Raw genomic sequence first — 175,471 nt, 5'->3', positions numbered from 1 at the left:
AGGCGGGCGACAACGTGGGCGTGCTGCTGCGCGGCACCAAGCGTGAAGACGTCGAGCGCGGCCAGGTGCTGTGCAAGCCGGGCTCCATCACCCCGCACACCAAGTTCGTGGCCGAGGCCTACATCCTGACCAAGGAAGAGGGCGGCCGTCACACGCCGTTCTTCACGAACTATCGTCCGCAGTTCTACTTCCGCACCACGGACGTGACCGGCATCGTGCACCTGAAGGAAGGTGTGGAGATGATCATGCCCGGCGACAACGCCGAGCTGAACGTCGAGCTGATCACCCCGATCGCCATGGAAGAGAAGCTGCGCTTCGCCATCCGCGAAGGCGGCCGCACGGTTGGAGCAGGTGTCGTCGCGAAGATTACGGAGTAATCTGCGCGACGAGCGCCGTGCGCGGAAACCGCACACGGAGGCGGCGCCGGCGTCGTGGCCAAGATCACCGAGTAAGGCTTCTCTAGCGCCCTATGCTCGCGACGCGGTCGCTCGCGGCTTGAGGGCGTGACAAGGCTGAATACAGAACGGCCCCGGATTGCTCCGGGGCCGTTTTGCTGTCCGGCCTCAGGCCGCGAGCCTCCGCGAGGCGAGCATAGGCCGCTATTAATGTCCCCTCTCCCGATGGGAGAGGGCTGCGCGCACGGATGCGTTGGCATCCGTCCTTCGCGCGCAGGGTGAGGGTCGGGCGTTTCCAATTACAGCCGGACGACCCTCATCCCCCGCGCGCAGAACCTCCGCTACGCTCCGGTGCGCGGGTTCCCCCTTCTCCCACCGGGAGAAGGAGGTCAGCCCTCACACAAACTCCACCACCACGCCCCGCTCAACCCCGGACGCCAGCTGCTCGGCGTCCCAGTTGGTCAGGCGGACGCAGCCGCTGGAGGTGGTCTTGCCGATCTCGGCCGGATTGGGCGTGCCGTGGATGCCATAGCTGTCGCGCGACAGGTCGATCCACACCGAGCCCACCGGGTTGTTCGGGCCCGGCGGGATCACCACCGCGCGGCCGCCGCTGGCTGAGCTGAGCCGCGCCGGGTCGTAGGTGTAGTTGGGCTCCGGCGCGATGGCCCGCACCGTGTGCGTGCCGGTCGGGGAGGGGGTCTCGCCGCTGCCGATGGTGGCCGGATAGAAGGCCAGCAGTTCGCCGTCCGCATCGAAGGCCCGCACCGAGCTCTCCGCCTTGTTGACGACGATCCGCGCCACCTCGCCGTCCAGCTCGGCGGGCCCGGTGGAGGCCACCACGATGGTCTGGCCTGCGCGCCCGAAGTCCACGCCGGGGTTCAGGGCGTCCAGCAGGGCCTCGCTCATGTGGAATTTCTCCGCCAGCGCCTCGCGGGCGTCGGCGTAAGCGACCGTCTCCAGCTCGGCCAGGGCCTCCATGCCCTCGGGAAGCGCGCCGATGAACGGCCCGGCCGCATCCTCCCCGGTGATGGTGTAGTCGGTCAGCACCCGGTTGCTGTCGCCCGAGGTCAACTGTTCGAACACCTCGGCGCTCAGCTCGCCGGTCGCCTCAAGGTCGTTGGCTTCCTGGAAGGCCGCGATGGCCTGGCGCGTGTTCTCGCCGCCCAGCCCGTCGATGATGCCGGGCGAGAAGCGGGTGCGGTCCAGCAGGATCTGCACCCGCACCATGGCCGGGTCGGGCCGCGCATCGTCAGGCAGGGCGCCGTCGACTGCGCCGCCGCGATCCTCAGACGCCCCGTCGTTGCTTTGCGCCGCCGCCGCCCCGCCGTTACTGGACGCGGGCGGGGTGAAGGTCGCCGACTCGATCGACTCCCGCAGCCGCGACGCCTCGTTCGAGACCGGGTTAGCCGCCTCCGTCTGAGACTGCCGGGGCTCCCGATCCCCGCAGGCCGCCGTGGCCAGCAGCGGCAAGGCGGCGAGCAAGGCGAGACGGGAAGGACGAATGATCATGAACAGGCTCCGGAAAAGGGTATCCCGGACCAACCCGACACAGCCGTCCCTGTTCCACTTGGGCCAACCTTCGCAAGAACCTTCCTTCTCCCCTTGAGGGTGGAGGAGGGCGCCGGAGGCGCTCGACGCCGGGTGGCCTGCGGAGCAGGTCGGATGAGGGGTATGGTTCCGCTTCGCCAAGGTCGGCCAATTGCTGAACCGCTTCACCCCTCACCCTGCGCGCGAAGAAGCGGCCTGCTTCGCATCCCGCTGCGTGCAGCCCTCTTCCACAAGGGGAGAGGGAGCCGTCTTTCAGTTCTCCTCGCCCGTTGCCGGGTCGGTCGCGGTCTCGCCCGAGTTGGACGAGCCCTCGGACCCCTCGGGCTCGGTGGCGGGGCGGGGCGGTTCGCCGTCGCGGGCGGGCGGGCGCAGTTCCTCGTTCTCGACGGAGCGGTTGTCCGGGCGCTCATCGGGGCGTTCGTCAGTCATGGCCTTGATCTCCTGTGTGTTTCCGTCAACGCCCCGACACGCGGTGCGGTTTCGTTCACCATGCCCCTAAACCGTCCTGCAACGGGGCTGCGGTAAAGGTCCGGCCATGCGACAGGAGCCCGGCATGCAAACCCTGACCGTCGAGATCATGACGGCCGACGCCCTGGGCGAGTCCGAATGGGCCCTGTGGCGCGACATGATCGCCGCCAATCCGGAGCTGACCTCGCCCTATTTCCGGCCGCGCTTCACCCGCGTCGCCGCCCGCGTTTGCCCCAGCGCCGCCGTGGCGGTGCTGCACCGGGGCGGCGAGATCGTGGGCTTCTTCCCATTCCAGCGCCGCGGCGGCTCGATCCTGCCGCTGGGCGCGCCCATGAACGACTTCCACGGCGTCATCGCCCGCCCCGGCGACGCGCCCGACCTGCATGAGCTGGCCCGGCTGCTGAACGGCGCGCGCATGAACGTGGGCGCATGGGTCGGCGAAGCGAAGGGGATGGTCGAGCGCGACTGCCTGATGGTGGCCCTGCCCGAGGCCGGCTACGACGCCTGGTACGCCGAGCGCCGCGAGACCGAGCGCAAATACTTCAAGGACAAGGAGCGCGCCCGTCGCGGGCTGGAACGCGACCTGGGCCCCATCGAGACCCGCACCGATCAGAGGGACACGGCCCTGCTGGACCACCTGATCGAACTCAAACGCGACCAGTACCGCCGCACCGGCCGCCACGACATCTTCGCCTGCGGCTGGACCCGGGACCTGCTGCACGCCCTGATGGACGAGCAGGACGGCGACTTCGGCGCCTCCGTCGCCACCCTCACGGCGGGCGACACCCTGGCGGCCATGGAGTTCTCCCTGCACGCCGGGAACCGCTGGCATTTCTGGTTCCCGGTCTATGAGCCCGCCGCGGCGCGCTGTTCGCCGGGCATCATGCTGAGCATGGACACCATGCGGCTGATGGGCGCGCGCGGCTACCGCGTGTTCGACTACGGCTTCGGCGGCGAGGGCTACAAGAAGTACTTCTGCAACGCCTCCCAGACCGTGCGCGAGGGCGTCATCGTCCGCCCCGGCCTCGGCGCGACGGTCAGCCAGGCGGCGGTGGGCGTGCTCAATGCGGCGGGCGGCGATCGCGGCGAGCGCCTGCGGAACAGCGTGCGCCGCCGCTGGTCGGCCATCGAGGCCTGCGAGACCAGGCCCGGCGCCCGCGCCCGCGGCGTCATTCAGGCGGCCCGCGCCGCCCTCGCCAAGGCGGGCCCCGCCCGCGCCGAGGCCTGAGCATGGACGGAACCCGCTACACCGGCCCCATCCGCGAGGCCCTGGTCTTCCCCCATGGTCTGGTGGCCGCCGGTTTCGCCGACGACGACCGGCTGGCCCAGGTGCTCGACCGCTATCCGGCCGCCCTGATCGACATCAATCTGTACGATCTGCACGAAGACGGCGGCCACACGCTGCGGACCGGCGCGCGCGGCGCCCTGTCCGGCGCGGATCTGCTCAGGGCGATCCAGCAGGGGCGGCTGTGGGTCAATCTGCGCGACGTGCAGGACGGCTGGCCCGAGCTCTGGGCCGCCGCCATGACCGAGTTCGGCGCCATCCAGTCGGCCATCCCCGGGCTGAAAGCCGTGCGCAACGCCGGCCAGCTGATCCTGTCCTCGCCGAAGTCCGGCGCACCCTATCATTTCGACAATGCGGGCGTGGTGCTGTTCCACATGCGGGGCCGCAAGCGCGTCTTCGTCTATCCCGGCGACGAGACCCATCTGCCCGAGGCCAGCATGGAACAGGTCATCGCCCTGCAGACCACCGAGGAGATCCCCTACCGTCCCGACTTCGAGGCCGACGCCACGGTGATCGATCTGGAGCCCGGCCAGGCCCTGACCTGGCCCCTCTACGCCCCGCACCGGGTGCGCAATCTGGACCAGTTCTGCGTCTCGCTCTCCATGGACTTCCAGACCTGGGGCTCGCGCTTCAGGAACGGGGCCCTGTTCACCAATGCGGTGCTGCGCGAGCGCGGCGGCCGTCCGCGCCCCACCGACCGCATGGCCCGCCCCGAACTGGCCGCCCGCTGGGCCGCCTCGCTGGCGCTGAAGAAGGCCGGGGTGATGAAGAGCCGCATCCACGACCTGACCCGCGACTTCGAGCCCGACGCGGAAGCTGCCGACGGGGTGAGGGCGATCTGAGAGCGTTCAGTCTAACGGGCGGATTTGAACAGCATCCTGTACCCCGCCCGTATGCCGAAGCCAGAGAACACAAGCAGAGGCAGGCCGCTTACGAACTGGGCTGACAAGGCGATTTCCGTCCAGTCGACGTCGGCGCCGTCCGCGATTGTGCGCTGAAGGAAAACAGCCGCGCTCCAGATGACGAATGCGGCTGCGGTGGTGGAGAGCAGCATGATCATGACGGCGTTCAGCACGTTCGCAGCCCTGTCCTCCAGGCGCCCCGATCTTGCTGGCTGTTCTGCGTCTTGCATGAGCCAAATTATATCGGTTTTTGTCTGAGTTGCCCACAAAGGTGATGACGAGCCGCATCCAGGCCACGCTTTACATATCCGCCGTTCTGGTGAACCGTGGGTATCTGACCCCGGCGGTTTCGGAGCGAGCCTGTGCTGCAGTTCGGACGCAGGGGATTTCTCACAGGCATCGGCGCGGCGGGGTTCGCGGGTCTGGCGTCCGGCTGGAGCCGGCCGGCGTCCGCCTGGACGCCTGACGCCTACCCCGGTTTCGACGCCGCCTTCGGCGAGGGCGTGATCCGCCCGGGGGCGGCGGACTATGACCGGCTGACCCACGTCTATCAGGCCCGGGCCCAGGTCCGCCCGGCGCTGTTCGCCCACTGCCGCTCCACCGACGACGTGGCGCGGGGCGTGCGGGCGGCGCGCGATAGCGGCGCGTCCCTGGCCGTGCGCTGCGGCGGGCACAGCTATGCGGGCCATTCGCTGGGCGACGGCGGGGCGGTGCTGGACCTGTCTGGCCTTCGCGGCGTCGCGGTGTCGCCGGACGGGTCGTCAGTCACGGTCGGCGGCGGGGCTCTGGCGGGCATGATCGACGCCGTGACCACGCCTCTGGGGCGGGCGACCACCCTGGGACAGTGCCCGACGGTGGGTATCGGCGGCTTCACCCTCGGCGGCGGGGTCGGAGCGCTGATGGGCCGTCACGGCCTCGGCTGTGACAACCTGATCTCCGCCGACGTCGTGCTGGCGGACGGCCGGGTCGTGACCGCCGGCGCCGACGGCGACAGCGATCTCTACTGGGCCATCCGGGGCGGCGGCGGCAATTTCGGCGTGGCGGCGTCCATGACCTTCCGCCTTCATGAGGTCCGCGACGTGCTGGGCGGCTTCGTGACCCTGCGCAGCCAGGACCCGGCGGACATGCTGCGCCTGTATGGCGCGTTCTGCGCGGACCTGCCGGACGATCTGGTCCCCCTGGCCATGGCGGTGCCGGACCGGGAGGGGCGCCCGATCCTGTCGGTCCAGCTGTGCCATCGCGGCGAGCCCGATCAGGGCGAACGGGACGTGGCGGATTTCCTGTCCTCGCCCTTCGTCGTGTCCAACGAGGTGCGGCGCATGCCCTATGTCGAGCTTCAGAATCAGGGGCCGCCCGAGATTCCCGTCCTGGCCTCGGTCAATCGCGGCGGCTTCACCTCGGCGCTGGACGAGGCCGCGGCGGGGCGTCTGGCGGCGGCCCTGTCCAGCGCCCCGGGGCCCTACATGCTGGGGCTGGTCCCCGTCCAGGGGGCGGTCACCCGGGTGGACATGGCGGCCACCGCCTTTCCGCTGCGTCGCCCGGGTATGGCGTTCGACCTGACCGCCATCCTGACAGGACCCGAGGCGCTGGCCCCGACCACGGCCTGGGTGACCGGTCTGCAGGCGGCTTTGTCCGACCCGGGGGCCGGGGCCTATGTCAATGTCATGGGCGACGAGGGCCCCGCGGCCGTGCGTCAGGCCTACGGCGCCAACTACGATCGTCTGGCCATGCTCAAGGCGCGTTACGACCCGGACAACCTGTTCCGCTTCAACCAGAACGTCCCGCCCGCCGCGTGACGTCGTTTGCCTTTCCACCCCCGCTCTGATAGACGCCCGCCTTCGCTCCCGTGACCCCGGTCCCGGAGGCGGCAAATCCGTGGGAGGCCGCCATGCCGCACCACGGCTCACCGGCCCCGATTGAGTTCGGGGCTTCATAACAGGAGAGATCAATGGCCAAGAAGATTCTCGGCTACATCAAGCTGCAGGTGCCGGCCGGCGCGGCGACCCCGTCGCCCCCGATCGGCCCCGCCCTCGGTCAGCGCGGCGTCAACATCATGGGCTTCTGCAAGGAGTTCAACGCGCGCACCGAGTCGCTCGGCAAGGGCACGCCCCTGCCGACCGTGATCACCGTCTACCAGGACAAGAGCTTCACCTTCGTCACCAAGTCGCCCCCGGCGACCTGGTACCTGAAGGAAGCCACCAAGCTGAAGTCGGGCGCCAAGCTCACCGGCCGCGAAACGGTCGGCAAGATCACGCGCGCCCAGCTGCGCGAGATCGCGGAAAAGAAGATGAAGGACCTGAACGCCAACGACATCGAGGCGGCCGCCAACATCATCGAAGGTTCGGCCCGCGCGATGGGCCTGAAGGTGGAGGGCTGATCGACATGGCAAAGCAACCCAAGCGCATCCAGGCCTGGACCGGCGACCGTGAGGCCCCCATGGCCTTCGCCGACGCCATCAAGGCCGTCAAGGAAAACGCCAAGGCCAAGTTCGACGAGTCGATCGAGATCGCCGTCAACCTGGGCGTCGACCCCCGTCACGCCGACCAGCAGGTCCGCGGCGTCGTCAACCTGCCGTCCGGCACCGGCCGCGACGTGCGCGTCGCCGTCTTCGCCAAGGACGCCAAGGCGGATGAGGCTCGCGCCGCCGGCGCCGAACACGTGGGCGCCGAAGACCTGTACGAGAAGATCAACGGCGGCTTCATGGAGTTCGACCGCGTGATCGCCTCGCCGGACATGATGGCCCTCGTCGGCCGTCTGGGTAAGGTGCTGGGCCCCCGCGGCCTGATGCCGAACCCCAAGGTCGGCACCGTGACCCCCAACGTCGCCCAGGCCGTCAAGGACGCCAAGGGCGGCGCCGTCGAGTTCCGCGTCGAGAAGGCGGGCATCGTGCACGCCGGCATCGGCAAGGCCTCCTTCACCCAGGAAGCCCTGGAAGCCAACGTCAAGGCGATCGTCGACGCCCTGTCCAGGGCCCGCCCCTCGGGCGCCAAGGGCACCTATGTGAAGAAGATCAGCCTGTCCTCCACCATGGGCCCGGGCTTCAAGATCGACCCGTCCTCCCTGGGCGCCTGATCGGCTTCAGAAGACTGCGGCCTCAAGTCGCCCGAAGGGCGGTAGGCCAAAAAAGACGGCCTCAAGTAGCCCGAAGGGCGGTAGGCCAAAAAGAATGGGCGGCGGAGAGCAATCTCCGCCGCCTTTTTCATGCCGGAGATGCACCCGCCGTCCCGCTTCAGACTGAATCGGCTGCCTTGGGCTCCGGCGCTTTCGCAGGAGGATGGCTGGACGCCGGCCCGGACCTTTGCTCCGCCGAGGACGCCGCCGTGCGGTCGCGGGCCAGCACCTCGATCCGGACATGGGCCAGGCCGTGGTTGTTCCAGTACATGGCGCGCGCATCATTGGCGAAGAGGTACAGCCGACCGTCGGCGGGCGCGGAAAACCTCGACATCGTCCCGACAGGCACGGCGTGCCGCAAGTCCCGGGTGACGCAGGCTGTGAGCTGAAGCCATCTGGCGGCCCGGCAGCGGCGCAGCGTTCGGAAGACCCGTAGATTCGGCGCGTCGTGCCCATCCGGGTCGCAGTCAATTCCGGCATCGCTCCACCTGCCGCGCGCATGAATCTCTATTCGGTCGCCCCGGCTCACGTCGATGCCGGTATCGACCCAGGGGGTGCCGGCCGGCGCCTCAAGCTCGCTGAACCTCACGTAAACAGCGCCGGTGACGCCGGATTGAACCTCAGCGCGGCGATCTCCGGCTTGCGCATCAAGGCCGCCAGGCTCCGCTTCATGGTCGCCACCCGGCCGGGATGCGGCGCGGCGCCGATCTGCAGCAGGGCGTCCAGCGGCCGGGCGCTGTTCAGGGCGGCGCGGATGGCCTGCGGGCCGCCGCGGCCCTGATAGCGGATGTCGGCAGCCAGCAGGCACTGGTCCACAGGTCGGCCGGGCAGGGCGGTGCGTACGTGGCCCATCCGGTCGCGCAACGCCCGGATGGCGTGCGCCACCTGCAACTCGCGGCAGGCGGGGACCTCCCGCGTCCAGCACATCAGACGCGCCGCGACCGCCAGTTCCTGCGGCTCGACCGCGTCCAGCGTCGGGTTGAGATAGGCCATGAAGCGCTTCAGGTTCATCTCGTTGGAGCCGCCGCCGCGCGGCTCCGCGTGCTCCAGATCGACGTCGCCGGCCGCCGTCCGGTGAAAAAGGCGCGCACCGTTGCTCCCGGGCTTCAGGATCAGGTCCGGAAAATACCGCGACGCTTCGGGGCGCGCGAGCATGTCCTTGAACAGCAGCAGGAAATTATCGTTCGGCAGGTGCGCCGCGGCCTGAAAGAAGCCGAAGGTGAGGGCCGCGCGATCATAGGTGTTGACCCGCTCGAACCAGAGCGCGCTCTCGGCGGTGGCCGTGGGGACCAGCAGATGCGCCCAGAAGCCGTGCCGCCCCTCGAAATCGGCCGGATCGTACCGGGCCGCGCCGACCGGGGCCATCCGCCGTTCGGACTGGCTCAGGCCCACCTTCAGGGGGCCGTTCGGACGGGTGGCGTAGCCGAGATAGTACGTCTGCCCGTCGGTGGCCGCATAGTGATGGATGTAGCGCCCCGCGTCGGAGGGCTCGGTGCGGAAGGTGAACGTCAGCTCAGGCTCGGCGGGCGTGACCGGTGCGTCGGGCTGGTCCTCGTCCTCGTCCTGCACCGGCGCGCCGCCCCGATCATCGCCGCCGGACGACCACGGAGCGTCCTCCAGCCCCAGCGCCGCGAAGGTCTGGGAGCCGACGATCCCGTCCGGCACGCGCTGGCCCATGACGGTCTTCTGGAAGCGGAACACCGCCATCAGCGTCCGCCATCCGAAGTCGCCGTCGACGCCGCCGGTGGGAAAGCCCCTGGCCACCAGTGCCTCCTGCACCGCCGCCACCTCATCGCCGGCGGACCCGTAGCGCAGCGCCAGGGGCAGGTCTTCCGGCGCGTCCGACAGCGCGACCCGCTGGATCTCGCCGCCGCTGAACAGGCTGTAGTCGAACTCGATCTGTCCCGTGCCGTAAACCAGCTCGGCGAAGGCTTTCCACGGCCCGGTCTCCGGGTTCGCCGACCCGACGATCACCTGGCACCCGGCGCTGGAATAGCGGGGCGTCTGGACGTCGGCGACCCACCCGCAGTGGATGTTGTCGTAGGCGGTTTCGAACTCGATCCGGTCGTCGGCGTCATAGTCCAGGTCGTCGCCGGTGCGCTGGATCGGGATGGCCTTCTCCATCCTCAGGGCGCGGTGGCCGAAGCGGGTGTTGCTGGAGTTGTGCCGCCCCTTGCGATAGCCCCGGTGCAGGCCGAAGCAGAGCTGGTTGGCCCCGTTGCCGTTCGTCGCCAGCATTTGCCGGACCGACCGTTGCGCCGGCGCCGTGCTGCCCGGAAAGACGGCGAAGCCGTTCCCCGGCCGCCAGTAGCCCAGGGTGCACAACGGGCGCAGATAGTCCGGATTGGTCATGGCCAACCCGTGGGCCGGGGCCAGCCTGTGCGCGCCGGGCGTGGCGGGGGTGCAGCCGCGGACCCCGAACAAAACCGCGCCGTCCCGACGCGCCTCCAGCCGCGCCCGTCTGAAGGCGATCTCCAGATCCGCTTCCGACAGTGTGAACATCGCACGCCCCTTCGCGGCCGGGTGGTTGGACTACTGGGAAAGGCGGAACACCTTGTCGACGGGCTGGCGCGGGATGATCACCTCGACCAGGTGGGTGGCGTTGCGGTGCAGGCGCTCCTCGCCCGCCGCCGCGTCGTCCGGGTTCTCGCGATGGATGACGATATGGCCCGTGGCGCCGTCGCGGGTCTTGTCGAAATAGCGGATGTTCGGCCCGATCCGCGCGGCGGAGATGCTCATCGCGAGCTGGCGCGCCTCGCCTTGCCGCAGCATGGGATAGAACCGCTGCATCAGGTCCGTGCGGTCGATGTAAAGACATCGCAAGCTGGGGTCTCTGGTGTTGGTGTGGACGTGGCCCAGTACTTCCGAATGGAAGAACACGGCTTCGCGGTCCCCGGCTGCCTTCGGCGAGAAGAACTCCAGAAAGTAGTCGCCCACCGGCTGCCCGTAATCGTCCCGCGCCCGCACGACGAACTGCATGTGCTGATGATAGCTCTGCCGGTCAGGAGGACTGCGCGGGAACATGGTCCGCAGGCGCTCCGCATCGTCCGCAAGGGCGGTCGTGCGCTCGCTGAGACGCCACCATTCGTCCTGGATGGCGCGGTAGTCCGGGACCGAGTTGCAGGCGAGAGCCTGAAGAATCAGGCGACCCGCCCAGCCGGACGACTCCCCCCGGGCCCCGCTCGCCTGGTCGGGATCGGTCACCGCGCCATGGTCGCGATCGGGCAGCACCGCGAACGGGCAAAGCATGTCTCCTTTCGGCCGCCAGCGGCGGACGGTGGGGTTCGCGGGGTCGGCGGCGAAGTCCAGGGTCATGCCGACCGCATTGAGGTTCGCCGCGCAGGCCCGCACCGTGCCGTCCGATCCATACTCGTTGACGATCTTGCGCAGGCCGGTGCTGTAGGCGCGGGTGCCGGTGATCACGAACGGCCACACCCTCTCCGAGCCATAGGGCCCCTTGGCCCCGGTCTCCTCGACATCGAACAGGTCGCGCCGCGCCAGATTCCACTGGTAGGGAGACGCCAGTTCAAGCGACCGCAGCATTTCCTCGCCGGTCTGGAACCAGTTGTTCCAGCCCTTGGCCACGCGGCCGATCATGCTCTTGCCCATGGCCGCCAGTTTCGAGCCGAAATTGGCGGGGGCCAGCATCACCAGCCGCTTGACCGGCGCGTCCTCGCCCGTGGGGTAACAGGTCGCGAGCCATTCCCGGGCCACCAGCCCGCCGGTGCTGTGGACGATCAGATCGAAGGGCCGGGTGAGCCGTTTCTCGCGGATCGCGTCCTGCACCACATGCTGCATGCGCTTGGCCACGTCCTCCACGCGCACATCGTCGTCCATGGAGATGTAGTCGCCGAGCCAGATCTGGGCCACTTCGTAGCCGTTGGCCTCGAGGAAGCGCCGCAGGTTGTGGAAGGACCTGGAGCTGTCGCTCCAGCCGTGAACGATCGCGATCTGGGCCGGCATGGCGGCGTCTCGCTCCTGGACCGGACATGTCCGCTCCCCCGTGGATGCGGCGCTCCTCAACAATGGACGGGAAACCCATCCGGCACAACGATGTTCTTTCAGTTGTGAGGTCCGGTCCAGGGCTACGGATCGGCTGGGTCGGGGAGGGGGCGGCCTCGTAAATCCCGCATTTCGCGACGCCAATGCCGCTGAAAATAAGGGTTCGGCGCCCTGAATCGGTGTTTTTGATCCCGCTGTTCCCGGGCGCCCCATACTGGCGGCATGAGCCTGCAAGCACAGCCCCCCGGCGCCCCGCCCCTTACCGCCGCCATGATGGTCGACAAGGCCTGGTCCCATCTCCAGGCCGCCGTCGCCGCCGGACGCCTGATCGAGGCCCGCGGCTGGATGCGCCTCTACAAGGACCTGAAGCCCTACGCCCGCCACGAGGAGATCGAGGCCCGCGAGGCCCGTCTGGAGCGCGAGGCGGCCGAGTTGCGTGAGGCGGCGGTCCAGCCCGGCGAGGATCGCCTTGTCATCCCGCAAGCGCCGCAGACGCTGTCCGGGATCGCTAGACTCCCGTTGCACTCTTTTTCGGCTTCAGAGTCTCACGCGCGGCCCCCCGCCGACGACGACCCCACCGGCGATCTGCTGCGCCTGACCACCCGGCTGGCCGCCGTCTCGCAGCAGATCGAACGCGCCGCCCGCGCCGAAGATGTTGGACTCTCGTTGCACTCATTTTCGGCTCAGGAGTCTCACACGCCGCCCCGCGCCGACGCCGGGCCGACCGACGATCCCGCCGTCGACGTCGTTCCCAAAGCCTTCCCGGTCAAGGAATTCGCCCGGCTCCTCGCCGAGGTTCAGGCCGTCACCGCCCTCGTCGATCGGCGAATCCACGACGAGACCGTGAGACTCCCGTTGCACTCTTTTTCGCGTCCGGAGTCTCACCACCTGGGACAGGGGCCGTGACCCGCTCCCTCGCCACACCGCCCATCCTCGGGCTCGTCCCGAGGGCTCATTCCGGCTCCGGCCGTCATCGAGAGGGGACGGAACGCCCCTTTGAACCCTGGCTCCGCCCGGGATCAGCGGTGCTGTGTGAGCCTGTCCTGGCTCGGCGCCTCGTGCCCGTATGCCAGGGCGCAGCCCACGCTTTGATGTTGAGGGACGCGGCCGCGTCGGCCAGAGTAAGCCCATAAACCGGCGAGGGGGCCGTCATGCGTTTCATCCTGACCATCATCCTCGGCCTCGCCCTGACCACGACCGCCGCTGCACAGGAGGCGGACGCGCCGCAGACAATGGTCATCCCCGCCGAAGACGATGCCGTGGTTCGCCGTGAACTGGCTGAACGGTATGTGGAACTGGCGCAGGGTGACAGTCTGGCGGAGATGGCGCAGGCCTTCGTCGACGGGCTGATCGACGCGGATACCCAGTCGCTCCCCGAGCACCGGGAATGGTTCCGGACCAACGTGCCGCGCGAGATGGCCAACCTCATGATCCTGGTCATGGACGGCCTGATTCCGATCTATGCCGAAAGACTGACGGCCGAGGAACTCATGGCCCTCATTACGTTCTACGAAACGCCGCTGGGCCAGTCGATAGCGCGCAAGGAAATGCAGATCGGCATGGATCAGTCCATGGCCGTGGAGGTCGCGGTTATGCAGTTCCAGGTCGACCTCATGCGCAAGTTCTGCACCGCGTTCGACTGCACCGAACCGGCCGCCTCCGGCCCCCGTCCGGACAAGCGGGGCGTCCAGCGGAACTAGCCTTTGATTTCCACGGCTGTGCGTGTATAGAGCGCGCCTTGCGTCGTCGGACCCCGGTCCGGCGATGTTCCTGTCCGAGAACTTCGGGGTCTGGGGGTCACCTGGACCGTAAGCGCGGAACGGCCGTTCCGACCTGGGGGGAGATGGGGATGCGAACGTCTCGGCCCGCCGCCCTGCGCGACGGACAGGATCGCCGCTTCCTTCGGACAATACGACCGGCCCGGCGTCATCGCGCAAGCGATGCTGTCTGGCCAAGCGGCGTCGGGATCGTCCCGTCGCCGTAACGACTGAACGGAGACCGCAATGGACCGCGCACAAAAGGCCGAGTCGATCGAGACGCTGAAGGGCGTTTTCGCTGACGCCGGCGCCGTGGTCGTGACCCACAACCTGGGTCTGACCGTTGCGGAAATGACCGATCTGCGTGGCCGCCTTCGTGCTGAAGGCGCCACGTTCAAGGTGGTGAAGAACCGCCTGGCGCTGAAGGCGCTGGACGGCAAGGGCGGCGACGCCGTGCAGGACCTGTTCAAGGGCCCTGTCGGTATCGCCTACGCGCCCGACGCCGTCTCGGCCGCCAAGGTGACCGCCAAGTTCGCCAAGGAGAACGACAAGTTCGTGATCATGGGCGGACTGATGGACGAAACGGTTCTGGACGCCCAGGGCATCGACGCCCTGTCCAAACTGCCGTCCCTGGACGAACTGCGCGCCAAGCTCGTCGGCCTTCTCAACGCCCCGGCCACCAAGATCGCGGGCGTCGTGCAGGCTCCGGCCAGCCAGCTGGCCCGCGTCATGGGCGCCTACGCCGCCAAGGACGCGGCGTAAGCCGTCTGATCGATCATCTCTGCAAACCTCTGAAATCCATCCGAAGGAAATACTCAAATGGCTGATCTCTCCAAGATCGTTGACGACCTGTCCGCCCTGACCGTTCTGGAAGCCGCCGAACTGGCCAAGCTGCTGGAAGAAAAGTGGGGCGTTTCGGCTGCTGCTCCGGTGGCCATGGCCGCCGCCGGCGGTGGCGCTGCTGCTCCGGCTGAAGCCGCCGAAGAGCAAACCGAGTTCACCGTTGTCCTGACGGACGGCGGCGACAAGAAGATCAACGTGATCAAGGAAGTCCGCGGCGCCCGTCCGGACCTGGGCCTCAAGGAAGCCAAGGACCTGGTCGAAGGCGCTCCGCAGAACGTCGTCGAGAACGTCTCCAAGCAAGCCGCCGAAGAGCTGAAGAAGAAGCTCGAGGAAGCCGGCGCCAAGGTCACGATCAAGTAAGATCGGACCCAGCGTCACTGCTGACCACGACGCGGGCCGGGGGAGCGATCTCCCGGCCCGTTTCCGTTGCCCCCCGCGCGCAACAATGATAGACGCCGCCGCTTGATCGGCGCGCCCCGAGTTCTCACATCAAGCGCCACACATCAGGCCAGCCATGCTCCAGACCATTCTCCTCGTCGTCATGATCCTGATCGGCCTCGCCCTGACCGGCGTGGTCCTGCTGCAACGCTCGGAGGGCGGCGCACTCGGCATGGGCGGCGGCGGCAACAGCTTCATGACCGCGCGCGGCGCGGGCAACTTGCTGACCAAGGCGACCTGGGCGCTGGGCTTCCTGTTCGGGATCTGCGCCATCAGCCTGACCATCGTCGGCAACATGGAGCGGGGCTCCAGCTCGGTTCTGGACGCCGCCACCGTGGGCTCCATCGATCTGGACGCGGCCCGGACGGCCGCGGCCGCCGAGCAGCCCGTGGCCCCCGCGGCGCCGACCGGTCCCTCGCTCGACGATCTGGAAGCCAGCCTTCCCGCCGCCCCGGCCGCCCAGCCGGCCGGTGACGAGCCCGCCCAGTAGGATGGGGAGGGCGGTTATCCACCGCCTCCCGCCACACCCTCAAAGTCTCCTCAGTACGCCGCCCGAATCGGCGGTAAGGTAATTTCCCATGCCTCGTTATGTGTTCATCACCGGCGGCGTGGTCTCCTCATTGGGTAAAGGCCTGGCCTCCGCCGCCCTCGGCGCCCTGTTGCAGGCGCGTGGCTATACGGTCCGCCTGCGCAAGCTCGACCCCTATCTGAACGTCGATCCGGGGACCATGAGCCCCTATCAGCACGGCGAGGTCTTCGTCACCGACGACGGGGCCGAGACCGATCTGGACCTGGGCCACTACGAGCGCTTCACCGGGGTGTCGGCGGCCCGGACCGACAACGTCACCACCGGCCGCATCTACTCCACCATTCTGGAGAAGGAGCGGCGAGGGGACTATCTGGGCGCCACCGTCCAGGTGATCCCGCACGTCACCGACCAGATCAAGCAGTTCTGCCTCAGCCCCGCCCAGACCGACGACGGCGCGGCGGTGGACTTCGTGCTGATCGAGATCGGCGGCACCGTGGGCGACATCGAGGGCCTGCCCTTCTTCGAGGCCATCCGCCAGCTGGGTCAGGACCTGCCCCGGGGCCAGAGCTGCTTCGTGCACCTGACCCTGCTGCCGTTCATCAAGACGGCCGGCGAGATGAAGACCAAGCCGACCCAGCACTCGGTCAAGGAGCTGCGCTCCATCGGCATCCAGCCCGACATCCTGCTGTGCCGCTGCGAACAGCCGATCCCGGCCGACGAGAAGCGCAAGATCGGCTTGTTCTGCAACGTGCGCCCCTCGGGCGTCATCCAGGCCATGGACTCCGCCGACATCTATGCGGTGCCGCTGGACTATCACCGCGAGGGGCTGGACGCCGAGGTCCTCGCCCACTTCGGCATCGACGACGCCCCCCCGCCCGAGCTGTCCAGCTGGGAAGAGATCGTGCGCCGCCGCACCAACCCGGACGGCGAGGTCACCGTGGCCGTGGTCGGCAAGTACACGGTGCTCAAGGACGCCTACAAATCCCTGATCGAGGCGCTGCACCACGGCGGCGTGGCCAACAACGTCAAGGTCAATATCGACTGGGTCGAGGCCGACACCTTCGAAGGCGCCCGCGACGCCTGCGAGGAGCGGCTGCAGGGCGCCCACGCGGTGCTGGTGCCCGGCGGCTTCGGCGAGCGCGGCGCCGAGGGCAAGATCCAGGCGGTCCGCTTCGCCCGCGAGCGCAACATCCCCTATTTCGGCATCTGCTTCGGCATGCAGATGGCGGTGATCGAATCGGCTCGCCATCTGGCCGGGCTGGAGAAGGCCACCTCCACCGAGTTCGGCCCGGCCGAGGAGCCCATCGTCGGCCTGATGACGGAATGGACCCAGGGCAACCAGCGCATCATGCGGGCACAGGGCGGCGATCTGGGCGGCACCATGCGTCTGGGCGCCTATGACTCCACCCTGATCGAGGGCTCGAGGATCGCGGAGATCTATGGCTCGACGGCCATCAGCGAGCGGCACCGCCACCGCTATGAGGTCAACATCAACTACCGCGACGCCATCGAGCGGGCGGGCATGACCATCTCGGGCCTGTCGCCCGACGGCGTCCTGCCCGAGACTGTGGAGCGCGCCGACCACCCCTGGTTCATCGGCGTGCAGTACCACCCCGAACTGAAGAGCCGCCCCTTTGCCCCGCACCCCCTGTTCGCCAGCTTCATCGCCGCAGCGGTGGTCCAGAGCCGGTTGGTGTAGGACGCGTCGGAAAGACTTGAATCCCCCTGCGGCTTGAGGCATAAGCCCGCGCTCACGGGGCGGCCTGCATGGGCCGCCGCTATTGTTTTCGCGTCCGACCGTATGGATCGGCACGCTCCGACCAGACTGGATGAGACGGACATGGCCGTTCCGAAGCGCAAAGTATCCCCCTCGCGTCGCAACATGCGCCGCGCCCACGACGCCCTGGGCAAGAACGCCTACACCGAGGACAAGGACACGGGCGAGCTGAAGCGCCCGCACCACATCGACCTGAAGACCGGCACCTATCGTGGCCGCCAGGTTCTGACGCCCAAGGAAGAGTAGGCCTTTCAGGCAGTTAACGATTTTTGCGGCGCGCGAGTTCATCGCGCGCCGTTTTCGTGCGTTTCTCTCTCCGGACCTAACCCGGAGACCACTCATGATCCGTGCCCTCATCCTGCCGTCCATCGCCGTCCTCGCCCTGGCCGCCTGCGGCCAGCCGGAGGAGCCCGCTGCCCCGGCCCCTGAAACGCCGCCGGCGGAAGCCCCGGCCCAGACCCCTGATTCCAACGCCCTAAGCGCCCAGGGCTGGGGCCCGCTGCGCATCGGCATGACCCGCGCCGAGATCACCCAGGCCCTCGGCCCCGACGCCAATCCGGACGCGGTGGGCGGAGCCGATCCCGAGGCGTGCGATCAGTATCGCCCCGAGCGCGCGCCGGAAGGCGTGCTCCTGATGCTGGAGCAGGGGGTGCTGACCCGCATCTCGTTGATCCGCGAGGCGACCCTGACCACCGATCGCGGCTTCGGGCTCGGTGACAGCGCGGCAGACATCAAGGCCGCCTATGGCGACGCCGCCCAGGTCAGTCCCCACAAATACGCGGAGGCGCCGGCCGAATACATCACGGTCTGGAGCGATGGTCCCTCGACCGCGCCCTACCGCGAGGACGCTGGGGCGCGCGGCGTGGTCTACGAGATCGGCGCTGATGGAAACGTCAGCATGATCCATGCGGGCGGGCCGTCCATCCAGTATGTGGAAGGCTGCGCGTAACAGGCTGTCAGTTGGCGATCCGGGGCGCGCGGGCTAAAGGCTTGCGCGCCCCTTTCGTTTATCGAACCGAGACCAGATCCATGACCGACATCGCCGACATCACCGCCCGCCAGATCCTGGACAGCCGGGGCAACCCGACGGTGGAGGTGGATGTGGTGCTGGAGGACGGCGCCTTCGGTCGCGCGGCCGTGCCGTCCGGCGCCTCGACCGGCGCCCACGAGGCCGTGGAGAAGCGCGACGGCGACAAGAGCCTGTGGGGGGGCAAGGGCGTCCAGCAGGCCATCGACGCGGTGAACGGCGAGATCTTCGACGCCCTGTCGGGCATGGACGCAGAGGACCAGCGCCGCATCGACATGGCCATGATCGAACTGGACGGCACCCAGAACAAGGGCCGCCTGGGCGCCAACGCCATTCTGGGCGTCAGCCTGGCGGCGGCCAAGGCCAGCGCGGTCTCGGCGGGCCTGCCGCTGTATCGCTATGTGGGCGGCGTCTCGGCCCGCATGCTGCCGACCCCGATGATGAACATCATCAACGGCGGCGCCCACGCCGACAATCCCATCGACATCCAGGAGTTCATGATCCTGCCCACGGGCGCGGAGAACTTCTCGGAAGCCCTGCGCATGGGCGCGGAGATCTTCCACAGCCTGAAGAAGGCGCTGAAGGACGCGGGCCACAACACCAATGTGGGCGACGAGGGCGGCTTTGCGCCGAACCTGAAGTCCGCCGACGAGGCCCTGGCCTTCATCACCAAGGCGGGCGAGGCGGCCGGCTATCTGGCCGGTGAGGACTTCCAGCTGGGTCTGGACGTGGCTTCCACCGAGTTCTTCAAGGAGGGCAAATACGTGATGGAAGGCGAGGGCAAGACCGTCGACCAGGAGGGCATGGTCGCCTATCTGGCCGACCTGTGCGCCCGCTTCCCCATCGTCTCCATCGAGGACGGCTGCGCCGAGGACGACTTCGACGGCTGGCGCCTGCTGACCGAGCGTCTGGGGGACAGGATCCAGCTGGTGGGCGACGACCTGTTCGTGACCAATCCGGCGCGTCTGGCGGCGGGCATCGGCGAGGGCCTGGCCAACTCCATCCTGATCAAGGTCAACCAGATCGGCACCCTGTCCGAGACCCTGGATGCGGTCGAGATGGCGCACCGCGCGGGCTACACCGCCGTCATGAGCCACCGCTCGGGCGAGACCGAGGACTACACCATCGCCGACCTGTCGGTGGCCACCAACTGCGGGCAGATCAAGACCGGCTCGCTGGCCCGCTCGGATCGCACGGCCAAGTACAACCAGCTGCTCCGGATCGAGGAAATGCTGGGCGACCAGGCGCTTTATGCGGGCGATGGCATGATCCTGACCTGAGCTGCTGCGGCCAAGCTACCAAACATTAAGCATTTTCGGTCATCGCTGATTCCCTAGTTCCACGCTCAGAAGGGGCGTCAGTCAGTGATCGATCGCATGCGTCCCTATGCGCCCACCGGCGTCATCTTTTTGCTGATCCTGTACTTCGGCGTCCAGGCGCTGACGGGTGAGCGTGGCCTGCTGAGCCATGGGGACCGGGCGGAGATGCTGCAGCAGCGCCAGGTCGAGCTGGCCCAGCTCGAGGATCAGCGCAGCGACCTGGAGCTGCGAGTCCGCTATCTGCGTACGGACAATCTGTCGCGCGATCTGCTGGAAGAGCGCGCGCGCATCGTTCTGGGCTTCGCGACGCCGGGCGACTACCTGATCCCGGTCGAACGCCCGGCCACCGCCTCCTGAACTTTCGTTACAGGCGAAGCCCGGCTTTGCCATCGGGGAACGAAGGCTGCTAAAGCCCCCTTTCCGTAACGATAAGAACTCGTTCGTTCAGAGAACAGCTGGAGGGCGCCGGATGGCGAAAGCCGCCGCTCAAAAACCGACCACCGCCAAGGGCACGTCCCCGGCGAAGATTCCAAACACGCCTCAGGCGACCAAGGACGAACTGCTCGAGTACTATCGGCAGATGGTTCTGATCCGCCGTTTCGAGGAGCGAGCGGGCCAGCTGTACGGCATGGGCCTGATCGGCGGCTTCTGCCACCTGTACATCGGCCAGGAAGCCGTGGCGGTGGGCGTGCAGGCCAGCGTCAAGCAGGGCCATGACAAGATCATCACCGGCTACCGTGACCACGGCCACATGCTGTGCGCGGGCATGGACCCGAAAGAGGTCATGGCCGAGCTGACCGGCCGCATCGGCGGCTCGTCCAAGGGCAAGGGCGGCTCGATGCACATGTTCGACGTGCCGACCGGCTTCTATGGCGGCCACGGCATCGTCGGCGCCCAGGTGGCGCTGGGCACCGGCCTGGCCTTCGCCGGCAAGTACCGGGGCGATGATTCGGTCAGCTTTGTCTATTTCGGCGACGGCGCGGCCAATCAGGGTCAGGTCTACGAGAGCTTCAACATGGCCCAGCTGTGGAAGCTGCCGGCCATCTACATCATCGAGAACAACCAGTATGCGATGGGCACGTCCATCGAACGGGCGTCCTCGACCACGGACCTGTATCAGCGTGGCGCCAGCTTCGGCATTCCTGGCGAGCAGGTGGACGGCATGGACGTGCTGGCCGTGCGCGACGCCACGGCGCGGGCGGTGGCGCGGGCCCGCTCCGGCGAAGGCCCCTACATTCTGGAAGTGAAGACCTACCGCTATCGCGGCCACTCCATGTCCGACCCGGCCAAGTACCGGACCAAGGAAGAGGTGGACGAGGTCAAGAAGACCCGCGATCCCATCGAGCTGCTGAAGGGTCTGCTGGCGGACGCCAGGGCCACCGAGGACGAGCTCAAGGCCATCGACGCCGAGATCAAGGCCATCGTCGCCGAGGCCGTGCAGTTCGCTCAGGAGAGCCCGGAGCCGGACCCGTCTGAGCTCTATACCGACGTTTACGTGGAGGCGTCGGCATGATCGCGCTGTTACTCGCCATTCTTCTCCAGGCGGCGCCGACCGAGGCTGGACCGGATCAGGTTCTAACCGAGGCGGATGCGTGCGTGACGCTTGAAGGCCGCGGCGTCGGCGTCATAGGCGACCAGCGCCTCAGAGGACGGGTGCTTGCCCGCGCCATCGTCGCGCGCGTCCCGGCGAACCGTCCTGTCTTCATAAGCTTCGCCAACGAGCGGGCTTCAAGCGATGTCCAGGCGATGGCGGCCGTGAGCACTGCGGTGCACGCGGCCAATGCACCCTCGATGATGATCGTTGAAACCTGCGATGTGGCTGCCGGGGGAGCTTCGCAATGACCGACATTCTGATGCCGGCGCTGTCCCCCACGATGGAAGAGGGCACGCTGTCCAAGTGGCACATCAAGGCGGGGGACACCGTCTCCGCCGGTGACGTGATCGCCGAGATCGAGACCGACAAGGCGACCATGGAGGTCGAGGCGGTGGACGAGGGCGAGGTGCTGGAAATCCTCGTGGCCGAGGGCTCCGAGGGCGTGAAGGTCAATACGCCCATCGCGCGCCTGTCCGGCGACGACGCCGCGCCTTCGCCGAAGAAGGCCGACAGCGCCGCTCAGGACGCCCCGAAGGCCGAACAGGCCGGTGATCCCGAGAAGACGGCCCCTGAAGCGGCCGAGCCCCGGCCCGAAGGCGAGGGCGCCGCGCCCGTGACGCCGAAGGTGGCGCTGAAGGACCCGGAAATCCCGGCCGACGCCAGGCTGATCAAGACCACCATCCGTGACGCCCTGCGCGACGCCATGGCCGAGGAGATGCGCCGCGACGAGAACGTGTTCCTGATGGGCGAGGAAGTGGCCCAGTACCAGGGCGCCTACAAGGTCAGCCGCGAACTGCTGCAGGAGTTCGGCGACCGGCGCGTGGTGGATACGCCCATCACCGAGCACGGCTTCGCCGGGCTGGGCGTCGGGGCGGCCATGGCCGGGCTGAAGCCCATCGTCGAGTTCATGACGTGGAACTTCGGCATGCAGGCCATCGACCACATCATCAACTCGGCGGCCAAGACCCTGTACATGTCGGGCGGCCAGATCCGCGCGCCCATCGTGTTCCGGGGCCCCAACGGCGCCGCCAGCCGCGTGGGCGCCCAGCACAGCCAGGACTATTCCGCCTGGTACGCCCAGGTGCCCGGCCTGAAGGTCATCGCGCCCTACGACGCTGCGGACGCCAAGGGCCTGCTGAAGGCCGCCATCCGCGATCCCAACCCGGTGGTCTTCCTCGAGCACGAGATGATGTACGGGCTGGAGTTCGACGTCCCCGACGTGGAGGACTGGGTCCTGCCCATCGGCAAGGCCAAGGTGCGCCGCGAAGGCGCGGACGTGACCATCACGGCCCACAGCCGCATGGTCGGCTTCGCCCTGGCCGCCGCCGAGAAGCTGGCGGAAGAGGGCATCGAGGCCGAGGTCATCGACCTGCGGACCCTGCGCCCTCTGGACCACGAAACCATCGTGGAGAGCGTCAAGAAGACCAACCGCCTTGTCTCGGCCGAGGAAGGCTGGGGCCCCATGGGCGTCGGCGCCGAGGTGGTGGCCCGGGTGATCGAGCACGCCTTCGACTATCTGGACGCCCCGCCGCTGCGGGTGCACCAGGAAGACGTTCCGCTGCCCTACGCCGCCAATCTGGAAGCCCTGTCGCTGCCGGGCGTGGATAAGATCATCAAGGCCGTGAAGGCGGTGATGCATGTCTGAAGCGCCTCAGTCGGGCATACCGACGCCCCCGGAAATCCTTGCGGATGCGGCGGCCATAGAGCTGATGCGCGTCTGGTGGTCCGGCGGTCGGCCGGTCATGGCGCTGAAGCCCGCGTTCGAGGATCCGCGCAACTACGGGGCGCTTCTGGCCAACGCCGTGCATCATCTGGCCAGGACCTACGCAGCCAACACAGGTTTGTCGGAGACGGCCGCCTACCGAGCGATCGTCGAGGGTCTCAACCAGCGGCTTGAAAACCCGGCGCCTGAGGGCGAGATCGAGGCCCTTCCGGAGACTGACGCATGACCGACATTCTGATGCCCGCCCTGTCGCCCACCATGGAAGAGGGCGTGCTGGCCAAGTGGCACATCAAGGTCGGCGATACCGTGTCCGCCGGCGATGTGATTGCCGAGATCGAGACCGACAAGGCGACCATGGAGGTCGAGGCGGTTGACGAGGGCGAGGTGCTGGAAATCCTCGTGGCAGAGGGCGCCGAGGGCGTGAAGGTCAATACGCCCATCGCCCGCCTGGCCGGCGACGACGCCGCGCCTGCGCCGAAGAAGAAGGATGAGCCCAAGGCTGAGGACAAGGCCGACGAGAAGGTCGAATCCAAGCCCGAAGCCAAGGCGGAAAAGTCGGAGGCCCCCAAGGCCGCGCCGGCGCCGGCCAAGGACGGCGAGCGCGTCTTCGCCTCGCCGCTGGCGCGCCGTCTGGCGAAGGACGCCGGGCTGGACCTGAAGAGCCTCAAGGGCACGGGCCCGCACGGCCGCATCGTCAAGGCGGACGTGGAGGCCGCCGGCAAGGGCGGCGCCGCCAAGGGCGCCACAACGGCAGCCGCCGCATCGGGCGAGCCGCGCAAGGTCCTGTCGCTGGAGCAGCAGGGCATCGCGCCGGGCAGCTATGATCTCATTCCGCTGGACGGCATGCGCAAGGCCATTGCGCGCCGCCTGACCGACAGCTTCCGCGACGTGCCGCACTTCCCTCTGGTCATCGACTGCGAGATCGACGGCCTGCTGGCCGCGCGGGCGCAGGTCAATGCGGTGCTGGAGCCGCAGGGGATCAAGGTCTCGGTCAACGACTTCGTCATGAAGGCCGTGGCCATGGCCCTGAAGGCCGTGCCGGAAGCCAACGCCAGCTACACGCCGGAAGGCATCGCCATGCACCACCATGCCGACGTGGCCATGGCGGTGGCCATCGACGGCGGCCTGATCACCCCGATCATCCGCAAGGCCGAGACCAAGTCCCTGGCCGAGATCGCCACGGAATCCAAGGACCTGGCCAGGCGCGCCCGCGATCGCAAGCTGAAGCCCGACGAGTTCCAGGGCGGCACCTTCAGCGTCTCGAACCTGGGCATGTTCGGCATCAAGTCCTTCGCCTCGATCATCAACGAGCCGCAGGGCGCGATCATGAGCGTGGGCGCCGGCGAGAAGCGGCCCGTGGTGCGCGGCGACAGGATCGAGATCGCCACGGTCATGACCGTGACCCTGACCTGCGACCACCGGGTGGTGGACGGCGCGGTGGGCGCCCGGTTCCTGCAGGCCTTCAAGCCGATGATCGAAAACCCTGTGACGATGCTCGCGTAAGGACGAAACCATGGCTGACTTCGATCTCATCGTCATCGGGTCGGGCCCGGGCGGCTACGTGGCCGCGATCCGGGCCAGCCAGCTGGGCCAGACGGTCGCCATCGTCGAGCGCGAGAACCTGGGGGGCATCTGCCTGAACTGGGGCTGCATCCCCACCAAGGCGCTGCTGAAGTCCGGCGAGAAGTACGAGAGCCTGAGCCACCTGAAGGACTACGGCCTCAGCGCCGACAAGGTGGGCTTTGACTTCGAGGCCATCATCGGCCGCTCGCGGGGGGTGGCAAGGCAGCTGAATCAGGGGGTCGGCTTCCTGATGAAGAAGAACAAGATCGAGGTCATCGAGGGCGACGCCAAGCTGGAGAAGGGGCAGGGCGCCCCCAAGGTCGTCATCGCCCTGAAGGACGGCAAGTCGCGCACGGTGCAGGCCAGGGCGGTCATGCTGGCCGTCGGCGCCCGCGCCCGCGCCCTGCCGCAGATCGGGCTGGAGGCTGACGGCGACCGCATCTGGGCCTATCGCGAGGCCATGACACCGAAGTTCATGCCCAAGTCCATCGTGGTGATCGGCTCGGGCGCCATCGGCATCGAGTTCGGCAGCTTCTATCGCGCCCTGGGCTGCGAGGTGACGGTGGTCGAGGCCCTGGACCGCATCATGCCGGTGGAGGACGAGGAGGTCTCAAAGACGGCGCAGAAGGCCTTCGAGAAGCGCGGCATGACGTTCCGTGTCGGCGCCAAGGTGACCAAAGTCACCAAGGATTCCAAGGGTGTGAAGGTGGCTATTGAGGCGGGCGGCAAGGCCGAGACGCTGGAGGCCGAGGTGTGCATCTCGGCGGTGGGGATCACCGCCAACACCGACGGCATCGGGCTGGAGGCGCTGGGCGTCGAGCTGGACCGGGGCCACATCAAGACCGACAAGCACTGCCAGACCAACGTCAAGGGCCTGTACGCCATCGGCGACTGCGCGGGCGCGCCCTGGCTGGCGCACAAGGCCAGCCACGAAGGCATCCACGCCGCCGAACACATCGCCGGGTTCAAGACCCCCAATGTGAACTCGCCCATCGCCGGCTGTACCTACGCCCAGCCCCAGGTGGCCTCGGTCGGCGTGACCGAGCAGGGCGCCCGGGAGGCCAAGCGCGAGGTGAAGATCGGCCGTTTCCCGTTCAAGGTGAACGGCAAGGCCATCGCGTCGGGTGAGACGGAGGGCTTCGTCAAGGTGATCTTCGACGCCAAAACGGGCGCCCTGATCGGCGCCCACATGATCGGGGCCGAGGTCACCGAGATGATCCAGGGCTATGTCACCGCCATCACCATGGAGGCGACCGAGGAAGACCTGCACGGCACGGTCTATCCGCACCCCACCATGTCCGAGGCCATGCACGAGGCCGCGCTGGACGCCTACGGCCGGATGATCCACCTCTGATCGATTTCAGACTCCGGGCTCGAAAAAACAGAGTCCGAATTGTCCGAAATGTCGAAATCCTGTTCGAAAACAGAGTCTGAATCGTCTGAAATCGCCCCCGGATTTCGGACTCCGGCGCCGGAAAAGTCGGGGTCTGAATCGTATCAATCGTCTGAAATCGCCCTCCCGCGTTCTGATCGAGGGGGCATTATAGGGCATGGGATTCGAGCGGGATTAAGTAGCGGCGCTTTTCCGCATCGGGGCCCTGAAACCTGATCGCGCCCGGGGCGTGGACCCATAAAGTCGCGATGCGGGTTTCGCTCGCAGGCAGAAAGCCAACGCCGGAAATCGACCCCTTGCGGACGTTGGCGGGCTGCGCGAAGGTCCTGCCATGTTCAAGAATTGGCTTAGAAAGCGCGCGCCGCATGAAGCTGCTTGGCCGTCATTACCCAAGAGCGGCTTTATGCTCGGCCGGGTGGCGACGGCGGAAGACATCGATCTAGGCGATGCTGTATTTTTTCAGGCGATAAACGATGGCCTAAAGGCTGAGCCCTACCCGACCACTATTCCTCAGTATGCGCTTTGGCAGGATGAGGATGGCTCAACCCGTCCGGTTTTCGTGCTCCAAGCTGAGAAGCATGTGTCCGATCCCACTGGAGAACCGATCTACGGTTTGCGGACCTTTGATGGTGAAGAGATCGTCGCATCAGGTGAAGAGGTTCGGTTGCTCGGGGCGGTTCCACCGGCGACCTAACGCCCGCTTCCCACCCGTTGCGGCGGTTCGGAACGTCTGCCGTTCGGCAGGTCGCCCCGCGTCGATCCTGAGACGTGACCTAGAGGTACGCGCCCACCTGCCAGGGGACGAACTCGTTGTCGCCGACGCCGAGGGCCTCGGACTTGCTAGGTTCGCCCGAGGCGACGGCCAGCATGCGGGCGAAGATCAGATCGCCCACCTCGGTCAGGGACGCGCCGGTCAGCACCGGCGAGGCGTCGATGTCCATGTCCTCGTCCATCCACGAGGCCAGCTTTGCGTTGGAGGCGACCTTGATGGACGGGGCGGGCTTGGCGCCGAAGACCGAGCCGCGGCCGGTGGTGAAGACGATCAGATTGGCGCCCGAGGCGATCTGGCCGGTGGCCGAGCAGGGATCGTAGCCGGGGCTGTCCATGAAGCTGAGGCCCTTGGTCGTCAGCGGCTCGGCGTAGCCGATGACGTCGTTCAGGGGCGTGGAGCCGGACTTGGCCACGGCGCCCAGCGATTTCTCCAGAATGGTGGTCAGGCCGCCCTTGAGGTTGCCTGGGGACGGGTTGTTGTTCAGCTCCATCTGGTGCCGCTCGGCGTAGTCGCGCCACCAGTCCAGCCGGGCGTTGAGCCGGTCGGCCACATCCTGCGACGCGGCCCGGCGCAGCAGCAGGTGCTCGGCGCCCCAGATCTCGGGCGTTTCCGACAGCATGGCCGATCCGCCCTGGGCCACCAGACGGTCCACCGCCGCGCCCAGCGCCGGATTGGCGGTGACGCCCGACCAGCCGTCCGAGCCGCCGCATTGCAGGCCCACCGTCAGGTGTTCGGCGGAGACGGTCTGGCGTGCGGCCTTTGCGGCCTCGGCGATCATCTCGCGGACGATGGCCTGGCCCTGTTCGATGGCGCGGGACGTGCCGCCCGCCTCCTGAATGGTCATGGCGCGCAGCGCAGGCCCGGCCTGAAGCCCCTCGCGGGCCATGAAGTCGGGGATCTGGTTGGCCTCGCAGCCGAGGCCCACCACCAGAATGCCCGCGAAATTAGGATGGCGCGCATAGCCCGACAGGGTGCGCTGGAGCAGGGTCACGTCCGGGCTCATGGACGCGCCGCCGCAGCCGCCCTGATGGGTGAAGGCCACCACGCCGTCGACGCCGGGGTGGTCTTCGGGGCGGAAGCTGTCGGCGATGCGCCGGGCCACGGTGGCGGAGCAGTTCACGCTGGTCAGGACGCCGATGTAGTTGCGGGTGCCGACCCGGCCGTCGGGGCGCACATAGCCCTGGAACGTGGCGCCGGGCTGGATCGCGACGGGGCGGGCGTCCACGCCGATCTCGGCGTCGCGGCTGTCGTCGGCCATGGCCAGATTATGGGTGTGGACGTGGGACCCGGCGGGGATGGCGGCGCGGGCGCGGCCGATGACCTGACCGTATTTGCGCACGATGGCGCCCTCGGCGATGGCGTGGCGGGCGACCTTGTGGCCCGCGGCGATGTCATCGCGCACAGGGGCGGCCAACTCGTCCGGGGTGGAACCGGCGGACAGATCCTCGAGCGCCACGGCCACGTCGTCGGCGGGGTTCAGGATCAGGACGCGGCTCATGATCGGGGCAGGCTTTCCACGAAGGCTTCCACGGCGCCCTGTGCGCCGCGCTCGACGAGGGCGAGATGGGCGTTGGTGACCGCCTTCGCAAACCGGGCGTCCGCAGCGAGCGCGGGCGGGAAGACGGCCGACAGGGTCAGCAGCGCGGTCACGCGAACCGCCGACCCGCCCCCGCCGCCCACCAGCCGCGCGGTCTCGGCGGCGAGCGGGTCGTCCACGGTGAAGGCGTTTCCGGCGTCGTCGACGCCGTCCTGCCAGCGCATCCAGCCGGCCACGGCGAGGGCCAGGGCGTCGATGGGCTGGTCCTTGTCCAGACGCGCGGCGCAGGCGGCCAGCAGGCGCTGGGGCAGCTTCTGGCTGCCGTCCATGGCGATCTGGACGGTGCGGTGCTGAAGCGCGCTGTTGGCGAAGCGGCGCATCAGTTCGCCGCGATAGGCGGCCACGTCCAGACCCGGCGGCGGGGTGAGGGTGATCTCGGCCTCGTCCCACAGGGCCTCGACAAAGCGGGCGTAGGCGGGGATGGCGACGACCTGATCGACGTACTGGAGGCCCGCCAGACCGCCCAGATAGGCGATGGCCGAATGGGCGCCGTTGAGAAGGCGGAGCTTGGCGTCCTCCCACGGGGCCACGTCGGCGGTGACCTGCACGCCGAGGGACTCGAAGTCGGGGCGCGGGCCGGCGAAGCGGTCCTCGATCACCCACTGGGTGAAGGGCTCGGTCTTGACCATGCCCTGATCGGTCACGCCCAGCAGGGCTTCGTTGGCGGCCACATCGTCGGGCGTGGTGGCGGGGACGATGCGGTCCACCATGGTCTGGGGAAAGGCGCCGTGGGTCTCGATCCAGTCGCGCAGGGCGGGGTCGATGCGCCCGGCCATGTCCAGCACCGCCTGGCGGATACGGGCGCCGTTGTGGGGGACGTTGTCGCAGGAGACCACGGTGAAGGGGGGCAGGTCCGCCGCCTTGCGCGCGGCAAGCGCTGCGGTGACGAAGCCGGGGGCCGTGCGGGGCGCCGACAGGTCGGACAGGTCGGCCGCCACGTCCGGGTCGTCGATCATCAGGGCGCCCGAGGCGGGGTCGAGCCGGTAGCCCTTTTCCGTCACGGTCAGGGTGACGATATGCACGTCCCCGTGGGCCATGGCGGCGACGAGGGCGGCCGGATCCTCGGGGGCCACCAGCACGGACTGGATCGCCCCGATGACGCGCACATCGCGCCGGTCGCCGTCCCGCATCACGACGCTGTAGAGGCCGTCCTGCGGGTTCAGCTGATCCCGCACGCCCGGCGAGCGCAGGGAAGCGCCCAGCACGCCCCAGCGCAGGTCGCCGGACGCCAGGGCGTCGTCGAACACCACCGCCTGATGGGCCCGGTGAAAGGCGCCGACGCCCAGATGCACGACCCCGGTCTTCACCGCCGCGCGATCATAGGCCGGCTGCGCCACCGCCGGGGGCAGGGCGCCGAGGACGGACGCGGACAGTCGTGGGCTCATCGCATCAGGTTGGGAAGGGTCATGGAGAAGGCCGGCACAAAGGTGATCAGCATCAGGGAGACGATCAGCGCCAGATAGAACGGCCACATGGTCTTCACCGCATCCTCGACCCTGATCTTGCCCACGGCGCAGCCCACGAACAGGACCGATCCCACCGGCGGCGTCACCAGGCCGATGCCCAGGTTGAGCATCAGCACCATGCCGAACTGGATCGGGTCCATGCCCGCCTCCATGGCCACCGGCAGGAAGATGGGCGAGGTGATGACGATCAGGGGCGCCATGTCCATGAAGGTGCCCAGCAACAGCAGGATGACGTTGATCATCAGCAGCATGATGATCGGATTGTCCGACACCATGCGCATCAGATCGGCCAGCTGGTCGGGCGCCTCGTTCAGGGCCAGCAGCCAGCCGAAGGCCGCGGCCGAGCCGATGATCAGCATGACCATGGCGGTGGTCTTCACCGCGTTCATGGCGGCGGTGACGAAGCCCTTGAAGGTCAGGGTGCGATAGACGAGGAAGCCGACAACCATGGTGTAGATCACCGCCACGGCCGAACTTTCGGTCGGGGTAAAGACGCCGCCCAGGATGCCGCCGAAGATGATCACGGCGGTCAGCAGGCCGGGGATGGCGCCGGCGAAGGCCCGGGCGAAGGCGCTCCAGCCGGGGAACTCGCCGCGCGGGTAGCCGCGCCTGACCGCCACCAGCCAGGCCACGACCATCAGGATCAGGCCGGTGACAACGCCCGGCACGATTCCCGCCATGAACAGGTCGGCCACCGAGATGGAGACCCCGGCGGCCGCCGCATAGATGATCATGTTGTGCGACGGCGGGATCAGCAGGCCCGTGACGGCCGCCGTGGTGGTGACATTGACGGAGTAGTCGGCGTCATAACCGCGCTTCTTCATCATCGGGATGAGGGTCGAGCCGAGGGCCGAGGCGCTGGCGATGGCGGAGCCGGACACGCCGCCGAACATCATGGAGGCGCCCACATTGACCGGGCCCAGGCCGCCGCGGATGCGCCCGACCGCGGCGTTGGCCACCCGGACCAGTCGTTCGGCGATGCCCGCCTGCTGCATCAGGTCGCCAGCGAAGATGAAGAAGGGGATGGCCATCAAAGCGAACACGTTGACGCCGGCCGCGATGCGCTGGAACGCCACCAGCGGCGCGATGTCCATGTAGATGAAGGTCACCAGCGAGGCGATGCCAAGCGCGAACGCCACCGGCACGCCCAGCACCAGCAGCACCAGCAGCGTCAGAAGGAGAAGCGTCAGCTCCATAGCGGTTCAACCTTTCCGCCGCGGGCCTCGGCGATCAGATGTTCGATCGAAAAGAAGACGATGAGCCAGCCGGCGATGGGCAGGGGCAGGTAACTGAAGCCCCGCGAAATACCCAGGGTGGCGATCTCGATGTCCCATGTGCGGATGACCAGTTCGCCGCCCCACACGCCCATGGCCGCGCCGAACGCACCCACGAGGAGCAGGGATATGGCGCGGCACACCCGCGCCACCGCCGGCGGCATGGCGTTGGTGGCGGCGGTCATGCCGATGTGGAACTGCTCGCGCACCCCCACGGCGGCGGCGAGCAGAATGAACCAGACCATCAGGGCCAGGGAGGCGGCTTCGGCCCAGGCGGGAGAGGCGCTCAGCACATAGCGGGCGAACACCTGCCAGCCGATCACGGCGGTCATGACCACCAGGCCGGTGGCGGCGAACACCAGCGTCAGGCGGCTGATCCAGCGGGATACGGTGGCGAGGACGGACAGCATGATCCTACTCCATGGCCTGGATGTCGCGGACCAGCCGCTGTTGCAGGTCGCTGACGATGAACCGCTCCCAGACCGGCGCCATCAGGGCCCGGAAGGGCTCCACGTCCACGTCCTCGATCAGTTCGCAGCCGGCGTCGATGACGTTCTGGCGCGATGACGCCTCACGGGCGTCCCAGATTTCGCGCATGTAGGGAACGCTCTCATCGGCGCATTCCATGACCAGATCGCGGTCGGCGGGCGTCAGGCGGTTCCAGGTGCGCTCGGACATCACGAACACCTCGGGCGCCATCACGTGGCCCGTGGCGGAGAAATAGCGCGCCACCTCGTGGTGCCGGGTGTCGTCGTAGGAGGGCATGTTGTTTTCGGCGCCGTCCACCACGCCCTGCACCAGGGCCTGATAGACCTCGCCGAAGGGGATGGGCGTGGGGTTGGCGCCCAGGGCGCTGACCATGGCCACATAGAGGTCCGAGGGCTGCACCCGAATCTTGAGACCGCGCAGATCCTCGGGCGTCCGCACGGGGCGGACCCGGTTGTAGAAGGAGCGCTGGCCGGAATCGTAGAAGCACAGGCCGATCATGCCGAGGGGGCGAAGGGTGTCGAGGATCGCGCGTCCAGGTTCGCCGTCCAGAGACCGGCGCATATGGGCGGTGGAGCTGAACAGGAAGGGCAGGGCGGGCACGAAGGTGGTGGGCTCGAACACGTTCAGCGGGGCCAGGTTGACCCGGTTGAAGTCCAGCCCCCCGAACATGGTGATCTCAAGCGTATCGCCCTCGCCGCCCAGCTGGCCGCCGGGATAGTTGCGCAGCCGCAGACGGCCGTCTGTGCGCTGGGACAGCAACTCGCCGAAATACTCGACGGCCTGGACCGTGGGATAGCCGGCGGCGTGGGTGTCGGCGCCGCGCAGGGGCCGTTCGCCGATCTCCTGACTGCAGGCCGCGGCCCCCAGCAGCAGGGGCGCGGCGAGGGCCGCGCGTCGTGTGGGATTGAAGGTCAAAGCTTGTACGCCTGTTTCACGAGGTCATAGGTCAGGGCGCGGGCCACCTCGTGGGCCTCGTCCTCCTCCAGCCGGTGCTCGACCACCAGCCTGGCCAGGAAGCCGCAGTCCATGCGCCGGGCCACGTCGTGGCGGGCCGGAATGGACAGAAAGGCGCGGGTGTCGTCGTTGAAGCCGACGGTGTTGTAGAAGCCCGCCGTCTCGGTGGTCTGCTCGCGGAAGCGGCGCATGCCCTCGGGGCTGTCGTGGAACCACCAGGCCGGGCCCAGCTTCAGCGCCGGATAGTGGCCGGCCAGCGGGGCCAGCTCGCGGGCGTAGACGCTCTCGTCCAGGGTGAAGACGATCATGGAGAATTTCGGGTCCGAGCCGAAGCGGTCCAGCAGCGGCTTGAGCGCGCGCACATAGTCGGTGCGGGTGGGGATGTCGGCGCCCTTGTCGCGGCCGAAACGCTCGAAGGCCCAGCCGTTGTGATTGCGGAACGAGCCGGGGTGCAGCTGCATCACCAGCCCGTCCTCGACGCTCATGCGCGCCATCTCGGTCAGCATCTGGCCGCGGAACAGCTCGGCGTCCGCAGGCTCGAAATGGCCCAGCACGATCTTCTCGAACAGGGCCCTGGCCTCGACGGGGGCGAGGTCGGCGGTGAAGGCGGTGGGGTGGCCGTGGTCGGTGGAGGTGGCGCCCATGGCGGCGAAGAATTCGCGCCGGTTCTGCAGGGCCGCCAGATAGCCGTTCCAAGTGAGGGCGTCCTCGCCGGTGATCTCGCCCAGCTGGACCAGATTGTCGCGGAAGCCCTCGTAGTCGGGGTCCAGCACCGGGTCCGGGCGATAAGCAGTGAGGACGCGGCCCTTCCAGCCGGACTCGCGAATGGTCCGGTGATGCTCCAGGCCGTCCAGCGGGCTTTCGGTGGTGGTGATGACCTCGATGTTGAAGCGCTCGAACAGGGCGCGGGGGCGGAAGTCGTCCTGCTCCAGCTTCCCGGCCATGACGTCGTAGTAGTGGTCGGCGGTTTCGGGCGTCAGACGCTCGGTCAGGCCGAAGACCTCTGAATAGACCCAGTCGTGCCAGAGGCGCGACGGCGTGCCGCGGAACAGGGGATAGTGCTCGGCGAAGCGGCGCCAGATGGCGCGGGGATCGGTCTCGACCGGGCCGCCGTCGGCGCGCGGCACGCCCAGGCTCTCCATGGACACGCCCTGGCTGAACAGCATGCGGAAGACGTAGTGGTCGGGCGTGATCAGCAGGTCCGCCGGATTGGCGAAGCACGCATTGCCCGCGAACCACGACGGATCGGTATGGCCGTGCGGGCTGATGATCGGCAGATCCCTGACCTCGGCGTAGAGGCGGCGCGCCACGGTGCGGGTGTCCGTATCGGCAGGGAACAGGCGGTCAGGGTGCAGGCTGAGCTTGGCGGTCATCACGACAATCTGGACGGGGCAGGACAGGGCGCAAGGCCGCCCTCAGCGGGACCATAGGGCGCGAACGTGCGATCGCGAAGGTCGCCCGTGTGTGCTTCAGGGATCGGTAAGATCGCCAACCCGTGTCTCATCCCTAGAAATGGAAAGCCTTGGAGGGGCGGCCTTCTCTGGTTCAGCGGCCATAGTTTCCGCAATCACGGAAAATGTCCACCGGTTACCTTCGGGATTGTCACCGGTGTCATATCGCGACAGTATCGTCGATGAGCGACCGGGGCGGGGGCATTCCGTTCACGAGCGCCGATGATGAGCCGGGCGTCAGACCTGGCCAGTCAATGGGACGGAGACACCATGCGCCACATCAAGACCTCGTGCAGTCTGTTCGCCATCGCCGCGGCCCTGGCGGCTGCGCCCGCTGCGGCCCAGGACGGGTTGCTGTTTCATGTTTCCGCCGATGAAGGCCTGACCGCCGACGTGGCGCAGGGCCAGGCGGAGCCGAATTTCGCCAGCCACGTCTCGATCAGACCCGACGGGCGATCCGGCGGCTACATCGAGGCCCAGGGCGCCCAGACCCTGACCTGGGAAGCCCCCGGCAACATCCAGGCGCAGCGCGGCACCCTGTCGTTCTTCTGGCGCGCCCGTGAGCCGGTTACGCGGAACGAGTTCCCGGTCTTCCGGGTCAGCTACGCCGACCACAGCAGTTGGGACATGGTCTGGCTGCGCATCGACTGGAACGGCGCGGGCTTCGACGCCTTCGTGACAGACACCAACCTGTCCCGGTCACGCGTGTCATGGCGTGGACTGGAGACGCTGGATCCGGACCGCTGGGTTCACATCGCCTTCGCCTGGGACGAAACCACGGGCGTGCAGCTTTATGTCGACGGGGAACTGGTCGGCGAGCAGGCGGGAGCGATGACGCTGGATGCCGGGCTGGACCAGATGGGGCCGCACAGCCGCATCATCAGCCCCTATCAGGTGCAGAGCCGCTACAATTTCATGCGCGGCGGGGATCTGGACGAGCTGAAGGTCCATGACCGCGCCCTGTCGGCGCCGCAGATCGCGGCCCTGGCCCGCGGCGGTGAGGTCCAGGCTCCGGCCCCGTCGATCACCGCCGACCGCTGGGACGCCTGGCGTCATCGCCTCGGATTCGACGGCGAGGCGCCCCCCGCGATCGAACCCTACACTGCCATCCGCAAGGTGGAATTCGACAGCACCTATGACCTGCAGCAGCGGTTTCTCAAGGGATCGGACGGGGTGCGGGAGTCCACCTGGCCCGGCGTCTTCTACTGGTCGCGCCTGCCGGGCCGGCACGACTATTTCGAGATCCCCGACTGGAACGTCTATGTGGAAGGTGGCCGCGCCATCACCTTCAATCTGCCGGACGAACCCTGGAACCGCCTGGAGTTCACCGGCGCGGCGGACGGGACGCTGACCTGGGTCGACGGCGACGCCGAAGCCCCGCTGGCGACCCGTCCGGAAGGGCCGGAGCGGACCACCCATACGCTGGACACCCGCACGGGCGGCTCGGTGCGGTTCGACAACCGTCTGCCGGAGACGCCGATCCAGGAATTCGCCGCCTACAACATCACCGCGGCGCGGGCGCCGGACGGGACCTCCGAACTCAGCTATTTGATCGACAGCGGTGTGGCGCCGGACTATCCCGCGCTGGACGTCCTGCTGACCCATGTGGCCGGGCGCCACCCGGCCGAGGAGCGGGCCACGGTCGTGGCGCTGCCCGCCACAACCATCGAGATGAGCCGGCCCGCGCGCGGCGACGACGGCGCGCAGCAGGCGCGTCTGCCGCTGGTTCACGTCATGATCCCGTTCGATTTCCGGGATTCGCGACCGGGCGAACCGGCCCACCGGGGGACCCATGGCTGGATCAACTATGACGGCGGCCTCGACGGCATCCAGCTGGATCTGCCGCCGCTGGATGTGACGCCGACCCACGGCGGCCTCTATCCGCTGAACATCCGCGTGAAGGACCCGCTGTGGCCCGAGCGGGACCTGCTGGACGTCAATGTCTCCATCGAGCCGAACCGGCCCTACAGCCTGTGGCTGGACACCCGCGACCGCATCCTGCCCAACGACGGCAGCCTCTATTTCACCGTGGCCGGCGCGGGCGAAGGCCTGACGGCGGACAGCCTGAACGGCGCGCGTGTGCGGCTGGTGTTCAAGAGCCGAGAGGACGCGGCGGTGGAGCATGTGGCGGATCGTTTCGAGCAGGTGAGGGACAATCTGTCCTTCCTGGTGGAGGAGCGGCCCCAGAACCGTCGCCTGCGGTTGCATGACCGCTACATGCGCGATCTGGAAGACATCCTGCGGGTCGACCCCGATCACGAGCAGGCGCGTTTCCACTGGGCCGAGACCAATCCCGGCCAGCCCTGGCCGGCTTTCGAACAGGCCGAGGCCCCGCAAGGCACGCCCGTCTGGGCGTTCCGCCAGATGGAGCATGTGCGGCTGCTGCGCCACTTCATGGAGTGGTGGATCGACAATCGTCAGTCGGCGTACGGCGACTTCGGCGGCGGCCTGTCCGACGACACCGACATGACCAACCAGTGGCCCGGCGCGGCCCTGATGGGCCTGATGCCGGACAAGGTCACGGGTTCGCTGAACCGGATGACGGACGCCATCTATCGCCTGGGCATGGTCACCGACGGCCTGCCGACGATCCGGACAGACGAGCTTCACGTCTATGAGGAGGGTCAGAACTCCGACGCCCAGTCCATGTACCTGAACTGGGGCGACCCCACGGTGGTGGACCGGTTGATGACCACGGCGCGCAACTATTCGCGCATCATCGAGCCGAACGCGGCGGGCCACACCCACTTCGTCAGCAACTATTTCAGCGCCACGGACGTGGTGCGCGAGGGCATCTGGGAGTGGTCCAAGCCGCACTCCTATCTGATCCTGCACGCTGCCCTGCTGCTGGGCGAGTACAACGGCGACCCCACCATGCGGTCGCTGGTGACGGCCATGTCGGACCACTACCTGGCCCACGGGACCCGGGACGCCGAGGGGAACTGGAGCTTCCCGGCGGAGATCAACTGGCGCACCGATGAGGCGCGGGGCAGCCTGGAGGCGGGCGACATCGCGCCGTACCAGATGTTCTGGGCCGCCTGGCGCTGGACCGGCGACGAGAAGTATCTGGCTCCGCTGGAAGCCCGGGTCCGGGTGCGGGGCCCGCAGACCCTCGAAATGCTGAACGCCAATGTGCTGGATGAGCTGGGGCGGCGTGAGGACTGGGGCCAGGCCCTGGTCGAGCGGGCCGGGCAGCGCGGCGTGACGGGCTTTCCGCTTTACGCTGCGTGGCAGATGACCGGCGATCGTTCCTACCTGGAGCGGCTGTATGGCGACGAGGTCCAGCGCGCCAGCCAGCGCATGTACATGATGACCGAGGGTCACTGGTGGAGCGACCGGGTCGAGGTCTACAGCGAGTTCCTGCAACGGGCGCGGCTGGGCGGCATGGCCCTGCGCCGCAACCAGACGTTCCCCGGCCATACCGTCAGCTGGCGGTTCGCCGGCGACGGCGACGCCGAGAACATGGCCATCCTGATGCCGGGCGCCACGCCGGACCGGTTCACCGTCATCGCCTTCAACGGCTCCGACCGCGAGATCAGCGCCGAGATGACCGGCTGGAACGTCACGCCCGGCCGGTGGACGGTGCGGTCCGGAACGGATCGGAACGGCGACGACGCCATCGACGGCCGGGCCCAGTCCCGCGACGTGGCGCTGGAGCGCAGCCGCGCCACGTCGCTGGCCTTTGCGCCGGGTGTGACCACCATCCATGAGTTCTCGCTGGCCGAGGCCTCTGGTGAGGCGGTGCATGATCGTCCCGATCTGGCGATCGGCCCGCGCACCACGCGGATCGAGACCGGGGCCCTGCATGTGCAGGTGTTCAATCAGGGCATTCGCGCCGCGCCAGCCGCTACGGTGATCCTTGAGGACGCCTCGGGCCGCGAGATCGCCCGGGGCCGCAGCGAGGCCCTCGCCGCCGCTGACGACCTGACGCCGAAATCCGCCGAGGTGGTGCTGGACCTGCCCTCCGGGTTCGTCGCCCAGGGCCATCGGGTCCGGCTGATTCCCGACGGCGACGTCGCCGAAGTCACCGTGCTCAACAACGAGGTTCGCCTCTGATCATCCGGCCCGCCCTGTGGACGCAGGGCGGGCCGCACTGTTTCATGGACGGCCTGTCCGTCCCGATTACTGGAGTCCCCCATGTCCATATCCCGTCGCGCACTCATGTCCGCTTTCGCCGCCACCACGGCCGTGGCGAGTTTCGCGGGCAAGGCCGCGTTCGCGCAGGCTGCGGCCGATCCGGCCGTGCTTGACGCTATGAAGCGGGCCACGCGGTTCATGGTGGAGGAGGCGGCGGTGAACGGCGGCTATGTCTGGTCATACCTGCCGGACTTCTCGCGTCGCTGGGGCGAGCTGGAAGCGTCGCCCACCATGATCTGGATCCAGCCGCCGGGCACGGCGACCATGGGGCACCTGTTCCTCGACGCCTATCACGCCACCGGCGACGAGTTCTATTACGAGGCGGCCCGGAGCGCGACGGGCGCCGTCATCGGAGCCCAGGGTTCCGCCGGGGGCTGGAACTATGTGCACGACACGGGCGGTGAGGCGGCGGAGCAGCAGTGGTACGATACCGTGGCGGCCAACGCCTGGCGTCTGGAGGAATTCCGCAAGCGCTACGGCAACGGCACCTTTGACGACGCGGGCACCTCGGAATCCGCGCAGCTGCTGCTGCGGATGTATCTGGAGAAGCGCGACGAGACCTATCGGGGGCCGCTCTACAAGGCCATCGACTTCATCCTGGACGCCCAGTACCCCAACGGCGGCTGGCCCCAGCGCTTCCCGCTGCCGGCGGACGAGGACGACTACACCCGCCACATCACCTTCAACGACGACGTGGCCGGCGAGAACCTGGAGTTCCTGATCTTCGCCTATCAGGCTCTGGGTGAGGAGCGCCTTCTGGGCCCGATCCGCCGGGGCATGGATATCTTCGTGGAGACCCAGCAGCCCATGCCACAGCCGGGCTGGGGCCTGCAGCACTATGTGCATGACCTGACGCCGGCGGGGGCGCGCAGCATCGAGCCGCGCGCCTTCGCCACCCACACCACGGCGGCCAACATCAGCGCCCTGATCGGCTTCTATCGCCTGACCGGCGACCGCAAATATCTGGCGCGCATTCCCGAGGCCATCGACTGGCTGGAGTCCGTGGCCTCGCCGGCTGACATCCGCCCGCCGGGCCGCACCCACCCGACCTTCATCCAGATCGGCAACGGGCGCCCGCTCTACATCCACCGCCGGGGATCGAACATCACCAACGGCAGCTACTACGCCGACGAAAACCCCAACGACACGGTGATCCACTACGGCTCGTTCCGGGCGGTGGACACCGCCGCCCTGCGGGCCGAGTACGAGGCCGCCGCCGCCCTGTCGCCCGAGCAGGCCAGCGCCGGTTCGCCCCTGCTGGCGGCGTCAGGGTCGCGGGAGCTGCCGCGATACTTCACGCTCAAGGACGTGGACGTGTCGGACCTGAACACGCCGGGCTTCGACCCCAATCCGCCGTCGGCGGAGCGGGTGGCGGAACTGATCGGAACGCTCAACGAACGCGGCTACTGGTCGACCCCGCTGACCACCACCAGCAACCCCTACATCGGGCAAAGCCCCGCCGAGGTGACGCCGGGCGAGTACCGGATCACCCGCGTGGGCGATCAATGGGACACCTCGCCCTACATCACCGACTTCCCGGTCGAGGGCGTGTCCACCAGCGTCTACATCCGCAACATGGGCCAGTTCATCCAGGCCCTGGGCGCGCGCTGACCGGCGTGACGCAGCGGTGAAAAGAAGAAGGGCGGCGTCGCATGCGACGCCGCCCTTTTCGTTGCCTGTAACCGGGGCTAGTCCCGGTCTTCCTTGACGTTGTCCACGTGGCCGGCGAGGCCTTCCACGGGGCTGGACAGGGCCGGGTCCTCGGTGATGTCGATGCCCTTGGCCAGCTTGGAGTTCCAGAAGCCGTAGACGGCGTAGATCACCGCGCCGACCAGCGCATAGACCCCCAGGATGGTCAGAGGGAGGGGATTGTCGTTCATGGCGTGCTGGATCATCGGGGTGAAGTTCAGCCCCGCCAGACCCAGACAGGCCAGGATGCCCAGGGTCGCGGTCACGACCCCGCCGGGAACCCGGAACGGGCGCTCCAGCTCAGGGTGACGGATGCGCAACATGATCACCGAGAAGCAGACGATCGAGAAGGCCAGGGCGGTGCCCAGGGACACCAGATCGCCGAGGATGCCGATGGGCAGGAACGCCGCCGCGACGGCGATGGCCACGCCCAGCAGGATGGTGCCGATCCACGGGGTGCGGAACTTCCGGTGCACCAGGGCGAAGGCGCGGGGCAGCAGGCCGTCGCGGGCCATGGTGTAGAACACCCGGGTCTGGCCGAAGCACAGCACCAGCATGACCGAGGACAGGCCGGTGACCGCGCCGACCTTGATGAGGAAGCTCATCAGGTTCAGCTCGCCGCCGGGGGCCACGGCCAGGGGCACATTGGCCCAGTCCAGCGCCATGCGGTCGATGGCCACGGCGATGGGGGCGGGGCTGGCCAGCTCCAGGAAGGGCACTACGCCGGTCATCACCAGCGCCACGATCATGTAGATGATGGTGCAGACGATCAGGGCGCCGAGGATGCCGATGGGCACGTCACGGGACGGATTGCGCGCCTCGGCCGCGGCGGTGGAGACCGCCTCGAAGCCCACATAGGCGAAGAAGATGATGGCCGCGCCGCGGAAAATGCCGCCGACGCCGAACTGGTCCCAGGTGCCGCCCTCGGGGGTCGGCGGGATGAAGGGCTGCCAATTGGCCGGGTTGATGTAGGCCAGGCCCACGGCGACGAAGGTCAGCAGCACCAGCAGCTTGATGACGACGATGACGTTGTTGACGTTGGCGGACTCGCTGACGCCCATGACCAGCAGCAGGCAGACCATGCCGATGCCGATGGCGGCCACCAGGTTGAAGGTGCCGGTGGGCTGGAACAGGATCTGGCCCGTCTCCTGGGTCACGGCCTGGACCAGGGGCGTGGCGAACTGCGGCGCCGCCTCGCCCCCGACCATGATGGTGGGGAACATCACCCCGAAGTCGGCGAGGATGGAGACCACATAGCCGGACCAGCCGACCGCCACGGTGGAGGCGGCGACGCCGTATTCCAGCACCAGCAGCCAGCCCATGATCCAGGCGAAGACCTCGCCCAGGGTGCCGTAGGCGTAGGTGTAGGCGGAGCCGGACACCGGCATGGTCGAGGCCAGCTCGGCGTAGCAGAGGCCGGCCAGGGCGCAGGCGATGCCCGCCAGCACGAAGGAGAAGATGATGGCCGGGCCGGCATGGGCGGACGCCACCTGGCCGGTCAGCACGAAGATGCCCGCCCCGATGATGCAGCCGATGCCGAGGCTGACGAGATTGATGGGGCCCAGGGTGCGCTTCAGCTCGCTCTTGGCGGCTTCCTTCTGAATCTGGGCGATGGGTTTCTTCAGGAACAGGCGGTTGCCGGTCCTGGGCGAGACGTCTGCACTCATGCAGGGTGAAGCTCCACGCGGGCGATCCTGATTGACGCCGTTCGCGCTGGACGGAGACGCTAGATCGGGTCCCGTGTTCACGCAATCGTCATTTACGAACGCTGTTCCTTTTCTACTGCGAGGCGATCGCTGGTCCGGAAAGCCTTGATTCACCGGGGCCGCTCCGTAAGGTCCGGCGAAACAACAGGGCGCGCTCGTGGGGATGCGGCGCCGCAGGGAACGGGAATCAAGATGATCGCAACGACGCCGCCGGGTCAGGCCCGCTGGTCCTCGCGCGCCGCCTTCGTGCTGGCCGCCACCGGGTCCGCCGTGGGGCTGGGCAACCTCTGGCGCTTTCCGACCGAGGCCGGGATGAACGGGGGCGGGGCCTTCGTCTTCTTCTACATCCTGTTCGTGGCCCTGATCGCGGCGCCGCTGTTGCTGTCCGAGACCCTGATCGGTCGCCACGGCCAGCGCTCGACCATCGCCAGCGCGGCCTATCTGGCGCGCCAGTCCGGCGCGAGCCCGGCGTGGAGCGCCCTGGCCGTCGTCGGCCTGATCGCCAACACCCTGATCCTGACCTTCTACGGCGTGGTCGCCGGCTGGGTGCTCTATTTCGTCTACACCAGCGGGGCGGACCTGCTGGGGGCCATCGCCGGGGGGCAGCCGCTGGCGGGCGCCTATGCGACCGAGTCGGTGGATTACATCCGCACCCTGATGCCGAACCTGTTCGCCAATCCGGCCCTGCTGATCGGGCTGCAGTTCCTGTTCATGGCCGCCACCACCCTGATCGTGGCGCGCGGGGTCAAGGGCGGGATCGAGGCGGCGGCGGTCTGGCTGATGCCCGCCTTCTTCATCCTGTTGCTGGCCATTACGGTCTATGCGGCGATCACCGGTGATTTCGGCGCGGCCCTGACCTTCCTGTTCACCCCGGACTTCGAACGGGCCCTGCAGCCGGGCGTGCTGAGCGCGGCCCTGGGGCAGGCGTTCTTCTCGCTGAGCCTGGGTGGCGGCGCCATGATCGCCTACGGGGCCTATGCGTCGCGGGACACCAATCTGGGCTCCACCTCCGGCATCATCGCCTTCGCCGACTCCGGGGTGGCCATCATCGCCGGCCTGGCCATCTTCCCGATCGTGTTCAGCGTCGGGCTGGAGCCGAACGCCGGCCCGACCCTGATGTTCCAGACCCTGCCGGCGGCCTTCCACGCCATGCCGGGCGGAGCGATCGTGGGCTTCCTGTTCTTCCTGCTGGCCTTCTTCGCGGCCCTGACGTCGTCGGTGTCGCTGCTCGAGATTTCGGTCTCGTGGGTCATCGAGAAGTTCCGCATGACGCGCTTCAAGGCGGCGGTGCTGATGGGGATTCTCGTGTTCCTGATCGGCCTGCTGTCGGCCCTGTCGTTCAACCTCCTGGCGGATCAGCGGCCCATCGCGTTCGTGCCGGGCTTCGAGAACGCGGGCTGGTTCGACGCCATCGACGGCATCACCTCGCGGCTGTTCCTGCCCCTGTCGGGCCTGATCACGGCGATCTTCATCGGCTGGTTCGCGGACCGCAAGCTGGTCAACGCCGAGACGGGGCTGTCCGGGCCGGTGCTGGTCACCTGGCGGTTCCTGATCGCCTGGCTCTGCCCGCTGGCGGTGGCCGCGATCCTGGTGATCGGCCTGTTCCCCGGCCTGCTGGGCTGAGGTCGGCGACGGGCCGTCTGTCGCGCGGCGCAATCCGCGTGTAGGGACGGCCCATGCTGCCCATCCATGAGGTTCTCGAGCCGCTGAAGGCGGCGCTGGCCGCGCGCAATGCGGTGGTTCTGTCGGCGCCGCCGGGCGCGGGCAAGACCACGGTGGTGCCGCTGGCGCTGCTGGACCAGCCGTGGCTGGACGGGCGCAAGGTGCTGGTGCTGGAGCCCCGGCGGCTGGCGGCGCGGGCGGCGGCCGAGCGTATGGCGCAGACGCTGGGCGAACCGGCGGGCCAGACCGTGGGCTACCGGACCCGGGCCCAGACGAAGGTCAGCGCCGCCACCCGCATCGAGGTCATCACCGAGGGCGTGTTCACACGCATGATCCTGTCCGATCCCGGGCTGGAGGGGATCGGGGCGGTGCTGTTCGACGAGTTCCACGAACGCAGTCTGGACGCCGATCTGGGGCTGGCGCTGGCGCGCGAGGCGCAGGGGTTGCTGCGCGACGACCTGCGGCTGCTGGTGATGTCGGCGACGCTGGATCAGGTGGGGATCGCGGCGCTGCTGGACGACGCGCCGGTGATCGAGTCGCAGGGGCGGATGTTCCCGGTGGAGACCCGCTATCCGGGCCGCAATCCGGCCGAGCGGATCGAGGACGCCGTGGCGCGGGCGGTGCGGCTGGCCCTGAGTGAAGAGACCGGATCGATGCTGGTGTTCCTGCCGGGGCAGGGGGAGATCCGGCGGGTGCATGAGCGGCTGGCGCCGCTGGAGAACGACCGGCTCATTCTGGCGCCGCTGTACGGGGCGCTGGACCGGCGGGATCAGGACCGGGCCATCGAGCCGGCGCCCGACGGCGTGCGCAAGATCGTGCTGGCCACCGCCATCGCCGAGACCAGCCTGACCATTCAGGGGGTGCGGGTGGTGATCGACGCCGGGCTGTCGCGGGTGCCGCGGTTTGACCCGGCCAGCGGCCTGACGCGACTGGCCACCGTCCCGGTCAGCCGCTCATCGGCGGACCAGCGGCGCGGGCGGGCGGGCCGGACCGAGCCGGGGGTCTGTTACCGCCTGTGGGACGCCGAACAGACCCGGGGCCTCATGCCCCATCAGCGGCCGGAGATTCTGGAGGCGGACCTGACCGGCTTCGCGCTGGATCTGGCGCGGTGGGGCGCGCGGTCGGTGGATGATCTGGCCCTGCTGGACCCGCCGCCGGCGGGGGCGTTCGCGGAGGCGCGGGCGGTGCTGACCCGGCTGGGGGCGCTGGACGAGGCGGGCGGCCTGACCCCGCACGGGGAGCGCATCGCCGCTATCCCCCTGTCGCCGCGACTGGCCCACATGACGGCGTTCGGGGCCGACGAGGGCGACGCCCTGACCGCCGCGCGCGTGGCGGCCCTGCTCAGCGAGCCGGGGCTGGGCGGGGACGATGCGGATCTGGGCGAGCGGCTGCGGCGGCTGGAGCGGGACGGGTCGTCGCGGGCCAGGGATGCGCGGGCGCTGGCGGACCGCTGGGCCCGGGCGGCTGGGGGCGGCCGAAAAGGCGGGGAGGTTTCGCCGGGACGGCTGCTGGCCGAGGCGTTTCCGGACCGCATTGCGAAGGCGCGGGGCAAGCCGGGGGAGTATCAGCTGGCGTCCGAGCGCGGGGCGTTCGTGGAGCCGACCGATGCGCTGGCGCGGCATACATGGCTGGCGGTGGGCGAGCTGGGCGGGGGGCGCGATGCGCGGGACCGCATCCGGCTGGCCGCGCCGCTGGACGGGGAGACCCTCGCCGAGGATTTCGCGCGGCTGCTGAGCGTCGAGGACCGGCTGATCGCCGCCCCGTCGGGCCGCCGGGAGGTGCGCCGGGTGACGCGGCTGGGGGCCCTGACGGTGGCCGAGGCCAATCTGGGCGCGCCGGACCGGGCGACCCTGACGGCGGCCCTGATGGGCGAGGTGGAGCGGGGCGGGCTGGACATCCTGCCGTGGGGCGAGGCGGCGCGGGGGCTGCGGTCGCGGCTGGCGTTCCTGCGGGCGCGGGACGACAGCTGGCCGGACGTGTCGGATGACGCCCTGTGGGCGGCGCGGGCGGACTGGCTGGCGCCATTGCTGGATCAGGTCTCGTCGCTGAAGGGGGTGCAGGCGGGGGCGCTGCATGACGCCCTGCGCGGGCTGATCCCGTGGGACCTGCACCGGCGGATCGAGGCCGAGGCGCCGGAGCGGTTCACCACCCCGCTGGGGACCGGGGCGGCCATCGACTACGCCGCCGAGGGCGGGCCGCGGGTCGAGGTGCGGGTGCAGGAGCTGTTCGGGATGAAGACCCATCCGGTGGTGGGGGGCGACCGCACGCCCCTGACCCTGGCCCTGCTGTCGCCGGCGCGGCGGCCGATCCAGGTGACGAAGGACCTGCCGGGGTTTTGGGCCGGGTCGTGGGCCGATGTGCGCGCCGACATGCGCGGGCGCTATCCGAAGCATCCCTGGCCCGAGGACCCGGCCAATGCGGACCCGACGAACCGGGTCAAGCCGAGATAGCTGTTCTGCACACCGTCACCCTCCGGCTTGACCGGAGGGTCCAGATACACCGGCCTGACCGTGCGCGCCGGGACCGTTCGGTGACTCTGGATTCCCCGGTCAAGCCGGGGAATGACGTAGGCATATTTCCGATTTCCCTGTGCGTTCCGACGCCCTAGTTTCAGGATTCAACGGGGGGAGATGACCGTGACCACAGCCGCCTTGCCGACCGGGGCCGAGAAGCGCCGGGTGCTGTTCGCCAGCCTGATCGGCACCACCATCGAGTTCTTCGATTTTTACATCTACGCCACGGCGGCGGTGCTGGTGTTTCCGACGCTGTTCTTCCCGGGCAGCGACCCGACGACGGCCATGCTGGCGTCCTTCGCCACCTTCTCCATCGCCTTCTTCGCGCGGCCGGTGGGGGCCATCGTCTTCGGCCATTTCGGCGACCGGATCGGGCGCAAGGCGACGCTGGTGGCGGCGCTGATGACCATGGGCGTGTCCACGGTGGCCATCGGCCTGTTGCCCACCTATCAGGCCGCCGGGGTGATCGCGCCGCTGCTGCTGGCCATCTGCCGGTTCGGACAGGGGCTGGGGCTGGGCGGCGAGTGGGGCGGGGCGGTGTTGCTGGCCACCGAGAACGCACCCCCGGGCAAGAAGGCCTGGTACGGCATGTTCCCGCAACTGGGCGCGCCCATCGGCTTCATCCTGTCGACGGGGTCGTTCATCGTGCTGACGTCGGTGCTGGCCGAGGACCAGTTCCTGGCCTGGGGCTGGCGCATCCCGTTCATCGCCAGCGCGGTGCTGGTGGGGGTGGGGCTGTGGGTGCGGCTGAAGATCACCGAGACGCCGGCGTTCCAGACGGCCATCGACCGGCAGGAGCGGGTGAGGGCGCCGGCGCTGTCGCTGCTGGCCCGGCACAAGACGTCGCTGGTGCTGGGGACGCTGGCGGCGACGGCCACCTTCGTCCTGTTCTATCTGATGACCGTGTTCACCCTCGGCTGGGCGACCACGGCGATGGGCTATACGCGCGGCGAGTTCCTGCCGATCCAGCTGTTCGGGGTGCTGTTCTTCGGCCTGATGATCCCGATCTCGGCGCTGCTGGCGGACCGGGTGGGGCGGCGGCCGACCCTGATGTGGACCTCGCTGGCCATCGCCGTGTTCGGCCTCGTGCTGGCGCCGCTGTTCGGGTCGGGCGACCTGACGAGCGTGCTGATCTTCTTCATGCTGGGGTTCGGCCTGATGGGCTTCACCTACGGACCGCTGGGCGCGGCCCTGTCCGATCCGTTCCCCACGGCGGTGCGCTACACCGGGGCGTCCATGACCTTCAATATGGCGGGGATCGTGGGCGCGTCGCTGGCGCCCTATATCGCCACATGGCTCGCCGGGACCTGGGGACTGGCCTATGTGGGCTATTATCTGGCGGGCGCGGGAGTGATCTCGGCGCTGGCGTTCTGGGGGATGGCGAGGATGCGGGATGCGGATTGATGAAGAGCTGACGCCGAGGGTTCGCTGACAAGGAGCACGCTAATGCGTGCTCACGTCCCCTTGCGGGCGTTGGCATCCGCCGATGGGTCGTTCACATTCTCGGAATGGCAAAGCCAACCCCGATCCAGAACTACTATCTGTTCATCATCGCTTGGATGCGGTGGTTCGGCGTGGTCTTCGCGGTCGCCTCTGTCATCATCACAGCGAGCAATCTGCCGTGGCTCCTGCGGTCTAATGACATGAAGCTGTTAGCGGTTAATCTGGCTGGGGGAGCTGCGTTCATTCTGGTCGGACTGGTGCTGTATATGATCGGAACAGCGGTGGAGCGACGCTACCGCACCTACATTGCGAACCGGATCGAATAGGTTCGCTGCCCACCCATTGCGGCGGTTCGCGGCGTCTGCGGTTCTGCAGGTCGCCTTGCGTAATTCATGACCTGACCCAGGTCGGGGACTCATACTCCTGAACCCGTCAGTCCCGCCCTTGTGGCGGGACTCCATACGCACGAGACGTTCCGTGCTGGCCTTGCTCTGTCGGAGCGTATGGATCGCCGGGACAAGCCCGGCGATGACGCAGGCATGAGTTCAGGTGAGGGTTCTCAACCCAGGCGGCCGCCTGACGCGGTTCGCAGCGCACCTCGGTCTTCACCGAGTGGGCGATGAAGCAGTGCTCGTGGGCGTCGTGGTGCAGGGCGTCCAGCTGCTCGGTCGTGGGGGCGTCGCCCTCGAAGGTCACGGCGGGGCGCAGGGTGACGACGGTGACGGACAGCTTGCCCTGATCGTTCTTGCCCACATGGCCTTCGGGCTGGTCCTCGTAGCGCAGGACCTTGAAGCCGGCCTTGGCCGTGAGGGCCAGGAACCACAGCATGTGGCAGCTGGAGAGGGCGGCGATGAAGGCCTCCTCGGGGTCCACGGCCGCTTCCAGCGACATGGGGAGGGGCACCACCGAGGGGGAGGAGGAGGCGACCACCTCGACCCCGCCGTCGAACACCCAGCGGTGGGCGCGGCTATAGCGGTTGTCGGTGAAGGGCTCGTTCTGGTTTTCCCAGAGCACGGTCAGGGTGTGGCTGGACATCAGACTCCCTCGGTTGCGGCATAGACCATGATCCCCGTGGCGATGGCCAGGTTCAGGCTGTCGGCCCGGCCGCGCATGGGGATTTTCACATTGACGTCGCAGGCGGCGGCGAGGCGGTCGGTGAGGCCCGCCTGTTCGTTGCCCATCAGGATCAGGGCGGGGTGCTCCACCGGGGCGGCGCGGTAGTCGTGGGTCGCGTCCAGCCGGGTGCCGATGACGCTGCCGGGCCAGGTCTCGCGCCAGGCCAGGAAGGCGTCGGTGGTGGTCTTCGTCACGCTGACCGCGAAGACCGAGCCCATGGTGGCGCGCACGGCCTCCACCGAATAGGGGTCGCAGCAGTCGTCGATGAGGATGACGCCGCCGGCGCCCGCCGCATCACACGTTCGAATGATGGTCCCCAGATTGCCGGGATCACGCACCTGCTCCAGCGCCACCCAGGCGGGGGATGAGCGGGGGTTGAGCGTGTCCAGCGGGGTGAAGACCTGCTGGAAAACCCCCAGAACCGTCTGGGGGTTTTCCTTGCGGGAGACCTTTTCGAGGATGGCGCGGTTGACGGTGATGATCTCGCCACCGTTTGCCGTGGTGGCCTTGACGGCGCGGTCCAGCAGGGGGTGGGGGCGGGCGTCCTGACCCACCAGCAGGGTGCGCGGCGCCCGGTCCAGATCCAGCGCCTCGCCGATGAACTTCAAGCCCTCGGCCAGGAACAGGCCGGACTCGTCGCGACCCTTGCGGGCGTGCAGGGCGCGGATGGCCTTGACCGTGGGATTGGTCAGGGAAGTGATGACCCGTTCGTTCAAGAGGCGCTCCACCGCGAGAAGAAGCTGAGGCCGATCTCGGCGCCGCGGTCGCCCTGTTCCACAAGCGCCAGTTCGCCCCAGTCGATGACGCCGCCGCGCCCCGCCGTGGCCTCGGCGGTCAGATGGGCCAGCGACAGGCCCGAGATGCGCGCGGCGTAGGCGTTCAGCAGCAGGAACGAGGCGTCGGCGGCCAGCAGGGCGGCGCAGTCGTGCACCAGCTGCGGCAGGTCCTCGAACAGCCGCCAGACCTCGCCGGTGGGGCCGCGCCCGTACTTGGGCGGGTCGAGGATGACGCCGTGATATTTGGAGCCGCGCCGCACCTCGCGGGCCACATATTTGCGGGCGTCCTCGACGATCCAGCGGATGGGGCGGTCCTCGAGGCCGGACAGGGCGGCGTTCTCGCGGGCCCAGTTCACCGACTTCTTGGAGGCGTCCACATGGGTGACCTCGGCGCCCGCCGCCGAACAGGCCAGGCTGGCCACGCCGGTGTAGCCGAAGAGGTTGAGGATTCTGGGTTTGGCGAGTTTCCGCACCCGCCCGTCCAGCCATTCCCAGTTGGCCGCCTGCTCGGGGAAGAAGGCCAGATGGCGGAAGGGGGTGAAGCGGCTGTTGAAGCGCACCTGGTTCCACGCCAGCGGAAACAGGTCGATGGCCTTGTCGCGGAAGCTCCAGCGGCCGTCCTCGTCGTCGCCCTCGGGATCGAACACGGCGTCGGCCTTGTCCCACAGGTCGGGCCGGGCGGGCTTCCAGAAGCACTGGGGCTCGGGGCGGACCACGGTGAAGCGGCCGTAGCGCTCCAGCTTCTTGCCGTCGCCGCTGTCGATCAGGGCGTAGTCGGACCAGCCCGTGGTGCGCAGGGTTTCGGGGGTCGGAGCAATAAGGGGGGCCATGGACAGCGATTAGGCCGTCAGGCGGCCTGTCGTCCAGTCCGGTGATGGTCGCCGGGATCGTCGGGCGTGTGCGGGGTCTTGTCCCAGGCGAAGGGCTGGCGGATCAGACGCCACAGGGCGTGGGCGAAGGCGAGGCTGAGCATGGACCAGTAGAGCGGCGCGGCCAGCATGTCGCTGAGGCTGTAGGTCATGCCGGCGCGCCGGGACCCGACCCGGGCGGCGAGCCAGCTGGAGGCGGCCCCGACAACCAGCACCAGCAGCGCCATGGGCGGCGCGGCGGGCCACAGCCCGGCGCTGAGGGCGCCCAGGGACAGGGCCACCACCAGCATCAGGGCGAAGGCATGCACCGCGGCCGACACCAGGGCGACGCCGAGGGTCAGGTGCAGGCTGAGCAGGCCGCGCCAGCCCAGCGCCAGAGGGCGGCGCATATGCACCAGCCAGGTTTGCATGAACCCCTTCAGCCAGCGCGCGCGCTGGGGCAGCCAGGCGTCCAGGCCGCCCGGCGGCGTCTCCCAGGTGGGGGCGGACATCACGCCCAGCCGCCAGCCGCAGCGCCACAGGCGAAAGCCCAGGTCGGCGTCCTCGGTGACGTTCCATGGATCCCAGCCGCCGATCTGACGCAGGACGTCGACCCTGAAATGATTGCTGGTGCCGCCCAGGGGGAAAGGCAGGCCGAGGCGCGCCATGGCGGGCAGGATCACCTCGAACAGGGCCGCATACTCAGCGGCGAACTGGCGGTCCAGAAACGGGCGCCGCCGGGCGGGATCGGCGGGCGGGCGAATGCGCAGGGGCGCTTGCAGACACGCCAGGCGGGCACCCCCGGATGCGAACCGGGCGGCCGCCTCGCGGAGCTGGCCGGGATCGGGCTCGTCCTCGGCGTCGTAGACGGTGACCAGCCCCTCGCCGATCCGGCTGAGGGCGACGTTCAGGGCGCGGGGCTTGGTCATGGGGTCGCCGGGCGGGGCGACGAGCACCGACAGCCAGTCGGGGCGCGGGCAGGCGCGGGCGGCGGCGATGGTGTCCCCGTCGTCCGCCTCGATGACCAGAAAGCCGCGCAGCCGGTCCGCCGGATAGTCGAGCCGGGACAGCCGGTCCACGAGCTGGGGCGCCATGGCCGCCTCGTGCCTGAGGGCGGCGATGACGGCGTAGGGGGGCAGGTCCGGTGGCGGGGCGGGCAGGGCGGCGGGCAGCCTGCTGATCGCCACGGCCGCGACGCGCCACAGGGCGGCGATCAGGAACAGCAGCCAGAAGCCGTGCATAAGACCCAGGGCCGCAAGGCGGGGCGCGGTCAGCAACGACAGCGCAAGGATCCCCAGGCACGCCGCGGCGGCGATCCCCTGACCGGCGTCGAGCCCGCGTCGCCGGGCGCTCAACGCCATGGACGGCCCGATCACCGGCGGCTGGTCCGATCCATCGTGCATGGCAGGCCCCCGCCCATGTCTCCCGCGACTACAAAGGCCCGGTTGGCGCGGCGGGTCAAATGCCGCTATTCAGACGGCTCCTGTTTCCGGCGCGAGGGCCCATCTTGGCAGAGTCGATCACCGCCGCTGCGCCGCGCGCCGGACGCAAGCCCAAGGGCGAGGGCCACGAGCGCCGGGCTGAAATCCTTGAGGCCGCCGAGCGCCTGTTCGTGGAGTGCGGCTATGAGGGCGCCACGATCCGCAAGATCGCCGACGAGGTGGGGCTGTCGTCCACGGCCCTGTACATGCACTTTCGCGACAAGAGCGAGATCCTGGCCGAGATCTGCCGGGGCGCCTTTGCGCAACTCACCGCCCTGACGGCCCAGATCGAGGTCGAGGCCGCCCCCGTGGAGGTGAGGATGCGGCGGATGATGGAAGCCTATGCCCAGTTCGGCCTGCAGAACCCCAACGCCTATCGCCTGATCTACATGACCCGGCCCGAGGAGGCGCGCAGCGGCGCCGAAGACGTGGCGCGGGAGCTGGGCGCGGGGCTTTACCGGTCCTTCGCCGTGATGATCGAGGAAGCCCGCGCCACGGATCGGTTGAAGCAGGATCCGGCCGTCACGGGACAGATCCTGTGGGCGGGGGTTCACGGCGTCATCTCGCTGATCATCACCAAGCCCTATTTCGACTGGGCCGGTCAGGATGACCTGATCGGGGCCATGCTGGACGCCCTGTTCGAGAGCGTGCTGAAGCGATGACGCGGCTCGGGGGGGCGGCGCTGATCCTGGGGCTGGCTCTCCTGTGGGCCGGCGGCGTGCGCGCCGAGGGGCTGCGCATCCTGTCGCTGGACCAGTGCGCGGACCAGTACGCCCTGGCCCTGTCGGGACCGGACGACCGGCTGTTCCTGTCGCCGCGCGCGGACGATCCGGATTCCCGCATGGGAGCGCAGGCTGCGGGCCATGCCCGGGTTCGTCCGACCCTGGAGGCGGCGCTGGTGGCGCGACCGGACGTGGTGATCCGTTACTGGGGCGGCGAGCCGCGCCTGCTGGCGGCGCTGGAGCGGGGCGGCGTCACCATCGCGGGCATCGACGACGCCACGGACTTTGACGGCGTGCGCGCCAATGTGCGGCGCGTGGCCGGGGTGCTGGGCCGCGAGGATCAGGGCCGCCTGCTGGTCGCCGACATGGATGAGAGACTGGCGCGGGCCGCCAGCGCGAGGGCGTCGGGGTCGGCGCTGTACATGACGGCGGGCGGCTTCACGGCGGGGGACCGGACGATGGTGGGGGCGGTGTTCCGCGCGGCGGGGCTGCGATCGCTGTCGCCCAGCCCGTTTTTCGCGCCGGTGAGCGTGGAGCGGCTGCTGCTGGAGCCGCCGGCCCGCTTCGTCCTGGCCTTTTATGACCAGGTGCGGGCCGACTGGCGGGGGCCGGGGCGGCATCCGGCCCTGCGGCGGCTGATGGGCGAGCGCACTGTCACCCGGTTGCCCGCAGCGGTCATGGGGTGCCCGGCCTGGTTCGCAGCCGAGGCGGCCGAAACCCTGGCGGCGCAGGCGGCGAGGGCGTCCCGGCCATGACTCGTCTGAGCCTCTTTCTGCTTCTGGCGATCATGGCGGCGGCGGCGCTGGCCCTGACCTTCGGCGAAGTCAGCCTGAGCCCTGACCAGTACCGCGCCGCCTTCGCCGATCCGGCGTCGGTGGAGGCGGAAGTGCTGTGGCAGGTGCGGGCGCCGCGCATCGCCTGCGCCCTGATGGTGGGCGCCGCCCTGGGGCTGTCGGGGGCGGTGCTGCAGGGGCTGCTGCGCAATCCGCTGGCCGACCCCGGCGTGCTGGGGGTTTCGGCTGCGGCGGCGCTGGGGGCGGCCCTGGCCATCGTCATGGGCGGGGCGGCCTTGCCGGGGGTGGTGGAGGTGTCCGCCCTGATCGGCGCGGGTCTGGCCGGAGCGGCGCTGGTGATCTTCGCGGCCAGGGTGCGGGCGCCCGAAGCGCTGATCCTGTTCGGCGTGGCCCTGTCCAGTTTCGCCGGCGCCGTCACGGCCCTGATCTTCAATCTCTCGCCGTCGCCCATCGCCTCGGCCGAGGTGATGAACTGGCTGCTGGGCTCGGTGCAGAACCGCAGCTGGGCGGACGTGGCCTGGGTCACGCCGCTGGTGCTGATCTCGGGCGTGCTGGCGGCGTTCGCGGCCTCGGGTCTGCGCATGCTGACCCTGGGCGACGAGACGGCGGCGGCCTCGGGCCTGTCCATGGGGCGGGTGCGCACGGCGGCCCTGATCGCGGCGGCGCTGGCGGCCGGGGCGGCCACGGCGGTGGCAGGGGTGATCGGCTTCGTGGGGCTGGCGGCGCCGCATCTGGTGCGCCGGGCGGTGCGGGGCGATCCCGGGCGGGTGCTGTTGCCCGCCGCGCTGGCGGGGGGGCTGATCCTCGTGCTGGCCGATCTGGCGGCGCGGGTGACGCCGACGGATCAGGAACTGAAGCTGGGGGTGTTCACCGCGCTGGTGGGGGCGCCGCTGTTCGCCCTGATCGCCTGGCGTGCGGCGCGGGAGTGGCGGCTGTGAGCGCCCTGTCCCTGAGCGGCGCCACGGCGCGGCTGGACCGGCGCGCGGTGCTGTCCGGCGTCGATCTGCATGTGCTGCCGGGCGAGGTTGTGGCCCTGACCGGGCCCAACGGGGCGGGCAAGACCAGCGTGATCCGGGCGCTGGCGGGGGTGCTGCCGCTGGAGGCGGGCGAGGCGCGGCTGGACGGCCTGCCGCTGGCGCATCTGAGCGCGCGCGAGCGGGCGCAGCGGGCGGCCTGGCTGCCGCAGGACCGCCGCATCGCCTGGAACATGCCGGCGGTGGAGGTGGCCGCCCTGGGCGCGCCGTTCCTCTCGGGCGGCGAGGCCCGGGACCGGGCGCTGGAGGCCTTGATGGAGATCGACGCGGGCGATCTGGCCGCGCGCGGCGTGGCCGAGATGTCGGGCGGCGAGCGGGCGCGGGTGCTGTTCGCGCGGTTTCTGACCACAGGGGCGCCGGCCCTGATGGCCGACGAACCAGCGGCGGGTCTGGACCCGGACGCCCAGCTGCTGGTGATGGAGGTGCTGCGCAGCCGGGCCGAGGCGGGAGCGGCGGTGCTGGTCAGCCTGCACGATCTGTCGCTGGCCGCGCGCTATGCGGACCGGGTGGTGGTGATCGACCACGGTCGCATCGCCGCCGACGGCCCGCCGCGCGAGGCGCTGGCCCCGGCTGTGCTCCAGGCGGTGTTCGGCGTCGGCGGACGCTGGCTGGAGACGGCCCAGGGGCCGGTGCTCAGCACCTGGCGTCTGGGAAAGCCTGCGGGTTAGAACGGCCAGCGCGCCATGGCGGCGGCGAAGGCCAGCAGCGGCAGCAACAGAAGCGTCTCGACGTCCAGGCAGCGACGAACTTTCACCACATCGCCTGGATCAGGCTGGAAGCCTGGGTCGATCTTGCGGGCGCGGCGCCAGGTCATGAACCGGCGCGTGGGGATGATGGAGGCGGCGGCGATCAGGCCGAAGGTGAGAATCTTGGCCCAGAAGAAGGGATTCGTCTCATAGAACTCCCAGCCCTTGCCGCCCCAGATCACCCGGCAGACGCCGACGATCAGCACCAGCATGGCGGCGGCGCCGACGCCAGCGTCCAGACGGGCCAGCCGGTCCACGTTCACGGGCGTCGCGCGCAGCAGGACTCTTTCAGCCATGACCATGGCCACGAGGCCGAAGACAAGGATGTGGTGCAGGATGGCGAGGGTCAGATCCAGCATGAGGAAACTCCTTCACGGGCGCGTTGGAAACAGCATAGGTTGGCTACATGACACGATTTCTGTTGGTAGCGGCAGGGGGCGCAGCGGGGGCCATGGCGCGTTACGCCTTGGGTCTGGCGGTCATACGGCTGGGGCCGGGTCTGGCGTGGCCGGTGGGCACCCTGACGATCAATGTCGTGGGCGGGCTGCTGATGGGCCTGCTGGCGGGCTGGATCGCGCTGAGGGCCGGGGCGGGCGTGGACCATGAGCGGCTGCGCCTGTTGCTGGGCGTGGGCCTGCTGGGCGGTTTCACGACCTTTTCCGCCTTCTCGCTGGAGATCGCCCTGTTGATCGAGCGGCGCCAGCTGGGGCTGGCGGCGGCCTATGTGGGCCTGTCGGTGGTGTTGTCGGTGGCGGCCCTGTTCGCGGGACTGATGATCGCCCGGCGCCTCTGGTAGCCGGCGCGCGCGACGGCTTATAAGGCGGCCATGAGCCGTGAAGTGAAAACCCTGTATGTGGCCGAGGCCGAGGACGGCATCCGTCTGGACCGCTGGTTCAAGCGGCGCTGGCCGCACCTGTCCCATGTGCAGGTGCAGAAGATGGCCCGGTCGGGCCAGATCCGCGTGGATGGATCGCGCGCCAGGCCGGAGGACCGGCTGACGGCGGGCGCCGCCGTGCGGGTGCCGCCGATCCCCGATCCGGTCGAGAAGATCCCGGGCGAGCGGCCGACCCTGAGCGACCGGGACGTGGCCTACGCCCGCTCGCTGGTGCTGTTCGAGGACGACATGGTCATCGCCCTGAACAAGCCCGCCGGGCTGGCGGTGCAGGGCGGCACCAAGACCACCAAGCATGTGGACCGGCTGCTGTCGGCCTGGGGCGAGGGGCTGGAGCGGCCCCGGCTGGTGCACCGGCTGGACCGGGACACCTCCGGCGTCCTGCTGCTGGGCAAGGGACCAGAGGCGGCCAAGCGGCTGTCGGGCGCCTTCGCCCGGCGTCAGGCCAAGAAGACCTATTGGGCCATCGTCATGGGCGCGCCCAAGCCGGGGGCCGGACAGATCGATCTGGCGCTGAAGAAGTCGGGCATCAACGATTTCGAGATCATGCGCCCCGCCGATCCCAAGGAGCATGGGGCCGAGCCGGCGGAGACCGCCTTCGCCACCATCAGCCGGGCGGCGCACCGGGCCAGCTGGATGGCGCTGCGGCCCTTCACCGGGCGGACCCACCAGTTGCGGGCGCACATGAAGGCCATGGGGCATCCGATCCTCGGCGATCCCAAATACGGGGACGAGGCGTCGAACGAATTGTCGGGGCCGCTGAAGCTGCAACTGCATGCGCGGCGCATCGAGCTGGATCATCCCGGCGGCGGCAAGCTGATCGTGGAGGCGCCCCTGAGCCCCGAGATGAAGGCCGGCTTCGCCCACTTCGGCTTCTCGGAGGACGAGGCGGAGCAGGACCCCTTCGCCGGGGTCAAGCGCATCCGATGACGCCGGAGGGGATCAGCGAAACCCTGGCCCGCGCTCGTGATCTGGCCGGCGCAGGTCGGCTGGCGGATGCCGAGGCGCTGCTGCTGGATATGGTCCGCTTGCAGCATGCGCCGGACGCGGCGCTGGATCTGCATGCGGTGATCCTGCAGCGGCAGGGGCGTCACGAGGAACGGGCGGCGGTCCGTCGCCGGCTGAGGGATCGCAAACCCGGGAGTATGGTGGCGGAGCACAATCTGGCGTCGGCGCTGGGGGACATGGGGCGGTTCGCCGACGCGGAGCGCTCGGCCATGGCCGCCTTCTCCAAAGGTGGCGACGCGCCCGAAACATGGCTGGTTCTGGCCCGGGCGCTGCAGGCGCAGGGTCGGCTGGAGGAGGCGTCGAAGGCCTTCGGCGAGGCGATCCGGCGCCGGCCGACCTATCTGGACGCCCTGCGCGACGACGCCCAGCTGACCTGGATGCAGACCGGGGACCCGGCGGCCGCCTGCGCGCGGATCGATGCGGCGCTGATCCATACGCCGGCCGGCGCCTTGCGGGCGCTGAAGAGCCGGATTCTGGAATACGCGGGGGACCCGCGTGCGGCCTATGCCGCGGCCACGGACGGACCCATGGACGGGCCGGCCTGCAACGCCGCGGCGCGCGCGGCCGTGCATTTCGATCCGCCCATGGCGGTGGGTCATGCGCGGGAGGCGGTGCGGCTGGCGCCGGGCGATCAGGCCGCGGCCTGCGGGCTGGTGGAGGCCCTGCTGGCGTCCGGCGCGGCGGCGGAAGCGGACCGGCTGCTGGAGCCCCTGCTGGCGGCGAGCCCGCTGGACCAGCAACTGATCGCGCTGCGGGCGGCGGCGTGGCGGCTGCTGGGCGACGCCCGGGTCGCGAACCTCTATGACTATGACCGGATGGTGCTGGCCTCGGTGATCGACACGCCGGAGGGCTGGCCCGGCTTGGCCGCCTATCTGGCGGACCTGGCGCCGGCGCTGCGGGCCCTTCACCGCCTGAAGACCCACCCGCTGGACCAGTCGCTGCGCCACGGCACCCAGACCACGGCGGACCTGACGCTCAGCGAGGAGCCGGTCATCCGGGCTTTCTTCAAGGCCATCGACGGGCCGATCCGGCGCTACATCGCGGCGCTGGGCGACGGCGACGACCCACTGCGGCGCAGGAATACCGGCGACTATCGCATCGGCGGGGCGTGGTCGGTGCAGCTGCGCCCGAACGGGTTTCACGCCGACCATTTCCACGGCGAGGGCTGGCTGTCGTCGGCGTGCTACATCGAGGTGCCCGCGGCGGTGCATGGGGACGGCAAGGAAGGCTGGCTGAAGTTCGGTCAACCCGGGGCGCCGACGCAGCCGCGGCTGGAGCCGGAGCACCATGTGAAGCCGGAGCCGGGGCTGCTGGCGCTGTTCCCCTCCTACATGTGGCATGGGACCGTGCCCTTCTCGGGGGACCAGACCCGGCTGACCATCGCCTTCGACGTGGTCCCCGCATGAGGCGGGCGGGCGACGCGCCGCTGGCGGTGTTCGACATCGACGGGACCCTGGTGGACAGCCGCGCGGCGATCCTCGAGGCGGCGACGACGGCGGCGCGGGCCGTGGGGCTGGCCGAGCCGGGCTATGAGGCGGTGCGCCAGATCGTCGGGCTGTCGCTGCACGAGGCCCTGCGCCAGCTGGCCCCGGACCTGACGGAAGGCGAACTGGCCGAGTTCGTGGCGGCCTATCAGGGCGCGTTTCGGGCCATGCACGACCGGCCCGGGTTCGAGGAGCCGCTCTATCCCGGGGCCATGGACCTGCTGGATCGGCTGAGCCGGGACGGCTGGCGGCTGTCGCTGGCCACCGGGCAGTCGCGGCGGGGTGTGGAGAGGAACCTGGCCCGGGCGGGCTGGGCTGACCTGTTCCTGAGCAGCCACTGCGCCGAGGACGGGCCGGGCAAGCCCGACCCGGCCATGCTGGTCCGGGCCATGGCGGTCTGCGGCGGCGCGCCGGAGCGTACGGTGATGATCGGCGACACCAGCCATGACATGCGCATGGCGCTGAACGCCGGGGTCCGGCCGCAAGGGGTGGCCTGGGGGTTTCACACGGCGGATGAGGTGACGGCGTCCGGGGCGGTCCATGTGGCCGAGGACTTTCCTGCGCTGGAACAGGCACTTGACCGGTTCGCGGGCACACGCCGGGCGGCGTGACAATTTCCACAACCAAGTCGCCGGAAATGCGTTACAGCCCCATGATGAAAACCTTGACCGTTTCCGCGATCTGCTTTTCGGCCCTGACCCTGGGCGCCTGCGCCGCCACCCAGTCGGCCGGAGGCGGCGTCCAGACCGTCCGCGACGGCTTCGCCGACGCCGCCACCGCCCCGCTGGAAGACCTGAACCTGCGCCGCGACGCCATCCCCACGGTGCTGCTGCAGGCCCAGTCGGCGCCCTATGACATGCGCAACATGGAGCGTTGCCCGACCATCGCCGCCGAGGTCCGGCGGCTGGACGACGCCCTTGGGCCCGATCTGGATGAGCCCAGGCCCCAGAACGGGTCGCTGAACAGCGAGATCGCGGCGGACGCGGCGGCCTCGGCCACCCTTGACGCCATCCGCGACACCGCCACCGACTTCATCCCCCTGCGCAGCTGGGTGCGGCGGCTGAGCGGGGCCGAGCAGCACAGCCAGCAGGTGCAGGCCGCCATCCAGGCCGGGCTGCAGCGCCGGGCGTTTCTGAAAGGCATGGGCATGCAGCGCAACTGCGCCCCGCCCGCGGCGCCCAGCTGGTTCACGCCCCGGGGCTGACCGGCCCGAACACCCGCTCGAAGCTCGCCTTCAGGGCGGCGTCGGCGTCGTCCATGCCGGCGATCAGGCCCAGATCAGCGAGGCTGGTGACGCCGTGCTCGCGGATGCCGCAGGGGACGATGCCGTCGAAGTGGCTCAGGTCCGGCTCCACGTTCAGGCTGATCCCGTGGAAGCTGACCCAGCGGCGCACCTTGACCCCGATGGCGGCGATCTTGTCCTCGCGGGCCTGGGGCGTCCCGTCGTCGCCCACGAAGCGGCGCTCGACCCAGACCCCGACGCGGCCGTCGCGCACGTCCGCCTCCACATTGAAGGCGGCCAGGGCGCCGATGATCCACTGCTCGAGCCCGCGCACGAAGGCGCGCACGTCGCGGCCCCGCCGGTTCAGGTCCAGCATCACATAGGCCACCCGCTGGCCGGGGCCGTGATAGGTGTACTGGCCGCCGCGCCCGGTCTGGAATACCGGGAAGCGGGCGTCGATCAGGTCGTCCGACTTCGCCGAGACCCCGCCGGTGTAGAGGGGCGGATGCTCCAGCAGCCAGACCCGCTCCTCGGCCCCGCCTGCGTGGATGGCGGCGACCCGGTCCTCCATGAAGGCCACGGCCTCCTCATAGGGCACGGGGGCGGGGGCTGTGACCCACTGGACCGGCCGCCCGTCATCGCGACGCAGACGGGCCAGATCGGGCGGGGAACTTAACGGCTGGGAAAGCATGATCGGTCCAATGTGGCGGCAGGGGGCAGCCATGCAAGACCAGACCACCCCGGTAACCGCGTCAGTACACCCGATGAGCCAGATCGAATCCGTCAATGTCGAGATCTCCGTGGTGCTCGGTCGCTCCGTGCTGCCGATGGCGCAGCTGTTGCGTATGGGCCGGGGCGCGGTGATCCCGCTGGACGCCGGGGAGTATGACGAGGTCTGGATCCTGGCCAACAACCACCCCGTGGCGCGCGGCGAGATCACCATCAACGAAGACCGCATCGCCATCACGGTGACCCGCCCGGCGGACCTGTACGACTATATGGCGGGCGCGGCGTAGCGGCTGCCCTGTCGCGAATCGGTCCCTTGTCATCCCGGCCGTAGCGAAGCGGAGAGCCCCTCTTTATGTCATCCCGGCCGTAGCGAAGCGGTGAGCCGGGCGAAGGGCGACGGAGCCCTTGGCCCGGATCGTCGCGGGGCGCCGTCCGGGCCGTGGAGGGTTTTGGGTCCCGTCCCGTCCCGGATAGCGCCTGCGGCGCTTTCGGGATGACAAGGGACGAGCCGGGTGGCGATGGTGAGACTCTCCGCGCGAAAAACAGTGCAACGAGAGTCTCACGGGGCGCCCGAGAGGACGTCCGAGAGCGGCTCCGAGCCCTTGAGGCTGAGGATTTCGGTCTGGATGTCGCGCATCGCCTGATCGAGGTCATCGACCGGCCTGTCGTGAGACTCTTCGGGTGAAAAAGAGTGCAACGGGAGTCTCATGGTCCCCGTGTGAACGGCCTGTTCCACCTGCTGGCTGATGGCTGCGATCCGGGCGGCGAGGCGTACGAGATCGCTTGTGGAGATGGGCGTGGCGGCGTCGGCGACGGCGGCGGGGTCGTCGATGGGCTCGTCGTCTGCGCGGGGCGGTTCGTGAGACTCCGACGCCGAAAAACAGTGCAACGGGGTCCCGGACAGCACCTGCGGCGCTTGCGGGATGACAAGGCGATCCCCGGCGATTTGCGCCGCCTCCGCCTCGCGGCGTTCCGTCGCCTCGCGCTCCATGCGGGCTTCGCGGGCCTCGATCTCCTCAAAGCGGGCGATGGGCTTGAGGTCCTTGTAGAGGCGCAGCCAGCCGCGGGCCTCGATCAGGCGGCCGGCGGCGACGGCGGCCTGGACGTGGGCCCAGCATTTGTCGACCATCTGCGTGGCGGTGAGGGGTGCGGCCTCCGTCCCCGATAGCGCCTGCGGCGCTTCGGGGATGACAAGGAGGCCGTCCTGCGCCGGCGGGGGCTCTGGCGCCGGCGCTTCCGGCTCCGGCTGGTCCATGCGACGCCAGCCGCCTTCCTGCAGGTAGCGGCGGAAGGTGGACAGGCGCAGGTCGTGGCGGCGGCAGACGGCCTCGGCTGTGGCGCCGGCCAGATACTCCTCACGGGCGGCGGTCCAGCGGCGGGAGTCTCCGGTCAGGCGGCCGGGCGGGGCGGGGGGAACGACGGTCATGCTCATCCCGCCATTATCCGGCGCCCCGGAAGCGTGAGGCGAAAAACAGGGTTTCGCGGCGCCGAACCCTTGCAGGCCCTGGCATTGGCGCCGGAAAGTGCGGGATGAACGGGGCAGTTTTCCGTCTGCTTTTGAGGGTGGAGGCGACCGCCGGCGGCGCTCGGGTCGGATGAGGGGGAAAGCACCCCCTGTCCGACAGGGCCCGGTCAGCGGGCTTCAGGACGATCCAGAGCGAACCGGCTGCCACCGGGAGTCACCCCTCATCCGTCATGCTCCGCATGACACCCGTCGTCGAACGCCGCTGGTGTTCTTCTCCACCCACAAGGGGAGAAGGAGATGACTATCGAACCCTTCTGGAGATCTGCTTGATTGCATCAATCGTCACACATGCGTCTGCGACTGAGGTCTGATCTCTCTCAAGTTTGCAGCGCTGACGTAAGCATCGACGGAGGCGCGCTGCGATTTGTTGTCGAGCGCTGGCGCCGGGACTCGGTCGGCGTTCTCTCTACGAGCCGCAAAATGATCGTCAAACCAGTCATCGGCCTGGGCGGCCCAGTCAGCCGGGAAGGTTGGTCCGCCGGCTTTCGCGATGTCCTTCGAAATGCCGCTGAACCACTCCGCGTCGATCTCGACGCCGCTCTCTCTCGCGAACTGCATGCGCGCGAATAATTCTTCAGCGGTCTCTCGATCGGCGGCGGAGGGAGCGTTGCCCTCATCATCAAGAATGAGCGCCGCGGGGCCGCTGATGAACAGGTTGTAGCCTGTGATCTCACGGAACATCGCCTTGTCGCTCTCGGTGACAAGGGACAGCCTGGATGCGGCGTCCCGGTCCGACGCGCTCCATGTGTCGGGCGAGCCCAAAGCGAGAAATTTCGCCATGTCGTCCTGAGGCGTCTGGATGGTTACGCCCTTTTTCATCACCGGCGCGCCGAGGTCACTCAGCTTCACGGACCCGTCGTCGTTCAACTGAAACAATGCGGCCAAGGTTTCGGGCGCGGTGAGCCGGGTCACGCCGACGAACTGGCCGCCGCTGAACAGCGACGGTTGCTGGCCAGCGACGGTCGACGCCTCGGGGGCGGCTCCGGGGGCCGCGACGGCCGCCGAACGGGCTGCTGGAGCCAATCCATGGACTGGGTTCTGGTAGCCTGATGAACTGATCTGCATCACAGCCTCCCTGCGTCGCCCGGACCTGATGCAAGGCCCGTTCCATCCGAAGCGCCGAAAAAACTCCAATATAACAAGTGCAAAGCGGCATATGTGAAATGGCAAATTTTGTCAGTCGGCAGTTTTTTCACAAGTCTCTGTGTGAGTCAGGAGCCCCGCCAAGGTCGCCAGAGACCAGCAAGATGCCGCCGCGGCACCGGCCTTTGGTGTCTCGGTCAGGACTGGTGGCGAATGACTGCTTCCCGGCCCATCAGAAAGCGGACCTCGTGCAGGTCCGCTTTCTGATGGCTTCATGCCTCGAGGTCCGGCGGCTGGAGGCCCCTGCGATCAGGCGGCCTGGTCGAGGAGGGTCTGCACGGCGGTGACGATCTGGGACGGCAGGAAGGGCTTGGGGATGAGGATGCTGCGGGCGACGCCCCGGGCGCGCCAGTCGGCCATGCTGTCGCCGGTGATGTAGATCACGCCGATGGCGGGGTTGGCCGCGCGGGCCGCGTCGGCGACGCCCCAGCCGTCGGGCGGCTCGCCGAGCCGGATGTCGGTGACCAGGACCTGGAAGCCGGTGGGGTCCGCCCGGATCGTGGCCGTGGCCTCGCGGCCGGAACAGGTGACGCTGGTGGTCAGGCCCTCATCCTCGAGGGTCATCTCGATGAGGCCGGCGATCAGGCCTTCGTCCTCGGCGATGAGGATGCAGGCGGGGGAACCGGTCAAGGCGGGGGTCCGGTCATCGGTCACCATGACCCGGCGCGGAACAGGGACTCGGTCTGCTCGGTCAGCTCCGACAGGATGCCGGTGACCTGGGCGCCGCTGCCGGTCTCGGTGATGATCCGGAAGGATTGATCCTTCAGGGGGGTGGGATCGGGGCGCGCCATGGCCCAGCCGGTGAACAGGCGATTCTGGATGGGCCATTCGCCGAGAACCGTCAGGTTCCGGTGCCGGACATCCGCCCGGATCCGGTCGACGAGGGCGTCCACCTTGGAGCGGATCCCTTCGATCACCTGGACGAACTTGCCGTCGGGCAGGGCCAGGCACCCGGTGATGCCTTCGCGCCGGTTGTTGGTGACCGACACGCGGAAGATGTCATCGAGGCTTTCGGTGTCCGCGTGGGCGATGCAGGAGTCGCTTCTGTACACGACGCGCCAGAGGGGGTTTTGCGCCGGGGAGGCCACTCAGACGTCCTCCGGCAGGTCGTAGCTGAGGCTGGCGCCGATGGCGCCGAGGATGGCGGCGGACTGGCGCTGCGACCCGGGCGTGGCATGGCGCTCGGCCTGGATCTCGGTCTCCGCCTCGGCGGCCACCTCCACGCACTCGACGGCGTCGCGCACGGTGATCACCTTGCGGGCGATCAGGCCGTGGATCAGGCTTTCCACCAGCAGCAGGGCGGCGTGACCGTGGGCGTCGGGGCCGCCCGAGGCATGCCGCTCACCGTTATCGTTGGAACTGTCGGACGGCATGCAGGCTACTCCGGATCGGGCGCGGTTCTGACCGGCGGAGCTCTGAACAAGCTCACGGGGCAGAGATATCGTGGAGCGTAGCCCCTCGGCTATCACCTAGATCAACATTGAACTATAACTTTCATCAATATCTAGAGGCTGCAAGGCATGGGATGGTTCCGGCATGAGCAACCGTTTCATCGACAAGCTGAGCGGTTTTGCCAGCCTTTCGCCCAGTGAGGTCGCCGTGCTCGAGGCCGCGACCGCGGATCCCGTGAAGTACGCCGCCAAGCACGACCTGATCCGCGAGGGCGACCGCCCCGGCCCGGTGTTCGTGGTGCTGGAAGGCTGGGCCTGTCGCTACAAGATCCTGCCCAACGGGGCGCGGCAGGTGCTGGCCTATCTAATGCCGGGGGATTCCTGCGACCTGCACGTGGGCCTGCTGGCGGCCATGGACCACAGCATCCAGACCATCACGCCGGCGGTGGTGGCCACCATCGACCGGATGGTCATGGACGACATGATGTTCGAGCACCGGGGGATCGCCAAGGCGATGTACCGGGGCCAGCTCATCGATGAAGGCACCATGCGGGCGTGGATCACCAGCATGGGAAGGCGGGCCAGCATCGAGCGCGTGGCGCACCTGATGTGCGAGCTGTACCTGCGGGCGCGCAACGTGGGGCTGACGCTGGAGCCGCCGTTCGCCCTGCCGCTGTCGCAGGCGCTGCTGGCGGACTCGCTGGGCATGACGCCGGTGCATCTGAACCGGGTGGTGAAGGAACTGCGGGCCAGCGGGGCCATGACGCTGCAGCGGGGCAGCCTGATCATCGAGGATCCGGTGCGGCTGATCCGGATCGCCGGATTCGACGAGAACTATCTGCACCGGCGCCTGCGCAGCGGGGCCTGAGACGGCGACGAGCTGGCGCGTGCGACTCGCCCCGGTCAGTTAAATTCCCTGATAGCAACCTATGTTCGATAACCTGCGGCGGCTTTGTGGCACGGTCAGTCATCGCTGGCGTGGCCGGCTTGAGAGAGATCGGCGCCGTACGCCGCACACTCCCGCATTCGACACGGGGAGCGCATCATGACCTATTTCTGTTTCATCGAATCCACGCAGTCATCCGTTCCGCACATGGAGCCGCTGTTCGTGGACGACGCCGAAACGGCCCTGGCGAGAACGCGGCGTCTGATGGCCGAACACGGCAGCGTCACCGTGGCCCACGTGTTCTATCTGGACGAGCGCATTGCGACGCTCACGCCCACGGACGGAGTGTCCTGACGCTCAGGACGCCGCAGCCTGACGTTGCGCCTCTTGATGGGCGGTGTCGGGATGCCCCTCCCACAGGCCCAGACGGCGGTGGGTCTTGGCCGCCAGCTCGGCGCAGCGACGCAGGGCGTCGGCCAGGTCCAGGGCGTCGTCCAGCTGACCGACGAGCAGGGCGCCGCGAGCGGTGGCCTGCAACAGGTCGGTCTTGACCTGCTGGTAGGCCTGTTCGGCGGTCTCGATCAGGCGGGTGCAGGCGGGCTCCAGGTCGGCGGCGTTCGCACCGGGCCCGTTCAGGCTGTCCGTCAGCGCCTGACGCAGGCCCGCCCAGCCCGTTGACGCGGCGGCGATGACCGCCGGGACCGTCTGCAGCCGCAGGCTCATGCGTTCGATCTCCTCCAGATGCTGAACGGCCCGGATCACGTCGGGCAGGGCGTCGGCCACGCTGTCGGGAAGGGGGCCGGCGCTCATCTCGCCGATGAAGGTCCGGATTTCCCGCCCCAGAGGCAGAAGCCGGCCCGGGTCCGTCGCCGGCCCCGCCGCCTTCGCCGTCCGCCGCTGGACGACCATGGCGAAGGCGGCCTCGCGCATGCGCTCCACCTCCAGCACCAGTCCGCGCAGGGCCAGGTCCGGCACCTTGGCGAGGGTGGGGTCGAGATATCTCGGCCGGGCCAGGCTTTCCTCGGCGGACACGAAGCGGCGCTGAAGGAAGGTGATCAGGCGCGTTCCCATCAGGGCCATGAGCAGGGCGCCGAGCAGATTGAACAGGGTGTGGAACATGGCCAGGATCGCGGGCGTCTCCGCCTGCGGATTGAAGCCGGCCGTCAGCCAGGTGCTCAGCCACAGGAGCGGCGACAGCAGCAGCAGGGCCCCTGTGGCGGCGGTCAGGTTGAAGATCACATGGGCGGTGGCCACCCGCCGCGCCGCCGGCGTGGCGCTCAGGGCGGCAAGGATCGCCGTCGAGGTGGTGCCGATATTGGTGCCGATCACCGCCATGGCGGCCATGGACAGGGGGATCTCACCACTGGCGGCGGCGGTCAGGGCCAGGGCGATGGCGGCGCTGGAGGACTGGGTGAGGACCGTGACGAGCATGCCCAGAGCCAGGGCGATCAGCAGGGCGGTGAAGGTGGCGTCGCCCGTGAACAGGTGCCCCATGTCGCCCATGAGGTCGGCAAAGCCGCCTTGCAGGACCCCGACGCCGAGAAAGAAGGCCCCGAACCCGGCCATGGCCTGGGCCGCGCCGAACAGACGCGAGCGGCCGCGGAACGCCAGCCGGCCCAGCATGCCCAGGCCGATCAGGGGCAGGGCCAGGGCCGCCACATCGATCTTCACGCCCACCAGGGCCACCAGCCAGCCGGTCATGGTGGTCCCGACATTGGCCCCGATGATGAGCCAGACCGCCTGTGCCAGGCTGAGCAGGCCGGCGTTGACGAAGCCCAGGGTGGCGACCGTCACGGCGCTGGAGGATTGCAGCAGGGCGGTGATCAGGACCCCGGCCAGGAAGCCGCGCGGCGCAGACCGGGTCCAGGACTCCAGAACCGCCTGCAGGGCGCCGCCGGCCGCCAGCTTCAGCCCTTCGGTCATCAGCCACATGCCGAGCAGGAACAGGCCGATGCCGCCGAGCAGGGATGCGAACACACTCAGGGTCATGACGTCTCACCCGATCGTCGCTTCACCCGGCCGCCCTCGCAAAGGAGGGAAGGGTCAGGTGTTGAACAGGAAGTGCAGGACGTCGCCGTCCTTGACGACGTAGGTCTTGCCTTCAGCGCGCAGCTTGCCGGCCTCGCGGGCCTTCGCCTCGCCCTTCAGCGCCACATAGTCATCGTAGGCGATGGTCTCGGCGCGGATGAAGCCCTTTTCGAAATCGGTGTGGATCTCGCCCGCCGCCTGGGGCGCGGTGGCGCCGATGGGGATGGTCCAGGCGCGGGCTTCCTTGGGGCCGACGGTGAAATAGGTCTGCAGGCCCAGCAGGCTGTAGGCCTCGCGGATCAGGCGGTTGAGGCCGGGCTCCTCGAGGCCGAGGGTTTCGAGGAACTCCTTGCGCTCCTCGGGCTCCAGCATGGCGATCTCGGACTCGATGCGGGCGGAGATGACCACGGAGTTGGCGTCATCGGCCTTCGCGCGCGCGGCCACGGCGTCGGACAGGGCGTTGCCCTTGTCGGCCGAGTCTTCCTCCACATTGCAGACGTAGAGGGCGGGCAGGGCGGTGAGAAGCTGGAGCATGTGCCAGGCCTTCTCCTCGTCCTTCGGCACCTCGGCGGTGCGGGCGGGCTTGCCGGCGCGCAGCTTGTCGAGGGCGAGGTTCATCAGCTTGAGGGTCGCCTGGGATTCCTTGTCGCCGCCCTTGGCGCGCTTTTCCACCTGGATCACGCGGCGCTCGAGGCTTTCCAGATCGGCCAGCATCAGCTCGGTCTCGATGATCTCGAGATCGCTGAGCGGGTCGATGCGGCCCTCCACGTGGGTGATGTCGTCATCCTCGAAGCAGCGGGCGACGAAGGCCACGGCGTCACAATCCCGAATGTTGGCCAGGAACTGGTTGCCCAGCCCTTCGCCCTTGGACGCGCCGCGCACAAGGCCGGCGATGTCCACGAAGGTGATCCGCGAGGGGATGATCTCCTTCGACCCGGCGATGGCCGCCAGCACGTCCAGCCGCGGCTCGGGCACGGCCACGTCGCCGGTGTTCGGCTCGATGGTGCAGAACGGATAGTTGGCGGCCTGGGCCGCCGCCGTCTGGGTCAGGGCGTTGAACAGGGTGGACTTGCCGACGTTGGGCAGGCCGACGATCGCGACTTTCAGGGACATTGCAGGGACAGATTCCAGGCGGTCAGGAGGTGGCGCGCGGACCTAGCACGTCTTGGGGCGCATGACGAAACGGATTGAGAGCCCTGACGTCGCCATAGAGCTGTCCGTCGTTCAGATCCTCGGACAGAAACCAGCGGCAGCCGGCCTTGTTGGCCGAGGCGAGGAGGAGGGCGTCCCAGAACTGAACGCCGTAGCGGTCCTGAAGCGTCCAGGCCGCAAGGGTGACGTCCGGATCCAGCGGGCTGGTGCACCAAAGGGAATAGGCAGTCAGATAAGGGCGGAGCCGGGGTCTGGCGGGCTCGAAGCGCGGCTTGCGCCAGGCGACGGCGTAGCTCTCATTGAGAACCTGAACGCTCAGGGTCAGGTGCATCGAACGGCGGAGCGTCCTCAGCCACGCCGCGCATATCCTGCCCTTGTTCCGCTCCTGCGAGTCCATCGGGTACAGCAGGACGGTCGAATCGACGAAAACGCTCATCAATCATCTCATTGTAGAGGGCTTGCCGGTCGAAGATGCGTCCGTTCTCGCTCAAGGGAGCGAGCGGCTGGGCCAGGATCGCCTCGATCGCGGCGTCGGCGCGCGCGAACCCGTGGCCCAGGCGGCGATCAGCTTCCAGACGACCGGCGATCCACGACGAGACGCTGGCCCCGGCCTTGGCCGCCTCGACGCGAACCCAGGCCAGGGTGGTTTCGTCCATGCTGATAGTGACGTTCTTCATGGACACGAAGATCGTGTTTCACGAAGTTCGTGTCAATGCGCGCCGTGGTCGGCCGCGGCGCCGTCCGGCTGGCGGACCTGGGCCTCGACGGTGACGGCGGCGGCGTCCTGGAAAGTGAGGGTGAGGGGCACGGTGTCGCCCTCGGCCAGGGGGGCGGAGAGGGTCATCAGCATGAGATGCTCGGCGCCCGGGCGCATCTGCACCGTCTCGCCGGCGGGCAGGGGCAGGCCGTTCTCGAGCGGGTTCATGCGCATCATGTCGCCATCCATGCGCATCTCGTGGATCTCCACCACCTGCGACAGGGGCGAGGCGACGGAGACGAGGCGGTCGTTGCGGCTGGAGAGGAGGGTGACGTAGCAGCCGCCCACCAGCACGGCGTTGGGTGTGGGGCGGCACCAGGCGTCCTCGGCCTGGACCACGGCGGGGCCCTCGGGGGCCGGCTCTCCACCGCCGCAGGCGGCGAGCGTCAGGACGGCGAGCGGGGCGAGCAGGCGGGCGGCCTTGGGGAGGGTCATCTCGATGGCTTCCTTCGTGTCTTCTTTTTTTGCGGATCGCCGCGTCAGGCCGGAGCGAGACGGCGGCGGATCAGACGGCCCAGACGGTCGAGCGCGAGGGCGACGACAAGACTGGCTCCGGTCATGGGATAAATTATGGCGAGCGGCAAAACGATGACCAGCACGGCGGCGCGGATGCGGGGGCCGGGCGGGGCCGCGGGCGCGCCTACCCGACCTTTGGGCCGACGCTTCCACCACATGACCAGCCCGCTGACGGCCAGCAGCCAGACGGCGATGCAGCCGCCCAGCATCAGATAGCGATTGAGCCAGCCGTACTGCGTGCCCTGATGGACCGCGACGCCCCAGTCGAACGCCTTCGCCCCGACGCCGAACTGGTCGTATCGGATGTCGGCGCGCAGGCCGCCGTCGGCGCCGATGTAGAGGGTGCGGGTGTCCTCTACCTGCCTGATCTCGCGGGCCACGGTGTACGCGAGCGTGGGGTCGGTGGGGATGGTGACGGTGAAGGGACGGGGCAGGGCCTCGGCGTCCACCGCAGCCAGCACCGTGGCCAGACCGCCTGCACCATGGCTGGAATCGGGGCCGCCGTGCAGGGCGGCGCCCTCCATCGTCCAGCCGACACCGGCGGGGGCATCGGCGTGGTCGGCGTGCAGCCACGGACTGGCGGCGGGGGCGGCGGGACGGCCCGTGCCCGTCTCGCGGATCAGGGCGAGGACCCGGTCGCCCCAGACGGCGGACCAGGGCATGCCGGTGACCACCAGAAAGGCGATGACGGCCCCGGCGTACAGGCCCGTCACAGCATGGACGTCCCGCCAGAACGGGCGGCCGGACGGAGGCGTGCCGCGCACGGTCAGGACGCCCGCCTCGCGTTTTCGCGGCCACCACAGGAACATGCCGGTGGCCACAAGGATGAGGGCCCAGCCCGCCACGATCTCCACCAGCAGATTGGCCCATGGGCCGATGATGGCGAGGCTGTGGGTGCGCTTGATGATTTCGGTCAGGTCGCCGTAGCGGGTGGAGCCCAGATACTGGGAATCATAGGGGTTCACGAAGGCGGTGCGCTGTTCGCCGTCGGGGCGGCGCACGGTCAGGCGCACGGCCCGGTCCGGGCGATCCGGCACCCGCACATTGACCACCCGGCCGCCGGCGCCCACCGAGGCGGCGGCGGTCCAGCGGTCGGGCGAGGCCCAGGCCGGGCCGGCCTCGATCTGCTCCCAGGGCCTGTAGACGGCGGCGTCGATCTCGTCCTTGAACAGATAGAGCGCGCCGGTCAGGGCCATCAGGCACAGCACCGGCAGGACCAGCAGACCGGCATAGAAGTGCCAGCGCCAGACCGCCCGGTAGGCGCCGGAGAGGAAGTGGGGTTTCGGATCGCCCATGAGCCCTAGAACCTCGCGCTGACGCCGACGAAGGCCGAGCGGCCCTCGCCCGGCATGAAGACGGCGGTGGAGGCTGTCGTGGCGTCGGTGACGGCGCTGAACTCGCTGATGTAGCGTTCATCGGTGAGGTTGCGCGCGTCCACGAAGACGGTGACGCCATTGGCGAGGTCCCAGCCAGCGTTCAGGCCCCAGACGGCGAAGGACGGCGCCTTGAGCGTATTGGCGTAGTCGACCCAGACGTCGTCTATGCGCCATTCCACCGTGGGGGTCAGGAACAGGCCCGACGGATGCCGCCAGGTCAGTTCGGCCCTGTACTGGTGCTCGGGCACGACGGGCAGGCGATTGCCTTCCCACAATAGGTCACGATCGAAGTAGAAGTCGTTGTAGTTGTACGTCTGGCGCAGGGCCGGGACGCCGCCCGCCAGATCCACCGGCAGGATCCACTCCAGACCCGCCTCGAGGCCCTGATGGATGGTGCGGTCGGCGTTGAAGGTTGCGGCCGGGATGTCGGGACCGGTGATGTAGTTCAGGATCTCGCCGTCGATCTGACTGCGATAGACGGTGACGTCCCAGCTGAGGGCGCCGCGACGGCCGCGCGTGCCCAGTTCGGCGGTCCAGGCGTCCTGTATGTCCACCGGGGTGAAACCGGTCAGCGGGGCCTGCACGAGGGCGCCGTACGCAGGCGGCTCAACCGAGCGGGTGAGGTTGGCGTAGACCTGGGCGCCGTCGTTGCTTTCCCACAGCAGGCCCAGCCGCGGCGAGAACCAGTCGTATGTGATGGAGTCGTCGTTGGCGGGGTTGAGCTGGTCCCGGTAGTCGCGGGTCGCGCGGCCGAAGGAGCCGCCCGCCACGAGGGCCAGATTGTCTGTGACGAACAGGCGGCCCTCGGCGAAGACGTCGAGGCCCGAGGCGTCCTGCACGCCGTCGGCGGTCAGGGCGCCGGGCAGGCCGCCGGTGTTGACGTAGCGTCGGGTGTCCACCTGGCCGTCGCGGTAGCTGAGGCCGTAGAACAGGTCGGCGCGCATCCCGGCCAGCTGGCCGGTCCAGTCGACGCGGCCGAACAGGCCGGTGGTGTAGCTGTCGGACTGGAGCACCTGAAAGATCGGGTGCCAGAGATCCTTCTGCCAGCCCCAGACCGCGCCCTCGAACACGGTGGAGTCGTTCAGGCGCCAGCGGGTCTGGAGGGTCAGTCGCTTCACGTCCAGATCGCGGGCCTGATCCAGCGCCACGGCGCCGGGGTTGGCCATTTCGGGCGTGGTCAGCGCCTGATCCAGCGTCAGGGCGCCGGGGATGTCCTGTCGGATGTCGGCCGCCTGATAGATCAGACGCACCTCGCGGTCCTCGCCGAAGGACCGGCCGGCGTTGAGGGTGATGCGGGCCTGCTGCTGGTCGCTGTGATCGCGGTAGCCGTCGGACTGCATGCCGGAGACGGCGGCGAACAGATCCCAGTCGCCCCGCTCACGGGCGACGGCGGCCCAGGCGCGCAGGCTGTCGTAGGAGCCGCCCTCGAGCCGCAACTGGTTGTCGAAATTGGCCGTGACGCCGGTGGGGGTGACCAGATTGACCGCCCCGCCCAGCTGGGCCCCGCCGAAGCGCAGGGTGTTGGCGCCCTTGTAGACCTCGATGTAGCGGGCGCTCATGGCGTCGATGGCCTGAAAGTCCGAGAAGCCGTCGGCGTCGGCGAAGGGCACGCCGTCCTGGGCGAACAGGACGCCGCGCTGATGGAAGCCCTGGGCGATGCCGGAGCCGCGGATGGAGAGGCGGGATTCCTCGCCGTAGCGCTTCTGGGCCAGCACGCCGGGGACGTTGCGCAGGGTGTCGTAGAAGCCCTGGGCGAAGCGGTCCTCATACGTTTCGGCGGCGACCACGGAGACCGCGCCGGGGGTGCGGGACAGCCGGGCGCGCGCCTCGGCCACCACGGGGGGATCGTCGGGATTGGGCCGGGCCGTGACGATGACGGAGTCCACGGTGGTGGGCTGGTCGTCGGAGGCGAGGGCGGGGCAGGCGACGGCGCCCGCCAGCGGCAGGGCGATGAGCAGCGCGCGGGGCGCCGCGAAGGTCTTGAAGATCATGAAATCTGAAATCCTGAACGGAATGCGTCAGGGCGCGCGCTGATGCGATCAGGCGCGCGCCGGTGAAGGTGCAGTCGTTCAGATCAGAGGTGGAGCGGTGGAGTGCGGTCGGGGCGGTGCGCGGGCCGGGGGCGGCGCGGCCTGGGCGGCGGTGGTCCAGGCGACGGTGGTCGCGGGACGGATGACCGGCAACGGTTGAGGCGGAGACGGCGGGGGCAGGGCGGGCGTCTGGGCCGCGATGCAGACGGCGCAGCGCGCATCCTTCAGGCCCGAGGTCTGGTCGCCGTCGCCGCCAAGGCGGATGGTCCTGGGGCCCTCGGTTGAGCAGATGACGATGGGCCGGCCGTCGCGCGACCCGGCCAGGGCGGCGGAGGGCAGCAGGGCGCCGAGCACCACGGCGAAGACCGCGGCCAGAAAGGCCAGCGACCGCCACAGCGACCAGGTGTCCGCGCGCGATGTCATGGGATGAGTGGATAGCGCAGCCGTATCCCCGCGCCCAGCGTCAGGGCGCCGCAGGGGCATCAGGCGGCGGCCAGTTCGCGCTCTTTGGCGCGCCTGGCCTCGATGCGGGCCCAGATGCGGTCGTGGACGGTGAAAAAGACCGTCTGCACGATGGGCTCGATCAGGCCGATGGCCAGGGCCAGGCGCCAGTTGAAACCAGTCAGCACATAGGCCACGGCGACGGCCACGGCGAAGTGCATGATGCTGTAGGTGAAGGTCTTCATGGCGATCTGCCGCAAGGAGGTCGGCAGGGCGTGGCTGTGGCCGTGATGGTCGCCGCCATGGCCATGGGCGCGGCTTTGTTCGCGGGCGTTCATCAGGTCCAGACGGGCGGTGACGGCCTCGGCGGTTTCCTCGACGCCCGAGCGCATCTTGCGCCGCTCGATGCGGTGCCAGATGCGGTCGTGGACCGAATAGGCGATGGTCTGGAAGAAGGGCTCGATCAGGCCGACGGCCAGGGCGATGCGCCAGTCGCGGGTGATGGCGTAGGCGACGATGATGGCCACGATCAGGTGCATGACGCCGTAGGTGGCGACCTTCAGCGCGAGCGCCTTCACCGATCTGACGAGAGCCCTGACCATTCTCAACAAATGGCCTCGAGCCAACCGAGTTGCAACGACAATTCCTTTTATCGCCGCCATAGGCCGCGCCGGGCTTCCGTTTGGCGGCGCAGCAAGCTATACGCGCCCCGCAAAACGGAGACTCCCCATGGAGATACGCGAAGGGCTTACCTTCGATGATGTTTTGCTCGAACCCGGCCCGTCCGCGTTCATGCCGGCCGAGGTCGATGTGTCGACCCGGCTGACCCGCGACATCACGCTGAACATACCCCTGCTGTCGTCCGCCATGGACACGGTGACCGAAACGCGGCTGGCCATCGCCATGGCCCAGGCCGGCGGTCTGGGGGTGCTGCACCGGAACATGACCATCGAGGAGCAGGCCGATCAGGTCCGCGCCGTGAAGCGCTATGAGAGCGGCATGGTGGTCAATCCGGTGACGGTGTCGCCCGATACGACGCTGGGCGAGGTGCGCGAGATCGTGGCCCGCAAGAAGATCAGCGGCTTCCCCGTGGTCGATCCGAGGACCGGCAAGCTGGTGGGCATGCTGACCAACCGCGACATGCGGTTCGAGAGCGACGCCAACGTCAAGGCGGCGAGCCTGATGACCACAGGCGAGCTGGTCACCGTGCGCGAAGGCGCCGGGCGTGACGAGGCGCGCGAACTGCTGCGCACCCGCAAGATCGAGCGGGTCATCGTGGTGGACGAGGACTACCGCGCCGTCGGCCTGATCACCATGAAGGACATCGAGAAGGCCCAGGCCTTCCCATACGCGGCCAAGGACGATCAGGGCCGCCTGCTGGTGGGCGCCGCCTCGACCGTGGGCGATGCGGGCTTCGAGCGGGCCATGGCCCTGGCGGAGGCGGGCGCCGACGTGGTGGTGATCGACACCGCCCACGGCCACTCGGCCTCGGTGGCGGCGGTGGTGGAGCGCATCAAGCGCGAGAGCAACCGCATCCAGATCATCGCCGGCAATGTGGCCACCTATGACGCCACCCGGGCCCTGATCGACGCGGGCGCCGATGCGGTGAAGGTGGGCATCGGGCCGGGCAGCATCTGCACCACCCGCATCGTGGCGGGGGTGGGCGTGCCCCAGCTGACCGCGGTGATGGAATCCGCGCGGGCGGCGCGGGACTCCGGCGCGCCGGTCATCGCCGACGGCGGCATCAAATACTCGGGCGATCTGGCCAAGGCCATCGCGGCGGGCGCCAGCGTGGCCATGATGGGCTCCATGTTCGCCGGCACCGACGAGAGCCCCGGCGAGGTGTTCCTGTATCAGGGCCGGTCCTACAAATCCTATCGCGGCATGGGCTCGGTGGGCGCCATGGCGCGGGGCTCGGCGGACCGCTATTTCCAGAAAGAAGTGTCGTCCGAGAAGCTGGTGCCCGAGGGCATCGAGGGCCAGACCCCGTACAAGGGGCCGATCTCGCCGGTGCTGCACCAGATGGTGGGCGGGCTGCGCGCGGCCATGGGCTATGTGGGCGGGGCCTCGATCCCCGACTTCCAGTCGCGGGCGAAGTTCGTGCGCATCACCAACGCCGGGCTGCGTGAAAGCCATGTGCACGACGTGATGATCACCCGCGAAGCGCCGAACTATCGGCAGGGCTAGGGGAGGGCCGCCATGACGCCTGATTTCATCTTGCTGGCCATCGCACTGATGCTGGCGCTGGTTCAGATCCTGTGGGCCGGAGCCGCGCGGACCTCGGAGCTGGGGATCAAGTGGAACGCCGGCCCGCGGGACGGCGTGGCGCCGCCGCCTGGCCCCATGGCGGGCCGACTGATCCGGGCGCAGGCCAATCTGTTCGAGACCCTGCCGTTGTTTGCGGCGGCCGTTATCATGGCCGAGGTGGCGGGCAAGGCGGGGGAGCTCACCTACATCGGGGCGCAGATGTATGTCTTCGCACGGATCGCCTATGTGCCCGTGTACATGCTCGGAATTCCCTATGTGCGATCCTTGATCTGGCTGGTCAGCCTGATCGGGCTGATCGTCGTCCTCGCCGCCCTGTTCATCTGAAAGATCTGAGTGACCCCAGCCGCCCGCCTGTCCGCCGCCGCCTCGATCCTCGACTCCCTCGCCCAGGGCCGTCAGCCGGCCGAGGTCGTGCTGAAGGAATGGGGCCGCGCCAATCGCTATGCGGGGTCCAAGGACCGGCGCGCGGTGGCCGACCGGGTCTACCGGGTCATCCGCGCTCGGGCGCGGCTGGTCTGGGCCATGGGCGGGCGCGAGGACGGGCGGGCGCTGGTGATCGGCTCCCTGGCCCTGATCGACGGCATGCCGCTGGAGGAGATCGAGGCCCTGCACTCGGGTGACGGCTATGGACCCAAGCCCCTGTCGAAACAGGAGCGGGCGCGGATCACGGCGCCGGAGGGCCAGCCGCCGGGCTGGATCGCCTCGGGCCTGCCCGAGTTCGTGGTGGAGGATTTCAAGGCCACGTTCGGCGACCGCTGGGCCGAGGAGGCCGAGGCGCTGATGAGCCCGCGCGCACCCATCGACCTGCGGGTCAATGGGGCCAAGACGAGCGTGGAGGCGGCGGAGGTCGAACTGCGCGCCGCCGAACTGTCGCCCGAGCGCACGCCGTGGTCGGTGTGGGGCCTGCGGCTGGCCGCCGAGCCGCCGCCGAACGTGCAGGCGCTGGAGGGCTTCAAGGCCGGGCGCTTCGAGATTCAGGACGAGGGCAGCCAGATGGTCTGCTGGCTGTCGGGCGGCGGGCTGGACCTGTCGGGCGCGGTGGTGGTGGACTATTGCGCCGGCGGCGGCGGCAAGACCCTGGGGCTGGCGCAGCAGGGGGTCGGCACCCTGATCGCCGCCGACATCAGCATGAAGCGTCTGGACGCCATCCGGCCGCGGCTGGAGCGGGCGGGGGCCGAGGCGGAGCTGCGCCTGCTGGGCGCGGACGGGGAGGGGGTCGAGGATCTGGTCGGCGGGGCCGATCTGGTTCTGGTGGATGCCCCGTGCTCGGGCTCGGGCACCTGGCGGCGGCGGCCCGAGGATGCATGGCGACTGAAGGCCGACGAGGTCGAGCGGCTGCACAGGCTGCAACTGGCGATCCTCGGCCGGGCCGCGGCGCTGGTGAAGCCGGGCGGGCGGCTGGTCTATGTGACCTGTTCGATGCTGACCGGCGAGAACGAGAAGACGGCGGACGCCTTCGAGGCGGCGCACGGGGATTTCCGGCCGGTGGCGGTGGGCGACGCCCTGGCCAATCCGGCTTTCAGCGATGCGGCGCGCGCGCAACTGGGCGGGTTCGCCAGCGGGCACAGGCTGCGGCTCAGCCCGGCGACCAGCGGCACCGACGGCTTCTTCGCCGCGCTCTACGAGCGCGCCGGATGAGCGGGCGCGTCGCGCGCTGGGGCGGGCTGGCGGTGCTGCCGGTGATGGCGGCGCCGGCGGAGTACGGCGTGCATCTGCAGGCGCGCATCCAGCCGCTGATGACCGGCGTCGGCCCGGTGGAGGCGGCGGTGGCGCTGACCGCCGCGCTGGGGCGGATGGCGGCGGACGGGGCCCTGCCGGACCTGATCGTGTCGCTGGGCTCATGCGGCTCGCGGACGCTGGAACATGCGGCGGTCTATCAGGCGTCGTCGGTGCGCTACCGGGACATGGACGCCAGCCCGCTGGGGTTCGCCAAGGGGGTGACGCCGCTGTCGGACCTGCCCGCCGTGCTGCCCCTGCCGTGCCCGATCCCCGGGGCGCCGTGCGCCAGCCTGTCGACCGGCGGCGATGTGATTTCCGGCGCGGCCTATGACGCCATCGATGCGGAGATGGTGGACATGGAGACCTGGGCGCTGTTGCGCGCGGCCCAGACCTTCGGCGTGCCCCTGATCGCCCTGCGCGGGGTGTCGGACGGGCGGGCCGAGCTGAGGGCGCTGGAGGACTGGACCTCGACCCTGCATCACGTGGACGAAAATCTGGCCGTGGCGCTGGACGCCCTGATCGCGCGGCTGGAGGCCGACGGCCTCGCCGCCCTTGAAATTTCGCCCCCCCAAAGCCTAGACCCCGCCCACCTTCTCGCCCCGGATTCGACCGCATGACCACCCAGCACCAGAAAGTCCTCATCGTCGATTTCGGCAGCCAGGTGACGCAGCTGATCGCGCGGCGGCTGCGCGAGGCGGGGGTCTATTGCGAGATCCATCCGTTCCAGAAGGCGGGCGAGGCGCTGGCGGCCATGCAGCCCCAGGCGATCATCCTGTCCGGCGGCCCGGCGTCCACTACCGAGGCGGACAGCCCGCGGGTGGACAAGGCGGTGTTCGACTATGGCGCGCCGATCCTGGGCATCTGCTACGGCGAGCAGCTGATCTGCGCCGAGCTGGGCGGCAAGGTGGAGAGCGGCCATCATCGCGAATTCGGCCGGGCCGAGATCGTCATCCGCAAGGACAGCCCGCTGTTCGCCGGGATCGGCGCGGTGGATCACCGCGAGCCGGTGTGGATGAGCCACGGCGACCGGGTCACCGCCATCCCGCCCGGCTTCGACGTCATCGCCACCTCGGAGGGCGCGCCCTTCGCGGCCATCGCCGACGAGACGCGGAAAATCTATGGCGTGCAGTTCCACCCGGAGGTGATGCACACCCCGCGCGGGGCGACCCTGCTGAAGAACTTCACCCACGGGGTGGCGGGCCTGACCGGCGACTGGACCATGGCCGCCTATCGTGACGAGCAGATCGAGAAGATCCGGGCGCAGGTTGGGGATGCGAAGGTCATCTGCGGCCTGTCGGGCGGGGTGGATTCCTCGGTGGCGGCGGTGCTGATCCACGAGGCCATCGGCGACCAGCTGACCTGCGTGTTCGTGGACACCGGCCTGCTGCGCAAGGACGAGGCGACCCAGGTCACGACCCTGTTCCGGGAGCACTACAACATTCCCCTGATCCACGTTGATGCGTCAGAGGAATTCCTCGGCCAGCTGGCGGGGATTTCGGACCCGGAGACCAAGCGCAAGACCATCGGCCGGGTGTTCATCGAGGTGTTCGACCGCGAGGCCGGCAAGATCGTGGGGGCGGGATTCCTGGCCCAGGGGACGCTGTATCCCGACGTGATCGAGAGCGTCTCGGCCTCGGGCGGGCCGTCGGCGGTGATCAAGAGCCACCACAATGTGGGCGGCCTGCCGGACTTCATGAAGCTGAAGCTGGTGGAGCCCCTGCGCGAGCTGTTCAAGGACGAGGTGCGGGCGCTGGGCCGCGAGCTGGGCCTGACCGACGCCTTCGTGGGCCGCCACCCGTTCCCCGGACCGGGCCTGGCCATCCGCATCCCCGGCGAGATCACGCCCGAGGCGGTGAAGACCCTGCAGGAGGCCGACGCCATCTATCTGGACGAGATCCGCAAGGCGGGCCTGTACGACGAAATCTGGCAGGCCTTCGCGGTGCTGCTGCCGGTCAAGACCGTGGGCGTGATGGGCGATGCGCGCACCTATGAGAAGGTGCTGGCCCTGCGCGCGGTGACCTCCACCGACGGCATGACGGCGGACTTCTACCCGTTCCCGTGGGACGTCCTGGCCCGCACCGCCACCCGCATCATCAACGAGGTGCGCGGCGTGAACCGGGTGGTCTATGACGTGACGTCGAAGCCGCCGGGGACGATCGAGTGGGAGTGAGACGTCCGGCCTGACGGCCCGGCGTCAGTGGCTGGTGAAGGCGATGTTGATGCGGCTGCGGTCAGGCGCACGGAATTGAACGGAGGGCGTTGTCTGCATCGGGGGAGGCGGCGGGTGCAGCGGACCCAGAAGGTGGAGCGAGGCCCCGGGCGGCGTGGAGTTGGCGACGATTATCGGCTCGCGCGGCGGCGGGGGCAGATCGAAATCCGGTGAGGGCTCAGGGTCCAGCGTCGGTGATGGGGTCGCCTTGGCCGCTGTGCGGCCCACGAGCAGATCCAGCAGCAGGCGACGCTCGGCGGCTTGCTCCTGATAAAGGGCGTCATAGCGCCGCTGGAGCAAGGCGTGGGCGCGCCGGCTTTCCTCGAGCCGGTCCTGAAAGACGAACACGGCGCGCGCCAGCCGGCGGACGTCCACGATGGGGCCGCGCAGATCGGCCAGATCGTCGGTTTCGCCATCGACCAGACGTTCAAGGCGATCCGCGAGCCTGTGATAGGGCCGGAGCGCCGCCGCGCTGATGGCCCTGACCGTCAGGACACACGCCACCCACACGAGGAAGCCGGTGAGGCCCGCGGTCACCATAGCGTTCACGAGGGCTTCCTGACCGACCGGCAGGGTCAGCCAGCGTCCGAGAGCGATGAGGCGGTCGAACTCCAGCGCCGCCACGGCGCCGAGCAGGGTCGCGGCGAGCGCGCCGACAATCAGGACGAGCCCGTGCTGGAAAGACGGCGTGGCGCGGAGCGCAGGGATGGCGAGCCTCCTTACTGTTGCGGCGAACAATAACCCGCCGGGCGGAGGTATCAGATACGGTAGTTCTACGGTTCCGCGGGCTCGGGCGCCTCGCGCTTCGCGTCGAACCACAGCCTGAACACGGCTGACAGGTTTCTGGCCTGAAGCTTGTCCATCAGGTTGTTGCGGTAGGTCTCCACCGTCCGGATGCTGAGGCCCAGGCGGTGCGCGATCAACTTGTTGGGCAGGCCCTCGATCATGCCTTCAAGAACCTGCAGTTCCCGGGGGGATAGCAGAGCCAGGCGCGCCTCGGCGACGGCCTTGCGGTCGGCGTCCGCCTCGCTGGCGCCGAGCCTTTCGAACGCCTCGGCCACCATATTCAGAAGGTCGTCGCCGACGTAGGGCTTTTCCAGAAAATGCAGGGCCCCGGCCTTCATCGCCCGCACCGCGAGATCAAGGCCCTGATCGCCGGTGAAGACGATGACGGGCATCACCGCGCCCATGGACAGCATCTCGTCCTGAACCGCGAGCCCGTCCGGTTCGGGAACGCGGATGTCGAGCAGGATGCAGCCGGGTTTGCGATCGGGCTGGCTGTCGAGAAAGGCGCGCCCGGAGGCATGGGCCTCGACGTCATAGCCGGCCGCGCGCAGCAGGAGGGCGCCGCGCTCACGATCGTCGGCGTCGGCGTCGGCCTCGACGATATGCACGCAGCGATCAGACAGCATCTCGATCCCGGGGGCCGTTTTCGTCAGTCAGCCGAAGGCTGGCCGGTGGGGGCGCGGGCCAGGCGATGGCCACCCCCTGACCTTACGCCCTTTATCGAGGGACTGCGCGCCTTTCCTCGAACGGCGGATTCAGAAGCGCCAGGCAGTGCAGCCGTCGTCCGTCGAACGCGGCGCAGACACCGCGCGCGCCGGGTTGTCCCATTGGGAGGATCCGGAACCCGGAGGGCGAGTCCGCTTCTGTCCGGGCAACGGCCAGATGCCCAGTAACGACGTCGTCGGAGCGCCAGGCGAGGTCATCGGTGGTCCTGCTTACACCCGGGCGCTCACGGGGCTCCAGGACCGGATCGTACACCACCACACGCAATCCGGGGCGGGACGGCTCAGCGGGCGTCGACAGCGATTCTCCGACCGCGCAAACCAGATCAGGGAGACACGACCGGGCCGGGTCCGGCATGGCCGTCGTCAAGCGCAGCATCATGTAGGCCCCGGCGGAGACGCCGATCAGAAGGGTCAGGATGCGCATTGACGTCACTCCGTCGGCAAGGGCCCTTGGTGTGGGGTCGATGGCGAGGCGCCGTGCGGCGTGGGACGCGGACGCCTCGCAATCAGGCGTGCACAAGGGATAGGGCGCATGCGGCGCGCCCTCTATCCGGTATTTCTACGGAGGTCCCGGCGACGCCCGGACGGTCCCTGGCCGGCGTCGGGCGGCCAGACGCTTCGGGTGAAGGTCAGGGCGCCGGGGGACATGCCCTTGAACTTGGGGGCGTCGGCCAGGGGCGCGACCAGGAAGGCGGTGTCGGGGGGCAGCTGGCGCTTGATGCGGTGATAGAGGCGCGAGCGGGTCAGGGCGCTGACCACCAGATAGAGGCCGTCGGCCAGCCGGCAGACCCCGTCCGCCGGGACTGTGATCTCGGCGGGGTGGTCGATGTGGATCAGATAGGGCTGCGGCAGGCTGGGGTTTTCCGGGGTTTCGGCCATGGATCCTCCTTTCGTCCCGAACGATCTCCACGGCGGGGCGGTTGCCAGGCGGCAGGAGCTTGAGGGCGCTGCAACATTCACGCGCGTGAGAGTGAATGTTGACAGGATGGCGGAACCATGTCCCACTCCGTCTCCGAGAGCGTCGCCATTCACGAGCGACGCCGAGGGAGGAAATGAGATGAGGGCGATACTTCTCGCGTCGGCTTGCGCCGTCGCCACCCTGGGGGCGTGGCAGCCCGTGCAGGCCCAGACGGCTCCGGGCGACCGGAATGACGAGGCGCAGGAACGGGAGGTCACCTCGGTGGGGGAAGTGATCGTGACCGCCACCCGCCGCGCCGAGCGGCTTCAGGACGTGCCGTTGAGCCTGACCACCCTGTCGCAGGAAGAACTGACCGAAAAGGGCATCGTCGGCTACGAGGGACTGGCCAATGAAACGCCGGGCGTGGTGCTGAATCGCGCCAGCGCCAACTTCAACAACTTCACCGCGCGCGGTATCGCCACCAACGGCTATGGCGCCAATCTGCAGAGCACGGTGGCGATCTATATCGACGAGCTGCCGATTTCGTCGAACGGCAACTCCACCATTCTCGATCCAAGTCTCTACGACGTGGAGCGGATCGAGTTCCTGCGCGGGCCGCAGGGGACGCTGTTCGGCTCGGGCTCGCTGGCCGGGGCCCTGCGCATCCTGACCCAGTCGCCGAACCCCAACGCCTTCGAGGCGTCGGTGCTGGCGGATATCGGCGTCACCGGGTCGGACTCGCTGCGCCAGCGCTACAACGGCATGGTCAACATCCCGCTGGTCGAGGACAGGCTGGCCCTGCGCGTGGTCGGCTTCCTGCGGGACGAGGAAGGCTACATCGACAACATCGGCACGGGCATCGAGAACTCCAACAGCCTGGAAAGCTGGGGCGGCCGGGCCACCCTGCTGTGGGAGCCTACGGACCGTCTGTCGGTCCAGTTGCGCTACTCGCAGGAGGAAAGCGAGCCGCAGGACTCCTCATTGGTCAACCCGACGCTTGGCGAGGACACGCGCCGGTCGGATCGCCCAGACCGGTTCACGGGGGTCATGACCAACTACAATCTGACGCTGGACTATCAGTTCGACGGCGCGAGTCTGACGAGTTCGTCGACGTGGTCGGAGTTCGACGGGCAGTTCTATGTGGATCTGGCCGGCACCTTCGGCCAGGCGATCCGCTTTGCGCTGGACGCCGACGCCTGGGACGAGACCTTCGTGCAGGAGATGCGGCTGGTTTCGGATCCCGGCGGACGGTTCGACTGGGTGCTGGGCGGCTTCTATTTCGAGAAGCGCCGGGACGTGGGCTACAACTATCGCTCCACGCCGGAATTCCTGGCGGCGCGAGGCATCACCGGCCTGCCAGACGAGTACTATGCGCGCTGGCACAGCTATTTCATCTCGCACGAGAAGGCCCTGTTCGGTCAGCTGACCTACCGCTTCACCGACGACCTCTGGATCACCGGCGGGCTACGCTATGGCAGCACGGACGCCCAAGGGTTCACCAGCCCGGGCGGCTACAACAGCAACTATCTGACAAACGCCCTGTTCGGCATTCCCGGGCCGGTGACCATTGTTCCCGTGGCGTCGGGCCCCGGCGTCAAGGCCGAGGAGACCGGCCCGTCGTATCGCGCCAGCATTTCGTGGCGTCCACGCCCGTCGCTGACCACCTACGCCACGGTGGCCACCGGCTTCCGCGGGCCGATTGTGAACGCCCGGGGCGGGGCGGTCAGTACGCTGGATCCCACCGACCTGATCATTCCCCTGGGCGCCGACTCCGACGAGTTGATCAGCTACGAGGTAGGGCTGAAGGGCACCTGGATGGACGGCCGTCTGGCCGCCAATCTGGCGCTCTACTACATCGACTGGAACGACATTCAGGTGCAGGCGAACCGGGTGTCGGACCAGGTGCAGTTCGCCACCAATATCGGCGGCGCCTACAGCCGGGGGATCGAGTTCGAGTTCCGCGCCATTCCGGCCGACGGCTGGACGGTGGCTTTGAACGGCGCGCTCAACGACGCCGAGGTGGATGATCTGTCGGCCGAGGAAGCCGCCATTTCCGGTGCGGTTCTGGGCGCGCGTCTGGCCGGGCCGCGGTTCAGCGGCTCCCTGCTGATCAACTACAATTTCGACCTCTTCCAGAGCGCCGAGGCCAACGCCTCGCTGTCGGTGATCCATGTGGGCGATTACCCGGGCTCGTTCCCCAACACGCCCGGCCAGCCTGGCGTGGTCAGTCCGACCTATGACTGGACGGAGGCGTACACCGTGGTGAACGGCGCCTTCGCCGTGGCCTTCGATCAGGTCACGGTCGCGGCCTATGTGGAGAACCTCTTCGACGACCGGTCCATCAACTACGTCCATCCCGAGGCCTTCGTTGACGGCAAGTACGGCGTGAACCGGCCCCGCACCGTGGGCGTGCGCCTGGGGTATGCGTTCTGATGGCGATCTCGACCTCCACCGTCCCGGGCGCGCCGGCCGCGCGTCCGGGGCTTCGGGCCTGGGTCGTGCTGGCGATCCTGTGTTTCGTCTATGTGCTCAACTTTCTGGACCGGCAGTTGCTGGGGATTCTGGCCAAGCCGATCCAGGATGAACTGGGCGTCACTGACGGCCAGTTGGGGCTCCTGACCGGTTTCTACTTCGCGCTGTTCTATTGCTTCCTGGCGATCCCGGTCGGCTGGCTGGCGGACCGGACCAACCGTACCAAGGTGCTGGCTATCGCATGCGGTTTGTGGAGTGCAGCGACCGCCGCCTGTGGCATGGCGGCCAGCTATCCGCAGCTGGCGTTGGCGCGCATGGCCGTCGGTGTCGGCGAGGCCGGCGGTGTGCCGCCATCCTATGCGATCATCTCCGACTATTTCCCGCCAGGTTCGCGAGGCACGGCGCTGAGCCTGTTCAACATGGGGCCCCCCATCGGCATGGCCCTGGGCGTCGCCTTCGGGGCCTCGATCGCCTCGACCTATTCGTGGCGTTTCGCCTTCATCTGGGTCGGCGTCATCGGCGTGCTCACCGCAGTGGTCATCTGGTTCTTCGTGCGCGAGCCGAAGAAGGGTGGGCTGGACATCGCGCCCGCCGAGACGACGGTCCCGCAGGCCGGGCCGGCCGCGGCGCAGGTCAGGCCGGGCTTCTGGGCCACCTGCAAGATGTTCTTCACCGATCCGGTGCTGCTGCGCTGCGCGCTGGCCTGCGCCGCGACCCAGTTCATCACCTATGCCCTGCTCGGGTTCGCGGTTCTGTTCCTGATGCGCGAGAAGGGCATGACGCTGGAGGATGTGGCTGTCTGGTACGCCCTTGTGGTGCTGTTCGGCGCCAGCGCCGGAATGCTGGTCTCGGGCCGTCTCGTCGACCTGTTCGCCCGGCGCTGGAAATCGGCCTACGGCTATGTCCCAGCCATTGGTCTCGCCCTGGCGGCGCCGCTGTTCATCGGCTTCATCTGGGCCCCGAGCTGGCAACTGGCCCTGATGTTCCTGCTGCTGCCGATGGGGCTGAACTACTTCTACCTGTCTCCGGCGGTGACGCTCGTGCAGGAGGAGGTGCGCCCCGATCAGCGCGTGCTGGCCGGCGCCCTGCTGCTGCTGGTGATGAACATGGTCGGGCTGGGCTTCGGTCCCACCTATCTGGGCTTCGCCAGTGACTTCTTCGCCCGCACCAATCCGGAGAACTCGCTTCAGCTGGCCTTCTACACCCTGACGCCGTTCTACCTTCTGGCCATCGGCTTGTTCCTGTGGCTGGCCAGAGCGCTGAGGCAGCAATCCCAATCCAAGGAGGTTGCGGCATGATCCGGTCCACTCTGTGCATGATGGCGGGGCTGGCCGCCCTGCTGACGGCGGCGCCTGCGTCGGCCCATGACAGGCCGGTGGTGCAGGCCCCGGCCGGGTCGGTGCGGGGGGAGGCGCTGGACGGCGTCGCCGCCTTCGGCGGCATTCCCTACGCCGAGGCGCCGACGGGCCGGATGCGCTGGCGCGCCCCGGTGACGGCGGCGAGTTGGGACGGCGTGCGCGACGCCACCGAGTTCGGCCCCGCCTGTCACCAGCCGCCCTCGCGGCCGGGCAGCATCTATGCGCCCGCCGAACCGCCGGCCATGAGCGAGGACTGCCTGTCGCTGAATGTCTGGACGCCCGAGAACGCGGAGAATGCCCCGGTGTTCGTGTGGATCCACGGCGGATCCCTGACCGGGGGATCGGGCAGCGAGGTCATGTACGACGGCGCGCGCATGGCGGCCGAGGGCGTGGTGGTGGTGACCCTCAACTACCGTCTGGGCGTGCTGGGCTATCTGGCCCATCCAGACCTCAGCGCAGAGTCGCCGGACGGGGTGTCGGGCAACTACGGCTTGCTGGACCAGATCGAGGCCCTGCGCTGGATCCAGCGCAACATCGCCGCCTTCGGGGGCGACCCGGACAACGTCACCATCGCGGGCGAGTCCGCCGGCGCCCTGTCGGTCATGTATCTGATGGCCGCGCCGCAGGCCCACGGCCTTTTCCACAAGGCGGTGGCCCAGAGCGCCTACATGATCTCCACCCCCGCCCTGCGCGAGACAGTGCACGGCACGCCGTCGGCCGAGGACGCGGGCGTGGCGCTCAGCCGTCAGCTGGAGGTGAGGGGACTGGCCCGGCTGAGGGCCATGGACCCGCAGGCCCTGACGGTCGGCGCGGCCATGTCCGGCTTCCTGCCGCTGGGCAATGTTGACGGCCATGTGCTGCCGGCCCAGCCGGTGGCGGCGTTCGAGCGGGGTGAGGCGGCGCCTGTGCCGATCCTGGCCGGGTTCAACGATGGCGAGATCCGCTCGCTGCGGTTCCTGCTGCCGCCTCAGCCCGCAAGCGCGGAAGCCTATGAGGCGGCCATCCGGGCGGCCTACGGCGACCTGGCGGATGACATGCTGGCCCGTTACCCGTCCAGCGATCTGGACGAGGCCATGCTGGCGACGACCCGGGACGCCATGTACGGCTGGACCGCCGAGCGGCTGGTGCGCAGCCAGACGGCGCAGGGCCAGCCGTCGTTCCTGTACTATTTCAATCACAGCTGTCCGGCGGCCGACGCGGCGGGGCTGCATGCCTTCCACGCCAGCGAGATTCCCTATGTCTTCGGGGGCGGGGACCGGACGCCGCCGCACTGGCCGGCGATTCCGGAGACGGATGTGGAAGCTCGACTGTCCGACGCCATGCTGGGCTACTGGGTCAGCTTCGCGCGGGACGGGGTTCCTGTGGCGGAAGGCCAGCCGGACTGGCGGGCTTACGGCGAGGACCGGGCCTACATGGCCTTCGACCAGACGCCGGTTCCGGGCGCGCATCTGATGCCGGGCATGTTCGAACTTGTGGAAGAGGTGGTCTGCCGCCGCCGCGTTCAGGGCGACCTGCCGTGGCACTGGAACGTGGGCGTCGCCTCGCCGCCGCTCCCTGCAGCAGCGGACTGCCCATGACCGACGGGGAGATGCAGGCCTTCCCGCTGACCCTCGACCGGTTCCTGGATCATGCCGCCAAATGGCATCCCGGGGTCGAGGTGATCACGGCGCGGGGCGATGGTTCCAGTGAGCGTATCGGCTACGGGGGCCTGAGGGCCCGCAGCCGACGTGTGTCCAGCGTCCTGGAAGGGCTTGGAGTCCGTGCGGGCGACCGGGTGGCGACCCTGGCCTGGAACACCCAGAGCCATGTGGAGACCTGGTACGCGGTCATGGGCATGGGGGCGGTGTGCCATACGCTGAACCCGCGCCTGACCGAGGCGCAGCTGGCCGAGATGGCGACCCGGTCGCAGGCCCGCATCCTGATCGCAGGGGCGGATCTGGCGCCGCTGGCCCGCCGCATTGCCGCCCGCGCGCCGTTGATCGAGCGCGTGCTGGTGATCGACGCGGGGGACGGGCGCGACGAGCAGGGCGACCTGCTGGAGCCCATGATCGAGACGGCCGAGGGCGAGGTGGTCTGGGGCGCGTTCGACGAGACTGCGCCCAGCGGCCTGTGCTTCACCTCGGGCACCACCGGGGCGCCCAAGGGGGTGACCTACACCCACCGGTCCAGCTTCCTGCATACGCTGCGGGTGCTGCAGGCGGATGTGATGGCGTTCACGGCCGACGACGGCATCCTGATGGCGGTGCCCATGTTCCACGCCAACGCCTGGGGCCTGCCGTTCGCGGCGCCGGCGGTGGGCGCGCGGCTGATCCTGCCCGGCCGCTATCTGGACGGCGCCAGCCTCGCCGCCCTGATCAATGCGGAGGCCGCCACCGTGGGCGTGGGCGTGGCCACGGTCTGGCTGGCGCTGCTGGAGCATCTGGAGGCGACCGGCGGCCAGACCCCGTCGCTGACGCGGATCGTGGTGGGCGGCGCGCCGCTGGCGCCGGCGCTGATGGAGCGCATCGAGCGGGGGCTGGGCGTCACCGTCCAGACCAGCTGGGGCATGACCGAGATGTCGCCGTCCGGCACGGTGGCGCGACCGACCGACCCGGATCGCGCGGCCCACAAGTCGGGCCGTCCCGCCATCGGCGTCGACCTGCTGCTGACCGATGCGGACGGGCGGGCGCTGCCGGAGCAGCGGGGCGTGGAAGGCCACCTGAAGGTGCGCGGGGCCGCGGTGGTCCAGCGCTATTTCGGCGAGACCGACAGCGCCACCGATCCGGAGGGCTGGTTCGCCACGGGTGACCTGGCGCGGATCAGCCCCGACGGCGACCTGATCATCACCGGCCGGGCCAAGGACCTGATCAAGTCCGGCGGCGAGTGGATCAATCCGGCGGAGATCGAGGCCGTGGTCAGCGAACATCCCGAGGTGTCCCTGGCCGCCGTGATCGCCCGCTCCGATCCCAAATGGGGCGAACGGCCCATTCTTCTGGTCCAGACGCGGGAATCTGACACCATAAGCGACGAAGCCCTGCTTGCGCCGTTGCGTGACAGGGTCGCCCCGTGGTGGATTCCCGACGCGGTCATCCGGCTGGACCAGATGCCGCTGGCCCCCACGGGCAAGATCGACAAGATGCGTTTGCGAGTAGACTATGGCGGCTGAGCCGAAGACGAAGACCAAAGCTGCGGCGGTCGCCGAGGCCAAGCCTCGCGACGCGGTCGTGCGCCCTGGGCCCAAGCCGCGCAAGCGCCCGGTCAAGGAGCAGCAGCGCGCCGACAAGATGGAGCAGATCCTCGACGCGGCCGAGTACCTGTTTTCGGTGCACGGTCTGTACGGGGTGACGCTCAAGGACGTGGCCCAGAAGGTCGGCGTCCACCACACCCTGCTGAACTACTATTTCACCGACAAGAAGACCCTGTTCGACGCGGTCATCGGACGGCGCGCGGGCGTGACCAGCGGCCTGCGCATGAAGGCGCTGGACGCGTACGAGGCGGCCTGCGGGGGCAAGCCCACGGTGGAGGGCGCGCTGCGGGCGTTCCTCGACACCGATCTGGACCTCTACAGCCAGGGCGGCGAGAACTGGAAGAACTACGGCGCCCTGGGCGCGCAGGTGTCCAACACCACCTATGGCGCCGAGCTGTTCGACCTGCATTTCGATCCGCTGGTGCTGCGGCTGGTGGAGATCCTCAAGAAGGCCCTGCCGGACTGCGCCGAGGAGGACATCTTCTGGGGCTACCACTTCGTCACCGGCGCGCTGATGCTGACCCTGGCCCGCACGGGCCGGATCGACCGGCTGTCCGGCGGGCGGTGCAACTCGGACGACTTCGAGGCGGTGAAGGACCGCATGGCCGGCTTCATGGCCGCGGGCTTCATGTCGATCTGCAAGACCAACAAGGGCGCGGCCGGCTGAGCCTGCGCGCAGAATTCAAACCGATGACAGGAGAGTTGGACATGGCGCTTCAAGGGCGTGTGGCGATCGTTACGGGTTCGGGCGGGGGGCTGGGCCGCGAGCATGCGCTGTATCTGGCGCGCAAGGGTGCAAAGGTCGTGGTCAATGACCTGTCGCAGGACGCGGCCGATGCGGTCGCCGAGGAAATCCGCGCAGCGGGGGGCGAAGCCCTGGCCGTGGCGGCCTCGGTCACCGACGAGGCCGCCGTGGCCGCCATGGTCAGTCAGACGGTGGAGGCGTGGGGCCGCGTCGACATCCTGATCAACAACGCCGGCATCCTGCGCGACAAGAGCTTCGTCAAGATGGACATGGCCGACTTCCGTCTGGTGGTGGACGTGCACCTGATGGGCGCCGCCATCTGCACCAAGGCGGTGTGGGAGCAGATGCGCCAGCAGCAGTTCGGCCGCATCGTCATGACCACCTCGTCCTCGGGCCTGTACGGCAATTTCGGCCAGGCCAACTACGGCGCGGCCAAGATGGCGCTGGTGGGCTTCATGCAGACCCTGTCCATCGAGGGCGAAAAGTACGGCATCCGGGTCAACTGTCTGGCCCCCACGGCCGCGACCCAGATGACGGCGGACATCCTGCCCGAGGCGGCGCTGAAGGCGCTGGACCCGGCGCTGGTCAGCCCGGCCCTGCTGCCGCTGGTGGTGGACGACGCCCCGACGCGCACGGTGATCTGCGCCGGGGCCGGGCACTTCGCCACGGCTACGGTGACCCTCAGCCAGGGCCGCTACATCGGTGGCGGCGACGATGCGGGCGAGCGCCTGATCGCGGCGTGGGACGCGGTGTCGGACCAGACCGGCGCGCTGGTCCCGAACTACGGCTTCACCCAGGCCGAGCGTGAGGTGCAGAGCGTCGTGGCCGCGTCCACGACCTGACGCCGGGCAGACACAGGAGGCCGCCATGATCGACCGTCGCACGCTGATGATCTCGGGGGCCGCCTTCGCCGGGCTGGCCGCCGGTTCCGCCCGGGCCTCGGACGCGCTCGATCCGGTGGTGGCCCGCCTTCGCGAGTTCGTGGCGCAGGGTGAACTGCCGTTCGCCTCCCTGCGGGTAGCGCTGGGGGGACGGGTGCTGGCCGAGACGCACATCTCCGGCGTTGAGACCATCGGGCCGGAGTCGATCTATCGCATCTATTCCATGACCAAGCCGGTGGTGGCGGCGGGCGCGGTTCTGCTGGTTCAGGACGGCGCGCTGACGCTGGACACGCCGGTAGCCGGGATCGTGCCGGAGTTCGCCGATCTTCAGGTGCTGGGCGAGGGGAACGCGCGCGTCCCGGCGCGGGGCATGACCGTGGGTCATCTGCTGACTCACACCTGCGGTCTGGCCAACAGCTGGGGCGATGCGCGCGTGGCGCCGCTGTACCGGCAGGCGGGCCTCACCGCCGCGGCCTGGATGTACGACCCGGAGATCGGCGGGTTGGCCGGGTTCGCGCGGCGGCTGGGCGAGCTGCCGCTGGAGCATCAGCCGGGGGCGGACTGGCTGTACGGCTACGGGCTGGATATCGCCGGGCTGGTGATCGAACGGATCAGCGGCGAGCGGCTGGGGGATTTTCTCAAGCGCCGCATCTTTGACCCGCTGGGCATGGCCGACACCGGCTTCTATGTGCCCGAGGACAGGGCCGACAGGCTGGCGGGGCTCTATACGGCGGGCGAGGACCGGCTGACGCGGGTCGTCTCCGGCGCCGAGCTGAGCCCGTTGCGCCGGCCGCTGGCGGATTCAGGCAGCGGGGCGCTGGTCTCGACGCTGGCGGATTACGGGCGGTTCGCGGACATGCTGGCGGGGGGCGGAGCCATGGAGGGGATCCGGATCATGAGCGCGGACTCCGCCCGGCTGATGATGACGCCGTGGGGGCCGCAGGATCACATCGAGCCGCGGCTGCGCCAGTTCTACGGCGGGCGGCTGGACGGCCGGATGGGGCAGGCGCTGGGCGGGGTGACCCGCCTGGACGACGGGTCAGGGCCCGGCTCGACCGGCGAATACGCGTGGGGCGGGGCGGCGGGCACCGGGTTCTGGGCCACGCCCGGGCTCGGACTGTCGGTGACGATGATGACCCAGGTCATGCCCGCCGGCGCCGCGCCCTCGCGCGACGCCCTGCGGCCGTTGATCTATCAGGCGCTGGCCGGGGCCTGAGCCGGCCGGGGCCCGCCGGTCGCTCTCAGTAGATTTCGAACAGCCCGGCCGCGCCCATGCCGCCGCCGACGCACATGGTGACGACGCCGTATCTGGCGCCGCGCCGCTTGCCCTCGATCAGCACATGGCCGGTCATGCGCGCGCCGGACATGCCGTAGGGGTGGCCGATGGAGATGGCGCCGCCGGACACGTTCAGCCGGTCATTGGGAATGCCCAACTTGTCGCGGCAATACAGGACCTGCACCGCGAAGGCCTCGTTCAGCTCCCAGATGCCGATGTCGTCCACGGTCAGGCCGTGCTGCTTCAGCAGTTTCGGCACGGCGAAGACCGGGCCGATGCCCATTTCGTCCGGCTCGCAGCCGGCCACCGCCATGCCGCGATAAGCGCCCAGGGGCGTCAGGCCGCGCCGCTCCGCGTCCTTCGCCTCCATGATCACCGAGGCCGAGGCGCCGTCCGACAGCTGGGACGCATTGCCCGCGGTGATGACGCGGCCCTGTTCGATCTTCTCGCCGCCGCCGAAGACGGGCTTGAGGGAGGACAGGCCCTCCAGCGTGGTCTCCGGGCGGTTGCCCTCGTCCTTCGACAGGGTGACTTCCTTCGACGAGACCTGGCCGGTGGCCTTGTCCTGCACCTGCATGGTGGTGGTCATGGGGACCACCTCGGCGTCCAGATAGCCGGCCGCCTGGGCTGCGGCGGTGCGCTGCTGCGACTGCAGGGCGTATTCGTCCTGGGCCTCGCGGGAGACGCCGTAGCGCTCGGCCACGACCTCGGCGGTCTCCAGCATGGACATGTAGATGTGGGGCGACAGCTTCAGCAGCGCCTCGTCCTTCATCCGGTAGACGTTCATGTGCTGGTTCTGGACCAGCGAGATGCTCTCCAGCCCGCCGCCGACGGCCACCTGCTGGCCGTCGACCATGACCTGTTTGGCCGCGGTAGCGATGGCCATGAGGCCCGAGGCGCACTGGCGGTCGAGGCTCATGCCGGCGACGCTGGCGGGCAGGCCGGCGGCCAGCGCCACCTGACGGGCGATGTTGGGCGAGGTGGGGCCCTGCTGCAAGGCCGCGCCCATGATCACGTCCTCGATCTCGGCCGGATCGACGCCCGCGCGCTCGACCGCATGGCGCACCGCGTGCGCGCCCAGGTGCTGCGGCTGGGTGTCGTTGAAAGCGCCGCGATAGGCCCGGCCGATGGGGGTGCGGGCGGTGGAGACGATGACGGCTTCGCGGGACATGGCGGCTCTCTGGATGGCTTCGGGACTGTAACCGTAGTTGATCACGCCCCGCCCGCGCGAACCACCGGAAAAGCGGGATTCGGCGGCGGGAATCGAGGCTTTCGCGGCCTAGTAGACGTCGCGCCGGTAGCGGCCCCGGGCGGTCAGGTCGTCGAGGCTCTCCGCGCCCAGAATTTCGGCCAGGGCGGCGTGGACTGCGGCGCCCATGGCCACGGCGCCGCAGACGTGAATGACGGCGCCCCGGGCGATCCAGTCGCGCACCAGATCCGCCTGATCGCGCAGATGATCCTGAACGTACCGGCCCCCGGCGCCGCGAGAGAAGACGCGGTCCAGCCGTTCAAGTGTTCCCAGCGCGCGCCCGGTTTCCAGCTCGGGCGTCAGGATGCGGTCGTGGGCGGGGTGGCGTTCACCCAGGATCAGCCAGTTGGCGCCGCACCGCGCCGCCTGCCGTTCCTTGATGTGGGCGCGCAGGCCGGCCAGCCCGCTGCCCGCGCCGATCAGGATCATGGGCGGCGCGCCTTCGGGGCCATGGAAGGCGCTGTTGGAGCGAATGCGCAGGTCCACCGGCGCGCCGATCGCGCAGGTCTCAGTCAACCAGCCCGACGCCAGACCCGGCGCTCCGTCCGGGCCGCGCATCAGGCGCACGATCAGCTCCAGCCGCCGGTCCGCGGGCAGGGAGGCGACGGAGTATTCCCGGTGGGCGTGGGGCGACTGGCCGGGCGCTGACGGTACGCCGATTTCCGCGATGTCGCCGGCGCGCCAGTCGGGCAGGTCGCCGAGCGGCTCCAGCGCGATGCGCCACAGGCCCTCGCCGGGGCTGTCGGGGCCGTTCAGTCGCTCGCGCTTGATCAGCCGCCACGGGGCGTAGGCGGGCGGGGCCCAGTCCGGGGCGTCGGTCCGGCCGGTGATCCGGTTCAGCTGATGCTGCCAGTGGCGGATCGCGCCGACCTCGCCGTTGTCCACCTCGACCCGGTCGAACAGGGGCCGGGCTGCGTTCGTGCGCAACCAGTCGTCCAAGGCCCGGCCGAAGGCGCAGAAGCTGCGGTAGCTGCTGTCGCCAAGGGCCAGCACGCCGAACGACAGGCCGGAGAGGTCGCGCTGGCTCATGCGGCGCATGAAGGCGAGCGCGGAGTCGGGGGCGTCGCCCTCGCCGGTGGTGGAGACGAGGAACAGGGCGCGCGGCGCGGCGGCGAGGCGGTCGGCGGTGAGGTCGCCGAGGCTGATCAGGGCGGTCGTGATCCCGCCTGCGTTCAACGCAGCGGTGGTCATGCGGGCCAGTTCCTCGGCGAACCCGGTCTGGCTGGCGAAGACCACCAGGGTGGCGTCGGGGGCGGTCGGAGGCGTGTCGCCGGTCTTGCGCGCGCGGCGCAGGGCGACCAGGCCGATCAGGGCCAGCCAGAGCACGACCGCTGCGGCCGCCCACGCCCAGCGGATGGGATCGGCGGTCATGAGACGTCATCCAGCATGGCGGTCAAGGCGGGGCTGAAGCGCTCTTCCAGTCCGTCCGGTCCGCGCAGGATCAGGCGCACGGCGAGGCCTTTGCGTTCGGCATGAGCGATGCCCGCGTCGGGACCCATGACGGTGAGGGCGCTGGCGAGGGCGTCGGCCTGCATGGCTGAGGGGTGCAGCACGCTGACCGAGGCCACGCCGTTGTCGACCGGGCGTCCGGTGCGGCCGTCCAGGGTGTGGGAGAAGGCGCGGCCATCGTGCTCGAACACCCGCACCTGATCGCCGGATGTGGCCACGGACAGCGCGTGCAGGGCGGCCAGCATGCGGGGGCCGTCCAGGCCGGTTGGCTGCTCCAGCTCGACCCACCACGGCCGACCGTCCGGCTTGATTCCGTGGCCGCGCAGCTCGCCGCCGATCTCCGCCAGATGATGGGGCGCGCCCTCGGCGGTCAGGCGGTCGGACACGGCGTCCACGGCGAAGCCCTTGGCCACGCCGGACAGGTCCAGCCGCAGGCCGCCGGGCTGGATCCAGCGGGCGTCGGCGTCCTGCTGAAGCCGCCGCCAGCCGCCGGCGGCGCGGGCGGTGTCGATCTCCGCGTCTGCGGGGACGTCCGCGCGCGGTCCCGGGGGGCCGAAGCCCCACAAGTCCACCAGCGCGCCGAGCGTGGGATCGAAGGCGCCGTCCGTCTGTTCCGCCAGCGACATGGCGCAGGCCAGCACCTCGGCGAAGGGCTGGGGCAGGGCGTGGGCCGAGCCCCTGTCGGCGGCGTTGAAGCGGGACAGGGCGCTGTCGGGACGCCAGTGGCTCATCTGCCCATCCACCCGGGCGATCTCCTCGCGGACAGCGGCGGTCAGGCGCGGGCCGTCGGCGGGATCGCCGACCGCGCGCACCATCCACGACGTGCCCATGGCTTCGCCGGTCAGCACCAGCACCGCGCCGGACGGCCGCGCCGGAATCCGCTCCAGCGCGGGGATCAGAACGCGGTTGTCCGGCGCCTTCACGTCAGGGCAGGACTTCGAAGGTGGCGGTGTACTGCACGTTGCGGGCATGCGCGCGGCCTTCACCGGCGGGGGTGCGGACCGAGGCGTTGACCCAGTACAGACCGGCCTCGGTCCAGGTGATCTGGAACAGGCCGTCGGCGTCGGTGGTGACGGTCATCTCCTCGGGATTGTCGCGATAGCGCGAGCCGCCGCGGGCCACGGTGACCTCCACATTGGCGGCCGGGGCGCCGTCGTTCAGCAGGCGGAACTGGCCGGCCTCGCCAACGATCAGATCGTTGGGATGGGTGACGGGGACCAGCTCCAGACCCTGGCCGGTGGGTTCGAACACGGTCTGGGTCGGGGCGCCGAGGGTGGCGAAGGTCTCGATGCGGTTGGCGTTCTCCGTGCCCTCGATTTCGGTGGCGCCCTCAGGCAGGGCGGCGGGGAACTCGGAGGCCGCGCCGCGCCAGCGCTGGCGCTCGCCGTCCAGGGTGTAGCTGGCGAAGAAGCCCGACGAGACGTTGGCGATCTTGTACGTGCCGGGCTGGGTCAGGTGCACGTCGAAGGTGGAGCGGTAGCGGGCCCGGTGCTCGTTTTCAGCGGAGACGACCGAGCCGTCCGGCGCGGTGATGACCAGGCCGTCCAGCCGCATGGGGGCGTGGTCGGCGATGAACACCCCGTTGGACATGCCCGCGTCGATGGATATCCACCCGTCGGATCCCGAAAGCACGGTAGACGAGGGGGCGATCCAGGCGCGGTGGGCCTGGGCGGCCAGCGGGGCGGCGACGACGGCCAGGGCAACGAGGGCGAAGGCGGTCTTCTTCATGGCGGTGATCCTGAACAGCTTATCGGGTGACGGAAACGGTGACGGCGCCCAGTTCGGACGAGCCGCGCTGGGTGGCGGCGGGCGAGGCGGCGCCCCAGCGGAAGGGCACGCGCACCTCCTCGCGGCCGCCCAGTTCGCGGGCCGCCTCGACCACCAGGGTGTACTGGCCGGCGGGCAGGTTGCGCAGCGGGCCGCGCGTTCCGCTGAATGTCACACTATGACGACCCGGGGCGCGGGTGGCGCTGGAGACGCCGTCGGCGGGCAGGGTCATGGCGCGGCCCTCGCGGCGCCACCAGGTGCGCATGTCCTTGAGCCAGTCCTTGCCTTCGCCCGCGGGCAGGGCGGTGTCGTACCAGACCGCCAGGGTGCCGGCGGAGGTGCGGTCCGCCCGCTCGATCCACACCGCCACATAGGGCCGGTGGTAGGAGGCCGTGGCGATGCGCGGGATCTCCACCGACACGTTGAGGTCGGCGGCCATGGCCGGGGAGGCGGCGGCGCCGGCGGCGGCGATAGCGAGGGGCAGGACGCGCATGATGGAACTCGTCAGTGAATGAAGATGAGGGCGATGATGAGCGGGATCAGAAGCCCCAGCCCCACCAGCGGCCAGGTGGACGGGCGGCCGCGCGCGTGGAGCCACAGCAGGGCCAGACCGGTCAGGCAGAACACCACGCAGGCGCCCGCGAAGATGTCGATGAACCACGCCCAGACCGCGCCGGTGTTGCGGCCCTTGTGCAGGTCATTGAGGTAGGCGATCCAGCCGTTGGTGGTCTGTTCGTGCAGCACGTCGCCGGTGGCCCGGTCGATGGTCAGCCAGCCGTCGCCGCCCGGCGCGGGGAGGGCCACATAGACCTCCACGTCGATGGTCTCGGTAGGCCGTCCAGCCGTCGACACGCCCAGTTCGCCGTCCAGCCAGCGGGCCACGGCGCCGGGCAGCGGATCGGTGGTCTCCACGCCCAGGGCTTCCAGCCGCGACAGCATGGGCGCGGGCAGGATGGCGGTCTGTTCCACCGTCACGGGCTGTGTGGGGATCTGGGCGGCGTGGTTCAGGGTAATGCCCGTGACCGCGAACAGGATCATGCCCACCAGACTCAGCCCCGCGCTGATCCAGTGCCACTGGTGCAACTGCTTCAGCCAGAACGACCGTCGGGCGTTCAGGGCGGCGGCGGGCCGCGCGGCTGTGGCGGGGGTCGACATTAAGGCAGGGAAATCCGAAGCGGGAACAGGCTCTCGGGCATTGGCATGAAGTGAGAACGATTTGCAAGAGCGGTTATTGCAACGGCGAGACGCTGTTGCGAAATTTCATATGATAATCGTTATCAATTTTGTTGCGTCTCGTTTGCACCTGTTTATGAGAGCCGTTCTCAACTTTCTCTCCCCAGGGGCGCTCCAATGTTCAACCGCCGTTTCTCGTCTCGAACCCTTCTGATGACGGCGGCCGCCGCCCTGTGCGCGCCGGGGCTGGCGCTGGCGGATGAGGCGTCTGAGGCGCCGGTGACCCAGGTGGACGAGGTGGTGGTGACCGCCGCAGGTTTCGAACAGCGCATCACCCAGGCGCCCGCCTCCATCAGCGTGCTCCCGCGCGCGGAGATCGAGGAGATGCGCGCCACCTCCATCGCCGAACTGCTGAACACGATCGAAGGCGTCGATACCGGCTCCGGTGTCGGCAAGACGGGCGGCCAGACCATCAACATCCGCGGCATGGGCTCGGACTACACCCTGATCCTGATCGACGGCCGTCGCCAGAACACGGCCGGCAGCGTGACCCCGAACGGCTTCGGCGAGACCTCCACCAGCTTCCTGCCGCCGGTCTCGGCCATCGAGCGGGTGGAGGTTGTGCGCGGCCCGGTGGCGACCCTGTACGGCTCCGACGCCATGGGTGGAGTGGTCAACATCATCACCCGCAGGGTGGGGGATGTGTGGGGCGGCTCGGCTTCGGCCAACACCACGATCCAGGGCGATGATGAGTTCGGCAACATCTATGGCGGCAATCTGTACGCCTCGGGCCCGCTGATCGCCGACACCCTGGGTCTGGCGGTGCGCGGCAGCTATTCCGAGCGTGAAGACTCGGACCTGACCTTCCGCGACGTGGACGGCAATGAGGTGGACGTGACCGGCTTCGGCCGAAGCGCCACGGCGTTCGAGATCTGGAGCGCGGGCGCCCGCCTGACCCTGACACCCGCGCCGAACCACACCCTTTGGCTGGACGCCGACGTGGCCAGCCAGTGGTACGACAACGCCGAAGGCCAGATGGGGACCAACACCACGGCCGGGGGCTACGACGACTTCCTCGAGTTCAACCGCGAACAGTATGTTCTGGCCCACGACTGGAGCCTGCCGTTCGGGGCCCTGGAATCCACCCTGTCGCACAATTTCACCGAGACCCTTGGCCGGATCATTCCCAACGGCGTGCCGGGCGCGGGCGAGTCCCGTCTGCTGGAGACCACCAGCACCCTGTTCGACACCAAGCTCTATTCCCAGTGGCGCAACCACACCTTCACGGTGGGCGGCCAGTATCTGGACGCCGAGATGACCGACGGCGTGGCGGCGGGCAACTTCACCTTTGAGCAGTGGGCCCTGTTCGCGGAGGACGAGTGGCGTCTGACCGACGCCCTGGCCCTGACGCTGGGAGCCCGCTACGACGAGCATTCCGACTTCGGCGACCAGATCAGCCCGCGCGCCTATCTGGTGTGGAACGCCACGGATCAGTGGACCCTGAAGGGCGGCGTCAGCGCCGGCTACAAGACCCCGCGACTGGAGCAACTGACCCCCGGCATCAACGGGTTCGGGCGTCAGGGGACGCTGCCGTTCATCGGCACCCCGACCCTGACCCCTGAAACCAGCACGGCCTATGAGTTCGGCGTCTATTTCGACAACGGATCGACGTTCCGGGCCAGCGCCACGGTGTTCCGCAACGATTTCGAGGACAAGATCGCCTCGGGCGTTCCGGTGGCGAATTGCACCTTCGGGATCAGCCGGGCGGACTATGATGCGGGCGCCTATTCCACCGACGGCTGCGTCGATGTGGGGTTCTGGACCGCCATTGCCGAGTTCGGTCAGAGCGTGAACATCGACGAGGCCGTGACCCAGGGACTGGAGGTCGTGACCCGCTGGAACGTCAGCGACGCCTGGACCCTCAGCGGCAACTACACCTACACCGACAGCGAGCAGAAGACCGGCTCGCAAGCCGGCCTGCCCCTGACCGACACGCCCGAGCACATGCTGAACGCCCAGCTGCGCTGGACTGTCACGGACAGCCTGAGCGCCTGGGTGCGCGGAGAGTACCGCAGCGAGCGGTATCGCGGGGCCGGGGAGGCGCGCGACGAACTGGGCGACCTGGCGGCCTACAGCCTGTTCCACGTCGGCGGATCGTATCAGGTCAACGAGCGGGTCGCGGTCAACGCCACGATCTACAACCTGTTCGACAAGGATTTCGTGCGGCTCATGCCTTACGGCTCGCCGGTGACCTATGCCCCGGAATACGCCAACAACCAGGAGCCGCGCCGGCTGTGGCTGTCGGTGAACGTGGACTTTTGATCTGGAGGATCATCACTCATTGAGGTGCGGGGGTCTGGCCATCCGGTGGCTGGATCCCCTATCTCGCGCTCCACATCGCATTCGTGACGGAGCCAGCCATGACCCTCGTGCTTTACGGCATTCCCAACTGCGACACGGTCAGGAAGGCCCGGACGTGGCTGGAGGGTCGGGGCGTGGATTACGCCTTCCATGACTACAAGAAGGCCGGGATCGACCGCGCGTCTCTGGAGCGCTGGTGCGACGAGCATGGCTGGGCGGTGGTGCTGAACCGCGCCGGGACCACCTTCCGCAAGCTGCCGGAGGCGGATCGGGCGGATCTGGATCAGGACAGGGCCATCGCCCTGATGCTGGCCCAGCCGTCCATGATCAAGCGGCCGGTGCTTGATCTGGGCGACCGCCGGATCGTGGGCTTCAAGCCTGAAATCTATGAGGCAGCGCTCGCCCAGGGTCTGTCCCTGTAAATCCGTCCGGTGCGATGCAGCGACCTGTCGAAACTGTTGCCACCATAGGCCCTCGGGACAAGCCCGAGGGTGACGGGAATATTGAACTCACCGAACCAATGTAGAGCGGCTTATAGGGACAGACCTAGCGCACCAGCCGGAACTGCGTGTGCGGGCCGCCCTGGGCGTTGGGCGCCAGCCACAGGTCGAACCAGCCCGGCTCGACCGTCGGGGCCATGTCGCGGCCGATGAACAGCAGGTCCTGACGCGTCAGGGTGAAGGCGGCCTCGACCGTTTCGCCGGGCGCGAGGGTGACGCGCTGGAACGCCTTCAGCAGGCGCTCGGGCTGGGTCAGGCTGGCGACGCGGTCGCGGACGTAGAGCTGGACCACCTCGTCCACCGGGCGGTCGCCGGTGTTGGTGACGCTGACCGAGGCGGTCAGTTCGCCGTCCCACGGCAGGGTCTCCGACCCCAGCACGATCTCGCCGTAACTGACCGGGGCGTAACCGAGGCCGTGGCCGAACGGATAGAGGGCGGTGTTGGAGGTCTCGCGGAAGCGGGCCTTGTACTCGGATTCCTCGGGCAGTTCGGGGCGCCCGGTGGCCTTGCGGCTGTAGTAGTACGGCTGCTGGCCCGAATAGTGTGAAAAGCTGATGGGGAGGCGGCCGATGGGGGCGTGGTCGCCGAAGATCACGTCGGCGGCGGCGGCGCCTTCCTCGGACCCCAGGAACCAAGTGACCATGATGGCTCCGGCGTCCTTCACCGCGCCGGACAGCTCCAGCGCGCGGCCGGTCTTGAGCAGGACCACGACCGGCTTGCCGACAGCGGCCACCGCTTCGGCCAGGGCCTGCTGGGGGGCGGGGAGGACGATGTTCACCCGCGACTGGGCCTCGGCGGACATGTTGTGGGATTCGCCGACGGCCAGCACCACCACGTCGGCGTCGCGCGCGGCCGCCACGGCGGCCTCGATCCCCCCGTCCAGCGGGGCCTCCACATCCGAGCCCTTGACCACGGTCAGCAGGGACGCGTCGGTCAGGGCGGCGCGGAAGCCCTCCTCGAAGGTCACGCCCATCTCGCGATCGGCGAAGATGGACCAGGGCCCGAAGACGTTGGAGCGGTCCGCCCCGAACGGCCCGATCAGGGCGATGCGCTTGCCCGCCTTCGGCAGGGGCAGGAGCTTGTTCTCGTTCTTCAGCAGGACCACCGACTTGCGGCCAGCCTCGCGGGCGAGGTCGCGGTGCGCCGGGGACCCCACCACGCGGCGCTCCACCTCGGGATCGGCGCCGCGGTAGGGGTTATCGAACAGACCCAGCGCCGCCTTGGTCATCAGAACCCGGCGCACGGCGCGGTCCAGGACCTCCATCGCCACGTCGCCGCTTTCGACCAGATCGGGGATGTGGGCCAGATAGATGCCGCTCTGCATGGACATGTCCACGCCGGCGGTCAGGGCGATGCGGGCGGCGTCGCGGTCATCCTCGGCGAAGCCGTGGGCGATCAGCTCGCGCTCGGAGGTGTAGTCCGACACCACGAAGCCGGTGAAGCCCCACTCGTCGCGCAGGACCTCGGTCAGCAGCCAGTGATTGCCCGAGGTGGGCACGCCGTTCAGGTCGTTGAAGGCGCTCATGGTGCACAGGGCGCCGGCCTCGAACGCGGACTGGAAGGGCGGCAGGTGAACCCCGCGCAGGGTCTGCTCGCTCATGTCGGTGGTGTTGTAGTCCAGCCCCGCCTCGGCCGCGCCATAGGCGGCGAAATGCTTGGGGGTGGCCAGCAGGCTGAGCGGATCGGCCAGATCGTCGCCCTGGAACCCGCGCGTGCGGGCGGCGGCGAACAGCTTGTTCAGCAGCACGTCCTCGCCCGCACCCTCCACGACGCGGCCCCAACGCTGGTCGCGGGCCACGTCGACCATGGGGGCGTAGGTCTGGTGGATGCCCGAGGCGCCGCCCTCGGCGGCGGCCGCCCGTGCGGTGCGCTCGGCAAGATCCAGATCCCAGCTCGCCGCCTCGCCCAGCGGCACGGGGAAGGTGGTGCGCAGGCCGTGGATGATGTCGGCGGCGAAGAGCATGGGAATGCCCAGCCGGCTTTCCTCCAGCGCCAGACGCTGGGCGTAGCGGGCCTGCTCGGCGCCGATGCCGTTGAACAGGGCGCCCACATGGCCGTCGCGGATCTGCTGGGCGGTCTTTTCCTGATCGGTGTCGAAGTCCCCAGGGTTGACGTTGCCGGGGCGCCAGCGGAACGGATCGTTGAACAGGGTCAGCTGTCCCGCCTTTTCCTGGAGGGTCATGCGGGCGATCAGGTCCTCGACGCGCTCGCGGTGGCTGTCGGCGCGGCGCGCGAGGGCGCGGGGCGCCGCGACCAGAGCCAGGCCCATTGATCCGGCGGCCATCAGGGTGCGTCTTGTCACGGCGATCTCACTCATTTCACAGCGTCCGAACCTGTCGGGTAGGGGCCAGCCCTAGCGCCCCGCCCCACGGACCGAAAGGCGGGGCTTATCACAAACCATTGCGGGGATCAGGTCCGGGATTTCCACCAGAGCCAGCCGCCGAGCCCCAGAAGGATCAGGGCGGGGACGAGCAGCCGCGCCTCGTCGGCCAGAGGCGCGCCCGCGATCAGCATGACCGTCGCGTTCGTGGCGACCGACAGACCCAGAATGACCGCGAACAGGCCGAAGCCGCGATACATGAGGCGGCGGCGCTCAACGGGGTCCATGGGCGCCTCGTGGATAAATCATCGGGTCGTGCATCCAGCCAGCATATCGGCGGCGACTACGGGGGGAAAGCGGGCGATGATCGCCGCGCAATCGGAGGGATGAGAGATGGAAGACCTGTTCCGCAGTTACTGGTGGCTGCTGTTTCCCCTCGGCTGGTTCGCCTATGCGGGCTGGGCCAGCTGGCTCAACTACCGGCGTCAGCGCGCGACGCTGGACATCGTTCGTCGCTACGCCGACGCCGGCAAGGAGGTGCCCGCCGAACTGATGAAGGTGCTGGACAAGCCGATCGATTCCGACGCGGAGATGTGGGGCAGCGCCTCGTATGGGTCGGCCCAGCCGACCAACTACTGGTCACTGTTCGGCCTGTTCGCGGTGCTGGCGGGCGGCTTCGGAATCGCCGCCTATATGCCCCAGGTGTTCGGCGTCGACATGGGGGTCCGGTTCCCCTTCACGGTGGTGGCCCTGACCATGGGCGCGGTTGCGGTCTGGGCCCTGATCTCGGCCCTGACCACACGGCGGAGCAGCTCCTGACGGTCGCGGTCAGGGCGCGGGGGCGAAATGGCGTTCGACAGCGATGCCGAACTGGTGGCGGCGGCCCGCGCGGGGTCGGACGCCGCCTTCGCGCGTCTCGTGGCCCGGCATCAGGGCGTGGTGCGCGGGTTTCTGGGGCGTGTTCTGAACGGCGACCGGGCCGAGGCGGACGATGTGGCGCAGGAGGTGTTCCTGACCGCCTGGACGTCGTTGCGGTCGTTGAACGACGCGGCCGGGATTCGGCCCTGGCTGTGCGGCATCGCCTGGCGCAAGGCCCGGGACCGCATGCGGGGCCGGCGGCGGGCCGAGGCGCGCGATGCGGCGTGGATGGACTCGCGCGCGCCTTCGCCGGGCGTCTCGCCCGAGGACCGCATGGCCATGGAGGCCGCCATGGCCGCCCTGGCCCCGGACGAGCGGGCCTGCGTCGCCCTGTGCCTGGCCGAGGGCTGGTCGCACGGCGAGGCGGCGGCCGCTCTGGGCTTGCCCCTGGGCACGGTGAAGTCCCATGTCGGGCGAGGGCGCACGAAACTGCTTCAGGCGCTCGGAGGATCGGATGACTGAGTTGACCCCGGATCAGAAGCTGGCCGCCCTGTTCGCGGAGCAGGCGGCGCCCGCGCGCGATCCCGTGTTCTGCGCCGAGGTCATGCAGCGCGTGGCCCGGCGCCGGGCCTGGGCGCGGGTCGGAACGGCCGCGCCCTGGGCCGGGGTGGCCGGGCTGCTGGCGTGGGCGCTGCAGCCGGTGCTGGGCCCGTCTATGGCGGCCGTAGCGGACAGTCTGGTCCTGCCCGCCGCGATTCTCGGGGGAACGGGCATCCTGCTGGCGGTCAGCCTGATGGGCGCGCGGCGGCTGGCCCGCTAGCGCACGCGCAGGCGCGCGACGACCGCCACATGGTCGGAGGGCCAGACGCCGACGACGGGCTGGTCGGCGGCGAGCGCCGCGTACAGGATGTCGAAGCGCCCGCGCTGAACGAAGATGTGGTCGATGCGCTCGGACCGGTGGCCGTGAGCGGTGACCAGGGTGGAGCGGGCGGCGGCCACTGGATCGGCGCTTTGCAGGGCGTCGATATAGCCGTTTCGAACTGTCATGAATTCAGGCACTTCTGCGGAAGCATTGAAGTCGCCTAGAAGGATGGTCGGGGCGTCATCCTCCGCCCCGATCACCGCCAGCACGTCATTGATCTGGCTGGCCCGCATGGCGCCGCCCTCGGGGGTGTGGTGCAGATGGGTGGCCGCAATCTGGACCGGGCGGCCGTTCACCGGCACCCGCACGGTGGCCAGGGTGCGCGAATCCTCCAGCGGGCGCAGCCGATGTTCGCCGCTCTCCAGCACCGGCAGGCGGGTGAGGACGGCGTTGCCGTAACGCCGCGTCTGTCCCTGCGGATCAACCGAGACGAAGTGGACGGAATAGCCGCCCAGGGCCCGGGCGATGTCCTCGGCCTGATTGGGCAGGTCGGTGTCCTGCAACACCTCCTGCAGCGCGATCACATCGGCGTCCAGGTGGCGCAGGGCGGCGATGACCAGCGGCCGCCGCGCCGGCCAGTCGCCCATGTCGTGCCAGATATTGAAGGTGACCACGGTCAGCTCGGCGGAGCTGTCGGCGGCAGGGACCGCGGCGCAGGCGGCCAGGGGCAGGGCGACGGCGAGGGGGAGCAGGCGGCGACGGGTGAGCATGATCGATCCGGAAACAGGCGGGGACAGGCATTGTCGGCGGGAAGCGGGGCGTGATCGCGGTTTTCCGGTCCAGCACCGGGTCGAAAAAACAGTGTCCGAATTGTCCGAATTGTTGAAATCGCGCCGCCGCTTCGCGGGTGAGGGGACGATGAGAGTAACCCGCGTGGCAAGGCGGCGGCGAAAAAACCCGCAACACGGCCGGATCGGGCTATGAACCACAGTCAAGATTCCGGGGAGGAGCGCGCGTTGATCCCGTCACCTTACGAAGATTTCACGTCGGTTCGCGCATCCATGAGGGTCCGCCGCCGCCTCTTGTAATCAGAAGGGCGTGGCGCTTGGCCCGCCTGTTTTTGGAGGACCGTCACCATGGGTGTCGAAATTTTTGTTCCGCTGGGCTTCTTCGCAATGATCGTCGCGATCGTCGCGATTCCGTCCTGGCTGAAAAGCCGTGATCGCCGCGACATGCAGGGAACCCTGCGCACTGCCATCGAAAAGGGTCAGCCGCTGCCCGCCGAAGTGATCGAAGCTCTTGGCAAGGACGTCGCCAAGAAGCTCCCATCCGCTCATCGGGACATGCGGATCGGTGTGATCTGGCTCGCCATCGCCATCGGCGTCACCGTTTTCGGTTGGAGTGTCAGCTTCGCCGACGGCGACAGCGAAGTGTTCTACGTCATGGGCGGCATTGCCGCGGTGCCGGGCTTCATCGGGCTGGCATTCATCGTCCTGAGCTTCTTCAACAAGAACAAGGGCTGAACCGGCGTCTGAAGACAGGGGAACGCCATGTCCAATCCTATCGACCTTCATGACGTGGAGCTGGCTGCCCTGGCGGCGGCCGGCGGACGTCGGGAGTTCGGCGAGCTGGTGCGCAGGCACGGCTCGGCGGTCCGGGCGCTGCTGCGCCGAATGGGCGCCGATCCGGCCGCCGCCGACGACATCGCCCAGGACGCCTTCATCCAGGCGTTCGAGAAATGCGCCGAGTTCCGGGGCGAGGGCGCCTTCGGGGCCTGGGTCAAGCGGATCGCCGCCCGGCTCTACATCAAGCGCAAGGCGAAGGAGGCGCGCTATGTCTCTGAAGCTGAAGCGCCGGTGGAAGAGCCGCTCCACGCCGATCAGGCGGGGCGCATGGATCTGGACGAAGCTCTGAAAGGCCTCACCGAGGTCGAGAGGCTTTGTGTTTCGCTCTGCCACGGCGCCGGTCTGTCGCACGCCGAGATCGCCGCCGCCTTGAATACGCCACTTGGGACCGTGAAATCTCATGTCAAACGTGGTCTGGATAAACTCCGCGCCCGGCTTTCGCCGGAACCGGACAACCTCGGGAGGGCGGCCAATGTCCGCGCCTGACGAATTCGACCCTTTCATCGAGCGGCTGTTCCGGGAGACGCCGCCGATGCCGAACTCTGCGGGGTTCGCGCGCGCCGTCGAGAAGCGCCTGACGACCGGGTCGCGCATGCGCACCGTGGTGATCAGCGCGGCCGGACTGATCGGAGGCGTGGTCGCTGTGCGCGAGACCCTCGGCGCCAATCTGAGCTTCAGCGCCGCAAGCAGCCCCACAGGCAGGGGGTTTTCGGCCGCCGCCTCGTCGCCGGAGAGCGTCCGGCTGGTGGACGCCGGGGTCGGCGCCCTGACAGCCCAGGCCCAGGCGGCCCAGAATGGTCTGAGCACTCTGGGTGTTGATTTCGATATCGCCGCGCTTGGGGGTATGCAGATGTTCTGGGCCGTGGCGGCGCTGCTGATCGCGGCGGCTGTGACGGCGGGCATGAAGCTGGCGAACGAGGTCTGATGTCTTCTCACAAGCAGGAACCGGTCAAGCGGCTGCACGCGCCCGACATCCTCGCGCGCAAGGGCGGCGAGCCCATCGTCTGCCTGACGGCCTATGACGCGCCCACGGCCGAGATGCTGGACGAGCACTGCGACCTGCTGCTGGTGGGCGACAGCGTGGGCATGGTGGTGCACGGCCTGCCCAACACCGTCGGCGTGACTCTGGAGATGATGATCCTGCACGGCCAGGCGGTGATGCGCGGCGCGCGCCGCGCCATGGTGGTCATCGACATGCCCTTCGGCAGCTATGAGGGCGGCAAGGAAGTCGCCTACGACAACTGCGCCCGGGTCATGAAGGAGACGGGCGCCCAGGGGGTGAAGCTGGAAAGCGGCCCGACGGTCCCCCACACCATCGAATATCTGGTCCAGCGTGGCATCCCGGTCATGGGGCACGTGGGCTTGCGGCCCCAGGCGGTGCTGAACGAAGGGGGCTTCAAGGCCAAGGGCCGGACCGAGGACGAGCGCATCCGGGTCATGAGCGAGGCCGAGGCCACCGCCGACGCCGGCGCCTTCGCCGTCGTCATCGAGGGGGTGGCCGAGGGGCTGGCCGCCGAGATCACCCGGGCCATCGACAAGCCGACCATCGGCATCGGCGCCTCGGCCGCCTGTGACGGCCAGATCCTGGTGGTCAACGACATGCTGGGCATGTTCGACTGGTCGCCGAAGTTCGTGCGGCGCTACGCGGATCTGCGCGGCGAAATCACCCGCGCGGCCGAAAGCTACGCCGAAGATGTGCGCGCGCGCCGTTTTCCCGCCCAAGTCGAGACCTACTTCTCCAAAAAGCCGGTCTGAACCCGGTTCGTCCGCGTTGCGGGCGGCGCGTCGAGCCTCTAGGGTCGCGCCGAAATTGTCAGCGGTCGTGGTTTACACACGAACGCACAGCCAGCGTGTCCGGGGAGCCTGTCTTTAAGTGGTCGATGTCTTCGAAGAGGTCGAGGAGGAGCTTCGCTCCGAACGGTACCGCCGCCTGTTCCGCACCTGGGGTCCGTGGGTGGCCGGGGCCCTGGTGCTGGCGCTGGTCGCGGCGCTGGCCTGGTGGGGCTGGCAGTCCTGGCAGACCAGCCGCGCGGAAACCGCAGCGGCGCACTATGACCGGGGCATGCAGGCCCTGAGCGAAGAGAACATCGACGCCGCCGACGCCGCCTTCGTGGAGGCCGCGGACGTCGGATCGGGCGGCTACAAGGCCCTGGCCCTGCACCAGCGCGCCGGCATCGCCGTCGCCCAGGAGCGGATCGAGGCCGCCGTGGCCCTGTTCGACGAAGCCGCCGACGCCTCGGGACAGCCCCTCATCGCCGATCTGGCCCGCCTGAAGGCCGCCTTCCTGCTGATGGACACTGCGCCGCTTGAGGACATCGAGGCCCGGCTGGCCCCCATCGCCCAGGAGGGACGCCCGTTCAGCCCCTACGCCCGCGAGGCCCAGGGTCTCGCCCGGATCCAGCACGGCCAGACGGCCGAGGCCCGCCCGGTGTTCGCCCTGCTGGCGCTCGGCCAGGACGTGCCGGACGTGGTGCGCCAGCGCGCGCAGCTGGTCCAGGACGCCATCGATTCGGGCGTCGCCGCCTCCATGGCGGAAATCGTCCGGGCCCAGGCCGAGGCGCCGCAACCCGACACGACTGCGACGCCGACCCAGACACCGGACGGCGCCGCGCCGTCCGCACAGCCGTAACTCCAGGATCACGCCGCATGCGCTCCATGTCCAAACCCCTGAAGATCGCCCTGATCTGCGGCCTGGCCGTCACGGTGGCCTCCTGCTCGACCGCCCGCAGAATTTGGCCGTTCGGCGGCGACGACGGCCCGCAATCGGTCGCTTCGGCGGGTGAGCGCGTCTCCATCCTGGAGTTCGAGCAGCGGTTGACGCCGAGCACGGACCTGGCCGGGCGCGACTTCTTCGTTCCGGGCCCCCAGGCCATCACGGCCTGGCCGGTTCCGGGCGGCAATCTGGAGCAGTCGCTTGAGCATGTGATCGCCGCCCCGGACTTCACGGTGGCGTGGCGTCGCAACATCGGCGAGGGCGGGTCGCGCACGACCCAGATCACCGCCACGCCGGTGGCCGCCAACGGGCGCATCTACGTGATGGACGGCGAGGCGCGGGTCAGCGCCGTGGACGCCAATACGGGCGCGATCGTGTGGCAAACCAATCTGCGCCCGGACGGTCGTGACCGCGCCTATGGCGGCGGCGTCGCGGTCTCGGGCGACCGGGTCTACGTCACCTCGGGTTATCGGCTGGTCTCGGCCCTGAATGCGGCGACCGGCGCGGTGGAATGGACCACCCCGTTTGACGCGCCCATTCATGGCGCGCCGACCGTGGCGGGCGGGCGCGTGTTCGCGGTGGACGTGGACAACCAGATTCTGGCCCTGGACGCGACCACGGGCGCCCTGTCCTGGTCCTACCAGGCCATTTCGGAGCCGGCGCGCCTGATGCGGGCGTCCAGCCCGGCTGTCACGGGCGAGACTGTGATCGCTCCGTTCTCCTCGGGTGAAGTGGTGGCGCTTCGGGCCAACAACGGCCAGGAGCTGTGGACTCAGGTGCTGTCCCGCACCAGCCGGACCAGCGCCCTGTCTGAAATCCGCGACATCGCCGGTCGTCCGGCCGTCAGCCGCGGCGTGGTCTATGCGGTCAGCCATTCCGGCCTGATCAGCGCCATGGATGTGCGGACGGGCCAGCCCGCCTGGCAACTGCCGCTGGCCGGCATGAACGCGCCATGGGTCGCCGGAGACGTGGTGTACGCCGTGTCCAAGGCGGGTGAGCTGACCGTCATCAATCGCCAGAACGGTCAGGTCTACTGGATCCGCGATATCAACGAGGGACGCACCCGCACCGAGGGCGGCTGGTTCTTCGGCGTCGGCAAGCGCACCGTTCGGCCGGTCTGGAGCGGGCCGATCCTGGCGTCCAACCGCCTGATCCTGGTCAACTCTGACGGCCAGGCCGTGGCCTATGACCACAAGACGGGCCAGGAAGTCGCCAGCCTCAATCTGGGCGCCGCGGCCTACATCGCTCCCATCGCCTACAACGGCGCTCTCTACGTCGTGACCGACAACGGTCAGCTGGTCAGCATCCGCTGACCTGAAAAAGGGCCTATAACGTTCCCATGGCCCTCAAGGTCGCTATCGTCGGTCGCCCCAATGTGGGCAAGTCCACCCTGTTCAACAGACTGGTGGGCAAGAGACTCGCGCTCGTCGATGACCGGCCGGGCGTGACGCGCGACCGTCGCTACGCCGACGGCAACATCGGCGACATCGACCTGACCCTGATCGACACGGCGGGCTATGAGGACGTCACCGACGACAGTCTGGAGTCGCGCATGCGCGAACAGACCGAGGCGGCGCTGGATGACGCCGAGCTGATCCTGTTCATGATGGACGCCCGCGAGGGGGTCACGGCGCTGGACCGTATCTTCGCCGACCATCTGAGGCGCCACGAGACGCCGGTCGTCCTTCTGGCCAACAAGTCCGAGAGCCGCGAGAGCGGCGGCGGCGTGGGCGAGGCCCATGCGCTGGGCTTCGGCGAGCCCGTGGCCATCTCCGCCGAGCACGGCGAGGGCATGGCCGATCTGTACGCCGCGATCGTCAAGGCCAGTCGCGACATCGAGGTGGCCGAGCAGGAAGAGGCCGAAAAGCCCATCCGGGTGGCCATCATCGGCCGCCCCAATGCGGGCAAGTCCACCCTGATCAACCGTCTGCTGGGCGAGGATCGCCTGCTGACCGGGCCGGAGGCGGGGATCACCCGCGACTCCATCTCGGTGGACTGGACCTACGAGGGCCGCAACATCCGGCTGGTGGACACCGCCGGCATGCGGCGCAAGGCGCGGGTGCAGGAGAAGCTGGAAAAGCTGTCGGTGGCCGACACCATCCGGGCGATCACCTTCGCCGAGGTGGTGGTGCTGGTCATGGACCGGGACAACGCCTTCGACACCCAGGACCTGCAGCTGGCCGATCTGGTCGAACGCGAGGGCCGGGCGCTGATCTATGTGATCTCCAAATGGGATCTGGAGGAAGAGCCCCAGTCCCGCATGGCGTCGCTGAAGGAAACCGCCGACCGCATGCTGCCCCAGCTGAAGGGCGCGCCCTTCGTGGCCCTGTCGGCGCACAACGGGCGCGGGGTTGAGCGGCTGATGCCCGCCATCCTGAAGGCGCACGACACCTGGTCGGTGAAGGTCAAGACGCGCGACCTGAATGACTGGCTGGCCCTGGCGGTGCAGCGTCACCCGCCGCCCGCCGTGGACGGCCGCCGCATCAAGCCCAAATACATCGCCCAGACCAAGGCGCGTCCGCCCACCTTCGTGATGTTCGCCAACCGGGCGTCGCAGATGCCGGAGCAGTACAAGCGCTATCTGATCAACAGCCTGCGCGAGAGCTTCGACCTGCCCGGCACCCCCATGCGGCTGACCGCCAAGTCGGGCGCCAATCCGTTCGTGGACGGCTCCGGCGGACCGACCCGGCCCAAGGGCGACGCCAAGACCGCCCCGCGCCGCGTGACCAAGGCCCAGAAGGCCGAGGAGGCGAAGGCCACCGCCAAGGGTCTGCCCGGAAACGCGCCGGCCAAGAAGGCTGCGCCGCCCAAGCCCACGGTGGTCAAGGCCAAGCTGCGGGCCGCGTCCAAGGCCAAGGCCGCCTCCATCCCCGGCAAGCGCGCGCGCGGCGGCGCCCGTCAGGTGTCCCGCTCGGGCCGCATCCGCACCGGGGCGCCGTCCAAGCCGAAACGGTAAAAACCTTCGCTGGACAAGGCGGGATCCTGCTGCGAAATCCCGATCCTGTCTCAGGAGGGGAATATGTCGGGTCACTTCATCATCGTCGCCGCATTGTTGATGCTGCAGCCGGCTGACGGGGCACCTGAATGTGTGATTCCCACGCCGCCCGAGCGGCTTTTCATCGCGGCGCCCACGCGGCCGCCGGTGCCGTCGTGCGTGAACGAGAGAACCAACCGGCACACCTGCTCAAACCGCGTCATCAACGCCTACAACGCGGAAATCGAAGCCTATGACGTGGCGTTCACTGCTTATGTGGCGGAGATCAACGCCTATATTTCCCGCCTCGGCGACTACATGACGGCGGCAAGCAGCTATACGCAGTGCGAGCAGCGGCGTGTGGCCCCGCAGGCCCTTATCGTCGGGTAGGGATCAGACCAGCGGCGCCACCGGCGGGCGGTTGAAACAGGAGCGCTGATCGCCCCTCCATCCCCTGCCACAAGTCCGCCACCATCTTGAAAGCACTCTTGCCGGCCCACGAAAGAGCCGGGTGTCGAGCGGTGGAACCGACATGGAAGCGACGCAGCCATTCGATCTTCAGGCCGTCCAGAAAGTGCGCAAGGCGGTCATACTGGCCGCTCTGATCGGGCTGATCGGATTGAGTCTGATCTCCCAGTCGGCCAGCGGACTTCACAGCACCCTCCATGAAGGCGTCGAGGCGGTGGGGCTGGCGGCCATTGTTCTGGCCATCATCGGCCGCGCCTGGTGTTCGCTGTACATCGGCGGGAGGAAGAAGGCGGAAATCGTGTCGCGGGGGCCGTACTCGATTACGAGAAACCCACTTTATGTGTTCAGCTTCATCGGCGCATTCGGGGTTGGAGCCCAGACCGGCAGCGTGACCATCGCCGCCCTCTTCACTGTGGCCGCATGGGTGGTCTTCTCGCTGACGGTCCGGCGCGAGGAAGCCTGGCTGCAGGACGTTTTCGGGGCCGATTACAGCGCCTATCGCGAGCGAACGCCACGGTTTTTCCCCAACTTCCTCCTTTGGCGGGACGAGGGAGAACTGGCCGTGCGGCCAGCCTTTTTCCTGCTGACCCTCCGGGACGGCCTGGTTTTCTTCCTTGCCGTACCTGTGTTTGAATCCTTCGACGCGCTGCAGGCCACGGGGTGGCTGCACGTTTTTCTCAAGCTGCCCTAGACGTCAGACCAGCGCCGCCACCGGCGGGCCGTCCTTCCAGTCGCGGAACGAGACGATGCCTGCGGGCGGCTCGCGGTCGGGGCGGCACAGGTCCACCAGCAACGGCGTGATTTCGGACGGGTGGGGCAGGGTGGAGGGATCCTCGCCCGGAAAGGCCTGGGCGCGCAGGCGGGTCTGCATGCGACCGGGGTCGAGCACAGCGACCCGAATGTTGGTGGACTCGATCTCGTCGGCCCAGCACTGGACCAGGTTCTGCCCCGCGGCCTTGGTGGCCGCATAGGCGCCCCAGAAGGCGCGCGGCTTCCACGCCAGGGACGAGGTCAGATAGACGGCCCGGCCTGCGTCGGACGCCCGCAGCAGCGGCTCCAGTGAGCGGATCAGGCGGTAAACGGCGGTGAAGTTGACCTTCTCGATCTTTGCGAACTGGCGCGGGTCGGCGTGGCTGACGGGCACCAGGCCTTCCGGCCCCATGGTGGCGGCGGTGTGGACCCAGATGTCCAGCTTGCCGAACCGTTCGAACAGGGCGCCGCCCATGCGGTCGATGGCGCCGCCGTCCACCAGATCGAACGGTATCAGGGTGGCGTGTTGCCCGGTGGCGGCGAAGATGGCGTCGTCCAGCGCCTCGAGGCCGCCCTCGGTGCGGGCGGTGGCGACCACGTGGGCGCCGGCCTTCGCCAGGGCGATGGCGCTTTCGTATCCGATGCCGCGCGAGGCGCCGACCACGAGGGCGACGCGGGCCTTGAGGGGAAGCTGATCCGTCATGGCGCCTGCTTACGCGTGCGGGGCCGGGGGCGAAAGAGGCGGAGCGCCGCAGCCTTATTCGGGCGCGACGTTCCGGGGCAGCCGGGCGGCGTCATAGTCCGGTCCGAAATTGAGCACGAAGGCCGGACCGAGCTCGATGGTCTGGGCCGCGCCGGCCAGATGGACCGAGACGTTGGTGGACCCGCCGGGATAGTCCTGCTGCGCCACGCCGGACGCATAGACCAAGGTCCATTCCGACGGGACCGTCGCTGAGTCCTGGGCGATCGCGGTGTAGGGCGCCGTGCTCTGTTCAACCCGGACGCCGGAAATCAGGCCGAAGCGCTGGCCTTCTGGCGGTGTATGTGCGCGCGCCCATACGGCCAGCAGGATGGTGTCGCCCTGACGAATGGCCCCTGCGATTGTCATGCGCCCTGCGATGTCCCACGGATTGGCTCCGGCCCGGGGCACGGCGACCCGGATCGCCTGTTCGCCCACCACGCCTTCGGCGCGCACAGGGCGGGGCGTGGCGCGAAGGCCGGTGACCTGCCAGGACTGGACAGGCGGGCTGTTGATGACCTGTTCGAGGATATCGTCGCCGCCGCTGCTCTGGGCCGAGGCGAAAGACGCGAGCATCGAGACGAGGGCCGCCGCTGCGGCGACCCATGCGAGTCTGGCCATGAGTTCCTCCCTCCCTGATCGTTCGCGTGTCAGGGCAAGGCTATTAACTCAGACAAATAGAAATCTGTCCAGAGAACTAGAGGTCTTCGGGCGGCTGCCACAGGCCGAAGCTGATGCCCTGGTCGTCGCAGGCGGTCACCGACTTGCCGGAGCGGCTGTCGGCGGGGACGGCGCACTTGCCGCCCATTTCAGAAATCCGGACGCAGAGGGCGTCGATGTCGTCGACCCGGAAATACAGGTGCGAATAGTCCTTGCGCTCACCCTTCACGAAGCCGAACGGGATGCCCGCGTCGGCCACGTGGGCGTAGGTCTCGTGGGAAGACGCCTCATCGAAGGTCCAACCGAACAGGCCGCCATAGAAGGCGCGCGCCCGGTCGATGTCAGGGGTGTCGAGGGTGAAGTAGCCGAGTTCGGTGCTCATGCGCCCTTAAGCGCTGACGAGCAGGGAAAGTTGCCTCGTCGAGACGTCCCGTCCGTTTTCCTCGATCTCGCGGTCCAGCAGGCGGGTGGGGTAGTCGCCGGTGAAATAGTGGTCGGTGAACTGCGGATTGACGGGATCACGGGGGCCGGCGCCCATGGCGTGATAAAGGCCGTCGACGGACAGGAAGCCGAGGCTGTCCACTTCCAGGCGCGCGCGCATTTCCTCAAGCGAAAGGTTGGCCGCCATCAACTGCGAGCGTTCCGGCATGTCGATGCCGTAGAAGTCGGGCCACATGATCGGCGGGCTGGCCGAGCGCAGGTGGACTTCCTTCGCGCCCGCCGCGCGCACGGCGCGGACCAGCTTCACCGAGGTGGTGCCGCGCACGATGGAGTCGTCGATCAGCACGACCCGCTTGCCCGCCAGAACCGCGCGGTTGGGGCTGTGCTTCATGCGCACGCCCAGTTCGCGCACGCCCTGGCTGGGCTGGATGAAGGTGCGGCCCAGATAATGGCTGCGGATGATGCCCATCTCAAAGGGAATGCCGCTTTCCTGCGCATAGCCCAGGGCCGCAGGCACGCCGGAGTCGGGCACCGGCACCACCACGTCGGCCTCGACGCCGTGCTCGCGCGACAGCTGGGCGCCCATGGCCTTGCGGACATCGTAGACAGCCTTGCCGTTCACCACGCTGTCGGGGCGCGAGAAGTAGACGTATTCGAACAGGCAGGGACGGGCGACCTTGTCCGGGAACGGCTTGATGGAGCGCAGGCCGTCCTCGTCGATGACCACCACCTCGCCGTTCTCCACGTCGCGCACGAAGGTGGCGCCGATCATGTCGAGGGCGCAGCTCTCGGAGGCCAGCACCCAGGCGTCGCCCAGTTGGCCCAGCACCAGGGGGCGAATGCCCAGCGGATCGCGGGCGCCGATCATCTTCTTCCTGGTCTGCGCCACCAGGGCGTAGCCGCCCTCGATCTGCATCATGGCGTCGATGAAGCGGTCCACGATGCGCGATTTCCGCGACCGCGCGATCAGGTGCAGGATGACCTCGGAGTCCGAGGTGGACTGGAAGATCGAGCCCTGATCCACCAGCTCGTTCCGCAGGGCCAGGAAGTTGGTCAGGTTGCCGTTGTGGGCGATGGCGATGCCGCCGGAATCCAGATCCGCGAACATGGGCTGGATGTTGCGCAGGAAGCTGCCGCCGGCGGTGGAGTAGCGGGTGTGGCCCACCGCCGCCCGGCCGGGCATGCGGGTGACCAGATCGGCGCCGGAAAAGGCGTCGCCCACCAGACCCATGTGACGCTCGGTGTGAAAGCGGGTCTTGGTGACCGAGGCGATGCCGCAGGCTTCCTGACCCCGGTGCTGCAGGGCGTGCAGACCCAGCGCCACGACCGCCGAGGCGTCCTGAACCCCCCAGACGCCGCAGACCCCGCACTCCAGGCGGGGGCGGTCGTCGTCGACGTCCCGCCAGTGTTCGCGGTGGACGACGACGTCGTTGATCTGGTGGCTGCTCATCGTGGAGGCTCCGATGACGGCGGGAAGCTTACTTAGGGCGAGTCCGACGCCGCGCTAGCGTCGGATTGGGGCGTGGCTGTGTCATCACCGGAAAAACCGTCGCGCACGGACGATCCGATGACCGGTGTAAGGGCGTCCGCGCCGCGACCCAGGGTCGGCAGAACGGTCTGGATCATCCGGGCCGAGGCATGGCCCAGCGGGAAGACGGCGGCGTCGCGGAACCAGTCGGGCGTGCGCTCGGCCGGGGTGGCGGCGTGAAACACCAGATGGATGGCGCCCAGCAGCACCAGAGCCCGCACGGCGCCGACCCCCAGGCCCAGGAAGCGGTCGACGCTTCCGAGCTGTTTATGGTCGCGCAGGCGGCGGCTCAGGATCGTTCCGGTGATGCGGATGCCGAAATAGATGATCAGGAACACCACGATCGCCGCTGCGATGGATCCGGCCCAGTCGGGGTCGATCACGGCGCGGCCCACGGGTCCGGACAGGGGCAGGGCCAGCAGGGACAGGATCGCGGCCACCGCGAAGGCGGCCAGGGTGATCAGCTCGCGCAAGCCCCCGCGAATCCACCCGGCCGCAGCCGAGGCCAGGATGACGACGATGGCGAACAGGTCGTAGCCAGTCACGGTCGGCGAGGGTCCCTGAAGGGCGGTGAAGGTCAGAAGCTGCTTTGCGCGATACGCTCGACCGCCTCTGCGAGTCGGGATAGCCCCATGACCTTAACATTCTTTCCGCCGTTCGCCGCGCTTTCCGGGGCGATGGCCTGATCGAAGCCCAGTTTCGCCGCCTCGCGCAGGCGCACCTCGGCCCGGCCCACGGCGCGCACCTCGCCCGACAGGCTGATTTCGCCGAACACCACGGCGCGCTGGGGCAGGGGCACGTCCACGGCCGAGGAGATCAGCGCCGCCGCCGCCGCCAGATCCGCCGCCGGTTCCGAGACGCGCAGACCGCCGGCCACGTTCAGATAGACGTCCCGATCTCCGAAGCCGATGCCGCACCGCGCCTCCAGCACCGCCAGCAGCATGGCCAACCGCCCGGAGTCCCAGCCCACCACGGCCCGGCGCGGAGTGCCGTAGGCGCTGGGGGCCACCAGGGCCTGAAACTCCACCAGCACGGGGCGGGAGCCCTCGATGCCCGCGAAGACCGCCGCACCGGCCGCCCGCTCGCCGCCTTCGCCGAGGAACAGGGCCGAGGGGTTGGCGACCTCGGAGAGCCCTGCGTCGGTCATCTCGAACACGCCGATTTCGTCGGTGGCGCCGAAGCGGTTCTTGCCCGCCCGCAGAATGCGGAAGGGATAGCCGCGCTCGCCCTCGAAGGAGAGCACCGCGTCCACCATGTGCTCCACCACGCGGGGGCCGGCGATCTGGCCGTCCTTGGTCACATGGCCCACCAGCACCACCGCCATCCCCGACGCCTTGGCCAGCCGCACCAGTTCGCCGGCGCAGGCGCGCACCTGGGTGACAGAGCCCGGCCCGGCCTCATGGGCGTCGGACCACAGGGTCTGGATGGAATCGATGATGACGATGTCGAACTTGTCGCGCTTCAGGGTCGAGACAATCTCGCGCAGCGCCGTGGCCGAGGCCAGGTTCACCGGGGCGTCGGCGAAGCCCATGCGCCGGGCGCGGGCGCGGATCTGCTCCACGGCCTCCTCGCCAGAGATATAGGCCACCCGCGCGCCGCCCAGGGCCGCCTTGGCCGTGACCTCCAGCAGCAGGGTGGACTTGCCCACGCCGGGGTCGCCCCCCAGCAGGATGGCCGAGCCGGGCACCACGCCGCCGCCGCAGACCCGGTCGAACTCGCCGACGCCGGTGATGATACGGGGCGGTTCGGGGGTGTCGGACTGGAGGGTTTCGAACACCACGCCACGTCCGCGCGCAGTGGAGGCTGGCTTGAGCGCGCCGGGCGGGGCCGACTGGCTCTCCTCGACGATGCAGTTCCACTGACCGCACGCGCCGCACTGGCCGGACCACTTGCCGTGGACCGCCCCGCACGACTGACACACATAGATCGCACCGTCCCTGGCCATGGGCCGGGTCTAGCAGGAATTGCGGAAGGAGACAGGGCACGCCGCGAGGGGTGCGTCCGATGTTGACGTGCCTACCCGAAGTAGACCCTCGGCACGCGGGGGGTGAGGGACGTCAGCAGCTCGTACGCGATGGTGCCCGCTGCGGCGGCCTGATCGTCGATGTTGCGGTTGGGGCCGTAGATTTCGCACAGGTCGCCGACCGCGACGTCTGCGTCCGTGACGTCCACAGCGATCACGTCCATGGACACCCGCCCGACGATGGGGCGAAGGGCGCCCGCCAGCCAGACCTTTCCCCTGGGCGAATAGGACCGCAGCACGCCGTCGGCGTAGCCCGCCGCGACGATGGCGATGGAACTGTCGCGCGGGGCGGTCCATCCGGCGGAATAGCCAACCGTGTCGCCCTTGGGCACGGGACGCACCTGGATCACCTCGGCGCCGAGGGTCGCCACGGCCTTGATGCGGTCGTCGGGCCGGCCTTCCGGGCCGCCGCCGTACAGGCAGATGCCCGGCCGCACGGCGTCGAAAGCGAAGTCCGGGCCCATGAAACAGCCGCCGGAGTTGGAGAACGAGCGGATGGCGCCAGGGTATCGGGCGCTGACGGCGGCGAAATCATCGCGCTGGCGCCGGTTCATGGAGTCGGCGGGGGCGTCAGCGCAGGCCAGATGGCTCATGACCAGCGCCAGTCCGTCAAACGGTTCGGGTGCGTCCTCTGGCCGGAAGCCCAGCCGGCTCATGCCGGTATCGATCTGCAGGCCGCAGGCGCCGCCGCCCGCCGCGCGCCACGCTTCAAGCTGGACGGGCTGGTTCAGTATGGGGCGCAGGTCGGCGGCCTTCAGCTCGGCCGCCGCATCGCCGTGACAGCCGTCCAGTACATAGAGGACGGGCTCGGGGCCCAGCGCCGCGCGCAGGCTCACGCCTTCCTCCGCCCGCGCCACGAAGAAGGTGCGCGCGCCCTCGGCCATCAGTCGACGGGCCACGGGCGTTGCGCCCAAGCCGTAGCTGTCGGCCTTGACCACGGGATGGACGGGCGCGCCGGAGATGGCCTCCAGCGCATGAAAATTGTGCGCGAGGGCGTTCAGGTCGACGGTCAGGGTGGCGGGGGAGGGCATCCGCCCCTTATGACGCAAGAATCCTGCGTTTGAAGGGGCCGGCCTGCGATTTGCGCGGATTTTCTTTCGCAGGCGGCCCTAGTTCGGCTCGTAGCGGCCCGGCTGGGCCAGGTTGCCGAAGCGGGTGGTGTCTTCGTCGAAGGAGAGTTTGACGATGCCGATCGGGCCGTGGCGTTGCTTGCCGATGACCACCTCGGCCTGGTGGCGCAGGCGATCCATGTCCTCCTGCCACTTCAGGTGCTCTTCGGTGCCCTCGCGCGGCTCGGTGCGGCCCAGATAGTAGCTTTCGCGGTAGACGAACATGACGGCGTCGGCGTCCTGCTCGATGGAGCCAGATTCACGCAGGTCGGACAGCTGGGGGCGCTTGTCCTCGCGGGACTCCACCTGACGGGACAGCTGGGACAGGGCGAGGATGGGCACCGACAGCTCCTTGGCCAGGGCCTTGAGACCGCCGGTAATTTCGGAGACCTCCTGCACCCGGTTCTTCTGGCCGTTGCCTTCGCCGACGGTGATCAGCTGGAGGTAGTCGACGACGATCAGGTCCAGACCGTGCTCCATGCGCTTCAGGCGTCGCGCGCGGGCCGCCAGCTTGGACAGGGACAGGCCGCCGGTGGCGTCGATGTACAGGGGCGCCTCGCCGATCTCGGCGGCGGCGTCGCGGATGCGGCCGAAGTCCGAGGCGTCGATCTCGCCCTTTCTCAGCCGGTCGGAGGAGACCCCCGAGGCGTCGGCCAGGATCCGCATGGCCAGCTGTTCGGCGCTCATTTCCAGCGAGTAGAAGGCGACGACGCCGCCCTCCACGGTCTTGCGACCCTCCGGCGTGGGCTCCCAGCGGTAGTTGCGGGCCACGTTGAAGGCGATGTTGGTGGCCAGCGCCGTCTTGCCCATGGAGGGGCGTCCGGCGAGGATCAGCAGGTCGGAGGGGTGCAGGCCGCCCAGCTTCTGGTCCAGATCGTCCAGATAGGTGGCCAGGCCCGCCAGCTTGCCGTCGCGCTGATAGGCTTCGCTGGCCATCTCCACCGCGCCGGCCAGGGCGTGGCCGAAGCTGACGAAGCCGGACGAGGGCTGACCTGTTTCAGCCAGGTTGTAGAGCGACTGTTCGGCTTGTTCGATCTGCTCGAGGGCCGCGGTCTCGGGATCCGGGGCCTCCTTGATGATGTCGCCGCCGATGCGGATCAGGTCGCGGCGCAGGGCCAGATCATAGACCAGCCGCGCATAGTCGGGGGCGTTGGCGCCGGGCGGGGCCCGGTCCACCAGATCGGCCAGATAGCGCAACCCCCCGAATTCCTGGAACGCCGGGTCGGTCTTGAACCGCTCCATCAGGATGGTGGGCTCGGCCAGCATGCCCTGGCGCACGTGATCCTCGATGGCGTCGAACAGGCGCTGGTGGAACGGCTCGTAGAAATGGCTGCCGCGCAGCCGGTCCGACAGGCGTTCGAACACCGCATTGTCGAACATCAGCGAACCCAGCAGCGCCTGTTCGGCCTCCAGATTGTGAGGCAGGGCGGCCACGGGCCGGGCGTCGGATGAGATGGGGCTGAGCGCGTTCATGGACTGACGGGTCTAGCCGTCGCACGTCCTTGCGTCAGGGGCGGACGTCCAGAAGACCGGGGATGAGTCCGGTCCGCCTGTGGACGGCCCGGATTTCATCTTTGCGCTCAGGGACGATCAGGCCGGGCAGGGGTGCTCCTCGGCCATCCACTCGCGCACGGCCTGGGTCACGGTGATGTTGCGACGGCTCGTGGGGATGGTGTTGAAGCGGGCCAGCAGACTGTCGGCGTCGAGTCGGACGCGCTCGGGCATGCAGGTGCGGGGGGTGCGGCCAGCCGCCTGGGCGGCCTCCTGCTCGGCGCGGACCGTGCGGGTGGCGGTCCGGACCTCCGACAGCAGGCGGCGGGTGTCGGCACGAAGCATGGCCGTGGGATTGCGCGGGATGTCGTCAGCGGTGTCCAGGAACGCGGCCACGGTCATGCGACCGTCCTGGGCCGAGGCGGGAATGGCCGGGAGGCTGAGGGCCAAGGCGGCGGCGACGGCGAGAACGGTGCGGCTCATGGCCTGCTCCCTGAATGGCGACGCCTGAGCATAGCGCAGAAAAAACGGCGCGGAGAAGGCTCTCCGCGCCGTATTCTTCGTCATGGCCTGCGCCCCCTCGCCCGTGTTGGAAGGCAGGGGAGACAGGGCGTCACCAGTTCAGGGACAGACGCGCATAGGCGTAGCGCCCGTTGAAGCCGAACGGGGAGTAGAACGGGAAGCCCAGCACGCCGCTGCTGTTCAGGGCTGCTGGGACGAAGTCGGGATACTGGTCAAAGACGTTGTCGACCCCGATCGCCAGCGCCACCCGGTCGGTGAAGCGATAGCGTCCCTCGATGTCCACGATGGTGTTGTCCCCCGTATGCAGGTCGTTGGCCGGGGTGTTGGAGGGCTGGACGACATCGCTGTAATATGCGGCCCGCGCTGTGGCGCCCCACTGGTTCAGGCTCCAGTTGGTTGAGAAGACGATCTTGCTGTCCGGCGTGCCCTGCTGGATGCTCTCGACGCGGCTGCGGCTGAACAGCACCGGCACGGGATCGAGGACGGAGGACGAATCCGGTAGCGCGTTCACCTCGGTGTCGTTGAAATTGGCCGCCAGGGTGAAATCGAAGTCCCCCGCCGCCACTGTTGGCAGACGGTAGCGCGCCACCACGTCAACGCCTTCGGTCACCGTGTCCACACCGTTGAGGAAGAAGCGGGCGGCCTGGACGCCGAACGGATCGAGCAGGGCGGCCACCTGCGGGCTGAAGCTGCGGTTGATCAATTCAGACAGGGCGATCTGGTTGTCGATCTCGATCCGGTAGGCGTCCACCGAGAGGTCGAAGTTCCCGGCGCGCCAGACCAGCCCGGCTGTCAGGTTGAGCGCTTTTTCGGGCTCCAGATCGCGGGCCCCGAGGGCCTGGGCGATCGGGCTGGAGGCGGGGAAGGTGCCGGTTTCGACGATGTTACCGTCCTGAATCACCGAGGCGGTCGAGGTGAAATACTGCTGTTGCAGGGACGGCGCGCGGAAGCCGCTGGACACCGTGGCGCGCAGGGCGAAGTCCGGGGTCAGCTCGTAGCGGGTGGAAAGCTTGCCGGTGAAGACCCCGCCGAAGTCAGAGTAGTCCTCGGCCCGGATGGCGCCGGCGAGGCGCCATCTGTCCGTCAGTGGAATATCCGCCTCCACGAAGGCCGCGAAGGCGTCCCGGTCCACGTCGACTTCGTTGGACGGCTGGAAACCGGGAAAGCCCTGGGCGCCGCTGGCCAGGCTGGTGTTCCCGCCCAACGGACCGCGGTTGTAGGATTCCGGCTGTCCCGCGATGATTTCATAGGTTTCCCGACGGCCTTCCAGTCCCCAACTCAGGGTCAGAGGATCGATCCGGCCCACGTCGAATCCCCGGCTGAACTCGGCGCCGTAGACCAACTGGCCATAGATCAGGCCACCGGAATCAAAGCTTGTGGGGGATGCGGCGCCATAGGTCGAGTTGAGGCTGTCTTCCGTGCGGAAGGCCAGGTCGTTGCGGCCATAGGCGACCCGGAAGTCGGCGTTCCAGCCGGCCAGTTCGCCCCGCACGCCGCCGGCGATGGAGGTGTCCTCCGAGTTCACCGCGATCTTCGGCAGAAAGCCGTCGGGATAGATCGCCGGTACGCTGTTCACATTGTCCGGTCGGCGCGGAAAGGCGGCGGATTCGCTTTCGCGGTCCTGATAGCCGGCCCAGCCGTAGGCCTCCCACCCGGCGCGGACCGGCACGCCGGCATTGGCGAAGAGGGTCCACTGCTCGACCTCGGGATCCCCCAGGCGCGCGGTCACGCTGCCCGGCGGGACGACGCTGGGATTAGGGTCGAAATCGGAGCGGTTGGTGGGGTCGCGCTGAAGATATTCGGCCGAGATCGTCAGATAGCCGTCTCCGAGCGGCAGGCCCTGCCAACCCGACACGGTGACGGTCTGGCCGTCCTCCTCGTCGCGCTCGCCGCGCGCGGTCTCCACCGTTGTGAAGTACTGTCCGTAGGTCACGCTGGCGCCGCCGCCAGAGGCGGCCTCGCGCAGGCGAAGATTGACCACGCCGGCGATGGCGTCGGAGCCATACTGCGCCGAGGCGCCGTCGCGCAGCACCTCGACCCGGTCGAGCGCGGCGGACGGGATGGCGTTCAGGTCGACCGCCGCGGAGCCCCGGCCGACCGAGCCGTTGACGTTGACCAGGGCGGAGGCGTGGCGGCGCACGCCGTTGACCAGGACCAGGGTCTGGTCCGGCGACAGACCGCGCAAGGTGGCGGGGCGGATGGAATCCGTGCCGTCGGTCACAGACGGTCGCGGAAAGCTGAGGGCTGGAACGGTCTGGGCGAGGGCGGCGGCGAATTCCGTGGTGCCTCGCTGCTGCAGGGTCTCGGTGGTCACCACGTCCACCGGCGCCAGGGTCTCGAAGCGCGAGCGTCCCTGGACCCGGGTCCCGGTGACGATGATCTCGTCAACGGCGGTGACTTCGGAGGCGGGGGGCGACTGGGTCCGGGCCCCAGCCTGCGGCGCGAGCGCGAACAGGGCAGCGGCGGATGCCGAAACGGTCAGGGCGGTTCGCAGGGTGCGGGTCATGAGGTCTTCTCTCGATATCAGGCGTGCGAAAGGGGGCGCGGCCCGTGCATGCGAGCCGCGTATTCTGGACTTTTCAGGATGAAGCGCGGGCGTCAGGCCCGGAGGGTCAGCAGACCTCGACATCGGCGATGATGGCGGCGTGAAGGCATCGCTTGGTTTCCTGGCGGCCCGACGTCATTGCCGCCCGCACCCTGCGATATTGAAATATGGCGCAATCGGCGCAAGCCTGTGGCCGACGACATTTTCTAAAAGCGACCGATGGAAATTCTACATCGATCGCAGGCTTTAAAAGAAAAGGGCGCTGGTTTCCCAGCGCCCTTTAAAGAAAATCTATCTCTTCCGAGAGGAAAGTGGATCAGACCTCTTCGACGTAGGAGACCTCGTGCTGGCCGGCGCCGCCGTCCAGCAGATCCTTGGCCTGATCGCTGGCGGCTTGACGCTCGTCATCGAACTGGCTGGCGATCACGTCCTCGCCCTTGGCCTGACGCTCGGCTTCGTCGGCCGAGCGGGCCACGTTGATCTTGACCGTGGCGCGGACCTCGGCGTGCAGGCGGACCTGCACCTCGTGGACGCCCAGGGTCTTGATCGGGACGTGCAGGACGACCTGCGACTTCTCGATCTTCGAGCCTGCGGCCTGGACCGTTTCGGCCACGTCGCGACCGGCGACCGAGCCGTACAGCTGGCCCGTCTCACCCGCCTGGCGGATCATGACGTAGGTCTGACCGTCGATCTTGTCGGCGATCTTCTGGGACTCGGCCTTGTTCTTGTCGTTGCGGGCCTCGATGGCGGCGCGTTCGACCTCGAAGGCCTTCAGGTTGGCTTCCGTCGCCCGGCGAGCCTTGTCGCGGGGCAGCAGGAAGTTACGGGCGAAGCCGTCCTTGACGGTGACGACGTCGCCGATGGCGCCGAGGTTCTCGACGCGTTCAAGCAGAACGACCTTCATCTTACTTCACCACGTAGGGCAGGAGGGCCAGATAGCGGGCGCGCTTGATGGCCTTGGCCAGTTCGCGCTGCTTCTTCTGAGAGACGGCGGTGATGCGCGAGGGCACGATCTTGCCGCGTTCGGAGACGTAACGCTGGAGCAGCTTCACGTCCTTGTAGTCGATCTTCGGCGCATTCTCGCCCGAGAACGGGCAGACCTTGCGGCGACGATTGAAGGGGCGACGGGCAGGGCCGGAGCCGGCCGGAGCGCCCGGGGAGGGAGCAGTGGTATCGGTCATGATCCGGTTCCTTATTCAGCCGACGCGGGGGCGGCGTTGTCGTCGGAGCGCGGCGTCGAACGCTCGCGCTCACGCTCGCGGCGGGCCAGCAGCGGCGACAGCTCCAGGTCCAGCTCCTCGACGCGAACGGTCAGCCAGCGCAGCACGTCCTCGTTGATGGATAGCTGACGCTCGACCTCGGCCATGGCGGCGGGGGGCGCGTCGACGGCGAGCAGCGAATAGTGCGCCTTGCGGTTCTTCTTGACCCGGTAGGTCAGGTTTCGCAGACCCCAGTACTCGATCTTGGCGACGGTGCCGCCGGCTTCCTCGATCAGAGCCTTGATGGTGTCGTTGAGTTGTTCGGCCTGTTGCGCGCTGATGTCCTGGCGCGACATGACCGTGTGCTCGTAAAGAGCCATGCAGTCGTCTCCCTTGATGGGCGTCGGCGCAGGTGGACCGGGTAAAGTCCAATCCCACGATGGATCCTGACGCGGCGGCCGGAATGACTTCCCGAACCCTTTGGAACTCCACGCCAGGACCGAAGCCCTGGAAAGCGGCGGCGTATAGGGGAAAAGCCGGGATGTGGCAAGGCGCGCGTCTTGATCGCCCCGACAGTTTCGATTATCAGCCCGCACAGCGGGCCGGGCCCCTCTGGCGTCTGATGGCAGACGTGATGTCGGACCGCATCGAGCGAGCTCGGTGCGCGACGGTCTTTCCGGCCGATCCCTTCATGCGCGCGCCGCAGGTCGCTCCCTGACACAGGGGAGTCCTGATGGACCTGATGATGTTTTTCGCCGCCGACTGGCTGGGCAAGCCCGCCTGGATGTGGCTGGCCTTCATGGGCGTGGTTCTGGCGCTGCTGGTGCTGGACCTGGGCGTGCTGCACCGCGACCAGCATGAGATCGGCGTGCGCGAGAGCCTGTTGCTATCGAGCATGTATATCGCCGTGGCCCTGCTGTTCGGCGGCTGGGTCTGGTGGGAGCTGGGCCAGCAGTCGGGCGTGGAGTACCTGACGGGCTTCGCCATCGAGAAGAGCCTGGCGATGGACAACGTCTTTGTCATCGCGCTGATCTTCGGCTATTTTGCCATTCCGCGCGCGCTTCAGCACCGGGTGCTGTTCTGGGGCATTCTTGGGGTGATCGTCCTGCGCGCCCTGATGATCGGCGCGGGCGCGGCCCTGGTCAGCCAGTACGGCTGGGTGCTCTACATCTTCGCCGCCTTCCTGATCGTGACGGGGGTGAAGATGTTCTTCGCCGGGGACGGGCACACGGACATCGGCCAGAATCCGCTGGTCAAATGGATGCGGCGTCACCTGAGGGTGACCGACCAGCTGCACGGCCAGAGGTTCTTCGTGCGTCAGCCCAACTCGAAGGGCCGCGTGGTGCTGTGGGCCACGCCCATGTTCCTGGCGCTGGTGATGATCGAGATCGCCGACGTGATCTTTGCGGTGGACTCGGTGCCGGCGATCTTCGCCATCACGACCGACCCCTTCATTGTCTATACCTCCAACATCTTCGCCATTCTGGGCCTGCGCGCGCTGTACTTCGCCCTGGCGGCGGTGATCCACCGCTTCGCCTATCTGAAGCAGGCGCTGGCGGTGCTGCTGGTGTTTATCGGCGGCAAGGTGTTCGCGGCGGACCTTCTGGGGCTGGGCAAGATCCCGCCCGAGTGGTCGCTTGCGATTACAGCGGCGATCCTGGCGGCCGGGGTGTTCTGGTCGCTGTGGAAGACGCGCGGCGACTCTGCTCCGACGTCGTTGGGGTGATGGGGGGCCGCGAAGCGTTCAGGACCCGTCCCGCAGGAAGCCGTTGAACTCCAGCCAGCGCATGAACCCGTCGAACCAGCCCAGGCTGGTCATGCCGGAGTTGCCCAGGCCGAAGCCGTGTCCGCCGTTCTGATAGAGGTGGAACTCGACCGGGCGTCCTGCAGCGCGCCACGACTCGATCAGGCCGAAGCCGCTGTTGGCGAACAGGGGGTCATCGGCGGCCAGGACCACGAACATGGGCGGCGCGGCTTCAGGGACATCGACCGCAGTCATGGCCCCGTAGATCGGGGCGATGAAGGCGGGCCGCGTCTCAGGAGCGGTGAGCGTGGTCGCCAGGGTCGTTCCGGCGCCAGCCGAGAACCCGACCATGCCGATGCGGTCGGGGTCGACTCCCCATTCGTCGGCCCGTGAGCGGATGAGTGCGAAGGCCGCGGTGGCGTCCTCGACGGGGTCGGCCAGTGAAAAGCCGCCGGGTCGCGGGGGTCGCGCGCCGGCGCCGGCGAACATGGCGGTCACCGCCTGCTCGAATTCGCCCAGGTCCCCGGGCGTCGGCCGGACGCGGTACTTGAGGACGAAGGCGGCCACGCCCTGATCGGCCAGGGCCTGCGCCACTTCCCAGCCCTCGTTGCTCATGGACAGGAACATGAAGCCGCCGCCGGGAGCCACGATCACCGCCGCGCCGTTGGCCGCGCCCGGCTCGGGCAGGACCGGGGTCAGGGTAGCCACGGTCACGTTGCGGACGAAGGTGTCACCCCACTGGCTGAACCAGCTCTCGGCGGCCCCCGAGCCTTCCACGCCGCCCGTGCCGAGGGGGATGGCGTTGGGCTCGGCGGGCGCCGCCATGGGCGTCATGGGCGCCTGCTGCGCCACAGCGGGGGCGGCCGCCGCAACGACGGTGACGAAGAAGAGCAGGTGCAACGTCCGGACCATGTTCGCCTCCCGGGCAAATTTGATCAGACGGTGGTCGCCCGGCGCCAGAAAGTCAATTGTCCGACTATTTAACGATCGAATGACTGGCTCGCGTCACCGCGTAGGCGCGACCCGCCACACCACATTGGCCATGTCGTCGGCGATGAACAGGGCGCGGGTGCGCGGATCGAACAGCACGCCCACCGGGCGGCCCCGGGCCTCGTCGTCATCGCTGAGGAAGCCGGTAACGAAGTCCACGGGCGGGCCCGAGGGACGGCCGTTGGCGAAGGGGACCCAGGACACCTTGTAGCCGGACAGGTCCTGCCGGTTCCAGCTGCCGTGCTCGCCGATGAAGGCGCCGTTGGCGAAGGTCCCGCCGAAGCCGCCATCGACGGCGAAGTCCAGGCCCAGAGCCGCCACGTGGTTCCCCAGCGCATAGTCCGGCGCGATGGCGGTGGCGACCAGATCGGGATCCTGCGGCCGCACACGGGGGTCCAGATATTGGCCCCAGTAGCTATAGGGCCAGCCGTAGAAGGCGCCGTCACGGACCTGGGTCAGATAGTCGGGCACCAGTTGCGGACCCAGCTCGTCACGCTCGTTGACCACGGCCCAAAGCAGGTTGGTGGTCGGCTCAATGGCGAGGGCGGTGGGGTTGCGGATGCCGCGCGCGATGGTGCGGCGGGCGCCGGTCTCGCGATCGATCTCCCAGACCACGGCGCGCTCTTCCTCGACCGCCATGCCGCGCTCGCCCGCATTGCTGTTGGAGCCGATGCCCACATACAGGAAGCGGCCGTCGGCGCTGGCCGTCATGGCCTTGGTCCAGTGGTGGTTCAGTTCGGCGGGCAGGGCGGTCAACTCCTCGCCCGGCGCCGTGATCTCGGTCTGGCCCTCCTGATAGGGGAAGCGCATGACGGCGTCCTGGTTGGCCACGTAGAGATTGCCGTCAACGAAGGCCATGCCGTAGGGCGCGTTCAGATCGTCGATCAGCACGGTGCGCAGCTCGGGCACGCCGTCGCCGTCAGCGTCCCGGATCAGGGTGATGCGGTCGCCGCCCTCCACGGAGGAGCGCCCTTGCGCCTTGATCAGCCCGGCCAGCACGTCCTTGGGCCGCAGGCGGGGCGCGCCGCCGCCGGAGCCTTCGGCGATCAGCAGATCGCCGTTGGGCAGCATCAGCATCTGGCGCGGGATCATCAGGTCGTCGGCGACGACGCTGATGGTGAAGCCTTCGGGCACCGTGGGGAGCTCGCCGTTCCAGTCGCCCGGGGGGGCGATCTGCATGGACGGGATCAGGCTCTGGTCCAGGTCGGGCAGGTCGGGCGTGGCGCCGGTCTCCTGAAGCTCGGGGTCACTGGAGCCGCCGCACGCGGCAAGGGCCAGGGAAAGGGCTGCAATGCTGACGAGCCGCATCCTCATTGGACGACCTCCCGGACGATGGATCTAGAGTGGAGCAGCCAGCCGGCGATCAGGGCCAGCAGGGCGCAGATGATGGACATGATCAGGCCGGGGGCGCCGACCGAGGCCCAGCCGTCCTGACTGTGGTGGAAGATGTTGATCAGTCCGACGATGAACATGACCACAAGAACGGCCAGATAGATCAGGCCGCGCTTCAGGCCGGGGCTGCGCCGGGCCATGATCGCCTCGATGATCGCCCAGACCACCACCAGCCCGGTGAAGATCAGCGCCAGGGTGATCGACCAGGCTGAAAAGTTCGACCACTGCATCTCGGCGGTGTTCAGATAGGCGATGTCGGTGGCGACGGCGAAGCTGAAGAGGGCGATGGGAAAGGCCAGCAGAATGGCGTGAAGGGGGTGCAGCATTCCGCACCAGTCTCTGTAAGCCGCCATCTGTCTCTCCCTGTGTGTCACTAGCCAATCCCTGACCGGCGGTTCGGTTTCATCAAGGGGTGTGGCGATCGCGCTATTGCCAAGCCGGGATGTCGGCCTCAGGTTCCGCGCCCCTTCGCCTGAGCCCATCTATCTGGCCCCTCCATGACCGCCGTCCTCCGCCCCGGAATGCGCGCTGATCTGCGCGAGCTGCTGACCCTGGCCTGGCCGGTGGTTCTGGCGCGCATCGGCATCATGACCATGGGCCTGACCGACGCCATCGTGGTGGGTCAGTACGCGGCGCGGGAGCTGGCGCTGCATTCGCTGGCCTGGGCCCCGTCGTCGGTGTTCGTGACCACCGCGGTGGGCCTGCTGATGGGCACGCAGGTGATGACCGCGCGCCTGATCGGACAAGGCCGGCGGGAAGAAGCCGGGGCGGTGTTCCGGCGCGGGCTGGTCTATTCGGTGCAACTGGGGATCATCTCGGCCCTGGCGCTGATCCTTGCCGGGCCGTGGGCGCTGGTGCGCGTGGGACTGGAGGACGGACTGGGGCAGGATGCGGCCGCGCCCCTGATGGTGCTGGCGCTGTCGCTGCCGTTCTATCTGATCTCCGTGGCGGCCCAACTGTTCCTTGAGGCCCTGTCGCGGCCCCGGCCAGGCATGTGGGCCATGTGGATCGCCAACGGCCTGAACCTGCTGATGAACCTGTGGCTGGTGCCCGGGACCTCGGGCCTGCCGGTGGACGGGGCGGTGGCGGCCTGCTGGGCGACCTTCGCGGCCCGGCTGATGCTGGTGGTGTTTCTGCTGGTCTACATCGCCCGGATGCCGGAGGCGCGGGCGCTGGGGATTTTCCGCAAGCCCCGGCGCGACCGGGTGATTGAGCGCGAGCAGTACAAGGTCGGCGTGGGCGCCGGCGCGTCCTACTTTATCGAGGTCAGCGCGTTCGCCGCCATGAGCATCGTGGCCGGCTGGCTGGGCGGGCTGGAGGTGGCGGCCTGGGCCATCGTGCTGAACCTGTCGGCCATCGTGTTCATGAACCCCATGGGCCTGTCGGCGGCCACGGGGGTGCTGGTCAGCCGGGCCTATGGCGCCAACGACCGGGCGGGGCTGATCCGCGCGGGCGTTCTGGGCCTGGGCGTCACGGCGCTGCTGGCGCTGGCCATTGCCCTGGTGGTGTGGCCCGGCGCGGAGGTGATCATCGGCGTCTACACCACCGACGCCGCGCTGGTGGCCATCGCGGTCCCGGCCCTGATCCTGGCGACCCTATTCTTCGTGGCCGACGGCGTGCAGGTGGTGGCGGCGCAGGCCCTGCGATCGGCCGGCGACGTGTGGTGGCCGACGGCGATGCATGTGTTCAGCTATGGGGCCGTGATGATGCCGCTGGCGTGGCTGTTCGCGCACCCCATGGGCATGGGCGTGGACGGCATCGTCTGGGGCGTGATCGTGGCGAGCCTGATCTCGGCGGCGCTGCTGACCGGCCGCTTCGTGCGCGTGGCGCGGCGGATGCCCGCCTAACGGACTCCGAGGATCCAGCCTTCCTCGGTCTCGACCTGACGGATCAGCTCATCCGACGCGCCCTTGGGCGGGGCGAAGGCGGCGGCCAGCTCGTTCTTCTCGTCCATGCGGGCGAAGGTTTCGGCGGCGATGCGGACCTGGGCCTGGCTTTTGAACTCGCCGGGCTCGGGGGTCCCGCCGAACAGGGCGGGCCAGACCTCGACCACCAGCGCCGACAGGGGCGCCACGTCCTCAGGCGTCAGGGGGCGCCAGCCGGTGCCGAACGGCCAGACGGCGGCGGCCGACCCCAGCCGCTCAACCACGCGGCGAACGGTGGGAATGCCGATCAGGGCGTGGCCGCCGACCGCGCCGGCGCCGTGCATCTGCCACACGGTCTTGGGCTGCAGCTTGCCCTGTTTGGCGGCGACCTCGGTGGCGCGCAGTTCGGGGATGTCGCCATAGCCGCCCTCGGGCTTGGTGGTGGTGAGCCAGCGCTGGGCCTGGCTGGCCGGGGCGCCCCAGAACGGCCGCGCCTCGTCGGTCATCAGCCGGTTCATCTTGGCCGCCACCTGATAGCGGTTGTTGGTGTTGTCGGGCTTGTCCCGCACATTGTCGGCGAGGAAGGCCCACAGGCCGGACCAGCTCGGGTCCTTCAGGGCCAGACGGGCGGCCGTGCCGACGGGGAAGCCCAGCGGCGCGTCCAGACCGATCAGGGCCCGGTCGCCGCGCTTGTTCAGGTCGGCCAGAATGTCGGCCAGCAGCTTTTCCCCCTCGGCGCGGGTGGCGGCGTTGTGGGTCTCGACCTTCAGCCGCATACGCACGTCGCGCTTGGCCACGGCGATCCACAGCGACTGCTCGCCCAGTTTCTTGCCCTCGGCGGCGGTCCAGTTGGCGATGACATAGGCGTCGAACAGGCGGGGCACAGGAAACTCGCGGGCAAAGGGGAAGTCGCAGCGCTTCTAGCCCTTTCGCTTCAAAGCCGGAAGGCCGGGCAGGGCTATTTCAGCAGAGCCTCGACGTGCGATAGCCAGCGTCGCCCCAGTCGCAGCGCCTCGGCCGGAGAGCCGGTGGATGCGCCGGTGGTGGTGTTCCACAGATCCAGCTCGAATTCGGGGTGGCGGGCGTCGGCGAACATCACGCGCAGCACCACCTGACCGGCGTCGGGAGCCATGACGTCCAGGGCGCGACGCGCCTCGCCCCGACGCACACGGGCCAGCACATGGCCGTCCACAATCATTTCCGCGCCCTCGATCTCGTCGAAATCATAGACGAGACCGTTGACGCCCCGATCCCAAAGCACCGCCGCCTGGCTGGTCTCGAAATCGAGGGCGCAGGCGCGACCTTCGGCCGGGGACAGGGCCTCCACGTCCACGGCTGGCCCCAGGGTGCGCTTCAGCGCCCGGCGCAGGCGCCGTTCCGGCTCCATCCACCAGGCCAGGGTCAGGCCGGCGGTGGTCAGGGCGGCGGCGGCGAGCGCCACCAGCAGGATGATCCTCAGCGCATCGACCACGCGGGGGGCTCCGGATCCAGATCGACGACGACGGGCACGTGGTCGCTGGGTTTTTCCATGTCGCGGGCGTCGCGGTGGGTCTCGATGCCCAGAAAGCGGTCAGCGGCCAGGGCGGACAACAGGGCGAAATCGATGCGGATGCCGTGATCCCGCCGCCAGGCTCCCGCCTGATAATCCCAGAAGGTGTAGGTCCCCGCCGGTTCGCCGCCCAGCTCGTTGCTGTCGGCGAAGCCCAGCCATTTCAGGGCGCGGAACGCTTCGCGGCTTTCCGGCTGGAACAGGGCGTCGGCGACCCAGGCCTCGGGGTTCTTCGCGTCCTCGGGCGTGGGGATGACGTTGAAGTCGCCGCACAGGGCGACGGCCTCCTCGTTGGTCAGCAGGTCCGACGCGTGCAGCCGCAGACGCTCGAACCAGGCCAGCTTGTAGGCGAATTTCTCGGTGCCCAGCGGGTTGCCGTTGGGCAGATAGATGGACGCGACGCGTACGGGCGACGGGGCCTCCACCAGCGCCTCGATATACCGGGCCTGTTCGTCCGTATCGTCGCCGGGCAGGCCGCGCCGCACGTCGGACAGTGGGAATTTCGAAAGCAGGGCCACGCCGTTGTAGCTCTTCTGGCCGTGGGTCTCGACGTTGTAGCCCAGATCCTCGAACGCCTCGCGCGGGAAGTTCTCGTCCACGCATTTGATCTCCTGCAGACAGGCCACGTCCGGCTGGGCCTGGCCGAACCAGTCCAGCACGGTGGGCAGGCGGGCGTTGACGGAGTTCACGTTCCAGGTGGCGATGCGCATCAGGGACTCAGCGGTTCAGGACGGCGGCACGCTAACGCACGCGCGGCCGGTGCAAAAGAAAAAGCCCGCCGCGAATGCGACGGGCCTTTCCGTTGGAGCGAGACGGTGAGCCCTAGAGCACGCACTCGTCGCCCTGACGGGCGGCGGCGGCGCAGGGCAGAAGTTGACCGGCGGCCTGACGATTGTCCGGGAACTCGCCAAACCAGCCGCGGCCATCGTCGCACTTCACCTCGGCCACATCGCCGTCGAGGTTCGCCATGCGCGCGACCGCGCGGTAATCGACGACGTTGCAGTTGCGCTGGCTTGCGGTGACCATCCGGGTCAACGCGGCGCTGATCGTGTCGCGCGACACGAACTGGCACGCTACGCCGCGGGCATCCATGGTGAAGCAGTCGAACGCCTCGATTTCACCCGATCCACCGGCGACGGGGAAGAAGCCCGCGAGGCCCATAGGCTGATCGGTGCAGTCAAACTCGTAGATTTCACGGCCGGGGGAGCCGTCCGGCGGGCTTTCCACGGCCACGAGACGTTCCTCATTGAAGGCGCAGGTCAACCCAACCTGCGCCAGGGCGGCCATACGCTGTTCAGCGGCGGCGGCCCGAGCCGAGGAACTGTCAGTCAGCGTGCAGCCGCCCGGGATCAACTGGGGCCGGCCGCAATCACGGGCGTCCAGCGGTTGGCCTGCGGGGTTGGTCTGGCTGACGTAGCCGAAGCCCTCGCTGCATTTCACTTCATAGAAGCGGAACTCCTCATTCGCGCCGACGAAGCGCGCATCTTCGGCGGTGCAGGCCTGGGGAGCGACCGACGCGAACCGCGCCTGGATCCCTGTCAGTTGTTCTTCCCGGGTTGTGAACTGACACTCGCCGCCTGCGACCGTGACCTCAAGGCACTCGAGGCTGCCCTGATACTGGCCGGCATTGTTCACCCGCACCCAGTAGCCGTCGGCCCCTGCGCAGCCGACTTCGTATCGCTCCTCGCCGTCCTGGGTGCGGCCGATCCAGCGGGTTTCTTCCACCTGGCATGTAATGCCTGCGGCCTGGATGTAGCCGGCCATGATCTGTTCGGGATTGCTGTTCTCCGGCAGGGAGCAGGTCACCTGGGGGACGGCGTCAGGATTCTCGCGAGCATATTCGGCGGCCTGCTGGGCCACGATGATACAGTTGCGCGACGTGGGCTGCGCGCCGTCCGTGATGAGGTGGCCCAGTCCGCTGGAACAGGCCACTTCATAAATGTTGATCTCGCCGCTCCGTCCCGGGCTCACGGCGTTGACCACGTCGCAAGGCGTGTTCACAGCCGTCAGCACGGCCTGAGCCTCGGCAACCACCTCCGGTCCGGTTCGCGGCTCGGCCGCCTGGGCCTGGCGATTGGGGCGGTTGCGGGTCTGCATGGCCATAGCCGCGGCGCTTGAGGCCGCAACAGCCGCGGGCGGGTTCTCCGCCGTCGCAGCAGCGGGGAGCGGGCTGAAACCAACGACAGTCAGCACGACGGCAGACCGGGCGAGCAGGGAATTACGCAGCTTCAAAGGGCTATCCTCACCTAGCTTTACGGATTGTGGGACGCTTCGCCCGCTCCGGTTAAGGGGTCAAGTCCTAACCCCGCCATGTGTTCCGCTTGTGACGTCCAGATGGCCTTTGACGCGGGCGCGAGGGGCGGGCAGAGTGGCAATGAGTTTTTAATGGAGACGCGCTTGCCCGACGGTCAGGTCACCGCACCGGAGCCCCGAAAGGTCGCGACCGGACCGGACTATCTGACGCTGGACATCCCCGCTCCAGGGGAGGCGGTCCAGGCGGCCGAGGGCGTGCTTTGGCTGCGTTTCACCCTGCCAATGGCGCTGGATCATGTGAACGTCTGGGCGATTCGCGACGGCGAAGGCTGGGTCATCGTGGATACCGGGCTCGGCACGCCGGACACGATCAAGGCCTGGGAGACGGCCCTCGCCGGACCGCTCGAAGGCCGGCCTGTCACGCGCCTGATCTGCACCCACATGCATCCGGATCACATCGGTCTGGCGGGCTGGCTGTGCGAGCGGTCGGGTGCGCCGCTGTTCATGTCGCGGCTTGAGTATGTGACGGCGCGCATGCTGCTGGCGGACACGGGTCCGGCGCCGGAGGCGGGCGTGGGCTTCTACCGGGCGGCTGGATGGTCGGTCGAACAGCTTGACAGCTATCGCGCCCGCTACGGCCTGTTCGGCAAGGCGGTGCGGCCCATGCCCCCGGAATTCACCCGCCTCAGCGACGGGGACCGGATCGAGATCGGCGGTGACGCCTGGCGCATCATCGTCGGCTCGGGACATTCGCCGGAGCACGTCTGTCTGCTGCGCGAGCGGGATGAGCTGTTCATCTCGGGCGATCAGTTGCTGCCGCGCATCTCGTCCAACATCTCGGTCTGGCCGACCGAGCCGTTGTCCGATCCGCTGAAGGACTGGCTGGACTCGCTGGAAGCCCTGAAGGGCCGCATTCCGGAAAATGCGCTGGTGCTGCCGTCCCACGGCGAGCCGTTCCGCGGCGCCCACGCCCGGCTCGACGCCCTGCTGCGCGGCCATGACGTGGCCCTGCGGCGGCTGGAGCGCACCCTCGCCGAGCCGAAGCGGGCGGTGGATGTTTTCCCCTCCCTGTTCGGCCGCGCGGTGGGCGAGGGCGTGCTTGGCATGGCCACCGGCGAGGCCATCGCCCACCTGAATTATCTTGAGGCCCAGGGCCGCATCGTCCGCGATCGCGACGCGGACGGCGTGGACTGGTGGGCCCGCACCGAAACTGGAGAGACCCCATGAGCGACCATGTTCACGTCGCGCTGGAGCAAGGCGTGCTCACCGTCACCCTGGCCCGGCCCGACAAGAAGAACGCGATCACCCAGGCTATGTATGCCGTGCTGGCGGAGGCTACAGAGCGGGCCAGGACCGACCCCGACGTGCGCGTGATCCTGTTCCGCGCCGAGGGTGACAGCTTCTCGGCAGGTAACGACATCGCTGACTTCATCGCCATCGGATCGGGGACGAGCCAGCCGACGGACATGGCTGTGTTCCGCTTTCTCAAGGCTCTGGCTGAGCTGGATCGCCCTGCCGTGGCGGCGGTCAAGGGCCGGGCGGTGGGCATCGGCCTGACCCTGCTGCTCCACTGCGACATGGTGGTGGTGGCGGAGGACGCCCTGCTGTCGGTTCCGTTCGTCAACCTGGCTCTGGCGCCGGAGGCGGCGTCCACCCTGCTGCTGCCCGCCGTCATCGGCCATCAGCGGGCGTTCGAACTGTTCGCCCTGGGCGAGCCGATCACGGGGCGTCAGGCGTTGGACTGGGGCCTGGCCAATCGGGCGGTCCCGGCCGGTCAGGTCGATGACGAGGCGCTGCGCCTCGCCACCCTGCTGGCCGCGCGCGCGCCCAATTCCATCCGCTCGACCAAGCGCCTCATGCGCGACGCCGAAGCCCTCTGGACCCTTATGCTGGCCGAGGGCGAGGCGTTCGGCGCCCAGATGAAGAGCCCCGAGGCCATGGAGGCCTTCATGGCCTTCAGCCAGAAGCGCGCGCCGGACTTCTCCAGGGCCGGCTGATTTTTCCTTGACGGGCTGAGGAGCGGGCCGCAGATGCGCGGTCCCTTCCAGCCCGGCCGCGCCATGACCATCGCCCCTTCGCCCCAGCCCCCGGTCATTCAGGCCGAAACCGTGTTCGACGCGGCGGCGGTGGCGCGCGTGGTCGAGGCCGCGTTTGGCCCGGGACGTCTGGCGAAGACCGCCGAGCGTTTGCGTGAGAACCGCGATCCGGCAGTGGGCTTCGTGGCGCGACAGGACGGCAGGATCATCGGTTCGGTGCGGCTGTGGACCATCACCATCGGCGACGCCCCGGCCCTGTTTCTGGGCCCGATCGCCGTGACGCAGACCGAGCGCAACGCCGGGATCGGCGCGGAACTGGTCGGCGTCTGCGTGGACTGGGCCCGCGAAGCCCAGGCGGCCGGCGTACTGCTGGTGGGAGATCCTCCCTATTTCGAACGCTTCGGGTTCAAGCGAATCGAGGGCGCGGTCATGCCCGGCCCCGTCGATCCGAAGCGCCTGCTGTGGCTGGCTCTGGAAGCGGTCGCGGCGCCCGGCGGTCCGGTTCGCGCCGACTGACCCATTTCGGCGGGCCCTTCCCGGCGGGCCCCGGGGCGCCTACCATCAGGGCATGACCCCAGACACCCTCAGCCTCATCCAGTCGGTCGCCGGACACACGGAGGACGGGCGTGCTCCCGCGCCGGTGCATCTGTGGAATCCGGAGAACTGCGGCGAGATGAATCTGGTCATTCGGGCCGACGGCGTCTGGATGCACGAGGGCTCGCCCATCGGCCGGCCACAACTTGTGCGTCTGCTGGCTACGGTCCTGCGCAAGGATGCGGACGGCTATTACCTGGTCACGCCGGTCGAGAAGCTGAAGATTACAGTGGAGGACGTGCCCTTCCGGGCCGTGCGTGTGGACCGCGAGGGCGATGACCTAGTCTTCACCACCGACATGGGCGAGCGGGTCACGGCTGGCTCTGAGCATCCGGTGAGGGTCGAGACGAACTCCGCGACCGGAGAGCCAACGCCCTATGTGCACGTGCGCGGCGACCTTGAGGCCCGCATTGAGCGTCCGGTCTTCTATGAGCTTGTGGAGATGGCGGCTCTGGCGGACGGCCGCATGACGGTGCGGTCGGGCGGGATCGATTTCGCCTTGGGCGTCGTGACGTGAGTGGCTTGCGTCAACAGTTGATCCAGGCGCTGGAACCGCTGGAGGCGGGGCCTGGCCGCGCGCGATTTTCGGATTTCGACCTGAACCCGGACGTGCCGAGGCTGGACCGGCCCCTGCGCCCGGCGGCGGTGTTGATCCCGGTGGTGGACCATGCGGACGGACCGACCCTGTTGCTGACCCGGCGCTCGGATTCCCTGGCCAGTCACACCGGCCAGATCGCCTTTCCCGGCGGGCGGCTCGACCCCGGCGAGACGGTGGTTCAGGCCGCCCTGCGCGAGGCGGTGGAGGAGGTGGGGCTGTCCCCCGACCATGTGGAGCCGCTGGGCCTGTCCGACGCCTATGAGACGGTGACCGGTTTTCTGGTCACGCCCGTGGTGGCCTGGGTGCGGCCGGGGTTCACCCTGACCACCGACCCGCGCGAGGTGGCCGACGCCTTCGAGACGCCTTGGGATTTCCTCATGGACGACGCCAATCACCGGCGCGAGTTCTATGACGCCCCCGACGGCACGCGGCGCTGGTTCTGGGCCATGCCGTGGGGCGAGCGTTACATCTGGGGCGCGACGGCGGGGATGCTGCGCTCCCTGTGGGGCCGACTGCACGATCCGGCGCGCGAGGCCGTGGCGTGACGCGCCTGAGCGATCAGCCGTGGCTCACGGCGCCGCAAACGCGGGCGGTGATCGCCGCGCTTGAGGCGGCGGGCGGGCCCGGCTGTGCGCGCTTCGTCGGCGGCTGCGTGCGCAACGCCCTGATCGGTCAGCCGGTGGACGACATCGACATCGCCACCAGCCTGGCGCCCGAGGCGGTGATGGCGGCCGTCAAGGCTGCGGGTCTGAAGGTTGCACCCACGGGGCTGGCGCACGGCACGGTGACGGCGATCTCTGGCGGCCAACCGCACGAGGTCACCACCCTGCGCCGGGACGTCTCCACCGACGGCCGCAACGCCACGGTGGCCTTCACCAGCGACTGGGCCGAGGACGCCGGGCGCCGCGATTTCCGTCTGAACGCCCTTTACGCCGCGCCGGACGGCGAGGTGTTCGATCCGACCGGGCAGGGGGTAGACGACGCCCTGGCGGGCTGCATCGTCTTCGTGGGCGAACCGGAGACCCGCATCCGCGAGGATTATCTGCGCATCCTGCGTTTCTTCCGCTTTTACGCCTGGTACGGGCGGGGTCCGGCCGATGCGGCGGGGCTTAAGGCCTGCGCGGACCTGAAAGACGGCATGACCCGCCTGTCCGCCGAGCGGGTGTCCAAGGAACTGCTCAAGCTGCTGGCCGCGCCGGACCCGGGGCCCGCCCTGCGCCTGATGGCCGCCGGCGGGGTGCTGGACCGGGTTTTGCCCGACCACGCGGGCCTGACCTTGTTCGAGTCCATGGTCGGGGTCTCTCCCGATGCCCTGCTACGTCTGTCGGCGCTGCTGCCGGTCGACGCAGACCGGGTGCGGGCGTCGGCGCGGGCTCTTCGCCTGTCCAACGCGGAGAAGGACCGGCTGGTCATGGCCCTGCCGGCCGAACCGGCGGTCAGCTTGCTCATGGACGAACGCGCCGGGCGCGCCGCGCTGTACCGGCTCGGCCGGCGTCGGTTCGACGACCAGCTCATGCGGGCGTGGGCCGCGGCGCCGGAGCAGAGCGGCGCGGCGCGGCGCCTGCTGGATCAAGCCGCCGCCTGGCCCATCCCGCGCCTGCCGGTGGACGGCCACGACGCCGCCCGGGCCGGAGCCTCCGGCCCGGCGGTGGGGCAAACGCTGGGGGCGTTCGAGGACTGGTGGGTGGATCAGGACTTTCCCGACGGCGATCACGACGCCATGCTGGGCCGCTTCCTTCCCCGGACCGATCCATGACCCGCATCGCCATCCTCGAGACCGGCGCCCCGCCCGAGGCGCTGCGCGACGACTACGACGATTATCCCGCGCGTTTCCGGGCGCTGCTGGGCGACGGCGTGCCCACCACGCGCTTCAACGTGCAGGAGGGCCGTCTGCCCGACGATCCGTCCGCCTTCGAGGGCGTGGTGGTCACCGGCTCGGCCGCGGGGGTCTATGAGGATCATTTCTGGATTCCGCAGTTGCTGGACTGGCTGCGCGCCGCGCGCGGCCGCACCCGCATCCTCGGCATCTGTTTCGGCCATCAGGCCATGGCCCAGGCTTTCGGCGGCCACGTCGCGAAATCGGAGAAGGGCTGGGGCGTCGGCCTGCACCGCTATGACGTGCTAGGCCAGGAGCCATGGATGTTCCCCAGGGCCGACAGCGTGGCCATTCCGGTGTCCCACCAGGATCAGGTGGTGGCCGTCTCGCCCGACGCCCGGGTCATCGCCGCCAGCGAATTCACCCCGCACGCGGGGCTGGCCTGGGGCGAGGACGCGGTGTCCTTCCAGTGCCATCCGGAGTTCCAGCCCGACTATGCGGCCGCTCTGGTCGAGCTCCGCCGGGACCGCATTCCGGACGCGGTGGCCCAGCAAGCGCTGGAGACCCTGCGCCATCCCAATGACCGCGCCCTGATGACGGCGTGGATCCGCGCCTTCTTGCTGGGCACCCCGCCCCCGACCGAGGCGGCGGGCAGCGGAATTTAGGGTCACATCAGAGCCACTTCACCTCGGGCGGCATGGAGCTGAGGATCGAGTCCACATTGCCGCCGGTTTTAAGGCCGAAGGTGGTCCCCCGATCATAGAGCAGATTGAATTCCACGTATCTTCCGCGCCTTATGAGCTGCTCCTCGCGTTCCGCTTCGGTCCAGTGTTCGCCCATGCGCCCACGCACGAGGCGGGGATAGACGTCCAGAAACGCCAGACCCACGTCGCGGGTGAAGGCGAAGTCCCGGTCCCAGTCACCGCTGTCGTGATGGTCATAGAAGATGCCGCCGATGCCGCGCGGCTCGTTGCGGTGGGGCAGGAAGAAATACTCCTCGCACCAGGCCTTGTACCTGGCATGCCAGTCCGGATCGTGGGCGTCGCAGGCGGCCTGCATGGCTGCATGGAAATCCACGGCGTCCGGGAAGTCCTGCTGGCGCTGATAGGCCAGCAGCGGGGTCAGGTCGGCGCCGCCGCCAAACCAGCTTTGGGTCGTGGCGATGAAGCGGGTGTTCATGTGCACGGCGGGCACGCGCGGGCTTTTCATGTGGGCGATCAGGCTGACGCCCGTGGCGAAGAAGCGGGGATCGTCCGCCGCGCCGGGCACCTGTCTGGCGTAGTCCGCCGGGAACACGCCATGGACGGTGGAGACGTGGACGCCCACCTTTTCGAACAGGCGACCATACATCATGCCCATGACCCCGCCGCCGCCCGCATCTCGGGTCCAGGGGGTGCGCACGAATCGGCCCGGCTCGCCGGGATAGAGGTCGGCGGGAGCCTCGTCCTCCAGCGCCTCGAAGGCGGCGCAGATACGGTCGCGCAGCTCTTCGAACCAGGCGCGGGCGCGGGCCTTGCGCTCTTCCATGATGGTGGGATCGGTCGTCTCGGTCATGGGGGGATTGAAACCACGGTTGGAGGCCGCGCAACAGACCCGGCGGTTGCGGGCGCTTGTGTCGCAGGACCCGGGCGGACACTCTGGCCCCGTCCGATCAGGGGAGTCGCTTCATGAACCGTTTCGCCGCCGCCGCCGTTGTCAGCCTTGTCATGGCCGCCCCCGCTGCATCCCAAACCCCTGAACAGGCGCGCGCGATCCTCGAGACTACGCCGCTGATCGACGGGCACAACGACCTGCCGTGGGCGTTGCGCCAGCGGTTCGGCTCCGACGTCCATGGCGTCGACCTGACCCAGGACCAGTCGGGTCTGGAGCCGCCGCTGCATACGGACATCCCCCGCCTGCGGTCCGGAGGGGTGGGGGCGCAGTTCTGGTCCGTCTATGTGCCCGCCAGCATGGAGCCGCTGGAGGCCGCACGGGCGACGTTCGAACAGATCGATGTGGTCAACCGCATGATCGCGGCGCACCCGGACGCGTTCGCCTTCGCCGCCACAGCGGACGATGTGGAGCGCCTCCACCGTGAAGGCCGCATCGCGTCGCTGATCGGCATCGAGGGCGGGTATTCCATCGCGGAGTCCATGGGGCTGCTGCGCCAGTTCTTCGCGGCGGGGGTGCGCTATATGACCCTGACCCATTCGGCGACCACCAGCTGGGCCGACGCGGCCACAGACGCGCCGCAACACGACGGCCTGACGCCGTTCGGCGAAGCGGTGGTGCGCGAGATGAACCGGCTGGGCATGCTGGTGGACCTGAGCCATGTGTCCGAGGCCACCATGATGGACGCCATGCGAGTGTCCGCCGCCCCGGTGATCTTTTCCCACTCTTCGGCCCGCGCCGTGACCGATCACCCGCGCAATGTGCCTGACAGCGTGCTGCGCCTGATGCCCGACGACGGCGGGGTGGTCATGGTCACCTTCGTGCCCGGCTTCGTGAACGAGGATGTGCGCGCCCACGGCGCGGCCATGGCGGCCGAGCGGGCGCGGCTGCAGACGCTCAATCCCGGCGATCCCGAGGCGGTGGCCACGGAGCTGGCCGCGTGGCGGGAGGCCAACCCGGCGCCCGCCGCCACCATTTCTGACGTGGCGGATCACATCGACCACATTCGCCGGGTGGCGGGGGTGGATCATGTGGGACTGGGCGGCGATTTCGACGGGGTTGGATCGCTGCCGGAGGGCCTGACCGGGGTGGAGACCTATCCAGCCTTGCTGGCCGAGCTGATGCGGCGCGGCTGGTCGGAGGCGGATATTCGCAAGCTGGCGGGCGAGAATGTACTGCGGGCCATGCGGGCGGCGGAGGCAACGGCGGCGCGCATGGCGGACCAGCGCGCGTCCCTGGCGCGCATCGACGACTAGACGCGAGAGCCTGATTCACGGCCTCGGCGGAATCGCGAAGCGATTCCTCCTCAACCGATCAGGCTCTAGATCCCGGCGCGCGCCATGCGCAGGAAGCCCGCCACATCCACGGTCTCGGCCCGCGCGTCAGGATCGATCCCGGCGGCTTCGCACAGGGCCGCGCCGCCGAGGGTCTTGAGGCTGGACCGCAGCATCTTGCGGCGCTGGCCAAAGGCGGCGGCGGTGACCTGCTCCAGCCGCTTCAGCACGGCGGGCTCGGGCCGGTCGGCTCGGGGCGTCAGATGGACCACGGCGGAGTCCACCCGGGGCGGCGGGGTGAAGGCGCGGGCCGGCAGATCCATCACCACGCGCGCCTCGCACACCGCCTGGCTGATGACCGCCAGACGGCCATAGGCGTCATCGCCCACCTCGGCGGCGACCCGCTGGGCCACCTCCTTCTGGAACATCAGGGTCAGGGCGTACGGCGTCCACGGCCCCGTCAGCCACTTGATCAGCAAGGGCGTGCCCACATTGTAGGGCAGGTTGGACACCAGATGCGCCGGGCCGTCGACCAGCTCGGCCTCCTTCACTTTCAGGGCGTCGGCCTGGATGATCTCAAGGCGGCCCGACCCGTCGTCCAGTTCGGTCAGCAGCGGGACGAAGCGGGGATCCTTCTCGACCAGCACCACCTTGCCCGCGTCGCTTTCCAGCAGGGCGCGGGTCAGGCCGCCCGGGCCGGGGCCGACCTCGATCACCGCGCGGCCCTCGAACGGCCCGGCGAGGCGGACGATCTTACGGGTGACGTTCAGGTCCAGCAGGAAGTGCTGGCCGAAGCTCTTCTTTGCCGACAGCCCGTGGGCGTCCAGAGTTTCGCGCAGGGAGGGGAGGTCGGTCATTCGGCGGCGTGGCGGGCGTCGGCCATGGCGGCCGCCAGACGGATGGCGGCGATCAGGCTGTCGGGCCGGGCGACTCCCTTGCCCGCGATGTCGAAGCCCGTGCCGTGGTCCGGCGAGGTGCGGATGATGGGCAGGCCCAGGGTGGCGTTGACCCCACCCCAGAAGTCCAGCGTCTTGACCGGGATCAGGGCCTGATCGTGATACATGCAGATGGCCGCGTCATAGGCGCGGCGGGCCTCGTCGTGGAACAGGGTGTCGGCGGGCAGGGGGTCGGTGATGTCGATCCCTTCGGCGCGCAGGGCTTCGGCGGCCGGTTTCAGGATCTCGATCTCCTGCAGGCCCAGGGCCCCGCCTTCGCCCGCGTGTGGGTTGAGGGCCGCCATGGCCAGACGGGGGCGGGCAATGCCGAAGTCGCGCTTGAGGCATTCATGAACCACCCGCGCTGTGCGGCGGATGCGGGCGTCGGTGACCAGTTCGGGCACCTCGTCCAGCGAGACATGGATGGTGACGAGGCAAGCGCGCAGATCCTGCGCGGTCAGCATCATCACCGGCCCGCGCGTGCCGGCATAGGGGCGATCGGCGGTCAGTTCGGCGATGAACTCCGTGTGGCCGGGGAACCGGAATCCGGCTGCGTACAGGGGCGCCTTGGCGATTGGGGCCGTGACGAGACCGGATGCCTCTCCAGCCAGGGCCAGATTGACCGCCTGCTCGATCCAGTCGGCGATGGTTGCCGCGTTCTCCGGTTCAGGACGGCCTGGCGTCACGGTCTCCGGGAGCGGCCTGTGGAGCACGGGCAGGCCGGCGGCGAAACGGTCGGTCGCCTCGGCAGGATCCCGGATCGGAAACAGGGGGGACGATCCAGCCGCAGCCAGGAGATTGACGTCGGCGATGACGAAGAACGCGTCATGGGCCTGATTTCTGAGCGCCGCCCAAGCCTTGTGGATGATCTCCGGTCCGACTCCTGCAGGCTCGCCCATGGTCAGGGCCAACGGGGCGCGCACAAATGCACCGGGCGCGCCCGTCATGGGTCAGCCTTTGAAGTCGATGTGGGCGTCTTCCCGCAGATCACGGATGTAGCGACGGGCGAGCATGGAGAGCTGCTGTCCCCTCAGGCGGTTTTCGACCTCGTCGAAGTTCGGCGCCGTGGGGCCGCCGGCCCGGCGATCGCAGACGGCCAGCACATGCACGCCCAGCGGTGTGCGCACGGGCGCGCTGATCGACCTCACCTCAGCTGAGCGTGCGACTTGCTGGAACTGCGGGGCCAGATCGTCGACGTCGGATTCACCAAGGTCAGCGCCGAGAAGGTCGGGCTCCTGGCGGGACCGCTCGAGGATGTTGTCGCAGGTCAGATCTTGTCGCAGCGCGTTGAGTCTGGCCGTGGCGGCCGCGACGGCCTCGTCAGAAGCCTCGGAGTCGACCTCGATCATCACCTGGCGAAGGTTCACCATGCTGGTGGACGAACCGTCACGCTTGTCGCGGAGATAGAGGATGTAGACCCCCCCTTCGACGGGGATCGGACGAGACAACTGGCCCGGCTCCATGTTGTCGAGCGCGGTCTGCAAGCCCGGGAGCACCTCGCCCTGGATCAGCCAGCCGGCGTCTCCGCCGCTGGCCGCCGATGGCGCACTGGAGAACTGGCGCGCCACGGACATGAACGGCGCCCCCTGAATGATCTGCTGAACCAGTTGGTTGGCGCCGTTCAGCGCCGCCTGCTGGCCGCCGACGCGCGTGGCGTCGATGAAAATCTCGCCGACCAGATACTGCGGGCGACTGGCGGCGGCGGAGATCCGTTGAATGGTCTGGTCGACCTGGTTGCGACCGACCCGCGCCCGCGGACCAAAACGTCCTCGCACAAGCGCCTGCCAGCCTGTTTCGACCCGGACCTGTTCCCGCACCGTTTCCGGACGGACGCCCGCTTCGGCAAGATAAGCGAGATAGGCTTCAGAGGTAATCCCGACCGATTGGGCGGTCATGGCGATTTCAGCGTCCACGTCCTCGTCGGGAATATTCACCTCGAAACGGGCCAGCTCCTGCCTCTGCAGCTTTTCATCGATAAGGCTGTTCAGCGCCTGACGCTGAATGGCGGGCAAGGTCTCTTCCGTGGGCTGGACCTGGGTCATGGCGATAAGCAGCAGCATGCGCTGGCGCAATTCGTAGCTGGTGATCGGCACGTCGTTGACGAGCACCACCAGACCTTCCGCCAGATCGAATTCAGCGACCGGAGTCGACCGTTGCGGGGCTTGTTCGGCCGAGGGGTCCAGTTGACCAGCCACGGGCGTGTCGGGCGCGGTCTGCGCCGTCGCCAGTTGAGCCGGCGCGACAGAAGCCAACATGGCCGCGACCGCAACCCCCGCCGTGTAACGCTTGAAACGCATGTCTTTGTCTTCGTCCCTGGATCCGCTCGACGCCTAATTCAGCAGAGCGTACCGATGAATGGCGCCCATATCATGGTTCGGATGACGCTCCGATCACCACATGTCATCGCGTTGATAGCCTGTACCGCCCAATGTGGCGAGGGTTAGGCGCACATAGGCGCCGGTGCGTGGGCCGGACGGGTCCACCCGGGTGTTGTCCCGGCGATATCCGATCTCGAAACGGATGCAGTCGTCCTCGAACAGGAGCCCGACCTCGCCCCGTGTAAGCCGGTCTTCCTGGAGGTCCATGATGCTCCGGCCGGCCACGCCCCAGTTGCCGGTGATGAACTGCTGGCCGCTGAACTGCACGAACTCGTAGTTGCGGTAGGTGCGCGTGGCGAGGGGCAGGGCGGGGTCCACATCGACCGGGTTGGAACGGTCGATGATGTAGCTGACCGTAGCCAGGTTTCGGGCGCCCCAGCTTCCGTCCAGCATGACCTCCGCCCGGCGGACCTCGCCGCCGTCGTCGATCTGGGCATGGGCCCAGCCGCGGACCTGTGGCCCGGGAGAAAAGGTCGCCGCAACGACCCAGTCGGAGGCGCGATCCGCCAGGCCCGACGGGTCGAAGAGACTCCCGGTGCCGTCGCCCGTCGGCACCAGATACCGGTCTTCCGATTCGTCGCGCCAGCTGCGCCCCAGAAAGATGCTCGCGGACCGCTCGTTGCCCCAGCGCAGGCTGGCTCGGCCGCCCGCCGTGAGGCGCAGGCCGCCTTCGTAGAGATCGTGGCCCGTAAAGCGATCGATGGCGAACAGCGAAGTTTCGTCCAGGTCCGTGACCTGACTGTCCTCGTTGGGAAGTCGCGGGTCGAGGTCGGTGCGATTCGAAATCGAAATCTGGGCGAGCGGCTCGAGCACGAGATCTGCGCCGTTGTCGAAGCGCCGTATCACGGGGTAGCTGACGTCGATGCCGGCGGTGGCGCGGGCGCGGGTGACCGTGACGGACTCGTCGGGGCTGGAAGGTAGATCCTCCAGGGCATAGGCGTCGGCGCGCAGGTTGAGGAAGGGCTCCCACCTCAATCCGATCGGCGACGTCAGCACGCGGCGCCAATCCGCCGTCAGCACCACCCGCGCGCTGTCGATTCCGGGGTACCCGGCCAGGGTCGGGTCTGATGGATCGGAGGGGGGGACCTCGCTCGGCGCGAGCACCGGTGCGCCCACATAGTTGTCGCGGATCAGAAGCGCCGCATTGCCGCTCAGGCGCAGTCGGCCCCCAAGGACTTCCTGCCGCGGTTCCCACATGGCTTCGATGATCGGAGCGGCGACCGGGGTGACGCCATCGCGTTCGAAAACATTGTTGGCGGGGTTGGCGCGATCAACCTCCAGCACCCGCAGGCTCTGGATGGTGAAGGCCGCGGCGGACAGATAGGAGCGCTCGGTCTGCCGCTCCGCATAGACCTGCGAGATCAGACGACGCCGGTCTCCGTAGTACAGGCCGTTGTCCTGATACGGATCCTCTGTTCCATAGCGGTCGAACAGGGTCTTGTCGGAGGCCCGTTCGGCGGTGAAGCCCCAACGCCACGGTCCGGCCGGGTCAAAGGCGCCGTGAGCCAGCAGATATCCGCGGTGATCTTCGGTCGCGACGCCGGAAATGTCTTCGTAAGTGTAGCCCGCCCGGGCCTGCACGATGCCGTCGCCGAAGTGGCGACGCCACTGCAGGTTCAGGAACGGGTTCACATCGGTATTGAACTGGGGGCTGATGACCCAGTCCTCGGAAGGCGACACGACGATCAGATACGGCTGTTCGTAGGACAGGCCGCGCGCCTCATCGTAATCAACGCTCGGGACCAGAAAGCCGGAGGCGCGCTCCACGGTCGGGTCCGGATGGGCGAACACCGGCAGCCACAGGACCGGGACACCGCCGACCCGAAACAGCGCGTTGCGGTAAAGAATCGCGCGCAGGTTTTCGTCCTGAACCACCTGCTGGGCCTGAATGGACCAGGTCGGCTCCTTGCGTTCGCCGTTCTCGTCGCAGATGGGACAGGGCGTGAACAGGGCGTAGTTCAACTCGTTGACCGCCGACGACCGCCGTACGGCCGTGGCCGCCATCAGATGACTGCCGTCCGTGGCGCGCACCGCCAGGTTCACCGCCACACCGGTCTGAAGGTTCTCGTCCAGCTCCAGCACGTCTGCGGTCACTACCGTGCCGTCGATGTCGATCAGTTCGACCTCGCCGGACGCCGTGGCGACACCGGTGTTGAGATTGTAGGTGACTTCACGGCCGCGGAGGTTGCGGCCTTCGAACCGGGCCAGAACCCGCTCATCAAGGCCGCGGGCGCTGATCTGGCCGGTGTCGTCGCGCACAACGTCCTCAGCCTCGATGTATACAGCCCCGGGCGAAACGCCGTCGGAAGGCGCCTGCTGGGCAAGGGCGTAGCCAGGGACAAGGGCGAAGGCGGTCGCACCCGCGAGCAGGCGCCGTCGCACCGTCGCTCCGTGTCCCAAACGCCAGGCCTGCGGCATGTTCACCAAGTCTTGCTCCCGGCCGGACGACGCAGCGTTCCGGTTCGCCGTCCGGTTACCCGTCTTCGGTATAGAAGAGCAAGGTGAAGGCGGACAGCGCCGTCAGTATGGGCGGAAGCCAGGCTGCGAGGAAGGCGGGAATCGCCTCGGCCGCACCAAGCGCCGCTGTAAACTGATTGATGAAAAAGAAGGCGAAACCGAGGATCACCGCAGCGACGCTCATGCGGGCGAGGTCGCCCAGCCGCATCAGCCTCAGCGAGAAGGCCGCCGCCAGCATGGACATGGCGGCGAACATCAGCGGCGTGGCCAGCAACTGCTGGAATTTCAGCCGGTGCGCGGTGGCCGAGAATCCCGCTGCCTCGATTCGATCAATCTGGGGCGGCAGGGACCAGAACGGGGTCGAATCGGGATCGGCGAACTGGTTGAATGCGTCGTCGTCGGCGATGCTGGATGGCAGATCCAGGGAGGCGTAGGGACGGGCCTGCTGGCCTATCGATGCGCCCTGTGCGTTCGTCAGACGCCAACTGCCCGCCGACAAGGAGGCGGTGGACGCGTCGATCCGCTCCGAGAAGCTGCGCCCTCCGTCCTCGCCCACCGTGTAGATGAAGAAAGACACGTCGTTCAGCACGCCAGTGGCCAAATTCCGGCTGTCGGCGCGGATGACGATCTGCCGGCTGTCATCGCCTTCCCGCAGCCACACGGACGACGACTCCTCAGTCCCGCCGCCGCCCCTGATCCGGGCGCGTTCATGCTCGTATCCGCCGTCCAGCGACGCCGCCACCGGATTCAGGACGGTCACTGTCAGAACGCCGATCAGAAGGGCCGCTGCCCCAGCCGGGAAGACGAAGCGCCACGCCGAGACCCCGGCTGCTCGCATGGCCACCAGTTCGCTGCGCCGGTTGAGGCCGACAAACGCCGCCAGGGACCCGAACAGAAAGACGAAAGGCAGCAGTTCAAGAATCACGGCCGGAGACTTCATCAGCGTCAGACCGAAAATCCGCACGGCGCCGATGTCGGCATGTCTGCCGACCGAACGGGAGACTTCGACAAAATCGATCAGCACCACGAGCCCGGCGATGACCGCCAGGGACACGCCGAGAGCTTTCAGCGTCTGAAGGAGCACATAGCGCTCGATGCGGGCCAGGCGAAATCGCCCGATCATGACGCGGCCCCGAGGCGGCGCGGGCGGGGCAGGGCGGACATGGCCTTTTTTACCCTGGTGATGGGACTGGACTGACGGAACACCAGGCGCAGGGCGATCGCGGCGGCGCCAAGGGGGATCAGGTACTGGAGCGGCGCCAGCCAGATGTTCCATGCGCCGGCGCCAACCACGCCATAGCCGGCGACTCGCACGATCAGGAACGCCGCCGCCGCCGCCGCGACCCGGCCGCCATAACCGGTGCGGCGAAACTGGCCGCCCAGTACAGCGGACAGCGCCAGCGCCATCGCCGTCAGGGCGTAGAGCGGCGATGCAATGCGCGCGTGCGCCTCGGCCAGAAGCTCCTCGCGGCTGCCGGTCCGCTCGAGCATGTCGGCGCTGGGCCGGACCAACTCGGCGAGCCAGAGGTCTGAATCCCTGAAGGCGAGGACCTCCTCCGTCCCTGTGAAAGGCGTCAGGTCGAAGGCGTACTCGTCGAAGGAGAGAAAATTCAGCACCCCCCGATCAGAGAACTGCTGCATCGAACCGGGCCCCATCAGCAGGGCAGGGGCGCCGTCCAGACGGGTGAACCGGGCGGTGGTGGCGTCCCAGGTGGTGACCTCGTCTCCATCCTGGATGTGTACGAACAGGTTCCGGATCAGACCGCTTTGCTCGATCTGCTGAACATAGACGGTGAGACCGCCTCCTGCCTGGACGAACTGCCCCTCCTGGACCAGCAGGGACGCAAGGTCGGTGCGGATTGCGAATGCGGTCTCTCGCGCCTCGCGCTGGGCGGCGGGCTGGACGTAAAGCGTCACGAACAGGCTGAGCAGGGTGACAATCACGGCCAGTCGCATGGCGGGGGCGACGACTTTCCACCGTGTCATGCCGCCCGCAAAACAGGCGGTGAGCTCCTGTTCGCGCTGCAGTCTGGTCAGCGCCATCAGTCCGCCGACCAGCACGCCGATCGGCAGGATCACCGCCAGAAGCTGGGGCGTGGCCAGGGCGGTGAGCTTGAGCATGATCCAGGCGCTTTGCCCGCGTTCCACGATCACTTCGAGCTGATTGAGGCTCTGGCTCAGCACCCCGATTCCACACAGGGCCCCGCATGCCGCCGCGACGGGCAGGGCGATCTGACGGAAGAGATAGCGGCTTATAAGGTTCATTTGCAGCGTCGGCGCCGGTTGCGGCCCGGCGGTTTGGGGGGCATGTAATACAGCATCCTTGCGCGCCGGGAAGCTCAGCCGGTGCGTGTTCGCTTATCCCCAAGACCGGGACTGGAACCCGGCCAGGAGTTCGTTTCCATGAAAGTAGAGTTCGTCGCCGATACCGGCGCCGCCGAGATCATCGCGTTGCTCGTCCACGAGGGCCGCGCGTTCTCGGGTGAAACGGCCGGGTACGATACGACGTCGTCCGGCGCGCTGACCCGCGCCATGAAGGCCAGCCGCTTCACCGGCGGCGCCCTGAGCCATCTGGCCGTCGCAGCGCCCGCGGGCGTTGATGCAGGCCAGATCCTGCTGGTGGGCGCGGGCGACAAGGACAAGGTGGACGAACAGGCCATCGAGAAGGCCGGAGCGCAGGCCTACGTCGCCGTGAAGATGTCAGGCGCCGAGACGTTGACCCTGGATTTGAAACATCTGTCGGCCGGGCAGGCCGCGCGGGCGGCCTTCGGCGCCGTGCTGGGCGCCTATCGCTTCGACAAGTACCGCACGACCCTGAAGCCAGAGAAGATTCCGTCGATCAAGACGCTGCGCGTGGTGGCCGCTGATCCCAGGGCTGCCGAGGCCGCGTTCCAGCCCCTCTCGGCGGTGGCCGACGGCGTCATGTTCGCCCGCGACCTGGTCTCGGAGCCGCCGAACGTCCTGTATCCCGCCGAGTTCGCCCGCCGGGTCAAGGAACTGGAAAGGCTGGGCCTGGAGGTTGAAGTCCTGGGCGAGGCCGAGCTTGAGAAGATCGGCATGCGCACCCTGCTGGCCGTGGGCGAAGGCAGCGCGCGCGAAAGCCAGGTCGCCATCATGAAGTGGAACGGCGGCAAGCCGGGCGACCAGCCGATCGCCTTTGTGGGCAAGGGCGTCTGCTTCGACACCGGCGGAATCTCGCTCAAGCCTCCCGAGGGCATGGAGGAGATGAAGTGGGACATGGGCGGCGCCGCCGCCGTGTCCGGCCTGATGCAGGCTCTGGCCGGGCGCAAGGCCAAGGCCAATGTCATCGGCGTCATCGGCCTGGTCGAGAACATGCCCGACGGCAAGGCCCAGCGTCCTGGCGATGTGGTTACGTCCCTGTCGGGCCAGACCGTTGAGGTGATCAACACCGACGCCGAAGGCCGTCTCGTGCTGGGTGATTGCCTCTGGTACGTGCAGGAGCAGTTCAAGCCGAAGCTCATGATCGACCTGGCCACCTTGACCGGCGCGATGATCGTTGCGCTCGGGCACGAGTATGCGGGTGTCTTCGCCAATGACGACGGGGTGGCGAACGCCATCCTCGCCGCCGGTCCCAAGGTGGACGAGCCGGTGTGGCGCATGCCCCTGCCAGACCGCTACGACCGCCACGTGGACAGCCCGATTGCCGACATGCGCAACGTAGGCAATGGCCGCGCGGGTGGCTCGATCACGGCGGCGCTCTATCTACAGCGTCACGTGAACAAGACACCCTGGGCTCACATCGACATCGCGCCCACAGCCTGGGCGAAGGACTCCAGGAACCCGGTGGTGCCGGACGGCGGCGTCGGTTTCGGTGTTCGTCTTCTGGACCGCATGGTCGCAGATTCGTACGAAGGCTGACGTGAGCGAGGCGGGGGCCGGCGAAATCTGGTTCTACCACCTGGAGCGCTCGACGCTCGATCAGGTGCTGCCGGAGTTGCTGGACCGGACCCTTCAACGGGGCTGGCGGGCCTTGGTCCGCGTCGATGATCCCGGCCTCGCTGAGGCTCTGGACGAACGGCTGTGGGCTTGGCGGGAAGACGCTTTTCTCGCCCACGGCCGCGCGGACCAACCCCATGCGGGGCGCCAGCCCATTCTCCTGACGTCGGATGCGGTCAATGGGAATGATGCTCAGGTCCTGTTCATCGTCGATCGCTCAGACGTGGATGCATCCGAACCGTTCGAGCGGTGTTTCATCATCTTCGACGGCCGGGACGAGGAATCGCTCCAGCATGCGCGGGGGCGGTGGAAGACCTTGAGGGAGGCCGGGGCGACCCTGGCCTACTGGAAGCAGACGGAGCAGGGAAAATGGGAAAAGGCAGCCTGATATGGGTCGGCGCCGCGGCGCTGGTAGTGGCGTCCTGCTCGTCGGGTCCAGGCTCTGACGCTCCTGTCCAGACGGCTGTCGCATCCGCACCGGCCAGCGACGTCCTTGACTACGCCGCAGCGACGCAGCCCGTCGGCACCCGCATGCCGCAGATGGACGGCGATCTGTGCCGGGCGGCTGAGCTGCAGAATATCGTCGGGCAACCCCGGACCGAGATTCCCGTTCCTGTCGATGTGATCAACCGACGGGTCACCTGCACGACCTGTCCGATAACCGAGGACTACTCCCCTTACCGCCTCAACATCTTCTTCGACCAGAATACCGGGATCGTGGAAGAGGTGCGTTGCGGATGACCCCGAAAGGCTCATTCATGAAGACCGCCATAGCCGCCGGCCTGACCGTCGTCGGCGCTTCCGTCCTCGCCGCCTGCTCGGCGTTGCCCCAACACGAAGGCGGGTCGGGCCTGCCGCCTTCGGTCAATGATCAGTGCCTCGCCAGCGAGCACCAGAGCCTGATTGGCCAGAACCGCAGCCAGATCCCGCAAACGCCCGCGGGTGCGACATGGCGCATCACCTGCACCAGCTGCGCCATGACCATGGACTATCGTCCGGACCGGCTGAATATCCTCTATGACGAGCAGTCGGGCATTGTGCGGGAGGTCAAATGCGGATGATGCGCGCCATCCTTCTTGCGGGATCGATCACGGCCCTTGCGGCCTGCGCACCCGCCGTGGCTCCCATGCCAGAAGAAAACGCAGGGGGCCCCTGGCGCTGCGACGCCGAAGCCTCGCAGTCCCTGATCGGCTCCCATGTCGGCGCGGTCAGTTTCCTCGCCGGCTCGAACGTCCGCATGGCCTGCACCACGTGCGCGGTGACCTTCGACTACCAGGAAGATCGCCTCAACCTGTTCTTCGACGAAGAGACGGGTGTCATCGAACGCGTCACCTGCGGCTGATCAGACCGCTTCGGCCAAAGCCTCCTCGGCCTTCAGCCATTCGGCCTCTGCGGCGTCCAGATCGCTCTGGGCCTTTGTGCGGGCTCGGGTCAGACCTTCAAGCGCCTTGGGATTGGTGATGGAAGCGTTGGCCATGTCGTCGTCGATGCGGGCGACATCAGCCGTCAGCTGGGCCATCCGCTCCTCGGCCTTCTTCACTGCGTGACGGAGGGTCGAGGGCGAGGGGCCTGATTTCTTGTCGTTCTTCTTGCGCTTGTTGTTCGAAGTCGGGGCCTCGACCGCAGTCTCGTCCTTGATTTGGCTCGGTTTGACCGCAGCCATCTTGGCGCGGTCGAGGACGTATTTTGCATAGTCGTCCATGTCGCCGTCCCACGGCTTGACCGTGCCGTCGGCGGCCAGCCACAGGCGGTCGGCGACCATCTCCATCAGCGAGCGGTCGTGGGTGATCAGGATCACGGCGCCGGAGTATTCATTCAGCGCGTCGAGCAGGGCCCGGCGGCTGTCGATGTCGAGGTGATTGGTCGGTTCGTCGAGGATCAGGATGTGCGGCGCATCCATCGCCACCTGATTGAGCAGCAGGCGGGCGCGCTCGCCGCCGGACAGGGAGGCGACGGTAGTTTCCTGCTTCTCATAGCCCAGACCCCATTGCGCCAGCTTGGAGCGGCGGCTGCTTTCGGGGGCGTCGGGCATGGCGCGGCGGATGATTTCCAGCGGGGTATCGGTCGGGTCCATGGCCTCGATCTGGTGCTGGTGGAACCAGCCCACGCGCATCTTGCGGTCGCGATGCAACTCGCCCTCCGAGACGTTGAGGGCCCCGGCGATCATCTTGGAGAAGGTCGACTTGCCGGCCCCGTTGACGCCCAGCAGTCCGATGCGGTCGTCCAGGTCCATACGCAGGTTGAGATTGCGCAGGATCGGCTTGCCCGGCTCATAGCCGACATTGGCCCGCTCCAGCCGGATCAGCGGCGGGGCCAGCGGGCGCGGCGGCGAGGGCAGAATGAAGGGGGAGACGCGCTCCTCGATGGTGGTGGCGACCGGCTGCATCTTGGCCAGTCGCTTCATGCGCGACTGGGCCTGGGCGGCCTTGGAGGCCTTGGCCTTGAAGCGATCGACGAAGGCCTGCAGGTGGGCGCGTTCGGCGTCCTGCTTGGCCTTGGCCGACATCTGCAGCCGGGCCTTTTCGGCCCGGGCCTGTTCGAACTGGTCGTAGTTGCCCGTGTAGAGCGTCAGGGTGTGGTTCGCGAGGTGCAGGATGTGGGTGCAGACCTCGTTTAGCATCTCGCGGTCGTGGGAGATGATCAGGGCGGTGTGCGGGTATTTCTTGAGCCGGGCCTCGAGCCACAGGGCGCCCTCGAGGTCGAGGTAGTTGGTCGGTTCGTCGAGCAGCAGCATGTCCGGCTCGGCGAACAGGGCGGCGGCGAGAGCGACGCGCATGCGCCAGCCGCCGGAGAATTCCGACATCGGCCGCTGCTGGTTTTCCTGGTCGAAGCCGAGGCCGACGAGAATTTCGGCGGCGCGGGCGGGGGCGGCGTCCGCGTCGATCTCGATCAGCCGGGTCCAGATCTCGCCCATCTCCTCGGGCTCGGCGGTTTCGAGGCGGCCGAGCAGGGTGTGGCGCTCCTCGTCGGCCTCGAGGATGGTCTCGAGCACGCTGACGGGCGTGGCGGGGTGCTCCTGATCGACCGAGCCGATGCGGGCGGTCTTGGGCAGGCTGATCTCGTCGCCGCCGGCGGCCAGTTCGCCGAGGATCAGCTTGAACAGGGTCGATTTGCCGATGCCGTTGCGGCCCACCAGCCCGACCTTGGAGCCCGGCGGCAGGGAGACGGAGGCGTCCACGAGGAATTTGCGGCCCCAGGCGTTGAAGGTCAGGTCGGTGATCTGGAGCATGGCAGGCGAACAATCAGTCAGGAGGGAGGTGAAGCAGCAAAACGGCGACGCCCACAAGCAGCCAAGCGCGACGCGCCGGGCGACAGGGCGGAAAAGGAAGAACGCTTCCAGTTGGAAACCGGCTGCGGCGCGTCTATAAGCCCGCGACCCTCAAACCACCAAACCCAAGAAGTCACTCCCATGACCGAACGCACCTTCTCGATCATCAAGCCGGACGCCACCCGCCGCAATCTGACCGGCAAGGTCAACGCTGTGATCGAGGATGCTGGCCTGCGCATCGTCGCCCAGCGCCGTATCCAGATGACCGAAGACCAGGCCAAGAAATTCTATGAAGTTCACGCCGAGCGCCCGTTCTACGGCGAACTGGTCGAGTTCATGACCTCCGCCCCGGTGGTGGTGCAGGTTCTGGAAGGCGAGAACGCCGTGGCCCGCTACCGCGAAGTCATGGGCGCCACCAACCCCAAGGACGCTGCGGCCGGCACCATCCGCGCCCTGTACGCCGAGAACGTCGGTGAGAACTCGGTGCACGGTTCGGACAGCCAGGAGAACGCCGAACTCGAGATCGCCCAGTTCTTCACCGACGCCGACATCGTCGGCTGACCACGGGTTTTCGGGGAACCGTCGCGGCTGGGGACCGTTTTTATGACCTCTCTCACGGAGAATTACGCCATGAAGACGATCATCAAGTTCATCCCCGTTGTCGGCGCTGTGGCGCTTCTGGGCGCCTGCGGCGCGACGATGGAGCAGCGCGCCGCTACCGGCGCCATCGCCGGCGCTGCGGCCGGCCAGGCCATCGGCGGCAACACTGAGGCCACCGTGGCCGGCGCCGTCATCGGCGGCGCGGCCGGCGCGGTCCGCCCCGACTGACGTCGGAAATATCTTCAGAAGGCAAGCGGCGTCGGTCTCAGACCGGCGCCGTTTTTCTTTGCTCTATGAAGGCGGCCAGCGCCTCGGGATAGAGCTTGTGCTCGGCTGTGCGCACCCTGGCGGCGAGGGTTTCGGCGGTGTCTCCGGGCTCGATAGGCACGCGGGCCTGCCCCAGAACCGGGCCTTCGTCGACTCCTTCGGTCACCAGATGCACGGTGCAGCCCGCCTCGGCATCCCCCGCAGCGATGGCCCGGGCGTGGGTGTCGAGGCCGGGATAATTCGGCAGCAGGCTGGGGTGGATGTTCAGCATCCGCCCCTCCCAGGCGCGAACCAGATGGGCGGTCAGGATGCGCATGTAGCCGGCGAGCACCACCACCTCGACCCCACGCAGGCGCATGGCGGCGTCGAGGGCCAGTTCGTGGTCGTGGCGGACCTTGCCGAACGGGCGATGGTCGATGGCCAGGGCTTCAATTCCAGCCCTTCGCGCCAGTTCAAGCCCGGCAGCCTCTGGATTGTTCGAGATGACCACGGCGATCTCGGCTGGATAGTCCGCCGCCTTCGCCGCCTCGAGGAGCGCGGCCATGTTGGAGCCAGCGCCCGAGATCAGGATGGCGACGCGGGTCTTGCCGTCCTTTGCGGGCGGCGGCGCAGGATCGTGGCCACAACCGGACATGCCGGGATCAGGCCGCTTCCAGCTGGCCGCAGATGAAGGCGACTTCCCCTGCGTTCAGCAGCGATGCCAGAACCGGCTCGGCGTTTTCGGGGCTGACGATCAGGATGAAGCCCACGCCGCAGTTGAAGGTGCGGCGCATCTCGTGGTCGCTGATCCCGCCGGTTTCGGCCAGCCACTGGAATACATGGGGCAGGGGCCAGGCGTCCCAGTCGAACGAGGCCTTGAGACCCTCTGCGATGCAGCGGGGCGGGTTCTCGATCAGGCCGCCGCCGGTGATGTGCGCGCCGCCCTTGATCAAGCCGGCCTTCATCAGCGGCACGATGGACTTCACGTAGATGCGCGTGGGGGCCATCAGCGCCTCGGCGAGGGTGTGGCCCGGCGAGAACGGGGCCTCGTCGCTCCATTTGAGGCCGGATTTCTCCACCACCTTGCGGACCAGAGAATAGCCGTTGGAGTGCGGGCCGGATGAGGCCAGGCCGATGATCACGTCGCCGGTGTTCTGGAGGTCCAGGCGCGGCAGCACCTGTCCGCGCTCCACGGCGCCCATGGAGAAGCCCGCCAGATCATAGTCGCCGTCGCCGTACATGCCCGGCATCTCGGCGGTCTCGCCGCCGACCAGAGCACATCCGGCCTGACGACAGCCCTCGGCGATGCCCGCCACCACCTGGGTCGCGGCCTCCACATCCAGCTTGCCGGTGGCGAAGTAGTCCAGAAACAGCAGGGGCTCCGCGCCCTGGGCCAGCAGGTCGTTGACGCACATGGCCACCAGATCGACGCCCACGCCGCTGTGAAGGCCGGTTTCTATTGCGATCTTCAGCTTGGTGCCCACGCCGTCGGTGGTGGACACGATCAGGGGGTCGACGAATCCGGCCGCCTTCAGGTCGAACAGGGCTCCGAATCCACCCAGCGAGGGCTCTGCGCCGGGCCGCGCCGTGGACTTGGCCAGCGGCTTGATGGCTTGGACCAGCCGCTCGCCTGCGTCGATGTCCACCCCCGCTTGCGCATAGGTCAGGCCGTTCGGGCGGGTGTCGTTCGATGCGCTCATGTCACGCGGGCCTTCGAATTTGTGTCGGAATGTGGGTCGCGCTCTTGCCACGACCGGCTAGCGCCGGGCTATAGCATCCTCATGACGCCGATCACCACAAATGAGGCGCTGGCCGCGTTCTGCGACCAGCTGTCCGGTTCCGAGTTCATCACGGTCGACACCGAGTTCATGCGGGAAACGACCTACTGGCCCAGGCTCTGCCTGATCCAGGCGGCGACGCCGACCGTTGCAGGCATCATCGATCCGATGGCGGACGGCCTGGATCTGGCGCCGTTCCTGGATCTGCTGCGGGATACGAGGATCATCAAGGTCTTCCATGCCGCCCGGCAGGACGTGGAGATCTTCAACAAGCTGGGCGCCATGCCCACGCCGCTTTTCGACACCCAGGTGGCGGGCATGGCGGCAGGCTTCGGGGATCAGGTGGCCTATGATTCGCTGGTCCGGCAGATGCTCAAGAAGGACGTGGACAAGGGCAGTCGTTTCACAGACTGGGCCCGTCGTCCCCTGTCGGAGTCGCAGCTGACCTATGCGTTGGGGGACGTGACCCATCTGGCGGCGCTTTATCCGCGTCTGCGCGATCGGCTGGCGCGGGAAGGCCGGCTGGAGTGGGTATCCCAGGAAATGGAGGCGCTGACCGATCCGGCGCTTTACGACACCGATCCCGATAACGCCTGGAAGCGCCTGAAGCCCAAGAAGTTTTCGGCAAAGTACCTCGCCGCGTTTCAGGCGACGGCCGCCTGGCGCGAGCGCGCGGCGCAGGAGCGGGATCAGCCCCGGGGCCGCATCCTCAAGGATGACGCCATCGACGAAATCGCCACCCAGGCCCCTACGGACGCGGATGCCTTCAGCCGCCTGCGAGCCCCGCCGAAGGGATTTGGCGGGTCGCGTCTGGGGCAGGACCTGATCGAGGTTTTGCGCGACGTCCTGAAAAACCCCGAGGAGCACGCGCCCGACATCCAGAAGCCGTCCGGCCGCGAGCCGGCCCCGGCTTCGGTGGTGGAACTGCTCAAGGTGCTGCTCAAGGCCAAGTCGGAACAGGCCAATGTGGCCACCAAGCTGCTGGCGAACGTCTCGGACCTTGAGAAGATCGCCCTGAGCGACGACGCCGACGTGGATGCCCTGAAGGGCTGGCGGCGTCAGCTGTTCGGCGAGGACGCGCTCAAGCTCAAGCGCGGGGAGATCGCCCTGGTCCTGAACGGGGCCAAGGTCGAGGTGGTCGAGATCGAGAACTGACGGCCGTCTCAGCCGATATCGAGACCAGCGTCCAGGGTCTCCGCCAGCGCTTTGGCGCGGCGTCGTGTCTGTTCACCGAGCAAAGCGTCGGCATGATCAGCCGAGGCCTTCAGCCGCAGCGTGCCGTCCTTAAGGCTGACCACGGTGCTCGCCAGAATTTGGGGGGAGCGCACCGACATGTCACTGCCGAGGCGCATGGCCAGACCCAGCGCGCGGGCCCGCAGGCGCTGGTCGTCGTTCAGCAGGCGATCCATGATGTGCGGGCCCGGGGTGTCGCTTGATCCGCCATACCGGGCGTTGATGGCGCTGGCCAGGAACGCCCGCTCCGCATGGGTCTGGCCCGGCGCGGGTGCGCGCAGAACCTGATCGAACGCCAGTTCAACCCTGTGGTCGGGGTGCAGTCGGGCTCCGAGGTCCGCCAGACGACAGGCGGCGGCGGTCAGGACGCCGTCCCGCTCCTCGCCGAACGCCGTGGGCAGGGCGGCCATCACCCCGGTCAGCCAACCTTCCAGCGCGCCCGCCAGGCCGGGGGAGACTCCCTGACGCAGGCCGATGGCCTCGCAACTGGCCAGCAGCGGGTCTGCAGACACCAGCGACGGCGCCAGGCTTTCGAACAGCAGGCCTTCACGCAGGCCCCAGGCCGAGAATTCGACCCGCTCGAAGCCGCAATGCTCCAGCAGCCCTTCCAGCACCAGGGCGGCGTAGGGCAGGGTCTCCACCCGTCGTTTCGACACGCCCGGGGTCCGCGCCAGCGAGGCGGGCGACTGGTGCGCCACCAGATGGGCGGTGTCGCGGGCCTGCTGGGCGGTCATGGCGTACTGGTGCACGATCCGCAGCGGATGATCCACCATGGCCATATGGATCTGGGCCAGGCTGCGCCAGCCGCCGCCGACCGCGTGCAGCACGACGCTGGAGTAATCTTTCGCCATGGGTTTGAGGCGTTCTGCGATCAGGGCGCGGGCGTGGTCGGCGTCGAACCCGTCGGGCGTGGTCAGGGAGAACGGACCCAGCGGCAGGGTCACGCCGCCCTCCACCTTGCCGCCGCCCACCCGGCACAGCTCCAGACTGGCGCCGCCCAGATCCGCGGCGATCCCCACCGAGTCCGGTGCGCCGGCCAGCACGCCCAGCGCGGCGTAGCGGGCTTCCTCTTCGCCGGTCAGGACGCGAACTTGCAGGCTGGTCTCGGCCGCGACCCGCTGGCGGAACTCCTCTCCGTCCGAGGCGTCACGAACGGCGGCTGTGGCCGCGGTCAGGACCGCAGCCGGCCTCACGCCCTCAACGATGGAGGCGAAGCGGCGTAGCGCCGGCAGGGCCATCTTCACCCCTTCGGGCGACAGCCGGCCGGTGGCGGCGATGTCGCGGCCGAGGCCCGCCAGAACCTTTTCATTGTAGACCGTCCAGATGGCCCGGCCCTCAAGCCGGTACATCACCAGACGCACCGAGTTGGAGCCCACGTCGATGACGGCCACGTCGTCGCGCCCGTCGCGTCCATCCACCTTGCCCGGCGGCGGCCTATCGGTAGGGACGGTCAAATGTGATCACCTTGGGCAGCACCTTCACCTTGCGACCCCGGCCCGACAGGCTGGGGTTCTTGATGAAATAGTCGTGGGCGGAGAAGGGCCGTTCCGGATCAGCGGGTTTGACCCGGTGATAGTTCCCTGACGAATCCAGAACCCAGCTCTGGGCGTCGTCCTTCAGGTTGGCGACCATGATCTGGTCCAAGACCTGATCATGCACCGTGGCGTTGGTCACGGGCGCCATGACCTCGACCCGGCGATCCAGATTGCGGGTCATCCAGTCGGCCGAGGAAATGTAGACCCTGGCCTTGTCGCTGGGCAGGGCGTGGCCGTTGGCGAAGGCCACGATGCGGCTGTGCTCAAGGAACCGGCCGATGATCGACTTGACCCGGATGTTCTCCGACAGGCCGGGCACGCCCGGGCGCAAACAGCAGATGCCGCGGATGACCATGTCGATGCTCACGCCCGCCTGGCTGGCGCGGTAGAGGGCGTCGATGATTTCGGGATCCACCAGCGAGTTCATCTTGACCCATATGGCGGCGGGCTTGCCTGCGCCGGCGGATTCCACCTCCTGCTCGATCATGCGGATCAGGGAGAGTTTCATCCGCAGCGGCGAGACGATCAGGCGTTCCATCTCGCCCGGCTGGGCGTAGCCGGTGATGTAGTTGAACACCTTGGCCGCATCGCGCCCGATGCCCGGATCGGTCGAGAACAGGGACAGGTCGGTGTAAACCTTGGCCGTGACCGGGTGATAGTTTCCGGTGCCTGCGTGGACATAGGTCTTCAGGCCATCGGCCTCTCGGCGCACCACCACGCTGAGCTTGGCGTGGGTCTTGTACTCCACGAAGCCGAAGACCACGTGGACGCCCGCGCGCTCCATGGCGCGGGCCCAGCGCAGGTTGGCCTCTTCGTCAAAGCGCGCCTTGATCTCCACCAGGGCGGTGACGTTCTTGCCGTTCTCGGCCGCCTCGATCAGGGCCGCCACGATGGGGCTGTCCTTGGAGGTGCGATACAGGGTCTGCTTGATGGCGATGACGTTGGGATCACGGGCGGCCTGGCGCAGGAACTGGACCACCACGTCGAAGCTCTCGAACGGGTGGTGGATCAGGATGTCCTTCTCGCGCACCGCGGCGAAGACGTCGCCGCCCTGGTCACGGACCCGCTCGGGATAGCGGGGCTCGAACGGGGGAAACTTCAGCTCCGGTCGATCAGGGGGGATCAGATCCGACAACTGGCCGAGGCCGAGCATGCCGTCCACCATGACCACGTCCTGCGGCGCGGCGTCGAGTTCCCGGATGATGAAATTCCTGAGGTCGTCCGGCATGGACGCCTCGATCTTGACCCGCACCACCTCGCCCAGGCGGCGCTGCTTCAGCGCCTCCTCGAACTCCAGCACCAGATCCTCGGCTTCTTCCTCGATCTCGATGTCGGAATCGCGGATCAGGCGCAGCACGCCCTTCTCCAGGACCTCGCAGCCCGGGAACAGGTGGTCGATGAACAGCAGCAGCAGGGCTTCCAGCGTCACGAAACGCCGCCGGCCCTTCACCGACCGCCCGTCGGTAGCCAGTTCCCAGAACCGTCGCACCTGGGTCGGCACAGGGACCAGGGCGTAGAGAATCCGGTTGTCCCGCTCGCGACGCAGCTTGAGGGCCAGCGAGAAGCCCAGGTTGGGCAGGAAGGGGAACGGGTGCGCCGGGTCGATGGCCAGCGGCGTCAGCACTGCGAACAACTGGTTGAGAAACTCGGGCTCCAGCCGGTCGCGCTCGGTCTTGGTGATCCTGGCGGGATCCACCACCTCGATGCCGACGTCCTTCAACTCCCGCCACAGGGTGCGCCACTGAGCCTGCTGGTCGGCCATCAGGGAGCCGGCGGCGGTGTTGATGCGCTCCAGCGTCTCGGCGGGTGTCAGGCCGTCGGCGGAGACCACGCGAACCCGCTGGCGAACCTGACCTTTCAGGCCGGCCACGCGGACCATGTAGAATTCGTCCAGGTTGTTGGCCGAGATGGACAGGAACCGCACCCGCTCCAGCAGGGGGTGAGCGGGATTGGCCGCCTCCTCCAGAACCCGGGCGTTGAAGGCCAGCCATGACAGCTCGCGGTTGAAGAACCGCTCGGGCGAAGCCAGCAGCGCCTCGTCCAGCTCAAGCGCGCTTGCGTGGGAGGAGGGGACCTCCTGGCCGGTGGTGCGGTCGGCGATGGGTAGGTGGTCGCTCATGCCGGTGGTTGTGGCAAGTCGGTGTGACGGCCGCAAGGCGCAGCGTCAGTCGGCGGCCGCCTTCTTCTTCGCCGCCGGCTTTTTCGCCGCCGTTTTCTTGGCTGGAGCTTTCTTCGCTGCAGCCTTTTTCGGCGCCGCCTTCTTCTTGGCTGGCGCACTTCCAGCCTTGGCGGCCAGCAGGGGCAGGGCCGCCTCCAGGGTCAGGTCCTCGGGCGCAGTGCCCTTGGGCAGGGTGGCGTTGATCTTGCCCGACTTCACATAGGGGCCGTAGCGTCCGGCCATGACGTGGATCGGATCGCCCGTCTCGGGGTGCGCGCCCAGATCCTTCAGCGGCGCCATGGCCCCGCCGCGTCCAGCGCCCCGGCTCGCGCGCTTCTCGGCCAGCAGGGCGACGGCGCGGTTCAGGCCCACATCGAACACTTCCTCGATGTCCGACAGGTTCGCATAGGTGCCCTCGTGGGCCACGAAAGGCCCGTAGCGACCGAGACCGGCGGTGATCAGCTTGCCGTCTTCCGGGTGCGCCCCGACCTCGCGCGGCAGACGCAGCAGGCGCAGGGCCTTTTCCAGATCGACGGACGCGGGCGACCAGCCCTTGGGCAGGGAGGAGCGTTTAGGCTTCTCCGCCTCCGGCGGGGTGGTCTCCACATAGGGACCGAAGCGGCCGATCTTCAGGTGCACCGGCTGGCCGGTCTCGGGATCGAGACCCAGTTCGCGGTCCCCGCCATTCTCGCCGTTCTCGCCCGCATCGGGGGAGGCGACCGGGCGGGTGTAGCGGCACTCCGGATAGTTCGAGCAGCCGATGAAGGCGCCGAAACGGCTGGTCTTCAGGCTCAGCCGGCCGTCGGCGCAGGCCGGGCAGGCGCGGGGATCGGTCCCGTCGCCCTTGTCCGGGAAGATGTGCGGCCCCAGAGCATCGTTCAGGTGATCGAGGATGGCGGTGGTGCGCAACTCGCCCGCGGCCTGGGTGGCGGCATGGAAATCGTCCCAGAACCGGCGCAGCAGCAGCTTCCAGTCCAGTTCGCCCGCCGACACCTCGTCCAGCTGGGTCTCCAGCGCGGCGGTGAAGTCGTACTCGACCCAGCGGGCGAAGAACTGCTCCAGGAACGCCGTGACCAACCGTCCCTTGTCCTCGGGATAGAACCGGTTCTTGTCCATGCGGACGTATTCGCGGTCGCGCAGGGTGGTCAGGATCGAGGCGTAGGTGGACGGGCGGCCGATGCCCAGCTCCTCAAGCTTCTTGACCAGGGTGGCTTCGGAATAGCGCGGGGGCGGCTCGGTGAAGTGCTGTTCCGTACGGATGGCTTCCGGCTTGGCCGTCGCGCCTTCCTTCAGCGCGGGCAGGCGGCCGCCGTCGTCGTCCTCGTCCTCGGCGCCCTTGACCCGTTCGTCGCGGCCTTCCTCGTAGACGGCGATGAAGCCGTCGAAGGCCACCACCTGGCCGGTGGCGCGCAGGCCAGTCTGGCCGTCCGGAGTTTCGATATCCACCGTGGTGCGGTCCAGGCGTGCCTGCTCCATCTGGCTGGCGACCATGCGCTTCCAGATCAGCTCGTAGAGCCGCTGCAGGTCGCCATCCAGACGCAGCGTCTCCGGCGCCCGGGCGATGTTGGTGGGTCGGATGGCTTCGTGCGCTTCCTGGGCGTTCTTGGCCTTGGTCTTGTAGTAGCGCGGCTGCTCCGGGACATAGGCCGGGCCGAAGCGTTCGCCGATGACTTCCCGCGCCTGGGCGATGCCTTCCGGCGTCACAAAGACCCCGTCGGTCCTCATGTAGGTGATCAGGCCGCCCTGATCGTCGACGCCTTCATACAGCTTCTGGGCCGCCTGCATGGTGCGCTGGGCGGTGAAGCCCAGCTTGCGCGAGGCTTCCTGCTGCAGGGTCGAGGTGGTGAAGGGCGGCGACGGGTTGCGCTTGACCGGCTTCTTCTCGATCGAGCTGATGGTGAAGGCGCCGGCTTCGATGGCGGCACGGGCGGCCTGGGCCGTCGCCTCGTCGGTGATGTCCAGGCGCTGGACCCGCTTGCCTTCGTGCTTGACCAGACGGGCCGTGAACGGCGGGCTGTCGGCGATCAGATCCGCCTCGACGGACCAGTATTCCTGCGCCTTGAACCGCTCGATCTCCATCTCGCGGTCGACGACGATGCGCAGGGCCACGGACTGCACCCGCCCGGCCGAGCGCGCGCCCGGCAGCTTGCGCCACAGCACCGGCGACAGGGTGAAGCCCACCAGATAGTCCAGGGCGCGGCGGGCCAGATAGGCCTCGACCAGCTCCATGTCGATGTCGCGCGGCTGGGCCATGGCCTCCAGCACCGCCGACCTGGTGATGGCGTTGAAGGTGACGCGCTGGACGACGGCGTCCTTCACGGCCTTCTTCTTCTGCAGGATCTCCAGCACGTGCCAGCTGATGGCCTCCCCCTCGCGGTCGGGGTCGGTGGCCAGGATGATGCGGTCGGACGACTTGGCCGCCTCGGCGATCTCGCTGAGCCGCTTGGAGGCCTTGGCGTCGATCTCCCACGACATGGCGAAGTCCTCGTCCGGCTTCACCGATCCGTCCTTGGACGGCAAGTCCCGCACGTGGCCGTAGGAGGCCAGCACGCGGAAGTCCGGGCCGAGGTACTTGTTGATGGTTTTGGCCTTGGCCGGGCTTTCGACGATGACGAGGTTCATGAAGTCGCAGTCTGGGAGGAGGGGAGCGCGAACGTGGTGGGGTCCGGGTCCGGTGTCAATCGCCAAGCCTACCTTGGTTCAGCCCGCTGCGACCATGCCCCCGGGCAACAGCAAGGCGCGGCCGGCCAGACTCAGCTCCAACAGCGCGGCGTTAGCCTCACCAATGGAGGCCCCGGCGGCGCGGGCCAGTTCGTCGCGCGGGGCGGGCACAGGGGAGAGCAGAGCCGCCAGCCGTTCAATCAGGTCCAGATCCGCATCGATCGGCCCGGACTCCCACCTGGGACCGTCTGGTTCGTACAGGGTGCGCAGGCCGGTCATGGCGTTCACCACATCCTCAACGCCTTCACAAAGGATCGCGCCCTGACGGAGCAGCTCATTGGGGCCCTTCGAACGGGGATCGAGCGGCGAGCCGGGGACGGCGAACACATCGCGTCCCTGTTCGCCGGCCAGCCGCGCCGTGATCAGCGAGCCGGAGCGCAGTTCGGCCTCGACCACGATGACCCCCTTGGCCAGGCCGGAGATGATGCGGTTGCGGCGGGGGAAGTCGCGGGCCTGCGCCCGGGCGCCCATCGGGCTTTCAGAAGCGACGCAGCCCTGATCGATCAGGCGTTCATAGAGGTCGGCGTGCTCGGGCGGATAGATGTCGTCCACGCCGCCGCCCAGCACGGCGACGGTTCCGGCGCCCAGCGCCCCCTCATGGGCTGCGCCATCGATGCCCCGGGCCATGCCCGATACAACCACGAAGCCCGCCTGCCCCAGTCCGGCCGCCAGCCCCCGCGCGATCCTCTGACCGCCCGCCGAGGCGATGCGGGCGCCCACGATGGCGAGGCTGTCGCGGCTGAGCAGGGCGGGGTCGCCCCGCGTCCAGAGCAGCGGCGGGGGCGGATCCAGCGCGGCCAGCTGTGGGGGATAGTCGGGGTCGCCCAGCAGCAGCAGGCGTGCGCCTGCCGCTTCACCGGCGTCCAGTTCGGCCTGAACAATTCTCTCGTCCGGAAGGGCGTTTACCCCGCCACCGCCGCCGCGCCGCGCCAGTTCGGGCAGGGCGTCCAGCGCCGCGCGCGCCGTGCCGTAGCGCTGCATCAACTGGGAAAAGGCGACGGGGCCGACGCGGTCGGTGCGGGCCAACCGCAGGCGGGCGAAGCGTTCAGCCTCGTCCGCCGCGGGGGTCATTTCGACTTCGACCCGATACGGGACTCCGTCCCCTTCATCAGCCGGCCGATGTTCTCATGGTGCCGTATCCAGATCAGCACCGCGGTGAACACGCTCAGGAACAGAACGGGCGCCGGGGCGGGGAGGCCCAGGGCCGCGAGCGGAAGCAGCGCATACAGCGGCGTGGCAGCCGAGGCGATCAGGGCGGCCAGCGATGAATACCTGAGCGCGAAGGCCACGATCAGCCAGGTCGCCCCCGCCATCAGACCCAGCGGCCAGGCGGCGGCGATGATCAGTCCGAAGAAGGTAGCCACCCCCTTGCCGCCCTTGAAGCCCAGCCAGATCGGGAACAGGTGGCCCAGGAACGCCGCCCCGCCCGCGATGACCGCCACCACGTCATTGTCGAACAGCCAGCGCGCGATCAGCAGGGCCGCCGCGCCCTTGCCCGCGTCCAGCAGCAGGGTGGCCAGGGCCAGATCCTTGCGGCCGGTGCGCAGCACATTGGTCGCGCCGATATTGCCGGAGCCGATGCTGCGCACATCGCCGGCGCCCGCCGCACGGGTGATCACCACCCCGAATGGAATGGAGCCCAGCAGGTAGCCGCCAAGGGCTGCAAGCCCCAGCGTCAGCATCGCCGGTCCGACCAGATCCTGCACTTGAATGCCCCTTTAACGTGCGTCGTGCACGATGCGCCCGCCGACGATCGTGAGCAAGACCTTGCCCTGCAGCACGCGTCCATCGAAAGGCGAGTTCTTGGACTTGGAGCGCAGGTTGTCGGCGTTGATGACCACCGGTGCATTGGGGTCGAACAGCACCAGATCGGCCGGGGCGTCCGCCTGCAGCTCGCCGGCGTCCAGCCCCAGCAGGGCGGCCGGGCCGCAGGTGAGGGGGCGCAGGATGTCGATCAGGTCCAGCCCCGCCTCATGGTGCAGGCTGAGCGCGGCGGGCAGCAGGGTCTCGAGCCCCACGGCGCCCGGCGCCGCCTCACTGAAGGGGCGGCGCTTGTCCTCGGCCGGGGCCGGGGTGTGGGCCGAGGTGATGACGTCGATCAGCCCCTCGCGCACCGCCTCGATCATGGCCTGCCGGTCGCTCTCGGCGCGCAGGGGCGGGTCCAGCCGGTAGAAGGTGCGGTAGTCGCCGATGTCCACCTCGTTGAAGCACAGGTGGTTGATCGAGACACTGGCGGCGACCTCCAGCCCCTTGGCCCGAGCCCGGGCAAGGCAGTCCAGCGCCGCCTCGGTGGAGATCTGGTCGGCCAGGAACCGGGCGCCGGTCTGCTCGACCAGGGCCAGGTCGCGCTCCAGCTGGATGCGCTCTGCGATGGCCGGCGCGCCGGACAGGCCCAGCCGCGTGGCCAGTTCGCCCGAGGTGGCGCACGCGCCTTCCGACAGCCACGGATCCGCCGGGCGGTGCGCGATCAGGGCGTTGAAGGCGGAGGCGTAGCTCATCACCCGCTGCAGGGTGCGGCTGTTGGCGATGACCCGGTCGCCGTCGGTGAAATACAGCGCACCGGCCTCGGCCATCAGGCCGATCTCGGCCATGCGCTCGCCGTCCAGCCCCTGCGTGGCCGCGCCGGCCGCGCGGACGTTGACCAGACTCAGGGCCGCGCCCCGCCGCTGGATGAAATCGATCATCGCCGGGTCGTCCACGGCTGGATCGGTGTCCGGCTGGATGACGATGGTGGTGACGCCGCCCGCCGCCGCCGACAGGCTGGCCGACTTCAGCGTCTCCTTGGGCTCGGCGCCCGGCTCGCCGGTCTTGACCCGGATGTCGATCAGGCCCGGCGCCAGCACCAGACCGCCCGCGTCGATGACCTCGACCCCGTCCGGCGTCCGGGTCGCGGCGCCATGGATAACCTCGACGATGCGGCCGTCCTGGATCAGCACCGCGCCGGGGCCGTCATAGTCGTTGGCCGGGTCCACCAGCCGGGCGTTGATGATGGCCAGGGCGCTGAGAGATGGGGCGCTCATCGCTGGGCCTCCTGCCGCGCCGACAGGGAGGCCAGCACCGCCATGCGCACGGCCACGCCCATCTCCACCTGATCCTGGATCAGGGAGACGGCCGGGTCATCGGCCACGCCGGAGTCGATCTCGACGCCCCGGTTCATGGGGCCGGGGTGCATGACCTTGGCGCCGGGCGCGGCCCAGGCCAGCTTCTCGGCGTCCAGACCCCAGAAGCGGTAGTATTCGCGGGTCGAGGGGGCCAGGGCGCCGTCCATGCGCTCCAGCTGCAGGCGCAGCATCATGACCACGTCGCAGCCCTTCAGCCCCTCGCGCATGTCGTGAAACACCTCGCAGCCCCAGCGGTCCGCGTCACCGGGCACCAGCGTCGGCGGCCCGATGAGGCGCACCCGCACCCCCATCATGGACAGCAGGGCCACGTTGGAGCGCGCGACCCGGCTGTGGGCCACGTCGCCGCAGATGGCCACCGTCAGCCCGCCCACGTCGCCGAAGGCGCGGCGCAGGCTGAGCATGTCCAGCAGGGCCTGGGTCGGATGCTCGTGCCGTCCGTCGCCTGCGTTGACCACGGCGCAGCCCACCTTCTGGGACAGCAGCTCCGCCGCGCCCGAGGCCGAGTGGCGCACCACCAGGATGTCCGGCTTCATGGCGTTCAGGGTCATGGCCGTGTCGATCAGGGTCTCGCCCTTGGCCACCGAGGATGTGCGCGGGTTCATGCTGACCACGTCGGCGCCCAGCCGCTTGGCCGCGATCTCGAACGAGGCCGAGGTGCGGGTGGAGTTCTCGAAGAACAGATTGACCACCGTGCGCCCGCGCATCAGGTCCAGCGCCTTGGCCCCCTGACGGTTCACATCCACGCAGGCGTCGGCCAGATCCAGCAACGCAGTCAGCGTCACGGGATTCAGATCACCGGCGGAATTGAAATGCGCCCTGGGAAACGGCGTCAGCCGTGAACGGACAAGATCGGTGACGGCCTGGGTCATCGAGGGCTCGCTATAGGGCTGAGTCCCGCGGAACGCCAGCACTGCGACGCCCCGGTCACAGGAATCCGAACAGGAACAGCATCAGGGGCATGGTGAACAGGGCGCCCAGGGTGGTGAAGGCCACCACCGCCGCCATCAGGGGCGCGTCCCCGCCCATCTGGCGCGCCAGCACATAGGAGGCCGCCGCGCCCGGCGCAGACCCGGCCAGCAGTACGATGCCCAGCGCCGTGCGGTCGGCGCCCAGCAGGATCGCGAACCCGGCCATGACCAGCGGCAAAACCAGTAGCTTGGCGGCGGTCACCAACCCCACCACCACCGGCCGTCCCGCCGCGTCGCGGAAGCTGAGGCCCGCGCCGGCCACCATCAGGCCCAGCACGATGGCGGCCCCGCCCAGCATGTCGAAGGGCGTCATCAGAATGTCCGGCGGGCGCAGGCCGGTGAGGTTCAGGGCCGTGCCGATGACGCAGGACCAGATGATCGGATTGACCCATAGGGAGCGCCCCACCATGCGCCAGCCGCCGCCCTGGCCGACGCCCCATTTGGCCAGCACCAGCACGCAGACGATGTTGATGGACGGGATCAGGGCCCCCAGCGCCACGGCCGCCAGGCCCACGGACTCCTGACCGAAGATCGACGCCGCCACCGGCAGGAAGACGAAGCCGTTCCAGCGGATCACGCCCTGGAACACACTGGTGTAGGCGGCGTCGGAGACCTTGATGAGCGGCTTGGCCATGAAGGTGATCAGGGCCATCAGCATGGCGCCCGCGAGCGTCGCCAGCGCCACCACGCCCGCGCCGCCGCCGGTGAAGTCGGCGTTCCAGATGCCGGGGATCAGAAAGGCCGGATAGAAGACGAAATAGGTCAGCCGCTCCACCGGCCGCCAGCCGTCCTCCGGCAGGAAGCGGGCGACCTTCAGGCCCCAGCCCAGGGCGATCAGGGCGAACACCGGCAGGAAGCCGGACAGCAAGGCGTTCATGCGGGCCTCAGCCGGTCCAGCGCCCCTTGCAGGATCCAGGCGGCGGCGGTCCGGTCGATCACGCCCGCGCGCCGTTTGCGGTTCAGGTCCAGGTCCTCGATCAGGAACCGCTCCACCGCCGAGGTGGACAACCGCTCATCCCAGAAGGCCACATTGACCGGGCGGATGCGCTCCAGATTACGGGCGAAGGCGCGGGCCGACTGGGCGCGGGGGCCCTCGGTGCCGTCCATGTTCATGGGCAGGCCAATGATCAGGGCCGAGACCTTTCGGTGGTCCATGATCCTGAACAGGTGGTCGGCGTCGGCGGTGAACTTCGCCTTGCGGATCAGCTCAAGCGGACTGGCGATCATGCGGGTGGCGTCGGACGCGGCCACGCCGATGGTCTTCTCACCCAGATCGAGCCCCAGCCACGGGGTGTCGGGTGGGCAGGCGGCGGGCAGATCGGAAAGGTCAAAAACAGGCACGAAACGGGCGGTAGGACTGGCGCAGGGCCGTGTCAAAGGCGAAACTGAATTCCAGTGGCTGACGGAGGGACTGATGTTGAGCAGAAATCTGGCGATTGCGGCGGCTCTGGGCCTGATGATCCCGGCCTGCGACGGTCTGCCTGAGGAAGAGCACGCGGTGGACCGCACGCGCGAACCGTTGGCGTCGAGCGCGCCAACCGCCCAGCCCGCCGACACCCGCGCCCAGCCGGCCGGGGAACCGGAGGTCATCGAGATCGCCGGGGACGGCGCCCTCCAGTCGGCGGCCTCGGTGATGCAGCTCCACCCCATGGAGAGCCAGAACGCCAAGCTCTTCGGCGTATCGGGCGGCGACCCGGCCATGAATGGCCTCGTCACCTATCTGGGCCTTTTCGCGGGCCCGGCCGAGGGCTGGCGTGTCTACCGGATCGGCGACTTCGAGGAGTGGACCGTGTCCGAAGAGAGCCGTCGCCGCGTGGTGCTGGACGCCCGCGAAAGCCGCATGGGCGAGGACGGCGACATCGTCACCGGGGACCGCCGCCTGATCGTGGAGTTCCGCGCGGGCGAGGACGGCGCATCGGACCGCGTCACCGTCACCCCGGCGCGCTGATCCTCCATCCGCCGCGTGGGCTTGCCGAACAAGGGCCGGGCCGCTAACCCACGCCTGATGTGCGTCCCCGTTCCTCCCGACGCGGACGACCCAAGGAGACCTCCATGTCCATCGACGCCGCGACCGTGCGCCGTGTCGCCCATCTGGCCCGCATCAAGACCCCCGAGGACCGGCTGGAGCCGCTGGCCGCAGAGCTTAACGGCATCCTCGCGTGGATCGAGCAGCTGAACGAGGTGGACGTGGAGGGCGTGGAGCCCATGACCTCCAACGTGCACCAGCCCCTGCGCCTGCGCGACGATGTGGTCACCGACGGCGGCAAGGTGGACGCCGTGCTGTCCAACGCCCCCAAATCCGCCGACGGGTTCTTTGTCGTGCCCAAGGTGGTCGAGTAAGCCATGACCGACCTGACCAAACTGACCCTCAAGGCCGCCGTCGACGGCCTCAAGGCCCGCGACTTCTCGTCCGAGGAGATCACCGGCGCCTTCCTCAAGACCATCGAGGCCGCCAACCCGGCCCTGAACGCCTATGTCCAGATCACGGGCGACAAGGCGCTGGCCATGGCGCGGGCGTCCGACGCGAAGCTGGCCAAGGGCGAGGGCGGGGCGCTGGAAGGCGCGCCGCTGGGGATCAAGGACCTGTTCTGCACCGACGGGATCCAGACCACGGCCGGATCCAACATGCTGAAGGGCTTCACGCCCCCCTATGAATCCACCGTCACCGCCAATCTGTGGCGCGACGGGGCGGTGATGCTGGGCAAGCTCAACATGGACGAGTTCGCCATGGGCTCGTCCAACGAGACCAGCGCCTTCGGCCCGGTGGTGAACCCCTGGAAGTCCAGCGCCTCCAACGCCGACCTGACGCCGGGCGGCAGCTCGGGCGGCTCGGCCTCGGCGGTGGCGGCGGACCTTTGTCTGGCGGCCACGGCGTCGGACACCGGCGGCTCGATCCGCCAGCCCGCGGCCTTCACCGGCACCGTGGGCATCAAGCCCACCTACGGCCGCGCCAGCCGCTTCGGCATGGTGGCCTTCGCCTCGTCGCTGGATCAGGCCGGGCCGATCACGAAGACGGTGGAAGATGCGGCGATCCTGCTGCGGTCCATGTGCTCGTTCGACACGAAGGACTCCACCAGTCTCGACGTTGAGACGCCGGACTGGACCGCCAGCCTCGGCAAGGGCGTGAGGGGCCTGCGCATCGGCATTCCGAAGGAATACGTGGTCGAGGGCATGCCCGCCGAACAGCTGGAGCTGTGGGAGAAGGGGAAGGCCTGGCTGAAGGACGCCGGCGCCGAGATCGTCGAGATCAGCCTGCCGCACACCAAATACGCCCTGCCGGCCTATTACATCATCGCTCCGGCCGAGGCGTCGTCGAACTTGGCCCGCTATGACGGCATGCGCTTCGGCCACCGGGCGAGCGAGGCGAAGTCCCTGACGGACCTGTACGAGACCAGCCGCGCCGAGGGCTTCGGCAAGGAGGTCCAGCGTCGCCTGACCATCGGCGCCTATGTGCTGTCGGCCGGATTCTATGACGCCTATTACGTCCGGGCCCTGAAGGTGCGCCGGCGCATCGCCCAGGATTTCGACGATGTCTGGGGCAAGGTCGACGCCATCCTGACGCCGTCCACGCCGTCGGCCGCCTTCGCGCTGGGCGACAAGCAGGTGGACCCGCTGACCATGTACCTGAACGACGTGTTCACGGTGACCGCCAACCTGGCCGGCCTGCCGGGAATCTCGGTTCCCGCCGGCCTCGACAAGGGCGGCCTGCCGCTGGGCCTGCAGGTCATCGGCAAGGCGCTGGACGAGGCGACCGTGTTCCAGGTGGCTGACACGCTGGAGCAGGCCGCCGGCTTCGTGGCGCGGCCGGAGAAGTGGTGGTGAAAGCCAAGGAGCGGATTGTCCGTCTGCTGGTTGGCGGAGTGATCTGTTTCGCTTTTGGAGTTGGCTCGTTTGCCGGTCTCGCTTTCGCAATTTTGTTAGCCGTTCATGGCGCGCCCTATGGAGGCGAACCGGCGCCCACAAGGGAAATTGTCGGCGCTGCGGCGTTCGGTTTAGTGTTGCTCCTCGGGTTTGCTGCTGGTCTTTCCGTTCTTCTCCCAGTCTTTCATTCCAGGCCTTCTCTTGAGGGAAAGCGGTCGAGAAAGACGCCATGACCTTGAGGTCCAGCCGCCTTTTCAAACGCGCGGTCCTGGCCATCTATTGGGTCGCCCTGCCGATCTGCCTGCTTGTCTTAGTCGCGTCCTTCGCAGCGGTCAGCCCGGAGGGAGCTTACCAACCCTCGTGGGGGACGGCGTTTGTGGCCGCCGCCCTTGCCGCTCTGATCGGCTGGCGTCTCTGGCTCCTCGCCAGATCCATGGGCCACGTCGGGGAACTGCCGTCGCCTCGCCGATGGATCATCGTTGTCATCCCGCTCGCGCTGCTCTCGCTGGTGGGGTTGACCGTGATGCTGCTCGGTCTCGTCTGGACGGGCCTTGGACTTTGGCTGGCGCTTCAGCCCGGAGCGCTCGACGGTGCTCTGGTCTTTCCAGAGGGGAGCATGAATGGTCTTTGGGGAGGCTCCGTCCTTGCAGGTTTTGGCCTGGTGGCTTTGATCGGCGGCGCAGCCCTCAATATCCCCCTGCTGCGCCTTTTGACTCGCCGCAGGTCTGAAACGCCTTCACCCGCTGACGCGGCCGCTCTAGATACGACGCCATGACCGACACCAAGACTGACACCAAACTCATCCAGGGCCGGACCGGCCCGTGGGAAATCGTCATGGGGCTGGAGATCCACGCCCAGGTGGCGTCGAAGGCCAAGCTGTTTTCCGGGGCAGCCGTGGGCTTCGGGGCGGGGCCGAACGAGCAGGTGTCGCTGGTGGACGCCGGCTTCCCGGGCATGCTGCCGACGCTGAACAAGTTCTGTGTCGAACAGGCGGTCCGCACGGGGCTGGGGCTCAACGCCCGGATCAATACGTTCAGCCAGTTCGATCGGAAGAACTATTTCTATCCCGACCTGCCCACGGGCTACCAGATCAGCCAGCTGTATCACCCCATCGTGGGCGAGGGCGTGGTGGAGGTGGAGGCCGAGGACGGCGGCTTCTTCAATGTGGGCATCGAGCGCCTGCATCTGGAGCAGGACGCCGGCAAGCTGATCCACGACCTGTCACCGACCGAATCCTATGTGGACCTGAACCGCTCGGGCACGGCCCTGATGGAGATCGTGTCAAAGCCGGACCTGCGCAGCCCTGAAGAGGCGGTGGCCTACGTCAAGAAGATCCGCACCATCCTGATCTATCTGGGCACCTGCGACGGGGACATGGAGAAGGGCAATCTGCGGGCCGATGTGAACGTCTCGGTCTGCCGCCCGGGGCAGTACGAAAAGTTCAAGGAAACCGGGGACTTCAGCCATCTGGGCACCCGCTGCGAGATCAAGAACGTCAACTCGTTCCGCTTCATCTCCCAGGCCATCCAGTACGAGGCGCGCCGCCAGATCGAGATCCTCGAGGACGGCGGCAGGATCGATCAGGAGACCCGCCTGTTCGACCCGGTGAAGGGCGAGACCCGGTCCATGCGCTCCAAGGAAGAGGCGCACGATTACCGCTACTTCCCCGACCCCGACCTG

At 68.6% G+C, this 175,471-nt stretch carries 174 protein-coding genes and 1 pseudogene; 90 read left to right on the top strand and 85 right to left on the bottom strand.

Translation table 11 applies throughout. The features are described from left to right. Positions 1-377: pseudogene (gene tuf / locus ACK4SE_RS08655) on the top strand (elongation factor Tu); the annotation flags it as partial. 414 nt (positions 378-791) lie between these two features. On the opposite strand, the gene ACK4SE_RS08650 reads toward tuf, so the two are convergent. Next, positions 792-1,904, bottom strand: coding sequence for a L,D-transpeptidase (locus ACK4SE_RS08650; protein ID WP_409691233.1), 1,113 nt, complete (start codon positions 1,902-1,904; stop codon positions 792-794). Positions 1,905-2,195: 291 nt separating this feature from the next. After that, positions 2,196-2,372 carry a hypothetical protein gene (locus tag ACK4SE_RS08645; protein WP_409691230.1) on the bottom strand — a complete coding sequence of 59 codons (177 nt, stop codon included), beginning with the start codon at positions 2,370-2,372 and terminating at the stop codon, positions 2,196-2,198. Positions 2,373-2,496: 124 nt separating this feature from the next. Between ACK4SE_RS08645 and ACK4SE_RS08640 the strand changes: the two genes are divergently transcribed. Together ACK4SE_RS08640 and ACK4SE_RS08635 are read left to right on the top strand one after the other, a co-directional pair. Continuing rightward, positions 2,497-3,639 carry a GNAT family N-acetyltransferase gene (locus tag ACK4SE_RS08640; RefSeq protein ID WP_409691227.1) on the top strand — a complete coding sequence of 381 codons (1,143 nt, stop codon included), beginning with the start codon at positions 2,497-2,499 and terminating at the stop codon, positions 3,637-3,639. A 2-nt stretch (positions 3,640-3,641) separates the two neighbouring features. Then, a complete protein-coding gene (locus ACK4SE_RS08635; RefSeq protein WP_409691225.1) occupies positions 3,642-4,538 on the top strand; it encodes a transcriptional regulator in 897 nt (298 codons plus the stop codon). Positions 4,539-4,549: 11 nt separating this feature from the next. Here the strand turns inward: ACK4SE_RS08635 and ACK4SE_RS08630 are convergent, their stop codons facing one another. Continuing rightward, entirely contained in the window at positions 4,550-4,771 is a 222-nt protein-coding gene (locus ACK4SE_RS08630) for a hypothetical protein (RefSeq protein ID WP_409691223.1), read from the bottom strand. Positions 4,772-4,960: 189 nt separating this feature from the next. Between ACK4SE_RS08630 and ACK4SE_RS08625 the strand changes: the two genes are divergently transcribed. From ACK4SE_RS08625 to rplA, 3 genes are all read left to right on the top strand, one after another. Next, entirely contained in the window at positions 4,961-6,394 is a 1,434-nt protein-coding gene (locus ACK4SE_RS08625; protein ID WP_409691220.1) for an FAD-binding oxidoreductase, read from the top strand. A 152-nt stretch (positions 6,395-6,546) separates the two neighbouring features. After that, the gene (gene rplK / locus ACK4SE_RS08620) at positions 6,547-6,975 is read left to right on the top strand and encodes a 50S ribosomal protein L11 (RefSeq protein ID WP_409691218.1); all 429 of its coding nucleotides are present in this window, start codon (positions 6,547-6,549) and stop codon (positions 6,973-6,975) included. A 5-nt stretch (positions 6,976-6,980) separates the two neighbouring features. Further along, a complete protein-coding gene (gene rplA, locus ACK4SE_RS08615) occupies positions 6,981-7,670 on the top strand; it encodes a 50S ribosomal protein L1 (RefSeq protein WP_409691215.1) in 690 nt (229 codons plus the stop codon). A 157-nt stretch (positions 7,671-7,827) separates the two neighbouring features. On the opposite strand, the gene ACK4SE_RS08610 is transcribed toward rplA, so the two are convergent. The 3 genes from ACK4SE_RS08610 to ACK4SE_RS08600 all read right to left on the bottom strand — a co-directional run bounded on the left by ACK4SE_RS08610 (position 7,828) and on the right by ACK4SE_RS08600 (position 11,672). Next, positions 7,828-8,043: a hypothetical protein gene (locus ACK4SE_RS08610; RefSeq protein ID WP_409691212.1), complete on the bottom strand. Its 216-nt coding sequence runs from the start codon at positions 8,041-8,043 to the stop codon at positions 7,828-7,830. 251 nt (positions 8,044-8,294) lie between these two features. After that, positions 8,295-10,211 (bottom strand): peptidoglycan-binding domain-containing protein, encoded by a 1,917-nt coding sequence (locus tag ACK4SE_RS08605; RefSeq protein WP_409691209.1) that lies wholly within the window; start codon positions 10,209-10,211, stop codon positions 8,295-8,297. A 30-nt stretch (positions 10,212-10,241) separates the two neighbouring features. Then, entirely contained in the window at positions 10,242-11,672 is a 1,431-nt protein-coding gene (locus ACK4SE_RS08600; RefSeq protein WP_409691207.1) for an esterase/lipase family protein, read from the bottom strand. A gap of 261 nt (positions 11,673-11,933) precedes the next feature. On the opposite strand from ACK4SE_RS08600, the gene ACK4SE_RS08595 reads away from it, so the two are divergent. The 17 genes from ACK4SE_RS08595 (at position 11,934) to ACK4SE_RS08515 (ending at position 26,368) form a co-directional block, all read left to right on the top strand. Continuing rightward, positions 11,934-12,617: a hypothetical protein gene (locus ACK4SE_RS08595; protein WP_409691204.1), complete on the top strand. Its 684-nt coding sequence runs from the start codon at positions 11,934-11,936 to the stop codon at positions 12,615-12,617. A gap of 245 nt (positions 12,618-12,862) precedes the next feature. Continuing rightward, positions 12,863-13,411, top strand: a complete 549-nt coding sequence (locus ACK4SE_RS08590; protein ID WP_409691200.1) for a DUF2059 domain-containing protein — start codon at positions 12,863-12,865, stop codon at positions 13,409-13,411. A gap of 303 nt (positions 13,412-13,714) precedes the next feature. Then, entirely contained in the window at positions 13,715-14,230 is a 516-nt protein-coding gene (gene rplJ, locus ACK4SE_RS08585) for a 50S ribosomal protein L10 (RefSeq protein WP_021698282.1), read from the top strand. Positions 14,231-14,287: 57 nt separating this feature from the next. After that, entirely contained in the window at positions 14,288-14,671 is a 384-nt protein-coding gene (rplL, locus tag ACK4SE_RS08580) for a 50S ribosomal protein L7/L12 (RefSeq protein WP_021698281.1), read from the top strand. A gap of 154 nt (positions 14,672-14,825) precedes the next feature. After that, positions 14,826-15,239 (top strand): preprotein translocase subunit SecG, encoded by a 414-nt coding sequence (gene secG / locus ACK4SE_RS08575; RefSeq protein WP_409691196.1) that lies wholly within the window; start codon positions 14,826-14,828, stop codon positions 15,237-15,239. 88 nt (positions 15,240-15,327) lie between these two features. Further along, positions 15,328-16,977, top strand: coding sequence for a CTP synthase (locus ACK4SE_RS08570; protein WP_409691195.1), 1,650 nt, complete (start codon positions 15,328-15,330; stop codon positions 16,975-16,977). A 141-nt stretch (positions 16,978-17,118) separates the two neighbouring features. Then, positions 17,119-17,301, top strand: coding sequence for a 50S ribosomal protein L32 (gene rpmF, locus ACK4SE_RS08565; protein WP_409691193.1), 183 nt, complete (start codon positions 17,119-17,121; stop codon positions 17,299-17,301). A gap of 94 nt (positions 17,302-17,395) precedes the next feature. Further along, positions 17,396-18,004, top strand: a complete 609-nt coding sequence (locus tag ACK4SE_RS08560) for a hypothetical protein (RefSeq protein WP_409691190.1) — start codon at positions 17,396-17,398, stop codon at positions 18,002-18,004. Positions 18,005-18,084: 80 nt separating this feature from the next. After that, complete coding sequence (eno, locus tag ACK4SE_RS08555; RefSeq protein WP_409691188.1) at positions 18,085-19,362, top strand: phosphopyruvate hydratase; 1,278 nt, start codon at positions 18,085-18,087, stop codon at positions 19,360-19,362. 84 nt (positions 19,363-19,446) lie between these two features. Beyond that, positions 19,447-19,758, top strand: coding sequence for an FtsB family cell division protein (locus ACK4SE_RS08550; protein ID WP_409691185.1), 312 nt, complete (start codon positions 19,447-19,449; stop codon positions 19,756-19,758). A 112-nt stretch (positions 19,759-19,870) separates the two neighbouring features. Then, positions 19,871-20,914 (top strand): pyruvate dehydrogenase (acetyl-transferring) E1 component subunit alpha, encoded by a 1,044-nt coding sequence (pdhA, locus tag ACK4SE_RS08545; RefSeq protein WP_409691182.1) that lies wholly within the window; start codon positions 19,871-19,873, stop codon positions 20,912-20,914. Beyond that, on the top strand, positions 20,911-21,243 hold the full coding sequence (locus ACK4SE_RS08540) for a hypothetical protein (protein ID WP_409691179.1): 333 nt from the start codon (positions 20,911-20,913) through the stop codon (positions 21,241-21,243). Before pdhA ends, ACK4SE_RS08540 begins: the two co-directional genes overlap by 4 nt. Continuing rightward, positions 21,240-22,640, top strand: coding sequence for a pyruvate dehydrogenase complex E1 component subunit beta (locus tag ACK4SE_RS08535; protein ID WP_409691176.1), 1,401 nt, complete (start codon positions 21,240-21,242; stop codon positions 22,638-22,640). The genes ACK4SE_RS08540 and ACK4SE_RS08535 overlap by 4 nt, the downstream gene beginning before the upstream one ends. Continuing rightward, the gene (locus ACK4SE_RS08530) at positions 22,633-22,944 is read left to right on the top strand and encodes a DUF5076 domain-containing protein (RefSeq protein WP_409691173.1); all 312 of its coding nucleotides are present in this window, start codon (positions 22,633-22,635) and stop codon (positions 22,942-22,944) included. Before ACK4SE_RS08535 ends, ACK4SE_RS08530 begins: the two co-directional genes overlap by 8 nt. Then, entirely contained in the window at positions 22,941-24,221 is a 1,281-nt protein-coding gene (locus tag ACK4SE_RS08525) for a pyruvate dehydrogenase complex dihydrolipoamide acetyltransferase (protein ID WP_409691170.1), read from the top strand. Before ACK4SE_RS08530 ends, ACK4SE_RS08525 begins: the two co-directional genes overlap by 4 nt. Before the next feature lie 10 nt (positions 24,222-24,231). Next, complete coding sequence (gene lpdA, locus ACK4SE_RS08520; protein ID WP_409691167.1) at positions 24,232-25,635, top strand: dihydrolipoyl dehydrogenase; 1,404 nt, start codon at positions 24,232-24,234, stop codon at positions 25,633-25,635. Between the two features lie 370 nt (positions 25,636-26,005). Then, on the top strand, positions 26,006-26,368 hold the full coding sequence (locus ACK4SE_RS08515; protein WP_409691164.1) for a hypothetical protein: 363 nt from the start codon (positions 26,006-26,008) through the stop codon (positions 26,366-26,368). A 79-nt stretch (positions 26,369-26,447) separates the two neighbouring features. Here the strand turns inward: ACK4SE_RS08515 and ACK4SE_RS08510 are convergent, their stop codons facing one another. Genes ACK4SE_RS08510 through uxaC form a run of 6 tightly spaced genes read right to left on the bottom strand, consistent with a single transcriptional unit; the run spans position 26,448 to position 33,599 of the window. After that, positions 26,448-27,944, bottom strand: coding sequence for a UxaA family hydrolase (locus tag ACK4SE_RS08510; RefSeq protein ID WP_409691161.1), 1,497 nt, complete (start codon positions 27,942-27,944; stop codon positions 26,448-26,450). Beyond that, positions 27,941-29,428, bottom strand: a complete 1,488-nt coding sequence (locus tag ACK4SE_RS08505) for a mannitol dehydrogenase family protein (protein ID WP_409691159.1) — start codon at positions 29,426-29,428, stop codon at positions 27,941-27,943. The genes ACK4SE_RS08510 and ACK4SE_RS08505 overlap by 4 nt, the downstream gene beginning before the upstream one ends. Beyond that, positions 29,425-30,705: a TRAP transporter large permease gene (locus tag ACK4SE_RS08500; protein WP_409691156.1), complete on the bottom strand. Its 1,281-nt coding sequence runs from the start codon at positions 30,703-30,705 to the stop codon at positions 29,425-29,427. Before ACK4SE_RS08500 ends, ACK4SE_RS08505 begins: the two co-directional genes overlap by 4 nt. Beyond that, the gene (locus tag ACK4SE_RS08495; protein ID WP_409691153.1) at positions 30,696-31,193 is read right to left on the bottom strand and encodes a TRAP transporter small permease; all 498 of its coding nucleotides are present in this window, start codon (positions 31,191-31,193) and stop codon (positions 30,696-30,698) included. The genes ACK4SE_RS08500 and ACK4SE_RS08495 overlap by 10 nt, the downstream gene beginning before the upstream one ends. A gap of 4 nt (positions 31,194-31,197) precedes the next feature. Then, positions 31,198-32,187: a TRAP transporter substrate-binding protein gene (locus ACK4SE_RS08490; RefSeq protein ID WP_409691150.1), complete on the bottom strand. Its 990-nt coding sequence runs from the start codon at positions 32,185-32,187 to the stop codon at positions 31,198-31,200. Beyond that, the gene (gene uxaC / locus ACK4SE_RS08485; protein ID WP_409691147.1) at positions 32,184-33,599 is read right to left on the bottom strand and encodes a glucuronate isomerase; all 1,416 of its coding nucleotides are present in this window, start codon (positions 33,597-33,599) and stop codon (positions 32,184-32,186) included. The genes ACK4SE_RS08490 and uxaC overlap by 4 nt, the downstream gene beginning before the upstream one ends. A gap of 348 nt (positions 33,600-33,947) precedes the next feature. On the opposite strand from uxaC, the gene ACK4SE_RS08480 reads away from it, so the two are divergent. Further along, complete coding sequence (locus ACK4SE_RS08480) at positions 33,948-37,733, top strand: LamG domain-containing protein (RefSeq protein ID WP_409691145.1); 3,786 nt, start codon at positions 33,948-33,950, stop codon at positions 37,731-37,733. An 81-nt stretch (positions 37,734-37,814) separates the two neighbouring features. Further along, positions 37,815-39,425: a pectate lyase gene (locus ACK4SE_RS08475; protein ID WP_409691142.1), complete on the top strand. Its 1,611-nt coding sequence runs from the start codon at positions 37,815-37,817 to the stop codon at positions 39,423-39,425. Positions 39,426-39,502: 77 nt separating this feature from the next. Here ACK4SE_RS08475 and ACK4SE_RS08470 read toward each other — a convergent pair whose 3' ends face one another. Continuing rightward, positions 39,503-41,170: an amino acid permease gene (locus ACK4SE_RS08470; RefSeq protein WP_409691140.1), complete on the bottom strand. Its 1,668-nt coding sequence runs from the start codon at positions 41,168-41,170 to the stop codon at positions 39,503-39,505. A 231-nt stretch (positions 41,171-41,401) separates the two neighbouring features. Between ACK4SE_RS08470 and ACK4SE_RS08465 the strand changes: the two genes are divergently transcribed. From ACK4SE_RS08465 to ACK4SE_RS08450, 4 genes are all read left to right on the top strand, one after another. Beyond that, a complete protein-coding gene (locus ACK4SE_RS08465) occupies positions 41,402-42,832 on the top strand; it encodes a sodium-dependent transporter (RefSeq protein ID WP_409691137.1) in 1,431 nt (476 codons plus the stop codon). Between the two features lie 53 nt (positions 42,833-42,885). Next, positions 42,886-45,321 (top strand): ATP-dependent helicase HrpB, encoded by a 2,436-nt coding sequence (gene hrpB / locus ACK4SE_RS08460; RefSeq protein ID WP_409691134.1) that lies wholly within the window; start codon positions 42,886-42,888, stop codon positions 45,319-45,321. A 186-nt stretch (positions 45,322-45,507) separates the two neighbouring features. Continuing rightward, entirely contained in the window at positions 45,508-46,788 is a 1,281-nt protein-coding gene (locus ACK4SE_RS08455) for an MFS transporter (RefSeq protein ID WP_409691246.1), read from the top strand. Between the two features lie 104 nt (positions 46,789-46,892). Further along, positions 46,893-47,153, top strand: a complete 261-nt coding sequence (locus ACK4SE_RS08450; protein WP_409691132.1) for a hypothetical protein — start codon at positions 46,893-46,895, stop codon at positions 47,151-47,153. Between the two features lie 106 nt (positions 47,154-47,259). Here ACK4SE_RS08450 and ACK4SE_RS08445 read toward each other — a convergent pair whose 3' ends face one another. From ACK4SE_RS08445 to ACK4SE_RS08430, 4 genes are read right to left on the bottom strand one after another with little or no spacing between them, the layout of a single operon-like run. Then, positions 47,260-47,862: an OsmC family protein gene (locus tag ACK4SE_RS08445; RefSeq protein ID WP_409691129.1), complete on the bottom strand. Its 603-nt coding sequence runs from the start codon at positions 47,860-47,862 to the stop codon at positions 47,260-47,262. Further along, positions 47,862-48,659 (bottom strand): TrmH family RNA methyltransferase, encoded by a 798-nt coding sequence (locus ACK4SE_RS08440; protein WP_409691127.1) that lies wholly within the window; start codon positions 48,657-48,659, stop codon positions 47,862-47,864. The genes ACK4SE_RS08445 and ACK4SE_RS08440 overlap by 1 nt, the downstream gene beginning before the upstream one ends. Continuing rightward, entirely contained in the window at positions 48,656-49,549 is an 894-nt protein-coding gene (locus tag ACK4SE_RS08435; RefSeq protein ID WP_409691124.1) for a class I SAM-dependent methyltransferase, read from the bottom strand. Before ACK4SE_RS08435 ends, ACK4SE_RS08440 begins: the two co-directional genes overlap by 4 nt. Positions 49,550-49,566: 17 nt before the next feature. Beyond that, positions 49,567-50,970, bottom strand: a complete 1,404-nt coding sequence (locus ACK4SE_RS08430) for a glycosyltransferase family 2 protein (protein ID WP_409691121.1) — start codon at positions 50,968-50,970, stop codon at positions 49,567-49,569. Between the two features lie 104 nt (positions 50,971-51,074). Here ACK4SE_RS08430 and ACK4SE_RS08425 point away from each other — a divergent pair, with 104 nt between their 5' ends. Genes ACK4SE_RS08425 through ACK4SE_RS08410 form a run of 4 tightly spaced genes read left to right on the top strand, consistent with a single transcriptional unit; the run spans position 51,075 to position 54,266 of the window. After that, positions 51,075-51,710: a TetR/AcrR family transcriptional regulator gene (locus ACK4SE_RS08425; RefSeq protein WP_409691120.1), complete on the top strand. Its 636-nt coding sequence runs from the start codon at positions 51,075-51,077 to the stop codon at positions 51,708-51,710. After that, positions 51,707-52,525 (top strand): ABC transporter substrate-binding protein, encoded by an 819-nt coding sequence (locus tag ACK4SE_RS08420; protein WP_409691117.1) that lies wholly within the window; start codon positions 51,707-51,709, stop codon positions 52,523-52,525. The genes ACK4SE_RS08425 and ACK4SE_RS08420 overlap by 4 nt, the downstream gene beginning before the upstream one ends. Then, positions 52,522-53,502, top strand: coding sequence for a FecCD family ABC transporter permease (locus ACK4SE_RS08415; RefSeq protein WP_409691114.1), 981 nt, complete (start codon positions 52,522-52,524; stop codon positions 53,500-53,502). The genes ACK4SE_RS08420 and ACK4SE_RS08415 overlap by 4 nt, the downstream gene beginning before the upstream one ends. Further along, positions 53,499-54,266, top strand: a complete 768-nt coding sequence (locus ACK4SE_RS08410; protein ID WP_409691112.1) for an ABC transporter ATP-binding protein — start codon at positions 53,499-53,501, stop codon at positions 54,264-54,266. The genes ACK4SE_RS08415 and ACK4SE_RS08410 overlap by 4 nt, the downstream gene beginning before the upstream one ends. On the opposite strand, the gene ACK4SE_RS08405 is transcribed toward ACK4SE_RS08410, so the two are convergent. Next, entirely contained in the window at positions 54,263-54,703 is a 441-nt protein-coding gene (locus tag ACK4SE_RS08405; protein ID WP_409691109.1) for a DUF2214 family protein, read from the bottom strand. The genes ACK4SE_RS08410 and ACK4SE_RS08405 overlap by 4 nt on opposite strands. A gap of 47 nt (positions 54,704-54,750) precedes the next feature. On the opposite strand from ACK4SE_RS08405, the gene crcB reads away from it, so the two are divergent. Genes crcB through ACK4SE_RS08380 form a run of 5 tightly spaced genes read left to right on the top strand, consistent with a single transcriptional unit; the run spans position 54,751 to position 58,932 of the window. Continuing rightward, the gene (crcB, locus tag ACK4SE_RS08400; protein WP_409691106.1) at positions 54,751-55,140 is read left to right on the top strand and encodes a fluoride efflux transporter CrcB; all 390 of its coding nucleotides are present in this window, start codon (positions 54,751-54,753) and stop codon (positions 55,138-55,140) included. Positions 55,141-55,170: 30 nt separating this feature from the next. Further along, positions 55,171-56,166, top strand: a complete 996-nt coding sequence (locus ACK4SE_RS08395; protein ID WP_409691103.1) for an RluA family pseudouridine synthase — start codon at positions 55,171-55,173, stop codon at positions 56,164-56,166. Next, positions 56,163-57,650, top strand: coding sequence for a putative 2OG-Fe(II) oxygenase (locus tag ACK4SE_RS08390; protein ID WP_409691100.1), 1,488 nt, complete (start codon positions 56,163-56,165; stop codon positions 57,648-57,650). Before ACK4SE_RS08395 ends, ACK4SE_RS08390 begins: the two co-directional genes overlap by 4 nt. Beyond that, the gene (locus ACK4SE_RS08385; protein ID WP_409691097.1) at positions 57,647-58,339 is read left to right on the top strand and encodes an HAD-IA family hydrolase; all 693 of its coding nucleotides are present in this window, start codon (positions 57,647-57,649) and stop codon (positions 58,337-58,339) included. Before ACK4SE_RS08390 ends, ACK4SE_RS08385 begins: the two co-directional genes overlap by 4 nt. 44 nt (positions 58,340-58,383) lie before the next feature. Next, entirely contained in the window at positions 58,384-58,932 is a 549-nt protein-coding gene (locus tag ACK4SE_RS08380; RefSeq protein WP_409691244.1) for a hypothetical protein, read from the top strand. On the opposite strand, the gene lipB is transcribed toward ACK4SE_RS08380, so the two are convergent. Beyond that, positions 58,916-59,641 carry a lipoyl(octanoyl) transferase LipB gene (gene lipB / locus ACK4SE_RS08375; protein WP_409691094.1) on the bottom strand — a complete coding sequence of 242 codons (726 nt, stop codon included), beginning with the start codon at positions 59,639-59,641 and terminating at the stop codon, positions 58,916-58,918. The genes ACK4SE_RS08380 and lipB overlap by 17 nt on opposite strands. Before the next feature lie 31 nt (positions 59,642-59,672). Between lipB and ACK4SE_RS08370 the strand changes: the two genes are divergently transcribed. Further along, a complete protein-coding gene (locus tag ACK4SE_RS08370; protein ID WP_409691091.1) occupies positions 59,673-59,966 on the top strand; it encodes a FliM/FliN family flagellar motor switch protein in 294 nt (97 codons plus the stop codon). A gap of 272 nt (positions 59,967-60,238) precedes the next feature. On the opposite strand, the gene ACK4SE_RS08365 is transcribed toward ACK4SE_RS08370, so the two are convergent. The 5 genes from ACK4SE_RS08365 to ACK4SE_RS08345 all read right to left on the bottom strand — a co-directional run bounded on the left by ACK4SE_RS08365 (position 60,239) and on the right by ACK4SE_RS08345 (position 63,720). Further along, positions 60,239-61,105, bottom strand: a complete 867-nt coding sequence (locus ACK4SE_RS08365) for a hypothetical protein (protein WP_409691088.1) — start codon at positions 61,103-61,105, stop codon at positions 60,239-60,241. A gap of 381 nt (positions 61,106-61,486) precedes the next feature. Beyond that, positions 61,487-62,269, bottom strand: coding sequence for a hypothetical protein (locus ACK4SE_RS08360; RefSeq protein WP_409691085.1), 783 nt, complete (start codon positions 62,267-62,269; stop codon positions 61,487-61,489). A 327-nt stretch (positions 62,270-62,596) separates the two neighbouring features. Further along, positions 62,597-62,977, bottom strand: a complete 381-nt coding sequence (locus ACK4SE_RS08355; protein ID WP_409691082.1) for a response regulator — start codon at positions 62,975-62,977, stop codon at positions 62,597-62,599. Between the two features lie 20 nt (positions 62,978-62,997). Next, entirely contained in the window at positions 62,998-63,399 is a 402-nt protein-coding gene (locus tag ACK4SE_RS08350; protein ID WP_409691080.1) for a BLUF domain-containing protein, read from the bottom strand. Between the two features lie 36 nt (positions 63,400-63,435). After that, complete coding sequence (locus tag ACK4SE_RS08345; RefSeq protein WP_409691077.1) at positions 63,436-63,720, bottom strand: hypothetical protein; 285 nt, start codon at positions 63,718-63,720, stop codon at positions 63,436-63,438. Positions 63,721-63,883: 163 nt separating this feature from the next. Between ACK4SE_RS08345 and ACK4SE_RS08340 the strand changes: the two genes are divergently transcribed. Together ACK4SE_RS08340 and ACK4SE_RS08335 are read left to right on the top strand one after the other, a co-directional pair. Next, on the top strand, positions 63,884-64,606 hold the full coding sequence (locus ACK4SE_RS08340; RefSeq protein ID WP_409691074.1) for a Crp/Fnr family transcriptional regulator: 723 nt from the start codon (positions 63,884-63,886) through the stop codon (positions 64,604-64,606). Between the two features lie 177 nt (positions 64,607-64,783). Then, positions 64,784-64,978: a hypothetical protein gene (locus ACK4SE_RS08335; RefSeq protein WP_409691071.1), complete on the top strand. Its 195-nt coding sequence runs from the start codon at positions 64,784-64,786 to the stop codon at positions 64,976-64,978. 3 nt (positions 64,979-64,981) lie between these two features. Here the strand turns inward: ACK4SE_RS08335 and ACK4SE_RS08330 are convergent, their stop codons facing one another. The 9 genes from ACK4SE_RS08330 to ACK4SE_RS08290 form a co-directional block, all read right to left on the bottom strand. Continuing rightward, complete coding sequence (locus ACK4SE_RS08330) at positions 64,982-66,613, bottom strand: Na/Pi cotransporter family protein (RefSeq protein WP_409691068.1); 1,632 nt, start codon at positions 66,611-66,613, stop codon at positions 64,982-64,984. Positions 66,614-66,667: 54 nt separating this feature from the next. Next, positions 66,668-67,765: a redox-regulated ATPase YchF gene (gene ychF, locus ACK4SE_RS08325; RefSeq protein WP_409691066.1), complete on the bottom strand. Its 1,098-nt coding sequence runs from the start codon at positions 67,763-67,765 to the stop codon at positions 66,668-66,670. Positions 67,766-67,787: 22 nt separating this feature from the next. Continuing rightward, complete coding sequence (locus ACK4SE_RS08320) at positions 67,788-68,201, bottom strand: PIN domain-containing protein (RefSeq protein WP_409691241.1); 414 nt, start codon at positions 68,199-68,201, stop codon at positions 67,788-67,790. Then, the gene (locus tag ACK4SE_RS08315; RefSeq protein ID WP_409691064.1) at positions 68,101-68,481 is read right to left on the bottom strand and encodes a hypothetical protein; all 381 of its coding nucleotides are present in this window, start codon (positions 68,479-68,481) and stop codon (positions 68,101-68,103) included. Before ACK4SE_RS08315 ends, ACK4SE_RS08320 begins: the two co-directional genes overlap by 101 nt. A 32-nt stretch (positions 68,482-68,513) precedes the next feature. Beyond that, positions 68,514-68,996 (bottom strand): copper chaperone PCu(A)C, encoded by a 483-nt coding sequence (locus tag ACK4SE_RS08310; protein WP_409691061.1) that lies wholly within the window; start codon positions 68,994-68,996, stop codon positions 68,514-68,516. Positions 68,997-69,040: 44 nt separating this feature from the next. Beyond that, positions 69,041-70,372: a PepSY-associated TM helix domain-containing protein gene (locus ACK4SE_RS08305; protein ID WP_409691058.1), complete on the bottom strand. Its 1,332-nt coding sequence runs from the start codon at positions 70,370-70,372 to the stop codon at positions 69,041-69,043. A 5-nt stretch (positions 70,373-70,377) separates the two neighbouring features. Then, positions 70,378-72,444 carry a TonB-dependent receptor family protein gene (locus ACK4SE_RS08300; protein WP_409691056.1) on the bottom strand — a complete coding sequence of 689 codons (2,067 nt, stop codon included), beginning with the start codon at positions 72,442-72,444 and terminating at the stop codon, positions 70,378-70,380. Positions 72,445-72,522: 78 nt separating this feature from the next. Then, positions 72,523-72,906, bottom strand: coding sequence for a DUF2946 family protein (locus ACK4SE_RS08295; RefSeq protein WP_409691053.1), 384 nt, complete (start codon positions 72,904-72,906; stop codon positions 72,523-72,525). Between the two features lie 59 nt (positions 72,907-72,965). Beyond that, positions 72,966-73,526 carry a DUF2061 domain-containing protein gene (locus ACK4SE_RS08290; protein WP_409691050.1) on the bottom strand — a complete coding sequence of 187 codons (561 nt, stop codon included), beginning with the start codon at positions 73,524-73,526 and terminating at the stop codon, positions 72,966-72,968. Positions 73,527-73,653: 127 nt separating this feature from the next. Here ACK4SE_RS08290 and guaB point away from each other — a divergent pair, with 127 nt between their 5' ends. From guaB to guaA, 5 genes are read left to right on the top strand one after another with little or no spacing between them, the layout of a single operon-like run. Then, positions 73,654-75,111 carry an IMP dehydrogenase gene (guaB, locus tag ACK4SE_RS08285; protein ID WP_409691047.1) on the top strand — a complete coding sequence of 486 codons (1,458 nt, stop codon included), beginning with the start codon at positions 73,654-73,656 and terminating at the stop codon, positions 75,109-75,111. Positions 75,112-75,123: 12 nt separating this feature from the next. Beyond that, on the top strand, positions 75,124-75,516 hold the full coding sequence (locus tag ACK4SE_RS08280; RefSeq protein ID WP_409691044.1) for an MAPEG family protein: 393 nt from the start codon (positions 75,124-75,126) through the stop codon (positions 75,514-75,516). Between the two features lie 9 nt (positions 75,517-75,525). Continuing rightward, on the top strand, positions 75,526-76,830 hold the full coding sequence (locus tag ACK4SE_RS08275; protein ID WP_409691041.1) for an RsmB/NOP family class I SAM-dependent RNA methyltransferase: 1,305 nt from the start codon (positions 75,526-75,528) through the stop codon (positions 76,828-76,830). Continuing rightward, positions 76,827-77,528, top strand: a complete 702-nt coding sequence (locus ACK4SE_RS08270) for a 5'-methylthioadenosine/S-adenosylhomocysteine nucleosidase (RefSeq protein ID WP_409691038.1) — start codon at positions 76,827-76,829, stop codon at positions 77,526-77,528. Before ACK4SE_RS08275 ends, ACK4SE_RS08270 begins: the two co-directional genes overlap by 4 nt. Further along, entirely contained in the window at positions 77,525-79,081 is a 1,557-nt protein-coding gene (gene guaA / locus ACK4SE_RS08265; protein WP_409691035.1) for a glutamine-hydrolyzing GMP synthase, read from the top strand. The genes ACK4SE_RS08270 and guaA overlap by 4 nt, the downstream gene beginning before the upstream one ends. A 24-nt stretch (positions 79,082-79,105) precedes the next feature. Here the strand turns inward: guaA and ACK4SE_RS08260 are convergent, their stop codons facing one another. The 4 genes from ACK4SE_RS08260 to ACK4SE_RS08245 all read right to left on the bottom strand — a co-directional run bounded on the left by ACK4SE_RS08260 (position 79,106) and on the right by ACK4SE_RS08245 (position 81,510). Continuing rightward, positions 79,106-79,858 (bottom strand): hypothetical protein, encoded by a 753-nt coding sequence (locus ACK4SE_RS08260; RefSeq protein WP_409691032.1) that lies wholly within the window; start codon positions 79,856-79,858, stop codon positions 79,106-79,108. A 35-nt stretch (positions 79,859-79,893) separates the two neighbouring features. Further along, positions 79,894-80,532, bottom strand: coding sequence for a response regulator transcription factor (locus tag ACK4SE_RS08255; RefSeq protein ID WP_409691029.1), 639 nt, complete (start codon positions 80,530-80,532; stop codon positions 79,894-79,896). Between the two features lie 91 nt (positions 80,533-80,623). After that, the gene (locus ACK4SE_RS08250) at positions 80,624-81,055 is read right to left on the bottom strand and encodes a hypothetical protein (protein ID WP_409691027.1); all 432 of its coding nucleotides are present in this window, start codon (positions 81,053-81,055) and stop codon (positions 80,624-80,626) included. A gap of 122 nt (positions 81,056-81,177) precedes the next feature. Next, on the bottom strand, positions 81,178-81,510 hold the full coding sequence (locus ACK4SE_RS08245) for a hypothetical protein (protein WP_409691025.1): 333 nt from the start codon (positions 81,508-81,510) through the stop codon (positions 81,178-81,180). Between the two features lie 178 nt (positions 81,511-81,688). Here ACK4SE_RS08245 and ACK4SE_RS08240 point away from each other — a divergent pair, with 178 nt between their 5' ends. The 7 genes from ACK4SE_RS08240 to ACK4SE_RS08210 all read left to right on the top strand — a co-directional run bounded on the left by ACK4SE_RS08240 (position 81,689) and on the right by ACK4SE_RS08210 (position 91,427). Next, entirely contained in the window at positions 81,689-83,962 is a 2,274-nt protein-coding gene (locus ACK4SE_RS08240; RefSeq protein ID WP_409691022.1) for a TonB-dependent receptor, read from the top strand. Next, positions 83,962-85,299, top strand: a complete 1,338-nt coding sequence (locus tag ACK4SE_RS08235; RefSeq protein WP_409691019.1) for a spinster family MFS transporter — start codon at positions 83,962-83,964, stop codon at positions 85,297-85,299. Before ACK4SE_RS08240 ends, ACK4SE_RS08235 begins: the two co-directional genes overlap by 1 nt. Continuing rightward, positions 85,296-86,936, top strand: coding sequence for a carboxylesterase/lipase family protein (locus ACK4SE_RS08230; protein WP_409691016.1), 1,641 nt, complete (start codon positions 85,296-85,298; stop codon positions 86,934-86,936). Before ACK4SE_RS08235 ends, ACK4SE_RS08230 begins: the two co-directional genes overlap by 4 nt. Further along, positions 86,933-88,504: an AMP-binding protein gene (locus ACK4SE_RS08225; protein WP_409691013.1), complete on the top strand. Its 1,572-nt coding sequence runs from the start codon at positions 86,933-86,935 to the stop codon at positions 88,502-88,504. The genes ACK4SE_RS08230 and ACK4SE_RS08225 overlap by 4 nt, the downstream gene beginning before the upstream one ends. A gap of 118 nt (positions 88,505-88,622) precedes the next feature. Further along, positions 88,623-89,252, top strand: coding sequence for a TetR/AcrR family transcriptional regulator (locus tag ACK4SE_RS08220; protein WP_409691239.1), 630 nt, complete (start codon positions 88,623-88,625; stop codon positions 89,250-89,252). Positions 89,253-89,293: 41 nt separating this feature from the next. Further along, positions 89,294-90,172, top strand: coding sequence for an SDR family NAD(P)-dependent oxidoreductase (locus ACK4SE_RS08215; RefSeq protein ID WP_409691010.1), 879 nt, complete (start codon positions 89,294-89,296; stop codon positions 90,170-90,172). A gap of 25 nt (positions 90,173-90,197) precedes the next feature. Then, positions 90,198-91,427: a serine hydrolase domain-containing protein gene (locus ACK4SE_RS08210; protein ID WP_409691008.1), complete on the top strand. Its 1,230-nt coding sequence runs from the start codon at positions 90,198-90,200 to the stop codon at positions 91,425-91,427. A 25-nt stretch (positions 91,428-91,452) separates the two neighbouring features. On the opposite strand, the gene ACK4SE_RS08205 is transcribed toward ACK4SE_RS08210, so the two are convergent. The 6 genes from ACK4SE_RS08205 to ACK4SE_RS08180 all read right to left on the bottom strand — a co-directional run bounded on the left by ACK4SE_RS08205 (position 91,453) and on the right by ACK4SE_RS08180 (position 97,107). Then, positions 91,453-92,658 (bottom strand): acetyl-CoA C-acyltransferase, encoded by a 1,206-nt coding sequence (locus tag ACK4SE_RS08205; RefSeq protein ID WP_409691007.1) that lies wholly within the window; start codon positions 92,656-92,658, stop codon positions 91,453-91,455. A gap of 108 nt (positions 92,659-92,766) precedes the next feature. After that, positions 92,767-94,107, bottom strand: coding sequence for a sulfite reductase subunit alpha (locus ACK4SE_RS08200; protein ID WP_409691004.1), 1,341 nt, complete (start codon positions 94,105-94,107; stop codon positions 92,767-92,769). After that, the gene (locus ACK4SE_RS08195) at positions 94,104-95,108 is read right to left on the bottom strand and encodes an FAD:protein FMN transferase (protein WP_409691002.1); all 1,005 of its coding nucleotides are present in this window, start codon (positions 95,106-95,108) and stop codon (positions 94,104-94,106) included. Before ACK4SE_RS08195 ends, ACK4SE_RS08200 begins: the two co-directional genes overlap by 4 nt. Before the next feature lies 1 nt (position 95,109). After that, the gene (locus ACK4SE_RS08190; RefSeq protein WP_409691000.1) at positions 95,110-95,913 is read right to left on the bottom strand and encodes a DUF4198 domain-containing protein; all 804 of its coding nucleotides are present in this window, start codon (positions 95,911-95,913) and stop codon (positions 95,110-95,112) included. Between the two features lie 19 nt (positions 95,914-95,932). Continuing rightward, on the bottom strand, positions 95,933-96,445 hold the full coding sequence (locus ACK4SE_RS08185) for a DUF2271 domain-containing protein (protein WP_409690998.1): 513 nt from the start codon (positions 96,443-96,445) through the stop codon (positions 95,933-95,935). 11 nt (positions 96,446-96,456) lie between these two features. Then, complete coding sequence (locus tag ACK4SE_RS08180) at positions 96,457-97,107, bottom strand: PepSY-associated TM helix domain-containing protein (RefSeq protein ID WP_409690996.1); 651 nt, start codon at positions 97,105-97,107, stop codon at positions 96,457-96,459. A gap of 195 nt (positions 97,108-97,302) precedes the next feature. Between ACK4SE_RS08180 and ACK4SE_RS08175 the strand changes: the two genes are divergently transcribed. Together ACK4SE_RS08175 and ACK4SE_RS08170 are read left to right on the top strand one after the other, a co-directional pair. Then, positions 97,303-99,447: a TonB-dependent receptor domain-containing protein gene (locus ACK4SE_RS08175; protein WP_409690993.1), complete on the top strand. Its 2,145-nt coding sequence runs from the start codon at positions 97,303-97,305 to the stop codon at positions 99,445-99,447. Between the two features lie 98 nt (positions 99,448-99,545). Beyond that, on the top strand, positions 99,546-99,908 hold the full coding sequence (locus ACK4SE_RS08170) for an ArsC family reductase (RefSeq protein WP_409690992.1): 363 nt from the start codon (positions 99,546-99,548) through the stop codon (positions 99,906-99,908). Between the two features lie 124 nt (positions 99,909-100,032). On the opposite strand, the gene ACK4SE_RS08165 is transcribed toward ACK4SE_RS08170, so the two are convergent. Both ACK4SE_RS08165 and ACK4SE_RS08160 read right to left on the bottom strand, forming a co-directional pair. Beyond that, positions 100,033-102,288, bottom strand: a complete 2,256-nt coding sequence (locus tag ACK4SE_RS08165) for a glycoside hydrolase family 3 N-terminal domain-containing protein (RefSeq protein WP_409690990.1) — start codon at positions 102,286-102,288, stop codon at positions 100,033-100,035. Between the two features lie 107 nt (positions 102,289-102,395). Next, on the bottom strand, positions 102,396-102,593 hold the full coding sequence (locus ACK4SE_RS08160) for a hypothetical protein (protein ID WP_409690987.1): 198 nt from the start codon (positions 102,591-102,593) through the stop codon (positions 102,396-102,398). A gap of 106 nt (positions 102,594-102,699) precedes the next feature. Between ACK4SE_RS08160 and ACK4SE_RS08155 the strand changes: the two genes are divergently transcribed. From ACK4SE_RS08155 to ACK4SE_RS08145, 3 genes are read left to right on the top strand one after another with little or no spacing between them, the layout of a single operon-like run. Then, positions 102,700-103,125, top strand: coding sequence for a hypothetical protein (locus ACK4SE_RS08155; protein WP_409690985.1), 426 nt, complete (start codon positions 102,700-102,702; stop codon positions 103,123-103,125). Between the two features lie 27 nt (positions 103,126-103,152). Further along, a complete protein-coding gene (locus ACK4SE_RS08150) occupies positions 103,153-103,686 on the top strand; it encodes an RNA polymerase sigma factor (protein ID WP_409690983.1) in 534 nt (177 codons plus the stop codon). Then, entirely contained in the window at positions 103,679-103,984 is a 306-nt protein-coding gene (locus tag ACK4SE_RS08145) for a hypothetical protein (RefSeq protein ID WP_409690981.1), read from the top strand. The genes ACK4SE_RS08150 and ACK4SE_RS08145 overlap by 8 nt, the downstream gene beginning before the upstream one ends. Here ACK4SE_RS08145 and ACK4SE_RS08140 read toward each other — a convergent pair. Continuing rightward, the gene (locus ACK4SE_RS08140) at positions 103,981-104,796 is read right to left on the bottom strand and encodes an endonuclease/exonuclease/phosphatase family protein (protein WP_409690979.1); all 816 of its coding nucleotides are present in this window, start codon (positions 104,794-104,796) and stop codon (positions 103,981-103,983) included. The two genes, ACK4SE_RS08145 and ACK4SE_RS08140, sit on opposite strands and share 4 nt — an antisense overlap. A gap of 366 nt (positions 104,797-105,162) precedes the next feature. Here ACK4SE_RS08140 and ACK4SE_RS08135 point away from each other — a divergent pair, with 366 nt between their 5' ends. From ACK4SE_RS08135 to ACK4SE_RS08095, 9 genes are all read left to right on the top strand, one after another. Then, positions 105,163-105,549: a DUF6249 domain-containing protein gene (locus ACK4SE_RS08135; RefSeq protein ID WP_409690977.1), complete on the top strand. Its 387-nt coding sequence runs from the start codon at positions 105,163-105,165 to the stop codon at positions 105,547-105,549. A 27-nt stretch (positions 105,550-105,576) separates the two neighbouring features. Continuing rightward, positions 105,577-106,137: an RNA polymerase sigma factor gene (locus ACK4SE_RS08130; protein ID WP_409690975.1), complete on the top strand. Its 561-nt coding sequence runs from the start codon at positions 105,577-105,579 to the stop codon at positions 106,135-106,137. After that, the gene (locus ACK4SE_RS08125) at positions 106,124-106,576 is read left to right on the top strand and encodes a hypothetical protein (protein WP_409690974.1); all 453 of its coding nucleotides are present in this window, start codon (positions 106,124-106,126) and stop codon (positions 106,574-106,576) included. The genes ACK4SE_RS08130 and ACK4SE_RS08125 overlap by 14 nt, the downstream gene beginning before the upstream one ends. Further along, entirely contained in the window at positions 106,576-107,406 is an 831-nt protein-coding gene (panB, locus tag ACK4SE_RS08120; protein WP_409690971.1) for a 3-methyl-2-oxobutanoate hydroxymethyltransferase, read from the top strand. The genes ACK4SE_RS08125 and panB overlap by 1 nt, the downstream gene beginning before the upstream one ends. A 118-nt stretch (positions 107,407-107,524) precedes the next feature. Continuing rightward, positions 107,525-108,280 (top strand): tetratricopeptide repeat protein, encoded by a 756-nt coding sequence (locus ACK4SE_RS08115; protein WP_409690968.1) that lies wholly within the window; start codon positions 107,525-107,527, stop codon positions 108,278-108,280. 26 nt (positions 108,281-108,306) lie between these two features. Continuing rightward, entirely contained in the window at positions 108,307-109,677 is a 1,371-nt protein-coding gene (locus ACK4SE_RS08110) for a PQQ-binding-like beta-propeller repeat protein (RefSeq protein WP_409690966.1), read from the top strand. A 26-nt stretch (positions 109,678-109,703) separates the two neighbouring features. Next, positions 109,704-111,320 (top strand): ribosome biogenesis GTPase Der, encoded by a 1,617-nt coding sequence (der, locus tag ACK4SE_RS08105; protein ID WP_409690964.1) that lies wholly within the window; start codon positions 109,704-109,706, stop codon positions 111,318-111,320. Between the two features lie 63 nt (positions 111,321-111,383). Further along, a complete protein-coding gene (locus ACK4SE_RS08100) occupies positions 111,384-111,728 on the top strand; it encodes a hypothetical protein (RefSeq protein ID WP_409690961.1) in 345 nt (114 codons plus the stop codon). Positions 111,729-111,870: 142 nt separating this feature from the next. Next, on the top strand, positions 111,871-112,497 hold the full coding sequence (locus ACK4SE_RS08095; RefSeq protein WP_409690959.1) for a methyltransferase family protein: 627 nt from the start codon (positions 111,871-111,873) through the stop codon (positions 112,495-112,497). Positions 112,498-112,500: 3 nt separating this feature from the next. Here the strand turns inward: ACK4SE_RS08095 and ACK4SE_RS08090 are convergent, their stop codons facing one another. From ACK4SE_RS08090 to rpsF, 13 genes are all read right to left on the bottom strand, one after another. After that, the gene (locus tag ACK4SE_RS08090; protein WP_409690956.1) at positions 112,501-113,259 is read right to left on the bottom strand and encodes an SDR family NAD(P)-dependent oxidoreductase; all 759 of its coding nucleotides are present in this window, start codon (positions 113,257-113,259) and stop codon (positions 112,501-112,503) included. 54 nt (positions 113,260-113,313) lie between these two features. Beyond that, entirely contained in the window at positions 113,314-113,916 is a 603-nt protein-coding gene (locus ACK4SE_RS08085) for a hypothetical protein (protein ID WP_409690954.1), read from the bottom strand. A 76-nt stretch (positions 113,917-113,992) separates the two neighbouring features. Then, positions 113,993-114,337, bottom strand: coding sequence for a VOC family protein (locus ACK4SE_RS08080; RefSeq protein WP_409690952.1), 345 nt, complete (start codon positions 114,335-114,337; stop codon positions 113,993-113,995). A gap of 6 nt (positions 114,338-114,343) precedes the next feature. Then, the gene (gene purF, locus ACK4SE_RS08075; RefSeq protein ID WP_409690951.1) at positions 114,344-115,846 is read right to left on the bottom strand and encodes an amidophosphoribosyltransferase; all 1,503 of its coding nucleotides are present in this window, start codon (positions 115,844-115,846) and stop codon (positions 114,344-114,346) included. Positions 115,847-115,878: 32 nt separating this feature from the next. Next, positions 115,879-116,469, bottom strand: coding sequence for a CvpA family protein (locus ACK4SE_RS08070; RefSeq protein ID WP_409690948.1), 591 nt, complete (start codon positions 116,467-116,469; stop codon positions 115,879-115,881). Between the two features lie 32 nt (positions 116,470-116,501). Beyond that, on the bottom strand, positions 116,502-117,869 hold the full coding sequence (radA, locus tag ACK4SE_RS08065) for a DNA repair protein RadA (RefSeq protein WP_409690945.1): 1,368 nt from the start codon (positions 117,867-117,869) through the stop codon (positions 116,502-116,504). A gap of 71 nt (positions 117,870-117,940) precedes the next feature. Next, positions 117,941-118,978, bottom strand: a complete 1,038-nt coding sequence (gene alr / locus ACK4SE_RS08060) for an alanine racemase (protein WP_409690942.1) — start codon at positions 118,976-118,978, stop codon at positions 117,941-117,943. Positions 118,979-119,056: 78 nt separating this feature from the next. Then, complete coding sequence (locus ACK4SE_RS08055) at positions 119,057-120,529, bottom strand: replicative DNA helicase (protein WP_409690940.1); 1,473 nt, start codon at positions 120,527-120,529, stop codon at positions 119,057-119,059. Between the two features lie 117 nt (positions 120,530-120,646). Further along, the gene (locus tag ACK4SE_RS08050; protein WP_409690937.1) at positions 120,647-121,030 is read right to left on the bottom strand and encodes a hypothetical protein; all 384 of its coding nucleotides are present in this window, start codon (positions 121,028-121,030) and stop codon (positions 120,647-120,649) included. 130 nt (positions 121,031-121,160) lie between these two features. Further along, on the bottom strand, positions 121,161-123,575 hold the full coding sequence (locus ACK4SE_RS08045) for a TonB-dependent receptor plug domain-containing protein (RefSeq protein WP_409690934.1): 2,415 nt from the start codon (positions 123,573-123,575) through the stop codon (positions 121,161-121,163). A gap of 355 nt (positions 123,576-123,930) precedes the next feature. Next, a complete protein-coding gene (gene rplI, locus ACK4SE_RS08040) occupies positions 123,931-124,518 on the bottom strand; it encodes a 50S ribosomal protein L9 (protein WP_409690931.1) in 588 nt (195 codons plus the stop codon). Position 124,519: 1 nt separating this feature from the next. After that, positions 124,520-124,795, bottom strand: a complete 276-nt coding sequence (rpsR, locus tag ACK4SE_RS08035) for a 30S ribosomal protein S18 (RefSeq protein ID WP_409690929.1) — start codon at positions 124,793-124,795, stop codon at positions 124,520-124,522. Positions 124,796-124,806: 11 nt separating this feature from the next. Further along, positions 124,807-125,193: a 30S ribosomal protein S6 gene (gene rpsF / locus ACK4SE_RS08030; RefSeq protein ID WP_409690927.1), complete on the bottom strand. Its 387-nt coding sequence runs from the start codon at positions 125,191-125,193 to the stop codon at positions 124,807-124,809. A 353-nt stretch (positions 125,194-125,546) separates the two neighbouring features. Here rpsF and ACK4SE_RS08025 point away from each other — a divergent pair, with 353 nt between their 5' ends. Then, on the top strand, positions 125,547-126,539 hold the full coding sequence (locus ACK4SE_RS08025; RefSeq protein ID WP_409690926.1) for a TerC family protein: 993 nt from the start codon (positions 125,547-125,549) through the stop codon (positions 126,537-126,539). 18 nt (positions 126,540-126,557) lie between these two features. On the opposite strand, the gene ACK4SE_RS08020 is transcribed toward ACK4SE_RS08025, so the two are convergent. The 3 genes from ACK4SE_RS08020 to ACK4SE_RS08010 all read right to left on the bottom strand — a co-directional run bounded on the left by ACK4SE_RS08020 (position 126,558) and on the right by ACK4SE_RS08010 (position 129,292). Then, positions 126,558-127,469 carry an alpha/beta hydrolase gene (locus tag ACK4SE_RS08020; protein ID WP_409690923.1) on the bottom strand — a complete coding sequence of 304 codons (912 nt, stop codon included), beginning with the start codon at positions 127,467-127,469 and terminating at the stop codon, positions 126,558-126,560. Positions 127,470-127,562: 93 nt separating this feature from the next. Further along, positions 127,563-128,861 carry a PQQ-dependent sugar dehydrogenase gene (locus ACK4SE_RS08015; protein WP_409690920.1) on the bottom strand — a complete coding sequence of 433 codons (1,299 nt, stop codon included), beginning with the start codon at positions 128,859-128,861 and terminating at the stop codon, positions 127,563-127,565. Then, positions 128,858-129,292 (bottom strand): DUF2231 domain-containing protein, encoded by a 435-nt coding sequence (locus ACK4SE_RS08010; protein WP_409690917.1) that lies wholly within the window; start codon positions 129,290-129,292, stop codon positions 128,858-128,860. Before ACK4SE_RS08010 ends, ACK4SE_RS08015 begins: the two co-directional genes overlap by 4 nt. A 144-nt stretch (positions 129,293-129,436) precedes the next feature. Between ACK4SE_RS08010 and ACK4SE_RS08005 the strand changes: the two genes are divergently transcribed. After that, positions 129,437-130,786, top strand: coding sequence for an MATE family efflux transporter (locus tag ACK4SE_RS08005; RefSeq protein WP_409690914.1), 1,350 nt, complete (start codon positions 129,437-129,439; stop codon positions 130,784-130,786). Here ACK4SE_RS08005 and ACK4SE_RS08000 read toward each other — a convergent pair. The 4 genes from ACK4SE_RS08000 to ACK4SE_RS07985 form a co-directional block, all read right to left on the bottom strand. Continuing rightward, positions 130,783-131,688: a cobalamin biosynthesis protein CbiG gene (locus tag ACK4SE_RS08000; RefSeq protein ID WP_409690911.1), complete on the bottom strand. Its 906-nt coding sequence runs from the start codon at positions 131,686-131,688 to the stop codon at positions 130,783-130,785. The two genes, ACK4SE_RS08005 and ACK4SE_RS08000, sit on opposite strands and share 4 nt — an antisense overlap. Positions 131,689-131,762: 74 nt before the next feature. Continuing rightward, positions 131,763-132,275, bottom strand: a complete 513-nt coding sequence (locus ACK4SE_RS07995) for a hypothetical protein (RefSeq protein ID WP_409690909.1) — start codon at positions 132,273-132,275, stop codon at positions 131,763-131,765. Beyond that, a complete protein-coding gene (xth, locus tag ACK4SE_RS07990; RefSeq protein ID WP_409690906.1) occupies positions 132,260-133,063 on the bottom strand; it encodes an exodeoxyribonuclease III in 804 nt (267 codons plus the stop codon). Before xth ends, ACK4SE_RS07995 begins: the two co-directional genes overlap by 16 nt. Before the next feature lie 112 nt (positions 133,064-133,175). Continuing rightward, positions 133,176-134,585: a hypothetical protein gene (locus ACK4SE_RS07985; protein WP_409690904.1), complete on the bottom strand. Its 1,410-nt coding sequence runs from the start codon at positions 134,583-134,585 to the stop codon at positions 133,176-133,178. Positions 134,586-134,750: 165 nt separating this feature from the next. Here ACK4SE_RS07985 and ACK4SE_RS07980 point away from each other — a divergent pair, with 165 nt between their 5' ends. From ACK4SE_RS07980 to ACK4SE_RS07950, 7 genes are read left to right on the top strand one after another with little or no spacing between them, the layout of a single operon-like run. Continuing rightward, a complete protein-coding gene (locus ACK4SE_RS07980; RefSeq protein ID WP_409690902.1) occupies positions 134,751-135,833 on the top strand; it encodes an MBL fold metallo-hydrolase in 1,083 nt (360 codons plus the stop codon). Next, positions 135,830-136,603 (top strand): enoyl-CoA hydratase, encoded by a 774-nt coding sequence (locus ACK4SE_RS07975; RefSeq protein ID WP_409690900.1) that lies wholly within the window; start codon positions 135,830-135,832, stop codon positions 136,601-136,603. Before ACK4SE_RS07980 ends, ACK4SE_RS07975 begins: the two co-directional genes overlap by 4 nt. A 33-nt stretch (positions 136,604-136,636) precedes the next feature. Beyond that, positions 136,637-137,158 carry a GNAT family N-acetyltransferase gene (locus tag ACK4SE_RS07970; RefSeq protein ID WP_409690897.1) on the top strand — a complete coding sequence of 174 codons (522 nt, stop codon included), beginning with the start codon at positions 136,637-136,639 and terminating at the stop codon, positions 137,156-137,158. Between the two features lie 52 nt (positions 137,159-137,210). Next, on the top strand, positions 137,211-137,753 hold the full coding sequence (locus ACK4SE_RS07965; RefSeq protein WP_409690894.1) for a DUF1285 domain-containing protein: 543 nt from the start codon (positions 137,211-137,213) through the stop codon (positions 137,751-137,753). 5 nt (positions 137,754-137,758) lie between these two features. After that, on the top strand, positions 137,759-138,379 hold the full coding sequence (locus ACK4SE_RS07960) for an NUDIX hydrolase (RefSeq protein ID WP_409690892.1): 621 nt from the start codon (positions 137,759-137,761) through the stop codon (positions 138,377-138,379). Then, positions 138,376-139,590 (top strand): CCA tRNA nucleotidyltransferase, encoded by a 1,215-nt coding sequence (locus ACK4SE_RS07955; RefSeq protein WP_409690889.1) that lies wholly within the window; start codon positions 138,376-138,378, stop codon positions 139,588-139,590. Before ACK4SE_RS07960 ends, ACK4SE_RS07955 begins: the two co-directional genes overlap by 4 nt. Then, on the top strand, positions 139,587-140,315 hold the full coding sequence (locus ACK4SE_RS07950) for a glutamine amidotransferase-related protein (protein ID WP_409690888.1): 729 nt from the start codon (positions 139,587-139,589) through the stop codon (positions 140,313-140,315). The genes ACK4SE_RS07955 and ACK4SE_RS07950 overlap by 4 nt, the downstream gene beginning before the upstream one ends. 7 nt (positions 140,316-140,322) lie before the next feature. Here the strand turns inward: ACK4SE_RS07950 and hemF are convergent, their stop codons facing one another. Continuing rightward, complete coding sequence (hemF, locus tag ACK4SE_RS07945; protein ID WP_409691236.1) at positions 140,323-141,177, bottom strand: oxygen-dependent coproporphyrinogen oxidase; 855 nt, start codon at positions 141,175-141,177, stop codon at positions 140,323-140,325. 140 nt (positions 141,178-141,317) lie between these two features. Here hemF and ACK4SE_RS07940 point away from each other — a divergent pair, with 140 nt between their 5' ends. After that, positions 141,318-142,556: a dipeptidase gene (locus ACK4SE_RS07940; RefSeq protein ID WP_409690886.1), complete on the top strand. Its 1,239-nt coding sequence runs from the start codon at positions 141,318-141,320 to the stop codon at positions 142,554-142,556. A gap of 65 nt (positions 142,557-142,621) precedes the next feature. Here ACK4SE_RS07940 and rsmA read toward each other — a convergent pair whose 3' ends face one another. From rsmA to ACK4SE_RS07910, 6 genes are all read right to left on the bottom strand, one after another. After that, entirely contained in the window at positions 142,622-143,431 is an 810-nt protein-coding gene (gene rsmA / locus ACK4SE_RS07935) for a 16S rRNA (adenine(1518)-N(6)/adenine(1519)-N(6))-dimethyltransferase RsmA (RefSeq protein ID WP_409690883.1), read from the bottom strand. Beyond that, positions 143,428-144,456, bottom strand: a complete 1,029-nt coding sequence (gene pdxA, locus ACK4SE_RS07930) for a 4-hydroxythreonine-4-phosphate dehydrogenase PdxA (RefSeq protein WP_409690880.1) — start codon at positions 144,454-144,456, stop codon at positions 143,428-143,430. Before pdxA ends, rsmA begins: the two co-directional genes overlap by 4 nt. Before the next feature lie 3 nt (positions 144,457-144,459). Continuing rightward, positions 144,460-145,806, bottom strand: a complete 1,347-nt coding sequence (locus ACK4SE_RS07925) for a peptidylprolyl isomerase (protein WP_409690877.1) — start codon at positions 145,804-145,806, stop codon at positions 144,460-144,462. Positions 145,807-145,899: 93 nt separating this feature from the next. Further along, positions 145,900-148,269 carry an LPS-assembly protein LptD gene (locus ACK4SE_RS07920; RefSeq protein WP_409690875.1) on the bottom strand — a complete coding sequence of 790 codons (2,370 nt, stop codon included), beginning with the start codon at positions 148,267-148,269 and terminating at the stop codon, positions 145,900-145,902. A 91-nt stretch (positions 148,270-148,360) separates the two neighbouring features. After that, on the bottom strand, positions 148,361-149,467 hold the full coding sequence (gene lptG / locus ACK4SE_RS07915) for an LPS export ABC transporter permease LptG (RefSeq protein ID WP_409690873.1): 1,107 nt from the start codon (positions 149,465-149,467) through the stop codon (positions 148,361-148,363). Next, the gene (locus ACK4SE_RS07910; protein WP_409690871.1) at positions 149,464-150,609 is read right to left on the bottom strand and encodes an LptF/LptG family permease; all 1,146 of its coding nucleotides are present in this window, start codon (positions 150,607-150,609) and stop codon (positions 149,464-149,466) included. The genes lptG and ACK4SE_RS07910 overlap by 4 nt, the downstream gene beginning before the upstream one ends. Before the next feature lie 138 nt (positions 150,610-150,747). On the opposite strand from ACK4SE_RS07910, the gene ACK4SE_RS07905 reads away from it, so the two are divergent. Genes ACK4SE_RS07905 through ACK4SE_RS07885 form a run of 5 tightly spaced genes read left to right on the top strand, consistent with a single transcriptional unit; the run spans position 150,748 to position 153,643 of the window. Beyond that, complete coding sequence (locus tag ACK4SE_RS07905; RefSeq protein WP_409690868.1) at positions 150,748-152,223, top strand: leucyl aminopeptidase; 1,476 nt, start codon at positions 150,748-150,750, stop codon at positions 152,221-152,223. Between the two features lies 1 nt (position 152,224). Further along, the gene (locus tag ACK4SE_RS07900; protein WP_409690865.1) at positions 152,225-152,689 is read left to right on the top strand and encodes a DNA polymerase III subunit chi; all 465 of its coding nucleotides are present in this window, start codon (positions 152,225-152,227) and stop codon (positions 152,687-152,689) included. Beyond that, entirely contained in the window at positions 152,671-153,042 is a 372-nt protein-coding gene (locus tag ACK4SE_RS07895) for a hypothetical protein (RefSeq protein ID WP_409690862.1), read from the top strand. The genes ACK4SE_RS07900 and ACK4SE_RS07895 overlap by 19 nt, the downstream gene beginning before the upstream one ends. Positions 153,043-153,059: 17 nt before the next feature. Further along, complete coding sequence (locus ACK4SE_RS07890; protein WP_409690859.1) at positions 153,060-153,362, top strand: I78 family peptidase inhibitor; 303 nt, start codon at positions 153,060-153,062, stop codon at positions 153,360-153,362. After that, on the top strand, positions 153,359-153,643 hold the full coding sequence (locus tag ACK4SE_RS07885; RefSeq protein ID WP_409690856.1) for a hypothetical protein: 285 nt from the start codon (positions 153,359-153,361) through the stop codon (positions 153,641-153,643). The genes ACK4SE_RS07890 and ACK4SE_RS07885 overlap by 4 nt, the downstream gene beginning before the upstream one ends. Here the strand turns inward: ACK4SE_RS07885 and ACK4SE_RS07880 are convergent, their stop codons facing one another. Next, the gene (locus tag ACK4SE_RS07880; RefSeq protein WP_409690855.1) at positions 153,644-155,530 is read right to left on the bottom strand and encodes an ABC-F family ATP-binding cassette domain-containing protein; all 1,887 of its coding nucleotides are present in this window, start codon (positions 155,528-155,530) and stop codon (positions 153,644-153,646) included. It abuts the gene before it with no gap. Positions 155,531-155,710: 180 nt separating this feature from the next. Between ACK4SE_RS07880 and ndk the strand changes: the two genes are divergently transcribed. Next, positions 155,711-156,130 (top strand): nucleoside-diphosphate kinase, encoded by a 420-nt coding sequence (gene ndk, locus ACK4SE_RS07875; RefSeq protein WP_409690853.1) that lies wholly within the window; start codon positions 155,711-155,713, stop codon positions 156,128-156,130. A 69-nt stretch (positions 156,131-156,199) separates the two neighbouring features. Continuing rightward, entirely contained in the window at positions 156,200-156,397 is a 198-nt protein-coding gene (locus ACK4SE_RS07870; RefSeq protein WP_409690851.1) for a glycine zipper 2TM domain-containing protein, read from the top strand. Positions 156,398-156,434: 37 nt separating this feature from the next. Here the strand turns inward: ACK4SE_RS07870 and purN are convergent, their stop codons facing one another. Both purN and purM read right to left on the bottom strand, forming a co-directional pair. Then, on the bottom strand, positions 156,435-157,070 hold the full coding sequence (purN, locus tag ACK4SE_RS07865) for a phosphoribosylglycinamide formyltransferase (protein WP_409690848.1): 636 nt from the start codon (positions 157,068-157,070) through the stop codon (positions 156,435-156,437). Positions 157,071-157,077: 7 nt separating this feature from the next. Beyond that, the gene (purM, locus tag ACK4SE_RS07860; protein ID WP_409690846.1) at positions 157,078-158,115 is read right to left on the bottom strand and encodes a phosphoribosylformylglycinamidine cyclo-ligase; all 1,038 of its coding nucleotides are present in this window, start codon (positions 158,113-158,115) and stop codon (positions 157,078-157,080) included. Positions 158,116-158,196: 81 nt separating this feature from the next. Here purM and rnd point away from each other — a divergent pair, with 81 nt between their 5' ends. Beyond that, a complete protein-coding gene (rnd, locus tag ACK4SE_RS07855) occupies positions 158,197-159,348 on the top strand; it encodes a ribonuclease D (protein ID WP_409690843.1) in 1,152 nt (383 codons plus the stop codon). Between the two features lie 8 nt (positions 159,349-159,356). Here rnd and ACK4SE_RS07850 read toward each other — a convergent pair whose 3' ends face one another. From ACK4SE_RS07850 to ruvX, 9 genes are all read right to left on the bottom strand, one after another. Next, positions 159,357-160,880, bottom strand: coding sequence for a Ppx/GppA family phosphatase (locus tag ACK4SE_RS07850; RefSeq protein ID WP_409690841.1), 1,524 nt, complete (start codon positions 160,878-160,880; stop codon positions 159,357-159,359). Continuing rightward, positions 160,861-163,080 carry an RNA degradosome polyphosphate kinase gene (locus ACK4SE_RS07845; RefSeq protein ID WP_409690838.1) on the bottom strand — a complete coding sequence of 740 codons (2,220 nt, stop codon included), beginning with the start codon at positions 163,078-163,080 and terminating at the stop codon, positions 160,861-160,863. The genes ACK4SE_RS07850 and ACK4SE_RS07845 overlap by 20 nt, the downstream gene beginning before the upstream one ends. 45 nt (positions 163,081-163,125) lie before the next feature. Beyond that, positions 163,126-165,741, bottom strand: a complete 2,616-nt coding sequence (topA, locus tag ACK4SE_RS07840) for a type I DNA topoisomerase (RefSeq protein ID WP_409690836.1) — start codon at positions 165,739-165,741, stop codon at positions 163,126-163,128. 78 nt (positions 165,742-165,819) lie between these two features. Beyond that, a complete protein-coding gene (gene dprA, locus ACK4SE_RS07835; RefSeq protein WP_409690833.1) occupies positions 165,820-166,911 on the bottom strand; it encodes a DNA-processing protein DprA in 1,092 nt (363 codons plus the stop codon). Next, a complete protein-coding gene (plsY, locus tag ACK4SE_RS07830; RefSeq protein ID WP_409690831.1) occupies positions 166,908-167,546 on the bottom strand; it encodes a glycerol-3-phosphate 1-O-acyltransferase PlsY in 639 nt (212 codons plus the stop codon). The genes dprA and plsY overlap by 4 nt, the downstream gene beginning before the upstream one ends. Positions 167,547-167,558: 12 nt before the next feature. Continuing rightward, positions 167,559-168,860: a dihydroorotase gene (gene pyrC, locus ACK4SE_RS07825; RefSeq protein ID WP_409690829.1), complete on the bottom strand. Its 1,302-nt coding sequence runs from the start codon at positions 168,858-168,860 to the stop codon at positions 167,559-167,561. Next, positions 168,857-169,831, bottom strand: a complete 975-nt coding sequence (locus tag ACK4SE_RS07820; protein WP_409690827.1) for an aspartate carbamoyltransferase catalytic subunit — start codon at positions 169,829-169,831, stop codon at positions 168,857-168,859. Before ACK4SE_RS07820 ends, pyrC begins: the two co-directional genes overlap by 4 nt. Before the next feature lie 55 nt (positions 169,832-169,886). Continuing rightward, positions 169,887-170,807, bottom strand: coding sequence for an AEC family transporter (locus ACK4SE_RS07815; RefSeq protein WP_409690825.1), 921 nt, complete (start codon positions 170,805-170,807; stop codon positions 169,887-169,889). Continuing rightward, positions 170,804-171,271, bottom strand: coding sequence for a Holliday junction resolvase RuvX (ruvX, locus tag ACK4SE_RS07810; protein WP_409690822.1), 468 nt, complete (start codon positions 171,269-171,271; stop codon positions 170,804-170,806). The genes ACK4SE_RS07815 and ruvX overlap by 4 nt, the downstream gene beginning before the upstream one ends. Positions 171,272-171,344: 73 nt before the next feature. Here ruvX and ACK4SE_RS07805 point away from each other — a divergent pair, with 73 nt between their 5' ends. The 5 genes from ACK4SE_RS07805 to gatB all read left to right on the top strand — a co-directional run. Continuing rightward, positions 171,345-171,878 carry a hypothetical protein gene (locus ACK4SE_RS07805; RefSeq protein ID WP_409690819.1) on the top strand — a complete coding sequence of 178 codons (534 nt, stop codon included), beginning with the start codon at positions 171,345-171,347 and terminating at the stop codon, positions 171,876-171,878. 104 nt (positions 171,879-171,982) lie between these two features. Then, entirely contained in the window at positions 171,983-172,270 is a 288-nt protein-coding gene (gatC, locus tag ACK4SE_RS07800) for an Asp-tRNA(Asn)/Glu-tRNA(Gln) amidotransferase subunit GatC (protein WP_409690816.1), read from the top strand. 3 nt (positions 172,271-172,273) lie between these two features. Continuing rightward, positions 172,274-173,752, top strand: coding sequence for an Asp-tRNA(Asn)/Glu-tRNA(Gln) amidotransferase subunit GatA (gatA, locus tag ACK4SE_RS07795; protein WP_409690813.1), 1,479 nt, complete (start codon positions 172,274-172,276; stop codon positions 173,750-173,752). A gap of 268 nt (positions 173,753-174,020) precedes the next feature. Next, a complete protein-coding gene (locus ACK4SE_RS07790) occupies positions 174,021-174,566 on the top strand; it encodes a hypothetical protein (RefSeq protein ID WP_409690812.1) in 546 nt (181 codons plus the stop codon). Next, positions 174,563-175,471: Asp-tRNA(Asn)/Glu-tRNA(Gln) amidotransferase subunit GatB (gene gatB, locus ACK4SE_RS07785; protein WP_409690810.1), on the top strand; the 909-nt coding region annotated here is incomplete at its 3' end. The genes ACK4SE_RS07790 and gatB, both read left to right, overlap by 4 nt.

Source organism: Brevundimonas sp., assembly GCF_046293315.1.
Classification (GTDB): domain Bacteria; phylum Pseudomonadota; class Alphaproteobacteria; order Caulobacterales; family Caulobacteraceae; genus Brevundimonas.
The sequence above is the reverse complement of the archived record's forward strand: the minus strand, read 5'-3'. Positions and strand labels throughout refer to the sequence as shown.

Coding starts and splice junctions, on each gene's coding strand:
- ACK4SE_RS08650 (WP_409691233.1), bottom strand. CDS start 1,904: ATGATCATTCGTCCTTCCCGTCTCGCCTTGCTCGCCGCCTTGCCGCTG.
- ACK4SE_RS08645 (WP_409691230.1), bottom strand. CDS start 2,372: ATGACTGACGAACGCCCCGATGAGCGCCCGGACAACCGCTCCGTCGAG.
- ACK4SE_RS08640 (WP_409691227.1), top strand. CDS start 2,497: ATGCAAACCCTGACCGTCGAGATCATGACGGCCGACGCCCTGGGCGAG.
- ACK4SE_RS08635 (WP_409691225.1), top strand. CDS start 3,642: ATGGACGGAACCCGCTACACCGGCCCCATCCGCGAGGCCCTGGTCTTC.
- rplK (WP_409691218.1), top strand. CDS start 6,547: ATGGCCAAGAAGATTCTCGGCTACATCAAGCTGCAGGTGCCGGCCGGC.
- rplA (WP_409691215.1), top strand. CDS start 6,981: ATGGCAAAGCAACCCAAGCGCATCCAGGCCTGGACCGGCGACCGTGAG.
- ACK4SE_RS08610 (WP_409691212.1), bottom strand. CDS start 8,043: ATGTCGAGGTTTTCCGCGCCCGCCGACGGTCGGCTGTACCTCTTCGCC.
- ACK4SE_RS08605 (WP_409691209.1), bottom strand. CDS start 10,211: ATGTTCACACTGTCGGAAGCGGATCTGGAGATCGCCTTCAGACGGGCG.
- ACK4SE_RS08600 (WP_409691207.1), bottom strand. CDS start 11,672: ATGCCGGCCCAGATCGCGATCGTTCACGGCTGGAGCGACAGCTCCAGG.
- ACK4SE_RS08595 (WP_409691204.1), top strand. CDS start 11,934: ATGAGCCTGCAAGCACAGCCCCCCGGCGCCCCGCCCCTTACCGCCGCC.
- ACK4SE_RS08590 (WP_409691200.1), top strand. CDS start 12,863: ATGCGTTTCATCCTGACCATCATCCTCGGCCTCGCCCTGACCACGACC.
- rplJ (WP_021698282.1), top strand. CDS start 13,715: ATGGACCGCGCACAAAAGGCCGAGTCGATCGAGACGCTGAAGGGCGTT.
- rplL (WP_021698281.1), top strand. CDS start 14,288: ATGGCTGATCTCTCCAAGATCGTTGACGACCTGTCCGCCCTGACCGTT.
- secG (WP_409691196.1), top strand. CDS start 14,826: ATGCTCCAGACCATTCTCCTCGTCGTCATGATCCTGATCGGCCTCGCC.
- ACK4SE_RS08570 (WP_409691195.1), top strand. CDS start 15,328: ATGCCTCGTTATGTGTTCATCACCGGCGGCGTGGTCTCCTCATTGGGT.
- rpmF (WP_409691193.1), top strand. CDS start 17,119: ATGGCCGTTCCGAAGCGCAAAGTATCCCCCTCGCGTCGCAACATGCGC.
- ACK4SE_RS08560 (WP_409691190.1), top strand. CDS start 17,396: ATGATCCGTGCCCTCATCCTGCCGTCCATCGCCGTCCTCGCCCTGGCC.
- eno (WP_409691188.1), top strand. CDS start 18,085: ATGACCGACATCGCCGACATCACCGCCCGCCAGATCCTGGACAGCCGG.
- pdhA (WP_409691182.1), top strand. CDS start 19,871: ATGGCGAAAGCCGCCGCTCAAAAACCGACCACCGCCAAGGGCACGTCC.
- ACK4SE_RS08540 (WP_409691179.1), top strand. CDS start 20,911: ATGATCGCGCTGTTACTCGCCATTCTTCTCCAGGCGGCGCCGACCGAG.
- ACK4SE_RS08535 (WP_409691176.1), top strand. CDS start 21,240: ATGACCGACATTCTGATGCCGGCGCTGTCCCCCACGATGGAAGAGGGC.
- ACK4SE_RS08530 (WP_409691173.1), top strand. CDS start 22,633: ATGTCTGAAGCGCCTCAGTCGGGCATACCGACGCCCCCGGAAATCCTT.
- ACK4SE_RS08525 (WP_409691170.1), top strand. CDS start 22,941: ATGACCGACATTCTGATGCCCGCCCTGTCGCCCACCATGGAAGAGGGC.
- lpdA (WP_409691167.1), top strand. CDS start 24,232: ATGGCTGACTTCGATCTCATCGTCATCGGGTCGGGCCCGGGCGGCTAC.
- ACK4SE_RS08515 (WP_409691164.1), top strand. CDS start 26,006: ATGTTCAAGAATTGGCTTAGAAAGCGCGCGCCGCATGAAGCTGCTTGG.
- ACK4SE_RS08510 (WP_409691161.1), bottom strand. CDS start 27,944: ATGAGCCGCGTCCTGATCCTGAACCCCGCCGACGACGTGGCCGTGGCG.
- ACK4SE_RS08505 (WP_409691159.1), bottom strand. CDS start 29,428: ATGAGCCCACGACTGTCCGCGTCCGTCCTCGGCGCCCTGCCCCCGGCG.
- ACK4SE_RS08500 (WP_409691156.1), bottom strand. CDS start 30,705: ATGGAGCTGACGCTTCTCCTTCTGACGCTGCTGGTGCTGCTGGTGCTG.
- ACK4SE_RS08495 (WP_409691153.1), bottom strand. CDS start 31,193: ATGCTGTCCGTCCTCGCCACCGTATCCCGCTGGATCAGCCGCCTGACG.
- uxaC (WP_409691147.1), bottom strand. CDS start 33,599: ATGACCGCCAAGCTCAGCCTGCACCCTGACCGCCTGTTCCCTGCCGAT.
- ACK4SE_RS08480 (WP_409691145.1), top strand. CDS start 33,948: ATGCGCCACATCAAGACCTCGTGCAGTCTGTTCGCCATCGCCGCGGCC.
- ACK4SE_RS08475 (WP_409691142.1), top strand. CDS start 37,815: ATGTCCATATCCCGTCGCGCACTCATGTCCGCTTTCGCCGCCACCACG.
- ACK4SE_RS08470 (WP_409691140.1), bottom strand. CDS start 41,170: ATGAGTGCAGACGTCTCGCCCAGGACCGGCAACCGCCTGTTCCTGAAG.
- ACK4SE_RS08465 (WP_409691137.1), top strand. CDS start 41,402: ATGATCGCAACGACGCCGCCGGGTCAGGCCCGCTGGTCCTCGCGCGCC.
- hrpB (WP_409691134.1), top strand. CDS start 42,886: ATGCTGCCCATCCATGAGGTTCTCGAGCCGCTGAAGGCGGCGCTGGCC.
- ACK4SE_RS08450 (WP_409691132.1), top strand. CDS start 46,893: ATGGCAAAGCCAACCCCGATCCAGAACTACTATCTGTTCATCATCGCT.
- ACK4SE_RS08445 (WP_409691129.1), bottom strand. CDS start 47,862: ATGTCCAGCCACACCCTGACCGTGCTCTGGGAAAACCAGAACGAGCCC.
- ACK4SE_RS08435 (WP_409691124.1), bottom strand. CDS start 49,549: ATGGCCCCCCTTATTGCTCCGACCCCCGAAACCCTGCGCACCACGGGC.
- ACK4SE_RS08430 (WP_409691121.1), bottom strand. CDS start 50,970: ATGCACGATGGATCGGACCAGCCGCCGGTGATCGGGCCGTCCATGGCG.
- ACK4SE_RS08420 (WP_409691117.1), top strand. CDS start 51,707: ATGACGCGGCTCGGGGGGGCGGCGCTGATCCTGGGGCTGGCTCTCCTG.
- ACK4SE_RS08415 (WP_409691114.1), top strand. CDS start 52,522: ATGACTCGTCTGAGCCTCTTTCTGCTTCTGGCGATCATGGCGGCGGCG.
- ACK4SE_RS08405 (WP_409691109.1), bottom strand. CDS start 54,703: ATGCTGGATCTGACCCTCGCCATCCTGCACCACATCCTTGTCTTCGGC.
- crcB (WP_409691106.1), top strand. CDS start 54,751: ATGACACGATTTCTGTTGGTAGCGGCAGGGGGCGCAGCGGGGGCCATG.
- ACK4SE_RS08395 (WP_409691103.1), top strand. CDS start 55,171: ATGAGCCGTGAAGTGAAAACCCTGTATGTGGCCGAGGCCGAGGACGGC.
- ACK4SE_RS08390 (WP_409691100.1), top strand. CDS start 56,163: ATGACGCCGGAGGGGATCAGCGAAACCCTGGCCCGCGCTCGTGATCTG.
- ACK4SE_RS08385 (WP_409691097.1), top strand. CDS start 57,647: ATGAGGCGGGCGGGCGACGCGCCGCTGGCGGTGTTCGACATCGACGGG.
- ACK4SE_RS08380 (WP_409691244.1), top strand. CDS start 58,384: ATGAAAACCTTGACCGTTTCCGCGATCTGCTTTTCGGCCCTGACCCTG.
- lipB (WP_409691094.1), bottom strand. CDS start 59,641: ATGCTTTCCCAGCCGTTAAGTTCCCCGCCCGATCTGGCCCGTCTGCGT.
- ACK4SE_RS08370 (WP_409691091.1), top strand. CDS start 59,673: ATGCAAGACCAGACCACCCCGGTAACCGCGTCAGTACACCCGATGAGC.
- ACK4SE_RS08365 (WP_409691088.1), bottom strand. CDS start 61,105: ATGACCGTCGTTCCCCCCGCCCCGCCCGGCCGCCTGACCGGAGACTCC.
- ACK4SE_RS08360 (WP_409691085.1), bottom strand. CDS start 62,269: ATGCAGATCAGTTCATCAGGCTACCAGAACCCAGTCCATGGATTGGCT.
- ACK4SE_RS08345 (WP_409691077.1), bottom strand. CDS start 63,720: ATGCCGTCCGACAGTTCCAACGATAACGGTGAGCGGCATGCCTCGGGC.
- ACK4SE_RS08340 (WP_409691074.1), top strand. CDS start 63,884: ATGAGCAACCGTTTCATCGACAAGCTGAGCGGTTTTGCCAGCCTTTCG.
- ACK4SE_RS08335 (WP_409691071.1), top strand. CDS start 64,784: ATGACCTATTTCTGTTTCATCGAATCCACGCAGTCATCCGTTCCGCAC.
- ACK4SE_RS08330 (WP_409691068.1), bottom strand. CDS start 66,613: ATGACCCTGAGTGTGTTCGCATCCCTGCTCGGCGGCATCGGCCTGTTC.
- ychF (WP_409691066.1), bottom strand. CDS start 67,765: ATGTCCCTGAAAGTCGCGATCGTCGGCCTGCCCAACGTCGGCAAGTCC.
- ACK4SE_RS08320 (WP_409691241.1), bottom strand. CDS start 68,201: ATGGACTCGCAGGAGCGGAACAAGGGCAGGATATGCGCGGCGTGGCTG.
- ACK4SE_RS08315 (WP_409691064.1), bottom strand. CDS start 68,481: ATGAAGAACGTCACTATCAGCATGGACGAAACCACCCTGGCCTGGGTT.
- ACK4SE_RS08310 (WP_409691061.1), bottom strand. CDS start 68,996: ATGACCCTCCCCAAGGCCGCCCGCCTGCTCGCCCCGCTCGCCGTCCTG.
- ACK4SE_RS08305 (WP_409691058.1), bottom strand. CDS start 70,372: ATGGGCGATCCGAAACCCCACTTCCTCTCCGGCGCCTACCGGGCGGTC.
- ACK4SE_RS08300 (WP_409691056.1), bottom strand. CDS start 72,444: ATGATCTTCAAGACCTTCGCGGCGCCCCGCGCGCTGCTCATCGCCCTG.
- ACK4SE_RS08295 (WP_409691053.1), bottom strand. CDS start 72,906: ATGACATCGCGCGCGGACACCTGGTCGCTGTGGCGGTCGCTGGCCTTT.
- ACK4SE_RS08290 (WP_409691050.1), bottom strand. CDS start 73,526: ATGGTCAGGGCTCTCGTCAGATCGGTGAAGGCGCTCGCGCTGAAGGTC.
- guaB (WP_409691047.1), top strand. CDS start 73,654: ATGGAGATACGCGAAGGGCTTACCTTCGATGATGTTTTGCTCGAACCC.
- ACK4SE_RS08280 (WP_409691044.1), top strand. CDS start 75,124: ATGACGCCTGATTTCATCTTGCTGGCCATCGCACTGATGCTGGCGCTG.
- ACK4SE_RS08270 (WP_409691038.1), top strand. CDS start 76,827: ATGAGCGGGCGCGTCGCGCGCTGGGGCGGGCTGGCGGTGCTGCCGGTG.
- guaA (WP_409691035.1), top strand. CDS start 77,525: ATGACCACCCAGCACCAGAAAGTCCTCATCGTCGATTTCGGCAGCCAG.
- ACK4SE_RS08255 (WP_409691029.1), bottom strand. CDS start 80,532: ATGCTGTCTGATCGCTGCGTGCATATCGTCGAGGCCGACGCCGACGCC.
- ACK4SE_RS08250 (WP_409691027.1), bottom strand. CDS start 81,055: ATGCGCATCCTGACCCTTCTGATCGGCGTCTCCGCCGGGGCCTACATG.
- ACK4SE_RS08245 (WP_409691025.1), bottom strand. CDS start 81,510: ATGGCCGAAACCCCGGAAAACCCCAGCCTGCCGCAGCCCTATCTGATC.
- ACK4SE_RS08240 (WP_409691022.1), top strand. CDS start 81,689: ATGAGGGCGATACTTCTCGCGTCGGCTTGCGCCGTCGCCACCCTGGGG.
- ACK4SE_RS08235 (WP_409691019.1), top strand. CDS start 83,962: ATGGCGATCTCGACCTCCACCGTCCCGGGCGCGCCGGCCGCGCGTCCG.
- ACK4SE_RS08230 (WP_409691016.1), top strand. CDS start 85,296: ATGATCCGGTCCACTCTGTGCATGATGGCGGGGCTGGCCGCCCTGCTG.
- ACK4SE_RS08225 (WP_409691013.1), top strand. CDS start 86,933: ATGACCGACGGGGAGATGCAGGCCTTCCCGCTGACCCTCGACCGGTTC.
- ACK4SE_RS08220 (WP_409691239.1), top strand. CDS start 88,623: ATGGAGCAGATCCTCGACGCGGCCGAGTACCTGTTTTCGGTGCACGGT.
- ACK4SE_RS08215 (WP_409691010.1), top strand. CDS start 89,294: ATGGCGCTTCAAGGGCGTGTGGCGATCGTTACGGGTTCGGGCGGGGGG.
- ACK4SE_RS08210 (WP_409691008.1), top strand. CDS start 90,198: ATGATCGACCGTCGCACGCTGATGATCTCGGGGGCCGCCTTCGCCGGG.
- ACK4SE_RS08205 (WP_409691007.1), bottom strand. CDS start 92,658: ATGTCCCGCGAAGCCGTCATCGTCTCCACCGCCCGCACCCCCATCGGC.
- ACK4SE_RS08200 (WP_409691004.1), bottom strand. CDS start 94,107: ATGACCGCCGATCCCATCCGCTGGGCGTGGGCGGCCGCAGCGGTCGTG.
- ACK4SE_RS08190 (WP_409691000.1), bottom strand. CDS start 95,913: ATGAAGAAGACCGCCTTCGCCCTCGTTGCCCTGGCCGTCGTCGCCGCC.
- ACK4SE_RS08185 (WP_409690998.1), bottom strand. CDS start 96,445: ATGCGCGTCCTGCCCCTCGCTATCGCCGCCGCCGGCGCCGCCGCCTCC.
- ACK4SE_RS08180 (WP_409690996.1), bottom strand. CDS start 97,107: ATGTCGACCCCCGCCACAGCCGCGCGGCCCGCCGCCGCCCTGAACGCC.
- ACK4SE_RS08175 (WP_409690993.1), top strand. CDS start 97,303: ATGTTCAACCGCCGTTTCTCGTCTCGAACCCTTCTGATGACGGCGGCC.
- ACK4SE_RS08170 (WP_409690992.1), top strand. CDS start 99,546: ATGACCCTCGTGCTTTACGGCATTCCCAACTGCGACACGGTCAGGAAG.
- ACK4SE_RS08160 (WP_409690987.1), bottom strand. CDS start 102,593: ATGGACCCCGTTGAGCGCCGCCGCCTCATGTATCGCGGCTTCGGCCTG.
- ACK4SE_RS08155 (WP_409690985.1), top strand. CDS start 102,700: ATGGAAGACCTGTTCCGCAGTTACTGGTGGCTGCTGTTTCCCCTCGGC.
- ACK4SE_RS08150 (WP_409690983.1), top strand. CDS start 103,153: ATGGCGTTCGACAGCGATGCCGAACTGGTGGCGGCGGCCCGCGCGGGG.
- ACK4SE_RS08145 (WP_409690981.1), top strand. CDS start 103,679: ATGACTGAGTTGACCCCGGATCAGAAGCTGGCCGCCCTGTTCGCGGAG.
- ACK4SE_RS08140 (WP_409690979.1), bottom strand. CDS start 104,796: ATGCTCACCCGTCGCCGCCTGCTCCCCCTCGCCGTCGCCCTGCCCCTG.
- ACK4SE_RS08135 (WP_409690977.1), top strand. CDS start 105,163: ATGGGTGTCGAAATTTTTGTTCCGCTGGGCTTCTTCGCAATGATCGTC.
- ACK4SE_RS08130 (WP_409690975.1), top strand. CDS start 105,577: ATGTCCAATCCTATCGACCTTCATGACGTGGAGCTGGCTGCCCTGGCG.
- ACK4SE_RS08125 (WP_409690974.1), top strand. CDS start 106,124: ATGTCCGCGCCTGACGAATTCGACCCTTTCATCGAGCGGCTGTTCCGG.
- panB (WP_409690971.1), top strand. CDS start 106,576: ATGTCTTCTCACAAGCAGGAACCGGTCAAGCGGCTGCACGCGCCCGAC.
- ACK4SE_RS08110 (WP_409690966.1), top strand. CDS start 108,307: ATGTCCAAACCCCTGAAGATCGCCCTGATCTGCGGCCTGGCCGTCACG.
- der (WP_409690964.1), top strand. CDS start 109,704: ATGGCCCTCAAGGTCGCTATCGTCGGTCGCCCCAATGTGGGCAAGTCC.
- ACK4SE_RS08100 (WP_409690961.1), top strand. CDS start 111,384: ATGTCGGGTCACTTCATCATCGTCGCCGCATTGTTGATGCTGCAGCCG.
- ACK4SE_RS08095 (WP_409690959.1), top strand. CDS start 111,871: ATGGAAGCGACGCAGCCATTCGATCTTCAGGCCGTCCAGAAAGTGCGC.
- ACK4SE_RS08090 (WP_409690956.1), bottom strand. CDS start 113,259: ATGACGGATCAGCTTCCCCTCAAGGCCCGCGTCGCCCTCGTGGTCGGC.
- ACK4SE_RS08085 (WP_409690954.1), bottom strand. CDS start 113,916: ATGGCCAGACTCGCATGGGTCGCCGCAGCGGCGGCCCTCGTCTCGATG.
- ACK4SE_RS08080 (WP_409690952.1), bottom strand. CDS start 114,337: ATGAGCACCGAACTCGGCTACTTCACCCTCGACACCCCTGACATCGAC.
- purF (WP_409690951.1), bottom strand. CDS start 115,846: ATGAGCAGCCACCAGATCAACGACGTCGTCGTCCACCGCGAACACTGG.
- radA (WP_409690945.1), bottom strand. CDS start 117,869: ATGGCCAGGGACGGTGCGATCTATGTGTGTCAGTCGTGCGGGGCGGTC.
- alr (WP_409690942.1), bottom strand. CDS start 118,978: ATGCCCTCCCCCGCCACCCTGACCGTCGACCTGAACGCCCTCGCGCAC.
- ACK4SE_RS08055 (WP_409690940.1), bottom strand. CDS start 120,529: ATGAACGCGCTCAGCCCCATCTCATCCGACGCCCGGCCCGTGGCCGCC.
- ACK4SE_RS08050 (WP_409690937.1), bottom strand. CDS start 121,030: ATGAGCCGCACCGTTCTCGCCGTCGCCGCCGCCTTGGCCCTCAGCCTC.
- ACK4SE_RS08045 (WP_409690934.1), bottom strand. CDS start 123,575: ATGACCCGCACCCTGCGAACCGCCCTGACCGTTTCGGCATCCGCCGCT.
- rplI (WP_409690931.1), bottom strand. CDS start 124,518: ATGAAGGTCGTTCTGCTTGAACGCGTCGAGAACCTCGGCGCCATCGGC.
- rpsR (WP_409690929.1), bottom strand. CDS start 124,795: ATGACCGATACCACTGCTCCCTCCCCGGGCGCTCCGGCCGGCTCCGGC.
- rpsF (WP_409690927.1), bottom strand. CDS start 125,193: ATGGCTCTTTACGAGCACACGGTCATGTCGCGCCAGGACATCAGCGCG.
- ACK4SE_RS08025 (WP_409690926.1), top strand. CDS start 125,547: ATGGACCTGATGATGTTTTTCGCCGCCGACTGGCTGGGCAAGCCCGCC.
- ACK4SE_RS08020 (WP_409690923.1), bottom strand. CDS start 127,469: ATGGTCCGGACGTTGCACCTGCTCTTCTTCGTCACCGTCGTTGCGGCG.
- ACK4SE_RS08015 (WP_409690920.1), bottom strand. CDS start 128,861: ATGAGGATGCGGCTCGTCAGCATTGCAGCCCTTTCCCTGGCCCTTGCC.
- ACK4SE_RS08010 (WP_409690917.1), bottom strand. CDS start 129,292: ATGGCGGCTTACAGAGACTGGTGCGGAATGCTGCACCCCCTTCACGCC.
- ACK4SE_RS08005 (WP_409690914.1), top strand. CDS start 129,437: ATGACCGCCGTCCTCCGCCCCGGAATGCGCGCTGATCTGCGCGAGCTG.
- xth (WP_409690906.1), bottom strand. CDS start 133,063: ATGCGCATCGCCACCTGGAACGTGAACTCCGTCAACGCCCGCCTGCCC.
- ACK4SE_RS07975 (WP_409690900.1), top strand. CDS start 135,830: ATGAGCGACCATGTTCACGTCGCGCTGGAGCAAGGCGTGCTCACCGTC.
- ACK4SE_RS07970 (WP_409690897.1), top strand. CDS start 136,637: ATGCGCGGTCCCTTCCAGCCCGGCCGCGCCATGACCATCGCCCCTTCG.
- ACK4SE_RS07965 (WP_409690894.1), top strand. CDS start 137,211: ATGACCCCAGACACCCTCAGCCTCATCCAGTCGGTCGCCGGACACACG.
- ACK4SE_RS07950 (WP_409690888.1), top strand. CDS start 139,587: ATGACCCGCATCGCCATCCTCGAGACCGGCGCCCCGCCCGAGGCGCTG.
- hemF (WP_409691236.1), bottom strand. CDS start 141,177: ATGGAAGAGCGCAAGGCCCGCGCCCGCGCCTGGTTCGAAGAGCTGCGC.
- ACK4SE_RS07940 (WP_409690886.1), top strand. CDS start 141,318: ATGAACCGTTTCGCCGCCGCCGCCGTTGTCAGCCTTGTCATGGCCGCC.
- rsmA (WP_409690883.1), bottom strand. CDS start 143,431: ATGACCGACCTCCCCTCCCTGCGCGAAACTCTGGACGCCCACGGGCTG.
- pdxA (WP_409690880.1), bottom strand. CDS start 144,456: ATGACGGGCGCGCCCGGTGCATTTGTGCGCGCCCCGTTGGCCCTGACC.
- ACK4SE_RS07925 (WP_409690877.1), bottom strand. CDS start 145,806: ATGCGTTTCAAGCGTTACACGGCGGGGGTTGCGGTCGCGGCCATGTTG.
- lptG (WP_409690873.1), bottom strand. CDS start 149,467: ATGATCGGGCGATTTCGCCTGGCCCGCATCGAGCGCTATGTGCTCCTT.
- ACK4SE_RS07910 (WP_409690871.1), bottom strand. CDS start 150,609: ATGAACCTTATAAGCCGCTATCTCTTCCGTCAGATCGCCCTGCCCGTC.
- ACK4SE_RS07905 (WP_409690868.1), top strand. CDS start 150,748: ATGAAAGTAGAGTTCGTCGCCGATACCGGCGCCGCCGAGATCATCGCG.
- ACK4SE_RS07895 (WP_409690862.1), top strand. CDS start 152,671: ATGGGAAAAGGCAGCCTGATATGGGTCGGCGCCGCGGCGCTGGTAGTG.
- ACK4SE_RS07890 (WP_409690859.1), top strand. CDS start 153,060: ATGAAGACCGCCATAGCCGCCGGCCTGACCGTCGTCGGCGCTTCCGTC.
- ACK4SE_RS07885 (WP_409690856.1), top strand. CDS start 153,359: ATGATGCGCGCCATCCTTCTTGCGGGATCGATCACGGCCCTTGCGGCC.
- ACK4SE_RS07880 (WP_409690855.1), bottom strand. CDS start 155,530: ATGCTCCAGATCACCGACCTGACCTTCAACGCCTGGGGCCGCAAATTC.
- ndk (WP_409690853.1), top strand. CDS start 155,711: ATGACCGAACGCACCTTCTCGATCATCAAGCCGGACGCCACCCGCCGC.
- ACK4SE_RS07870 (WP_409690851.1), top strand. CDS start 156,200: ATGAAGACGATCATCAAGTTCATCCCCGTTGTCGGCGCTGTGGCGCTT.
- purN (WP_409690848.1), bottom strand. CDS start 157,070: ATGTCCGGTTGTGGCCACGATCCTGCGCCGCCGCCCGCAAAGGACGGC.
- purM (WP_409690846.1), bottom strand. CDS start 158,115: ATGAGCGCATCGAACGACACCCGCCCGAACGGCCTGACCTATGCGCAA.
- rnd (WP_409690843.1), top strand. CDS start 158,197: ATGACGCCGATCACCACAAATGAGGCGCTGGCCGCGTTCTGCGACCAG.
- ACK4SE_RS07845 (WP_409690838.1), bottom strand. CDS start 163,080: ATGAGCGACCACCTACCCATCGCCGACCGCACCACCGGCCAGGAGGTC.
- topA (WP_409690836.1), bottom strand. CDS start 165,741: ATGAACCTCGTCATCGTCGAAAGCCCGGCCAAGGCCAAAACCATCAAC.
- dprA (WP_409690833.1), bottom strand. CDS start 166,911: ATGACCCCCGCGGCGGACGAGGCTGAACGCTTCGCCCGCCTGCGGTTG.
- pyrC (WP_409690829.1), bottom strand. CDS start 168,860: ATGAGCGCCCCATCTCTCAGCGCCCTGGCCATCATCAACGCCCGGCTG.
- ACK4SE_RS07820 (WP_409690827.1), bottom strand. CDS start 169,831: ATGACCCAGGCCGTCACCGATCTTGTCCGTTCACGGCTGACGCCGTTT.
- ACK4SE_RS07815 (WP_409690825.1), bottom strand. CDS start 170,807: ATGAACGCCTTGCTGTCCGGCTTCCTGCCGGTGTTCGCCCTGATCGCC.
- ACK4SE_RS07805 (WP_409690819.1), top strand. CDS start 171,345: ATGTTGAGCAGAAATCTGGCGATTGCGGCGGCTCTGGGCCTGATGATC.
- gatC (WP_409690816.1), top strand. CDS start 171,983: ATGTCCATCGACGCCGCGACCGTGCGCCGTGTCGCCCATCTGGCCCGC.
- gatA (WP_409690813.1), top strand. CDS start 172,274: ATGACCGACCTGACCAAACTGACCCTCAAGGCCGCCGTCGACGGCCTC.
- ACK4SE_RS07790 (WP_409690812.1), top strand. CDS start 174,021: ATGACCTTGAGGTCCAGCCGCCTTTTCAAACGCGCGGTCCTGGCCATC.